This is a genomic window from Mesorhizobium sp. B2-4-18, from assembly GCF_006441385.1.
GTDB lineage: Bacteria > Pseudomonadota > Alphaproteobacteria > Rhizobiales > Rhizobiaceae > Mesorhizobium > Mesorhizobium australicum.
The window spans coordinates 1-212,052 of record NZ_VFUW01000011.1 but is presented as its reverse complement, the minus strand read 5'-3'; the positions used below and the strand labels follow the sequence as shown (position 1 = coordinate 212,052).

215 protein-coding genes, 2 tRNA genes, 2 pseudogenes and 1 riboswitch are annotated in these 212,052 nt (G+C 63.9%); of the genes and pseudogenes, 114 read left to right on the top strand and 105 right to left on the bottom strand.

Features of this window, described 5'->3' with window-relative positions; translation table 11 throughout:
• The 5 genes and pseudogenes from FJ527_RS24645 to FJ527_RS24625 all read left to right on the top strand — a co-directional run.
• Positions 1-162, top strand: a pseudogene (locus FJ527_RS24645) (rhizopine-binding protein); the annotation flags it as partial.
• Positions 163-270: 108 nt separating this feature from the next.
• Positions 271-1,347, top strand: coding sequence for an ABC transporter permease (locus FJ527_RS24640; RefSeq protein ID WP_140660215.1), 1,077 nt, complete (start codon positions 271-273; stop codon positions 1,345-1,347).
• A gap of 2 nt (positions 1,348-1,349) precedes the next feature.
• The gene (locus FJ527_RS24635) at positions 1,350-2,132 is read left to right on the top strand and encodes an ATP-binding cassette domain-containing protein (protein ID WP_015314568.1); all 783 of its coding nucleotides are present in this window, start codon (positions 1,350-1,352) and stop codon (positions 2,130-2,132) included.
• 115 nt (positions 2,133-2,247) lie between these two features.
• Entirely contained in the window at positions 2,248-3,243 is a 996-nt protein-coding gene (iolG, locus tag FJ527_RS24630; protein WP_015314567.1) for an inositol 2-dehydrogenase, read from the top strand.
• 30 nt (positions 3,244-3,273) lie between these two features.
• Positions 3,274-4,068 (top strand): SDR family oxidoreductase, encoded by a 795-nt coding sequence (locus tag FJ527_RS24625; RefSeq protein WP_015314566.1) that lies wholly within the window; start codon positions 3,274-3,276, stop codon positions 4,066-4,068.
• Between the two features lie 35 nt (positions 4,069-4,103).
• Here FJ527_RS24625 and FJ527_RS24620 read toward each other — a convergent pair whose 3' ends face one another.
• Together FJ527_RS24620 and FJ527_RS24615 are read right to left on the bottom strand one after the other, a co-directional pair.
• A complete protein-coding gene (locus FJ527_RS24620; protein WP_140824248.1) occupies positions 4,104-4,523 on the bottom strand; it encodes a type II toxin-antitoxin system VapC family toxin in 420 nt (139 codons plus the stop codon).
• 2 nt (positions 4,524-4,525) lie between these two features.
• Complete coding sequence (locus tag FJ527_RS24615) at positions 4,526-4,771, bottom strand: type II toxin-antitoxin system VapB family antitoxin (RefSeq protein WP_140711829.1); 246 nt, start codon at positions 4,769-4,771, stop codon at positions 4,526-4,528.
• A 266-nt stretch (positions 4,772-5,037) separates the two neighbouring features.
• On the opposite strand from FJ527_RS24615, the gene FJ527_RS24610 reads away from it, so the two are divergent.
• The 3 genes from FJ527_RS24610 (at position 5,038) to FJ527_RS24600 (ending at position 7,104) form a co-directional block, all read left to right on the top strand.
• On the top strand, positions 5,038-6,129 hold the full coding sequence (locus FJ527_RS24610) for a 3-deoxy-7-phosphoheptulonate synthase (protein WP_140824247.1): 1,092 nt from the start codon (positions 5,038-5,040) through the stop codon (positions 6,127-6,129).
• 116 nt (positions 6,130-6,245) lie between these two features.
• Positions 6,246-6,611 (top strand): metalloregulator ArsR/SmtB family transcription factor, encoded by a 366-nt coding sequence (locus tag FJ527_RS24605; RefSeq protein WP_140615371.1) that lies wholly within the window; start codon positions 6,246-6,248, stop codon positions 6,609-6,611.
• On the top strand, positions 6,589-7,104 hold the full coding sequence (locus FJ527_RS24600; protein WP_140824246.1) for an SRPBCC family protein: 516 nt from the start codon (positions 6,589-6,591) through the stop codon (positions 7,102-7,104). The genes FJ527_RS24605 and FJ527_RS24600 overlap by 23 nt, the downstream gene beginning before the upstream one ends.
• 42 nt (positions 7,105-7,146) lie before the next feature.
• Here FJ527_RS24600 and FJ527_RS24595 read toward each other — a convergent pair whose 3' ends face one another.
• Entirely contained in the window at positions 7,147-7,782 is a 636-nt protein-coding gene (locus FJ527_RS24595; protein WP_140615369.1) for a LysE family translocator, read from the bottom strand.
• Between the two features lie 129 nt (positions 7,783-7,911).
• Between FJ527_RS24595 and FJ527_RS24590 the strand changes: the two genes are divergently transcribed.
• Positions 7,912-8,610, top strand: a complete 699-nt coding sequence (locus FJ527_RS24590; RefSeq protein ID WP_140824245.1) for a YafY family protein — start codon at positions 7,912-7,914, stop codon at positions 8,608-8,610.
• A gap of 20 nt (positions 8,611-8,630) precedes the next feature.
• Here FJ527_RS24590 and FJ527_RS24585 read toward each other — a convergent pair whose 3' ends face one another.
• Positions 8,631-9,740 (bottom strand): Gfo/Idh/MocA family oxidoreductase, encoded by a 1,110-nt coding sequence (locus tag FJ527_RS24585; RefSeq protein WP_140824244.1) that lies wholly within the window; start codon positions 9,738-9,740, stop codon positions 8,631-8,633.
• Between the two features lie 151 nt (positions 9,741-9,891).
• Here FJ527_RS24585 and FJ527_RS24580 point away from each other — a divergent pair, with 151 nt between their 5' ends.
• The 11 genes from FJ527_RS24580 (at position 9,892) to FJ527_RS24530 (ending at position 20,747) form a co-directional block, all read left to right on the top strand.
• Positions 9,892-10,737: a MurR/RpiR family transcriptional regulator gene (locus FJ527_RS24580; protein WP_140660212.1), complete on the top strand. Its 846-nt coding sequence runs from the start codon at positions 9,892-9,894 to the stop codon at positions 10,735-10,737.
• 158 nt (positions 10,738-10,895) lie between these two features.
• Positions 10,896-12,830 (top strand): 5-dehydro-2-deoxygluconokinase, encoded by a 1,935-nt coding sequence (gene iolC, locus FJ527_RS24575; protein WP_140824243.1) that lies wholly within the window; start codon positions 10,896-10,898, stop codon positions 12,828-12,830.
• A 37-nt stretch (positions 12,831-12,867) separates the two neighbouring features.
• The gene (gene iolD / locus FJ527_RS24570) at positions 12,868-14,718 is read left to right on the top strand and encodes a 3D-(3,5/4)-trihydroxycyclohexane-1,2-dione acylhydrolase (decyclizing) (protein WP_140824242.1); all 1,851 of its coding nucleotides are present in this window, start codon (positions 12,868-12,870) and stop codon (positions 14,716-14,718) included.
• Positions 14,719-14,825: 107 nt separating this feature from the next.
• Positions 14,826-15,743, top strand: a complete 918-nt coding sequence (iolE, locus tag FJ527_RS24565) for a myo-inosose-2 dehydratase (protein WP_140824241.1) — start codon at positions 14,826-14,828, stop codon at positions 15,741-15,743.
• 40 nt (positions 15,744-15,783) lie between these two features.
• On the top strand, positions 15,784-15,996 hold the full coding sequence (locus FJ527_RS24560) for a DUF3329 domain-containing protein (RefSeq protein ID WP_015314553.1): 213 nt from the start codon (positions 15,784-15,786) through the stop codon (positions 15,994-15,996).
• A 176-nt stretch (positions 15,997-16,172) separates the two neighbouring features.
• Positions 16,173-16,985: a 5-deoxy-glucuronate isomerase gene (iolB, locus tag FJ527_RS24555; RefSeq protein WP_140711811.1), complete on the top strand. Its 813-nt coding sequence runs from the start codon at positions 16,173-16,175 to the stop codon at positions 16,983-16,985.
• Between the two features lie 152 nt (positions 16,986-17,137).
• Positions 17,138-17,845, top strand: coding sequence for a DUF1045 domain-containing protein (locus FJ527_RS24550; RefSeq protein WP_015314551.1), 708 nt, complete (start codon positions 17,138-17,140; stop codon positions 17,843-17,845).
• A gap of 36 nt (positions 17,846-17,881) precedes the next feature.
• Positions 17,882-19,021: an alpha-D-ribose 1-methylphosphonate 5-triphosphate diphosphatase gene (locus tag FJ527_RS24545; RefSeq protein ID WP_140824240.1), complete on the top strand. Its 1,140-nt coding sequence runs from the start codon at positions 17,882-17,884 to the stop codon at positions 19,019-19,021.
• A complete protein-coding gene (phnN, locus tag FJ527_RS24540) occupies positions 19,018-19,647 on the top strand; it encodes a phosphonate metabolism protein/1,5-bisphosphokinase (PRPP-forming) PhnN (protein WP_181166462.1) in 630 nt (209 codons plus the stop codon). Before FJ527_RS24545 ends, phnN begins: the two co-directional genes overlap by 4 nt.
• A 132-nt stretch (positions 19,648-19,779) precedes the next feature.
• Positions 19,780-20,535, top strand: coding sequence for a COG4280 domain-containing protein (locus FJ527_RS24535; RefSeq protein ID WP_015314548.1), 756 nt, complete (start codon positions 19,780-19,782; stop codon positions 20,533-20,535).
• Entirely contained in the window at positions 20,532-20,747 is a 216-nt protein-coding gene (locus FJ527_RS24530) for a hypothetical protein (RefSeq protein WP_140824239.1), read from the top strand. Before FJ527_RS24535 ends, FJ527_RS24530 begins: the two co-directional genes overlap by 4 nt.
• Before the next feature lie 100 nt (positions 20,748-20,847).
• Here FJ527_RS24530 and FJ527_RS24525 read toward each other — a convergent pair whose 3' ends face one another.
• The 3 genes from FJ527_RS24525 to FJ527_RS24515 all read right to left on the bottom strand — a co-directional run bounded on the left by FJ527_RS24525 (position 20,848) and on the right by FJ527_RS24515 (position 24,483).
• Complete coding sequence (locus tag FJ527_RS24525; protein ID WP_015314546.1) at positions 20,848-21,843, bottom strand: ABC transporter permease; 996 nt, start codon at positions 21,841-21,843, stop codon at positions 20,848-20,850.
• Between the two features lie 12 nt (positions 21,844-21,855).
• Complete coding sequence (locus FJ527_RS24520; RefSeq protein WP_140824255.1) at positions 21,856-23,400, bottom strand: sugar ABC transporter ATP-binding protein; 1,545 nt, start codon at positions 23,398-23,400, stop codon at positions 21,856-21,858.
• Between the two features lie 120 nt (positions 23,401-23,520).
• Complete coding sequence (locus FJ527_RS24515) at positions 23,521-24,483, bottom strand: sugar-binding protein (protein ID WP_015314544.1); 963 nt, start codon at positions 24,481-24,483, stop codon at positions 23,521-23,523.
• A gap of 614 nt (positions 24,484-25,097) precedes the next feature.
• Here FJ527_RS24515 and FJ527_RS24510 point away from each other — a divergent pair.
• Positions 25,098-26,210: a LacI family DNA-binding transcriptional regulator gene (locus FJ527_RS24510; protein ID WP_181166461.1), complete on the top strand. Its 1,113-nt coding sequence runs from the start codon at positions 25,098-25,100 to the stop codon at positions 26,208-26,210.
• Positions 26,211-26,319: 109 nt separating this feature from the next.
• Positions 26,320-27,120, top strand: a complete 801-nt coding sequence (locus tag FJ527_RS24505) for a class I SAM-dependent methyltransferase (RefSeq protein WP_140824238.1) — start codon at positions 26,320-26,322, stop codon at positions 27,118-27,120.
• 33 nt (positions 27,121-27,153) lie between these two features.
• Here the strand turns inward: FJ527_RS24505 and FJ527_RS24500 are convergent, their stop codons facing one another.
• The 6 genes from FJ527_RS24500 to FJ527_RS24475 all read right to left on the bottom strand — a co-directional run bounded on the left by FJ527_RS24500 (position 27,154) and on the right by FJ527_RS24475 (position 31,344).
• Complete coding sequence (locus FJ527_RS24500) at positions 27,154-27,639, bottom strand: SRPBCC family protein (RefSeq protein ID WP_015314541.1); 486 nt, start codon at positions 27,637-27,639, stop codon at positions 27,154-27,156.
• Positions 27,640-27,641: 2 nt separating this feature from the next.
• Positions 27,642-27,953, bottom strand: coding sequence for a metalloregulator ArsR/SmtB family transcription factor (locus tag FJ527_RS24495; RefSeq protein WP_015314540.1), 312 nt, complete (start codon positions 27,951-27,953; stop codon positions 27,642-27,644).
• Positions 27,954-28,114: 161 nt separating this feature from the next.
• The gene (locus tag FJ527_RS24490; protein ID WP_140615345.1) at positions 28,115-28,873 is read right to left on the bottom strand and encodes an SDR family NAD(P)-dependent oxidoreductase; all 759 of its coding nucleotides are present in this window, start codon (positions 28,871-28,873) and stop codon (positions 28,115-28,117) included.
• A gap of 94 nt (positions 28,874-28,967) precedes the next feature.
• Positions 28,968-29,044 (bottom strand) — tRNA-Arg (locus tag FJ527_RS24485).
• Between the two features lie 229 nt (positions 29,045-29,273).
• The gene (locus tag FJ527_RS24480) at positions 29,274-30,197 is read right to left on the bottom strand and encodes a DUF1003 domain-containing protein (protein ID WP_140824237.1); all 924 of its coding nucleotides are present in this window, start codon (positions 30,195-30,197) and stop codon (positions 29,274-29,276) included.
• Between the two features lie 253 nt (positions 30,198-30,450).
• A complete protein-coding gene (locus tag FJ527_RS24475; protein ID WP_140824236.1) occupies positions 30,451-31,344 on the bottom strand; it encodes a D-alanyl-D-alanine carboxypeptidase family protein in 894 nt (297 codons plus the stop codon).
• 258 nt (positions 31,345-31,602) lie between these two features.
• Between FJ527_RS24475 and FJ527_RS24470 the strand changes: the two genes are divergently transcribed.
• The 4 genes from FJ527_RS24470 (at position 31,603) to FJ527_RS24455 (ending at position 35,827) form a co-directional block, all read left to right on the top strand.
• Entirely contained in the window at positions 31,603-33,414 is a 1,812-nt protein-coding gene (locus FJ527_RS24470; protein WP_181166460.1) for a methyl-accepting chemotaxis protein, read from the top strand.
• A gap of 117 nt (positions 33,415-33,531) precedes the next feature.
• Positions 33,532-34,629, top strand: coding sequence for a hypothetical protein (locus tag FJ527_RS24465; RefSeq protein WP_140711801.1), 1,098 nt, complete (start codon positions 33,532-33,534; stop codon positions 34,627-34,629).
• A gap of 138 nt (positions 34,630-34,767) precedes the next feature.
• Positions 34,768-35,388, top strand: coding sequence for a nucleoside triphosphate hydrolase (locus FJ527_RS24460; protein ID WP_140615341.1), 621 nt, complete (start codon positions 34,768-34,770; stop codon positions 35,386-35,388).
• A gap of 85 nt (positions 35,389-35,473) precedes the next feature.
• Complete coding sequence (locus FJ527_RS24455; RefSeq protein ID WP_015314515.1) at positions 35,474-35,827, top strand: hypothetical protein; 354 nt, start codon at positions 35,474-35,476, stop codon at positions 35,825-35,827.
• A gap of 26 nt (positions 35,828-35,853) precedes the next feature.
• On the opposite strand, the gene FJ527_RS24450 is transcribed toward FJ527_RS24455, so the two are convergent.
• The 3 genes from FJ527_RS24450 to FJ527_RS24440 form a co-directional block, all read right to left on the bottom strand.
• Entirely contained in the window at positions 35,854-36,558 is a 705-nt protein-coding gene (locus FJ527_RS24450) for a glutathione S-transferase N-terminal domain-containing protein (protein ID WP_140615337.1), read from the bottom strand.
• 200 nt (positions 36,559-36,758) lie between these two features.
• Positions 36,759-37,967, bottom strand: a complete 1,209-nt coding sequence (locus FJ527_RS24445; protein WP_015314513.1) for a beta-ketoacyl-[acyl-carrier-protein] synthase family protein — start codon at positions 37,965-37,967, stop codon at positions 36,759-36,761.
• Positions 37,968-37,971: 4 nt separating this feature from the next.
• Positions 37,972-38,226, bottom strand: coding sequence for an acyl carrier protein (locus FJ527_RS24440; protein WP_140824235.1), 255 nt, complete (start codon positions 38,224-38,226; stop codon positions 37,972-37,974).
• Positions 38,227-38,428: 202 nt separating this feature from the next.
• Between FJ527_RS24440 and FJ527_RS24435 the strand changes: the two genes are divergently transcribed.
• Genes FJ527_RS24435 through FJ527_RS24415 form a run of 5 tightly spaced genes read left to right on the top strand, consistent with a single transcriptional unit; the run spans position 38,429 to position 40,792 of the window.
• Positions 38,429-39,271 (top strand): urease accessory protein UreD, encoded by an 843-nt coding sequence (locus tag FJ527_RS24435; protein ID WP_140711795.1) that lies wholly within the window; start codon positions 38,429-38,431, stop codon positions 39,269-39,271.
• Between the two features lie 28 nt (positions 39,272-39,299).
• Positions 39,300-39,602, top strand: a complete 303-nt coding sequence (locus tag FJ527_RS24430; protein WP_015314510.1) for an urease subunit gamma — start codon at positions 39,300-39,302, stop codon at positions 39,600-39,602.
• Between the two features lie 10 nt (positions 39,603-39,612).
• Positions 39,613-39,867, top strand: a complete 255-nt coding sequence (locus FJ527_RS24425) for a DUF1272 domain-containing protein (protein WP_140711792.1) — start codon at positions 39,613-39,615, stop codon at positions 39,865-39,867.
• A 25-nt stretch (positions 39,868-39,892) separates the two neighbouring features.
• Positions 39,893-40,480 carry a HupE/UreJ family protein gene (locus FJ527_RS24420; RefSeq protein WP_140711790.1) on the top strand — a complete coding sequence of 196 codons (588 nt, stop codon included), beginning with the start codon at positions 39,893-39,895 and terminating at the stop codon, positions 40,478-40,480.
• Positions 40,481-40,486: 6 nt separating this feature from the next.
• Positions 40,487-40,792 (top strand): urease subunit beta, encoded by a 306-nt coding sequence (locus tag FJ527_RS24415; protein ID WP_015314507.1) that lies wholly within the window; start codon positions 40,487-40,489, stop codon positions 40,790-40,792.
• Between the two features lie 53 nt (positions 40,793-40,845).
• Here FJ527_RS24415 and FJ527_RS24410 read toward each other — a convergent pair whose 3' ends face one another.
• Together FJ527_RS24410 and FJ527_RS24405 are read right to left on the bottom strand one after the other, a co-directional pair.
• Positions 40,846-41,352, bottom strand: coding sequence for a hypothetical protein (locus tag FJ527_RS24410; protein ID WP_140660195.1), 507 nt, complete (start codon positions 41,350-41,352; stop codon positions 40,846-40,848).
• Between the two features lie 114 nt (positions 41,353-41,466).
• Positions 41,467-41,844 (bottom strand): hypothetical protein, encoded by a 378-nt coding sequence (locus FJ527_RS24405; RefSeq protein ID WP_140711788.1) that lies wholly within the window; start codon positions 41,842-41,844, stop codon positions 41,467-41,469.
• 164 nt (positions 41,845-42,008) lie between these two features.
• On the opposite strand from FJ527_RS24405, the gene ureC reads away from it, so the two are divergent.
• The 9 genes from ureC (at position 42,009) to FJ527_RS24360 (ending at position 48,920) form a co-directional block, all read left to right on the top strand.
• Complete coding sequence (ureC, locus tag FJ527_RS24400) at positions 42,009-43,724, top strand: urease subunit alpha (RefSeq protein ID WP_181166469.1); 1,716 nt, start codon at positions 42,009-42,011, stop codon at positions 43,722-43,724.
• A gap of 159 nt (positions 43,725-43,883) precedes the next feature.
• Positions 43,884-44,372, top strand: a complete 489-nt coding sequence (locus FJ527_RS24395) for a DUF29 domain-containing protein (protein WP_140660193.1) — start codon at positions 43,884-43,886, stop codon at positions 44,370-44,372.
• 55 nt (positions 44,373-44,427) lie between these two features.
• Positions 44,428-45,021 (top strand): hypothetical protein, encoded by a 594-nt coding sequence (locus FJ527_RS24390; protein ID WP_140660192.1) that lies wholly within the window; start codon positions 44,428-44,430, stop codon positions 45,019-45,021.
• Positions 45,022-45,066: 45 nt separating this feature from the next.
• Positions 45,067-45,702 carry a glutathione S-transferase family protein gene (locus tag FJ527_RS24385; RefSeq protein WP_140824233.1) on the top strand — a complete coding sequence of 212 codons (636 nt, stop codon included), beginning with the start codon at positions 45,067-45,069 and terminating at the stop codon, positions 45,700-45,702.
• Positions 45,703-45,772: 70 nt separating this feature from the next.
• Complete coding sequence (gene ureE / locus FJ527_RS24380) at positions 45,773-46,333, top strand: urease accessory protein UreE (RefSeq protein ID WP_140824232.1); 561 nt, start codon at positions 45,773-45,775, stop codon at positions 46,331-46,333.
• Positions 46,326-46,997: an urease accessory protein UreF gene (locus FJ527_RS24375; RefSeq protein WP_181166468.1), complete on the top strand. Its 672-nt coding sequence runs from the start codon at positions 46,326-46,328 to the stop codon at positions 46,995-46,997. Before ureE ends, FJ527_RS24375 begins: the two co-directional genes overlap by 8 nt.
• Positions 46,994-47,434: a DUF3995 domain-containing protein gene (locus FJ527_RS24370; protein ID WP_140824231.1), complete on the top strand. Its 441-nt coding sequence runs from the start codon at positions 46,994-46,996 to the stop codon at positions 47,432-47,434. Before FJ527_RS24375 ends, FJ527_RS24370 begins: the two co-directional genes overlap by 4 nt.
• Positions 47,431-48,072, top strand: a complete 642-nt coding sequence (gene ureG, locus FJ527_RS24365) for an urease accessory protein UreG (protein ID WP_140824230.1) — start codon at positions 47,431-47,433, stop codon at positions 48,070-48,072. The genes FJ527_RS24370 and ureG overlap by 4 nt, the downstream gene beginning before the upstream one ends.
• A gap of 80 nt (positions 48,073-48,152) precedes the next feature.
• A complete protein-coding gene (locus FJ527_RS24360; RefSeq protein ID WP_015314496.1) occupies positions 48,153-48,920 on the top strand; it encodes a class II aldolase and adducin N-terminal domain-containing protein in 768 nt (255 codons plus the stop codon).
• 3 nt (positions 48,921-48,923) lie between these two features.
• On the opposite strand, the gene FJ527_RS24355 is transcribed toward FJ527_RS24360, so the two are convergent.
• Positions 48,924-49,556, bottom strand: a complete 633-nt coding sequence (locus tag FJ527_RS24355) for an HAD family phosphatase (protein WP_015314495.1) — start codon at positions 49,554-49,556, stop codon at positions 48,924-48,926.
• 242 nt (positions 49,557-49,798) lie between these two features.
• On the opposite strand from FJ527_RS24355, the gene FJ527_RS24350 reads away from it, so the two are divergent.
• The gene (locus tag FJ527_RS24350; RefSeq protein WP_140615310.1) at positions 49,799-50,758 is read left to right on the top strand and encodes a sugar-binding transcriptional regulator; all 960 of its coding nucleotides are present in this window, start codon (positions 49,799-49,801) and stop codon (positions 50,756-50,758) included.
• Between the two features lie 25 nt (positions 50,759-50,783).
• On the opposite strand, the gene FJ527_RS24345 is transcribed toward FJ527_RS24350, so the two are convergent.
• The gene (locus FJ527_RS24345) at positions 50,784-50,969 is read right to left on the bottom strand and encodes a hypothetical protein (protein WP_015314493.1); all 186 of its coding nucleotides are present in this window, start codon (positions 50,967-50,969) and stop codon (positions 50,784-50,786) included.
• Between the two features lie 110 nt (positions 50,970-51,079).
• Here FJ527_RS24345 and gcvA (FJ527_RS24340) point away from each other — a divergent pair, with 110 nt between their 5' ends.
• The 9 genes from gcvA (FJ527_RS24340) to FJ527_RS24300 all read left to right on the top strand — a co-directional run bounded on the left by gcvA (FJ527_RS24340) (position 51,080) and on the right by FJ527_RS24300 (position 61,154).
• Complete coding sequence (gene gcvA, locus FJ527_RS24340; protein WP_140719280.1) at positions 51,080-51,985, top strand: transcriptional regulator GcvA; 906 nt, start codon at positions 51,080-51,082, stop codon at positions 51,983-51,985.
• A 236-nt stretch (positions 51,986-52,221) separates the two neighbouring features.
• Positions 52,222-53,532, top strand: coding sequence for a sugar ABC transporter substrate-binding protein (locus FJ527_RS24335; RefSeq protein ID WP_015314491.1), 1,311 nt, complete (start codon positions 52,222-52,224; stop codon positions 53,530-53,532).
• A 124-nt stretch (positions 53,533-53,656) separates the two neighbouring features.
• Entirely contained in the window at positions 53,657-54,529 is an 873-nt protein-coding gene (locus FJ527_RS24330) for a sugar ABC transporter permease (protein ID WP_140824229.1), read from the top strand.
• A gap of 11 nt (positions 54,530-54,540) precedes the next feature.
• A complete protein-coding gene (locus FJ527_RS24325; protein WP_015314489.1) occupies positions 54,541-55,365 on the top strand; it encodes a carbohydrate ABC transporter permease in 825 nt (274 codons plus the stop codon).
• Positions 55,366-55,415: 50 nt separating this feature from the next.
• Entirely contained in the window at positions 55,416-56,420 is a 1,005-nt protein-coding gene (locus tag FJ527_RS24320) for an ABC transporter ATP-binding protein (protein WP_015314488.1), read from the top strand.
• A 38-nt stretch (positions 56,421-56,458) separates the two neighbouring features.
• Positions 56,459-57,229, top strand: a complete 771-nt coding sequence (locus FJ527_RS24315) for an L-iditol 2-dehydrogenase (RefSeq protein WP_140660188.1) — start codon at positions 56,459-56,461, stop codon at positions 57,227-57,229.
• 164 nt (positions 57,230-57,393) lie between these two features.
• A complete protein-coding gene (locus FJ527_RS24310; RefSeq protein ID WP_140824228.1) occupies positions 57,394-58,872 on the top strand; it encodes a mannitol dehydrogenase family protein in 1,479 nt (492 codons plus the stop codon).
• A 15-nt stretch (positions 58,873-58,887) separates the two neighbouring features.
• Positions 58,888-59,571, top strand: coding sequence for an HAD-IA family hydrolase (locus FJ527_RS24305; protein WP_140824227.1), 684 nt, complete (start codon positions 58,888-58,890; stop codon positions 59,569-59,571).
• On the top strand, positions 59,568-61,154 hold the full coding sequence (locus FJ527_RS24300) for an FGGY-family carbohydrate kinase (RefSeq protein WP_140824226.1): 1,587 nt from the start codon (positions 59,568-59,570) through the stop codon (positions 61,152-61,154). Before FJ527_RS24305 ends, FJ527_RS24300 begins: the two co-directional genes overlap by 4 nt.
• An 11-nt stretch (positions 61,155-61,165) precedes the next feature.
• Here the strand turns inward: FJ527_RS24300 and ugpC are convergent, their stop codons facing one another.
• The 6 genes from ugpC to FJ527_RS24270 form a co-directional block, all read right to left on the bottom strand.
• Positions 61,166-62,251, bottom strand: a complete 1,086-nt coding sequence (gene ugpC, locus FJ527_RS24295; protein ID WP_140824225.1) for a sn-glycerol-3-phosphate ABC transporter ATP-binding protein UgpC — start codon at positions 62,249-62,251, stop codon at positions 61,166-61,168.
• Positions 62,252-62,253: 2 nt separating this feature from the next.
• The gene (locus tag FJ527_RS24290; protein ID WP_140719270.1) at positions 62,254-63,300 is read right to left on the bottom strand and encodes an NAD(P)-dependent alcohol dehydrogenase; all 1,047 of its coding nucleotides are present in this window, start codon (positions 63,298-63,300) and stop codon (positions 62,254-62,256) included.
• Positions 63,301-63,315: 15 nt separating this feature from the next.
• On the bottom strand, positions 63,316-64,128 hold the full coding sequence (locus FJ527_RS24285; protein WP_140824224.1) for a carbohydrate ABC transporter permease: 813 nt from the start codon (positions 64,126-64,128) through the stop codon (positions 63,316-63,318).
• Positions 64,125-64,991 (bottom strand): sugar ABC transporter permease, encoded by an 867-nt coding sequence (locus FJ527_RS24280; RefSeq protein ID WP_140790004.1) that lies wholly within the window; start codon positions 64,989-64,991, stop codon positions 64,125-64,127. The genes FJ527_RS24285 and FJ527_RS24280 overlap by 4 nt, the downstream gene beginning before the upstream one ends.
• Before the next feature lie 118 nt (positions 64,992-65,109).
• Entirely contained in the window at positions 65,110-66,381 is a 1,272-nt protein-coding gene (locus FJ527_RS24275) for an extracellular solute-binding protein (RefSeq protein ID WP_140719264.1), read from the bottom strand.
• Between the two features lie 242 nt (positions 66,382-66,623).
• Positions 66,624-67,541 carry an AraC family transcriptional regulator gene (locus FJ527_RS24270; RefSeq protein WP_140824223.1) on the bottom strand — a complete coding sequence of 306 codons (918 nt, stop codon included), beginning with the start codon at positions 67,539-67,541 and terminating at the stop codon, positions 66,624-66,626.
• 240 nt (positions 67,542-67,781) lie between these two features.
• On the opposite strand from FJ527_RS24270, the gene FJ527_RS24265 reads away from it, so the two are divergent.
• Both FJ527_RS24265 and FJ527_RS24260 read left to right on the top strand, forming a co-directional pair.
• The gene (locus FJ527_RS24265; protein WP_140824222.1) at positions 67,782-69,185 is read left to right on the top strand and encodes an MATE family efflux transporter; all 1,404 of its coding nucleotides are present in this window, start codon (positions 67,782-67,784) and stop codon (positions 69,183-69,185) included.
• Between the two features lie 174 nt (positions 69,186-69,359).
• Positions 69,360-70,277: an NADP-dependent oxidoreductase gene (locus FJ527_RS24260; protein WP_140824221.1), complete on the top strand. Its 918-nt coding sequence runs from the start codon at positions 69,360-69,362 to the stop codon at positions 70,275-70,277.
• 148 nt (positions 70,278-70,425) lie between these two features.
• Here the strand turns inward: FJ527_RS24260 and FJ527_RS24255 are convergent, their stop codons facing one another.
• The 4 genes from FJ527_RS24255 to speB all read right to left on the bottom strand — a co-directional run bounded on the left by FJ527_RS24255 (position 70,426) and on the right by speB (position 73,665).
• Positions 70,426-71,073, bottom strand: a complete 648-nt coding sequence (locus tag FJ527_RS24255; RefSeq protein WP_140824220.1) for an amino acid ABC transporter permease — start codon at positions 71,071-71,073, stop codon at positions 70,426-70,428.
• Positions 71,070-71,726: an amino acid ABC transporter permease gene (locus tag FJ527_RS24250; RefSeq protein ID WP_140824219.1), complete on the bottom strand. Its 657-nt coding sequence runs from the start codon at positions 71,724-71,726 to the stop codon at positions 71,070-71,072. Before FJ527_RS24250 ends, FJ527_RS24255 begins: the two co-directional genes overlap by 4 nt.
• A gap of 6 nt (positions 71,727-71,732) precedes the next feature.
• Positions 71,733-72,536, bottom strand: a complete 804-nt coding sequence (locus FJ527_RS24245) for a transporter substrate-binding domain-containing protein (RefSeq protein ID WP_181166459.1) — start codon at positions 72,534-72,536, stop codon at positions 71,733-71,735.
• A 67-nt stretch (positions 72,537-72,603) separates the two neighbouring features.
• The gene (gene speB / locus FJ527_RS24240) at positions 72,604-73,665 is read right to left on the bottom strand and encodes an agmatinase (protein ID WP_015314472.1); all 1,062 of its coding nucleotides are present in this window, start codon (positions 73,663-73,665) and stop codon (positions 72,604-72,606) included.
• A 210-nt stretch (positions 73,666-73,875) separates the two neighbouring features.
• On the opposite strand from speB, the gene gcvA (FJ527_RS24235) reads away from it, so the two are divergent.
• The 8 genes from gcvA (FJ527_RS24235) (at position 73,876) to FJ527_RS24195 (ending at position 82,680) form a co-directional block, all read left to right on the top strand.
• Positions 73,876-74,847 carry a transcriptional regulator GcvA gene (gene gcvA, locus FJ527_RS24235; RefSeq protein WP_015314471.1) on the top strand — a complete coding sequence of 324 codons (972 nt, stop codon included), beginning with the start codon at positions 73,876-73,878 and terminating at the stop codon, positions 74,845-74,847.
• 118 nt (positions 74,848-74,965) lie between these two features.
• Positions 74,966-76,270 carry a nicotinate phosphoribosyltransferase gene (pncB, locus tag FJ527_RS24230; protein WP_140824217.1) on the top strand — a complete coding sequence of 435 codons (1,305 nt, stop codon included), beginning with the start codon at positions 74,966-74,968 and terminating at the stop codon, positions 76,268-76,270.
• A gap of 14 nt (positions 76,271-76,284) precedes the next feature.
• Positions 76,285-77,718 carry a hypothetical protein gene (locus FJ527_RS24225; RefSeq protein WP_140824216.1) on the top strand — a complete coding sequence of 478 codons (1,434 nt, stop codon included), beginning with the start codon at positions 76,285-76,287 and terminating at the stop codon, positions 77,716-77,718.
• Positions 77,719-77,876: 158 nt separating this feature from the next.
• The gene (locus FJ527_RS24220; RefSeq protein ID WP_140824215.1) at positions 77,877-79,181 is read left to right on the top strand and encodes an ABC transporter substrate-binding protein; all 1,305 of its coding nucleotides are present in this window, start codon (positions 77,877-77,879) and stop codon (positions 79,179-79,181) included.
• A 217-nt stretch (positions 79,182-79,398) separates the two neighbouring features.
• Positions 79,399-80,280, top strand: a complete 882-nt coding sequence (locus FJ527_RS24210) for a branched-chain amino acid ABC transporter permease (RefSeq protein ID WP_140615272.1) — start codon at positions 79,399-79,401, stop codon at positions 80,278-80,280.
• The gene (locus FJ527_RS24205; protein WP_140824214.1) at positions 80,277-81,239 is read left to right on the top strand and encodes a branched-chain amino acid ABC transporter permease; all 963 of its coding nucleotides are present in this window, start codon (positions 80,277-80,279) and stop codon (positions 81,237-81,239) included. Before FJ527_RS24210 ends, FJ527_RS24205 begins: the two co-directional genes overlap by 4 nt.
• The gene (locus tag FJ527_RS24200; RefSeq protein ID WP_140615268.1) at positions 81,236-81,961 is read left to right on the top strand and encodes an ABC transporter ATP-binding protein; all 726 of its coding nucleotides are present in this window, start codon (positions 81,236-81,238) and stop codon (positions 81,959-81,961) included. The genes FJ527_RS24205 and FJ527_RS24200 overlap by 4 nt, the downstream gene beginning before the upstream one ends.
• Positions 81,958-82,680: an ABC transporter ATP-binding protein gene (locus FJ527_RS24195; protein ID WP_140615266.1), complete on the top strand. Its 723-nt coding sequence runs from the start codon at positions 81,958-81,960 to the stop codon at positions 82,678-82,680. The genes FJ527_RS24200 and FJ527_RS24195 overlap by 4 nt, the downstream gene beginning before the upstream one ends.
• Here FJ527_RS24195 and FJ527_RS24190 read toward each other — a convergent pair whose 3' ends face one another.
• Positions 82,681-84,063 (bottom strand): sodium:proton antiporter, encoded by a 1,383-nt coding sequence (locus tag FJ527_RS24190; protein ID WP_181166466.1) that lies wholly within the window; start codon positions 84,061-84,063, stop codon positions 82,681-82,683.
• 66 nt (positions 84,064-84,129) lie between these two features.
• Positions 84,130-84,744 carry a bifunctional nicotinamidase/pyrazinamidase gene (gene pncA / locus FJ527_RS24185; protein WP_140824212.1) on the bottom strand — a complete coding sequence of 205 codons (615 nt, stop codon included), beginning with the start codon at positions 84,742-84,744 and terminating at the stop codon, positions 84,130-84,132.
• 325 nt (positions 84,745-85,069) lie between these two features.
• On the opposite strand from pncA, the gene FJ527_RS24180 reads away from it, so the two are divergent.
• From FJ527_RS24180 to FJ527_RS24155, 6 genes are read left to right on the top strand one after another with little or no spacing between them, the layout of a single operon-like run.
• Complete coding sequence (locus tag FJ527_RS24180) at positions 85,070-85,924, top strand: xanthine dehydrogenase family protein subunit M (RefSeq protein ID WP_140615445.1); 855 nt, start codon at positions 85,070-85,072, stop codon at positions 85,922-85,924.
• The gene (locus tag FJ527_RS24175) at positions 85,921-88,674 is read left to right on the top strand and encodes a molybdopterin-dependent oxidoreductase (protein WP_140824211.1); all 2,754 of its coding nucleotides are present in this window, start codon (positions 85,921-85,923) and stop codon (positions 88,672-88,674) included. Before FJ527_RS24180 ends, FJ527_RS24175 begins: the two co-directional genes overlap by 4 nt.
• Entirely contained in the window at positions 88,671-90,212 is a 1,542-nt protein-coding gene (locus tag FJ527_RS24170; RefSeq protein ID WP_140824210.1) for a 6-hydroxynicotinate reductase, read from the top strand. The genes FJ527_RS24175 and FJ527_RS24170 overlap by 4 nt, the downstream gene beginning before the upstream one ends.
• Positions 90,212-91,096, top strand: coding sequence for a UPF0280 family protein (locus tag FJ527_RS24165; RefSeq protein WP_140711733.1), 885 nt, complete (start codon positions 90,212-90,214; stop codon positions 91,094-91,096). The genes FJ527_RS24170 and FJ527_RS24165 overlap by 1 nt, the downstream gene beginning before the upstream one ends.
• Entirely contained in the window at positions 91,089-91,673 is a 585-nt protein-coding gene (locus tag FJ527_RS24160) for an amino acid synthesis family protein (protein WP_140824209.1), read from the top strand. Before FJ527_RS24165 ends, FJ527_RS24160 begins: the two co-directional genes overlap by 8 nt.
• The gene (locus tag FJ527_RS24155; RefSeq protein WP_140660160.1) at positions 91,670-92,131 is read left to right on the top strand and encodes a MarR family transcriptional regulator; all 462 of its coding nucleotides are present in this window, start codon (positions 91,670-91,672) and stop codon (positions 92,129-92,131) included. Before FJ527_RS24160 ends, FJ527_RS24155 begins: the two co-directional genes overlap by 4 nt.
• Positions 92,132-92,404: 273 nt before the next feature.
• On the opposite strand, the gene FJ527_RS24150 is transcribed toward FJ527_RS24155, so the two are convergent.
• From FJ527_RS24150 to FJ527_RS24140, 3 genes are read right to left on the bottom strand one after another with little or no spacing between them, the layout of a single operon-like run.
• Positions 92,405-93,373: a substrate-binding domain-containing protein gene (locus tag FJ527_RS24150; protein ID WP_015314453.1), complete on the bottom strand. Its 969-nt coding sequence runs from the start codon at positions 93,371-93,373 to the stop codon at positions 92,405-92,407.
• Positions 93,370-94,683 (bottom strand): ABC transporter permease, encoded by a 1,314-nt coding sequence (locus tag FJ527_RS24145; RefSeq protein WP_140660159.1) that lies wholly within the window; start codon positions 94,681-94,683, stop codon positions 93,370-93,372. Before FJ527_RS24145 ends, FJ527_RS24150 begins: the two co-directional genes overlap by 4 nt.
• Positions 94,680-96,266: a sugar ABC transporter ATP-binding protein gene (locus FJ527_RS24140; protein ID WP_140824208.1), complete on the bottom strand. Its 1,587-nt coding sequence runs from the start codon at positions 96,264-96,266 to the stop codon at positions 94,680-94,682. The genes FJ527_RS24145 and FJ527_RS24140 overlap by 4 nt, the downstream gene beginning before the upstream one ends.
• A gap of 221 nt (positions 96,267-96,487) precedes the next feature.
• Between FJ527_RS24140 and FJ527_RS24135 the strand changes: the two genes are divergently transcribed.
• Positions 96,488-97,507 (top strand): LacI family DNA-binding transcriptional regulator, encoded by a 1,020-nt coding sequence (locus FJ527_RS24135; RefSeq protein WP_015314450.1) that lies wholly within the window; start codon positions 96,488-96,490, stop codon positions 97,505-97,507.
• Between the two features lie 47 nt (positions 97,508-97,554).
• On the opposite strand, the gene FJ527_RS24130 is transcribed toward FJ527_RS24135, so the two are convergent.
• The 4 genes from FJ527_RS24130 to FJ527_RS24115 all read right to left on the bottom strand — a co-directional run bounded on the left by FJ527_RS24130 (position 97,555) and on the right by FJ527_RS24115 (position 101,497).
• Positions 97,555-98,349, bottom strand: coding sequence for an inositol monophosphatase family protein (locus FJ527_RS24130; RefSeq protein WP_140824207.1), 795 nt, complete (start codon positions 98,347-98,349; stop codon positions 97,555-97,557).
• A 76-nt stretch (positions 98,350-98,425) separates the two neighbouring features.
• Positions 98,426-99,427, bottom strand: coding sequence for an LLM class flavin-dependent oxidoreductase (locus tag FJ527_RS24125; RefSeq protein WP_140824206.1), 1,002 nt, complete (start codon positions 99,425-99,427; stop codon positions 98,426-98,428).
• On the bottom strand, positions 99,424-100,257 hold the full coding sequence (locus FJ527_RS24120) for an arylamine N-acetyltransferase (protein WP_140824205.1): 834 nt from the start codon (positions 100,255-100,257) through the stop codon (positions 99,424-99,426). The genes FJ527_RS24125 and FJ527_RS24120 overlap by 4 nt, the downstream gene beginning before the upstream one ends.
• A gap of 70 nt (positions 100,258-100,327) precedes the next feature.
• Positions 100,328-101,497 carry an AI-2E family transporter gene (locus FJ527_RS24115; RefSeq protein ID WP_015314446.1) on the bottom strand — a complete coding sequence of 390 codons (1,170 nt, stop codon included), beginning with the start codon at positions 101,495-101,497 and terminating at the stop codon, positions 100,328-100,330.
• A gap of 302 nt (positions 101,498-101,799) precedes the next feature.
• On the opposite strand from FJ527_RS24115, the gene FJ527_RS24110 reads away from it, so the two are divergent.
• Positions 101,800-102,366, top strand: a complete 567-nt coding sequence (locus FJ527_RS24110) for a carboxymuconolactone decarboxylase family protein (protein WP_140824204.1) — start codon at positions 101,800-101,802, stop codon at positions 102,364-102,366.
• Positions 102,367-102,460: 94 nt separating this feature from the next.
• Complete coding sequence (locus tag FJ527_RS24105) at positions 102,461-103,297, top strand: helix-turn-helix transcriptional regulator (RefSeq protein WP_140824203.1); 837 nt, start codon at positions 102,461-102,463, stop codon at positions 103,295-103,297.
• Between the two features lie 49 nt (positions 103,298-103,346).
• Here the strand turns inward: FJ527_RS24105 and FJ527_RS24100 are convergent.
• A pseudogene (locus tag FJ527_RS24100) lies at positions 103,347-104,400 on the bottom strand (LLM class flavin-dependent oxidoreductase).
• Positions 104,401-104,739: 339 nt separating this feature from the next.
• On the opposite strand from FJ527_RS24100, the gene FJ527_RS24095 reads away from it, so the two are divergent.
• The gene (locus FJ527_RS24095) at positions 104,740-105,168 is read left to right on the top strand and encodes a DUF6481 family protein (protein ID WP_015314444.1); all 429 of its coding nucleotides are present in this window, start codon (positions 104,740-104,742) and stop codon (positions 105,166-105,168) included.
• 155 nt (positions 105,169-105,323) lie between these two features.
• On the opposite strand, the gene sugE is transcribed toward FJ527_RS24095, so the two are convergent.
• Together sugE and FJ527_RS29870 are read right to left on the bottom strand one after the other, a co-directional pair.
• Entirely contained in the window at positions 105,324-105,638 is a 315-nt protein-coding gene (gene sugE, locus FJ527_RS24090) for a quaternary ammonium compound efflux SMR transporter SugE (RefSeq protein ID WP_015314443.1), read from the bottom strand.
• Positions 105,639-105,836: 198 nt separating this feature from the next.
• Positions 105,837-105,962, bottom strand: a complete 126-nt coding sequence (locus FJ527_RS29870) for a hypothetical protein (protein WP_015314442.1) — start codon at positions 105,960-105,962, stop codon at positions 105,837-105,839.
• A 211-nt stretch (positions 105,963-106,173) separates the two neighbouring features.
• Between FJ527_RS29870 and FJ527_RS24080 the strand changes: the two genes are divergently transcribed.
• The 3 genes from FJ527_RS24080 (at position 106,174) to FJ527_RS24070 (ending at position 108,586) form a co-directional block, all read left to right on the top strand.
• Positions 106,174-106,983, top strand: coding sequence for a transglutaminase family protein (locus FJ527_RS24080; protein ID WP_015314441.1), 810 nt, complete (start codon positions 106,174-106,176; stop codon positions 106,981-106,983).
• 118 nt (positions 106,984-107,101) lie between these two features.
• Entirely contained in the window at positions 107,102-108,055 is a 954-nt protein-coding gene (locus FJ527_RS24075; protein ID WP_140711717.1) for a cation diffusion facilitator family transporter, read from the top strand.
• 126 nt (positions 108,056-108,181) lie between these two features.
• Complete coding sequence (locus FJ527_RS24070) at positions 108,182-108,586, top strand: GFA family protein (RefSeq protein WP_015314439.1); 405 nt, start codon at positions 108,182-108,184, stop codon at positions 108,584-108,586.
• A gap of 3 nt (positions 108,587-108,589) precedes the next feature.
• Here the strand turns inward: FJ527_RS24070 and FJ527_RS24065 are convergent, their stop codons facing one another.
• Complete coding sequence (locus tag FJ527_RS24065; RefSeq protein ID WP_140789946.1) at positions 108,590-109,846, bottom strand: DNA recombination protein RmuC; 1,257 nt, start codon at positions 109,844-109,846, stop codon at positions 108,590-108,592.
• A gap of 103 nt (positions 109,847-109,949) precedes the next feature.
• Between FJ527_RS24065 and def the strand changes: the two genes are divergently transcribed.
• From def to truA, 4 genes are read left to right on the top strand one after another with little or no spacing between them, the layout of a single operon-like run.
• The gene (gene def, locus FJ527_RS24060; protein WP_140711713.1) at positions 109,950-110,480 is read left to right on the top strand and encodes a peptide deformylase; all 531 of its coding nucleotides are present in this window, start codon (positions 109,950-109,952) and stop codon (positions 110,478-110,480) included.
• A gap of 4 nt (positions 110,481-110,484) precedes the next feature.
• Positions 110,485-111,438, top strand: coding sequence for a methionyl-tRNA formyltransferase (fmt, locus tag FJ527_RS24055; protein ID WP_140824202.1), 954 nt, complete (start codon positions 110,485-110,487; stop codon positions 111,436-111,438).
• On the top strand, positions 111,435-111,941 hold the full coding sequence (locus tag FJ527_RS24050; protein ID WP_140824201.1) for an N-acetyltransferase: 507 nt from the start codon (positions 111,435-111,437) through the stop codon (positions 111,939-111,941). Before fmt ends, FJ527_RS24050 begins: the two co-directional genes overlap by 4 nt.
• 23 nt (positions 111,942-111,964) lie before the next feature.
• The gene (truA, locus tag FJ527_RS24045; protein WP_140719213.1) at positions 111,965-112,717 is read left to right on the top strand and encodes a tRNA pseudouridine(38-40) synthase TruA; all 753 of its coding nucleotides are present in this window, start codon (positions 111,965-111,967) and stop codon (positions 112,715-112,717) included.
• A gap of 31 nt (positions 112,718-112,748) precedes the next feature.
• On the opposite strand, the gene FJ527_RS24040 is transcribed toward truA, so the two are convergent.
• Positions 112,749-113,381, bottom strand: coding sequence for a transporter (locus FJ527_RS24040; protein WP_140615228.1), 633 nt, complete (start codon positions 113,379-113,381; stop codon positions 112,749-112,751).
• A 5-nt stretch (positions 113,382-113,386) separates the two neighbouring features.
• Entirely contained in the window at positions 113,387-114,580 is a 1,194-nt protein-coding gene (dapE, locus tag FJ527_RS24035) for a succinyl-diaminopimelate desuccinylase (RefSeq protein ID WP_140824200.1), read from the bottom strand.
• A gap of 123 nt (positions 114,581-114,703) precedes the next feature.
• Between dapE and FJ527_RS24030 the strand changes: the two genes are divergently transcribed.
• Positions 114,704-115,747, top strand: a complete 1,044-nt coding sequence (locus FJ527_RS24030) for a 2-dehydropantoate 2-reductase (protein WP_140824199.1) — start codon at positions 114,704-114,706, stop codon at positions 115,745-115,747.
• Here the strand turns inward: FJ527_RS24030 and FJ527_RS24025 are convergent.
• The 4 genes from FJ527_RS24025 to dapD all read right to left on the bottom strand — a co-directional run bounded on the left by FJ527_RS24025 (position 115,647) and on the right by dapD (position 118,157).
• A complete protein-coding gene (locus tag FJ527_RS24025) occupies positions 115,647-116,423 on the bottom strand; it encodes a hypothetical protein (RefSeq protein ID WP_140824198.1) in 777 nt (258 codons plus the stop codon). The genes FJ527_RS24030 and FJ527_RS24025 overlap by 101 nt on opposite strands.
• Positions 116,424-116,492: 69 nt before the next feature.
• Positions 116,493-116,876 (bottom strand): DUF805 domain-containing protein, encoded by a 384-nt coding sequence (locus FJ527_RS24020; protein WP_224597954.1) that lies wholly within the window; start codon positions 116,874-116,876, stop codon positions 116,493-116,495.
• Entirely contained in the window at positions 116,869-117,231 is a 363-nt protein-coding gene (locus FJ527_RS24015; protein ID WP_140789931.1) for a DUF805 domain-containing protein, read from the bottom strand. Before FJ527_RS24015 ends, FJ527_RS24020 begins: the two co-directional genes overlap by 8 nt.
• A gap of 71 nt (positions 117,232-117,302) precedes the next feature.
• On the bottom strand, positions 117,303-118,157 hold the full coding sequence (dapD, locus tag FJ527_RS24010) for a 2,3,4,5-tetrahydropyridine-2,6-dicarboxylate N-succinyltransferase (RefSeq protein ID WP_015314427.1): 855 nt from the start codon (positions 118,155-118,157) through the stop codon (positions 117,303-117,305).
• A gap of 142 nt (positions 118,158-118,299) precedes the next feature.
• Here dapD and FJ527_RS24005 point away from each other — a divergent pair, with 142 nt between their 5' ends.
• Positions 118,300-119,148, top strand: a complete 849-nt coding sequence (locus FJ527_RS24005; protein ID WP_015314426.1) for an LOG family protein — start codon at positions 118,300-118,302, stop codon at positions 119,146-119,148.
• A gap of 122 nt (positions 119,149-119,270) precedes the next feature.
• Here the strand turns inward: FJ527_RS24005 and FJ527_RS24000 are convergent, their stop codons facing one another.
• Entirely contained in the window at positions 119,271-119,975 is a 705-nt protein-coding gene (locus FJ527_RS24000) for a pyrimidine 5'-nucleotidase (protein ID WP_140824197.1), read from the bottom strand.
• 163 nt (positions 119,976-120,138) lie between these two features.
• Between FJ527_RS24000 and FJ527_RS23995 the strand changes: the two genes are divergently transcribed.
• The 3 genes from FJ527_RS23995 (at position 120,139) to FJ527_RS23985 (ending at position 122,706) form a co-directional block, all read left to right on the top strand.
• Positions 120,139-120,900, top strand: a complete 762-nt coding sequence (locus FJ527_RS23995) for a GGDEF domain-containing protein (protein WP_140719195.1) — start codon at positions 120,139-120,141, stop codon at positions 120,898-120,900.
• 184 nt (positions 120,901-121,084) lie between these two features.
• Complete coding sequence (locus FJ527_RS23990; protein WP_140789929.1) at positions 121,085-121,270, top strand: hypothetical protein; 186 nt, start codon at positions 121,085-121,087, stop codon at positions 121,268-121,270.
• Positions 121,267-122,706 carry a GMC family oxidoreductase gene (locus tag FJ527_RS23985; RefSeq protein WP_140824196.1) on the top strand — a complete coding sequence of 480 codons (1,440 nt, stop codon included), beginning with the start codon at positions 121,267-121,269 and terminating at the stop codon, positions 122,704-122,706. The genes FJ527_RS23990 and FJ527_RS23985 overlap by 4 nt, the downstream gene beginning before the upstream one ends.
• 68 nt (positions 122,707-122,774) lie before the next feature.
• Here FJ527_RS23985 and FJ527_RS29405 read toward each other — a convergent pair whose 3' ends face one another.
• Positions 122,775-122,942 carry a hypothetical protein gene (locus FJ527_RS29405; RefSeq protein ID WP_015314421.1) on the bottom strand — a complete coding sequence of 56 codons (168 nt, stop codon included), beginning with the start codon at positions 122,940-122,942 and terminating at the stop codon, positions 122,775-122,777.
• Positions 122,943-123,036: 94 nt separating this feature from the next.
• Here FJ527_RS29405 and FJ527_RS23980 point away from each other — a divergent pair, with 94 nt between their 5' ends.
• Positions 123,037-123,528 carry a MarR family transcriptional regulator gene (locus FJ527_RS23980; protein ID WP_015314420.1) on the top strand — a complete coding sequence of 164 codons (492 nt, stop codon included), beginning with the start codon at positions 123,037-123,039 and terminating at the stop codon, positions 123,526-123,528.
• Between the two features lie 17 nt (positions 123,529-123,545).
• On the opposite strand, the gene FJ527_RS23975 is transcribed toward FJ527_RS23980, so the two are convergent.
• From FJ527_RS23975 to FJ527_RS23965, 3 genes are all read right to left on the bottom strand, one after another.
• Positions 123,546-124,514: an amino acid ABC transporter permease gene (locus FJ527_RS23975; protein WP_015314419.1), complete on the bottom strand. Its 969-nt coding sequence runs from the start codon at positions 124,512-124,514 to the stop codon at positions 123,546-123,548.
• Entirely contained in the window at positions 124,511-125,815 is a 1,305-nt protein-coding gene (locus tag FJ527_RS23970; RefSeq protein WP_140824195.1) for an FAD-binding oxidoreductase, read from the bottom strand. Before FJ527_RS23970 ends, FJ527_RS23975 begins: the two co-directional genes overlap by 4 nt.
• A gap of 79 nt (positions 125,816-125,894) precedes the next feature.
• Positions 125,895-126,659 carry a transporter substrate-binding domain-containing protein gene (locus tag FJ527_RS23965; protein ID WP_224584230.1) on the bottom strand — a complete coding sequence of 255 codons (765 nt, stop codon included), beginning with the start codon at positions 126,657-126,659 and terminating at the stop codon, positions 125,895-125,897.
• A 422-nt stretch (positions 126,660-127,081) separates the two neighbouring features.
• On the opposite strand from FJ527_RS23965, the gene FJ527_RS23960 reads away from it, so the two are divergent.
• A complete protein-coding gene (locus FJ527_RS23960; protein ID WP_210161497.1) occupies positions 127,082-127,528 on the top strand; it encodes an Lrp/AsnC family transcriptional regulator in 447 nt (148 codons plus the stop codon).
• A gap of 134 nt (positions 127,529-127,662) precedes the next feature.
• Here the strand turns inward: FJ527_RS23960 and FJ527_RS23955 are convergent, their stop codons facing one another.
• Positions 127,663-128,295, bottom strand: coding sequence for a TetR/AcrR family transcriptional regulator (locus tag FJ527_RS23955; RefSeq protein WP_015314415.1), 633 nt, complete (start codon positions 128,293-128,295; stop codon positions 127,663-127,665).
• Between the two features lie 104 nt (positions 128,296-128,399).
• On the opposite strand from FJ527_RS23955, the gene FJ527_RS23950 reads away from it, so the two are divergent.
• Positions 128,400-128,804 carry a VOC family protein gene (locus tag FJ527_RS23950; protein ID WP_140660138.1) on the top strand — a complete coding sequence of 135 codons (405 nt, stop codon included), beginning with the start codon at positions 128,400-128,402 and terminating at the stop codon, positions 128,802-128,804.
• A gap of 66 nt (positions 128,805-128,870) precedes the next feature.
• Here the strand turns inward: FJ527_RS23950 and phhA are convergent, their stop codons facing one another.
• Entirely contained in the window at positions 128,871-129,707 is an 837-nt protein-coding gene (phhA, locus tag FJ527_RS23945) for a phenylalanine 4-monooxygenase (protein ID WP_140615206.1), read from the bottom strand.
• 134 nt (positions 129,708-129,841) lie between these two features.
• Here phhA and FJ527_RS23940 point away from each other — a divergent pair, with 134 nt between their 5' ends.
• Positions 129,842-130,318: an Lrp/AsnC family transcriptional regulator gene (locus FJ527_RS23940; protein WP_140615204.1), complete on the top strand. Its 477-nt coding sequence runs from the start codon at positions 129,842-129,844 to the stop codon at positions 130,316-130,318.
• Between the two features lie 109 nt (positions 130,319-130,427).
• A complete protein-coding gene (gene bchE, locus FJ527_RS23935) occupies positions 130,428-131,993 on the top strand; it encodes a magnesium-protoporphyrin IX monomethyl ester anaerobic oxidative cyclase (protein ID WP_140824193.1) in 1,566 nt (521 codons plus the stop codon).
• A gap of 8 nt (positions 131,994-132,001) precedes the next feature.
• Here bchE and argB read toward each other — a convergent pair whose 3' ends face one another.
• The 3 genes from argB to FJ527_RS23920 form a co-directional block, all read right to left on the bottom strand.
• Positions 132,002-132,895, bottom strand: a complete 894-nt coding sequence (gene argB / locus FJ527_RS23930; RefSeq protein ID WP_023772298.1) for an acetylglutamate kinase — start codon at positions 132,893-132,895, stop codon at positions 132,002-132,004.
• Between the two features lie 155 nt (positions 132,896-133,050).
• Complete coding sequence (locus tag FJ527_RS23925) at positions 133,051-134,550, bottom strand: amidase (RefSeq protein WP_140789911.1); 1,500 nt, start codon at positions 134,548-134,550, stop codon at positions 133,051-133,053.
• A 100-nt stretch (positions 134,551-134,650) separates the two neighbouring features.
• Entirely contained in the window at positions 134,651-135,082 is a 432-nt protein-coding gene (locus FJ527_RS23920) for an SgcJ/EcaC family oxidoreductase (protein ID WP_015314408.1), read from the bottom strand.
• Positions 135,083-135,263: 181 nt separating this feature from the next.
• Between FJ527_RS23920 and FJ527_RS23915 the strand changes: the two genes are divergently transcribed.
• The 4 genes from FJ527_RS23915 (at position 135,264) to msrB (ending at position 138,029) form a co-directional block, all read left to right on the top strand.
• On the top strand, positions 135,264-135,803 hold the full coding sequence (locus tag FJ527_RS23915) for a sigma-70 family RNA polymerase sigma factor (protein ID WP_140615195.1): 540 nt from the start codon (positions 135,264-135,266) through the stop codon (positions 135,801-135,803).
• A complete protein-coding gene (locus FJ527_RS23910; RefSeq protein WP_140824192.1) occupies positions 135,800-136,522 on the top strand; it encodes an anti-sigma factor in 723 nt (240 codons plus the stop codon). The genes FJ527_RS23915 and FJ527_RS23910 overlap by 4 nt, the downstream gene beginning before the upstream one ends.
• Before the next feature lie 220 nt (positions 136,523-136,742).
• A complete protein-coding gene (locus tag FJ527_RS23905; RefSeq protein ID WP_140824191.1) occupies positions 136,743-137,300 on the top strand; it encodes a fasciclin domain-containing protein in 558 nt (185 codons plus the stop codon).
• A 225-nt stretch (positions 137,301-137,525) separates the two neighbouring features.
• Positions 137,526-138,029 (top strand): peptide-methionine (R)-S-oxide reductase MsrB, encoded by a 504-nt coding sequence (gene msrB, locus FJ527_RS23900; RefSeq protein ID WP_140660134.1) that lies wholly within the window; start codon positions 137,526-137,528, stop codon positions 138,027-138,029.
• A gap of 117 nt (positions 138,030-138,146) precedes the next feature.
• On the opposite strand, the gene FJ527_RS23895 is transcribed toward msrB, so the two are convergent.
• Both FJ527_RS23895 and FJ527_RS23890 read right to left on the bottom strand, forming a co-directional pair.
• Positions 138,147-139,703 (bottom strand): DHA2 family efflux MFS transporter permease subunit, encoded by a 1,557-nt coding sequence (locus FJ527_RS23895; RefSeq protein WP_246677785.1) that lies wholly within the window; start codon positions 139,701-139,703, stop codon positions 138,147-138,149.
• Between the two features lie 124 nt (positions 139,704-139,827).
• Positions 139,828-141,015 (bottom strand): HlyD family secretion protein, encoded by a 1,188-nt coding sequence (locus FJ527_RS23890; protein ID WP_140824189.1) that lies wholly within the window; start codon positions 141,013-141,015, stop codon positions 139,828-139,830.
• A gap of 127 nt (positions 141,016-141,142) precedes the next feature.
• On the opposite strand from FJ527_RS23890, the gene FJ527_RS23885 reads away from it, so the two are divergent.
• Entirely contained in the window at positions 141,143-141,877 is a 735-nt protein-coding gene (locus FJ527_RS23885) for a TetR/AcrR family transcriptional regulator (protein ID WP_015314401.1), read from the top strand.
• A 95-nt stretch (positions 141,878-141,972) separates the two neighbouring features.
• Here FJ527_RS23885 and yihA read toward each other — a convergent pair whose 3' ends face one another.
• From yihA to FJ527_RS23870, 3 genes are all read right to left on the bottom strand, one after another.
• Positions 141,973-142,632 (bottom strand): ribosome biogenesis GTP-binding protein YihA/YsxC, encoded by a 660-nt coding sequence (gene yihA / locus FJ527_RS23880; RefSeq protein ID WP_140615186.1) that lies wholly within the window; start codon positions 142,630-142,632, stop codon positions 141,973-141,975.
• On the bottom strand, positions 142,629-143,267 hold the full coding sequence (locus FJ527_RS23875) for a CatB-related O-acetyltransferase (RefSeq protein ID WP_181166464.1): 639 nt from the start codon (positions 143,265-143,267) through the stop codon (positions 142,629-142,631). The genes yihA and FJ527_RS23875 overlap by 4 nt, the downstream gene beginning before the upstream one ends.
• Before the next feature lie 122 nt (positions 143,268-143,389).
• The gene (locus tag FJ527_RS23870) at positions 143,390-143,731 is read right to left on the bottom strand and encodes a hypothetical protein (RefSeq protein ID WP_246677784.1); all 342 of its coding nucleotides are present in this window, start codon (positions 143,729-143,731) and stop codon (positions 143,390-143,392) included.
• 150 nt (positions 143,732-143,881) lie between these two features.
• Between FJ527_RS23870 and FJ527_RS23865 the strand changes: the two genes are divergently transcribed.
• From FJ527_RS23865 to FJ527_RS23855, 3 genes are read left to right on the top strand one after another with little or no spacing between them, the layout of a single operon-like run.
• Positions 143,882-144,346, top strand: a complete 465-nt coding sequence (locus FJ527_RS23865; RefSeq protein WP_140789891.1) for a MarR family winged helix-turn-helix transcriptional regulator — start codon at positions 143,882-143,884, stop codon at positions 144,344-144,346.
• Positions 144,339-145,631 carry an HlyD family secretion protein gene (locus FJ527_RS23860; protein WP_140660129.1) on the top strand — a complete coding sequence of 431 codons (1,293 nt, stop codon included), beginning with the start codon at positions 144,339-144,341 and terminating at the stop codon, positions 145,629-145,631. The genes FJ527_RS23865 and FJ527_RS23860 overlap by 8 nt, the downstream gene beginning before the upstream one ends.
• Complete coding sequence (locus FJ527_RS23855; RefSeq protein ID WP_140824188.1) at positions 145,628-147,175, top strand: DHA2 family efflux MFS transporter permease subunit; 1,548 nt, start codon at positions 145,628-145,630, stop codon at positions 147,173-147,175. Before FJ527_RS23860 ends, FJ527_RS23855 begins: the two co-directional genes overlap by 4 nt.
• 204 nt (positions 147,176-147,379) lie before the next feature.
• Here the strand turns inward: FJ527_RS23855 and FJ527_RS23850 are convergent, their stop codons facing one another.
• From FJ527_RS23850 to rpmH, 6 genes are all read right to left on the bottom strand, one after another.
• Positions 147,380-147,940, bottom strand: coding sequence for a fasciclin domain-containing protein (locus tag FJ527_RS23850; RefSeq protein WP_140824187.1), 561 nt, complete (start codon positions 147,938-147,940; stop codon positions 147,380-147,382).
• Positions 147,941-148,152: 212 nt separating this feature from the next.
• A complete protein-coding gene (locus tag FJ527_RS23845) occupies positions 148,153-150,123 on the bottom strand; it encodes a protein-L-isoaspartate(D-aspartate) O-methyltransferase (protein WP_140824186.1) in 1,971 nt (656 codons plus the stop codon).
• A 140-nt stretch (positions 150,124-150,263) separates the two neighbouring features.
• The gene (locus FJ527_RS23840) at positions 150,264-150,482 is read right to left on the bottom strand and encodes a hypothetical protein (protein WP_015314392.1); all 219 of its coding nucleotides are present in this window, start codon (positions 150,480-150,482) and stop codon (positions 150,264-150,266) included.
• A 383-nt stretch (positions 150,483-150,865) separates the two neighbouring features.
• Positions 150,866-152,686, bottom strand: a complete 1,821-nt coding sequence (gene yidC, locus FJ527_RS23835; RefSeq protein ID WP_140824185.1) for a membrane protein insertase YidC — start codon at positions 152,684-152,686, stop codon at positions 150,866-150,868.
• Positions 152,687-152,700: 14 nt separating this feature from the next.
• Positions 152,701-153,054, bottom strand: a complete 354-nt coding sequence (gene rnpA / locus FJ527_RS23830; RefSeq protein ID WP_015314390.1) for a ribonuclease P protein component — start codon at positions 153,052-153,054, stop codon at positions 152,701-152,703.
• Between the two features lie 14 nt (positions 153,055-153,068).
• Positions 153,069-153,203, bottom strand: coding sequence for a 50S ribosomal protein L34 (gene rpmH / locus FJ527_RS23825; protein ID WP_008833937.1), 135 nt, complete (start codon positions 153,201-153,203; stop codon positions 153,069-153,071).
• 277 nt (positions 153,204-153,480) lie between these two features.
• Between rpmH and FJ527_RS23820 the strand changes: the two genes are divergently transcribed.
• The gene (locus FJ527_RS23820) at positions 153,481-154,968 is read left to right on the top strand and encodes a HAMP domain-containing sensor histidine kinase (RefSeq protein ID WP_140824184.1); all 1,488 of its coding nucleotides are present in this window, start codon (positions 153,481-153,483) and stop codon (positions 154,966-154,968) included.
• A gap of 259 nt (positions 154,969-155,227) precedes the next feature.
• Positions 155,228-155,304 (top strand) — tRNA-Arg (locus FJ527_RS23815).
• Between the two features lie 77 nt (positions 155,305-155,381).
• Here the strand turns inward: FJ527_RS23815 and FJ527_RS23810 are convergent.
• The 5 genes from FJ527_RS23810 to FJ527_RS23790 all read right to left on the bottom strand — a co-directional run bounded on the left by FJ527_RS23810 (position 155,382) and on the right by FJ527_RS23790 (position 160,358).
• Positions 155,382-157,040 carry an FAD-binding dehydrogenase gene (locus FJ527_RS23810; protein ID WP_140824183.1) on the bottom strand — a complete coding sequence of 553 codons (1,659 nt, stop codon included), beginning with the start codon at positions 157,038-157,040 and terminating at the stop codon, positions 155,382-155,384.
• Positions 157,041-157,079: 39 nt separating this feature from the next.
• On the bottom strand, positions 157,080-158,066 hold the full coding sequence (locus FJ527_RS23805) for a Gfo/Idh/MocA family oxidoreductase (protein WP_015314387.1): 987 nt from the start codon (positions 158,064-158,066) through the stop codon (positions 157,080-157,082).
• Positions 158,067-158,190: 124 nt separating this feature from the next.
• A complete protein-coding gene (locus FJ527_RS23800; RefSeq protein ID WP_015314386.1) occupies positions 158,191-158,766 on the bottom strand; it encodes a YceI family protein in 576 nt (191 codons plus the stop codon).
• A 69-nt stretch (positions 158,767-158,835) separates the two neighbouring features.
• A complete protein-coding gene (locus FJ527_RS23795; RefSeq protein WP_140824182.1) occupies positions 158,836-159,408 on the bottom strand; it encodes a cytochrome b in 573 nt (190 codons plus the stop codon).
• Between the two features lie 59 nt (positions 159,409-159,467).
• Positions 159,468-160,358, bottom strand: a complete 891-nt coding sequence (locus FJ527_RS23790) for a LysR family transcriptional regulator (RefSeq protein WP_015314384.1) — start codon at positions 160,356-160,358, stop codon at positions 159,468-159,470.
• A gap of 96 nt (positions 160,359-160,454) precedes the next feature.
• Between FJ527_RS23790 and FJ527_RS23785 the strand changes: the two genes are divergently transcribed.
• Positions 160,455-161,450, top strand: a complete 996-nt coding sequence (locus FJ527_RS23785; protein WP_140719152.1) for an aldo/keto reductase — start codon at positions 160,455-160,457, stop codon at positions 161,448-161,450.
• A 111-nt stretch (positions 161,451-161,561) separates the two neighbouring features.
• On the opposite strand, the gene FJ527_RS23780 is transcribed toward FJ527_RS23785, so the two are convergent.
• The 7 genes from FJ527_RS23780 to infC all read right to left on the bottom strand — a co-directional run bounded on the left by FJ527_RS23780 (position 161,562) and on the right by infC (position 168,233).
• Positions 161,562-162,164, bottom strand: a complete 603-nt coding sequence (locus FJ527_RS23780; RefSeq protein ID WP_140824181.1) for a nucleotidyltransferase family protein — start codon at positions 162,162-162,164, stop codon at positions 161,562-161,564.
• Positions 162,165-162,202: 38 nt separating this feature from the next.
• Positions 162,203-164,611 carry a phenylalanine--tRNA ligase subunit beta gene (pheT, locus tag FJ527_RS23775; RefSeq protein ID WP_140824180.1) on the bottom strand — a complete coding sequence of 803 codons (2,409 nt, stop codon included), beginning with the start codon at positions 164,609-164,611 and terminating at the stop codon, positions 162,203-162,205.
• A gap of 43 nt (positions 164,612-164,654) precedes the next feature.
• Entirely contained in the window at positions 164,655-165,707 is a 1,053-nt protein-coding gene (gene pheS / locus FJ527_RS23770) for a phenylalanine--tRNA ligase subunit alpha (protein ID WP_224525363.1), read from the bottom strand.
• Between the two features lie 299 nt (positions 165,708-166,006).
• On the bottom strand, positions 166,007-166,408 hold the full coding sequence (gene rplT / locus FJ527_RS23765) for a 50S ribosomal protein L20 (protein WP_006201247.1): 402 nt from the start codon (positions 166,406-166,408) through the stop codon (positions 166,007-166,009).
• An 88-nt stretch (positions 166,409-166,496) separates the two neighbouring features.
• Positions 166,497-166,700 (bottom strand): 50S ribosomal protein L35, encoded by a 204-nt coding sequence (gene rpmI, locus FJ527_RS23760; protein ID WP_006201248.1) that lies wholly within the window; start codon positions 166,698-166,700, stop codon positions 166,497-166,499.
• A gap of 185 nt (positions 166,701-166,885) precedes the next feature.
• On the bottom strand, positions 166,886-167,533 hold the full coding sequence (locus FJ527_RS23755; RefSeq protein WP_140660118.1) for an isoprenylcysteine carboxylmethyltransferase family protein: 648 nt from the start codon (positions 167,531-167,533) through the stop codon (positions 166,886-166,888).
• Between the two features lie 163 nt (positions 167,534-167,696).
• Positions 167,697-168,233, bottom strand: coding sequence for a translation initiation factor IF-3 (gene infC / locus FJ527_RS23750; RefSeq protein WP_023772325.1), 537 nt, complete (start codon positions 168,231-168,233; stop codon positions 167,697-167,699).
• 222 nt (positions 168,234-168,455) lie between these two features.
• Here infC and FJ527_RS23745 point away from each other — a divergent pair, with 222 nt between their 5' ends.
• The 4 genes from FJ527_RS23745 to FJ527_RS23730 all read left to right on the top strand — a co-directional run bounded on the left by FJ527_RS23745 (position 168,456) and on the right by FJ527_RS23730 (position 171,844).
• The gene (locus tag FJ527_RS23745; RefSeq protein WP_140719148.1) at positions 168,456-169,241 is read left to right on the top strand and encodes an alpha/beta hydrolase; all 786 of its coding nucleotides are present in this window, start codon (positions 168,456-168,458) and stop codon (positions 169,239-169,241) included.
• A 2-nt stretch (positions 169,242-169,243) separates the two neighbouring features.
• Positions 169,244-170,386 carry a benzoate/H(+) symporter BenE family transporter gene (locus FJ527_RS23740; RefSeq protein ID WP_140824249.1) on the top strand — a complete coding sequence of 381 codons (1,143 nt, stop codon included), beginning with the start codon at positions 169,244-169,246 and terminating at the stop codon, positions 170,384-170,386.
• Positions 170,387-170,503: 117 nt separating this feature from the next.
• Positions 170,504-170,986 (top strand): DUF2852 domain-containing protein, encoded by a 483-nt coding sequence (locus FJ527_RS23735; RefSeq protein WP_127873324.1) that lies wholly within the window; start codon positions 170,504-170,506, stop codon positions 170,984-170,986.
• A 99-nt stretch (positions 170,987-171,085) separates the two neighbouring features.
• A complete protein-coding gene (locus FJ527_RS23730; protein ID WP_015314374.1) occupies positions 171,086-171,844 on the top strand; it encodes a M48 family metallopeptidase in 759 nt (252 codons plus the stop codon).
• A 6-nt stretch (positions 171,845-171,850) separates the two neighbouring features.
• Here the strand turns inward: FJ527_RS23730 and FJ527_RS23725 are convergent, their stop codons facing one another.
• Positions 171,851-172,069, bottom strand: a complete 219-nt coding sequence (locus tag FJ527_RS23725) for a hypothetical protein (protein ID WP_041163587.1) — start codon at positions 172,067-172,069, stop codon at positions 171,851-171,853.
• 113 nt (positions 172,070-172,182) lie between these two features.
• On the opposite strand from FJ527_RS23725, the gene FJ527_RS23720 reads away from it, so the two are divergent.
• The 5 genes from FJ527_RS23720 to FJ527_RS23700 all read left to right on the top strand — a co-directional run bounded on the left by FJ527_RS23720 (position 172,183) and on the right by FJ527_RS23700 (position 177,550).
• On the top strand, positions 172,183-172,842 hold the full coding sequence (locus FJ527_RS23720) for a phosphoribosylanthranilate isomerase (protein ID WP_140824179.1): 660 nt from the start codon (positions 172,183-172,185) through the stop codon (positions 172,840-172,842).
• Positions 172,843-172,932: 90 nt separating this feature from the next.
• Positions 172,933-174,183, top strand: a complete 1,251-nt coding sequence (trpB, locus tag FJ527_RS23715) for a tryptophan synthase subunit beta (RefSeq protein WP_140615145.1) — start codon at positions 172,933-172,935, stop codon at positions 174,181-174,183.
• A 61-nt stretch (positions 174,184-174,244) separates the two neighbouring features.
• A complete protein-coding gene (gene trpA / locus FJ527_RS23710) occupies positions 174,245-175,084 on the top strand; it encodes a tryptophan synthase subunit alpha (protein ID WP_140660114.1) in 840 nt (279 codons plus the stop codon).
• Between the two features lie 48 nt (positions 175,085-175,132).
• Complete coding sequence (accD, locus tag FJ527_RS23705; protein ID WP_015314369.1) at positions 175,133-176,059, top strand: acetyl-CoA carboxylase, carboxyltransferase subunit beta; 927 nt, start codon at positions 175,133-175,135, stop codon at positions 176,057-176,059.
• A 165-nt stretch (positions 176,060-176,224) separates the two neighbouring features.
• Entirely contained in the window at positions 176,225-177,550 is a 1,326-nt protein-coding gene (locus FJ527_RS23700) for a folylpolyglutamate synthase/dihydrofolate synthase family protein (protein WP_140824178.1), read from the top strand.
• A 229-nt stretch (positions 177,551-177,779) separates the two neighbouring features.
• Here the strand turns inward: FJ527_RS23700 and FJ527_RS23695 are convergent, their stop codons facing one another.
• The 13 genes from FJ527_RS23695 to FJ527_RS23630 form a co-directional block, all read right to left on the bottom strand.
• On the bottom strand, positions 177,780-178,061 hold the full coding sequence (locus FJ527_RS23695; RefSeq protein ID WP_015314367.1) for a cupin domain-containing protein: 282 nt from the start codon (positions 178,059-178,061) through the stop codon (positions 177,780-177,782).
• A gap of 132 nt (positions 178,062-178,193) precedes the next feature.
• Positions 178,194-178,517 (bottom strand): thioredoxin, encoded by a 324-nt coding sequence (gene trxA, locus FJ527_RS23690; RefSeq protein ID WP_140824177.1) that lies wholly within the window; start codon positions 178,515-178,517, stop codon positions 178,194-178,196.
• Positions 178,518-178,591: 74 nt separating this feature from the next.
• Entirely contained in the window at positions 178,592-182,098 is a 3,507-nt protein-coding gene (gene addA, locus FJ527_RS23685; RefSeq protein WP_140824176.1) for a double-strand break repair helicase AddA, read from the bottom strand.
• Positions 182,095-185,229: a double-strand break repair protein AddB gene (addB, locus tag FJ527_RS23680; protein ID WP_140824175.1), complete on the bottom strand. Its 3,135-nt coding sequence runs from the start codon at positions 185,227-185,229 to the stop codon at positions 182,095-182,097. The genes addA and addB overlap by 4 nt, the downstream gene beginning before the upstream one ends.
• On the bottom strand, positions 185,226-185,948 hold the full coding sequence (locus FJ527_RS23675) for a nucleotidyltransferase family protein (RefSeq protein ID WP_181166463.1): 723 nt from the start codon (positions 185,946-185,948) through the stop codon (positions 185,226-185,228). The genes addB and FJ527_RS23675 overlap by 4 nt, the downstream gene beginning before the upstream one ends.
• A 2-nt stretch (positions 185,949-185,950) precedes the next feature.
• Positions 185,951-187,462, bottom strand: a complete 1,512-nt coding sequence (gene tsaE / locus FJ527_RS23670; protein ID WP_140824173.1) for a tRNA (adenosine(37)-N6)-threonylcarbamoyltransferase complex ATPase subunit type 1 TsaE — start codon at positions 187,460-187,462, stop codon at positions 185,951-185,953.
• 8 nt (positions 187,463-187,470) lie between these two features.
• Positions 187,471-190,011 (bottom strand): PAS domain-containing sensor histidine kinase, encoded by a 2,541-nt coding sequence (locus FJ527_RS23665; RefSeq protein WP_140788548.1) that lies wholly within the window; start codon positions 190,009-190,011, stop codon positions 187,471-187,473.
• Between the two features lie 188 nt (positions 190,012-190,199).
• Positions 190,200-191,600 carry an adenosylhomocysteinase gene (gene ahcY / locus FJ527_RS23660; protein WP_015314360.1) on the bottom strand — a complete coding sequence of 467 codons (1,401 nt, stop codon included), beginning with the start codon at positions 191,598-191,600 and terminating at the stop codon, positions 190,200-190,202.
• Positions 191,601-191,792: 192 nt separating this feature from the next.
• On the bottom strand, positions 191,793-192,089 hold the full coding sequence (locus FJ527_RS23655) for an HPr family phosphocarrier protein (RefSeq protein WP_015314359.1): 297 nt from the start codon (positions 192,087-192,089) through the stop codon (positions 191,793-191,795).
• The gene (locus FJ527_RS23650) at positions 192,086-192,487 is read right to left on the bottom strand and encodes a PTS sugar transporter subunit IIA (RefSeq protein ID WP_010912939.1); all 402 of its coding nucleotides are present in this window, start codon (positions 192,485-192,487) and stop codon (positions 192,086-192,088) included. Before FJ527_RS23650 ends, FJ527_RS23655 begins: the two co-directional genes overlap by 4 nt.
• Before the next feature lie 164 nt (positions 192,488-192,651).
• The gene (locus FJ527_RS23640; RefSeq protein WP_140824172.1) at positions 192,652-193,098 is read right to left on the bottom strand and encodes an HPr kinase/phosphorylase; all 447 of its coding nucleotides are present in this window, start codon (positions 193,096-193,098) and stop codon (positions 192,652-192,654) included.
• A 24-nt stretch (positions 193,099-193,122) separates the two neighbouring features.
• A complete protein-coding gene (locus tag FJ527_RS23635) occupies positions 193,123-194,907 on the bottom strand; it encodes a sensor histidine kinase (RefSeq protein ID WP_015314357.1) in 1,785 nt (594 codons plus the stop codon).
• Between the two features lie 83 nt (positions 194,908-194,990).
• On the bottom strand, positions 194,991-195,692 hold the full coding sequence (locus tag FJ527_RS23630; protein WP_010912942.1) for a response regulator transcription factor: 702 nt from the start codon (positions 195,690-195,692) through the stop codon (positions 194,991-194,993).
• A 344-nt stretch (positions 195,693-196,036) separates the two neighbouring features.
• Between FJ527_RS23630 and FJ527_RS23625 the strand changes: the two genes are divergently transcribed.
• Entirely contained in the window at positions 196,037-197,647 is a 1,611-nt protein-coding gene (locus FJ527_RS23625; protein WP_140824171.1) for a phosphoenolpyruvate carboxykinase, read from the top strand.
• Positions 197,648-197,670: 23 nt separating this feature from the next.
• Here the strand turns inward: FJ527_RS23625 and FJ527_RS23620 are convergent, their stop codons facing one another.
• Positions 197,671-198,498, bottom strand: a complete 828-nt coding sequence (locus FJ527_RS23620; RefSeq protein WP_140824170.1) for an oxidoreductase — start codon at positions 198,496-198,498, stop codon at positions 197,671-197,673.
• Positions 198,499-198,579: 81 nt separating this feature from the next.
• Here FJ527_RS23620 and FJ527_RS23615 point away from each other — a divergent pair, with 81 nt between their 5' ends.
• The 3 genes from FJ527_RS23615 (at position 198,580) to lysM (ending at position 200,586) form a co-directional block, all read left to right on the top strand.
• Complete coding sequence (locus tag FJ527_RS23615; protein WP_140824169.1) at positions 198,580-199,506, top strand: AraC family transcriptional regulator; 927 nt, start codon at positions 198,580-198,582, stop codon at positions 199,504-199,506.
• 80 nt (positions 199,507-199,586) lie between these two features.
• Complete coding sequence (arfB, locus tag FJ527_RS23610; protein WP_140824168.1) at positions 199,587-200,024, top strand: alternative ribosome rescue aminoacyl-tRNA hydrolase ArfB; 438 nt, start codon at positions 199,587-199,589, stop codon at positions 200,022-200,024.
• Positions 200,025-200,115: 91 nt separating this feature from the next.
• Positions 200,116-200,586 (top strand): peptidoglycan-binding protein LysM, encoded by a 471-nt coding sequence (gene lysM, locus FJ527_RS23605; RefSeq protein WP_140660102.1) that lies wholly within the window; start codon positions 200,116-200,118, stop codon positions 200,584-200,586.
• A gap of 70 nt (positions 200,587-200,656) precedes the next feature.
• Here the strand turns inward: lysM and FJ527_RS23600 are convergent, their stop codons facing one another.
• A complete protein-coding gene (locus FJ527_RS23600) occupies positions 200,657-202,855 on the bottom strand; it encodes a TonB-dependent siderophore receptor (protein ID WP_140824167.1) in 2,199 nt (732 codons plus the stop codon).
• 237 nt (positions 202,856-203,092) lie between these two features.
• Here FJ527_RS23600 and FJ527_RS23595 point away from each other — a divergent pair, with 237 nt between their 5' ends.
• Positions 203,093-203,722 (top strand): alpha-ketoglutarate-dependent dioxygenase AlkB, encoded by a 630-nt coding sequence (locus FJ527_RS23595; RefSeq protein ID WP_015314350.1) that lies wholly within the window; start codon positions 203,093-203,095, stop codon positions 203,720-203,722.
• 59 nt (positions 203,723-203,781) lie between these two features.
• Here the strand turns inward: FJ527_RS23595 and FJ527_RS23590 are convergent, their stop codons facing one another.
• The 7 genes from FJ527_RS23590 to FJ527_RS23560 all read right to left on the bottom strand — a co-directional run bounded on the left by FJ527_RS23590 (position 203,782) and on the right by FJ527_RS23560 (position 210,774).
• A complete protein-coding gene (locus tag FJ527_RS23590) occupies positions 203,782-205,266 on the bottom strand; it encodes a nucleotidyltransferase family protein (RefSeq protein WP_140719115.1) in 1,485 nt (494 codons plus the stop codon).
• Positions 205,266-205,943, bottom strand: a complete 678-nt coding sequence (locus tag FJ527_RS23585; RefSeq protein WP_015314348.1) for a glycosyltransferase family A protein — start codon at positions 205,941-205,943, stop codon at positions 205,266-205,268. Before FJ527_RS23585 ends, FJ527_RS23590 begins: the two co-directional genes overlap by 1 nt.
• A gap of 1 nt (position 205,944) precedes the next feature.
• The gene (locus FJ527_RS23580) at positions 205,945-206,697 is read right to left on the bottom strand and encodes a glycosyltransferase family A protein (protein WP_015314347.1); all 753 of its coding nucleotides are present in this window, start codon (positions 206,695-206,697) and stop codon (positions 205,945-205,947) included.
• Positions 206,694-207,743 (bottom strand): serine kinase, encoded by a 1,050-nt coding sequence (locus tag FJ527_RS23575; protein ID WP_140660098.1) that lies wholly within the window; start codon positions 207,741-207,743, stop codon positions 206,694-206,696. The genes FJ527_RS23580 and FJ527_RS23575 overlap by 4 nt, the downstream gene beginning before the upstream one ends.
• A gap of 32 nt (positions 207,744-207,775) precedes the next feature.
• Positions 207,776-208,207, bottom strand: a complete 432-nt coding sequence (locus tag FJ527_RS23570) for a PqqD family peptide modification chaperone (RefSeq protein ID WP_140824166.1) — start codon at positions 208,205-208,207, stop codon at positions 207,776-207,778.
• Between the two features lie 141 nt (positions 208,208-208,348).
• A complete protein-coding gene (locus tag FJ527_RS23565; protein WP_140824165.1) occupies positions 208,349-209,449 on the bottom strand; it encodes a hybrid-cluster NAD(P)-dependent oxidoreductase in 1,101 nt (366 codons plus the stop codon).
• Between the two features lie 77 nt (positions 209,450-209,526).
• Complete coding sequence (locus FJ527_RS23560) at positions 209,527-210,774, bottom strand: aromatic ring-hydroxylating dioxygenase subunit alpha (protein ID WP_140824164.1); 1,248 nt, start codon at positions 210,772-210,774, stop codon at positions 209,527-209,529.
• Between the two features lie 112 nt (positions 210,775-210,886).
• Positions 210,887-211,089, bottom strand: a riboswitch (cobalamin riboswitch).
• 491 nt (positions 211,090-211,580) lie between these two features.
• Between FJ527_RS23560 and FJ527_RS23555 the strand changes: the two genes are divergently transcribed.
• Together FJ527_RS23555 and FJ527_RS23550 are read left to right on the top strand one after the other, a co-directional pair.
• Positions 211,581-211,781, top strand: coding sequence for a DUF680 domain-containing protein (locus FJ527_RS23555; RefSeq protein ID WP_140824163.1), 201 nt, complete (start codon positions 211,581-211,583; stop codon positions 211,779-211,781).
• A 68-nt stretch (positions 211,782-211,849) separates the two neighbouring features.
• Positions 211,850-212,052: DUF680 domain-containing protein (locus FJ527_RS23550; protein ID WP_140711620.1), on the top strand; the 203-nt coding region annotated here is incomplete at its 3' end.

Sequence of the window (212,052 nt, the reverse complement as noted above, 5' to 3'; positions counted from 1 at the left end):
GACCTTGATGCCACCGTCTTCCAGGACGCCGCCGGCCAGGGCGCGGGGGCGCTGGATGCCGCGCTGAAGCTCGCCAAGGGCGAGAAGGTCGAGCACAAGGTCTATGTCCCGTTCCAGCTGGTCACGCCGGCCAACATCGACAAGTTCCTGAAGAAGAACTGAGCCGCGGACATACGGAGCGGCGCTCTCGCGCAGCGACAGCGCCGCTCCGCTTCCCTCGGCACCCGAAGATGCTCGGGGAACGACCGCGGCTGACGGAGGATAGAAGAATTGGCACAGACATCTCACGGCGTCGGCGGGGTCAGCTATGACGCCAGGAAGCGCACATGGCCGGCCGAGTTCAACGTCTTCCTGGCGCTCGTCATCCTCGTCGTCATCTTCGAACTGATCGGCCGGGTCTTTCTCGGCGACAGCTTCCTGTTCAACACCCGCAGTGACGTCTCCGGCCTCTTCAACGAGGCGCGCCTGCAGATCATCATCCTGCAGGTGTCGATCGTCGGCATCATCGCCATCGGCGTCACGCAGGTGATCATTACGGGTGGCATCGACCTGTCCTCCGGCTCGATCGTCGGCGCGACGGCCATGATCGCCATGAGCTTTGCCCAGGTCGCGACCGTGAACGGCAATCCCAACCCCAAGGCGATGTTTCTGGCCCAGGGCTGGACCGACCTGCCCGTGATCGTCCCGGTGCTGGTGGCGATCGGCTGCGGCCTGCTCGCCGGCCTGGTCAATGGCGCGCTGATCGCCTACACGCGCATCCCGCCCTTCATCGCCACGCTCGGCATGATGGTGACCGCGCGGGGCATCGCCAAATGGTGGTCGAAGGGCCAGCCGATCTCGTTCCCGACGGACAGTTTCGCCGCCATCGGCAAGGGCCTGATGCCCGTCATCATCTTCCTGTCGCTGGCCGTGCTGTTCCAGCTGATCATGACCTACACCAGATATGGCAAGCACTGCTACGCGATCGGCTCCAACGAGGACGCCGCGCGCATGTCTGGCATCAAGATCGCCAACCACAAGATCCTCGTCTATGTCATCGCCGGCATTCTTGCAGCACTCGCCGCCGTCGTGCTCTCCTCCAAGAACCTCACCGCCCAGGCCGGCATGGGCGTCATGTACGAACTCGATGCCATCGCCATGGCGGTCATCGGCGGCGTCTCGCTGTCGGGCGGCCGCGGCTCCATCATCGGCACGGTGATCGGCGCGCTGATTTTCGGCGTCATCATCTCCGGCTTCACCTTCCTGCGCCTCGACGCCTACTACCAGGAGATGGTCAAGGGCGTGATCATCGTCGGCGCGGTCGTTCTCGACCAGTGGCGTCAACGCATGCGGGCATTGAGGGCTTGACCATGCCAGATATCTCCACGACAGACATCGTCCTGAAGACCGAAAACCTGACCAAGCGCTATGGCGGCGTGCATGCGCTTGAAGGCGCCAATTTCGAGCTGCGCAAGGGCGAGCATGTCGCCATCATGGGTGACAACGGCGCCGGCAAGTCGACCTTCGTGCGCCAGATTACCGCCGTCGAGCAGCGGACCAGCGGCCAAGTCTGGTTCGATGGCAAGGAAGTGAATTTCGCCGGTCCGATCGAGGCCCGCGAGGCAGGCATCGAGACGGTGTTCCAGAACCTGGCGCTGGCCGACGACCTCGACGTGCCGTCGAACCTGTTCCTCGGCCGCGAAAAAGTGCTGTTCAATCTCGGACCGTTCTCGATCCTCGACCGCAAATACATGCGCAAGGCAACCGAGGCGGCGCTGGTCCGCACCGCGGTCAAGATCCCCAACCTCTCCAACACCATCCGCCATATGTCGGGCGGCCAGCGGCAGTGTGTGGCGATCGCCAGGACGGCGACCTTTGCCTCCAAGCTGATCATCATGGACGAGCCGACGGCGGCCCTCGGCGTGCAGGAGACGGCCCAGGTCGAAAACATCATCCGCACGCTGAAGGACAATGGCGAGCCGCTGATCCTGATCAGCCACAACATGCGCCAGGTGTTCGACCTTTGCGACCGCATCGTGGTGTTCCGGCGCGGCCGCATCGTCGCCAATCTGCGCAAGGAAAATACCGACGGGCAGGACATCGTATCCTATATCACCGGCGCCAAGACCGGCGAGGCGGAACTCGCGGCCTAAGGGCCGGGCTTGGAGGCGATGGTCATCGCCTTCCCGTCGATTTGTCTTGACCGTAAAATCATTCAGCGCCCATGACCGGCGCCCCGCTTCGAACCATCCCCAGAGGAAAATATCCATGACTGTTCGCTTCGCCCTCCTTGGTGCCGGCCGCATCGGCAAGGTCCACGCCCGCGCCGTGGGTTCCAACCCCCAGGCAAAACTGGTCGCCGTGGCCGATGCCTTCGAGAAGGCGGCGAGCGAATTGGCTGTTGCCTATGGCGCCGAGGTGCGCAGCATCGACGAAATCGAGAAGTCCAAGGACATCGACGCGGTCGTCATCTGCACGCCGACCGACACCCATGCCGATCTGATCGAGCGCTTCGCCAAGGCCGGCAAGGCGATCTTCTGCGAGAAGCCGATCGACCTCGACGTCAAGCGGGTCGAGCAGTGCCTGGCCGTTGTCGACAAGGCCAAGGCGACCCTGATGGTCGGCTTCAACAGGCGTTTCGACCCGCATTTCGCCGCCGTGCGCAAGGCGATCGACGACGGAGCCATCGGCACGGTGGAGATGGTCACCATCACCTCGCGCGACCCCGGCGCGCCACCCATCGACTACATCAAGCGTTCGGGCGGCATTTTCCGCGACATGACCATCCATGATTTCGACATGGCGCGCTTTCTGCTCGGCGAGGAGCCTGTCGCGGTCAGCGCGCACGCCTCGGTGCTGGTCGACAAGAAAATCGGCGAAGCCGGCGATTTCGACTCGGTCAGCGTCATCCTCGAAACGGCTTCGGGCAAGCAGGCAGTCATCTCCAATTCGCGCCGCGCCACCTATGGCTACGACCAGCGCATCGAAGTGCACGGCTCGAAGGGCATGGTGGCGGCCGAGAACCAGCGGCCGGTGTCGATCGAGCTCGCCAACGAGAAGGGCTATACGCGCCCGCCGCTGCACGACTTCTTCATGACCCGCTACCTCGACGCTTATGCCCTCGAGATCGCCGCCTTCATCGCGGCGGCGACATCAGGCAAGAAGGCGGCGCCGAGCGGCGCTGATGGCCTCGTGGCGCTGAAGCTGGCCGATGCGGCGCTGAAGTCGGCGACCACGGGCAAGACCATTCGTCTCGACAAGTAAGAACCGGACCCAACGCACAGGAGCAGAGCGATGAGCGCATCCGCCGATCGCAATTCGAATACACGCGCCATCGTCACCGGCGGTGCGCAAGGCATAGGATTCGCGGTCGCCGAAGCGCTGGCCGACGAAGGCTGCCGGGCGCTGGCGCTCATCGGCCGCTCGCAGGAGAAGGGCGACAAGGCTGTTGCTCATTTCAGGAAATCAGGCGTCGACGCCATCTTCATCAGCGCCGATGTCTCCAAGGTTGCCGACTGCAAGCGCGCGGTCGCCACCGCGCTCTCGCATTTCGGTACGATCAACGCCCTGGTCAACGCCGCCGCCACCTCGGCGCGCGGCTCGCTGGTCGAGACCTCAGAAGAGCTGTTCGACCAGATCTTCGACACCAATGTGCGCGGCCCGTTTTTTCTGATGCAGGGCGTGGTGGCGCATCTCTTGGAGAAAAAGGCGCCCGGATCGATCGTCAACGTGCTGTCGATGTCGGCGCATACCGGGCAGTCCTTCCTGACGCCCTATTCGACCAGCAAGGGCGCGCTGATGACGCTGACCAAGAACGTCGCCAACGCTTATCGCTTCAACCGCATCCGCTGCAACGCCGTGCTGCCCGGCTGGATGGACACCGAGGGCGAGGACATCGTGCAGAAGAAATGGCACGATGCGCCCGACGACTGGCTGGCGAAGGCCGAAGCCGCGCAGCCGATGGGCCAGTTGGTCAAGCCGGACCAGCTCGCACGGCTGATCAGCTACATGGTCAGCCCGCAATCGGGCGTCATGACCGGATCGCTGGTCGACTACGATCAGAGTGTCGCCGGGTCGTCGCCGGAGTAGGTTCATGCGAGCGATCTGCGTGGCGCACCTTGAATCTATCCTATGTCTGTCTTTTTGAAATCCTGACCGGTGTAGAGCAAAGCCAAATTATATGCCTTGCAACAGGCGTAGGAAAAGCAATCGCCCATATTGAGCTGCGCCGGCGAATCGACACCCTTGCCGTAACTGCGTGCGGCTTCGATGGCGAGCCGCCCGACTTCGGCCGAAATGAGGACCTCGCCGATTCCCAAATCCTGCACGAAACGGTCCACGGCCGCATTCGCCTTTGCGACTGCCGCCGGTTGGATGGGTGAAGGCAGGGGGGTCTTTGAACGCGCCAAGGCCATTGCGGTCTCGAAACGAACGATCGCCGAAATGAAGAAAGGCCCGCCATGGGCGTCCATCCGGGCGGCGAGTTCTCCTGCCGTGGGCTTCGGACGCAACAGAGCGACGACCGCCGAAGCGTCAATGAACAAGCTCATAGCCCCTCTGAAAGCTCGTCCGAATAGGCTCTCATATCGAAGTCAGGATTATCCGCTCCGATTTCGCCAGCCATTCTGACTGCCTCCGCCAAGCGTTCCGATACAGTTTGGACACTGCGGGCGCGCTCAATTTCATGCGTCAGGGCCCGGCGAACCGCCTCGGCTTTGCTCGGCGCCTTTGTGAGGCGCTGCACCTCAAGTACCAGCCGGTCGACTTCCCGGTCCTTCACATAAAGCGGCATTGGAGCATATCCTTTTTGGAATATCCAACATATACCTTCGTACATATTCAAACAAGGTCGCCATCAGGTGCGTGACATTCAACGCGAGTTCAGCTATAGCCCACGCATGATCAACCTGACCGCCACGTATTGGTACTTTAGGAGCTCGCTGGCGGCGGGAGGATTGCGCTCGATCTGAAGATTGCAGCAACAAGATCCGAACAAGCCGCCAGACCTGGCGGCTTTTTTGTTTCAGCCGGCAGGTTCCCAAACAGGAGCAGAAAGCCGTGTTGACCACCACAGACGACCTCCGGGTCAAGGAACTGAGACTGCTGAGCACGCCGGACGAGGTGATGCGCGAGATACCGCGCTCACTCACGGCGACACGCACCGTTGCCGCCTCGCGCAACGCCATTCACTCCATCCTCACCGGGGCCGACGATCGGCTTGTTGTCATCGTGGGCCCTTGTTCCATCCACGATCCGGTCGCGGCCGTTGATTATGCCAGCCGTCTGGCGGCGCTGCGCGAGGCTCTGTCCGACCGGCTCGAGATCGTCATGCGCGTCTATTTCGAGAAGCCGCGCACCACGGTCGGCTGGAAAGGCCTGATCAACGATCCCGACCTCGACGGCAGCTTCAACATCGACAAGGGGTTGCGGATGGCGCGCAACGTGCTGTCCGCCGTCAACAATCTCGGCCTGCCGGCGGCGACCGAATTCCTCGACATGACGACGCCGCAATACATCGCCGATCTCGTCGCCTGGGGCGCGATCGGCGCACGCACGACCGAGAGCCAGATCCATCGCGAGCTGGCCTCGGGTCTCTCCTGCCCGGTCGGCTTCAAGAACGGCACCGACGGCAATCTCAGGATCGCCGGCGAGGCGGTGAAGTCGGCCGCCCAGCCGCATCATTTCATGGCGGTGACCAAGGGCGGACGCAGCGCCATCGCGGCGACCACCGGCAATGAGGATTGCCATGTCATCCTGCGTGGTGGCGTTCAGCCCAACTACGATGCGGCAAGCGTCGAAGCCGCATCGGTCGAACTCGTCCGCATCGGTATCGCCCCCCGTCTGATGATCGACGTCAGCCATGCCAACTCAGCCAAGAAGCCGGAGAACCAGCCCAAGGTCGCGGCCGATGTCGCGGGCCAAGTGGCGGCTGGCGACGGGCGCATCATTGGCGTCATGATCGAGAGCAATCTCGTCGCCGGCCGGCAGGATGTCGTGCCCGGCAAGCCACTGGTCTACGGCCAGAGCATCACCGATGGCTGCATCGACTGGGCGACCACGGAGACGGTGCTGCACGGGCTCGCGGGCGCCGTCGAATGGCGCCGGTCGGCGCGCCGCGCCATACTGGACAGCCGGCAGGGCGCCGCCTGATCTGGGGGAGCATAAGGGCGGCGCTTCCAGTTTCAGTCCAGGACCACGCCGCTCTTAGGCCCCGCAGCGCTCACCTCCTTGCATGTCACCGATCCGCGTGTTACATACTGAACCAAATGGTTCAGTATTCTCCTGCCCGCCTGGATGCCTCGTTCGCCGCGCTTTCGGACGCCACCCGACGTGGGGTTCTGGAGCAGCTCGGCCGTGCGGATGCTTCGATTACGGACTTGGCCCAGAAATTCCACATGACCCTCACGGGCATGAAGAAGCATGTCGGCGTTCTGGAGCAGGCAGGCCTCGTCACGACGCGGAAGGTCGGGCGCGTGCGGACCTGCAAGCTCGGCCTGCGCCGCCTGGAGGAGGAGACGGCATGGATCGAGAGATACCGCCAGCTCTGGGCCGCACGCTTCGACGAGCTGGACAAGGTTGTCGAGGAAATGAAACGGAAGGAGGAAGCCGATGGACGAAACAAGAGCGAATGAGCCCACCCCCATGCAGAACCGCACGACGGTGGAACGGAAGTCCGACCGCGAGCTGGTCGTCACGCGAAGCTTCGACGCGCCGGCCCGCATCGTGTTCGAGGCCTGGACAAAGCCCGAGCTGTTCAAGCAGTGGTGGACGCCGAAATCGATGGGCATGTTCCTGCGTTCCTGCGAGATGGATGTTCGTGTGGGAGGCGGGTACCGCTTGGTGTTCGGGCATGATGACTCGCACCCCGCCGAGTTCTTCGGCAGGTATCTCGAAGTGACACCGCCCTCGCGCCTCGTCTGGACCAATGACGAAGGTGGTGACGGTGGACCCGTGACCACAGTGACCTTCGAGGAAAAAGGCGGCAAGACGCTGCTGGTCATGCACGAGGTCTATCCCTCGAAGGAGGCCCTCGACGCCGCCGGTACCGGGGCGGCGGATGCGATGGCCGAGACGTTCGGGCAGTTGGACGAGCTTCTCGCCACGCTGCGGCACGGCGCCGCCTGATCCGGCAGGCGCCAGAAGGCGGCGGTTCGGTTCAGCCCGAGACTACGCCGCCCTCAGCCCTTCCCATGCGGTGAACACGGAGACCGCGAAGAGCAGCAGCCCGGCCGCCCGGCCGGCAAGGATGGTCACCCGTGGATTGGCGATCAGAAGCTTGCGGCTGCGGCCGGCCGATATTGCGAGCCCGCCATAGACCGCGGCCTGCGTCAGCACGGTCAGCAGGCCCATGATCGTCGCCTGCATCCAGATCGGGCCGTAGTCCGGTTTCAGGAACTGCGGATAGACGGCGAGCACGAAGAGGTAGGCCTTCGGGTTGATCAGGCAGGTCACCAAGCCTTGGCGAAACGCCTTCCATGCCGAGCGGCTGCCGGCGGGGCCCTCGTTGCCGACGGTGATGGAGCTGCGCATCAGCGTGATGCCGATGAAGGCCATGTAGGCGGCGCCCGCAAGCAGCAGCGGCTTGAACAGGATCGGCAAGAAATGCACCAGCAGGCCGACGCCGATAGCGCCGTTCAGCGTGTGCACCATGCCGCCGACCATGATGCCGCCGGTCGCGGCAAGACCCCTGTCGCGGCCGCCGGTCAACGCATTGGCAAGCACGAACAGCATGTCCATGCCTGGAACGGCGATGATGCCGAACAGGAGGATAAAGAACAGCCAGAGATTTTCAGCATAGCCCATGTCAGTTGCCTTTTGTTCCGCTCGGCCCAGCCTCGGCGGAACCTGTTGATTTTCAAATCGATAGGCAGTCCTATAGGCAGGCCCAACTGACGATGGTGTGTCAGTTGTGATCGGTACCGGGTTAGAAAAATGCGCAAGGCGTCACGCCTGTTCGAGATCATCCAGATCCTGCGGCTGGCGCGGCAGCCGGTGACGGCGGCAATGATCGCCGGGCAACTGGAAGTGACGATCCGCTCGATCTATCGCGACATCGCGGCGCTGCAGGCGATGCGCGTGCCGATCGAGGGCGGGCGTGGCATCGGCTACATCCTGCGCCCCGGCTTCGACTTGCCGCCGCTGATGTTTTCGATCGAGGAAATGGAGGCGATCGTCCTGTCGCTGGCGCTGCTGGAGCGCACGGGCGACGACGAGCTCAAGCAGGCGGCCAAGCGCGTCGGCGCCAAGATCGCCGGCGCCGTGCCGCCGCCCTTGCGCCAGACGCTCGACGCCAACGCGTTGCACGCCTGGGGCTTCGCCGCGCCCTCCGCAGGTGTGATCGACCTGGCGCTGGTGCGCCGCGCCATACGCGACGAGGAGAAGCTAGAGCTCTCCTATCGCGACGAGCTTGGTCGCGCTTCCGAGCGCCTTATCCGCCCGATCGCTCTGATCTATCACGCCGAAACCGCCAACATCGTCGCCTGGTGCGAGCTGCGCCAGGCGATCCGCAACTTCCGCAGCGACCGCATCGAGGATTGCCAGCCGACCGGGCTAGGCTTCAAGGGCGAAGGCGATCGTTTGCGGCAGGTCTGGGTCGACGGATGGGAAGTCAATGCAGCGGCCGCCGGCTAAAGCGACCAGCATAGCGAACCCTACCTCACATCCACCCAGCGCTTCTCCTCGAAGGAGCGCGCCATGGCGTGCACGGTGCGCTCGATCTCCAGTCCTTCGGCGAACTCGATGAGCCGGGCCGGCTTGCCGGCAAGCCGTGTCAGCAATTCATGGCATTCGATGATCTTGAGGTCGTTGAAGCCGAGGCCGTGGCCGGGCGCCGGCACGAAGAGGTCATAGGGCCTGTGCTGCGGCGCCACCAGAATGGTGCGGTAGCCCTGTTCGGTGGGTCGGTCGGACGTCAGGTAGAGCTGGAATTCGTTCATCCGCTCCTGGTCGAACAGGATCGATCCCTTGGACCCGAAGATCTGGATGGCGATGCGGCCCTTGCGGCCCCAGGCCGAGCGGTTGACCTGCAGCGTGCCGGCAATGCCGTTCTCCAGATGCATGAGCACGCTGGCAATGTCGTAGGTCTCCACCGCGCGCCGGCCGCCTGAAGCCAGCTTGCGGTCGGCATAGGGCTTGGCCATGTCGCAGATGACGCTGCCGACGCGGCCGAACAGCGCGGAGACCAGCGACAGCGGATGCACGGCGAAATCGTCGAGCGCGCCATAGCCGGAAGTCGCCTCGTGTTTCCAGAAGAACAGCGCCTCGGGATCGGCCATGAAATCCTCGTCCATCTCGATGCGCAGATGGTTGACCTCGCCGATGATCTTCTCGTCGAGCAGCGCGCCGATGTGACGGATGGCCGGGCTCTGGATGTAGTTGTAGCCAAGCGCGGCGACCTTGCCTGATTTCTCCGCCGCGGCCGCCATCGCCTCGGCTTCGGCAAAGCTCGGCGCCATCGGTTTTTCGCACCACAGATGCTTGCCGGCTTCGAGGACAGCGATGGCCATTTCCGGATGGAACTGGTTCGGCGTTGTCAGCGACACGATATCGACCTCCGGGTCGTTGACGACGGCGCGCCAGTCGCCGGTGGCTCTGGCGAAACCGAACTCGCCTGCCTTGCGCATGGCGAGATCCTCATTGACCTCGCCCAGATGGACGAGCCGTGGCTTGGCCGCATCGGGGAAGACGGCCCCGACGGCGCTCCACGCGATGGCGTGGCATTTGCCCATGAAACCCGTGCCGATAAGACCGACGCCGACCATTTTTCGTTCCTCCGCTGCCATAAAGCTGAGTGGATGAATTAGTCCATTTTTTCCAGGAATGGAATGTCTGCCTCATTTTTTATGGCGTTCTTGCGCAGGCTCGCTATGATGGGGCAGAGAGGGTGTCCAGACAGGCTTGGGCAGAGGGATGATGGACGAACAGGTACCTCGCGACTTCGAGACGCTGCGTGCCACGATTCTGGACCGGCGCGAGAGCCTGCCCAAGCGCATCGCCCAGATCGCCGCCTACGCGCTCGACAATCCCGACGACATCGCCTTTGGCACTGCCGCCAGCATCGCCGCTTCGGCCGGCGTGCAGCCCTCGACCCTGATCCGCTTTGCCCAGCAACTCGGCTTCGACGGTTTTACCAGCCTGCAGCAGGTGTTCCGGGAACGTCTGCGCGAGCGCAACTCTTCCTATGACGAGCGGCTGCAGGCGCTGCGCGCCAAGGCCGAGGGCGGCGCCGGCCATCGGGCAATCTTCGACGGCTTCATCGCCGCCGCCAGCACCTCGCTCAACGACATTTCCCGCACGCTGGATGATGCGCATCTGGAAGAGGCAATTTCGCTGCTGGCGAAGGCGCAGACCATCTATGTCTTGGCCAAGCGGCGCTCCTATCCAGTGGCTTCCTACATCGCCTATGCGCTCGGCAAGCTGAAGATCCGCAACCAACTGATCGAATCGGCCGCCGGCCTGAATGCCGAGATGGTCGGCTTCGCCACACCGGCGGACGCCGTCATCGCCATCAGCTTCTCGCCCTACGCGCCGGCCACGATCGAGGAGGCGCGCGCCATTTCCGAGCAGGGCGTGCCGATCGTCGCCATCACCGACAGCTCGTTCTCGCCGCTCGCCCAGTTCGCCAGGGTCTGGTTCGAGGTTGCCGAGGCGGATTTCGCCGGCTTCCGTTCGCTGTCGGCGACAATGGCGCTGGCCATGGCGCTGACCGTCGGCGTCGGCGAGAAGCGGCGCGACGCGAGCCGTAAGCGCAAGGCTTGATCAAGCGTCCCATCAAGGCAATTTTAGCCTAGGGAATGCTCATTCCATATTGACTATGGATTGGAATTATTATTTCATATTGCTGGCGCCACGCAGCCGCTCGCGCGTGTTACCCAAAACAATGTTGTCCATGACGACAAGACCGACGGGAGGTTCCAATGAGCGAAGCCGTGGACGCAAGACAGGCGCCGCTCGATGTCATCACCATCGGCCGCGCGACAGTCGACCTCTATGGCCAGCAGATCGGCTCGCGGCTGGAGGACATCACCTCCTTCGCCAAGTCTGTCGGCGGCTGCCCGGCCAATATTTCGGTCGGTACGGCAAGGCTCGGGCTGCGCTCGGCTCTGCTGACGCGCGTCGGCGACGAGCAGATGGGCCGCTTCATCCGCGAGCAGCTGAAACGCGAAGGCGTCAACACCGACGGTCTGAAGACCGACAAGGAGCGGTTGACCGCGCTGGTTCTGCTTTCGGTCGAGAGCGAAGGCGTTTCGCCGATGATTTTCTACCGATCCGACTGTGCCGACATGGCGCTGGCCGAGGAGGACATCGATGAGGCGTTTATTGCCTCGGCCCGTTCGATCGTCGTCACCGGCACGCATTTTTCCCGCCCCAACAGCGATGCCGCCCAGCGCAAGGCGATCCGCATCATGAAGGCCAGGGGTGGCAAGGTCGTGTTCGATATCGACTATCGCCCGAATTTGTGGGGCCTTGCCGGCCACGCCGAAGGCTTTGAGCGCTATGTCAAATCCGACCGCGTCTCGGCCCAGTTGAAGACGGTGCTGCCCGATTGCGACCTCATCGTCGGCACCGAGGAAGAGATCATGATCGCGTCCGGCGCCGACGACTGCCTGAGCGCGCTGAAGACGATCCGCTCCCTGTCCTCGGCCACCATCGTCCTGAAGCGCGGCGCCATGGGCTGCATCGTCTATGACGGACCGATCAGCGACGATCTCGAGGACGGCGTCGTCGGCAAGGGTTTCCCGATCGAGATCTACAATGTGCTCGGCGCCGGTGACGCCTTCATGTCCGGTCTGCTGCGCGGCTGGCTCGGTGGCGAAAGCCTTGCCACGGCGGCGACCTGGGCCAATGCCTGCGGCGCCTTCGCCGTGTCGCGGCTGCTCTGCGCGCCGGAATACCCGACCTTCGAGGAGCTGCGGTTCTTCCTCGAGAATGGCAGCAAGCATCGCGCGCTGCGCAAGGACGAGGCGATCAACCACATCCATTGGGCAACCACACGCCGGCGCGACATCCCCTCGCTGATGGCGCTCGCCTGCGATCACCGTGTGCAGCTCGAGGATGTGGCGGCCAAGACCGGCGCCGATCCGGCACGCATCCGTAATTTCAAGGTGCTGGCGGTCAAGGCAGCGGCCAAGGTCGCGGCCGGCCGCGACGGCTATGGCATGCTGATCGACGAGAAACATGGCCGCGAGGCGATGTTCGAATTCGCTCGCCACCCCTTCGCCTGGCTTGGACGCCCGGTGGAACTGCCGGGCTCGCGGCCGTTGCGCTTCGAATTCTCGCAGGACATCGGCTCGCAGCTTACCGAATGGCCTGTCGACCACTGCATCAAGTGCCTGTGCTTCTATCATCCCGACGATCCGGCGGAACTGAAGGAAGAACAGCAGCAGAAGCTGCGCGCGCTGTTCGAGGCCGCGCGCAAAGTTGGCCGCGAACTTCTCATCGAGATCATCGCCGGCAAGCACGGCAAGCTCGACGACACGACGATCCCGCGCGCGCTGGAGGAACTCTATGCGCTCGGCATCAAGCCGGACTGGTGGAAGCTCGAACCGCAGGCGTCGAGCGGCGCCTGGGCCAGGATCGAGGCGGTGATCCTGAAGCACGATCCCTGGTGCCGGGGCATCGTGCTGCTTGGCCTGGAGGCGCCGCAGGACGAACTGGAGGCCGCTTTCGCCGCTACGGCCAACGCGCCCATCGTCAAGGGCTTTGCCGTCGGGCGCACCATCTTCGTCCACGCAGCCGAACAATGGCTGGCCGGCAGGATGTCGGACGACGAGGCTGTCGCCGACATGGCGTCGCGCTTCGAACAGTTGACCGAAGCGTGGCTTGTCGCGCGCGGCCGCAAGGCGGCATAACAAGGCGCAACGGCGTAGGACTGCGGAGGAAAACACCATGAGCAAGACAATCCGCCTGACGATGGCGCAAGCGCTGACCCGCTTCCTGTCCCGCCAGATGACCGAGGTCGACGGGAAAAAAACGCCGATCTTCGGCGGCGTCTGGGCGATCTTCGGCCACGGCAATGTCGCCGGCATCGGCGAGGCGCTCTACCAGGTGCGCGACGAATTGCCGACCTTCCGCGCCCACAACGAGCAGGCGATGGCGCATGCGGCGATCGCCTATGGCAAGGCCAATTTCCGCCGCCGCTTCATGGCCGCGACCTCTTCGATCGGTCCCGGCGCGCTGAACATGGTGACGGCGGCGGCCCTTGCCCACGTAAACAGGTTGCCCGTCCTGTTTTTGCCGGGCGACGTCTTTGCCAACCGCATTCCCGATCCCGTGCTGCAGCAGGCCGAGGATTTTTCCGACGGCACGGCGACGGTCAACGACTGCTTCCGCCCGGTGTCGCGCTATTTCGACCGCATCACCCGGCCGGAGCAGATCATCCCGGCGCTGAGCCGCGCCATGCAGGTGCTGACCGATCCGGCCGAATGTGGACCGGTGACTTTGTCGCTTTGCCAGGACGTGCAGGCCGAGGCCTATGACTATCCCGAGAGTTTCTTTGCCGAGCGGATCTGGCGCCAGCGCCGGCCGCGTCCGGACCGTGACGAACTGGCGGCGGCCGTGGCGGCGCTCAAGGGAGCCAGGAAGCCGCTGATCATCGCCGGCGGCGGCGTGCTCTACTCCCAGGCGTCCGACGAACTGGCCAAGTTCGCCCAAGCCGCCGGCATTCCGGTCTGCGAAACGCAAGGCGGCAAGTCCTCGCTGCCGGACGATCACCAGCTCAACATGGCAGCGGTCGGTGTTACCGGCACCTCTTCCGCCAACCGGCTGGCGGAAGAGGCCGACGTCGTGCTGGCCATCGGCACGCGGCTGCAGGATTTCACCACCGGCTCGTGGGCGCTGTTCAAGAATTCCGGCAAGACCATCATCGGGCTCAACGTGCAGCCCTTCGATGCCGGCAAGCACCGGGCGCTGCCGCTGGTCGCGGATGCCTGGGAAGGGCTGGCCGAGTTGGCAACCGCTCTGCAAGGCTGGAAGGCGCCCGCCGCCTGGACCGACAATGCGGCCGCCGGCAAGAAGGCCTGGCAGGCCGACGCGGCCAAGGTGACGGCCTCGACCAACGCTGCTTTCCCCTCGGATGCGCAGGTGATCGGCGCCGTGCAGCGCGCCATGGGCTCAGGCGTGACGCTGCTGCATGCGGCAGGCGGCCTTCCCGGCGAACTGCACAAGCTCTGGCAGGCCGGCGCGCCCGGCTCCTACCACGCCGAATATGGCTTCTCGACCATGGGTTACGAGATCGCCGGCGGGCTCGGCACCAAGATGGCCAAGCCCGACGAGGAGGTCGTCGTTATGATCGGCGACGGCTCCTACTTGATGCTCAACTCCGAGATCGCCACCTCGGTGATGCTCGGCCTGAAGCTGACCGTGGTGCTGCTCGACAATAGGGGTTTTGGCTGCATCAACCGGCTGCAGATGGCGACCGGCGGCGCCAACTTCAACAATCTCTTGCAGGACTCGCGCCATGAAATCCTGCCTGACATCGACTTTGCCGCGCATGCGGCGAGCATGGGTGCGATATCAGAGAAAGTGCCGTCGGTTGCCGAGCTGGAAAACGCGCTGCAAAAAGCCAAGAAGAACGACCGCACCACCGTGCTGGTCATCGACACCGATCCGCTGGTTTCGACCGATGCCGGTGGCCATTGGTGGGACGTGGCGGTGCCCGAGGTTTCGGCGCGGCTTCAGGTGAACGCCGCGCGCAAGGCCTATGACGAGAAGCGGCGGATGCAGAGCGTCGGCGATTGACGCCAGCTCCCTTCTCCCCGTCACGATACGGGGAGAAGGTGCCGGCAGGCGGATGAGGGGCGGCGCCAGCGCCAAAAAAATTGAACTGTCTAATCCGGAGTGACGACTTGAAAGCCAAATTGGGCATGTCCCCCATCGCGTGGTGGAACGACGATCTTGCCGAACTGAGCGATGACGTGTCGCTGGAGGAATGTCTGCGCCAGTCGCGCTCTGCCGGCTTCACCGGCATGGAGATGGGCCGGCGCTTTCCCAACGACCCCGCCATCATGCTGCCGATCCTGAAGGCCGCCGACGTGACGCTGTGCGGCGGCTGGTTCTCGGGCACGCTGGTCGATGAGGAGATGGCTGCCAACAAGGACCGCATCCAGCCGATGATCGACCTGTTCAAGGCAGTCGACGCGCCCTGCATCGTCTATGGCGAGGTCGGCCGCTCGATCCAGGGCGACCGTTCCAAGCCGCTCGCCACCAAGCCGAAGTTCACTGGCGACGAGATGAAGGCCTACGCGCGGCGCCTGACCGAATTCGGCGAATGGTGCGCCGAGCAAGGCATGCCGCTGTCCTATCACCATCACATGGCGGCTGTGGTCGAGACCGAGCCGGAGCTCGATGCCTTCATGCGCCATTCCGGCGAAGGCATCCCACTGCTGCTCGATGCCGGACACCTCGCCTTTGCCGGCGGCGACGTGCTGCGCGCCATCGACAACCACCACAAGCGCATCAGCCACGTCCATGTGAAGGACGTGCGCATGGGCGTGATCGAGAAGCTCGACCGTACGAAGCAGTCCTTCCTCGATGCCGTGGCGCTCGGCGCCTTCACCGTGCCGGGCGACGGTTCGCTCGATTTCGGCGCCATCGTGCAGCGCTTCGCCGACCACGGCTATGAAGGCTGGTTCGTGGTCGAGGCCGAGCAGGACCCGAAGAAGAACCCGCCGCTGAAGATGGCGCAGGTTGGCCACAAGGAGCTGATGCGGGTGATGACATCAGCCGGTTACACGGTGGAGACGCAAGGGTTTCCGAATGCCTGATCGGGTTCTCGCCAGGCCGGGCTTGCTGTAGGCTGGCCAGATGAAAGATTCCGAGCACCCCTTCTTCCGGCCATTGTGGCGGCGTGTCGCCGTCGTCGCGGTCTGCCTCATCTGGTCGGTCATCGAGTTCGCCACCGGCACGCCGTTCTGGGGCGTCATCGCGCTCGGCTTTGCCGGCTACGGCGCCTGGCAATTTTTTTATCTTTATAAGCCGGCCGACGAGACGAAGCCTCCGGCCGATCCGAAGGAATAGGCGGTCCATGGCGCGAGCAGTTTTGTGGATTGGATACTGCGAGCGTAACGGATCGCACACGTCGGCGATTGGCCGAAACGCCCCTCGCTTCGTCATCCTAGGGTCTTCGCGACGGAGCTTCGCTCCTGCTCCGCCCCAGGATGACGAAGTTGGAAGGCTAGGATAGGAGAGACAAAATGTCGAAACTGCTCGTCAAGGCCGACAAGGGCCATGGCCGCGTCGCCCATGTGACGCCGAAAAGCGCCGGCTGGACCTATGTCGGTTTCGACCTGCATCGGCTGAAGCCGGGCGAAAGCGCCTCGGGAAAGACGGACGACCGCGAAGTCTGCCTGGTGTTCGTGACCGGCAAGGGTACCGCGAAAGCCGGCGGCAAGGATCTCGGCCTGCTCGGCGAGCGCATGTCGCCCTTCGATGGCAAGCCGTGGTCGGTCTACGTGCCGCAGGGATCGGACTGGTCGGTAACGGCCGATACCGAGCTGGAACTTGGCGTCTGCTCGGCGCCTGGTCTTGGCGGTGGCCTGCCGGTCCGGGTGATCGGACCGGACGATCTCGGCCAGGAGGTGCGCGGCAAGGGCACCAATACGCGCTACGTCACCAACATCCTGCCGGAAGGCCAGCCGGCCGACTCGTTGCTGGTCGTCGAGGTCATCACGCCCGGCGGTCACACGTCGAGCTACCCGCCGCACAAGCATGACCAGGACAATCTGCCTGCCGAATCCTATCTGGAGGAAACCTATTACCATCGCCTCAACCCGCCGCAGGGCTTTGCCTTCCAGCGCGTCTACACCGATGCCGACAAAAGCGGACATCGTGCGCTGGACGAAGCCATGGCGATCGAGGACGGCGATGTGGTGCTGGTGCCCAAGGGCTATCACCCCTGTGCCGCCTGCCACGGCTATGACCTCTATTATCTCAATGTGATGGCCGGACCGAAGCGGACCTGGAAATTCCACAATGCGCCCGAGCACGAGTGGTTGATGAAGGCCTGACCGTCTCGCGTTTCCGGCCGAACTTATTGGTCCAGCTGGGAAAAATCGTCGGCTAAGGACCCTAGGGGTCGATTTGCCTTCTAAAACCCGTCAAAGCTTCGTCAATCCGTCATGGAAATCACCTATGGCAACGGTTCTGACGAGGACTTCCCATGCGTTATGCCATTTATTTCACCCCCCGGCAGGACGAGCCGCTGGCGCGCATCGCCGCCGACTGGCTGGGCCGCGATCCGTTCGGTGCCGCGACCAGGCCGGTTGAGGCCGTTGCCGATCTGTCGGCGGCGGAAGTGGCCTTCCACACCGCCTCGGCACGCCGCTACGGCTTTCACGCGACGCTGAAGGCGCCCTTCCACCTGGCTGCCACGGAGACCGAGACCTCGCTGCGCGCGGCGCTGGATCATTTTGCCGAGGTTACGCCTGTCGTCACGATCCCGCGCCTTATCGTCAGCCAGATCGACAGCTTCTTCGCGCTGGTGCCGGAAGGGCCGCTGCCGCCGCTCAACCGCTTCGCCGACAATGTGGTACGCGATTTCGACCGGTTTCGCGCACCGCTGTCAGAGGCCGAGATCGAGCGGCGCAGCCCGGATTCGCTGAAGCCGGCCGAGTTTCGCAATCTCTGCCAATGGGGCTATCCCTATGTCTTCGAGACCTTCCGCTTCCACATGACCCTGTCCGGCCGGGCCGGCCCACAGGAAAGCCCTCGCCTGCGCGCCGCGATCGACAGCCTGTTCGCCGATGTGTTGCGCCAGCCCGTGCTCGTGGACGCGCTGACATTGTTCGTCGAACCCGAGCCGGGGGCGCCATTCATGGTGCTTTCCCAGCACGCGCTCGGACGCCGCCCGGCCCGGAAAACCGCCTGAACGAAACCCGACTGCAAGAACCAAGGACTACCCGCAATGACCGCCGAAACTGTTCTTTCCAACGCCCGCATCGTTCTTGCCGACGAGATCGTCGAAGGCTCACTGGTGCTGCGCGATGGCTTGATCGCCGGCATCGATGCCGGTGCTGCCCGGACCGGCGAGGACATGGGCGGCGACTTTATCATTCCAGGGCTGGTCGAACTCCACACCGACCATCTCGAGGGCCATTATGCGCCGCGGCCGAAAGTGCGCTGGAACCCGATCGCCGCGGTGCTCGCCCATGACGCGCAGGTGGCGACCGCCGGCATCACGACCGTGCTAGATGCCTTGCGCGTCGGCATGGACGAGGACGCCGACCTGACATTGGACGACATCCGCAAGCTGGCCGATGCGATCGAGGACAGCGTCGCGCGGGATCGTCTGCGGGCCGATCACTTCCTGCATCTTCGCTGCGAGGTTTCAGCGCCGGATTGCCTCAACGCATTCGCCAATTTCGACGGTGACGAACGGGTCAAGCTGGCGTCGCTGATGGACCACGCGCCGGGCCAGCGCCAGTTCGTCAACCTTGAAACCTATGCCTACTACTACCAGCGCAAGCTGAAACTCTCGGATCGCGATTTCCAGAAATTCTGCGAGAAGCGGATGGACGAATCGGCACGCAACTCCGGGCCGAACCGCGTCTTCATCGCCGCCGCCTGCCAGGAGCGCGGCATCGTGCTCGCCAGCCATGACGATGCGACGTCCGCTCATGTCGACGAGGCCATCGAGCAGGGCGTGCGGGTCGCCGAGTTCCCGACCACCGAGGAAGCGGCGCGGGCCTCGAAGGCCGCCGGGCTCGGCGTGCTGATGGGCGCGCCGAATGTCATGCGCGGCGCCTCGCATTCGGGCAATGTCTCGGCACGCACCTTGGCCAGCGATGGCCTGCTCGACATCCTGTCGTCCGACTACATTCCCTTCAGCCTGATCCAGTCGGCCTTCTTCCTGGGCGACATGGTGGAAGGCATTTCGCTGCCGCAGGCCGTCGCCATGGTTTCCAAAAACCCGGCGCAGGCAGTCGGCCTCGACGACCGCGGCGTCATCGAGCAGGGTCGTCGCGCCGATCTGGTGCGCGTGCGCGTCGACGATCATGTTCCGGTCGTGCGCACCGTCTGGCGGCAGGGGCGCCGGGTGGCATGATGGTGTCGGCCTCGATCGAGCGCGAACTGTCCGCCGAAACCTTTCCGATCCGTCACGGCGTCTTTGTCGCTGTCGTGGGCCCCAGCGGTGCCGGCAAGGACACGGTGATCGGCTATGCCAAGGCGCTGTTTGCCGACGAGACGCAGCTGGAGTTCGTGCGCCGCGTCATCACCAGGCCGAGCGATGCGGCGAGCGAAGACCACGATACGCTGGCCGACGCCGCCTTCGCCGAGGCCGATGCCGACGGCGCTTTCGCCATCTCCTGGGAAGCGCATGGCCTGCGCTATGGCCTGCCTGCCGATGTCGACTGGTCTGTTTCCAATGGACATGTCGCCGTCGCCAACGTGTCGCGCGCGATCATCCCCACCTTGCGCGAGCGCTATGCCAATCTGGCGATCGTCGAGATCACCGCTTCGCCCGAGGTGCTGGCCGAGCGGCTGGCGATGCGCGGCCGCGAGTCGCGCGGCGAGGTGCTGGCGCGGCTGGCGCGCAGCGCCAATATGAGCTTGTCCGGCCCTGGCGTCACGTCGATCGACAACAGCGGTCCGCGCGAAGTGGCCGGCGAGCGTTTCGCCGAAGTGCTGCGCAAGGCCATGGCGTTTTCCGACATGTCGGGCCTGATCTGATCCGGACTTGTTTCACCCGCCTGCTTGCGCTGTCGCTGGAAATGCTCCGGGCTGCTGGCCGCATAGGGTGATTCTGGATTACGCTCCGGGAATTCGCCCCAGGAATCAGGGGCGAGCCAGACAGGAAGCTTCATGCAGACACTGACACCCATCCTCTCGACAGTCACGGCGGCATTTCTCGCCTCCCTGGTCGAGGTCGTCGAAGCTTTCACCATCGTGCTCGCGGTGGGGGTGACACGCAGCTGGCGCCCGGCATTGACCGGCGCCGCGCTGGCGCTGGCGGTGCTGGCGGCCCTGGTGCTGGCCTTCGGCCCGCTGCTGGCGCTGGTCCCGATCACCACCCTGCAGTTCGTCGTCGGGGTGCTGCTCATCCTGTTTGGCATGCGCTGGCTGCGAAAAGCCATCCTGCGCAGCGTCGGCGTCATTGCCCTGCATGACGAGGAAGCGGCCTTCGCCAAGGAAACCGCGGCCCTGCACCGGCAGGCCGCCGACCGGCGCGCCGACTACCTCGCCGGGCTGGCCTCGTTCAAGGCGGTGCTGCTCGAGGGTGTCGAGGTGGTGTTCATCGTCATTGCCGTCGGCGCCGCGCATGGGCAGACATTTTACGCCAGCATGGGTGCGCTGGCGGCTTTCGTCCTGGTGATGCTTGTCGGCCTGGCCGTCCACCGGCCGCTGGCGCGCGTGCCCGAGAATGCGCTCAAATTCGTGGTCGGGCTGATGCTGACCAGCTTTGGTATCTTCTGGACCGGCGAAGGCATCGGCGCCGATTGGCCTGGCGCCGATCTTGCCCTGCTGGCCATCTTCGCCATCGTCGCGCTAGCGTCCTTCGCCATGGTGCGCTGGCTGCGCGGCATCAGTCCAACGGCAGCCGGAGGGCTCGCCCGATGAACGTCCTTCGTCTCGTTGCCAGGGAAGTCTTCGGCATGTTCGTCGATGACGGCAATCTGGCGCTGCTGGCGCTGGTCCTGGTGGCCGCCGTGACCGCGGCGGTGAAGTTGCTCGCGCTGCCGCCGCTGCTTGGCGGCGGGCTGCTGCTGGTCGGCTGCCTTGCCATCCTGTTGCAAAGCGTTCGCCGCGCCGCGCGCCAGGGCGGCAGGTAATTTCAGTCAAGCCGCATGGCTGATAACCAGAGGGTGGCCGCGAAAGGCACGCCACCCCGTCAGCTCCCAGCACCGGTAAGCTATTTCTGCCGGGAGGAACCTATTCGGCGGCGGCGCCGACCGCGCCCTTACGGGCGGCATCGACCATCCGCCGGCGCGCCCGGAACACACCCCATTGCTGGTCGACCAGCACGCCGATGAGGATGACGCCACCCATCACCGCGAAGTTGAGGGAGGAGGGAATGCCGAGCAGGTTGACGAGGTTCTGCAGTTCCTGCAGCAGCACCGTGCCGAGGATGACGCCGATCAGCGAGCCCTCGCCGCCGCGCAGAGAGAAGCCGCCAAGCACCGCGGCCGCAATGGCGTAGAGCTCGTAGAACTGGCCGTGGCTGGCCGGCGAGATCGAGCGCGTGTACATGGCGAAATAGATCGCCGACAGCGCGGTAAGCACGCCGCAGATGACGTAAGCCGCCATGACGACGCGGCCGGTGCGAATGCCGGAATATTTTGCCGCTTCCTCGTTCTTGCCGATGGCGTAGAGATAGCGCCCGAACACCGAGCGGTGCAGCACCACCCACATGACGATGGCGATGACGATCAGCGCGAAGAAGGAGTTCGGCACGCCCCAGGAGCGGCCGGCGGTCAGGAATTCGAGATCGGGAAAATTCTGCCCGAAGGCGAAACCGGCGGTGCCGTCGGCGGTGTAGAAGCGCGCGACGCCGCGATAGATCAAAAGCCCGCACAAGGTGACCACGAAGGGCTGCAGCTTGAGCCGCGTGATCAGCCAGCCATGTGCCAGGCCGATGATGGCGCCGAGCACCAGGATGAGCACGAAGGCAACAGGCCATCCCATGCCGCGCACGGCGATGAAGTCGATGAACAGCGTCCCCAGCAACGCGACAACGGAGCCGACGGACAGTTCGATGCCGCCGGTGATGATGACGAACGCTTGGCCGATGGAGAGGATGCCGAACAGGCCGATCAGGTTCGAGGTGTTGGCGAGGTTGATCGGCAAGAGGAAGCGCGGATTGATGATGGCGACGATCGCCCCGACCACCAGGATCAGGATCAGCAGGCCGAGATCTTTCTTTGTCATCGTCGTCTCCGCTTACGGCCTGTTCGCCTGTTTGCCCACCGCGAGCAAAAGCACGTTTTCCTGGCTGAACTGATCCTTGTCGAGAATGCCCGAGATCTGGCCCTCATGCATGACGGCGATGCGATCGGAGACGCCGATCACCTCTTCCATGTCGGAAGAGATCATCAGCACGGCGACGCCGGCGTCGGCCAATGCCCGCATCAGCCCGTAGATCTCGGCCTTGGCGCCGATATCGATGCCGCGCGTCGGCTCGTCGAGGATCATCACCTTCGGGTTCATGGCCAGCCATTTGCCGAGCACGACCTTCTGCTGGTTGCCTCCCGACAGCGTGCCGGTGCGCGTCTGCACGGAGGGCGCCTTGATGCCGAGGTTTTTCTTCTGCTTCTCGGCGGTGGCGGTCTCGGCGCTTGCGGAGACCAGCGAGCGCCTGGCATGCGCCGGCAGATTGGGGAGTGAAATATTCTGCGCGATCGACAGGTCGAGCAGGATGCCGGTCAGCTTGCGGTCTTCCGGCACAAGGAAGATGCCTTGCGCGACTGCGTCCGCCGCGCTGGCCAGCGTTAACGGCTTGCCGTTGAGCTCCAGCGTGCCGCCAAGGCTGGCTTCGATGCCGAAGAACACCCGCGCCAGTTCGGTTCGGCCGGAGCCGACAAGGCCGGCAAGGCCGAGGATTTCGCCGCGCCTGACGTCGAGATCGACCGGCCGGCTGGGGTAGGTGGGGGTGCGGACGGCCTTGGCCGCAAGCGCCACGGCGCCGGGCGCACGCGCCGCCTCGGAGGCCTTCTCGCGCTCCTTCAGCATGCGGCCGATCATCAGCTTGACCATCTGGTCGTGATTGATGTCGCGCTTGCCGAGCGTCCCGGCCAGCATGCCGTCGCGCAGCACCACAACGCGGTCGGCGACGCGCTCGATCTCATGCAGGCGGTGCGAGATGAAGATGACGCTGATGCCGTCGGCCTTCAGTGCCTTGATGACGTCGAGCAGCTTGTCGGTCTCGGCCAGCGGCAGGCTCGATGTCGGCTCGTCGAGGATCACCAGCCTCGCCTTGATCGACAGCGCCTTGGCGATCTCGACCATCTGCTGCTGCGCCAGCGACAGATCTGCGACCTGCGTGTCGGCGGAGAAGTTGGCGCCGACGCGCTTCAGCAGCGGCGCCACCATGTCGCGCAGTTTCGCGCGGTCGACCAGTCTCAGCTGTCCGGCGCGCAGCGGCTCGCGGCCGAAGAAGATGTTGGCGGCGACGTCGAGGTTTTCGAAGAGGTTGAGTTCCTGGTGGACGAAGGCGATGCCCGAACCCAGGCTCCCCTCCACGCTCAGGCCTTTGTGGGCGGCGCCGTCGACCGTGATGGCGCCGCTATCGGGCGTGGTAACGCCGCCGAGGATCTTCATCAGCGTCGATTTGCCGGCGCCATTCTCGCCGACCAGGCCGATGACCTCGCCCGGCCTGACCTCCATGGAAAACCCGTCGAGCGCCACGACGCCCGGATAGGTCTTGCGCACGTTCTCGAGGCTGAGAAACGGGGTGGTCGCCGCGATGGATGTGTCGGAATAATTCATCATGCCTGACAGCAGCCGGTGGGCCGAAATGCCCATTCTGCAGACTGACGACCCCGGCAGGGTTCGTCAATGCGAACAGCCGGCTCAAGCGAAGTTGAGCCGGCTGAACTGCTTCTGGTCTTAGTTTCCAGCCATCGCCTTGAGATTGGCGGCGTAAGCGTCGACGTCATCCTTGCCGATGATCTTGGTCGGGATGATGATCAAATTGCCGGCCGGGATGCCCGACTTGTCACCCTTGAGATAGGCGGCCATCAGCTTCATGCCCTGATAGGCCCATTCGAAGGGCTGCTGCACGACGGTGGCGGCAATGGTGCCTTCCTTGACGCCGCCCAGCGTGATCGGATCGTCGTCGAAGCCGACGACGGTGATCGAGCCAAGCTTGCCGGCATCGCGCAGCGCTTCATAGATGCGTGGCGTGTTGTAGGAGTAGAAGCCGACCATGCAGGTGACGTCGGGGCTGGCGACCAGCGCGTCCTCGACATTCTTCTTGGCACGCGCCTGGTCGATGTCGTCACCGCGCACGTCGACGAGTTCGATCTTGGTGCCGGCGAGGCCGTCCTTCATGCCCTGGATGCGCTCCTTGGCATTGTCGGCGCCAAGCAGGCCGACGAAGCCCAGGCACTTGCCGCCGTCCGGCATCGCCTTCTTGGCGATTTCGGCAGCCTGCTTGCCGGCGTCGACATTGGACGAGCCGATATAGGCCACACGCTTGGTCTGCGGCGCGTCGCTATCGGTGGTGAACAGCGCCGTTTGCGAAGCGATCTTGTTCAGGCCATCGGTAGAGGTCTTGGGATCTACGGCCGAGACCATGATGCCCTTGACGCCGGCGGTCACCAGATCGTCCATCAGCCGCTGCTGGATGGCGACCGAGGATTGTTCGGGATATTTGAGTTCGAGCGTGTAGTCGGGCAGTTCGCCCTGCGCCTTCTTGACGCCGGCTTCGGCTGCCTTCCAGAAATCGGAAGCGCCGTTGACGACGAAGGCCAGCGTCGGCTTGTCGTCGGCGCGCGCGATTGCCGTCGCCGTCAGGCCAACAGCCAGGGCCGCGGCGGCCACGGATGCATTGCGTATCAAGGATTTCATGTTCAACCTCCCGTTTTGGTCAGTCGTAGGGCTGACCGGACTTGCTCACTGGATTGTCTTGCACACTAAATTTGTCTTGCTCACCTGAATTGCCGTCTGCGGCGTGGACGCCCTCCTCCTCAAGGGGTTCCCGGCAGTGAAAGAATGGCGTCGTTACCAGCCACGGCCACGGACTTTAGAGACTCATTCCTCGTTCGTAAATAGTCCGATTTGTCTGACATATCACATATCTGAGACATGGTTTGCGGAAGTCATATCCGCTCCCCATCGGGCCATTCACAGACACTTCCATCGCAGCCGGACCAATGGGGCCGGAGGCGATGGATTGACGGTATAGCGCATCCTTGTATTAGTAAACACTATTAGCAAACGACCGTTCCGGTGGCGCTCTGGTGTCACGGCCGAATCGGTTTGCCGACGCGGTGATGGCTGATCCCACGCAGCGGGGGCTTTGCGACCTCTGGTTTTGCGAGGGCTCGAGCCTGTATGGCGGGAGTGGGCCTAAGGATGGTAATAGTTATTAGTTCGGTCGATGCGCATGTGAATCGGAAGCGTCGCCTCATCTTGTCGGCCCGGCGGGCTACAGCTAGACAGGCTGGGAATTTGGGGGCGGCATGAGCGAGACGACGGACCAGGCCATCAGGAAGCGCCGCAAGGCGGCGGCAAAGCCCAAGGGCCGCGTCACCATGACCGACATCGCACGCGCCGCCGGCTGCTCGCAGGCGACGGTTTCCTTCGTGCTCAACAATTCACCTGGCATTCGCCTGTCGCGGCAGACGCGGGAGCGGGTAATCGAGGCGGCGCGCGCGCTCGGCTACAGCGCCCCCGCCTTCTCCGCGCTGAAGCCCGTTGCGGCTTTTGATGGCCCGGCCTTCGAGGGACTTGACGGCGTGATCGGCTTCGCCGTCGACCAGCTCGCCACCAGCCCGGAAGCGGTGGTCGCCATCGAAGGCGCGCGCCAGGCCTCGTGGAATGCCGGCAACGTGCTTCTGGTGGCGCAGACCATGGGCGACGCCGTGATGGAGCCGCGCGCCATCTCGGCGCTGACCAGGCGCGGCATTTCGGCATTGATCTACATGACCATCTTCACCCGCGAAATCACGGCGCCCGATTTCCTCTACGGCCTCGACATCCCGGTCATCCTGCTCAACTGCTACACGGCGGACTATGCATTCCCCGCCGTGGTGCCCTCCGAAATCGCCGGCGGCCAGAGCTCGACGCGACACCTGATCAGCCACGGCCACCGCCGCATCGCCACCATCACGGGCGAACCCTGGATGCAGGCAGCACAGGACCGGCTGAAAGGCTACCGCCGCGCGCTCGCCACCGCCGACATCCCCTTCGACCCCGAACTGGTGGTCGAGGGCGACTGGTCGGCCAGCGCCGGCTACGCCGCGACAGTGAAGCTCTTGGCCCTGAAGGACCGCCCGACCGCCATCTTCTGCCAGAACGACCGCACCGCGATCGGCTGCTACGAAGCCCTGAAGGAAGCCGGCCTGCACATTCCCGCCGACATCTCGGTCGTTGGCTATGACGACGAGGAAATCGCCCGGCATTTGTTCCCGCCGCTGACGACGTCGATCCTTCCGCACATGGCCATGGGCCAATGGGCGATCGAGCAGCTGGAAGCGCCTGCGATAGTGGGGCGGGGGCGACATCCAATCACCAAGCTGGAATGCCCGCTGGTGGAGCGCGAGAGCGTGGCGGCATTCAAGGGTGTCGCATAAGAGCCGGACTTTTCCTCCCGCACTCGGAGGCAGGCGTCCGCCGTGCTCCCCTGCCTTGGCTTCATCCTGATAGAGGTCTAGCCTGCGCCCGCAGCCAAGGGAGGGGCATATGACGTCGAGTTTCACCGTTCATGACGCGTCCGGCTATGAGCAACTGATGGGCCGCTGGAGCCGAAAGCTCGCGCCCAGCTTCATCGGCTTCGCCGGGCTCGCCCCCAGCGAAAAGATCCTCGACGTCGGCTGCGGCACCGGCAGCCTGGCGTTCGAACTGGCGAAATCCGCCGACCTCGCGGCGATCGCGGCCATCGACTTTTCGCCTGTTTTCGTCGAGGCCGCAAAGCGACGCAACACCGATCCGCGCATCGAGATATCGCAGGCCGACGCCACCGCCTTGCCGTTCGCCGACAATGCGTTCGACCGCGCGTTGGCGCTGCTGGTGCTTCACTTCGTGCCGGAAGCCGGCAAGGCGGTTGCCGAAATGCGCCGGGTGACGCGGCCGGGCGGCGTGGTCGCGGCCGTGGTGTGGGACCATCTCGGCGGCATGGCGGGCATGCGCATGATGATCGACACGGTCGCCGCGCTCAGCGAGAGCGGGCGCCAGCTGCGCGGCCGCTATTGCTTCCAGCCGATGATGCAGCCCGGCGAAATGAAGCGGACCTTCATCGAGCAGGGGCTGGCCGACGTGACCGAAACCGAGCTGATGATCCGCATGGATTACCAGGACTTCGCCGATTACTGGGCGCCGATTTCAGCCGGCGAGGGCCCGCTCGGCAAATACGTGACCACGCTGGAGGCAGCCGAGCGCGAGCGCACCGAGGCTGCCGTCCGCGATGCCTATCAGGCCGGGCGACCGGACGGCCCGAGGTCGTTCGCCAATGTCGCCTGGGCGTGCAGGGGCGTGGCGCCCTGACCACCCAGGCGGCGAAGCGCCTTTGAACCGCGATCAGGCCTGCCGAGCAACCAGATCGGCATAGCGCTGCAGGTAAAGCGGCCAGCCCTGATCGCCGGCGACGCTGTCGCGCACACCTTCCCAGCCCTGGCCATGGCGCTCCAGGTTGCGGTGCTCGATCTCGACGCGGGTACGCCCAGCCGTTTCGGCGGTGAACCGCACTTCCCACTCGCTGGTCTTGGCCGGATCGGTCTCGATGCGCCATTGCGGGCTGATGTCCCAGCTCAGGAGCACGCGGTTGGGGGGCTCATAGGCCAGCACGCGCGCCCAGCGGCACTCGCTGCCGTCGACGCCGCGGTCATAGACGTGGCCGCCGACGCGAGGCTCGAACACCGTCTCGGCGATCTGGGCTGCAAGCAGGTTATGCTCGGGCGGTTTGAAACTGCCGAAATCCTCGGTGAAGACCTTGAAGGCGCGCTCGATCGGCGCCTCGACGACGACGGATTGTTTCACGGAGGCGATGGGGATCTGGGTGTTCATGGTCACTCCTCTGGTGGGGTCTCGACGGCCAGCTTGTAGGCCGCGAGCGTCTTGCTCCAGAACCGGTCGAGCCAGGCGCGCATCTGGCCCAGCCCGTGCGGATCGATGTGGTAGACGTTGCTGGCGCCCTTCGGCTCCGCGCGCACCAGCCGCGAGTCGCGAAGCACCTTGAGATGCTGCGACACCGCGGACTGCGACACGCTGACCTGCCGCGTGACCTCCGCCACCGAGCGCGGACGCTCCGCGATCAGCTCGAAAATCTGCCTTCGGGTCGGATCGCCCAGGGCGGCAAGCTGTGCGCTATCAACAGTCATGACTTATGATTAGTGCAGGCTGATGGTTGAGTCAAGTGACGGTGCCAGCGGCCAGGTGGCGGCGGGGAAATTTCTAACGAGAATAGAGGTTACACTTCATTACGGTGGAAGGAGTTGCGCCAAGGTGGAAATCCGCCAAGGCATGAGACTGGCCGCGCCGTCTATCCCTTGCGTTCTTCAAGGCTGTTGCCGCCATCGACCACCAGCAAGGCGCCGTTGATATAGCTGGCGCTCTCGGAAGCCAGGAACACGACCGCCGCCGCGACCTCGTCGGGCCGGCCGGCGCGGCCCGGCGGCGCATGCAGGGCCGCCATCCGCTCCGCCTCGCTCGACGCGCCGGTTTCGATCCAGCCGGGCGCGACGGCATTGGCGGTGACCCCGTGGCGCGCCGCTTCCAGCGCCAATGTCCGGGTCAGGCCGACCATGCCGGCCTTCGCCGCGGAATAGGCGGCGGTGCCCTGGTAGGAGACCAGCGGCCCGGTCACCGACGCGACGTTGACGATGCGCCCATACCCCGTTTCGACCATCGCCGGCAGAAACGCCCTGGTGACGAGAAACGCGGTCTTCAGGCTGGTCTCGATGCCCCGGTCCCACTCGGCCTCGCTCATCGCCAGGAACGTCTTGTCCACGGACGGCGACGCCAGCGATCCCATGCCGGCATTGTTGACCAGGATATCGACAGCGCCGACCTCGGCCCGCAGCCGCTCCACCTCCGTCGCGATGGTAAGATCGGCGACCGCGGCCGTGGCATCGACGCCATCGCCGCGAAGCTCGCCAGCGCGCTCCAGCACCCGCGCGCTGGCGCCGGTCAGGAAAACCGCATGCCCGGCCCGGCCAAACTGCCGCGCAATGGCAAAGCCGATGCCGTCAGCCGCGCCGGCGCCGGTGATCAGGACACGTCTGGTGGTGGTTGTGGCCAAGTCTGGCTCCAAAACCCGTTCGGGCCAAAAGTGTTACCCATGTCTCCGGTATAAACCGTAACCTATGTGTCCGGAACGGACCCCCTTGGAAGCATGGCGCACCCGACAGGATTCGAACCTGTGACCTCTGCCTTCGGAGGGCAGCGCTCTATCCAGCTGAGCTACGGGTGCTTTCAAGGCGAAGAGCCCGGAAAACGAACCAGCCGGCGAACCGGCAAGTCACGGCTTCTTAGCGGAAGCGGGCGCGGGCTTCAACGGGCAATTGGCGGCGTTGCGAACTTGGCTTGATGCGTCTGGGCCTCGCGTACGGCATCCTGCCCTTCGCAGGCTCAGGGCGTTCGAAGCTCGAAAGGCCAAGCAGTTGGCTTTTCGTCCGCTACACAGACCACTCCTCACCCCCTCACTGCTCTACCGGGCTCTTCACCGGCCGCCGCCCGCGCACCGCCCGCTTTGCCTTCTTGGCGCTCGCCAGCTCATGCATGGCATCGAGCTGCATCTGCTGCATCTCGGCCAGCCGCGTCCATTGCCGCGAGATGAGGTAGTCGAGCTTTTCGTGCAGGTGGCGGACTTCCAGTTCGGCCTTGAGGTTGACGCGGTAGTCGTTGAAGGAGCGCAGCCGATCCTTGGCCTCCGTCCGTCTCTGGCTCATCATGATGATCGGCGCCTGGACGGCGGCGATGCAGGAGAGCAGCAGGTTGAGCAGGATGAAGGGGTAGGGATCGAAGGCCCCCGCCATGCCGGCAATCAGGTTGATGCCGATCCACACCAGGAGCACACTGGCGAACGAGATCAGGAACCACCAGCTGCCGCCGAAGGCGGCCATGTTGTCGGAAACGCGGTCGGCGAAGGAGCGGTGTTCTTCGAACTCTTCTTCGCTGTTTTCCGAAATCGTGTCCTGCCGGGCGATCGATTCCACCACCTGGCGGTCGAGCTCGGAGAATTCGCCGTGCTCCTGCTGTAAGAGCTCCTCCATGTAGCGCATGCGGTAGCGGCCGAGCTCCTCGCGGCTGATGCGTGCGCCCTTGGGCAGGTCGGGGTGGTCCGAATGAATGCGGTCGGCGAGGCTCGGGCGCAGCGTGTCGATGCGCACAAGGTCGCGCTTGCGGAATTTGCGGCCCGAGATCGCCGACGGCTTTTTCTTCGGCTTTAGCCGCGACCCACCGGGGCCTGATGGCTCGGAATCCGGCACTTCGGGCGTGTCGAAATGCTCGTCGGAAACCTCGTGCAAATCCTCTTGCGTGGTCGGCGCCTCGAAATACTCGCCGCCGCTGTCGTTCTCATTGTCGGCCGACGTCTGCTCGGATGCCTTGGGAACGGTGCTCATGATGGGCTCCTGCGCTGCAAGTTAGGATACGCTGAGGCGACGGCGCTTATCCACTGTCGGATTCGCAGCCTATGCCACGTCTTCCGCACGATTGCGTGACAGTCGCAAGATGGTAGCCGGCTGCAAGGTTTTTACAGTGACCAAGGCACGACTTGGGTCGGCGTCCACCCAAGGGCGGACCGTGTCTTCACCGTTCATCGTTCACAAAGCCAGGCAATTGGCTTTTTGTCCGCTGCGCGGATCACGCCTCACTTCACTGCTGTTCGGCGAACATCAGCCTGGTCTTGGTGTCGGCCATGGTGGGCGACAGGCTGCGCTGGATCAGCGCTTCGACATGGTCGTTGCGCTGGCGGGCACTGTCGGCGCCCATCACCACCACGATCAGCTGGCGGCCGTCGGCATCGTAGGAGGTGACGATGTTGAAGCCGGAAGCCCTGATATAGCCTGTCTTGATGCCGTTCACGCCGCGCACGCGGCCGAGCATGTCATTATGGCCGCGCACCAGCCGGCCGCGAAACATGAAGTCGCTTTCGGAGAAATAATGGAAGTGCTGCGGGAAGCGCCGCTGCAGTGACATGCCGAGCACCGCCATGTCGTGGGCGGTCGTCATCTGGCCGTCGTCGGGCAGGCCCGATGCGTTGCGGAAGGTGGTGCTGTTCATGCCAAGCTGGCGCGCCTTGGATGTCATCATGGCGGCGAACTGGTCTTCAGAGCCGCCGAGATATTCGCCCACCGCCACGGCCACGTCATTGGCCGATTTGACGACGATGGCGCGGATGGCGGAATCGACGTCGATCGTCTCCCCGCGCCGGAAACGCATCTTGGTCGGCGGCTGCGAGGCGGCGTGGTCGGAAACCGGGATCTGCGTTTCCTTGGTGACGCGGCCGGTCTCCATCGCCTCGAACAGCAGATAGAGCGTCATCATCTTGGTCAGCGAGGCCGGATAACGCTGCGCCGTCGAATTGACCTCGAACAGCTGCTTGCCGCTCTTTCCATCGACGACGATGGCCGCGTATTTCTGCGGCGGCGCCGGCACGGCCAGAACGCTGTCGGGCGGAGCCGTGGTCGAGCAGCCGGCGATCAGGGCCGCCAGGGCCAGGACAGCCAGGATTTTCTGGAAGAGCGGAAAGAGACGCGGCAAGGACAAGGGCTGGACTGTTCTGGCGATGCTGTTGCTGAGATAAGGCGAAGCTAACGTAACGCGGCGGGTGCGTCCATTTGGTTAATGCCGGTTAGCCCCGGGAATGTCGAGTGCCGGCGCGACCTGTTTCCCCACCCGCCAAAGCGGGGAAGAGGAACCAGGCCTTGCCACCGCCCCGAAATCGCCCGTTTCCTGTCTTTCCTTGCCAAAGCAGCGTTTCCCGTGGGAAGGAGCGTGGCATCTGGCGGCAGGGGGGCTCGCAAAATGGCTGACATTGGGGCTGGCGCCGCGCCGTCATTGATCAGGGCGTCGCTCAGCCGCACCGGCAAATGGGCCGGCAGCATCGCCTTCATCGGCGGCGCCGTTTCCGACATCCTCAACCCGCTGGCGCCGTTCGCCGCCTATATCGCGCTGGCTGCCTCGATCGCGGCCGTCATCATCGCCATTGCCATCGTGCTCAGGCTCGTGCTGGCGGCCAAGGCGCTGCCGGCGCTGGTGTTCGCCACCAGTGCGGCGGCGGTTGCCGGCGGCGTCTACGCCGTGCAGAAGGAGACCAATTCGCAGAGCGGCATCATCGCCAGCCTGGTGCCGGCGATCGCGCAACTGCAGCAGTCGATGGGCATCGTCGCCGAAAAGGTGGCCAGGATCGAGCAGACGGTCACGCAAACCCAGAAGACCGTCGAAGAGGTCAAGAAATCGACCGACACGGTTGCCCAGAAAACCGATCAGATCGCCTCCGCCCAGCAGCAGCAAGCGGCCCAAGGCGCCGCGACGCAAAGGACCGTCGAAGCGGTCAAGCAAACCACCGAGACACTCGTGGGCGGCCAGCAGCAGCAAGTGGCCCAGGCCGAAAAGCTTCAGGCGACGACTGAGCAGATCGCCGCCTCGATCGACACGATAGCCAAGGGGTTTGCCACCTTGGCCGCGCAAGGCGGCGCCATCGCCGAGCCGAAGCGGCCGGACGAGTTCTACCACAATGCCCGCGTCTACGAGCTCTCGGGCGACATGCTCAACGCGCGGCGCTCCTACCTCGCCTTTGCCGGCTTCGATGTCGACGCCATCGACCCCTATACGCGCTTTGCCACACTTCTGCGGGTCCAGGATGGCAAGGCCGGCGCCCGCGAGGTGTTCGGCCAGCTCGCGGAGAAAGCCAAGGCGCCATCGATCAAGCTCGTCCACCTGCTGCAGTTCGACGATACCCAGCGGCTCGACAAGCTCAACGCCTTCATCGCGGCCAATCCGGACTATGCGCCGGCCTATTTCCTGTTGGCGCAGGAGTTCTCGGAGGATCGGCTCGGCAGCCAGACGCTGGCCGATAAGCGCAGCGAAGCCCAGGCGCTGACCAAGTTCGTCTCTTACGAGAAGGATGGCGGGCTGCTCGGATATTTCGTCGACCAGACCCAGCTTGCCGACTGGCTGGACCGCGGCCGCAGCCGGCTGGCGGCCCTTGGCGACGTGCTCGACCCCGCCCGCTTCGCGCCGTCGCTGACGCCGATGCGTTCCAACCAGGGCTGGTCGATGACCATTTCGCTGCCCGAGCCGGCGACCGCGATATCCTGGCGTCTTGGCGGCACCGGCCCCTTCACCGACACCGGCTTGCTGGCGCTCAACGACCAGCGAACCGGCAAGCCGATGCCCAATCCGAGCTTCGAATTGCCCGACAGCACGGCGCAGACCACGATCGCGATCAAATATCTCGACATCAGGGGGCGCGAGACTGGCCCGTTCGACATAGGCTTCGACCCGGATGCCGCCCTGCAACAGGGCAACAAGCAGATCCTCGACCAGTTCTGGACCTCATGGATCGCCTTCGACGCCAGCGGCAATCATGGGCTGGTCTATTTCACGCAGATGCTGTCCTACCGCTGCGCCATCAAGGAAGTGCATTACAGCCTGAATGGTGCCGCGCTCGACAAGACCCTTCCCATGCCGCCCTGCAATGCCAGGGATCCCTACGCCATCCCCGATGATTTCCAGCCCTATTTCAAGGTCGCCGAAGGCGTGACCTCGATGTCGGTGCAGGTGACCTATACCGACGGGACGAAATCGCCGGTGCGGGACTACAAGCGGCAATAGAGCTCGCATTTTCCGACGACGGCGAGCGCAAAACCGATGCAAAATACGCGCCCGCGCGCTTGCGCGGTGCGCCGAACGGGTTCTTCTTGGCACTCTTCGGATTCGGGTGAGAGAGCCATGGATACAGTCACGATCAACGCCAAGGGCATTTCGGTTTCGCTCGACCTCACAGTCGGCCACATCGCCGACATGATCATCGAGAGCGGCGCGCGCCGGTTGAAGCCGCTGCACCGCGCACCCTGGATCGACGCGGGCGAGACGCTGCCTCCGGACCTGCCGCGGGGCACCGTCCGGCTCTCCGGCGACTTTCTGTGCGCGCCGTTTTCGCGCAGCGATGTCGAGGAGGCGCCGCTGCATGGCTGGCCGGCCAACAGCGCCTGGGATGTGGTCGACAGCGGCGCCACGGATGGTGGCTGGCGCGCGGTCTTCCGGCTGCGCCATAAGGTGATGGGCGCCAGCGTCGACAAGATTTTCACGCTGCGCGACGGCCATCCTTTCCTCTACCAGGAACATGTGTTTTCCGGCGGGTCCGGCGCGATCTCGGTCGCCCATCACCCGATGACGGCAATGAAAGGCGGCGGCAGGCTGGCTTTCTCGCCGAAGCGGTTTGCCGCCACGCCAGCCGACCCGCTGGAGCCGGACCCCGTGCGCGGCCGCTTCATGCTGGCCTACCCCGGTCGGTCGTCGGACCTCGGGCATTTCCCTGCTGCCGGCGGCGGCACGCTCGATCTGGCGGATTACCGCATGGATGACCGGCGCGAGGATTTCCTCACCCTGGTCGAGGCCGACCATGGCGGGCCGGGCTGGACCGCGCTGGCGCGCCAGGCCGAGGACGATCTGGTGCTGGTGCTGAAGAACCCGGCCGAACTGCCTGTTACCATGCTCTGGTTCAGCAATGGCGGGCGCGACTACGCGCCGTGGAGCGGCCGCCATCTCGGCGTGCTCGGCATCGAGGATGGGCGCACCGCGGTCGGCCACGCCGCCTCGCTTGGCGACAACTGGCTGAAGCGCGAGGGCGTGGCGACCGCGTTCGCGCTCGGCCAGGATCGCGGCGTCTCGTTCCGCCATGTCATCGGTGCGTTGCCCCTGTCGGGTGGCGAGCCTCCGCGCGCGATCACCACGGCGGGTGGCCACCTGCGGTTGGCTGGCGCCGCGGCATCGGAGGTCCCGTTCGATAGCGAATTTCTGCGTATCGGCCAGCCAGCGGCGCGCTGAAGACAAAGCCGTAACGGACTAATCGCAGTCGCCACTGCTGACTCCACAACCGGTCGCTCTAAATCGTGCAAATCGCGGTTTGAAATTTCAAGCGACCGCCGACAAGATGCGTCCAAAATCTGCGGAAGGAGCCGAAAAATGTCCGAAATCGCCCACCTCGCCGCCACCATCTTCAAGCGTGCCGGCAAGGCAAATCGCTTCATCGTCGCCATTGCCGGGCCGCCGGGCGCCGGCAAGTCGACACTGTCGGCAAGCCTGCATGACCTTTTGCCGGAAGGCGCGGTGGAGGTCGTGCCCATGGACGGCTTCCACTATGACGACATCGTGCTCGAGCGGCGCGGTCTGCGGGCGCGAAAGGGCGCGCCCGACACGTTCGACTTTGGCGGCTTCGAGACGCTTTTGAAGCGCATCCGCGCCGGCGAGGCCGAGATTGCCATTCCGGTGTTCGACCGCGGCATGGAATTGTCGCGCGCCGCCGCGGCAATTGTCGGCGCCGAGACCAAGTTCATCCTGGTGGAAGGCAATTACCTGCTGCTAGACGAGGAGCCGTGGTCGCGCCTGGCGCCGCTGTTCGATTTCTCGATCTTCGTCGACGTGCCGCGCAACGAGCTCGAACGCCGCCTGATGGAACGCTGGCACGAGCATGGACGTTCCGAGGCGGATGCGCGCGCCTGGATCGCCTCCAACGACATGCCCAACATCGAACGCGTGCTTGCGCGGCGCCGGGCGGCCGACCTGGTCTTTGGTCAACCCGGTTAATTTTCAGTATTTTTCGGCCGGAACCTTAAGACTTACAACGCGTTATCCCGACCAGGCAATCATGCCAGAAGAGGGATTCCGTCCGATGGCAACAAACGCAAAAAAGCCCGCCAGGGGCAAGTCGGCACAACCGAGGGCGCAGTCGACGGCCGGGGCTGGCCCGGCGATCGCCCAGCGCTCCAAGGATGCGAAGGCCTTCGGCAAGGCGGCGCCGAAAAAAGTCGTGCCAGGGTCGAAAGCGACCGTGCCGAAAGCGGCCGCCAAGCCCGCCCAGGCGAAGAAGCCGGCCGTGGCCGGCGGCTCGAAAGCAGGCGGCGGCTCGAAGGTTCGCACCGCGGCCAATGTCGCCGCCGGCGCGGTCGTGGCCACAGCGCGGGGCGTGGCATCCCTTGCCGCCTCCGTGGTCGGCAGGGGCGGACCCAAGGCGAAAGCAAAGTAGGCCGCTCTTCCCGTGGGCTGACAGGTTCAGCCTCGCGCCGGAATGGTCAGGCCTTTCTGCACCGCCGGCCGCGCCAGGCCTCGCTCCAGCCAGGCTGCCAGATTGGCGAAATCGTCGAAGCCGACCAGATCGCGGGCTTCGTAGAAGCCGATCAGGTTGCGCACCCAGCCGAGCAGCGAGATGTCGGCGATGGTGTAGTCATTGTCCATGATCCACTTGCGGCCCTTCAGCCTGACGTCGAGAACGCCGAGCAGGCGGCGCGATTCGTCGCGGTAGCGCTCCAGCGGCCGCTTGTCGGCGATCTCGCGGCCGGCGAATTTGTGAAAGAACCCGACCTGGCCGAACATCGGCCCAATCGCCGCCATCTGGAAGAAGACCCACTGGATCGTCTCGTAGCGCCGCGCCGCGTCGACAGGCATGAGCAGGCCGGTCTTTTCCGCCAGGTAGAGCAGGATCGCACCGGATTCGAACAGGCCGATCGGCGCACCGTCCGGTCCGTCGGGATCGATGATCGCCGGGATCTTGCCGTTGGGATTGAGCGACAGGAATTCCGGGGTCCAGCTCTCGTTCTTGCCGATGTTGATCAGGTGCGGCTCATAGGGCAGGCCGATTTCCTCCAGCGCGATCGAGATCTTCACGCCGTTCGGCGTCGTTGCCGAATAGAGCTGGATCTGGTCCGGATGCTTGGCCGGCCAGCGGCTTGCGATCGGAAAGGCGGACAGGTCGGCCATCGGGAACTCCTGAGCGGGGGGATGCGCACCAAGCGGTGCGATATTGGCGGGTCGGCCAAGAATTAGGGCTGCGGCGAGGCCGGATCAATATGGCGGCGCCGCTTTCACCACGCACGGACAGTCACCCAATTCGGACCGCGCGAACGGTGGTGACCGCGCGGCCAGGTGGTGACCGCCCGGCCGGTGGTAACCGCCCGGGGTCAGATTGCCTTGAAGGCCAGCACGGCATTGGTGCCGCCAAAGGCAAAGCCATTGCTGATGGCGGCGCGCACCTTGCGCTCGCGCGCGACATTCGGCGTGACGTCGAGATCGCAGTCGGGATCGGCCTCGCGGTAATTCGCCGTTGGCGGCACGACGCCTTCGCGGATCGCCATGACGCAGGCGATCATCTCCAGCCCGCCCGAGGCGCCGAGGCAATGCGCGTGCATCGACTTGGTCGAGGAGACGGATAGCGCGCGCGCATGGTCGCCGAAGACGCGCTTGATCGCGAGGGTTTCGATCTGGTCGTTGGCCTTGGTGCCGGTGCCGTGCGCGTTAAGGTAGTCGATGTCTTCGGGATTGAGCCCGGCATCCGCCAGGCAGAAGCGCATCGCCGCTTCCGGCCCCTCGACGGTCGGCGCGACGATATCGGAGGCATCGGCCGAAAGGCCGGCGCCGGCGATTTCAGCCAAAATGGTGGCGCCGCGTGCCATCGCATGGTCGTAGCTTTCCAGAACCGCCATGCCGGCGCCTTCGCCCAGCACCAGCCCCTGGCGGTCGGCCGAGAACGGCCTGCATGTGTCGGGCGAAAGCACACGCAGCGCCTCCCAGCCCTTCAGCACGCCCCACACCAGCGGCGCATCGGTGCCCCCGGCCACCATCACGTCGGCGCGCCCGAGCCTGATCTGGTCGACCGCCGATGCGATGGCATGATTGGCCGACGAACAGGCCGAAGTGACGCCGAACACCGGTCCGCGCAAACCCAGATGCATGCTGACCTGACCGGCGGCGGCGCCCGGCATCACTCTTGGAACGGTGAAGATACCGGCGCGATTCTTGCCCTCGAGCAGGATGGCGCGATAATTCTCCTCGACGGTCTCGAAGCCGCAGACGCCAACACCGACAATGGTTCCCATCCGATAGGTGTTGTCCGCATGCGGGACCAATCCGGACTGCCGCATGGCTTCTTTCGCCGCTAGCACCGCCAGCAGGCTGAAGCGATCCATCGACACCAGTTGCTTGCGCTCGATGCCGTGATCCGGCAGGGCTTTGATTTCGCAGCCGGTCTTGACCTTCAGGTCGTGCAGGAAGGGGTTGTCGATCGGGCCAATCGCCGACCGGCCGGCCCGCATCTCGGCCCAGATTGCCTGCGCATCGGTGCCCAATCCGCACAGTCCACCGATGCCGGTAATGACGACGCGCTTCAGCATTCGGTCAGGCTTTTTTCGCGATCAGCGCGCGAACGGCCTCGACCATGTCGCCGACGTTCTTCAGGTTGCTCCAGGCGTCGACCGTGTTCATCTCGATCTCGATGCCATATTGCTCCTCGAGGTCGAAGATGATCTCGGTCAGCTCCAGCGAATGGATGCCGAGCGCCGTCAATTCGGTTGTGGTGGTGATGTCCTCGCCGCCCGGCTCGGCATGGGCCTTGATCTTATCGATGATGTCCGCTGCCAGCTGGTCAGCCATTCGGTTTCTTCCCCACTGTGTCGTTTCCCGACGCCAACTGAACGGCGCCTTCTTGTCCTCGATATCAGGCCGCGATCTTCGCCTTATCCCTCCGCCAAGCGTCGCCTGACCGTACCAAGGTGGTTCCCTCTATAGAAACGGAAACGCCATCAAGCAACAAGCTATATGTCGACAAAAGCGCCACAGTGCTTAACCTGACGGCGTGGATACGATCGAAAATACCAAGTTTTCAGGTCAGCTGGCCCAGCGCGCGGCGGGCAAGGCGCGGCTAGGTTGCGCCAGCATTGACGGCCGCACGCGGCTGCGGCGCCTCTATCAGGACGGCTCCGCCAAGATAAGGCTGCCGTATGTTTCGGCCGGCCCGCTGGAGGCCGTCCTGATCAACACCGCCGGCGGGCTGACCGGCGGCGACCGCCTCGGCTGGGATGTCGATGTCGGCCCGCATGCCAGCGCGGGGATAACGACCCAGGCCTGCGAAAAAGTCTATCGCGCCGCATCGGACCATGCCGAAGTCCGGGTCAGGCTGACCGTCGGAGAGAACGGCAGCATCGCCTGGCTGCCGCAGGAAACCATCGTCTTCGATCGCGCCGCGTTTGTCCGTACGTTGGACGTCGAGCTTGCCGCGGGGGCCGAGGCGCTGGTGCTGGAAGCGGCCGTCTTCGGCCGCCTGGCCATGGGCGAACGTGCCACACAGGGCACTTTTCGCGACCGCTGGCGTATCCGCAGGGAAGGAACCCTCATCCACGCCGAGGATTTCCGCATCGGACCTGATATCGCCGACATCATGGCCCGTCCGGCGATAGCAAATGGCGCGATCGCCGTGGCCACGCTGCTGCTGGTGTCGCCGCGCGCGGAAGCCTTGCTCGACCAGGCCAGGGAGATCATTGGCGACCGGGGTGGCGCCAGCGTCTGGACCGTGAAGACATCTGGCAAGCTTCTTGCGAGGCTTTACGCCGGGGACGGCTACCAGCTGCGCCAGCGGCTGGTCCCGCTCGTCGGATTGCTCAACGGAAAAGCGGGGCTGCCCAAATTATGGTCACTGTGACTGTGTCCGCATCATTTCAGGAAGACGCATGAACCTGACGCCAAGGGAAAAGGACAAGCTGCTGATCGCCATGGCGGCGATCGTGGCGCGCAAGCGGCTGGAGCGCGGCGTCAAGCTCAATCATCCGGAAGCGATCGCGCTGATCACCGATTTCGTCGTCGAGGGCGCCCGCGATGGCCGCCCGGTGGCCGAGCTGATGGAGGCCGGCGCCCATGTCGTCAGCCGCGCGCAGGTGATGGAAGGCATTGCCGAGATGATCCATGACGTACAGGTGGAAGCGACCTTTCCCGACGGCACCAAGCTGGTGACCGTGCACGAACCGATCCGGTGAGGAGAGAGACATGCTTGAACTGCGCCCGAACTGTGAATGCTGTGACAAGGACCTGCCGCCGGAAGCGACGGATGCGCGGATCTGCACCTTCGAGTGCACCTTTTGCGCCGGCTGCGTCGAAAGCGTGCTTGGCGGCGTCTGCCCGAATTGCGGCGGCAATTTTACGGCCCGACCGATCCGCCCCGCCGCGATGCTGAAGAAATATCCGGCTTCGACCAAACGCGTGCTCAAGGCCGAGGGCTGCGGCCCCCGCAAGGCCGCGTGACACCGCAAAACGAAAGGCAAGTAAGATGATCCCTGTCAAACGCCTGTGCCTCTCAGCGATCCCGCTCGTGGCGGCGGCGATGCCTGCCTACGCCCATGTCGGTATGGGCACGACCTCCTCCGCCATGGCCGGCTTCACGCATCCGCTGTCGGGCCTCGACCACATGACGGTGATGCTCGCCGTCGGTCTGTGGGCGGCCCTCAAGGACGGCAAGGCGATCTGGGTCTGGCCGGCGGCGTTCGTCGGCGTGATGCTGGGTGGCGCGGCCCTGGGCATGGCCCATGTGCCGCTGCCCTTCGTCGAGCCGGGTATACTGGCCTCCGTCGTGGCGCTCGGCCTGCTGGTGGCGCTGGCGGTCGATCTGCCTGTTTCGGCCGGTGTCGCCATCATCGGCCTGTTCGCGCTGTTGCACGGCCATGCCCATGGCACGGACGTGCCGGAAAATGCCGGCGGCCTCGAATATATGGCCGGTTTTGCCGTCGCCACCGTGCTGCTCCATGCCGTCGGCATCGCCGTCGGGCTTGGCCTCGGCATGAGGTCCCGCGGCGTGGCCCGCGTCATGGGCGCCGCCTGCGCGGCGATCGGCATCGGCCTCGCCTTCGGCGTCGTGTGAGGACCCATGATCCCAGGCGAAATCATCCCCGTTCAAGGCGACATCGAGCTCAACAAGGGTCTGCCGACCGTCATCCTGAAAGTGGCCAACAGTGGGGACCGACCGGTCCAGGTCGGCAGCCACTATCATTTCTACGAAACCAATGAGGCGCTGAAATTCGATCGTGAACGGGCGCGCGGCATGCGCCTCGACATCGCCGCCGGCACCGCAACGCGCTTCGAGCCGGGGCAGGAACGGGACGTCACGCTGGTGCCGCTTGGCGGCAAGCGTGAAATCCATGGCTTCCAGCAGAAGGTGATGGGCAAGCTGTGAGGGCTTCTTATGCGTGGCCGGCAAGGCCAGCGCGCGCAAGCGCTGCGTGGGGCTCAGCCCGAGGGCTTGGCGGCCGCATAGATGACGATCTTTCCCGGATCGTCGAACTCCACGGCGAGAACGTCCTGTGCAAGGACGCGCCGCGAATCGAGGGCATTGAAAAGCAGGGCGTTGGCCTCGATCTCCTTGCGCAGCTCAGTGACATCGTCCTGATGCTGCCGAACCTTGTTCTCGATGGCTGGCGGCGGGCCGCCTTCGCTGCGCGCCGCGTCGGTGAGGAACACGATATCGACCTTGTCGAGCTTGGACGTCTTGCGCACCGTGCTGATGTTTTCGCGCGTGCGGTCGATCGCCGAACTGACTTTTCCGATTTCAGCGGTCGTCTTGGCCTCTTCCTGGTTAACTTGCGATCCGACGATGCGGTCGACGGTCTCGGGACTTTCCAGGCCCTGCGCGTTGAGCGCCGCCCGCGGGACACTCGCCGCCAGAAACGCAGCCGCGGCAATGACATGCAACCATCGCGCATGGCATCGGGGATCGGGCAGGGTGGTGAGGGTCATCGTTCGCTTTCGCAGTTTGCTTCAAGGCCTTTGAAACGAAACGTCCCCAGCCCTGTCACGGTTCCCTCTCCGGTTCGGTGGGCGGACCGGATACCGGCCCGCCGCGCCGGTTCGTCAGCTGGCTTTCTTGGTGATCAGGGTCAGCGCGCCGTTCGGCTCCATGCTGGCCGCGACCACCTGGGCCGACGTCATGCCCTTGGCCTGGAGGGCGGATTTCACCTTGGGGGTGGCATCGATCGAACTGCGCAATTTCTGCAGGCCGGCATCGCCACGCTGGGCAATGACCTGGTTGACCTGCGTCTGGGTGTCCTTCGGCAACTCGCTGATGTCGATCACGTTGACGCTCTGGATCGCCGGCGCGGCCTGCTGACCGCTGGGCGCGGCTGGAGCCGGCGTAGTCGGGGCGGGCTGTTGCGCGGGCTGCTGCTGGGCGCTGGCGGCACCCGCCAGCATCAGGCTGGCGGCGGCTGCAAGAATTGTCGTTTTGCGCATGGATTTTCCTTCCATCGATTTGGCAAACGGTCGTTTTGGGGTGACCCTTCAACCTCAACCGCCAAATGGGTCCGGAAGGTGTCGCCCAGCGGGTCATTGCGTGACCATTGGAGGGCGGCAATGTGCAGCCCGGCTTCACCAACACCGCATTTCGGGAGCAACCGCTGATGGCCAGACTAACGCGTGCCGCCTACGCCCAGACGTATGGCCCGACGGTCGGCGACAAGGTGCGGCTTGCCGACACCGGACTCTTCATCGAGGTCGAGAAGGATTTCACCATCCATGGCGAGGAGGTGAAATTCGGCGGCGGCAAGGTCATTCGTGACGGCATGGGTCAGGGCCAGGTTTCCCGTGCCCAAGGTGCGGTCGACACCGTCATCACCAATGCGCTGGTGATCGATGCCAGCGCCGGCATCTTCAAGGCCGATATAGGTTTGAGGGATGGCCGCATCGCGGCCGTCGGCAAGGCCGGCAATCCGGATACGCAGGACGGCGTCACCATCATCATCGGCCCCGGCACGGAAATTATCGCCGGCGAGGGCAAGATCCTGACCCCGGGCGGCTTCGACGCGCATATCCACTTCATCTGCCCGCAGCAGATCGAGGAAGCGCTGATGTCGGGCATCACCACCATGCTCGGCGGCGGGACCGGTCCGGCGCATGGCACGCTGGCCACGACCTGCACACCGGGGCCGTGGCACATGGCACGCATGATCCAGTCCTTCGACGCCTTCCCGATGAATATCGGCCTGTCGGGCAAGGGCAATGCCTCGCTGCCGGCCGCGCTCGAGGAGATGGTGCTGGGCGGCGCCTGCTCGCTCAAGCTGCACGAGGACTGGGGCACGACGCCGGCGGCGATCGACTGCTGCCTGTCGGTGGCCGACGATTACGATGTCCAGGTGATGATCCACACCGACACGCTCAACGAGAGCGGCTTTGTCGAGAACACGGTGGCGGCGATCAAGGGCCGCACCATCCATGCCTTCCACACCGAGGGCGCCGGTGGCGGCCATGCGCCCGATATCATCAAGGTCTGCGGCCTGCCCAACGTCATCCCGTCCTCGACAAACCCGACGCGGCCTTACACGGTCAACACGCTCGCCGAGCATCTCGACATGCTGATGGTCTGCCACCATCTGTCGCCGTCGATCCCCGAGGACATCGCCTTTGCCGAAAGCCGCATCCGCAAGGAGACCATCGCGGCCGAGGACATCCTGCACGACATCGGCGCCTTCTCGATCATCTCGTCGGACAGCCAGGCCATGGGCCGCGTCGGCGAGGTGGCGATCCGCACGTGGCAGACGGCCGACAAGATGAAGCGCCAGCGCGGGTCATTGCCGCAGGAGACGGGCGACAACGACAATTTCCGCGTCCGCCGCTACATCGCCAAATACACCATCAATCCGGCCATCGCGCATGGCCTGTCGAAGGACATCGGCTCGATCGCGGTCGGCAAACGCGCCGATCTGGTGCTGTGGAACCCGGCCTTCTTCGGCGTCAAGCCAGACATGGTGCTGATCGGCGGCATGATCGCGGCCGCCCCGATGGGTGACCCCAACGCCTCGATCCCGACGCCGCAGCCGATGCACTACCGGCCGATGTTCGGCGCCTATGGCAAAGCCCGGACCAATTCGTCGGTGACCTTCGTTTCGAAGGCCGCGCTCGAGTCCGGTTTGCACGGCCGGCTCGGCGTCGACAAGCAGTTCGTCGCCGTCGAAAACACGCGCGGCGGCATCGGCAAGCACTCGATGGTGCTCAACGACGCCACGCCGCATATCGAGGTCGATCCGGAAACCTACGAAGTTCGCGCCGATGGCGAACTCTTGACCTGCGAGCCAGCGACCGTGCTGCCGATGGCGCAAAGGTACTTTCTGTTTTGAGACGTTCCGCTGAAATTCATGAATGGGCAATGAACTGCCATGAAAGCGCATGCGCTTCGTCAACTGCGGCAGCGGAATGTTGCGCCGAAGGGTTCGGATAAGGGTCTACCTTTTCCGTCTGGCTTGGAAATTACGTGCTTTGAGAGCAATATCACTTAAATGAACAAGATTTTTCGAAAACAGCAATTGACGCCCTATGAGGCCGATTATGCTCAGTGGTGCGCCGAGCAAGGCGCGCTGTTGCGCGAAGGTCGCCTCTCAGACCTCGATCGCGATAACCTGGCGGAGGAGATCGAGAGCTTGGGGCGGAGCGACAAAAGAGAAATTGCGAGTAGACTTGGCACCTTGCTCCTGCATTTGCTCAAATGGGAATTTCAGGCCGAAAGGCGCAAAGCTGGATGGTTGCTGACCATCCGCGAGCAGCGATTTCAGATCGAAGATCTGCTCGATGAAAGCCCTAGCTTGAAAGCCTATCCGGGACGGCGGCTCGGACGAGAATTCAAAATAGCGAGATTGAAGGCGGCGGACGAGACCGGCCTGAGGGAGGGCAATTTCCCCGCGGACTGTCCGTATTCGATCAGGGAAATTCTCGACCATGACTATTTTCCCGGCACGCCGTGGTCATCGGATCAGCTTATTCGCGAATAGCACCACGTGGTCCGCTAGAGCTTTTTCATAGCATCGAGAGCATTATTAGCTATCTATGGACCAGCAAATAGCCTCCGCCCACGACATTTTCCCGCATATTCGCATCGTCATGGGCATGGTGATCGGGCTTGGCGTCGCGCGCCTGCTGTCGGGGGTGGCGCGCATTGTCCAGCATCCCGGCCAATACCGGCTCTACACGGTGCATCTGGCCTGGGTCGCCTCGGTGCTGTTGATGCTGGTGCATTTCTGGTGGTGGGAGTTCGGCCTCTACACCATCGAAACATGGACCTTCGGCAAGTACCTGTTCATCATTTTCTACGCGATCACCCTGTTCCTGCTCTGCGCGCTGCTGTTTCCGGATTCGATGCTGGACTACACCAGCTACGAGGATTTCTTCTATTCGCGCCGCGCCTGGTTCTTCGGCCTGCTGGCGGCGACCTACCTGCTCGACGTGGTCGACACTTTGCTGAAGGGGCCTGAGCATTTCGCCCGCTTCGGCAGCGAGTATCTGTTCCGCACGCCGGTCTTCGTCGTGCTGTGCGTCGTCGCGATCCTGGTGCGCGACCGCCGGTTCCACATCGCCTTCGTCGCGGCGGCGCTGATCTACCAGATATCGTTCATCCTGCGGCTCTTCGACACGATCGTATGACGGCTGCGGATGCACTAGGCTGCTCGGGAAAGGCAGGGTTCAACGATGTACAAGGCCGTCGGATCGCGCGGATCCCGGGTCAGTCGCGTCCTCTGGATGCTGGAGGAACTCGGCCAGCCCTATGAGTTCGTCGAGGTCAAGCTGCGCTCGCCCGAAGCCTATGCGCTCAATCCGTCGGGCAAGGTGCCGATCCTCATAGACGGTGAATTGACGGTGACGGATTCGGCGGCGATCTGCGTCTATCTCGCCGACAAGCACGCCGATAAAGGCATGGGCGCCAATCCCGGTCTCGCAGGCCGCGCCGAAATGGATTCCTGGATGCATTTTGCCCAGAGCGAGTTCGAGGCGCCGCTGTGGAACAAATTGCGCCACCGTTTCCTCCTGCCCAGGGAGGTGCGGGTCGATGTCGGTCCTGCCGCGGCCTTTGACTTCGCCACGGAGGTCAAGGCGCTGGAGCGCCGGCTCGGCGACAAGCCGTTCGCGCTCGGCGACCGGTTTTCCGCCGTCGACGTTCTGCTCGGCGACATGGGCGGCTGGGCGCGTGCCGGCCGTTTCCCGATCGACTCCGAGCGCGTCAATGCCTATTTCGATCGCGTTCTGGCGCGGCCAGCCCGGACCCGGGCGCAAGCCAATGCATCGGTCCGAAAATCGGAATCGATTTTCGGAAAGCACGATGCATAGGTTCAAACATGTTAGAGCATCCTTTGCGCGTCCAAGGGGACGCGCGGCGCTCTGATGGAGGTTCCATGAAATGAAGCTCAACCTCAACACCGACTTCACCAAATTCCCGCGCGCCGTCTCCGTATTGCCCGCCGGCGCGGCCGCGACCACCGCGCCGTCCGGCCGTGCCGTTCTCGCCCATGACGAGCGGCATCTGCGCCGTCGCGCCATCGAACTTGCCGACGGCGGCAAGGTGCTGGTCGACCTGCCCGAGCCTGTCGCCCTGAACGATGGCGACCGCCTGGTGCTGGAGGATGGCGGCCACATCGAGATCATCGCGGCGCCCGAAGAGGTCTATGACATCCGCGCCCGCGACGCCGTGCATCTCGCCGAACTCGCCTGGCATATCGGCAACCGCCATCTCGCCGCAGGCATCGAGGCAGACCGCATCCTCATCCTGCGCGACCATGTCATCAAGGCCATGCTGGAGGGGCTAGGCGCCACGGTGCGCGACGTCTCCCAGCCGTTCAAGCCGGTGCGCGGCGCCTATTCCGGCGGGCATGATCACGGCCATGCGCATGCGCACAGCCATAGCGAAGCGCATGCGCACAGCCACGCGCATTCGCACGATCACCACCATGATCATGACTGACCAGCCGTCCGGCATCGCCCTGCTGCGGCTGATGGCGTGGCTGTCGCCGGCCTTTCCGGTCGGCGGCTTTGCCTACAGCCATGGCCTCGAGCGCGCGGTGCATGATGGGCTGGTGACCAATGCCGCCGGCCTTGCCGGCTGGCTGGAGGCGCTGGTCGAGATGGGCTCGGGCTGGAACGATGCCGTGCTGTTCGCCGAAAGCTGGCGCCGCGCCCGTGAAGGTGGCGATCTGGCCGAGGTTGTCGCACTGGCCGAGGCACTGGCCGGCTCGCGCGAACGCCACGCCGAGACCATGCTGCAAGGCGCGGCCTTCCTCAAAGCAGCCGCCGCCTGGCCCAATGCCGTGCTGGAGCGCTTGCCGGCCGATTGCGCCTATTGCGTGGCCGTCGGAGCCGTGGCCGGCGGCAATGGCATTGCGCTGCACGACGCGCTGTCCGCCTTCCTGCAGGCCTTCTTCTCCAATCTCGTCCAGGCGGCGATCAGGCTCGGTGTCGTCGGCCAGAAAGAGGCCACCACGCTGCTGGCGGGATTTGAGTCGCTGGCACTGGCGACCGCGGGACGCGCGTCCCGCTCGACACTGGACGACCTCGGCGGCTGCGCCTTCGTCTCCGACGTCATGGCGATGAGGCACGAAACCCAGTATTCGCGGCTGTTCCGTTCATGATTCTCCTCGCCTTCGTCCTCTCCTTCGTCCTGCTGCTGGTCACGGCGCTGCATGTCTATTGGGGCATAGGCGGCGTCTGGCCGGGCAGGGACGCGGCGTCCTGCGCCCACGCTGTCGTCGGCTTTCGCGGCGTCGACGAAATGCCGACGCCGTTCGCCAGTTTCGCCGTTGCCGCCTGCCTCGGCCTGGCAACGCTGTGGCCGCTGGCGCTCATCGGTTTCTTTGCCTCGCCGTTTCCCAAGCAGGGCCTCGCGGCCACCGCGATGCTGATCGGACTGGTGTTCCTTGGGCGCGGCATTGCCGGTTTCACGCCCTGGTGGCGCCGGCTGGCGCCGCAACAGCCTTTCGCTCGGCTCGATTCCAGTTTCTATTCGCCGCTGTGCCTGTTGATCGGGCTCGGCTTCGCGATCCTCGCCATCATGGAGTTCCCGACATGACACAACCCAACGGCCCCCTTCGTATCGGCATTGGCGGCCCCGTCGGTTCCGGCAAGACGACGCTGACCGAAAAACTCTGCAAGGCGCTGCGCGACGAGTTCTCCATCGCCGTCGTCACCAACGACATCTACACAAGGGAAGATGCCATGATGCTGGCCCGGCTGCAGGCGCTGCCGGAGGAGCGCATCGTCGGCGTCGAGACCGGCGGCTGCCCGCACACCGCCATCCGTGAGGATGCCTCGATCAATCTGCAGGCGATCGCCGAGCTCAACCGCAAGTTTCCCGACCTCGACATCATCTTCATCGAATCCGGTGGCGACAACCTTGCCGCCACCTTCTCGCCGGACCTTGCGGATCTCACGCTTTACGTCATCTCGGTCTGCCAGGGCGAAGAAATCCCGCGCAAAGGCGGCCCGGCGATCACGCGGTCCGATTTCCTGGTCATCAACAAAAGCGATCTTGCGCCCTATGTGAACGTCAATCTCGACGTCATGGAGAGCGACGCCGGCCGCATGCGCGGCAAGCGGCCGTTCGGCTTCACCGATCTTTCGCGCGGCAAGGGCCTGCGGGAGGTAATCGATTTCATCATCGAGCACGGCGGACTGCGAACCGTTGGCGCCGCAAGCACCGCGGCATAACTGGTCTTCTGCACCAAGCGAAAGCGGTTGCGGGCACCAGCGGCGCGCGGCATTCTGGGCCAAACCGGAGGATATTTTCGATGAGCATCGCCCGCCTGCAGAAGGAAACGCTGACCAACCTGCCCTTCTACGAAGAGCGCGTCGATCTCGCCTGCGCCTTCCGCTGGACGGCGCGGCTCAACATGCATGAGGCGGTGGCCAACCATTTCTCGCTGGCGGTCAATGACGACGGCACCAGGTTCCTGATGAACCCAAACCAAGTGCATTTCTCGCGCATCAAGGCCAGCGACCTGATCGAGATCGACGCCAACGACCCCGAGACGCTTTCCGGGCCGAATGCACCCGACCCCACGGCATGGGGCCTGCACGGCGCCGTCCATCGCAACGTGCCGCACGCGCGCTGCGTCATGCACGTCCATTCGATCCACGCCACCGTGCTGGCCTCGCTTGCCGACTCGACGCTGCCGCCGATCGACCAGAATTCGGCGATGTTCTTCAACCGTCACGTCGTCGACGCCCATTATGGCGGACTGGCCTTCGAGGAAGAGGGCGAGCGCTGCTCGCAGCTTCTCGCCGACCCCAAGGTCAAGGTGATGGTGATGGGCAACCATGGCGTGCTGGTCATCGGCGACACCGTCGCCGACGCCTTCAACCGCATGTTCTATTTCGAGCGTGCCGCCGAGACCTACATCAAGGCGCTGTGGACGGGCCGGCCGCTGCGCACCCTGTCCGACGCGATCGCCGAGAAGGCGGCGAGCGAGATGGACAACTATCCCGGCCAGGCCGAACGTCATCTCGCCGAGTTGAAGGCGATCCTCGACGAGCAGGAGCCGGTGTACCGGAACTGAACGCTACAGTCCGAGCTGAGCCCGCAATTCCCCGGCGCTGTTGATGACAATGGCGCCGGGCGGTCCTTCCATCGGCTTTTCAGGCCAGAAGATCGTCTTCATTCCCGCCGCCAAGCCCGCCATGGCGCCCGGCCAGCTGTCGTCGACCGCGACGGCGTGCGCGGGATCGACGTCTGCCAGATAGGCGGCGCGAAGGAAAGGCTCCGCGTGCGGCTTGCCTTCCCGCACATCGTTGCGGCTGATCGTCTTCATGCCGGGGTAGGTCAGCCCGACCATATGCAGATTGGCGTCGACGATCATCCGATCCGAGTTTGAGACCACCGCCTGCTGCACGCCGAGCGCGCGCAACTCCTTGAAGATCTCGATGGCGCCTGGGCGCGGCTTCAGCCCCTCGACCAGCGGCAGGTAATGCTCATATTTGTGAACGATCCATTCGTCGAAGGGCAGTTGCAGCCCGAACTCGTCGCGCATCATTTCGTAGACCGGCCAGGCGGCGACGCCGAGCACGCGTTCGTGCAGATCGGCCGGAGGCGTGAGGCCGGCATTGCGCATCGCTGCGATGAGGGCTGCCTCATGCAGCGGTTCGCTGTCGACCAGCGTCCCGTCCATGTCCCAGAAAACCGCCTTCGGTGTCATGCAGCGCTCCTTTTTTCGATCCCTTAAAGGGTTTGCGCCGCGAGATAAACCTTTGGCGGCCATTGAACATGCCTTCAGATGGGGAAACGGACCCGCGACGCTTTCTCCGATAGGATGTTTGCGGAGAAATCACCGCTGCTTCGGCGCAGGCATTTGCTCTTGCGATTGACAATTGCGCAGGCGGTCATTCCCTGCGAAACTGATACGACCGCCTGATGATCGGCGGTTTCGGGAGGCAGGACGTGAATACCCGGCAGGATGGCGGCAGCAACAGGCTGGACGACGCGGCGCGCGCCGGCTGGCTCTACTATGTTGCCGGCAACACACAGGACCAGATCGCCGCCACGCTCGGCATATCGAGGCAGACGGCGCAGCGTCTGGTGTCGCTGGCGGTGTCGGAAGGCCTGATCAAGGTCCGCGTCGATCATCCGATCGCCAACTGCCTTGATCTCGCCGCGCGGCTGAAATCGCGCTTTGCGCTCGACCTGGTCGAGGTGGTGCCGAGCGACCCCAATTCATCCTCCACCACTATCGGCATCGCCGAAGCGGCGGCCGCCGAGATCGAGCGGCGGCTGCGGTCGCCGACGCCGATCGTCATGGGCATCGGCACCGGACGGACGCTGAAGGCGGCGATCGAACAATTGCCGCCGATGGAATGCCCGCAGCACAAGGTGGTGTCCTTGACCGGCAACATCTCGCCGGACGGGTCCGCTGCCTTCTACAACGTCATCTTCACCATGGCCGACAGGGTCAAGGCGCGGTCCTTCCCGATGCCGCTGCCGGTCATCGCCTCTTCGCCGCAGGAGCGCGAGATGCTGCTCAACCAGCCGATGATCCAGCCGACACTGGTGCTTGCGGCGGAGGCCGACGTCACCTTCATCGGTATCGGCGACCTCGGCCCGAAGGCGCCGCTCTACGAGGATGGCTTCATTTCCGAAAGCGAACTGAAAGCCTTGCAGAAGGCCGGCGGCGTCGCTGAAATCGTTGGCTGGGTGTTCGATCGCGAGGGCCGCATGATCGACGGCATCACCAATGACCGGGTGTCGTCGGCGGCGCTGCCGTCGCGCGAGAAGTCGCTGGTGATCGCGCTCGCCATGGGCGAGCGCAAGCTGCCCGGCATCCTGGCGGCGGTCAACCGACGGCTGGTCAACGGGCTCATCACCGACGAGCGGACGGCGGCCGCCCTGCTGGCCAGTATCTGACGGCTTCGCGATAAAGCCAGCAAGGCTATTGGTGCCGGCCGAAAGGGTCGTTGCCATCGAGGAAACCGAGGTCGCGCTGCAGATGCGGCGACAGGTCCCTGACGTCGAGATGCGCCCTTTTTCGGGTCGCGAACCAGCCGAATCCGTCCGCAAGCCACGAAATCCAGCGATGATCGGGGGCGGGAGTGCATTTTTGCTGCGCCATGGTCATGAGCGTCAACCTTCGTTATCCTGAACCCGAATGACGGGTTGAGGATGAATGTCGGCCTTGCCGGCCGCTTTTGCCAATCGAACGTCGATAACGATCCATAAGGAGGCTTTATGCCTGATCTCAGCGCGCCGCAGGTTTCGCAGCTGCCGCCGTTACAGGCGATCCGGGTGTTCGAGGCGGTGGCGCGGCATCTTTCCTTCACCAAGGCCGCTGGCGAACTCGCCATGACGCAAGCGGCGGTCAGCTATCAGATCAAGGTGCTGGAGGAGCGCGTCGGCGCTCCGCTGTTCCTGCGCCGGCCGCGGCAGATCGAACTGACCGAAGCCGGCCAGCGCCTGGCGCCGGCGGTCAGCGAGGCCTTTGCCATTCTTAGCCAGGCCTATGCCGCCGCGCGCGGCGGGGCGGACGGGTTGTTGTGCGTCACCACGGTGCTGACTTTTGCCTCGAACTGGCTGGCGCACCATCTGGGCGCATTCCAGATCGCGCATCCCTCGCTTGCCGTGCGGCTCGACACGTCGAGCCGGTTGACGGATTTCGCCCGCGAGGATGTCGACCTCGCCATTCGTTCTGGCGGCGGCAAATGGCCGGGGCTGGAAGCCCACAAGCTGCTCGATGCCGATTTCACGCCCATGCTGAGCCCGAAGCTCGCTGCGAGCATCGGCGGCATCAACGAACCGGCCGACCTGCTCAAGCTGCCGATCCTCGATCCCAGCGATATCTGGTGGACGCAATGGTTCGAGGCCGCCGGCGTGCACAGCCACGACCTTGCCAGGCGGCCCGGCAGCAGCATGGGCGCGCAGGCCTATGAAGCCAACGCGGCCATATCGGGCCATGGCGTGGCGATCCTGACCCGGGCGCTGTTCAAGGCCGAACTCGCCGACGGCCGGCTGATCCAGCCATTCGAGCTGGTCGGCGACGACGGGCACGCCTACTGGCTGGTCTACCCCGAGGCGCGCCGCAACGTGCCCAAGATCCGCGCCTTCCGCGACTGGCTGCTGGCCGAGATCGCCTGCTGACCGGCACATAAGCTGACGTCAGACCGGGGCAACAAACGACATCCCGTTCGAGAGGCTTTGGCCCCGCCGCCTGGACTCCAGACGGCGGCAACCCGAGCCCTGTCGCCGAACCTCCGCCCCATTCGCCGGCCGTGTGCTGCGCTGCAGCATCGAATCCGGCTTGACATAATTAAGACTAAGTGAGTAATTGCTCACAACCAAGGCAAATGCTCAACTTGGTTTATGGGAGGAATTTGATGAAACTTCGCACGCTCACCCTGGGCTTGTTGTCGGCCAGCACGCTTGCGTTCGCCGCACACGCCGAATCCATCACCATCGCCACCGTCAACAATGGCGATATGGTCCGCATGCAGAAGCTGACCGACGACTTCACCAAGGCTAACCCGGACATCCAGCTCAACTGGGTCACGCTCGAAGAGAACGTGCTGCGCGAGCGCGTCACCACCGACATCGCCACCAAGGGTGGCCAGTATGACGTGATGACCATCGGCACCTACGAGGTTCCGATCTGGGCCAAGCAGAGCTGGCTCCTGCCGCTCGACAAGCTCGGCGACGACTATGACGCCAAGGACATCATCCCGGCCATTGCCGGCGGCCTTTCGGTCGATGGCAAGCTCTATGCCGCGCCCTTCTACGGCGAGAGCTCCTTCGTCATGTACCGCAAGGACCTGATGGAGAAGGCTGGGCTGAAAATGCCCGACGCCCCGACCTGGGATTTCATCAAGCAGGCGGCCGACAAGATGACCGACCGCGCCAATGGCGTGAACGGCGTCTGCCTGCGCGGCAAGGCCGGCTGGGGCGAGAACATGGCTTTCCTGACCGCCATGTCGAACTCCTTCGGCGCCCGCTGGTTCGACGAGAACTGGAAGCCGCAGTTCGACCAGCCGGAATGGAAGAAGACGCTGCAGTTCTATGTCGACCTGATGAAGGCCGACGGTCCCGAGGGCGCCTCGTCCAACGGCTTCAACGAGAACCTGGCGCTCTTCCAGCAGGGCAAGTGCGGCATGTGGATCGACGCCACCGTCGCCGCCTCCTTCGTCTCCGACCCGAAGAACTCCACCGTCGCCGACAAGGTCGGCTATGCCCTGGCGCCCGACAATGGCCTAGGCAAGCGCGGCAACTGGCTGTGGGCGTGGTCGCTGGCGATCCCGGCCGGCACGCAGAAGGCGGACGCCGCCGAGAAGTTCGTGTCCTGGGCGACCAGCAAGCACTATGCCGAGCTCGTCGCGTCGAAGGAAGGCTGGGCAAACGTGCCTCCGGGCACGCGTTCCTCGCTCTACGCCAATCCCGAGTACCAGAAGGCGGCTCCGTTCGCCAAGATGACGCTGGACTCCATCAATGCCGCCGACCCGACGCATCCGACCGTCAAGCCGGTGCCCTATGTCGGCGTGCAGTTTGTCGCCATCCCTGAATTCCAGGGCCTTGGCACCACCGTCGGCCAGCTCTTCTCGGCGGCTCTTGCCGGCCAGTCGAGCGTCGACGATGCGCTGAAGCAGGCCCAGGACGCCTCCACCGCGGCGATGACCGAGGGCGGCTACATCAAGTAAGGCTCCTCCCGGTGCCGAACGCCGGTCACCTCCTCGACCGGCACCGGCCGCCCGAAACCCAGTTCGGGCGGCCGCCTTTCCAGAGCCTGTGAAAATTCAGCCTGATCCTTGAAGGGTGACCGTCATGGCTACTCAGCAGACCCGTTCGCTTGCCCGATTCATGATGGCGCCTTCCGTGGTGCTGCTGTTCGTCTGGATGATCGTGCCGCTGGTCATCACGATCTGGTTCTCCTTCCAGCAGTACAATCCGCTCAATCCGATGCGCGACGGGTTCGTCGGCTTCTCCAACTACGCGCTGTTCTATTCCAATCCGGCCTTCCTGCAGTCGATCCTCAACACGCTTGTCCTGGTGGTCAGCGTGCTGCTGATCACGGTGATCGGCGGCATCCTGCTGGCGCTGCTCATCGATCAGCCGATGTGGGGCCAGGGGATCGTGCGCATCCTCGTCATCTCGCCGTTCTTCGTCATGCCGCCGGTGGCCGCATTGGTGTGGAAGAACATGATCATGCACCCGCAATATGGCGTGTTCGCCGACATAGCGCGCTTCTTCGGGGCACAGCCGATCGACTGGTTCGGGCAGCATCCGATGACGGCGATCATCATCATCGTCGCCTGGCAGTGGCTGCCTTTCGCGACATTGATCCTCCTGACCGCGCTGCAGTCGCTCGACGGCGAGCAGAAGGAAGCCGCCGAGATGGACGGCGCCGGCTTCATCAGCCGCTTCATCTATCTGACGCTGCCGCACATGTCGCGGGCGATCACCGTCGTCATCCTGATCCAGACGATCTTCCTGCTCTCGGTCTACGCCGAGATCCTGGTCACCACCAATGGCGGTCCTGGATACGCCTCCACCAACCTGCCCTTCCTCGTCTACCAGAAGGCGTTGCTGGAATTCAAAATCGGCCAGGCATCCGCGGGCGGTGTGATCGCCGTCATTCTCGCCAACGTCGTCGCCTTCTTCGCCATGCGCGCCGTCGGCAAGAACCTGGACAAGTAAGGGAGGATACGATGGCACGCTCAGTCACCACCCAGCACAAGACAATCGCGACAATTGCCGCCTGGACCGTCGCGCTGCTGATCTTCTTTCCGATCCTCTATACGATCATCACCTCGTTCAAGTCGGAACAGGAGGCGATCCAGGGCTTCAACCTGATCCCGTCCGGGACTTTCGAGAGCTATGCCGAGGTCCAGGCGCAGAGCGGTTACTTCAAGTTCTTCCTGAACTCGGTGCTGCTTTCTGTCGGCTCGACCATCCTGGCGCTGTTGGTCGCCATTCCGGCGGCATGGTCGATGGCGTTTTCGCCGACCAAGCGGACCAAGGACATATTGATGTGGATGCTGTCCACCAAGATGATGCCGGCGGTCGCCGTGCTGTTCCCGATCTACCTGATCTTCCGCAATCTCGGCCTGCTCGACTCGCGCATCGGCCTGATGATCATGCTGATGCTGATCAACCTGCCGATCGTGGTGTGGATGCTCTACACCTACTTCCGCGAAATCCCGGGCGAAATCCTGGAAGCCTCGCGTATGGACGGCGCATCCTTGTGGGGTGAAATCTGGTACGTGCTGACGCCGATGGCGGTGCCGGGCATTGCTTCGACCATGCTGCTCAACATCATCCTGGCCTGGAACGAGGCGTTCTGGACGATCCGGCTGACCACCACGGAAGCCGCCCCACTCACCGCCTTCATCAGCTCCTTCTCCAGCCCGCAAGGCCTGTTCTGGGCCAAGCTTTCGGCCGCCTCGACCCTGGCCATCGCGCCGATCCTGATCATGGGCTGGTTCAGCCAGAAGCAGCTGGTGCGCGGCCTGACATTTGGCGCGGTGAAGTGACGGAAATTGCCTGAAGCAATCGGCGAAAAACAGCCCTCGGGGAGGAAACCATGGGAAACATCACGCTCAAGAACGTCTCCAAGTCCTTTGGTTCGACGTCCATCATCCCCGGCCTCGACCTGGTGATCGAAAACGGCGAGTTCGTAGTCTTCGTCGGCCCGTCGGGTTGCGGCAAGTCCACGCTGCTCAGGCTGATCGCTGGCCTTGAGGACACCAGCGGCGGCACCATCAACATCGATGGCCGCGACGTCACCGGCGAGGCGCCGGCCAAGCGCAAGCTTGCCATGGTGTTCCAGTCCTACGCGCTCTACCCGCATATGACGGTGGCCAAAAACATCGCCTTCCCGCTGAAGATGGCGGGCGAGGACCAGGCGACCATCGACAGGAAGGTGAAGGACGCGGCGCGCGTGCTCAACCTCACCAATTACCTCGAACGCCGCCCCGGCCAGCTCTCCGGCGGCCAGCGCCAGCGCGTCGCCATCGGCCGCGCCATTGTGCGCCAGCCCTCGGCCTTCCTGTTCGACGAACCGCTGTCCAACCTCGACGCGGCACTGCGCGGCACCATGCGGCTGGAGATCAGCGAACTGCACCATCAGCTGAAAACCACGATGATCTACGTCACCCACGATCAGGTCGAGGCGATGACCATGGCTGACAAGATCGTCGTGCTCAACGCCGGCAATATCGAGCAGGTTGGCTCGCCGATGGAACTCTACAAGACGCCGAAGAACCTGTTCGTCGCCGGCTTCATCGGCTCGCCCAAGATGAACCTGATCGAAGGCGCGCCGGCTGGCAAATACACCGCCAAGACCATCGGCATCCGGCCCGAACATATGCAGATATCGACCACGGCGGGCGACTGGAAGGCGACGGTCGGCGTGGCCGAGCATCTGGGCTCCGACACGTTCCTGCACGTTCAAGCCGACGGCGTCGGGCCGCTGACGGTGCGCGCCGACGGCGAACTGGCGGTCCGCCATGGCGACACGATCTATCTCACCCCTGACAAGGCCAAGCTGCATCGCTTCGGCGCTGACGGCAAGGCGATGGCCCAGTGAGGGTGGGCCAGTGAGGATGGGCCGGTGAGGATGGGACAGTGAGGCTGCAAGGCAAATCGGCGCTGGTCACGGGATCGGCGCGAGGCATCGGCAGGGCTTTCGCCGAAGCCTATGTGCGCGAGGGCGCCACTGTCGCGATCGCCGATATCAACCTTGAAGCCGCGCAGAAGACGGCCGCCGCGATCGGCGACAACGCCTATGCCGTGAAACTCGACGTCACCGACCAGGCATCCATCGATGCGGCGGTGAAGGCGGTGGAGGACAAGGCGGGCGGTCTCGACATCCTGATCAACAACGCCGCTTTGTTCGACCTGGCCCCGATCGTGGAGATATCTCGGGCGAGCTATGAAAAGCTTTTCTCCGTCAATGTCGCGGGCACGCTGTTCATGCTGCAGGCAGCCGCCCGGTCGATGATCGCGCGGGGCAAGGGTGGCAGGATCATCAACATGGCAAGCCAGGCCGGGCGTCGCGGCGAGCCGCTGGTTGCGGTCTATTGCGCCACCAAGGCCGCGGTCATCTCGCTGACCCAGTCGGCCGGGCTCGATCTGATCAAGCACCGCATCAACGTCAACGGCATCGCGCCCGGCGTCGTTGACAGCGACATGTGGGACGAGGTCGATGCCTTGTTCGCCAAATACGAGAACCGGCCGAAGGGCGAGAAAAAGCGGCTGGTCGGCGAAGGCGTGCCTTACGGCCGCATGGGCAAGCCGGAAGACCTCGCCGGCATGGCCGTGTTCCTAGCCAGTGACGAAGCCGAATACATCGTCGCCCAGACCTACAATGTCGATGGCGGCCAATGGATGAGTTGAAAAGAACGATTTGAGGGGGACGGCGCCTCTTTCTTTCCTCCGGAGAAGGCGCCGCGGGGGCGGGTGAGGGGCCGCATGCTGGAACACCAGGTGCGGCCCCTCATCCTCGCCCTCCCGAAGGAGGCGAAACAGTCGGGCTGCAAATCGGCCAAAGGGTAAAGCAGATGACCGTGAAACTTTCGTCCTCGAGCCTCGTCAGGCTTCCGCCCAAGGTCGCAGGTCCGAACTATGACCGCTCGGCGCTGAAAGCCGGCATCGTGCATTTCGGTGTCGGCAATTTTCACCGCTCGCACCAGGCCGTCTATCTCGACGACCTGTTCGGTCAGGGCATCGGTCATGATTGGGCGCTGGTCGGCGCCGGCGTGTTCGACGGCGAGAAGATCGGCCGCGGCAAGCTTGAAGAGCAGGATTGGCTGACCACAGTGGTCGAGCAGGACGAGGGCCATATGAGCGCCCGCGTCACCGGCGCGATGATCGATTTCCTGATGCCGGGAGATGCCGCCGCCATCATCGATCGGCTGGCTGATCCGGCGATCAGGATCGTTTCGCTGACCATCACCGAAGGCGGCTATTTCATCGACCCGGCCTCCGGCGTCTTCAACCCGACCCATCCCGACATCGTCGCCGACGCGCAGCCGGGCGCCACACCGAAGACTGTGTTCGGCATTATCCTGGCCGGGCTGGTGCGACGCCGCCAGGATGGTATCGTGCCGTTCACCGTGATGTCCTGCGACAACATTCCCCACAACGGCCATGTCACGTCGGATGGTGTTATCGGCCTTGCCCGCCTGATCGACGAGGATCTGGCGAGCTGGGTCAGCGAGACGGTCGCCTTCCCGAACGCCATGGTCGACCGCATCACGCCGGCCACCAGCGACCGCGAGCGCAAGATCCTCGCCGACGATTTTGGCATCGAGGACAACTGGCCGGTGTTCTGCGAGCCGTTCCGGCAATGGGTGCTGGAAGACCATTTCACCGATGGCCGCCCGCCGCTGGAAAAGGTCGGCGTGCAGTTCGTCAAGGACGTCGCCCCTTATGAGCTGATGAAGATCCGCATCCTCAATGGTGGCCATGCCACGATAGCCTATCCGGCTGGGCTGATGGACATCCACTTCGTCCATGAGGCGATGCAGGAGCCGCTGGTGCGCGGGTTCCTCGACAAGCTCGAGCACGACGAGATCATCCCGACGGTGCCGCCGGTGCCGGACACGGTGCTGGAAGACTATTACCAGCTCATCGAGAAGCGCTTCTCCAATCCCAAGATCGGCGACACGGTGCGCCGGCTCTGCCTCGACGGGTCCAATCGCCAGCCGAAATTCATCATCCCGACCATCGCCGACCGGCTGAAGGCCGGCAAAGGCGTTGCCGGACTGGCGCTGGAATCGGCCCTTTGGTGCCGCTACTGCTTCGGCACGACGGATAGCGGCGCCGTCATCGAGCCCAACGACCCGAGCTGGGACCGGCTGAAGGCAACGGCAAAGGCGGCAAAGGACGCGCCCGCCGCGTGGCTTGCGATGGACGATATCTATGGCGACGTCGGCCGCGCCGCCGCCTTCGTCGAGGCCTTCGCCCACGTGCTCAACGTGCTCTGGGCCAATGGCACGCGCGCCACGCTGACGCGCTACCTCGCCGGCAAGCTCTGAGAGCCAGCCGGCATCATGACGCCTGAACTGGTCATCTTCGACTGCGACGGCGTGCTGGTCGACAGCGAGGCGCTCTCCGTCTCGGCGCTGCTCGGCATGATCGAACTCGCCGGCGGCAGTCTCGGCGAGGACGCTGCCTACGAGTATTTCCTAGGCAAGAGCATGAAGAGCGTGCGTGAGATCCTTGGTCGCGACTTCGGCCTGGAGATCACCGATCAGCATCTCACCGCCATGCGCGTCGAGCTCATGCGAAAGTTTCGCGAGGAGCTGAAGCCGATCCCCGGCGTCAAGGAGATGCTGCCGAAGCTCGGCCTGCCGTACTGCGTCGCCTCTTCCGGCACGCTGGAACGCATCCGTTACGCGCTCGACGTCACCGGTCTGCTGACGCTGATGGAGCCGCATCTGTTCAGCGCGGCCATGGTTGCCAAGGGGAAGCCGGCGCCCGACCTTTTCCTCCACGCCGCCGCCACCATGCGAGCCCATCCGCGCAGATGTCTCGTCATCGAGGACAGCCCGGCCGGTGTCGCCGCCGCACGCGCGGCAGGCATGCGCGTCCTTGCCTTTACCGGTGGCGCGCACGCTGGCAATCCGGCATTGAAAGCGCGGCTTGCGTCGACCGAACCGGACTTTATATTCGCTGACATGCTGCAATTGCCCGATCTGATTGCAGGCCTGGGAGCGAGAGTTAGAGCATCTTGACGAAACAGTTTGTCTGCGCGGTCGATGTCGGCACCGGGAGCGCTCGCGCGGGCATTCTCGACGCCAGTGGCACCTTGCTCGGCCGTGCCGAGCGGCCGATCGCCATGAACCAGCCGAAGCCGGATCATGCCGAGCACGATTCGCGCGATATCTGGTCCGCCGTCTGCACCGCCGTGCGTGCCGCGCGGGAAAAGGCCGGCGTCGCCGCCGGGGATATCGCCGGCATCTCCTTCGATGCCACCTGTTCTCTGGTCGTGCGGGATAGGCAAGGCGGCCAGCTCAGTGTGTCGACGACCGGCGACAAGCGCTGGGACACCATTGTCTGGCTCGATCACCGCGCCATCGCCGAAGCCGACGAATGCACGGCGAGCGGCCACGAGGTGCTGAATTATATCGGCGGCGTCATGTCGCCCGAGATGGCGACGCCGAAGCTGATGTGGCTGAAGCGTAATCTACCGAAGACATGGAATGAAGCCGGCTACCTGTTCGACCTGGCCGATTTCCTGACCTGGCAGGCAACGGGCTCGCTGGCCCGCTCGCAATGCACGCTGACAGCGAAATGGACTTATCTGGCGCACCAGGACAGCGCATGGCAGCGCGATTTCTTCGAACTCGTCGGCCTCGACGATCTTTTTGACCATGGCAATCTGCCCGAAAAGGCAAGCCCGGTTGGCGCCGATATCGGTCCGTTGATGGCGCAGGCAGCGGCGGAACTCGGCTTGACCGAAAACTGCCGCGTCGGCGCAGGCGTCATCGATGCCTATGCCGGGGCGCTTGGCGTGCTCGGCGGTTTTGCCGGCGACGACCAGAATATCGGCCGCCATCTGGCGCTGATCGCCGGCACGTCCTCCTGCGTCATGGCGATGTCGCCCGACCCGCAGCCTTTCGCCGGCGTCTGGGGCCCTTACTACGGCGCCGCGCTGCCGAAGCTGTGGCTATCGGAAGGCGGCCAGTCGGCGACCGGGGCGCTGCTCGACCACATCATCCGCTGGCACGGCGCCGGCGGCGAGCCGAACGCGGCCATGCATGCCAGGATTGCCGGGCGCGTCGCCGAACTGCGCGCCGCCGAGGGCGAGAACCTTGCCGCGCGGCTGCATGTGCTGCCGGATTTCCACGGCAACCGCTCGCCGCTGGCCGACCCGCACGCCGTCGGCGTCGTCAGCGGTTTGACGCTGGATTCGTCGTTCGACAGCCTGTGCAAGCTCTACTGGCGCACCGCCGTCGGCATCGCGCTCGGCGTGCGCCATGTGCTGGAGGCGCTGAATGAGAACGGCTACCTGATCGACACGCTGCACGTCACCGGCGGCCACACCAAGAACCCGCTCTTGATGGAGCTCTATGCCGACGCCACCGGCTGTACGGTGGTCGAGCCGCTGGCCGACGAGGCGGTGCTGCTCGGCACCGGCATGGTGGCGGCGACCGCCGCCGGGCTGTTCCCCGATCTCAACGCCGCCTGCCTTGCCATGCAGCAGGGCGGCAAGACACGCGCCGCCAACCCGGCGGCCGGCCCCCGCTTCGATCGCGACTACCGTATTTTCCTGGAAATGCACCGGCAGCGGCAGGTGCTCGACGCCATCCGGTAGGTTTTGGCGCTCTACTGCTTGCGCAGGGACACGCCCGATGTCGCGTCGAACAGGTGGATCGCTTCCTCCTCGAACGTATAGCGGACAGGCGCATGCAGCACCGGGCATTCGCGTGCCGGAACCAGTGCGCTGATCTCCTTGCCGCCGGAGCCGAAGGTCACCAGCGCGTCATTGCCATGGAATTCGATGAGATCGGCAGTGCCTTGCAATATGCCGCCGGCGCCGGCGCTGGCCGTCTTCAGGTCCGGCGGGCGGATGCCCAGCACGGCGCGATCGCCCGGCTGGAGATGAAAACCCGCCCCGTCTATCGAAAGCACCGTTCCGGCGCCGGTCAGCGTCAAGCCGTTCCCCGCCCGGCCAACCGTCACCTCGATGAAATTCATGTTCGGCGTGCCGATGAAGCCGGCCACGAAAATATTGCCCGGCTGCCGGTAGATTTCCGCCGGCGAGCCGATCTGCTCGATGACGCCGTCCTTGAGCAGCACGATGCGGTCGGCAAGCGTCATCGCCTCCAGCTGGTCGTGGGTGACATAGACGGTGGTGGTCTTCAGCGACTGGTGCAGCCGCGCGATCTCGACGCGCATATGGTTGCGCAATTTGGCGTCGAGATTGGACAACGGCTCGTCGAACAGGAACACCTTGGGCGTCTTGATCATGGCCCGGGCGATCGCCACGCGCTGCTGCTGGCCGCCGGAAAGTTCGGCTGGCTTGCGGCCGAGATAAGGGTCGAGCCCCAGCGTCCCCGACACCGCTTCGACCCGCTTGCGGATCTCGGCCGCCGGCACCTTCTGGCGCCGCAGCCCGAAGGCGATGTTGTCGAAGATCGTCATGTGCGGATAGAGCGCGTAGTTCTGGAACACCATGGCGATGCCGCGATCCCCCGGATCGAGGTCGTTGACCACCTTGCCGCCGATCGAGACCTCGCCGCCGCTGATGTCCTCCAACCCCGCCAGCATCCTGAGCAAGGTCGACTTGCCGCAGCCGGACGGGCCTAGGAACACGACGAATTCGTGCTCTTCAATGCTGAGGTTGAGATCGCGGATGACCGTGGTGGAGCCATAGGCCTTGTCGACGTGGGAGCAAACGATCGCGGACATGGTCAGCCCTTTTCGCCTGTAAGCAGGATCTGCAGCTTGACGTCCTGCGGGTTGCCTTCGGCGGCCCGTTCGAACGCCTTGATGCTGTCGGCGAAATCATAGGTGCCGGTGATCAGCGGCTTGAGGTCGACCTTGCCGGAGGCGATGAGCTGCAGGGCGCGGTCGAAAATGTTGGCATAGCGGAACACCGTCTCGATGCGCACTTCCTTCGAGATCGCCGCCGGTACGTTGAGGGCCACCGGCTCCACCGGCAGCCCGACCAGCACCACCGCGCCACCTGGCCGCACGACATCGAACAGGTCGGCGAAGGCCTTGGGGCTCCCGCTCGCCTCGAAGACGATGTCGGCGCCCCAATTGTCGGTCGCCGCCGCGACGGCGTCGACAAGCGACTGCTCGCCGATATTGACCGGCACGATGCCGGCATATTGCGCTGCGATCGTCAGCTTGGGCGCGGAAAAGTCGGAAATCAGCACTTTCGAACAGCCGCCGGCAAGGGCGGCAAGCGCGATCATGATGCCGATCGGGCCGCAGCCGACGACGACGGCGACATCGCCCGGAATGATGCGGGCACGGCTTGCCGCCTGCATGCCGATGGCGAAGGGCTCGACCATGGCGCCCTCGGCGAAGGAGACATTGTCGGGCAGCCTGTAGGTGAAAGCCGCCGGGTGCACGGCATAGGGAGCAAGGATGCCATGCACCGGCGGGGTCGCCCAGAAAGTGACGTCCGGGTCGACATTGTAGATGCCGAGTTTTGTCGCGCGCGACGACAGGTTCGGCACGCCGGGCTCCATGCAGACGCGGTCGCCGACTTTCAAACTCCTGACATTAGCGCCGACCTCGACGATTGTGCCGGCGGCCTCGTGGCCGAGCACCATCGGCGCCCGCACGACATAGCTGCCGATGGCGCCATGGGTGTAATAGTGCACGTCGCTGCCGCAGACGCCGACCGTATGGATGGCGATCCTGACGTCGTCGGGTCCGACATCGAGCGGCAACGCGATCTCGCGCAGCGACAGTTCGCCTTTTTTTTCAAGTACCAAAGCCCGCATCGGGTCGTCCTCACTTCAAGTCTTTTTTTGCCGGAAAACGGAATTCAGGAAACCGCTGAGCACGCCGAGGAAAAGCAGCGGCGGCAGCGACAGGAGCACGACCGAGGCGTTCAAAATCCCCCACGGCACATTCATGCCTTGCTGGGAGAGTTCGGAGGCGACGATCGGCAAGGTCTTGGCATTGGAACTCGACAGCATCAGCGCGATCAGGAACTCGTTCCAGACCAGCACGAAGCTGAAGGCAATCGCGCCGATCAGCGAACGGGCAGCCACGGGCAGCGCGATCCGCCAGAACACCGCGTAAGCGCCGTACCCGTCAACGAAGGCGGCTTCCTCGATTTCCTTCGGCACGGCCTGGAAGGCTGGAATGGCCAGCCACATAATCACCGAGATGGTGAGCAGGGAGTAGGTGACGATCAAAGCCGGCAAAGTGTCGTAGAGGCCGAGCTGCAGCCAGATCACCATCAGCGGGATCGCCACCGCCACCGGCGGCAGGAAACGCAGCGACAGCACGAAGAACTGGATGTCGCCGGCCCAGCGGTTGGGATAGCGCGCCACCGCGTAGGCCGCGGGCAGGCCAAGCACGACGCCGATCAGCACGGCCGTGCCGCAGGCGACGACCGAATTGTAGAGGCCGGTGATGACGCTGTCGCGGCCAAGGATATAGCTGATATTGGCTAGCGTCGGCGTGAACACGACGCGCGGAACGCGGGTGATGATGTCGACGCTGTTCTTCAGCGAATTGAGCGCCGTCCACAGCAGCGGGAACACGGCCAGAAATCCGGCGAAGGCCAGGACGGCCTTGGCGATGATGCGGCCGGGCCTCATGCCTGCACCCGCTTCCACAGCATGGTGAAGGTGATGACGGTGGCGATCATCATCAGCACGGCCATCGCCGAGGCGTAGGAGACCTTGCCGGACTCGATGAAGCCTTGCGAGAAGGCGTACATGTCGAGCGTTTCGGTTGCCACGCCCGGCCCGCCGCGGGTCATCACATAGATCAGGTCGAAGGAGCGCAGCGACTCGATCATCTTGACGAACATCAGGCTGATCAGCGGCGCCTTCAGCATCGGCAAGGTGACGTAGGCGTGGATCTGCCAGCGCCGGGCGTGGTCGAGCCGGGCTGCCTCGATCGGCTGCGGCGGCAACGTCTCCAGCAGCTTGAGCACGATGACGGCGAAGAACAGGCCCCATTGCCATACGTCGACCGAAGCCACAGCGAACAGCGCCGTCGCGGGCTTGGACAGCGGATCGAAGATCAGCCCGCCGGTGAGCAGCCGGTAGGGGTAGGTGGCGATGCCGTAGAGTGGATGATAGGCGAACTTCCAGACGAAGGCGGCCGAGACGCGCGGCAGCAGCACCGGGATGATGAACAGCAGGCAGTAGAGATTGCGCAGGCGCGGCGAAGCGACCTCGAACATCAAGACGCCCAACCCAATGGCCACGGCCATGGTCGCCACGACGGTGACGATCTCCCATTTCACCGACACCCAGACGGCATTGAGGAAGCGGCGGTCGGAGAATAGATCAAAGAAGTTCGAGAACCAGACCCAGGAATAGGCCGTCGAGCTCAGCTCGCGGTTCTGCAGGGCGATGATGATCGCGTAGAGCGTCGGCACCATCGACAGGATCAGCAGAATGACCAGCGTCGGCACGACAAAGGTGACCGGCAGGGATGAACGTCGAGGCATTGGTCTCAGGCCTTGCTGTGTCTCTGATATCTGGACATGACGGGCAGGCCCTCCTGCGACGCACAGATTCCGGCGGTCCCGAGACTGCCGCGAACCGCGCGCCGCAAGAGGGAGGGACCTACTTCTTCACCAGCTCATTGGCATAGGCCTCGAGCTCGTTGAGGCTGCCCTTGACGTCGGTGCGCGTGCCGGCGATCAATTCCTCGAGGATGATGCCCCAGCGGTCGCCGAGATCCGGCCAGCGTGGATCCTGCCAGAAGTTCACGGCCGTCACCTTGCCTGTTTCGGCAAGCGCCTGGCCGAGATCGGCGCCGTAGATATCGGCGAACTCCTTGCTGGACAGGATGCTGGTGCGGTTCAGCTCACCGAACTGGTGGGCGTCGAGCCGGCGCTTCTCGTTTTCCTTCGACGTTGCCCAGGCGATGAACAGGCCGGCGCATTTCTTCGAAGCGTCGTCGGCATTGGCTTTTGCCGCGATGGCGAGGCCATGACCGTAGCCGCCGCCGGGAAGTGGCGAGGGCGGCGGCAGGAAGCCGATCTTGCCGACCACTTGCGAGGTTTTCGGATCGACCGCCATGCCCGAAAGCGGCGTCGATTCGACGAGGATCGCGACCTGGCCCGACAGGAAGGCGCCGGTCGATTCGTCCCAGCTGCCGGTCTGCGTGCCGGGTGCCGAATCCTTGAACAGCTTCAAATAGGTCTCGGTCGCCTTGACCGCGGCCTCGGAATTGAAGGCCGGCTTGTCGCCGTCGAACCACTTGCCGCCATAGGCCTTGAAGAACGGCATCCAGCGCCAGACATTGGCGCCCGAGCCGCGTGCGCCCCGCAACGCGATGCCATACATGCCCTTGTCGGCATTGGTCAGCTTCGGCACGTCGGCGATCAGCTCGTCCAGCGTCTTGGGCGGCTGGATGCCGGCGGCCTCCAGCACGTCCTTGCGGTAGACCATCAGGTCGCCGCCGCCGGTCAGCGGCGCGAACCAGACCTTGCCGTCATAGGTGGCGACCTTCTGGCGGCCCGGGTCGAAGTCGGCATAGTCGTAGTCGGCCGGATAAAAATCGGTCAGCGGCACGATCCACTTCGACGAGGCGAAAAGCGCCACATTTGCTTCATCGACATAGTAGACGTTGTAGTTGCCCACTGTGGACGCGTCCGCGCGCGACTTGGCGCGGCGATCGTTCTCATTGAGATAATCGATCTTGAAGCTCGCGCCGGAGAGCTTCTCGAACTCGGCCTTTGAGTCCTCCAGAAGCGTCAGGCCGTCGCGTGGCTGCGCCAGCACCTTGACCGGTGCCGAGCAGACCGGCGCCTGCGCCAGGGCTAGGGTTGAAACGGTAGCGGAAAGCACGAAAGCTGCGCCAAGGCTGGCAGCGAGCCGAACTGGTTTCATGATCTTTTTCTCCTCCAGGAATACGTCGCAGGAAACGCAGGTCATCGGGTTGCGCGATCCTCACCATCGCCCGGACGACATGCCACCCGTCGCCAAAATGCGCAGTTGCGATGGGGCAAGCTAGAAGCCCCGTTGCAGCCGACATGTACTTTTATGCATTGTGCAGCGCAAAAATCGGCGCCCATATAGGGGACGCGTCACACGAGTATCGATCTGGTCCAAAAGGGTGATTCAGGATGCGCTTATGCGCGCATCGCCAGACGCTGCCGCGACAGCTTGCGATAGGATGACGGCGTCATCTTGTGCTTGCGCAGGAAGGCGCGGTTGAAGTTGGATATGTTCATGTAGCCGACCTGGAAACAGATGTCGGTGATCGGCACATCGGTATCAGCCAGGAGCTTGCACGCCTGCCACAGCCTGAGCTTGGCAAGATGGTCGCTGAAGGAATTGCCGGTGTTCTTCTGGAAGAACCGCGAGAAGGTGCTTTCGCTCATGCCGGCCAGCTCGGCCACGTCAGGCAGCTTCAGATCCTCGGCGAAATGCTGGAACAGATAGGTCAGCGTGCGCTGGATGATGTCGAGCGAGGCGGCATCGAGAACCGGCTGGAAGTTCGGTGACGACAACAGCTCATACTCATCGGTCCGGGCCAGCAGGTCGACCAGTTCGAGGAACAGGCAGAACCGGGCCAGCCCATGCACCGTACCCATCCGCTCCATCAGCGCGGCGCCTCCAAGCGCGGTCCCGCCGTGGAAGACCATGCCGCGCAGCGACCGTTCCAGGAACGGCTCCAGTTCGCGCAATTCCGGCAGCATGTCAGCCGATCCTCGCAGCCGCTCGGCATCGAATTGCAGCACGATGTCGCGACCCTCGATCAATTCGCCTGGCTGCACCGCGGTGACCCAGTCATGCGGCAGGCCGCCACCGACGATGGTGAGGTAGCCCGGCCCGAACTCGCCAATATGGTCGCCGACCAGGACCACGCCGGAGGATTTCCGCAGCAGGTGGATCTCGTATTCCGGATGGAAGTTCCAGACGTTGCGCTCCCAGGGATAGTCGTCCAGCCGCCACAGGAAACTGTCGCTCGCCTCGGTGACGATATGCTCGAAGGAAGGCGCCGTGCGCGGGATCGCCGCCGTGTTCTTTCTGCGTCTGAACGCCATCCTGCCTCCCATATTCGCCCGCCGCCGACGTTTTAATCCGGAGCAGCCCGGGCCGGCAAGGGAACGAGGCGACGCCTCCCGGCAATGGCGCTGGCTCAATCTGTTCTCGCGCCCCTCCCTTGCCTTCATGTCGCATTTCGTTCAAGAGACGGCGCAAACGCGCGAAACCGAAGGTTTTGCCGTTTGCAATGCGGCTTCCGGCTCTTTGCCGACGCGCCGCAACCTTGAAAGAGCAGGACAATGTCCGCGATCGAAGCCGGCGCTCGCGCGCCGGAAAATCTTTGGCGTCAGGAAATCAGGGCGACGCTGGCGCTGGCCTGGCCGATGGTGCTGACCAATCTCGGCCAGACGGCGATGACCGCCACCGACGTCATGATGATGGGCCGCCTCGGCGCGGACACGCTGGCCAGCGGCGCGCTCGGCGCCAACCTGTATTTCATGCCGCTGATCTTCGGACTCGGCCTGATGCTGGCGACTTCGCCGATGATCGCGACCGAGCTTGGCCGCCGCCGCTATTCCGTACGTGACCTGCGCCGCACCGTGCGCCAGGGCCTGTGGCTGGCGATTCTGATCTCGGTCCCGATCTGGCTCGTGCTGTGGCACGGCGAGGCCATCCTGCTGGCCATGGGCCAGGAGCCGGCGCTGGCGCGTCAGGCCGGCATTTACCTGCGCTGGCTGGAGTGGGCGGTGCTGCCCTTCTACGGCTACATCGTGCTGCGTTCGTTCATCTCGGCGCTGGAGCGGCCGGGCTGGGCGCTGGTCATCGTCTTCGTCGCCGTGGCCTTCAACGTGTTCGCCAACTGGGTGTTCATGTTCGGCAATCTCGGTGTTCCGGCCATGGGCATCGCCGGCTCGGGCCTTGCGACCTCGCTGTCCTCAACGCTGATGTTCGCCGGCATGGCTGTCGTGGTGATGTGGGAGAAAAAATTTCGGCGCTATCACCTGTTCGGCCGCTTCTGGCGATCCGACTGGCCGCGCTTCAAGGGCCTGCTGCGGCTCGGCCTGCCGATCGCCGGCATCCTTGCCTTCGAGGTGACGATCTTCAATGCCGCCGCCCTGCTGATGGGCCTGATCGACGCGGATTCGCTGGCCGCGCACGCCATCGCCATCCAGATCGCCTCGATTTCCTTCATGGTGCCGCTCGGCCTCAACCAGGCGGTGACAGTGCGGGTCGGGCTTGCCCATGGCGCCGGCAATCCCGAAGGTGTGTCGCGTGCCGGCTGGACCGCCTTCGTCATCGGCGTTTCTTTCATGGCGCTGATGGGGCTGGTGATGGTGCTTTGGCCGCATCTCCTGATCAGCGCCTTCATCGACCTTGGCAATCCCGCCAATGCCAGGGTGATCGCGCTAGCCGGTTCGTTCCTGGTTTTCGCCGCCCTGTTCCAGGTCTTCGACGGCGCGCAGGCGGTTGCCGCCGGCATGCTGCGCGGCCTGCACGACACCAAGGTCCCGATGATCTATGCCGCGATCGGCTATTGGGGCGTCGGCCTGCCGCTCGGCGTGCTGCTCGCCTTCCATTTCGGCTTCCACGGCGTCGGCATCTGGATCGGCCTGTCTTCGGGGCTGGCCGTGGTGGCAGCGCTGCTTCTTGCCCGCTGGCTGCGCCGCGACCGCATCGTGCCGTCAGGCGCGTTCGGACATTGAACCCGGTGGCCGGTTGCCAGCCTTCCGTCATGTCCTAACATTGCCGCCCATTAAAACGACGCCTTCAGATCGGACCACGGACGCCCGCTAAGAGAAGGCCCTGGCATGAGATATTGAACGGTTCCCAAGCGGCAAACGTTTCCACCAAGAGACAAATGACCGAGGAGAATTATCATGAAGGCAATTGTGGTGACGGACCAGGCTGCGGGAACGGCCGGGATGAAGCTGGTGGAGCGGCCTGAGCCGCAGCCAGCGATAAACGATGTCGTCGTTCAGGTTCATGCTTCGGGATTCGTCCCGACCGAGCTGGCATGGCCCTCGACCTGGACCGATCGCCGCGGCCTTGACCGAACACCGTCGATCCTTGGGCACGAGCTGGCCGGAGTTGTCGTCGCACTCGGCTACGGCACAACGGGACTGTCGGTAGGTCAGAGAGTATTCGGCCTCGCCGACTGGCATCGCGACGGCACGCTCGCGGAGTATGTAGCCATGGAAGCACGCAACCTCGCGCCGCTGCCGGGCGACGTCGACTTCACGGTGGGCGCAAGCCTGCCGATCTCGGGTCTCACCGCGTGGCAGGGACTCTTCCAGCATGGCCGGCTTCAGGCGGGGCAGAGCGTCCTCGCGCACGGTGCGGCCGGCGCGGTCGGGTCGATGGTGACGCAACTTGCACGAGAGGCGGGCGCCTACGTCATCGGCACCGGACGCGCCGCCGACCGTCATACGGTGCTCGAATTTGGCGCGAATGAGTTCGTCGACCTCGAGAACGACGCCCTCGAAGACGTGGGCGAAGTCGCTCTCGTGTTCGATGTGATCGGCGGGGAAATCGGGAAGCGGTCCGCCGGCCTGATTCGAGCCGGAGGAACACTGGTGTCCGTCGTCGGATCGACAGAGGCGCGGCCTGCCGACGGCCTGGCGGTCGACTTCGTTGTCGAGTCCGATCGTGGCCAACTGAGGGAGATCGTCCAGCGGGTGCGGGACGGACGACTGCGGACGAACATCGGCAACGTTTCGACCCTCAACGATGCCGTCGCCGCCTTCAACCCTATCGGGCGACGCACTGGGAAGACGATCATCCGCGTTCGTCCGTGAGGATTTGGAAACGGCGAGGGGCAAGGGTCCTCTTCGGTCGAAAGCTGAGCATCCAACAGATCAAATGACCTTCAAGAGGCGTTCGAACGCTAGGCACCGGGAGTTTGCGGCCGCCGTCGATGTTGGCCAGCGCAACACGCCGTCGGACTCAGCGCACCGCAACCCGCTTCTCGAGCCGTCGCGCATACTGCGTCAGCGGAAAGCATAGGGCGAAGAAGATCAGCGCCACCAGCCCATAGACCTTGAACGGCTCGAAGGTGGCGTTGTTGATGGCGTTGGAGGTCCGCACCAGCTCCTCGAAGCCGATGATCGAGGTCAGCGCGGTCGACTTGATCAGCTGCACCAGGAAACCGACCGTCGGCGCGCGGGTGATCGCGAACGCCTGCGGCAGAATGATCAGCCTGAGCTCCTGCAGATAGTGCAGGCCGAGGCTGGCGCCGGCATCCCATTGGCCCAATGGCAGCGCATCGACGCCAGAGCGCCAGATTTCGGCCAGATAGGCGCTGGCGAAGAAGGTGAGGCCGAGCACCGCCGCCGTCCACGGCTCGATGCGCAGGCCAAGCATCGGCAGGCCGAAGAACATGAGGAATAGCTGCATCAAGAGCGGCGTCCCCTGGAACAAGGCGATGTAACCGGAGGCGAAGCGTCGGCTCCATTTATTCTTGGCGATCCTCAGGAACAGCACCGCCATTCCGACCAGCGCGCCGCCGACGAAGGCGGCCAGCGACAAAAGCACCGTCCAGCGCGCGGCAAGCAGAAGGTTGCGCACGATGTCCCAGAGGGTGAATTCGATCATGACACGCCAGCTCCGAGCGCGCGGCGGCCGCCTGCAACCAGCAGCCGCCGCAAGGCCATCGACATCAAGAGATAGACCAGCGTGACGACGAAATACGTCTCGAAAGAACGGAAAGTGCGCGCCTGCAGCATGTCGGCCTCATAGGTCAGCTCGCGCACCGCGATCTGCGACACCACGGCTGATTCCAGCATCATGATGACGATCTGGCTGGTCAGCGCGGGATAGATGATCTTGAGCGCCTGCGGCAGCACGATCTTGATGAACACCTTGCGCGGCCTCAGCCCAAGCGCCAGGGCCGCTTCCGTCTGCCCGTGCGGCACCGCGTCAAGGCCGGCGCCGACGATCTCGATCGTGTAGGCGGCCATGTTGAGCGTCATCGCCAGCATGGCGGCCAGGATCGGATCGAGCCTGATGCCGAGGCTCGGCAGGCCGAAGAAGATGAAGAAGAGCTGCACCAGGAACGGCGTGTTGCGCATCACCTCGACATACCAGCCGATGGCCCTGCGCAGCAGCGCGGGGCCGCTTCGCCGCCCGGCGGCACCGAGGATGCTGAGCAGCGTGCCCGCAAGCGTGGTGACGGCGATCAAAAGGATCGTCGTCGCCGCGCCGTGCGCGATGTCGCCCACGGCACCTGGAAGCCAGCCGAAGGCCACGGCAACTCAATCCTTGAGGTTGTCGGGATTGAGCGGCGTCTTCAGCCAGGCCTTCGAGCTTTCGTCCAGCTTGCCGTCGGCCAGCATCTTGGCAATGGCGTCGTTGACCGCCTTCTTGAGGGCATCCTCATTCTTGTTGAGGCCGATATGCGAAGGCGAGGTCAGAAGCTGAAACTTCTGCTCCGGCTTCAGCGCATCCTGCTTGGCCAGCACCTGCGCGCCGACATCGTTGCCGACGACCATCAATTGGGTCTGGCCTGAGATGAAGGCCTGGATCACCGAATTGTAGTTGTCGAAACGCTTGATGTCCGCCGAGGCCGGTGCTGCTTCGGTGAGCGAGGTGTCTTCCAGCGTGCCGCGATTGACGGCGATCGACTTGCCGGCAAGATCTTCCTTGCCTTTGACTGGCATTGCCGCCGGACCGATCACCGCGATGTAATAGGGCGCGTAGGCAGCGGCGAAGTCGATGACCTGCTCGCGCTCTTTCGAGTAGCCGACGCTCATCAGGATGTCGACCCGATGGTCGTTCAAATAGGGGATGCGGTTCTGGCCGGTGACGGCAACGGTGTTGAGCTTCACCTTGAGCGTGTCGGCGATGTACTGCGCCACATCCATGTCATAGCCCTTGAGGCTCATGTCGGCACTGGCCGAGGAGAAGGGCGGGAAGTCGGCGAAGACGCCGACATTGATGGTGCCGGCCTTGGTGATGTCGGCCAGCGCGTCGGCATTGGCGGCTTGCGTGGCGAAGCCGGCTAACCCCACGAGCAGAACGGCGGCGATGGATGATTTGCGGTGGATTGTCATTGTCATTCCCCTCTGGAAGCTTTTGATTGTTTGGGTCGGCCGCCGGCTCCAGTGCGGCGGCCGCCTTTCTCTGTCAGGCCCCCTTGCCTGATACTGCCGGGCTGAACACCATCAGGCTCAGGATCTCGAACAGCACCTGCGCGCCGGCGTGCGCCGTGTTGGTGGTGGCGTCATATTGCGGCGCCACCTCGACGACATCGCCACCGACAATGTTGAGACCCTTGAGGCCGCGCAGCAGTTCGAGCACTTCGCGCGTCGTCAGCCCGCCGACTTCCGGCGTGCCGGTGCCCGGTGCGAAGGCGGGATCGACGCTGTCGATGTCGAAGGACACATAGGTCGGGCCGTCACCGACTATTCTGCGCGCCTTCTCGATGATGGCGGGAATGCCGAGACCGGTCACTTCCTCGGCATGGACCACGGTCATCCCGGACTCGTAGGTGAATTCCCACAGATATTCGGCCGAGCCGCGGATGCCGATCTGGATGGTGCGCGTCGGATCGAGCACGCCGTCCAGCACCGCGTTGCGGAACGGGCCCCCATGGTGGAATTTGGTCAGGTCGAACAGGCCGCTGGTGTCGCAATGGGCGTCGATGTGGATCAGGCCGACCGGGGCCTTCTTGCCGACCGCCTTCAGGATCGGGTGGGTGATCGAATGGTCGCCGCCGACCGACAACGGGATGACCCCGGCGTCGACGATCTGGTTGATGCGCCGCTCGATATCCTCATGGCTGGTCTCCAGTCGGTAGCGGCTCTGGAACGGAACGTCGCCGATGTCGGCGACCCTGAGTTCATGCGTCGGCGCGCATTCCAGCACATGATTGTAGGGGCCGATGCGCTCGATCGCTCGCAAGGCGCGCGGCCCGAAGCGCGAGCCCGGCCGGTTGGTGACGCCGAGATCCATCGGCACGCCTGTTATCGCCACCTGCAGGTCGCCGAAGTCCGGATTGTCCGCTGCAATTTCGCGGTAGGGCGCGGTGAGGAAAGTCGGGATGCCGGAATAGGGCGCCAGCCGCGTGCCGCTCTTGGAAAAGATCTTGTCGGCGACCTTGCGGAATTTCGGGTCGAACATCTCGCCGCCATGGCTCTCGCCATATTTGCGACGCAGCGCATCGAGCTTGCCGCGATCGTATCCCATATCCGCTTCTCCTCGGCTGATGCAGTGGTGCCGGCGGTCATTTCGGGCGAACCGACCGTCATCCGGCCGGGCCGTTGTCCCGCTGGCAGTCTGCAGATTTCACGTCTTGATATTGCTCCGGATCAAAGTGTCCGGCAGCCGCTTTGAAAAAGCAATTGATATTGTTAGGGTGTTTCCTGTGAGAAAATCTCACAGTAAAGCCGAGCATCCATGGCCAAGCGCCTGCCACCACTCAACCCGCTGCGCGCCTTCGAGGCCACGGCCCGCCATGCCTCGCTGACCAAGGCGGCGAACGAACTGAATGTCACGCACGGCGCCGTCAGCCACCAGATCAAGGCGCTGGAGCAATCGCTTGGCGTCAAGCTGTTCGAGCGCGTCGGCCAGCGGGTCAAGCTGACCCCGCATGGCGCCGAACTTTTGCCGGCGGTATCGGTCGCCTTCGACGGTATCGCCGCCGCCACCCAACGGCTGACGCGGCCGGCAAGCAGCGGCGCGCTGTCGGTGTCCTGCGTGCCTGCGTTGCTGCTCTTGTGGATAACGCCGAGGCTGGGCAGCTTCACCGCGCAATATCCCGACATCCAGCTGACGCTCATTCCCTCCAACGATCCCAGGGATAGCCGGGCGCCGCATATCGATGTCTGCGTGCACTATGGCGATGGCAGCTGGACCGACTGCTGGATGCGCAAATGGTCTGGCCTGGAGCTGTTCCCGGTGGTCAGCCCGACGCTGATCAACAACCGGCCGATCCGCAATGTTCGCGACCTCGCCGAACATGTCTTGCTGCATGGCGACGATGGCCGCGAGTGGCACACCTGGCTGGCCGCCGCCGACGCGCTGGACCTGGAGCGCGGCCGGCGTCATCATCTCGGCGATGCACGCATGACGGCGGAAGCCGCCGTCCATGGCCACGGCGTGGCGCTGGGCGACTCGGTGACGGCAAGCGCCCTGCTGGCCAGGGGCATGCTGGTCGCGCCGTTCAGCCTGTCGGTGCCGGCGGTCGACGATTTCTATGTCGTTTGCCGCAATGAAATGCGGGCGACGCCGATCGTGCAGGTGTTCATCGACTGGCTGTTTGCCGAGAAGGCCGGGGATGACGGCCGCGCCGACGCCCCGGTTGCGGGCCGCCTCGTCACCCGCCGCAAACGTCCCGCGCTCAAGGTGATGGGCGGCAAACCCACATAGCCGCATGCAGGGCTTTCTTTTTGTCGGGCCAGCCTGAAAGCGGGCAGAGTTTTTGCCAATTCGATGCTATGAGGCCTGTCGCGATTGTGGGTGGCAGGCAGCGAAGGCGGCAGCAAGCATGGCAAAGACCGATATTGCGCGGCGTGTCTATAACCACACCTGGAAGCTCGACCCGATCGTGCGCAGCCTGCTCGATACGGATTTCTACAAGCTTTTGATGCTGCAGATGATCTGGGGCATGTACCCCAAGGTCGACACCACCTTCTCGCTGATCAATCGGACGACTTCGGTCCGCCTCGCCGACGAGATCGATGAAGGCGAGCTGCGCGAACAACTCGACCATGCCCGCACCTTGCGCTTCTCCAAGAAGGAAATGATCTGGCTGGCCGGCAACAATTTCTACGGCCGCAAGCAGATTTTCGAGCCGGAATTCCTCGCCTGGCTGGAAGGCTTCCGGCTGCCCGACTATGAGCTTTCCAAGCGTGACGGCCAGTACGAGCTCTCCTTCTCCGGCCCCTGGATGTACACCACGCTTTGGGAGATCCCCGCGCTCGCCATCATCAATGAATTGCGTTCGCGTGCCGCTTTGCGATCGTTCGGGCCTTTTACGCTCGACGTGCTCTATGCCCGCGCCAAGGCCAAGATGTGGGCCAAGACCGAACGGCTGAAGGCGCTGCCCGGCATCCGCATCTCGGATTTCGGTACCCGCCGGCGCCATTCCTTCCTGTGGCAGCGCTGGTGCGTCGAGGCGCTCAAGGAAGGCATCGGCGAGGCTTTCACCGGCACCTCCAACGTGCTGCTGGCCATGGACAATGATCTCGAAGCGCTGGGCACCAACGCGCATGAACTGCCGATGGTGTTTGCCGCCCTTGCCAATTCAGAGAAGGAGCTGAAACAGACCCCCTACAAGGTGTTGCAGGACTGGCAGCGCTACTATGGCGGCAACCTCTTGATCGTGCTGCCCGATGCCTTCGGCACCGCCTCGTTCCTGCGCGACGCGCCGGACTGGGTGGCCGACTGGACCGGCTTCCGCCCCGACAGCGCGCCGCCGATCGAAGGTGGCGAAAAAATCATCGACTGGTGGCGCGAGAAGGGCAAGGACCCCAAGCAGAAGCTGCTGATCTTCTCCGACGGGCTCGAGGTCGAGACCATCGAGGAGACGTACCGCCACTTCAAGGGCAAGGTGCGCATGTCCTTCGGCTGGGGCACCAACCTGACCAACGACTTCGAAGGCTGCGCGCCGACGCAAACCAACAGCCTCGACGCCATATCGCTGGTCTGCAAGGTCACCGAGGCCAATGGCCGGCCGGCGGTCAAGCTTTCCGACAACCCGGCCAAGGCGACCGGCGATCTCAAGGAGATCGAGCGGTATTTGAGGATTTTTGGGCAGAAGGATCGCGTGGAGCAACTGGTCAAGGTTTGAGGGTGGTCGGGCTCTTGAACAGTTCGAGTTCCGCCGTAGAACGCCTCGGTCTGCCGTTCGCCTTGTGGTTCTCGGCCTTGTGGCTCGTCTCCCCCACTTCCGCCTTCGCCCACGCCTCCGACCGTGGCCACGTCCTGCTCCTCCCCACCGGCTACTATCTTGTCGGCGGCGCTTTCGCCGTGGCCGCCAGTTTCCTTGTCTTGGCATTGCTGCCGCCCGACACCCTCGACCGTTTCTGGCGCCGACGCCTGCCGCTATTCGCCTTCGGCGACAGCGTCCGCGCCGCCATCAGCTTGATCTCCTTTGCCGGTTTTGCAATTCTCCTCGCCGCCGGCTTCATAGGCAGCCGCGACCCGCTCTCCAACCCGCTGCCACTGGTGGTGTGGACGCTGCTATGGGCCGGCCTGACACTGCTGCAAGGCGTGTTCGGCGATCTCTGGTCGTGGCTCAACCCCTGGTACGGCCCGTGGCGGCTGCTGTCGCGGCTGACCGGCGGAAGCGATGACGGCGTCAGGCAACTTCCGCAATGGCTCGGCTGCTGGCCGGCTGTCATGCTGTTTTTTGCCTTCGCCTGGTTCGAACTCGTCTATCCCGCTCCTGACGATCCGGCGCGGCTGGCCTTCGCCGCCGGCCTCTACTGGCTGTTCACCTTGGTGGCGATGCTGGTGCTCGGCTACGACAGATGGGGTCGAAGCGGTGAATTCCTCGGCATCTTCTTTTCGGTGGTGGCGCGCTTCGCGCCGATCAAGCGCGGCGACAAAGGCCGTCTTGCGCTGTGCTGGCCGGGCGCCAAACTGCTCCGGGCCCAGCCGCTGCCCGCCAGCGGCATCGCCTTCCTGCTGCTCGCTTTGTCCTCGGTCTCCTTCGACGGCCTGTCGAAGACCTTCTCCTGGCTCGGCCTGTTCGGCATCAATCCGCTCGAGTTTCCGGGCCGCACGGCCGTGATCGGCAGCGGCACGCTTGGGCTCGTTATGACATTCGTGCTGCTCGCGGCGGTGTTCCTGCTTGCCGTCGTCCTCGGCCAGCGTCTTGCCCGCGGCGGCCAGCCTTTCGCCCAGGCAGCCGGCATGCTGGTGTGGTCGATCGTGCCGATCGCGCTCGCCTACCATGTCGCGCATTATCTGACGGCGCTGCTGGTCGACGGCCAATATGCGCTGGCCTCCCTGTCCGATCCCTTCGCGCTTGGCTGGAACCTGTTCGGCACCGCCGACATGCAGGTCGAGGCCGGCATCGTCGCCGGCGCGGTGTCGGCATGGTGGCTGTGGAATGTCCAGGCGGGCGCCATCATCCTTGGCCATGTGCTCGCTGTCCTCGTCGCGCACGGCTTTGCCTGGCGCCTGCATCCCCAGCCTGCCCGCGCCGCGCTCAGTCAGTTTCCGCTCACCGTGTTGATGATCGCCTACACCATTTTCGGTCTCTGGCTGCTTGCCACGCCGACAGTCGGATGAGACAAGCCATCTCCTGTGAGCCATGCCCCGAAGGAAAGCTCGCTTGCCAGGCCAAGCCTTTGGTGATTTAGTTTGTATACATGCAATTTTGCATCCTCTTGCCGAGGATGTTCGAGCCGCCTTATCGTTGGTCAAAACACAAAAACAGGGGAACGAACGTGACTGACAAGAACGGATTTTTCGATCTCTCCAAAACCACACTCACCCGCCGTACCACGCTGAAGGGCCTCGCCGCCGGCGCTGGCCTCGCCATGGCGCCCGGCTTCGTCCGCTACTCCCAGGCACAGAGTTCGGCGCCGATCAAGATCGGCTTCCAGTCGCACCGCACCGGCATTGGCGCCGCCTATGGCCGCTGGTACGAGAAGACGACCGCCGCTGCGATCAAGGCGATCAATGCCGCCGGCGGCATCAATGGCCGTCAGGTCGAGGTGATCATCGAGGATGACGGCACCGATCCCGGCCGCGGCGCCGAAGTGATCGGCAAGTTCGCCACCCAGCACAAGACCGACATCGTCTTCGGTACGCTGTTCTCGCATGTCGTCATCGGATCGGCGCCTGCCGCCGGCGAAAACAAGATGCCCTACTTCGTCGTCAGCGAAGGTCACCATGTCGCCTCGACCAAGCTCAACCGCTATGTCTTCCAGCCCGGCATCACCGACGTGAAGAGCCAGATCCAGTCGATGGCGCCATGGATCGCGGCCAATGCCGGCAAGAAGGTGACGCAGATATTCCCCGATTTCGCCTTCGGCTACGACCATCGCGACTACCTGCCGCCGGCGCTGAAGGCGCAAGGCGCCGAGGTGATCGCGCAGATCGCCATTCCGCCGACGGAATCGTCCTTCACCAAATACTTCCCGCAAATCCCGCCCGAGACCGAGGTGATCTACCACGTCATGGTCGGCCCGGCGGTGCTCACCTTCGTCAAGGAACTCGGCGAGTTCTACGGTTCCAACCGGCCGCAACTCTTCGGCTTCATCGATTCGCTGGAAGCCGTGGACATCAACAGCCCCGGCCTCGAATTCCTCGACGGCAGCCATTTCTGGGAAGGCTCGCCGCGCTACGCCCAGCCCGACGACACCGAAGCGCAGAAGGCCTATCGGGCCGCTGTCGGCATCGACGACAATGGCGCCGCCGTCGGCGACGCCAAGGATGTCTCCACCGCCGCGCACATGTTCGGCTGCTGGGAAACGCTCTACGTCGTCAAGAAGGCGATGGAAGACGCCGGCTACAAGGGGCCGGAAGACCGCGCCAAGCTGGTCGAGGCGACCGAGGCGCTGAAGGAATTCGCCGAAGGCCCGGAGCATCCGCAGGGGCCAAAAACCTTCAATGGCAAGATCCACCAGTGCTTTGGCATCCAGAACATCTCCAAGGTCGAGGGCGGCAAGCTGAAAGTCGTGCACAAGACCAAGATCGAGGATGGCCTTTACGAGGCCGAAGGGGATTACACGACGCAGGCGCTGTGAACTTGGCCATCTAGCAAGCGTGAGCGCCAAGGCACCCCCCTCTGGCCTGCCGGCCATCTCCCCCGCAAGGGGGGAGATCGGCAGTTCGTATGGCAGCGCCCATCTGCCCGCGTTGATGATTGGCGAAACCAGCGAGGACATCCAATCTCCCCCCTTGCGGGGGAGATGCCCGGCAGGGCAGAGGGGGGTGCCTCGCGCATCCGTTGGTGCATAACAAATGCACTTTGGACCCCACCTTCTCCTCGCAACCCTTGAAGGCCTCGTCACCTCGGCCGTGCTGGCGCTGACGGCGTTGGGCTTGTCGCTGGTGTTCGGCGTCATGCGTGTCGTCAACGTCGCCCATGGCGAGTTCTTCATGCTGGGCGCCGTGCTTGCCTGGGCGATCACATCGGCAATTGGCGGCCATCCGGCTCTTGGCTTCCTGGCGGCGCTGGTGATCGCGCCGCTGATCGTCGGCGCCATCGCGCTGGTCGCCGAACGGCTGGTGCTGAGCCGGCTCAACTACAATCCGGAAGCCACCATCGTCGCCACCATCGGCATGCTCTACATCATCCAGCAGCTGGCGCTGACCTTCTATGGCCCCGAAGCGCGGCCCGTGGAGCCGCCGTTCAGCTATCGCATCCTTCTGCCGTGGTTCGGCTATTCCGGCTACAAGCTGTCTATCATCGCCGCATCCGCTCTTCTGCTGATCGCGACATGGCTGGTGCTGACGCGCACCAGGATCGGCCTCATCATGCGTGCCACGCAGTATGACAGCGAGACGGCGCAGGCCTTCGGCATCCCGGTCGGCCGCGTCTATGGCGGCGTTTTCGCGCTCGGCGCCATGCTGGCGGCGATCGCCGCGGTGCTGATCGTGCCGATCAGCCAGGCGCACTACCTGATGGGGCAGGATCCGCTGCTCTTGTCCTTCATCGTCGTCATCATCGGCGGCCTCGGCTCGTTGCGCGGCACGGTCGTCGCCGCCGTGCTGATCGGCCTCTCCGACGGCATCATTTCGATGTTCTTCTCGCCGACGCTGGCCAAGATCATCGCCACGCTGCTGGTCGCCATGGTGCTGGTGTTCCGGCCGCAAGGCCTGTTCGGGACGGCATCGCGATGAGCGAAGCTTCGCCGGCAAAGGCCTATGCGCTGCATCTCGGCGTGATTGCCCTGCTCTTCATGCTGAGCTTCCTCTTGCCGGACTATTACCACGGCCTGCTCGCCCGCATCATGGTGCTGGCGGTCTTCGCCATGGGCTACAACATGCTGTTCGGCTATGTCGGCCTGCTCAGCCTTGGCCATGCGATGTTCTTCGGCGCCGGGCTTTACGGCGCCGGCCTTGCCGTCATCCAGCTCGGCTGGAGCGTGCCTCTGGCGTTCCTCGCCGGCCTTGCCTGCGGCGCGGCGTTGGCGCTGGTGATCGGCCTCCTGGCGCTGCGCACCACGGGCGTGGCCTTCATGATCGTCACCATGATGTTCGCGCAGGTGTTTTATCTGGCCATCCTCTATTTCGCGGCCTGGACCGGCGGCGATCAGGGTCAGGTCGTGCCGCAGCCGGCGCGTGTCCTCAATCTCGGCGCCACCTCGCTCGATCTCACCAACCCGACCGTACGCTACATGACGGCGCTCGGCTTGTTTTCGCTCGTGCTGCTGATCACGCTTGCCGTCGTCCGGTCCAGATACGGTCGCGTGCTGATCGCGATCCGGGAGAATGAGGAACGCACGAAGATGCTGGGCTACGACACCTTCTCCAACAAGCTTGCCGCCGTTATCGTCTCCGGCACGATCTGTGCGGCGTCCGGCGCCGCCTACGCGCTGCTGTTCGGCTATGTCGGGTCGAGTTTCGCCTCGGTACAGTATTCGATCCTGCCGCTGCTGTGGGTGCTGCTCGGCGGTGCGGCCACAACGCTTGGACCACTGATCGGCACGCTGTTCATGTACTATGTCATCGACGTCACCAGCGGCTACACGTCGGCCTACCTGCTGATCGTTGGCATGGCACTCATTCTGCTGGTGCTGTTTTTCCCGAAAGGCATTCTCGGCACCATCCGCCAGCGCTGGCTTGGATGGCTGCCATGACGCCGCTGCTGACCACCAAGGGCCTGTCGCGCAGCTTCGGCGGCCTGCGTGCGGTCGACAATGTCGACTTCACCCTGATGCCGGGCGAGATCCGCGCCGTCATCGGTCCGAACGGCGCCGGCAAGACAACCTTCGTCAGTCTGATCAGCGGCCGCATCCAGCCGTCTTCGGGAGCGATCGTCTTCGACGGTGCCGACATCACCGGCCTGCCGACCTATGCCAGGGTCCGCCGGGGCATCGCCTACACCTTCCAGATCACCAGCGTCTTTGCCAACCTCAGCGTCTATGACAATGTCGCGCTGCCGGTGCAGCTCACGCTCAGCGATCGCCGCTCGAAGGCTGAGCTGCGTGCCGGCGTCATCTCTGCGCTTGAACGTACAGGGCTGGCCGACCGCACCCATATGCCGGCCGGGCAATTGTCCTACGGCCATCAACGATTGCTCGAAGTGGCGATGGGCCTGGCGCTGAAACCGCGCCTGCTGATCCTCGACGAGCCGACGCAAGGTCTGGCCGACAGCGAGATCGACAATTTCATCGAACTCGTGCGCGACATCGCCAAGAGCGCCACCGTGATGCTGATCGAGCACAACATGCCGGTCGTGATGCAGCTTGCCGATCGCATCACCGTCTTCAACGCCGGCAGGATCCTGGCCGAGGGCACGCCCGAGGCGATCCGCGAGAACGCCGCGGTTCAGGAAGCCTATTTGGGAACGGCGCCATGACGGAGGCGAGCACGGTCGAAGCGCTGACGATTTCCGGGCTCGATTGCTTCTATGGCGCGGTCCAGGTGCTCTATGGGCTCGACCTGGTGCTGAACAAGGGCGAGGTGCTGTGCCTGTTCGGGCGCAACGGCGCCGGCAAGACGACGACGCTGAAGGCGATCATGGGCCTGGTTCCCGCGCGCGCCGGCTCGATCAGGCTCGCAGGGCAGGAATTGACCGGCCTGCCGGCGCATGAAGTGCCGAAGGCCGGTGTCGCCTACGTGCCGCAGGGCAGGCGGCTGTTCGCCGAGATGACGGTGGCCGAAAACATCGAGATCGGGCTGATGGCGCGCGGCAAAGGCAAGGCGACGCGCGAGAACGTTCTCGACCTCTTCCCGCTGCTGCGTCAGCGGCTGCGGCAGCGCTCGGGCACCTTGTCCGGCGGCGAGCAGCAGATGCTGGCCATGGCGCGCGCGCTTTGCCTTGAGCCGCAGGTGCTTTTGCTCGACGAACCGACCGAAGGGTTGATGCCGTCGATGATCGCCAGGATCCGCGACACGGTGTCGAAGCTGCGCGAGATGAATGTTTCCACCATCCTGGTCGAGCAGCGGGTCGATGCCGTGCTGTCGGTCGCCGATCGTGTCTGCTTCATCGAAAACGGCCGCAACCGCGAGACGGTCGATGTCGAGGCCCTGCGCGTCGACCCCTCGGCGGTCCGGCGCTATGTCGGCGTGGGCTGATCAACCGAAAAACAGAAAACCCGCGACCAAGAAGGTCGGTACCAGCACCAGCCCGGACCACAGCATGTACCCAAAGAAGCCCGGCATCTTGACGCCGCGATGTCTGGCAATCGCATAGACCATGAAGTTGGGTGCGTTGCCGATATAGGTGTTGGCGCCCATGAACACGGCGCCGGCCGAGATTGCGGCAAGCGTCGAGGCGAACTCCGTCATCAGGTGGCGAGGATCGCCGCCCGCCAGCTCGAAAAACACCAGGTAGGTCGGTGCATTGTCGAGGAAGGACGACAATGCACCGGTCAGCCAGAAATAGGCGAGGTCGTTGGGCGTGCCTTGCGCCGAGGTGACGAGCGCGACCAGCGGCGCCAGCGCACCGTTGTGGCCGGCCCTCAAAATGGCGACGACCGGGACGATGCAGATGAAGATGCCGGCGAACAGTTTGGCCACTTCCGCGATCGGACCCCAGTTGAAGCCGTTCGCCTCGCGGTGGCTCTTGTAGGAGAGCGGAAGCGATAGCAGGGCCAGCGCGAGGATGATCGCGTCGCGGACCAGGTTCTGCAGTTCGAGACCGACGCCGAACACGGAAAAACTCACGCCCGGCTTCCACGCCGCCGACAGCAGGATGGCCCCGATCACGCCGGCCAGCAGCGGGAGGTTGGCCAGGCCGCGCAGGCGCACCTTCGTATCGGGTGTCGGATCCTTGATCTTCGGTGCGCCGGCCTCGCGCCGGTGCAGGATGAGGTCGATCGCCAGGAACGCCGCCAGCACGACGACGCCAACGAACAGCGTCTCCCGGTAGAGGTTGGTGGTCGTCCAGAAGAAATCGACACCGCGCAGGAAGCCGACGAACAGCGGGGGGTCGCCGAGCGGCGTCAGCGAGCCGCCAATGTTGGACACCAGGAAAATGAAGAAGATGACGACATGGGCATTGAAAGGCCTGTTGTCGTTGGCGCGCAGGATCGGCCTGATCAGGATCATCGAGGCGCCCGTCGTTCCGATCACAGAGGCCAGCAGCGCCCCGACGATCAGCAGCCCGGCATTGACCAGCGGTGTGCCGTGGATGTTGCCGGCAAGCAGGATGCCGCCTGAAATCGTATAGAGCGCAAACAGCAGGACAATGAACGACATGTATTCGGTGAGCAGCGCGTGCAGCACTGCCTCGGTTGCCGCGGGAGCACCGAAGGCAGTCGCGAGCGGCACGATCACCAGCGCCGCCCACAAGGCCGCGATCTTGCCGTAGTGGTGTTCCCAGACATGGTGGAACAGCAGCGGACCGGTCGCGATCGACAACAGCAGCCCGGCAAACGGCAAGGCCCACCACAGCGACATCGCGCCGCCAGGCAGGCCGTGCTCTTCGGCCGCGAAGGCCTGGGCTGGCAACAGCATCGCGACGATGAGCGCGCCGCCCGCCCCGGTCGCTATCGGCAAGTATCCCCTTCTACCCCCCACGAGTCAGCCCGAAGTGTGATCTTCGAGCGTCACGCCGGCATCGCGCATCTTCGCCAGCATTGTCTCGAGCGATCCGTTGAGATCGATGCCACGGCAGGCATCGAGCCTGACCGTGGTTCTAAACCCTTGTTTGACCGCATCCAGCGCCGAGAAGGCGACGCAGAAATCGGTCGCCAGGCCGACCAGGGTCAGTGTGTCGATGCCGCGCTCCCGCAGATAGGCGGCGAGCCCCGTGGGCGTCGCGTGATCATTCTCGAAGAAGGCGGAATAGCTGTCGATGGCGGAGCGAAAGCCTTTGCGGATGACGAGTTCGGCCTTGGTCCAGGCAAGTCCGGAATGGAAATCCGAGCCGAGACTGCCCTGGATGCAATGGTCCGGCCACAGCGTCTGCGGACCATAGGGCATCTCGATCGTCGAATAGGACTGCGATCCCGGATGGCTGGAGGCGAAGCTGGAATGGCCGGCGGGGTGCCAGTCCTGTGTCAGCACGACATGGTCTGTTCGCCGGATCATGTCATTGACCAGCGGCACGATCTCGTCGCCGCCGGCAACGGCCAGCGCGCCGCCCGGGCAAAAGTCGTTCTGCAGGTCGATGACAACGAGCGCTTCGTCGGCCATGGGCTTCCTTCCTGTCAGGCTGGGGTCGGGCTCCGAACGAGGCACCCGGCGAAAGAAAAAGCCGCTGGCGCGACTGGAGGAGAAACTTGACCAGATGGCGGTCCGCGTCAACCTCCAGCGGCATAACAAATGCGTGGCGATGCCAGCCGGACGTATGCCGGCGCAAACTCTGGCTTTGACAATTTCCGCCGTCTTGATATCATTTGCATACGAATGAATTTACCGGTCGAGGCCGGTAAAGACTTCCTTGGGCAAGCGCCTCGGGAGGGCCAGTTCGGGCAAAGCCCATTTTATTGGGAAGGCCCACCTTATTCGGAAGGAAAGCGTGATCCGTTACGCGAAACCCACCACGGTCGACGAAGCGCTCGCGCTGCTTGGCGGGGGCGTCTGGCGTATCCTTGCGGGCGGTACGGATTTCTATCCGGTGCAGGGCAGCAAACCATTTCGTGACAATGTCCTCGACATCAACGGCCTGACAGCGCTGCGCGGCATCGCCGAGACCGGCAGCCACTGGATCATCGGCGCGCGCACGACATGGACCGACATCATCCGCCATCCCTTGCCACCGGCCTTCGAGGCGCTGAAACAGGCCGCGCGGGAAGTGGGTTCACCACAAATCCAGAACGTCGCCTCGGTCGCCGGCAATCTCTGCAACGCCTCGCCGGCCGCCGACGGTGTGCCGGGGCTGCTGGTCCTTGATGCCGAGGTCGAGCTGCGCTCGGCGGCGGCGACGCGCCGTCTGCCCTTGTCGGCGTTCATCCTCGGCAATCGCCGTACGGCCTTGCGGCCTGGCGAGATGCTGACGGCCATCCACGTGCCGAAGCCCGCCGGCACATCGGCCTTCGTCAAGCTCGGGGCGCGGCGCTATCTCGTTATTTCCATTGCCATGGTGGCGGTGCGTCTGGTTGCCGAGAATGGCACCGTCGCGCAGGCGGCCGTCGCCGTCGGCTCGTGTTCCGCCGTGGCGAGGCGGCTTGCCGGTGTCGAGGCGGCGCTGCGCGGGCTTCCCCTGGACGCCGGGCTTGTTGCCGCGGTCAGGTCTGCGCCGATGGCTGAGCTGCAGCCGATCGCCGACGTGCGCGGCAGCGCCGAATACAGGCTCGACGCGGTGCGCGAGATCGTTGCGCGCGCCGCGCTTGAGGCCGCGGGCAAGCCCACGGACGACAAGGTGGCCGCATGAGCATGGAACGCGCCGATATCGCCTTCGCGGTCAATGGCGCCGCCGTCTCGGTCAACGTGCCACCGCTGCGCCGGCTGTCCTCGGTGCTGCGTGACGAATTGCGGCTGACCGGAACAAAGGTCGGCTGCGACGCCGGCGACTGCGGCGCCTGCACGGTGCTGGTCGACGGCGCTCCCGTCTGCGCCTGCCTGATGTCGGCGGCCTCCGCTTCCGGCACTATGGTGACGACGGTCGAGGGCCTCGCCAATGGGCGCCTGTCGGCGCTGCAAGCCTCGTTTCTGGCGCATGGCGCCGCGCAATGCGGCATCTGCACGCCGGCGCTGCTGGTCGCGGCTTCAGCGCTGCTGGACACGAAACCCAGGCCGACCGAGACCGAGGTACAGGATGCGTTGGGCGGCATCCTCTGCCGCTGCACCGGCTACCGCAAGATCATCACCGCGGTGATGGAGGCTTCCCTCCAGACCGCGAGCCTGGACTTCCGTCTGCCTCGGTCCGGCCAGGCCATCGGCGCGTCGCCGGTCAGGCTCGACGGTGTGCCAAAGGTGACCGGTGCCGAGAAATTCGGCGGCGATTCCTTTCCGGCCGACGCGCTTGCGGTGCTGGTGATCCGCTCGCCGCATCATCATGCCGGCTTCGCCTTCGGCGACATCGATGGCTGGGCAAGCAGCCATCCCGGTATCAAGGGTGTTTTCACGGCAGCCGATATCCCGGGAAAAAACTGTTTCGGCGTTATCGGCCCGTTCGCCGACCAGCCGGCGTTGGCCGAGGGCTTTGCCCGGCTTCGCGGCGAGGCTGTCGCGCTGGTCGCCGGCGAACGCGAGGCGATCCTTGATCTCGATCTGTCGGATTTCCCTGTCCGCTGGATCGAACTGCCGCATGTTCTCCAGCCCGGTGATGCGCAGGCCGAAGGTGCGGCGCTGATCCATGAAAACCGCCCGGCCAATTTGCTGACCAAGGGCTTCGTCGAACGTGGTGATCCCGAGTCGGCACTTGCCGATGCGGCGTTCATCGCGAGCGATACGATCGACACCTCCTATGTCGAGCACGCCTATATCGAGCCGGAAGCCGGCTATGCATATCTCGACGGCGACACGCTCGTCGTCGTCGCCTGTACGCAGGCGCCTTACATGGATCGTGACGACACGGCGAAAGTGCTCGGCCTTGCCGTCGACAAGGTGCGCATCGTGCCGACCGCGACCGGCGGTGGCTTTGGCTCCAAGCTCGACGTTTCCCTGCAGCCGCTGATCGGCCTTGTCGCGCTGAAGACCGGGCGGCCCGCGGCCCTCGCCTACACCCGCAACGAATCCATGATGTCGACCACCAAGCGCCATCCGGCGCGGATGAAGGCCTCCGTCGGCGCGGATGCCGAGGGCCATGTCACCGGTATGATCTTCGAAGGCGATTTCAACACCGGCGCCTATGCGAGCTGGGGGCCGACGGTCGCCAACCGCGTGCCGGTGCATGCCTCCGGTCCTTATTTCACGCCGAATTACCGCGCCGAGGGCCGCGCCATCCACACAAATGGGCCGATTGCCGGTGCCTTCCGTGGCTTCGGCGTGCCGCAGGCCACGATCATGCAAGAGACGCTCTATGACGAGCTCGCCGGCAAATTCGGTATCGATCGGCTCGATTTCCGGCTGAAGAACTGCCTTCGGAACGGATCCGAAACGGTTACCGGGCAGGTCCTGGAGTCCGGAGTCGGCATCGCCGAATGCCTCGAAGCGTTGCGGCCGCATTGGGCGCGGGCGACAGCCGATGCCGACGCTTTCAACAGCGCCAACCTGGACAGGAAACGCGGCGTCGGCATCGCTTCGTGCTGGTATGGCTGCGGCAACACCTCGCTGCCCAATCCGTCGACCATCCGGGTCGGCATCGCGGCTGACGGCGCGGTTATCCTGCATCAGGGCGCGGTCGATATCGGCCAAGGGTCCAACACCGTCATCACGCAGATCTGCGCCGACGCGCTCGGCCTGCCGCTGGAAAAATTCCGGCTGAAGAGCGCCGATACGGCGATCAGTCCCGACGCAGGGAAGACCTCGGCCTCGCGCCAGACCTTCGTCACCGGCAAGGCGGCCGAGAAGGCGGGACGCGCCCTGCGCGAGAAGATCCTGCGCTTTGCCAATGTCTCGGACAAGGCTTCGCTTGAACTGGATGGCCCGGCGATCGTCATCCGCGAAGGCGAGGCGACACGAAGCATCGATCTTGCCGCGCTCGGCGTGGATACGGACGGCTTCGTCTTCCGTGCCGAGGAGACCTACGACCCGCCAACGCTGCCGCTCGATGCCAAGGGCCAGGGCAAACCCTATGCCGTCTATGGCTATGGCGCGCAGATCGCCGAACTTGAGGTCGACCTCAGGCTTGGCACGGTCAGGCTGATCAGGATCATCGCCGCGCATGACGTCGGCAAGGCGATCAACCCGCTGCTGGTCGAGGGCCAGATCGAGGGCGGTATAGCTCAGGGCATCGGCATGGCGCTGATGGAAGAATACATCCCCGGCCGCACCGAGAATTTGCATGACTATCTCATCCCGACCATCGGCGACGTGCCGCCGATCGAGACCATCCTTGTCGAGGTGCCCGATCCCGAAGGGCCGTTCGGCGCCAAGGGCCTGGGCGAGCACGTGCTGATCCCGACGGCGCCGGCGATCCTCAATGCCATTCGTCACGCCACCGGCGTGCTGGTCACCAAAGTGCCGGCAACGCCAAGCCGCATCCTGGCGGCCATCCGCGAGAAGGAGGCACGCGCATGAGCGAGCTTGCCGAGCGTTTCGAAACCCATGATCCCGGCGAGAAGCTGGTGGCGGAAAAGATCCGCTGCGACGCCTGTCCCGTCATGTGCTACATCGCTGACGGACGCACCGGCGCCTGCGACCGCTATGGCAATATCGCGGGCCGCATCGTGCGCATGGACCCGCTGACCATCCTCGACCATGCGGCCGAGACCGGGGCCGCCATGGTGCCCTTTGTCGCCGAGGGCGAGCAGTGGGATGGCGAACTCATCAACACCGGCCGCCGCTTCGTCACCGCAATCGGCGCCGGCACAACCTATCCCGACTACAAGCCCGCTCCCTTCATCGTCAGCCAGGAAGTGGAAGGCGTCGATCTCGTCACCGTGGTGACCGAAGGCATCTTCTCCTATTGCGGCGTCAAGGTGAAGATCGATACCGACCGTCATATCGGACCCGAAACAGCTGTTGTGCGGGCTGAGGGCGAAGCCATCGGCCATGTCACGACGGGAGAATATGGCTCGCAGATGCTGTCGCTGGGCGGCGTGCATCATCTGACCGGCGGCTCCAAGGCGGAAGGCCGCGCCACCTGCGACGCGCTGCTCAACCTGTGCAACCGCAAACCGGTGGAACTCACCATCGACGGCGGCGCCACGGTCATTGTCGAAGCCGGCAAACCACCCGTCATCGACGGCAAGCAGGAACATCGCATGCGCGTCGGCTGCGGCTCGGCCACCATCGGCATGTTCGCCACGCAATGGCGCGGGCTGGTCGACGAGGTGGTGGTGGTCGACGACCACATTACCGGCGTCGTTTCCGAACACCAGGCCGGCAAGGTGCTGGGCTGGCAGGATACCGGTATCAAGATCGTCGGCCGCCGCTCGACGCCGGGCCGCTATTTCAAGGTCTCCGAGCCCGGCCTCGGCTGGGGGGGCACCAGCATTTCAGATCCGCTGTCGATCCTCGGCGAATGGAACGCCAAGAAGGGCGCGCGGCCGGGCCTGTCGCTGCTGATGGTTTCGACCACCGGCGAGCAGTTCGCCTATTACGAGCTCGACGACGACTTGAAACCGGTCGAAAAACCGTTTCCGGAGCGGCTGCAAAAATCGGTCAACCTGATCGAGGACAATTGCGAGCCGGCTTTGTGCACCGTGCTGTTCATCGGCGGCGCCGGCGGGTCACTGCGTGCCGGCGTCACCGAAAACCCGGTCAATCTCACCCGTTCCGTGCAAGGCCTGAAAACCTACGTCACCGTCGGCGGCGCGCCGGTCTATGTCTGGCCGGGTGGCGGCATCACGCTGATGGTCGATGTCACCAGGGTTCCGCCAGGCGCCTTCGGCTACGTGCCGACGCCGGCGCTCGTGGCGCCGATCGAGTTCACGCTGCGCCGCGACGACTATGTCAGGCTTGGCGGCTACGAGGCCGAAATCCGCAGCGTCGCGGATATTGTCGCCAAGGGCGGGGAGTACCTCAATCCCCGGCGCGGCACGGGTGCCCTGGCCAGCAATCCATGGCCGCCGCTGGCGCAGTTGCGCCGCGCGGGCTCGGATGGGGCCGGCTGATGGAGGGCCCGCAAGCGCATTGGCTGCAGGATGGCAAGCGGCTGCATCTCAACCATGGGCCGATCGACCTGATCGTCGAGGCCTTTGGCGAGGCTGACGAGTGTCGCGCCGCCTATGCCCAAGCCGTCGCGCGCTTCCAGACGATCCTGATCGAGTTGGTCGAGGAGCTTCCCGAACTGCGCCTCCCGGCATTTTTCTTGGCGCCGCGAACCTTCACCGGCCCGACGGCGCGCCGCATGGAAGCAGCCGTCATGCCCCTGGCGGAATGCTTCATCACGCCGATGGCCGCCGTCGCCGGATCGGTAGCCGACGAAATGCTTGCCGCGTTGCTTGCCGGCCGCAAGCTCGACCGCGCCTATGTCAACAATGGCGGCGACAGTGCCCTCCATCTCGACAAGGCCACGTCGATTGGCTTGGTGGTCGCCGGCACCGGCAACGGCATGGCCGACCGGATCACGATCCGCGCGCAAGATGGGGTGCGTGGTGTCGCAACCAGCGGCTGGCGTGGCCGCTCCTTCTCGCTTGGCATTGCCGATGCCGTCACCGTGCTCGCGCGCACCGGCGCCGAGGCAGATGCGGCGGCGACGCTTATCGCCAACGCCGTCGACCTGCCCGGCAATCCCGCCATCAGGCGCACTCCCGCAAGCGACCTGTCGCCCGACAGCGATCTTGGCGCACGGCTGGTGACACAAGGCGTCGGCACGCTTGCCTCTGGCGAGGTGGCGCGGGCGCTGGACAATGGCCTCGCCGTCGCCGAAGATTTTCGCCGGCGCGGCCTGATTGCCGCATCGGCGCTGTTTCTCGGCGGGGAGGCCCGCATCAGTGGCTCCGTTGCACTCGGCCCGCCCAACAAGCATGAACCGGAGGAAGTTGCCCATGCCTGAGTTTCCGATCCGCAAGATCGCGGTGCTGAGCGAAGAGATTTTTCACGACGGCGGACCGGTCGCGGCGGTGCCGCGCCGGCGTGCCGCCGCCATGGCGGTGGTCAAGAACCCTTTCGTCGGGCGCTATGTCGAGGAGCTGCAGAGCGCCATGGACGATCTGAAGCCGCTCGGCCTGCTGCTTGCCGACCGGCTGATCGCGGCGCTCGGCGGCGACGTGAAACAGATCGACGGCTACGGCAAGGGCGCCATTGTCGGCAGCTCCGGCGAGCTGGAACACGGCGCGCTGTGGCATGTACCCGGCGGTTACGCGATGCGCGAGCGGCTGGGCGATGCCAAGGCGATCGTGCCTTCGGCCAAGAAGGTCGGCGCTTTCGGATCAAAGCTCGACGTACCGCTCGGCCACATCAACGCCGCCTATGTGCGCAGCCATTTCGACGCCATGGAGGTCGGCATCAGCGACGGCCCGCGTCCTGACGAGATCCTGTTCTGCCTCGCCATGACCTGTGGCCCGCGCATCCACAACCGCATGGGTGGCCTCGCTGCGGATGACATAAAAGCCTGGGACGGGCTGCGGTGAGCGGCGAGGACAACCTGCTCAAGCTGGTCGAGACCGAAGAGGCCGACGATCACGACTACCTCCTGCAGGAACAGGTCGGCTTCATCCTGCGCAAGGCGCACCAGCGCCATGTCTCGATCTTCGCCGCCCGTATCGCCGATCTGACGCCGCCGCAATTCGCCGCACTGGCCAAGCTGCGCGATGTCGGCGAGACCTCGCAGAACCAGCTTGGCACGTTGATCGCCATGGATGCCGCGACGGTGAAGGGCGTCATCGACCGGCTGAAGGCGCGTGGCCTGGTCGAGCTGTCCCGGCATGAGGTCGACAAAAGGCGGCTGCTGGTCAATCTGACGGCCGAGGGTCGCGACGCGATCGAGCGGCTGATCCCGCTTGCCCGGGAAATCACACAGGAAACGCTGGCGCCGCTCACGAACAAGGAAATCGCCACCTTCATGAAGCTGCTGGCGAAGCTGGCGTAGAGCGCGGCGAGGTCCTTCCTCTCCCTCCGGAGGGAGGAGAGGTGGCGCTGCAAAGCAGCGACGGAATGGCGGAACCACTTGGCAACCGCCGCCGACGGATATTGAAAGAGTACCAGGGCGCAAGAATCTTCCTGCACGCGCCAAGGGTCGACCCCCACTCCGTCGAGCTGCGCTCGACACCTCTCCCCCGATCGACGGGGGAGAGGAAAGTGCCAAGCTGTCCCTCGGACGAAGAACCTGGACCTTGGGCCGGCGCTTATCTCCGGCGAAAACTCACAGGCCGTTGTCCTTCAGCACCTGGGCGGCGTTTTCCTTGGTGATCTTCTGCGTCGGCAAGGTGATGGTCTTTTCCACCTTCTCGCCGTTGAGGAACTTGATCGCCTGGCGCAAGCCTTCCGCGCCTGGGGTCACATAGGTGAAGGTCGCCGTCAGCTCGCCCTTGTTCACCATCTGCACGCCTTCGTTGGGCAGGCCGTCGATGCCGATGAACTTGATGTCCTTCTCGCGGCCGACATCCTTGGCGGCCAGATAGGCACCGTAGGCCATCGGGTCGTTGTGGCCGTAGACGAGATCGATCTTCTCGTTGGTCTTCAGCGCGTTGGCCATCAGATTGTAGGCTTGGTCCTGCTTCCAGTCGCCCGACTGCTGGTCGAGCAAATATTTGATGCCCGGTTCCTTGTCGGTGAATTCATGGAAGCCGTCATGGCGGTCATGCGCCGGCTGGGTGCCCATGCCGCCCCAGATCTCGACGACATTGCCCGCTGCCTTGCCCTTGCCGCCGAGCAGTTCGACGGCGTATTCGCCGGCCGCGCGGCCGATCAGCTTGTTGTCGCCGCCGACGAACTGCGTGTAGTCCTTGGTGTCGACATTGCGGTCGAGCACGAAGACCGGGATCTTGGCGTCGATCGCCTGCTGCACGACGCCGGTCAGGCCGGCGGATTCTTTCGGCGAGACCAGCAGCGCGTCGACTTCCTGGCGGATCAGGTTCTCGACGTCGGCGACCTGTTTCTCCGTCTTGTCCTCGCCGTCGGTGATGATCAGCTCGACCTCCGGATGCTTGGCGGCCTCGGCAATGATGTCCTTGTTGAACTGGGCGCGCCAGGGCTCGATGGTGGTCACCTGCGAGAAGCCGATCTTCCACTTCTTGTCCTGGGCGAAAGCATGGCCGGTGGAGAGCAGTGCCGTGGTGGTCAGCAATGCCGCGCCGAGTGCGGCAAGCTTCAGCATGTCACGTCGTTTCATTTCTTGTTTCCTCCGAGATTGAGAGACGGTGTCTCTTGCGACGGCCGTTTTGCGGCGGCCGTTTCCTTGTGCGCCGCCCCGGGCAGGCGCAGATAGGCCATGAGATCGCCGGCATTGCGCTCCTGCACGAGCACGGTGCCGATGATGATCATCCCCTTCAGCACCAGCTGAAGGTTCGAATTGATGTTGTGGAGCTGCAATATGTTGGACAGCAGCCCGAAGATCAGCACGCCGCAGAAGGTGCCTGTCAGGCTGCCGCGTCCGCCCATCAGGCTGGTGCCTCCGATGACCACGGCCGCGATGGCGTCGAGTTCCAGCCCGGCGCCGGCATCCGGCTTGCCTTGCCGGTACTGCGCCACGTAGAGCACCGCGGCGATTCCGGCGAGCAGGCCTGATATGGCATAGGTGGCGATCTTGACGCGGCCGGCGGCGATGCCGGAGAGCCTGGCCGCCTCCTCGTTGCCGCCGATCGCATAGACATAGCGGCCGAAGGGCGTGAAGCGCAGCACCGCGCCATAGATGACAATGGCGCCGAGGAAGAACAGGCCGGGCATCGGGATGACGCCGAACACCAGCGAGCGCAGCAGCTCGAAATCGGCGGTTGCGTTGGAACCGGTATAGACCGGCAGCACGGCATTGTTCTGGCCGGCGGTGAGCCGGGCGATGCCGAGCGCCGTCACCATCATCGCCAGCGTGACGATGAACGGCTGCAGCCGCCCGCCAACGATGATGAAACCGTTGATGGCGCCGAACAGCAGGCCGACGCAGGGCGCCACCAGCAGCACGCCGAGAACGCCGAATTTGGGCTCGATCTGCGGCAACAGGTACCACAGCGAAAGACAGCACAGGACGACGCCGACGGTTGCCGGCGTGACCAGCCCGCGAACGGTGTCCAGCCTGACATCGCGAACGGCGGCATCCGCGCCGGCGCGGGACTTCTCCACATTGAGGAAGATGAAGCGCGTGACGACGAAGCCGAGGCACAGCGCGACCAGCGCGACGGTCGGCACGCCCAGCACGACACCGGGCGTCACGCCCGGAACCGTCAGCAGCATGGCGCACACCACCGAGCAGATGGCCATCAGCGAACCGACGGAAAGGTCGATGCCGCCGGTGATGATCACCGCGGTCATGCCGGTGGCGATCAGCCCGGTGGTCGACACCTGGCGCAGCACGTCGAGCAGATTGCCGTAGGACAGAAAGATGTTGTTGCCCTTGGAACTCACCGGCGAACCCAGCACGCCGATCAGGAAGATGGCGATCAGGCCCCAGTAGAGCTTGGTGCGGGACAGGAGTTTCAGTGCGGTCATGCGGCGGGTCTCGATAGGGTCCGGCGCGGTGCCGCGAGGCGCATGATCGCCTCCTCGCTCGCCGCGCCGCGCGAAAGGATGCCTGTCTGGCGGCCGTCGGCCATCACCAGGATGCGGTCGGAAAGATGCAGCAATTCCGGCAGCTCGGAGCTGATGACGGCGATGGCCAGGCCATCGCGCGCCAGCCGGAAGATAAGGTCGTAGATTTCGCGCTTGGCGCCGACATCGATGCCGCGCGTCGGCTCGTCGAGCAACAGCACCCTGGGCCTGGTCGCCAGCCACTTGCCGATGACGACCTTCTGCTGGTTGCCGCCCGACAGCGTGCCGGCAGGCTGGTCGATGTCCCGGCAGCGGATGCCGAGCGCCTTGACCGCCTGCCGCGCCAGCCCCTGCTCGCCGGCCAGCGAGCGGATGCCGAAGCGCGCCAGCGCGCCGACCAGCGGCAGCGCCACATTGTCCGATATCGAGGCCTGCAGGTGCAGGCCCTGCGTCTTGCGGTCCTCGGTCACCAGCGCGATGCCGAGGCGTCTTGCATCGCGCGGCGAGCGGATATCCACTGGCTGGCCGTCGAGCCGGATCTCGCCGCCGGCACGGCCATCGCTCGAGCCGAAGATCGCTTCCATGATCTCGGTGCGGCCTGAGCCCAGCAACCCGCCAATGCCGAGGATTTCTCCGGCGGCCAGATCGAAGCTGACGCCGCCGACCACCTGCCGCCAGCCCTGGCGGTCGGGCTTCGACAGCGACAGGTCGCTGACCGAAAGCACGGTCCTGCCGCCGGGATCCCGCTCACCTTGGGAGGATGCGAGCAGGTCCCGTCCGACCATCGCCGAAATGATGGCGTTTTCGTCGAGTTCGGCCATCGGCCGCGTCAGCACATGGCGTCCGTCACGGAAGACGGTGACGCGACCGGCCAGATGCATCACCTCGTCGATGCGGTGCGAAATGTAGACGATGGCGACGCCGCTATCGGCAAGCTGGCCGATGATGCGGAACAACCGCTGGCATTCGGCCGGCGACAGGGCCGAGGTCGGCTCGTCCATGATCAGGATGCGCGCCGACATCGACAGCGCCTTGGCGATCTCGACCAGTTGCTGTTCGCCGACACGCAAGGCACCGACGCGAGCGTCCGGATCGAGTTCGATGCCGAGCCGCTGCAGGAGGGCGCTTGCCGCGCGGCTGCTCGCCTTGCGGTCGACGATCAGCCCGGCGATCAGCTTTTCACGGCCAAGAAAGATGTTGTCGGCGACGCTGAGCTCCGGCACCAGGTTGAGTTCCTGGTGGATGATGGCGATGCCGGCATCCTCGGCGTCGCGCACGCCGGCGAAGCCGACCGGCCGGCCATCGACGCGGACCGTGCCTTCATAGCCGGTATAGACGCCGGAGAGGATCTTCATCAGCGTCGATTTGCCGGCGCCGTTCTCGCCCATCAGGGCATGGACCTCGCCGCGTCGCAGTTCGAAGCCGACATCGACGAGCGCGGCGATGCCGCCAAAGCTCTTGGAAATGTGCTCGGCGCTCAGAACGATGTCCGGCCGATCCGATGCCGCATTGCGCGTCGAAGAAGGGGAACTGCTCTCTTGCATGACAATGGCGGCCTCCCTTCCGTCGTCGTCAACTCCAGGCAAACGCTAATCTAAACGTTTCGATAGTGTCAAGCCGATATCAGGTGCCAGAAGTTTGATGCATTTCGATTCTTGCTTAAAAAGACAGGATTCCGTAGGTATTGGCGGCAGAGGGGTGACGAAACGTTTCGAAAATGACAGCGTCAGGGCGAAAAAAACAGCGCAAATCCACCGCGCCCACCATGCTTCACGTGGCGGAGGCCGCGCGTGTCTCGGTCGCCACCGTGTCGGCGCTGATCAATGGTACGGCGACCGTCAGCCCGGAACTCAGCCAGCGTATCGAACAGGCAATCCGCGATATCGGCTACAAGCGCAACGCCATCGCTCGCAGCCTGAAGATGGGCACGACCCGCACCATCGGCCTGACCGTTCCGCACATCACCAACCCGTTCTTCACCGCCGTCGTTTCGGTGATCCAGCAGGCCTTCGACCGCGCCGGCTATGCCGTCATGCTGTGCTGCACTGACGAGGATTTGAACACCCAGGACGACCAGATCAGGCTGCTGCTCGACCGCATGGTCGACGGGCTTATCGTGGCCCGCGTCGGTGGCGGCGCGATCCTCGAGCGGATCGTCGTCGACGCCAATGTGCCGGTCGTGTTGCTGGACCGTCTGTGCGAGGGTGTGGACACCGACGCCGTGGTTCTCGACAACCAGCGCGCGGTGTTCGACGCCATCAGCTATCTGATCAATCTCGGCCATCGGCGGATTGGCTACATTACCGGCACCTCGGATATTTCACCCATGCATGACCGGATGACCGGATATTGCGAGGCGCTCCAGGCCGCCGGCTTGCCGGTGGCCGAGGAACTGGTTCGTTCCGGCAATTTCCACGAGATCGACGGCTACAACGCGACCATGCAGCTGCTGTCGCTGCATGAGCGGCCAAGCGCCATCTTCTCGGCCAACAACCCGATGGTGATCGGCACGATGAAGGCGATCCGCGACATCGGCCTGTCCTGTCCGGAGGACATTTCGGTAGCCTGCTTCGACGATTTTCCCTGGTCCGACGTGTTCCAGCCGCAACTGACGACGGTGGCGCAGCCGGTGCAGGCGATCGGCGAACAGGCGGCCAATCTGCTGCTCGACCGTCTCGCCGGCAACAGGGACGCGCCGCCACGCAAGCTCGTCCTCAAGGGCCGTTTGATGATCCGCAATTCATGCCGCCCGCTGGGGACAGTGGTGCAGAGCGTGAGCGCCTGAGCATGCCGAAAGTGTGAAGCGGTTTTCGGGCAATTCTCGGGATTTGATCAGGGCGTGAAGACACCGGAACACAGTTCCTGCAGCTTCGAAAAGACGCCTTTGCCGCCGGTGATAATCTGTGTCCCTCTCTGCAGCACTGTCTTCGGATCCGCCTTCAGCACAGTGCCGCCGGCCTCCTCGATCAGCAGCATGCCGGCGAGGCAGTCCCAAGGGTTCATGTGTTCCTCCACATAGCCAAGCAGCCGGCCCGAGGCGACATAGGCAAGCATCAGCGCGCCTGACGCGTTGCGGAAGAAGACGCCGCCCTCGGCCAGGATCTTCTTGATCAGCACGGCGATGTTCTCGGCTTCGGCCCGGTTTGAGAAGCCGGTGCCCACCGAGCCCTCTTGCAGGCTGGTGGCCGCACTCGTTTTGATCGGCCTGCCGTTGACGAAGGCGCCGCCGCCCAGCCTTCCGTGGAAGGTCTCGCCGGTCGACGGCTCGTGGATGACGCCGACGATCGTCTCGCCATTTCTTGCGCAAGCGATCACCACGCACCAGGCCGGAATGCCGCGTACGAAATTGGCGGTGCCGTCGATGGGGTCTATGACCCAGGCATGGCCGGTCGAGCCGGCGACCGAGGCGTGCTCTTCGCCGATAATGCCGTCTTGCGGATAGTCGGCGGCGATTGCCGCGCGGATGAACAGCTCGACCTCGCGGTCGGCCTGCGAGACAAGGTCCTGATGGCCTTTGCTCTCGATGGTCAGGCTGTCGAGATCGCGGAAATATTTCAGGCCGAGTTCGCCGGCCCGCCGCGCCAGGTCGATGGCAAACTGCTCGCGTCTATCGAGGTCATGGGGCAAGGCAAGGCTCGCAGTTGCGAAGGATACCCGCACTTAGCAGAGCATCGACGTCGGCAAAAGCTCCAGGCCGCCTGTTTCAGGCCGCTTGCGACAACGATCCGTGCGCCTCGGCCAAAATCTCGAAGGAGCGCACGCGGGCGGCGTGGTCCGATATCTGCGCCGTGACCATCAACTCGTCGGCGCCGGTGCGTCGCACGAACGCATCGATGCCTTGCCGGACTGTTTCCGGTGAGCCGACGACGGCGCAGGACAGCGCCTGGCTGAGCATGGACTTGGCCATCGGGTCGAGATCCCGGTCATAGTTCTCGACCGGGGGCGGCAATTTTCCGGGCCTGCCGGTGCGCAGATTGACAAAGGCCTGCTGCAGCGAGGTAAACAGCAGCCGCGCCTCTGCGTCGGTGGGTGCCGCGAAGACGTTGAGGCCGAGCATGACATGCGGCTTTTCGAGCTGCTCCGACGGCTGGAAGCGCGAGCGGTAGATGTCCAGCGCATGATCGAGTTCCGCCGGCGCGAAATGCGAGGCGAAGGCGTAGGGCAGGCCGAGCATGGCAGCGAGCTGCGCGCCGTAGAGGCTCGACCCGAGAATCCAGATCGGCACCGTCTGGCCCTCGCCGGGCACGGCACGCAGACGCTGGCCTTCCTCGGCCGGCAGGAAATAGCCCATCAGTTCGACGACATCCTGCGGGAAATTGTCGGCGCCGGCCTCGAGATTGCGGCGCAGCGCGCGCGCCGTGTTCATGTCGGTGCCGGGAGCGCGACCGAGGCCAAGGTCGATGCGGCCAGGAAACAGGGCGGCGAGCGTGCCGAATTGCTCGGCGATCACCAGCGGCGCATGGTTGGGCAGCATGATGCCGCCGGCGCCGACACGAATGGTTTTGGTGCCGCCGGCGACATGGGCGATGACGACCGATGTGGCCGCACTGGCGATCCCCGGCATATTGTGATGTTCGGCCAGCCAGTAGCGCTTGTAGCCCAGCCGCTCGGCGTGGCGGGCGAGATCGAGCGAATTGGCGAGCGATTGCGAGGCATCGCTGCCTTCGACGATCGGCGACAGGTCGAGAACGGACAGTTCGGTCATATACTGGTCTCCACGATCTTCTTCTCGCGCACCTGGGCCTCGAAGGCCTCGCGGTCGGGAATGGTGATGCCGAGCTGGCCTTCCAGCGTGTCGGCAAGTTCGGCGGCGGTGGCGATCTGCTTCTGCTCGGTGCGGCCATCGACGTGATGGATCGATAGGCGATCGCCGCGCAGCGCATAGCGCCGGTCGGGTGCGGCGCGGGCCGCTATGACGGAAGTGAGGAAATGCGATGCCGGGTTGTTCGACAGGAAGTAATTGGCGACGGAATAGTCGACCTCATAGTGCGGCTGCAGGTCGAAGCGATATAGCGAGCGCCAGTCGCCGCCGATCAAGGCCTGCAGGCGGAAATGATCGCCGGCCTCGACGATGCGAAATGTCTCGTGCGGCGTTTTTTGTTCCCGGCCGGGCTTCAGCAGCAGCGGCGCCGTAAGCGTCAGGCCGCCGAATCCGACGTCGGCGATATAGGTGTGGCCGTCAAGTTCGACGCGCAAAAGCATGTGGCTACGCGCCGTGATGGCGTCCTCGCTCTGACCCCAAAGCACACGCGCGGCAAGGCCGCCGACCTTGACGCCGAGCGCCTTCAGCGCGTGCATGAAGACGAGATTGTGCTCGAAGCAATAGCCGCCACGCCCACCAAGGACGATCTTGCCCTGCAGCGAGGCGACATCCAATCCGACCGGGCGTCCCAGAAACGGATCGATATTCTCGAACGGGATCGCCTGCGGATGCAGGAAATGGAGCGTCTTCAGCGTGTCGAGCGAAGCTTGTCCGGAACCGGCATGGCCGATCCGGGCGAAATAGGCGTCGAGGTCGAAGGGAACGTCATTCATCGGGAAGGGCACCGGGCACTGATCGGCCGGATATAGGCATTCGATCCCGCCGTCGCAAACCGTGCGCCGGTTATCCGGCTGCCGCGGCGTCCTGCTCGTCGGCTTCGTCCTCAACGACCGCCGTGTGTTGGGCGGCGAGAAAATTGCCGACATGGCTGAGGCTCTCGAAGTGATCGCAGAACACCTTGACGACGACCAGCAGCGGCACCGCCATCAGGGCGCCGACGAAGCCCCACAGCCATGACCAGAATGCGATGGCGATGAAGATCGCCACGGCGTTGATCTCGAGCCGCCGCCCGACCACCATCGGCGTCACGAACTGGCCTTCGATGATGTCGCACAAAACCAGGAAAGCAGGCGCCAACAGCGCATAGGCGATCGTGTCGAAGGTGATGAGCGCGATGACGGTGACCAGGACAAGCGTGATCATGGCCCCGACATAGGGCAGGAAATTGAGCAGGGCGGCCGCCGCGCCCCAGACCAACGGATTGGGCATGCCGAGCGCCCACAGGCCGAGGCCGATGACCGTGCCGAGGCCGGTGTTGATGATGGTGACGGTGAGCAGATAGTGCGAGATTTCCCGCTCGACGTCGTAGACGACGCGCAGCGCCCGCTTCTTTTCGGTGAGGCTGGCGAAGGACTGGATGATCTTCTCGTAGAACATCGTGCCCGAGGCGAGCAGGAACAGCGACAGCACGAAGATGATGGTCAGGCTTGTCCCAGCCGACAGGATGTTGCTCGCCGCCGACGAGAAGAAGCCGGACTGCGCTACCGCGACCTTTTGCACACCCGGTTCCTGCGATGTCTCGGTCAGCCCCTCGATCTGGTGCGCGATGTCCATGATCCTCTCGAGCGGCCGTCGCAACTGCGCCAATCGCTCGGTCAGCTGCTGGCCGATGGACGATGTGTTGTTGATGAGATCGATGACAGGCCCACTGAGCACATAGCCGGCGCTTGCGAAGACGAAGATGGACACAAGCACCAGAAGCGTCGCCGAAACCACTTCGGGAATGCCGCGCTTGCGCAGTAGCCGCACGATTGGGGTCAGCGTCAGCGCCAGCAGGAAGGCCAAGATGACCGGCATGAAAAAAGCGCGCGCGAAATAGAGCGCATAGACGGTCATGAACAGGAAGATACCGATGAGCAACGAGCGCATGAGACGCGTATCGGCACGCGCCGCCACTCGCGATTCTTCGGCTTCGGCAACGCCTGCGCCCAAAGCGGTGGGTTCGGCCTTCATCGCGATCCCCTCGGCGGGCACATCACAACTGATGCAATCCGCAGACGGAAACGCCAGCGCGGCTTCAAGGTTCCGTTAGCCGGCGCTGACGGCGTGGCCGCCTTCGAGCGGCGGCGCCGTCAATACAGCTCAAACCGACGGCTCGGCTGCAAGCGTTCCACGATTACATGCCGCGTAATTGAGTCCGGGCAGGTGGCGGGCCTAGTACGGGAGCAGGCCTTCGCAACCCAAGGGCTCGCAAGGCCGGCGCGGCGAGGATGTCGCCGGCAGATTCCGCCTTACCCCTGAAAGAGGACATCACGATGCAAAGATTTACCCTTCAAACAACCGAGTCGGCGCCGGAGAAATCCAGGCCCACGTTGAAGGCGCTTGAGGAGAAGTTTGGCTTTCTTCCGAACGTCATGGCGACGATGGCCAACAATCCGGTTCTCCTCAACGGTTTCGTCAGCAGCTTCGGCAGTTTCCACGGCGGAAGCTTCGACGAGATCGAAAAGCAGGTGCTGCTGCTGACCAACGCGGTCACCATCAAATGCCCCTGGACCGTCGCCGCGCATTCGACATTCGCCATCGAGGATGGGATTGCGGAAAGCGAAGTCAAGGCGATCCGGGATGGCAGGTTGCCGACGGACCCGAAATATGCGGCACTCTCGGCCTTGACGAGGGCGCTGATCGAAAACAAGGGAAACGTGAGTGACGCGGACATCGATGCGTTTACTTCGGCGGGCTATTCGAAAGCCCAGATCCTGGAAGTGGTAACCGGCGTCGGCGTCTCCACCATGGCGGCAACCACCACCAACATGGCCGGCACGCCGATCGAAGAGCGCTTCCAGCCGCAGGCATGGTCTCCCGCCGCCGCGATTGCCGCCTGACCCGACCGACGGCGCATGGATCTTCTGGTGCCATGCGCCGTCGCTGCGTGATTGCATCGCGTGTATCGTTCGAGGGACTGCGAGGACAGCGGGCATGAAGACCAACTCCAGAACGGCCATGACACCCGACCTGGGCACGCTCTTGCGTTACTGGCGCGATGTGCGTGGCAGAAGCCAGCTTGATCTATCCCTCGATACGGGCATTTCGCAAAGGCAGATCAGTTTCATCGAAAGCGGACGCAGCGTTCCCGGCCGTGAGACCTTGATGGCGATCGCGGGGGCGCTCGATGTCCCTTTGCGCGAGCGTAATGCCCTGCTTTTGGCGGCGGGCTACGCGCCGATGTTTTCCGAAGGCGCCTGGAACTCCATGGAAATGAAGAGCGTCACCGATGCCCTGACGCGCATCATGCGCCAGCATGAACCCTATCCGGCGCTGGTCATGGACCGGTACTGGAATGTGCTGATGACCAACGAAGCCGCACCGCTCTTCTTCGGCTGTTTCCTCGACATGGCCGCGCGCGAAGGGCCGCGCAACATGCTCCACCTCATGTTCGATCCCAAAGGCATGCGCCCGTTCGTCGCCAATTGGCCCGACGTGGCGCGGAGCCTGTTCGAGCGGGTCTATCGCGAATCCATCGGCCGCGTCGTCGACGAAAAGACCAGGGAGTTGCTGGCGGCGCTGCTCGCCTACCCGGACGTGAACAGCGATTGGAAAAATCCGGTGGCGATCGGCTTCATGCCGGTCATTCCGCTTGGCTTCATCAAGGACGGTCGCCGCCTGGACTACTTTTCGATGGTCACCACGGTCGGCACTCCCCAAACCGTCGCCGCCCAGGAACTGCGCATCGAGTGCCTGTTCCCAGCCGACGAGGCGACCGAAATCCATCATGCCGCGATGATGGATGCGGCCGTACACCGGGCAACGCGATAAGCATCCTCATCCAGGGCTCATGGAATGAGGCTCGCGGGCCTCCTTAAGTTCACGCGACAGGCGCCGCCACGGGCGGCGCGGATTTCGCGGTTTCCTTGCGCACGATCGGCGCCACCTTGGTGCCGTAGAGCTCGATCGCCTTCATGATCTTGGCGTGCGGCATGGTGCCGATCGCCATCTGCAGCAGGAAGCGGTCATTACCGAACACCCTGTGCTGGGTCACGATCTTTTCCGCCACCTGCTCCGGATTGCCGACGAACAGCGCGCCGTCGGGACCACGCGACTGGTCGAAATGCGCGCGCGATGTCGGACCCCAGCCGCGCTCACGGCCGATGCGGTTCATCACCTCGGCCTGGGGGCCGTAGAAGTCGTCCGCCGCCTGCTCGGTCGTGTCGGCGATGAAGCCATGCACGTTGATGCTGGTCGCCAACCCCGTCGGATCGCCGCCAGCGCGCTTGGCGGCCTCACGGTAGAGGTCGAACAGCGGCGCGAAGCGCGCCGGTTCGCCGCCGATGATGGCAAGCGCCAGCGGCAGGCCGAGCGCGCCCGCCCGAGCGGCCGATTGCGGCGTTCCGCCAATGGACCGGCAGCCTGTCCTGGAAGGGCCTGGGATAGACGCCGCGATCGTTGATCGGCGCGCGCAGCCTACCCGACCAGGTAACCTTCACCTGATCGCGGATGGCCAGCAGCAGGTCGAGCTTTTCGGCGAACAGCTCGTCATAGTCTTCGAGGTTGTAGCCGAATAGCGGGAAGGATTCGATGAACGAACCTCGCCCAGCCATGATCTCGGCGCGGCCGCCCGACAGAAGGTCGAGCGTGGAAAACTGCTGGAAAACGCGCACCGGATCGTCGGAGGACAATACCGTCACCGCACTGGTCAGCTTGATGCGCTTCGAACGCTCCGCCGCCGCGGCCAAAGCCACGACCGGTGCCGAGGCGGCATAGTCCGGCCGGTGGTGTTCGCCGAGGCCGAAGACGTCGAGCCCGACCTGGTCGGCAAGTTCGATCTCCTCGATCAGGTTGCGCAGCCGCTCATGCGGACCGATGGCGCCGGGACCCGGCACAGGGCTCACATCGGCAAAAGTGTAGAGGCCGAGTTCCATTTGGATGTCATCCCAGTGTGTTGATTGTTGCGCTAGGGTCGGATGATTTTAGCTCTGTTCGACCTGAAATCTGAATCCGACCCTAAATCGAAGAGATAGATAGAGCATGATATCGTCCGAAAACCGCTTTCCCCTTTTCGGCATCATGCTCCAGAGGTAGCGACGCGTCCGTCGCGCCGCCAGAGGCTGGCTGGTGAACAGTGCATGTCGATTTCGGCGGAAAATGCGTCTCCCGGGTGCAACATCCCGGAATTTCATGGCTGGCATGCCGTTTTGGCGCTTGAACTCCCGGTTTTCGCGCGTATGTAAGCGTCGCGAATAGACTTCAAGGAAGTGGACTTGGCTATCTACAGGGAAAAAGACATTTTCGAGCGGCGCAATGCCGCGACCGAGGCAAAGAAGGCGCTTCTGGAGCGCTTCAAGTCAAAGCCGGCAGCAGACGATCCCGCGGTGCTGGCACGACAGGCAGAACGCAAGGCGATCCTTGCGGCTCGTGAGATCCGCGAGGCCGAGAAGGCCAAGCTGAAACAGGAAAAGCTGGCACGCGAGGCGATTGAGAAAGCCGAGCGTGAGGCAGCAGCCGAAGCTGCGCGCATTGCCGCCGAAGAGGCAGCGCAAGCGGATGCCAAGCTTCGGGAAGCTGAAGAGAACGAGCGTATCGCTCGTTTGCTTGCCGATGAAGCAGAGCGCAAGGCAAAGCGCGACGCACGCTATGCGGCACGCAAGCAGCGCACCGGCAGGACACCGCCCGGCTTTACGGGTCGCTAACAGCGCACTCGCCTCGATGGATGATGAATGAGGGACGCGCCAAGGCGCGGCCCTTTTTCGCGTGTCGGTGTTGCCCACGGGGAGCCTCCCTGCATCCAGGGACGTCGATTCATGATGTCAGCTCGGTCGATAGCGCCAGTCGGTGGACAGGCCGTTCAGGCCGCGAATTTCAGCCCCATGATACCGCAGACAATCAACGCGATGCAGCCGAGCCTGATCGCCGTCGCGGGCTCGCCCAGCAGCCAGACGCCGAGCAGCGCCGTGCCGACGGTGCCGATACCGGTCCACACCGCATAGGCTGTGCCGACAGGCAGGGTCTTCAGCGCCAGGCCAAGCAAGGTCAAACTGACGATCATCGACGCGACCGTGAGCACGGTCGGAACAAGCCTGGTGAAGCCGTCGGTGTATTTGAGCCCGATCGCCCAGCCGATTTCGAACAGGCCGGCGAAGAACAGAAGAATCCATGGCATCGGAACGCTCCATCCAGAACATCCGGCCGAAAGGTCTTCGGATGCTCAATCAAACAATGGGCGGGCCGTCCCAACCGGATTTCGGGAAATGCGAGGTCGTCCCCGCATCGTCGATATAGGGTGTCTGAACGCCCAATCAACAATTCGCCGGCGGCATGTCGGACGCCGCCGGTGAAATCCATGCACGCTCTGCGATATCTACTTTTCCTTGATCCTCGTCGCCTTGACCGGCGGCGCCTTCAGGGCCGGAGCGGCTACAGGCTTCTTGGCGTCTTTCTTTGGTTTGCGGGCTTCCTTGCCTGCCTTCATCGCACCTTTAGCCATGATTCGTTCCTCCAGTTGCGGGAAACGGAGTGAAACAAGACAAACGCCAGACTGCAAGAGGCGAGTGCCTGCTGCCAGCGCCGGCAGGCCGCTTTCAACCGGTTTCTAATTTGCTCGTAAACCCCGGCAGTCCATGCCATGCTTGTCTTCGCACTGCAGCATCGACCCGTGCACCGCCGGGTGATCGTCAGGCAGGCCCGTCAGGACGACAATGCGGATCCATATCGGCTGCGAGATGAGCTTCGACTTTCCGCAGGAAACGCCGCTCATCTCAATGCTCAATGTCCACTATTCCCGCGCCTCCGATCTTGAGCGCCCGGATTTCCTGACCTCCAACCCGCCAGTGCCGATTGAGAGTTATCGCGACAGTTTCGGCAACTGGTGCAACCGGCTCGTCGCCCCGCCCGGGCGTTTCACTTTCGGTACGGATGCGGTGATCCGCGACTCCGGCACGTTCGAGATGGGCGAGTTGATGGCGTGGCAGCATGAGGTGCGAGACCTGCCGGCTGAAACGCTGCTGTTCCTGCTGCCCAGCCGGTTTTGCGAAAGCGACCTCTTGGCAAGCGAGGCATGGCGGCTGTTCGGCCATATGCCATCAGGCATCCCGCGCGTGCAGGCGGTGTGCGATTTCGTCCACAACCACATCGTCTTCGACTACGGCAACGCACGGGTGACGCGCACCGCCGCGGAAGCCTGGCGCGAACGGAGCGGCGTGTGCCGCGATTTCGCGCATCTTGCCGTCACGTTTTGCCGGGCACTCAATATCCCGACGCGCTACTGCACAGGCTACATCAGCGACATCGGCATGCCGAAGCCTTGGGCGAGCATGGATTTCTGCGCCTGGATGGAGGTTTATCTCGGCGGCCGCTGGCACGCTTTCGATCCGCGCAACAACGCGCCACGCATCGGCCGCATCCTGATCGCCTCCGGCCGCGACGCGGCGGATGTGCCGCTAACCCATATCTTCGGGCCAGGGTTGCTTGCGGGCTTCAAAGTGTGGACCGACGAGATCCAGGAATAGCTGGCCTTCCCGCCAGCAGGTTTCGAACACATTGAACGACCCGACGATTGGCGCGTTGTGATGGCTGTGCAACTCCGCGGCAGAGCCGCTACACTGCCTCGAAGGGGATAGAACCTGCATGGCTGGACACGGCGGCTCCAGAACGGTTATCTACGCGGCGCTCGCCGGCAATCTCGCCATAGCGTTGACCAAATTCGCCGCCGCCTTTTTCACCGGCAGTTCGGCCATGCTGTCGGAAGGCGTGCATTCGCTGGTCGATACAGGCAATGGCGGCCTGCTGCTCTACGGCATGCACCGGGCGGCACGCCCCGCGGACAGCTCGCACCCGCTCGGCCATGGCCGTGAACTCTATTTCTGGAGCTTCATCGTCGCCCTTCTGGTTTTCGCGCTGGGCGCCGGCGTGTCGTTCTACGAGGGCATCATCCACATCATGGCGCCGGAGCCGGTCGCCAACGCTAGGGTGAACTACATCGTTCTCGGCCTGTCCTTCCTGTTCGAAGGCAGCTCCTGGCTGGTGGCGCTGAAGGAATTCCGCAAGCAGAAGGGCAAGCAGGGCTGGCTGCAAGCCGTGCAATCGAGCAAGGATCCGAGCGTCTATACCGTGCTGTTTGAAGACAGTGCCGCCCTTCTCGGCCTGGCCGTCGCCTTTGCCGGCATATTGGCGGCGGAGATTTTCGAGATGCCCGAACTCGACGGCGCCGCCTCGATCGGCATCTCGCTCATCCTCGGCACGACGGCAATCTTCCTGGCGCGTGAAAGCAAGGGCCTGCTCATCGGCGAGCCGGCCTCACCCGAGGTGCAGAGGAAGGTGCTGGCGATCGTCCAGCAGGATCCGGCGGTGCAGCGGGCGAACGGCGTGCTGACGGTGCATATGGGTCCGGAAGAAATCGTCGCCGGCCTGAGCATCGAATTCGAGGACCATTTGTCGGCGCCGGAGATCGAGGCCTGTGTCGAGCGCATCGAGGCGCGGTTGAAGAAGGAGATGCCTGAGATCACGCGGCTGTTCGTCAAGCCGCAGACGTCAGGCACCTGGGAAAAGCGGCGCAAGCTGATCGAATCCGCGTCCGGATAGATTCGAGTACGAACTTTGCGACACCGCGGTCCACTTTTCGGGATTCTGGCCTCTGGACCAGCGCCCTGCCGTTGCCTCGGGTCTCCGTGCCGCTAAAATCAGCCGATCGAAGTTGGAGGAATGACAATGAAGATCGACGGCGGCTGCCATTGTGGCGCCATCACCTATGAGGCGGAGGTCGACCCGGAGAAGACCTCGATCTGCCATTGTACCGATTGCCAGCAACTGACCGGTACGGCATTTCGCGTTACCGTTCCTGCGACGGAGGATCACTACCGGATCACCAGCGGCGAACCGAAGATCTACATCAAGACCGTGGCGAGCGGCGCCAAGCGAACGCAGGCTTTTTGTGCCGACTGCGGCTCGCATCTCTATGCGACATCGGTCGGCGACGGTCCGAAGGTCTATGGGATCAGGGTCGGGACCTCGCGGCAGCGCCAGAACCTGGTCCCGAGACACCAGAAATGGCATCGGTCGGCGCTGCACTGGCTTCCGGAATTCGAGGGTATGACGACAGTCGAAGAGCAGTAGCGTTCAGTCGTCGCCTTCGACGACCCTCAATCTCAGCTGCCCGGTCTTTGAATCGGCAGCGCGCGGTGCGGCCTCCACCTTGGCAGGGGCGCCGCCGCGCGGGGCGTCGGGCTCGCCTTCTCCGAATTCCAGCGCCTCGATCTTCTGGCCACGCTTGGTCACTTTCGAGGTCGAGACGAGTATGTCTTCGATGTCCTTGGCCGACTGGCCGAAATGGCCCTGCAATTTGCGCACCCGCTCGTCGACACGCTGGACGTCTTCCATCAGCCTGATGACTTCGCCTTGGATCAGATGCGCCTGCTCGCGCATGCGCGCATCCTTGAGGATCGCCTGGATGACCTGGATCGACAGCATCAAGAGCGAAGGCGAGACGATGATGACGCGGGCACGGTGCGCCTTCTGGACAACCGCTTCGAAATTCTCGTGGATTTCGGCGAACACCGATTCCGACGGCACGAACATGAAGGCGGTGTCCTGGGTTTCGCCCTGCAGCAGGTATTTTTCCGAAATGTCGCGGACATGGACCTCGATATCGCGGCGGAAGGCCTGGGCCGCGACCTTCTGCAGGTCGGCGTTATCGGCGGCGCGGATGGCATTCCACGCTTCCAGGGGAAATTTGGCATCGATGGCAAGCGACGGCGCGCCGTTCGGCATTTTCACCAGGCAGTCCGGCCGGCTGCCGTTCGACAGCGTCGCCTGGAATTCGTAGGCGCCGTGCGGCAGGCCGTCGGCGACGATCGCCTCCATGCGCGACTGGCCGAAGGCGCCGCGCGTCTGCTTGTTGGAGAGGATCGCCTGCAGCTGCACGACCTGGCCGGCCAGCGACTGGATGTTGCCTTGCGCGGTGTCGATGACCGCCAGCCGCTCCTGCAGTTTCGCGAGGCTCTCATGCGTGGACTTGGTCTGCTCGGTCATGGTCTGGCCGATGCGGCCGGTCATGGCGTCGAGCCGCTGGCCGATCGACTGCGTCAATTCGGCTTGGCGGGCGCCGAACACTTCGGCGATGGCGCCCATGCGGCCCTGCATCTCGGCCTGGGATTGCAGAATGCCGGCCATCCGCGCCTCGGCGTCGCGGGCATGGTCGGCGGCTTCCGCTGCGGCGACCGCGCGCGCCTTGGCCGAGCGCCACAGCGCGATGACGAGCGCCACGAACAAGCCGAGAAACAGCAATGTGGCGACGGCCAAGACGTGGCCGAGCGTGATAGTCGAGGCGCCGAGCCGTGCGGCGGGCTCCGAAAGGATGGTGCTCAGATCATTCATGTGGACAGCATAGCCGATTCGGCGGTCTGGCACAGATCAAAACGTGAACGAGGCGCAGGCGCACCGGTTGACGCCTTTCTATTGAGGTCTTAGGTGAAACGCCATGCCGATCAAGCCGCTCATCATTCTTCCCGATCCCATCCTGCGCCAGGTCTCCAAGCCGGTGGAGCGCGTCGACGCGCCGGTGCGCAAACTTGCCGACGATATGCTGGCGACCATGTATGACGCACCCGGCATCGGGTTGGCGGCAATCCAGGTCGGCGAGCCCCTGCGCATGCTGGTGATCGATCTCGCCAAGGAAGACGAAGCCCCGGCGCCACATGTCTTCATCAATCCGGAAATTCTCGAAAGCGCCGACGCGCGGTCCGTCTACGAGGAAGGCTGTCTGTCGATCCCTGATTACTATGCCGAGGTCGAGCGCCCGGCTTCGGTGAGGGTCAAATATCTGGACCGTGACGGCAAGCTGCAGGAGATCGAGGCCGAGGGGCTGATGGCAACCTGTCTGCAGCACGAGATCGACCACCTCAACGGCGTGCTGTTCATCGACCACATCTCGAAGCTGAAGCGCGACATGGTGGTGAAGAAGTTCAAGAAGCTCGCCAGGGACAAGGCGCCAGGCAAGCTGGTGGGATAGGGCAATGCCCCTTCGCGTCATCTTCATGGGCACGCCGGAGTTTTCGGTGCCGACGCTGCGCGCCATCGCCGAGGCTGGCCACGAGATTTCAGCCGTCTACACGCAGCCGCCGCGCGCCGCCGGCCGGCGCGGGCTGGAACTGACGCCGTCACCGGTGCAGCGCGAGGCCGGGCGGCTTGGCATCGAGGCGCGAACGCCGGCATCGTTGAAAAGCGAGGCCGAGCAGGCCGCTTTTGCCGACCTGGGCGCCGATATCGCCGTGGTCGTCGCTTATGGATTGCTGTTGCCCAAGGCAGTTCTGGAGGCACCCCGGCTTGGCTGCGTCAACGGCCATGCGTCGCTTTTGCCGCGCTGGCGCGGCGCCGCGCCCATCCAGCGCGCCATCATGGCTGGAGACACCGAGACCGGCATGATGGTGATGCGCATGGAGGCGGGGCTGGATACCGGCCCGGTGGGACTGGTTGAAAAATGCGCCATCGGCCCCGATATGACAGCCGGCGATCTGCACGATCGGTTGATGAGTGTCGGCGCTGCCCTGATGGTGGAAGCGTTGGCGCGGCTGGAACAGAACACCCTGGCATTTACCGCGCAGGCGGCCGAAGGGGTGACTTACGCCAGGAAAATCGATAAATCCGAGACGCGCGTGGAGTGGACACGGCCCGCGGCCGAGGTTCACAACCACATTCGTGGCCTGTCGCCGTTTCCCGGCGCCTGGTCCGAGATTGAAATTGGCGGCCGTATGGAACGGCTGAAACTGCTTCGCTCGACGCTATCCGAAGGCGTGTCGCCTTCGGAAGATTTGGGCGAGTCGGGAGGAATTCTCGATGACCGGCTGACAGTCGCCTGCGGAAAAGGCGCGGTCAGGCTGGTCGAAGTTCAACGTGCGGGCGGAAAGCCCGCCGCCGCGTCGGAATTCCTGCGCGGAGCCAAGATCGAAAAAGGACTGAAATTCTCATGAGCATGATGTCGATACGCGCGGCGACGCCGCGGGACCGCGAGGCCATCCGCCTCGTCGAGGAACACGCTTTCGGCCAGCAGACGGAGGCCGGACTGGTCGACGCGTTGGTGACCGGCGGTGACGCCGTCGTCGAACTGGTGGCGGAAGAGGACGGCCAGGCCGTCGGCCATATCCTGTTCTCACGGCTGTTCGTGCAGAGCGGCGGCAAGAGTTTTGCCGCCGTGGCGCTTGCGCCGCTGGCGGTGGAGCCTTCCTTCCATCGCAGCGGCATCGGCGGCGCGTTGATCCGCGAGGCCCATATTCGGCTCAAGGACGCCGGCGAGACACTGGCCGTCGTGCTGGGCGATCCGGCCTATTACGGCCGTTTCGGCTATAGCCACGCCCGCGCAGAAAAGTTCGAAAGCGAAAACCAGGGCGAGGCGCTGCAGGCGCTGGCCTGGGGCGAAGCTCCCGAATCCGGCAGGCTGGTCTACGCCTCCGCCTTCACCGCTCTCGCCGCCTAGGCGGGGGCGTATAGCCGACCGGCATGCCGCGTTTTCGCCTCGATATCGAATATGACGGCAGCCTGTTTGCCGGCTGGCAGCATCAGGCCGACCAGCCTTCGGTGCAGCAGGCGATCGAGCAGGCGATCGAGAAATTCTGCGGCGAGGCGGTCCGGCTGCGCGCCGCCGGCCGCACCGATGCCGGCGTGCACGCGACCGCGCAGGTGGCGCATGTCGACCTTGCCAGGGCGTGGCCCGACGACAAGGTGCGCGATGCCGTCAATGCACACCTGCAGGCGGCCGGCGCGCGCATCGTCATCCTGAAGGCCACGATCGTCCCGGACGATTTCGATGCCCGTTTCTCCGCCATTGGCCGGCACTATCTCTACCGCATCCTCAACCGGCGGGCGCCCTCGGCGCTGGAAAAGGGTAAGGTGTGGTGGGTGCCGAAGCGGCTCGATGCCGCCGCCATGCACGAGGCGGCGAAGCTCCTGCTCGGCCGGCACGACTTCACCACCTTCCGCTCGACGCAGTGCCAGGCTAACAGCCCGATCAGGACATTGGAGCGGCTCGATGTGAGCCGGGCGGGCGATGATCTGATCGAGGTGAGGGCATCGGCACGATCCTTCCTGCACAACCAGGTGCGCTCGATGGTCGGCTCGCTGAAGCGGGTCGGCGACGGCGGCTGGACATCGGGCGACCTCAAGGCGGCGCTCGAGGCGCGAAACCGCGCCGCCTGCGGCCAGGTGGCGCCGCCCGACGGGCTTTTTCTCATTGGCGTCGATTATCCCGGGTAGAACCCTGGTTCTCCCGGGTAGAATCCTGGTTCTATCCGGGATAAAGCCCGGAAAGGCTCTGGCCCCCGACATCGTCCGGCACGGAGATGCCAAGCAGCATCTGCAGTCCGAACAGCACCAGCAGCGAAGCGACGAACATGCCGACGAAAACGGCGGTGCCGAAGGCAGCGCCCCTGCCGATCGTCGCGTTGGTCATGCGCCAGGTCAGCACCATCGACAGGGAAAATAACAGCAGCGACACAAGGCTCGAGACCTGGCTTGCCGAGGACAGGAAAAGCCTGATCAGCGCCGAAGGCAGCATCAGCCAGGCAGTGATCGCCGAGGCCCAGTTGCTGGCCACGACATAGTGGACGAAGCGCCCGCCGATGCCGGCGCGCCGCGCCACCAAGGCGAGCGCCACCAGCGGCAGTACCCAGGAGCCGATATCGACCGTCGCCAGTCGCACCAGCATGCTGAAGCGGCCGGCGAAGGCATCGGGATCGCCGATCTCGTTGGCGATGCCGACCCAGCCGACGATCAGCGCCGGTGCCGCGACGATGATGGCGAAGAACGAATTCCAGAAGCCGTCGGCCGTGAGGTCGAGCAGGCGCAGGCCGTCGGCCTTGCCGAGCATCAGCCGCCAGGCGCCGGTCAGCGAAGCTTGGGTTTCGTCCGCCGAAAGCATGCTGATCAGCCCTGTCCGAACCAGTCGTCGATGAAGCGCTGGTAGATCCGCGTCAGCGTTTCCAGATCGGCGATGGCCACGCGCTCGTCGACCATGTGCATGGTCTTGCCGACCAGGCCGAATTCGACCACCGGGCAATAATCCTTGATGAAGCGCGCATCCGATGTGCCGCCGGAGGTGGATAGCGCCGGCTTTTTGCCGACCACCGCCTTGACCGAGCCGCTCAGCGTCTCGACCAGCCTGTCGTCGCGGGTCAGGAAGACGTGGCTCGGCCGGTCGCGCCAGACCAGCTCATAGTCGACTGGCGTCTTCTTGCCCGGCCGGTATTTCTTGCGCCCAGCCGCCTGATCGAGGCGGTTGTGGATTTCCGCCTGGACCGTCTCGGCCGTCCAGCTGTCGTTGAAGCGGATGTTGAAGGTGGCGGTTGCCTTGGCGGGAATGACGTTGGTGGCCGGGTTGCCGACATCGATGGAGGTCACCTCGAGGTTGGTCGGCTGGAAATCCTTGGTTCCCTTGTCGAAGACGGGATGCAGCAAGGCGTCCACCAGGCTCATCAGGCCGCGCACCGGGTTGTCGGCAAGCTGCGGATAAGCGGCATGGCCCTGGCGGCCATTGACGGTGATGCTACCCGACATCGAGCCGCGCCTGCCGACCTTGATCATGTCGCCGAGCGTGTCCGGATTGGTCGGCTCGCCGACGATCGACGCGTCCCATTTCTCGCCTTTGGACGCGGCCCATTCGAGCAGCTTGACCGTGCCGTTGATGGCAGGCCCTTCCTCGTCGCCGGTGATCAGCAGCGAGACCGAGCCCTTCGGGCCACCATTCGCCTCGACGTGGCGCGCCACCGCGGCGATGAAGCAGGCAATGCCGCCCTTCATATCGACCGCGCCGCGGCCATACATTTCGCCATTGGCGATGTCGGCGGCGAAAGGCGGATGCGTCCAGGCGGCTTCGTCGCCGACCGGCACCACGTCGGTATGACCCGCGAACATCAGATGCGGGCCATTGCCGGAGCGCCGTGCATAGAGGTTCTCGATGTCGGGCGTGCCGTCTTCGGAGAACACCGGCCGATCGACCAGGAAGCCGAGCGGCTTCAGCATCGCCTCCAGCGCGCTCAGCGCGCCGCCTTCGGCTGGTGTCACCGAGGCACAGCGGATGAGAGAGGCAAGGTTTGCGGCGGGGTCAGTCGGCAGCGTCATGGCAAAAGCGATAGTCGAAAGCGAATGGCCTGTCACGGCCAGACATGGGCCAAGCCAATGGCCGACGATACCGCCGACATTATGGTTTCATGTCGTATAGTTCTGGCTGATGCGGAGTAAGAGATGGCAAACGGCGAAAAAAGGATCGTCATTGCCGGCGCCGGCAGCATTGGCTGTTATGCCGGCGGCTGCCTGGCGCTCGCCGGGCGGCGGGTTGTCCTGCTTGCCAGGCCGCGCATCGAGGCAGCGCTGCGGCAGGGCGGATTGCGCGTCAGCGACCTCGAGGGCCGCGATCGCCTGATCAAGCCGGCAGAGCTTGCCGTCACCGCCGATCCGGCCGCGTCCTTGCCGGGGGCCGATGTGATCCTGGTCACCGTCAAAAGCGGCGCGACGCGGGAAATGGCGGCACTCATCAAGGCCCATGCCCGTCCCGATGCCGTGGTGGTGAGCCTGCAGAACGGCGTCGACAACGCCGACAGGCTGCGCGCGGTGCTTGGCCCGCGAACGGTGCTGGCTGGCATGGTGCCGTTCAATGTCGTGCAATCAGCCGATGGGGAGCTGCCGTTGCGCGTCCACCGCGCCAGCGACGGCAAGGTGATGGTCGAAGAAGGCAGTGCCGGCCTCGCCGACCTTCTCGACACCGAAGGCTTGGCTGCCGAAACGCGTGGCGATATGAAGGCCGTGCTGTGGGGCAAGCTTCTGATGAACCTGAACAATGCGCTGGTGGCGCTGTCGGGCCTGCCGCTGGCAACCGAACTCGCTGACCGGCGCTGGCGGCTGATCCTGGCCAGCCAGATCGACGAGGCCTTGCTGGCGATGAAGGCCTCCGGCATCGAGCCGGCGCGGATCGCCGGCCTGCGCCCGACGCTGCTGCCGAAGGTGCTCAGGTTGCCCGACTGGCTGTTCAAGCTCCTGGCCCGGCGCATGCTGGCGATCGATCCCGAGGCGCGCTCGTCGATGTGGGACGATCTGCAGCGTGGCCGGTCGACCGAGATCGACGACTTGCAAGGCGCTGTTTTGCGGCTCGCTGAAAAAGCCGGTACGCCGGCGCCGACGGTCCAGCTTATCAGCGCGCTGGTGCGCGCGGCGGAAGCCGAGCGGCTTGGCTCGCCAAGCCTGGTGCCGGAGAAGGTTGTGGCGCCGCCGTCCGGCCGTCGATCAACGTGATCTTCTGCCAGATCTTGCGCGACAGGTTGGACGCCAGGTTCTCGATGTCGTTGACGCCGTCGATGACGACGGCGTCATTGACGGATTGCGCGAACAGCGCCGCGATCTTGCCGGTGATCGACAGCATTTCGGAGCAATAGTCGAGATAGCGCGCGAGATCCGCGGCATTGGTGAGACGGGCCGGCGAATGCGCCGTCGGCTTGAAGCTGGCCGACAGCGCCGCCGGATCCTTGGTCAACTGGTGCATGTCGATGACGTGGATCAGCGATCTGAGGCCGTGCAACTGGCGAAACACCTGCTTGCGCTTGATGCGCTCCTCGGTGCGGATCAGGGCCAGGAAGCCGAGCACGGCGAGGATGATCATGTTGATCGTGGCTTCGATGCCTTGCACCGACTGCACCGCGTCGTCGGCCTGGGAGATGTGAATGAGCGGCAGGATGGTGCCGACGAACAGGAAGATCAGCGCGCCCGCGATGACGGCGGCGACGATGATGCCACGCAGCCACCAGATAGGCGCTTCCAGGGCCTTGGCGGCCTTGGCCAGATCGCGCGACAGCGACACAAGTTCGGCGGCAACGCCGCGCAACCCGGCCTCCGGAAAACGGTCGGCCACACGCCCTTCCAGCCGCTCGGCGGTTTCGATGATCAGTTTCGGATCAAGCGTGCGGTAGCGCATGGCGATCCGATCGGCCCCCTAGGGCATGATGCCGAAAAGTGTGAAGCGGTTTTCCGACGACGTCATGCTCTATTTCTTTGATTCTGCCGGCTCGTTGGTGCGCCGGCCATAACGGTTGGGTCCAGGCTGCCCTGGAAACAGGCACAACACAAGGAAGGCGACGATCGAGACGACCGGCACGAACAGGATCAGCGCGGCGATACCCGGCTTGTCGAGGTCGTGCAGCCGCTTCACCGCCAGCGCGATGTTCGACCACAGCGAGGCGATGAAGGCGATGAAGAAGATGAACGACCACATGTTGCTCTCGGCCGAACCCTCCGGCACCAGCGTGAAGCGGTACAGCGGAAATGCCTGGATGATGGCGACGAGCAACCCGCCGAGAAAATAGGCCGCGCGGCTGACGCGGCCCGAGGTCTTGAGGAAAAGCCAGTTGAGATCCGATCTTTCAGGCAAGCGGGTCCGATCCATATTGATTGGCACCCCTGGTGCCTTCGAGAATGCCGAGTTCGACCAGCAGCCAGATGCCGCCGATGACGGGTACGAAGCCAATCAGCGTCCACCAGCCCGACTTGTTGCGGTCGTGCCAGCGTTTGGCATAGAGGGCAATCGCGAAATAGATCGATGCCAGCGCGAAGAGGATGCCGATGATGCCGATCTGGGCACCGCTGGCCGTGGTGACACGCGTGCCGAGGATCGCATCGAGAATGAAAGCAATAACGCCGATAACGATGAATACGCCGATGCCAGCCCAGAACTTGCCCCGGTTGATACGGCCATCAAAGCTTGTGAGCAGATATTTCCAGTCCATGTCACCCCTCCAGTTGAACCAGCGCGGCCGATTGTCGCGCCGTCGGAAGGTGCGCCTGCCCGGCGGAAAGATCAATCGCGCAGCAATTCGTTGATCGAGGTCTTGGACCGGGTCTTGGCGTCGACCCGCTTGACGATGACAGCGCAGTAAAGACCTGGGCCCGGCTCGTTGTTTGGAAATGCCTTGCCCGGTAGCGAGCCGGCGACGACCACGGAATTCGGCGGCACCTCGCCATAGAAGATCTCGCCGGTGGCGCGGTCGACGATCTTGGTCGACTGGCCGATGAAGACGCCCATGCCCAGAACGGAGCCTTCGCGCACGATGCAGCCCTCGACCACTTCGGAACGCGCCCCGATGAAGCAATTGTCCTCGATGATGGTGGGGCCGGCCTGCATCGGCTCCAGCACGCCGCCGATGCCGACGCCGCCCGACAGGTGGACGTTCTTGCCGATCTGGGCGCAGGAGCCGACCGAGGCCCAGGTATCGACCATGGTGCCGCTATCGACATAGGCGCCGACATTGACGAAGGACGGCATCAAAACCGCGCCCGGCGCGACATAGGCCGAACGGCGCACGATCGACGACGGCACGGCGCGGAAGCCCGCCTTCTCGAAATCGACGGCGCCCCAGCCGTCGAACTTGGACGCCACCTTGTCCCACCACACGGCCTCGCCGGGGCCGCCCTTGATGATCTCCATCGGATTGAGCCGGAAGGAGAGCAGCACCGCCTTCTTCAGCCACTGGTTGACATGCCACTTGCCGTCGGCCTGCCGCTCGGCGACGCGGGCGGTGCCGCGGTCGAGCAGGTCGAGTGCCGACTGGATGGCGTCGCGCACCTCGCCGCGGGTCGCGGTCGAAATGGCGTCGCGTTCCTCGAAGGCCCTGTCGATGGTCTTTTCGAGGCTCGCCAGATCGGGCTTCGACATGAATTTGCTCCATTACCAAGCTGTTAAGGGCTGCGCCTTAACCTGTTTAAAAGTCGCGCGGACCCTATGTTAAGGTGGAATGGGGGTCAATCGCGCCAGCGTCATGGGACGGCGCAAGTAAAGGAATGGACGGGTGGATTCGATGACTCCCATGGAAAAGGCGGGATGGACGCCGCTGCCGCACTCGGATGAGGATCTGGAGCGGTCGAAAAGCGTGCCGGACACGCCGCAAACGCGGGCCGAGACCTACCGCCTGGCCTGGAACGATCCCGACTTCATGACCCGGCGCGAGCTGCGCGCCGTCAGGCTGCAACTGGAACTGCTGAAGCCGGAAATGATCCTCGCCGAGCGCGGCATTCGTTCGACCGTGATCCTGTTCGGCGGCGCGCGCCTGCCGGAGCCCGGCGGCGAGGCCTGGGCGGCCAAGAACGAGATGCAGAAGAAGAACCTTGAGGAAAACAGCAAATATTACGAGGAGGCGCGCAAATTCGCCCGCCTCTGCTCGCAGCAGTCGGCCACGTCATATTATCGCGAATATGTGGTGGTGACCGGTGGCGGTCCGGGCGTCATGGAAGCGGGAAACCGCGGCGCCGATGATGTCGGCGCGCCGTCGATCGGGCTCAACATCGTGCTGCCGCACGAGCAGGCGCCGAACCCCTATGTGACGCCGGAGCTCTGTTTCAACTTCCACTATTTCGCCATCCGCAAGATGCACTTCGTCATGCGCGCCAAGGCCGTGGCGGTGTTTCCCGGCGGCTTCGGCACGATGGACGAGTTCTTCGAGACGCTGACGCTGATCCAGACCGGACGCATGGAGCGCGTGCCGGTGATCCTGTTCGGCAAGTCCTTCTGGAAGCGGGCGATCGACCTCGACTTCCTCGCCGAGCAGGGCACGATCAGCCCGGGCGACCAGGACATCATCGATTTCGTCGACACAGCCGACGAAGCCTGGGGCATCATCAGCCGCTTCTACAAGCTAGGGAGTGAGTGAGTAGGCAGTAGGAATTAGTGAGTAGGGATCAGTCAGTAGTGAGCGAGCGAAAGGTGTGCTCCTCCACTACTCACTACTCACTACTCACTACTCACTACTCACTACTCACTACTCACTACTCACTACTCACTATTCACTATTCCCGTCAAAAATTCCGCGAGATCGTCGGTGACGTAGTCGACGTCGTCTTCCTGCGCCGGGTCGCGTTCCCAGATTTCCGAGAAGGTCGGCTCGAAATTGCGCGGCACCACGAGAACCGTCGTCATGCCCAGCGACTTCGGCACGGCCAGGTTGCGGGCGAGGTCCTCGAACATCACCGCATTGTGGCCGGTGACGGCGTGCAGTTCGGCGAACTTCTCATAGGTCTGACGCGCCGGCTTGGGATTGAGGCCGGCAGCGACGATATCGAAAATGTCGTCGAAATGGTCGAGGATGCCAAGTTGGCGCGCGGTGCGCTCGGCATGCCTGCGGTCGCCATTGGTGAAGATGAATTTGCGGCCGGGAAGCTGGCGGATGGCGGTGCCGAGAACAGGATCGGGCACCAGCCACGAATAGTCGATGTCATGGACCTTCTCCAGAAAGTCGTCGGGATCGATGCCGTGGCGCGTCATCAGCCCGTTCAGCGTCGTGCCGTATTCGCGATAGAGCTCCTTCTGCAGCTTGCGCGCCTCCTCGCGCGGCAGCGCCAGCAGTTCCCCGACATAGGCGGTCATCTTGACGTCGATCTGCGAGAACAAATTCGAGTGATGCGGGTAGAGCGTGTTGTCGAGGTCGAACACCCAGTCGGTGACATGGGCGAAGCGGGCGGGATCGGGAAGCGTGGTCATGCGCTCCTTATGGCATGAAACAGGGATTCTGAAAGGGACTTTATCCACAACTTATGCGCGTCGAGAGTGGCGGAAATGGCCTCACGATTCAAATTTTAGCCATCCCGGAAAGGTGGCCTTCAGGGCTTGCTGGCACAGAGACAAGTCCTGTGGGGAGCCCGCGATGAATAGCATTATTCTCAAATCCGCCGCCATCGCCTTCGCCTCCGTCGCTGCCTCGCTCCTGCTGACATTGATCATCGTCCCAGCGATGGGATTCCCGGTCACGCGCACGATCTGGCTGACGTCGACGGTCTGTCCGCTGGTCCTTGCCTGGACGGCATGCGCCGGCACGTTCTGGCAGAGCGACAGGTTGAAAAATGCCCATCGCGAATTGGCCCGTGCCCATGCCCAACTCGCCGCGGCGCACCGCCGCCTGGCGGAAAAGGCGAGCCGCGACGACATGACCGGCATGCTCAACCGGGAAAGCTTCTTTGCCGCGTTGGACGGCTCCCGGCGCAAGTCCGACCGCGGCGCGCTGCTGATCATCGACGCCGATCATTTCAAGAAGATCAATGACAATTTCGGTCACCTGACCGGGGACGACGCGCTGCTGTTGATCGCCAGCGCCATCGAGCGCGGCGTGCGCAGCGGCGACGTGCTCGGCCGGATCGGCGGCGAGGAGTTCGGCGCGTTTCTGACCGGAGCCACGGAACAGGAGGCCAAGCGCGTTGCCGAACGGATCCGTCGCGAGGTCGAGCTGATCCGCTTCCGACCCGTCGATGAGCGAACCATTCCGTTGACCGTTAGCATCGGCGGCACCGTGTGCGGCGAGGATGTCAAGGTATCGGACCTGATGCGCGCTGCGGACCGGCGCCTCTACCAGGCCAAGCATGCGGGCCGCAACCTGACGATCCTCGATACCGACATTTCCGAAGCCGCATGAGCGGGTTGGCCAGCACACCCGGCCGGTTAAGAAATCTCTAACCCTGTTTGCATCCGGTTGTGCCGCTTGTCAGGCTTTTTACCGCCTTGAGGCCATGCTTGGCACGATACTGGCTTCCGTGACGATGCGTGTGCCGTTCGGGGAATGTCATACGCGCATCGAAGTCCCAGCCGAGAGGCCTGCCATGAGTTTCTTGATCAAAAAAATGTCGCGCCGCACGCTCGTGCAGGCGCTGATCGCCCTGCCTGCGCTGTCCTTGTTCCGCAAGCTGCCTGATACGGCCGCCACCCATGCCGGTTCATCCCGGGCCAATCCCGACGAGATCGTCGAGGTCAATGGCTGGATCCTGAAGCGGAGCGACCTGGCATGATCTTCGACAGCTACGACGCGTATCGCGCCGCCAATTTCGCGCCAAAGGTCTGTGTACTTGGTTCCGGCCCCGCCGGCACCACGCTCGCCAGGAAACTTGGCGCGGCCGGCATCCCGGTCGTGGTGCTGGAAGCCGGCTCGCGGGAATTCAGCGACGAGTCGCAGGATTTCTACCGCGGCACCACGGTCGGCGATTCCTACTTCGATCTCGATATCACGCGGTTGCGGTTCATGGGCGGCAGTTCCAATCACTGGGCCGGTTGGTGTCGCGTGCTCGACAAACAGGATTTCGAGCCGAAAGCCTGGGCACCCGACACCGGCTGGCCTATCCGGCGCGCCGACATCGAACCCTATCTTGCGGAAGTGCGCGATATCCTCGACCTTCCAGATTTCCGGCCAGATGTGCCGATCTCGGACGACATTCGCTGGGTGCAGCTGATCAAGAGCCCGGCGGTCCGGTTTGCAGAAAAGTTCGGCGACCAACTCGACCAGAGCAAAAACATCGCCGTCGTGCTCAACACCTACGCCACCGAGCTTGCCGGAGATGGCAAACGCGTGACTGGCGCCAGATTATGGTCCAACGGGCAGGACGCCGGCTCGTTCAGCGCCGACTATTTCATCGTCTGCACCGGCGGACTGGAGAATTCCCGGCTGCTTTTGTGGTCCAACCGGCGCTCCAACGGCGGCGTCGTGCCGAACGCGACGGCGCTTGGCCGCTACTGGATGGAGCATCCGACCTTCGAGGGCGGCAATGCCATCCTGGCCGACGACGGCGCGTTCGAGGTCGATGCCGTCAAGGAGGCCTTCTTCTCGCCGATGGCTGCCGCGATGGAACGGCTCAGGATCATGAATTTCGGCATCAGGCTGATCGAGACTCCCTATCCGGGCGTCAAGAGCCTGATCGCTGATCTTGCCTGTACGGCGCCGCACATGGCGGAATGGGTGTCGGGCAAGCTCGACCAGAACCTGCGTTGCGCCGCTCAGCTTTATGTCGCTTGGGAACAGGCGCCGCTGGCTTCGAACCAGATCGAGCTGTCGAAAACCGAGGTCGACCATGCCGGCGTGCCGCGCATCGAACTGCACTGGAAGAAATCGGAACTGGAACGCCGCACCCTTCTCGAAGGCTTAAGGCTGTTCGGCACGACGCTTGCCCAGAAGAACCTGGGCCGGGTGCGCATTGCCGACTGGATCTCGAAGGGCGACGATTATCCGACCAACGAAGAGACGGCGGGCCACCATCATATGGGCGGCACGCGCATGGGCACCGACGTCACCAGGAGCGTGGTGGACGCCAACTGCAAGGTGCATGGCATGGACAATCTCTATGTCGGCGGCTCTTCGGTCTTTTGCACGTCGGGACAAGCCAATCCAACGACGACGATCACCGCGCTCGCCTGCCGGCTGGGTGAGCACCTGAGCAAGGTGGTCACGGTCTGAGCGCAGTCGTCGTCCCTGCTCGGATCACCACCCGTTCTGCCGACGCCAAGGATGGCGCCGGCAGAGGCTCAAAAGCCGTAGAGGGCGATGCGCACCAGCACGGCGGCGGCGGCGAGCGACACCAGCAGGATGCCGAGGCCGATAGGCGATCCCCAGCCGTACCATTCCATCGCCAGCTTCGCGTATCTGAACTCTTCCTCATGCGAGAGAGGCGTACGCTGTTGGATCAGGCTCATTTTCCACTCCTCGTTGGCGGCCGCCCCTTGCCTATCGCAAGCCGTGGCCGCATATTGCTATAATAGTCTAAATGTTAGACAGATTGATAATTAGATGATCGAACTAAATTCGTCAAGCGGAGATCGCGCCGAACTGACCGCCGCGATCGGCCTTGCCATCATGCAGTGGCAGGACGCGACGCAGGCCTATGACGATGCGGTAGGCGCGAGACTCGGCCTCAACATGGCCGAGCGCCACTGTATCGGACTGCTGCATGGCGGCCCGCAATCGGCCGGCGCGATCGCGGCCGCGACCGGGCTGACGCCGGCCGCGGTGACCGCGCTGATCGATCGGCTGGAGGCGCGCGGTCTCTTGACGCGCACGCGCAGCCTCGAGGACAGGCGCAAGGTGGTTATCGAGGCAACGGAGACAACACGGGAGCTCTCGGCGCGCTATTACGGCGCCATCGCGCGGGAAGGTGAAAAGCTCATTGCCACGTTCGGCGACGCCGAGCTTGCCACCATCCGGCGCTTCGTCACCGCCGCGCTCGAGCTGCAGCGCGACCAGCTTGTGCGGCTGAAGGCCGAGGCACCGCAGCCGCGCTGATTTTAGGCGTCAAACCCCTAGCGGTCCGATCGGCCGAAGCGCCGTTCGAGATAGGCCTGGCCGAATTCCAGCGCGATCGACAGGATCCAATAGATCATCGAGGCGGTGATCAGCATCTCGATATGGCGGAACTCCGTCTGGCCCATCGTGCGGGCGAGATACATGATCTCCCAGACGCCGACGACCGACACCAGCGAGGAATCCTTCAGCATGGCGATGAACTGGTTGCCGGTCGGCGGGATGATGACGCGCATGGCCTGCGGCAGGATGACCAGCGCCATGGTCTGGCCGGGGCTCAGGCCGAGCGCCGTGGCGCCTTCGCTTTGGCCGCGCGGGATGCTTTCGATGCCGGCGCGGAAGATCTCGGTCATGTAGGCGCCATAACACAGCGACAACGCAACGATGCCGGCCGGCACCGCGCCGATCACATAGCCGACCTGCGGCAGGCCGAGATAGATGATGTAGATCTGCATCAGCAACGGCAGGCCGCGAAACAGCGACGTGTAGAAGGTGGCCAGCCCGTAGACGATGCCGTTGCCGGTCAGTTTGGCGATGGCCCCGATAAGCGCGATGGTCGTTGCGATGAGAATCGAGATCGCCGAAATGTAAAGCGTCGTGGTGACGCCCTGGGTGATCAGGAAGCCAACCTTCCTGGCAATGAAGGCAAAGGAGAGGTCGAAGGAATAGAAGAACAGCATCAGCAGCGCGAACAGCTCGATCCAGACGCCGGCGATCTGCTGGCGTCGGGGCATGAGCAGCAGCAGCTTGCAGTTCACCAGAACCAGGAGCGCGATCAACACGGCCGAGAGGGCGCGCGACAAGGCTGGATTGGCCTGCAACCAGTCGGATGCAAGCGGCATCACCGAGCCGATCCAGCTCGACTTGATGCCCATGGCGTAGAGGGCCGCGGCCAGCAGCGCGGGAAAAAGCGCGGCCGCCGCGTGGCGGGCAAGCCCTGGATGGGAGAGCATCAGCCTGCCGATCATGCCGTCACCTTGTCCTTGGTGGTGGCGCGGCGTTCCCGCCACCAGTCCTGCGCCTGCAATTTCCAGTAGGTGAGCTGCGCGGCGGCCAGGCCACCGGCGCCGCCGGCCCAGCTCAGTCCGAATGGCGCGAACTGCCGATACCGGTCCGAAGCGCCCAGAATGCCCTCGGCGACTACTTTTCCGGCAATCGCCGTGGTGTTGAGGCCATGGCCACCAAAAGCGGTGCAGTACCAGACGCCCGATTGCAGCTCCCCGATCTGGGGCATCAGATGCCGGGCATAGGACATCAGCCCCGACCAGGCCAATTCGGTCTTGAGGCCGGCGAGCTGCGGGTAGGTGCCGACCATTTCACGGCGCAATTCTCGCGCCAGCGCGTCGGCGGAAGCGGCACGCGTGGTGATGCGCCCGCCCCACAAAAGGCGATTGCCGCTCTCTACCAGACGATAATAGTCGCCGGCCCGCCTGTTGTCGCCGACGGCATCGGTGGTGGCGACGGCTTGCGCGATGAGGCGGGGAGCCGCCTCGGAAACCATCACATAGGTCGCGATGGGCAGAAAGGCGCGGTAGAGCTGGCCGAACACCGGGCCGGTATAGCCGCCGGTCGCGAGCACGATCTGGGGCGCCCGAAGCGTGCCCTGGCTCGTGCGCAGCATCTTTTGCGGTCCCGACAGGTCGCATTGCACGACCTCGGAACTCTCATGGATCTTGCCGCCCAGCCGCTCGATCTCGTCGGCCAGGCAACGCAGATAGTTGAGCGGATGGATGTGAAAGGCGTTCGGGTCGCGCAGGCCCTGGTGGTAGCGAGCCGACTTCAGCACCGCGCGCACATCTTCGCCGCGCAGATATTGAAGCTCGTAGCCGTGGTCGCGTGCCATCTGGTCGGCATAGGCCTTCAGCGCATCGCCGCCGTCGTAGCGCAAGACGCTGAGCAGGCCGGCACGCGGCTGGGCGGCCGATATTCCGAGCGCTTCGATGGTGTCGCGCACGAATTCCATGCCTTCGATCGACAGCCGGTGCAGGTCGCGCGCTGCCTCCTCGCCGACACGTGCGGCGATAGTGTCGCCGCCGGTGGCGAAGCCGGGCGTGACGAAGCCGCCATTGCGTCCCGAAGCGCCGAAACCGACGACCTGGGCTTCCAGCACCACGACGTGCAGTCCGGCACGCGCCAGTTGCAGCGCTGTCGTCAGCCCGGCCAATCCGGCGCCGACGACGGCCACGTCACATCGCGCCTCGCCTTTGAGCGGGGGCCGCGTCTTCCGGTCGGTCAGGGTGCGGGCGTAATAGGTGTCCGGATAGGCCATGGACGACTTTGCGGTGAGGGGCATTCATGAGGTGGGGTGACGCCCGCCGGCTGCCGAGGAGGCAGCCGGCGGAATGACTTTACTTGGCGCTGTAGTCCTTGCCGTACCACTTCGTGGTCAGCGCGGCGAGCGTGCCGTCCGTCTTCATCTCGGTGATGATGCCGCCGACCTTCGCGGTCCACTCGGGATCCTTCTTCTCGGCGATGACGACGAGCGGCTCGCGGAAGGCGTACTCACCTTCCAGGATCTTTACGGGATAGCCGTTCTTGATGGCATTCTGCGCCGTCTGTTCCGGCGCGATCACGGCATTCAGGCGCACGCCGTCGCCAAGCCGCAGGTCATCGAAGGGAAGCATGGAATCCGCGTAGGTGCGGATCTCGCCCGGCTCGAGCTTGTATTCGATGGGAGCCAGGCCAGGCGCGTCGATTTCGAGCTTGCGGCGGATGAAATCCTCCGAGGTGGTGGCAGTCTCGACGCCGATGATCTTGCCGTTGAGATCGGCGACCGACTTAGCGCCGCTGTCCTTGTGCAGGACATAGACGTAGGGGCTGTAATAATAGATGCCGGCAAAGTCGATCACCTTGGAGCGGGCTTTTGTCGGCGTGACCGATCCGACGCCAAGGTCGTAGCGTCCCTGCCAGCGCCCGCCGGTCAGCGTCGCCCAGTCGGGCGTTTCGAACGAGACCTCGACGCCAAGCCGCTTGCCGATCTCGCGCGAGACATCGATGTCGAAACCGGCGAGTTCGTTGCTGTCGTTGAGAAAGCTCTGTGGAGGCCAGGCCGCGTTGGTGGCGATGACCATCGCCTTTTTCGACGTGACGCGGTCCAGGGTTTCACCGGCCATGGCTGCCGTCGTGATGGCGAATGTCGCGGCGGCAAGAACGGCCAAATTGAGCAGTTTTTTCAAAGTTATCCCTCCCTTGTGGTTGAACTGATAGGTTGAGTGGCCGACGTCGAACCTCAGCGCTTCAGCTGCAGGTGCAACCGGATCGGTTTCGGACTTTGCCCATCACAGCCGAAGCTGATTCCTCCTGACGGACCGGCGTTCGTGACTCCAGACAGTCAGGTCGCAAAAAGAAGGGTTCCACCCGGCGAAATGCGGGATATTGGCGATCGCGCAGTCATTGCGTCCCTTGGGATGACAAAGTGCCGGATAGTTGGCCTTGTTCCGTTCGCCGCTGCCAGTATTGCGGATTGTCGCGAGGGCTGTTCAGCCGATAGGATCGCGCGGTGGTTACTAAGCGGATCGAGCGAGAGGTTTTGTTTGTGGAATTGACCGAGAAGGATCGTCAGTTGCTCGCGCTGATGCAGAAGAACGCGCGTGAGCCGGTCGCGTCACTGGCACGGCAGCTCGGCGTGTCGCGGACAGCGCTGCAGGAGCGGATCCAGAAGCTGGAGGCCGGCGGCATCATCGAAGGCTATACCGTCCGTCTGGCCAAGACGGTGGCCCAGAACGCCGTCCACTGTTTCACCCTCGCCGCCCTGAACAACAAGAGCTATCCGGACGTCTCCAGAAGGATCAAGGCGATGCCCTCGATCCAGGCTGTCTATGCCATAACCGGTGAATGGGATCTGATCATCCACCTTGCCGCCGAGACGCTTGAGAAGCTGAACCGGGAGGTGAATGCCCTGAATGAAATCAGCGGCGTCGTCAAAACCGCTTCCCACGTGGTGATGGAGACGAAGTTCAACCGGACCATCTACGCTCTGTAGGAATGGCGGAATGTTCCGGCGGCCGGCCGTCCACTGGAACTTGTCGATCTGGTAGCCGGTGCGCATCACTGTTTGCAGGTCGAAAGGCACATGGTGGTGTCCTCGACCCCTGCAAACGTGGGCAGGGGACGCGACTAGTTCGGCTGGACTCCGTAGACGGCCAGAAATGCCTCCACCGAGGCATCCGCGTGGCGTTCCAGTTCGGCCTTGGAGCGCCGGTTGCCTCCCGTGAACATGGCTTCATTCATGGGGATCCAAAGAAGCATTCCAAAAAGATGGCTGGCTGCCAGATAGGGATCACTTGTTTGTATCAGTCCTCGACTGGTGAGTTTTTGAAAGCAGGACGCCGTCGAGGCAAGCATGCGCTCAAACCCCTTTTCGTACCAAGCGCGGCCAAGCTGCGGCATTCGATCCGCGTTGGCGATGATCAAGCGCCGCAGCTTCAACAACTCTTCATCCATGAGAACCGCTATCAGGCGTCGGGCAAGCTGCTGCAGGCCGCCTTCCATGAATTTCGCCTCGGAAAGCAGCGTCGTCACTGACTCGATGATGTCATTGACCTGGGTAGCGGTTGACAGAACGACTTCGCCAAACAGCGTCTCCTTGTCGGTGAAATGCTTGTAGACGGTCTGCTTGGAGGCCCCCGCCTTGGTGGCGATTTCCTCCATGCTGGTCCCGTCATATCCCTTGCTGGTGAACGCCGCCGTGGCCGCCTGGATGATCTCACGATCCTTGCGAGCCGATCTGGTCTCACCGTCGATTTTCATGGCGCCCTCTTAACCAGTACTAGACGGTACCGTTCTCTTGTGGTAGCCCCATGAAACGGTACTGGACTGACTAGTACCTGTCAACGAAGGCAAGGCTTAGACCGATGACCAAGATGATCTTCATAAATCTGCCGGTGCGGGATCTGCAGGCAGCGACCAATTTCTATCTCGCGATCGGGGGCACGCTCAATCCGCGGTTCTCGAACGACCAGGCCAGTTCGGTCATGTTTTCCGACGCGATCGGGGTGATGTTGCTGACGCACCAGCATTACGGTCAGTTCACAACCCGCCAGATCGGCGACGCCAGGCGTGACAGCCAGATGCTGATCGCACTCACCGCGAGCAGCAAGGACGAGGTCAATGCCACGATCGAGAAGGGCGTCGCGGCCGGCGGCCGCGCCGATCCCAACCCCGCTCAGGATCTCGGCTTCATGTTCAACCGCCACATCGAAGACCCTGACGGCAACGTCTGGGAGCTCCTGTGGATGAACCCCGCTGCCATGCAATAGCCCAGCGCGATCAAAGCGTCCAAAGCGCGTCGCGTTGAGACAGATTCATGCGACGCGCTTTATGTTTTAGACCGTCGCCGGGTCGAGCGCCGGCTGGCTCTTGCGGCGCGCGACGATCGCTTCGAAATCCGCCGTCTGGAAGGCATCGCGCAAGGCGTCGAAGGACGGCAACACGAAATAGGCGCGCTGGAACTTGTCGATCTCGTAGCCGGTGCGCATCACCGTTTCCAGGTCGAACGGTACATGGTGGGCGTCCTTGCTCTCGACAGCGAACTGCAACTCGGTGAACGACGACATCAGACCGGCGCCAAACGCCTTCAGCTTCTGGCCGTTCTCCTGCATCAGGCCATATTCGGCCGTGTACCAGTAGAGCCGGGTGATCATCTCGTCGCCGCCCAGCGCAATGATGTCGCCGGCCTTCTTGCCATACATCTGCATGAAATCGGCAAACACCGGCTGCGAGAGAACCGGCACATGGCCGAAGAAGTCATGGAACATGTCCGGCTCGACGACGTAGTCGAGTTCCTGCTTGGTCCGCAGCCAGTTGGTGACCGGGAAGCGGCGGTTGGCGAGGTGGTCGAAGAACGGTGCGGCCGGGATGAGGCCCGGCACGGCGACGATTTCCCAGCCGGTCAGCTTGCGCAGTTTGGTGCTGACGTCCTCGAAATCGGGGATGCAGTCGAGCAGGCCGAGCTTCTCGACGCCGTCGAGATAGGAGTGATGGGCGAGCTTTTGCGTCAGCTTGGTCTGGCGGTCGCACAGCGTGCGCCACACCGCCTGCTCCTCGGTCGAATAGTCATAAGCCTGCGCCACGGTGAAATCCGCGCGGCACACCGAATAGTCCCCGCGCAACCCTTGCGCCGCGCAGTCGCGGGCGTATTCGGCAACGCTCATCGTCGTCATGGGTTTTCTCCTCGCATCAATGGTTGACGTGCCGCAAAGCTAACCCGATCTGCCGAGGCAATTCGGTTTTGATGGTGGCTCCTCCGCCACATTCGAGATACTATTCACTCACAATTCACGTGGGAGGAGTGAAAATGCCTCAATTCGACGATTTCGAGATCAAGATGCTGGATGTCCTGCAACGCAACGGTCGCAAAGCCGTTTCCGAGCTGGCGCAGGAGGTCGGCCTCTCCACCACGCCCTGCGCGCGGCGCTTCGAGGCGCTGCAGGAAGCCGGCATCATCAAGGGCTTTGCCGCGGTGATCAGCCGCCGCGCCGTCGGCCTGATGGTCGAGGTATTCATCCAGGTTCGCCTCGTCAGCCACAGCGACGGCTCGCCCGAGAGCTTCATTGCCGCCGTTCAGCGCATGGATGAGGTGTCGTCGTGCTGGACGATGACCGGCGACCACGATTTCCTGCTGCATGTCATGGTGCCATCGGTCGACGAGCTCAACGCCTTCGTCATGCATCGGCTGATGCGGCTCGACGGCGTGCGCGACGTCCACACGCAACTGGTGCTGCAGAACATCAAGGGACCCGGCCACACGCCGCTCGCCCATCTCAGGCGGTGATGCGCATCCGCGTTTCTGCGGAAAAGCTGCAAGCAAACTGCTGAAACGGGCCAATAGGGCGGCACTATCGCCGGCCAGCATTGCGCGGACCAACTCCAGGAGGTCCGCCATGAAAATCGTCCTGATCAATCCGCCGCACACCGCCATCGGCAGCCGCGTGCCGGACGATCACCTGCCGCCGCTTGGTCTGCTGGCGATCGGCGGCCCGCTGCTCGACGCCGGTCATCAGGTGCGGCTCGTCGATGCCGAGTTCGGGCCGATGCCGCTCGCCTCGGTTGTCGCGGAAGCCCTGAAGGACTGTCCCGACTTCGTTCTGATCGGCCATTCCGGCTCGACCTCGGCACATCCGACCGCCTTGTTGATCGCCGGGATGGTCAAGGCGCGCGCGCCGGCGACGATCATCCTCTATGGCGGCGTCTTCCCCACCTATCACTGGCGCGACATCCTGGCGTCAACCGACGCCTTCGACTTCATCGTGCGCGGCGAGGGCGAGGCGACCGTGGTGGCGCTGGTCGAGGCGCTGGAGATGCGCCAGCCGCCGGCAAGCGTTGCCGGCATCGCCTGCCGCGACGATCTTGACCGTCCCTTCGCTACGCAAGCGGCGATGACCATCGCCGACCTCGACGCCTACCGCGTCGGCTGGGAGCTGATCGACCACCGCGGATACAGCTACTGGGGAGGCAAGCGTGCGGTGGTCATGCAGTTTTCGCGCGGCTGCCCGCATCTGTGCAACTATTGCGGCCAGCGCGGATTCTGGACCCGCTGGCGGCATCGCGACCCAGTCAAGTTCGCCAAGGAGATCGCCTGGCTGCACCGCGAGCATGGCGTCGAACTGATCAACCTGGCGGATGAAAATCCGACAGTTTCTAAAAAGGCCTGGCGCGCCTTTCTCGAAGCCTTGATTGCCGAGGATGTGCCGGTGCTGATCGTCGGCTCGACCCGCGCCGACGACATCGTGCGCGATGCCGACATGCTGCACCTCTACCGCCAGGCCGGTGTCATCCGCTGGCTGCTCGGCATGGAAAACACCGACGAGCAGACGCTGCAATTGATCCGCAAGGGCGGCAGTACCTCGTCCGACCGCGAAGCGATACGGCTGCTGCGGAAGCACGGCATCCTGTCCATGGCGACCTGGGTGGCCGGCTTCGAGGATGAGGGATTTCGCGATCTGTGGCGCGGCTTTCGCCAGCTCCTCGCCTATGACCCCGACCAGATCCAGGCGCTCTATGTGACGCCGCATCGCTGGACGCCGTTTTTCCGCATCGCGCGGGACCGAAAGGTCATCCAGAGGGATGCCCGCCTGTGGGATTACAAGCACCAGGTGCTGCAGATGACCCGGCTGAAGCCGTGGATGCTGTTCTTCTCGGTCAAGCTGATTGAGCTCGCCGTGCAGTCGAGGCCGAAGGCGCTGGCGCGCATCCTGTTCCACCCCGATCCCGAGCAGCGGCATTCGATGCGCTGGTACACGCAGATGGGCCGCCGTGTCTGGTTCCGCGAAGTCTGGGGTTTTCTGGTGACCGACCGCCGGGTGAAAGGCGGCCCGACGCTCGCCGAATTCTGGGGCGCACCGCAGGACACCGAGGAGGAATCGATGGTTGTCCGGCGGCCAGGTACAAAGCCGGAGCTTCCCGCAGCCGTAAATCGCGGCCCGTCAGGCAGAAGATTAGCCGGCTGACAAGAGCATTATGGCACGATCAGTGTGCCGGCGCCGTGTTCGGTGAACAGTTCGAGCAGCACCGAATGCGGCGTCTTGCCGTTGAGGATGACGACGCCTTCGACGCCACGCTCGATCGCCTCGATGCAGGTCTCGACCTTGGGGATCATGCCGCCGGAAACCGTGCCGTCCTTGATCAGCGCCTTGGCCTCGGCGACCGTCAACTCGTCGATCAGCTTCTTGTCCTTGTCGAGCACGCCAGGCACGTCGGTGAGGAACAGCAGGCGCGAGGCCTTGCATGCGCCGGCGATGGCGCCGGCGAAAGTGTCGGCGTTGATGTTGTAGGTATGGCCATCGCGGCCGGGCGCGACCGGCGCCAGCACGGGGATCATTTCGGAGCGCGCCAGAAGGTCGAGCAGCGTGCGGTCGACCTCGACCGGCTCGCCGACGAAGCCGAGATCGAGCACGCGCTCGATGTTGGAATCGGGGTCGATCATCGTCTTGCGCGCCTTTTCGGCGAACACCATATTGCCGTCCTTGCCGCACAGGCCGATCGCCCATTCGCCCTCGGCGTTGATCAGCGCGACGATCTCCTTGTTGATCGACCCGGCCAGCACCATCTCGACGATCTCGACCGTCTTCTGGTCGGTGACGCGCAAGCCGCCCTCGAACTTGGATTCGATGCCCATCTTGGCCAGCATGGCGCCGATCTGCGGTCCGCCGCCATGGACGACGATTGGGTTGACGCCGGACTGCTTGAGCAGCGCGATGTCGCGGGCGAAGGCCTTGCCGAGTTCGAGATCGCCCATGGCATGGCCGCCATATTTCACCACGACCGTCTTGTGCTCGTAGCGCTGCATGTAGGGCAGCGCGCGCGACAAGAGGGCGGCCTGCATTTCGGCGGTGGCGGCGACGTCCGTCATCAGCGTGGTTCCCTGGTATTTGGTTTTATGCATGTCGTTGTCCCAAACCGCTGGGCACATTTGGGCGACATGCATCAGGTAAGGACGGCGGCGTCTTAGCCGGAATTGACGCGAGCCGCAAATGGCATTGCTGTCATAGTCGGTTCACGGTGTCGTCATTGTGACGGCACCATCAGCGGCGCCCGCCGCGTCAGCCAGCCCGAGATTTTCTCCATCTGCGCGGCCAGCGACAAAAGCGTTTCCTCGTCGCCCGGCCGGCCGGCGGCCTGGATCCCGAGCGGCAGGCCGGCGTCCGTGACATGGACGGGGAGCGCGATCGACGGCTGGCCACTGACATTGTGGATCGCCGGCCAATGCGTGAACCAAAGACTCTTGTCCATCAATTGGCCGAACAGCGGTTTGATCCTGAGCAGCGCGGTGAGGTGAAGCTTGTCGAGCAGGTTTTCGATCAGTTCGTCGGCGCCTTTCGGATCCATGGCGCCGCAGGCGAGCGGCGGGTGCGCGATAACAGGCATCAGTACCGCATCATAGCGCGCGGTCTCCGTGATCAGTTGCCGCGAGGTGGCATGTAGGCGCTGCAGGCCGGCATAGGTTTCGCCGGCCGAGATCATCTCGCCCAACCGGCCGAGCACGCGCGTGGCGCGCTCGATATCGCCCGTCACCGAGCGGCCGACGCGCAGCGCTTCACCCCGCAACGAGCCGGCGACGGCGGAGGCGACCGTCGTGCAGAAATCGGCGAAGAAATCGCGGCCGATAAAAGGCAGATCGATGTCCTCGACCGAATGGCCGCCCTCGCGGGCGAGTGCCACGGCAATGTCGAGCGCCTTCAGCGTCTCGGCCGAAATTGGCAAGCCCAGCGGCGACTTGCGGTACACCGCCAGCGTGAGCTTGCCGGGATCCCGCGCGGCAGCAGCGGCGAACGAGCTTTTTGGCGGGCGCGCGGCATAAGGCGCGAGCGTATCGGGACCATGGGTGAGGTCGAGCAGCAGCGCGCAGTCGCGCACCGAGCGAGTGACGGCGTGATCGACGACCATGCCGTACCAGCTTTCGCTCACCAGTGGGGACAACGGGACACGGCCGCGCGAGGTCTTGAGGCCGACAAGGCCGCTGCAGGCCGAAGGCACGCGGATCGAGCCGCCGCCATCCGACGCATGCGCCACCGGCACGACGCCGGCGGCGACCAGGGCTGCCGAACCGCCCGACGAGCCGCCGGTGGTGTGGCCGGTATTCCAGGGATTGCGGGTGACGCCAAAGGCCTTGGATTCCGTCATCAGCCGCAGCCCGTGCTCGGGTGACGTCGAGGTGACGATCGGAATCAGCCCGGCGGCGAGATAGCGTTCGGTCATCACCGAGTTGAAATCGGGCACCCAGGCCGGAATGCGGCTGCCGCCATGCGAGGGCACGCCCTTGATGGCGATGCCGAGATCCTTGATGGCGAAGGGGACCCCAGCCAGCGGCAGCGAACGGTCGATGCTCTTTGCCCGGGTCCGTGCCGCCTCGTAGAGCGGCTCGGCCGTGGCATTGATTTCGGGGCGGGTGGCCTCGGCACGGGCGATCGCCGCTTCGGTCAACTCGATCGCCGATAGTTCGCCCCTGCGCACCAGACCGGCAAGGCCGGTTGCGTCTTCTTCCCAAAGGATTCGTTCGACCGACATGTGCGCTCCCCCATTGCTGCCAAGCTAGTCAGCGGCAATTCCCTTGGCAATCCAGGCTGATAGTGTCTCAGTTTGGAGTTTGGCGGCGACTTTTAAACGGCTATCTCCCGGCGTTGGAAGGGGGCGCAATCGCCCCCGGAACAATGTCGGTGTTTTGGGCAACCTTTATCCGCCAGCCCGACTGTTCTTCCTTCAAAACCAGAAGCAGAATGCCTTCTCGTTTTCCGGCGGATGAGCCGTCCGGAGCGGATGCGCCGGTCAGGATCCATGAATAGTGCACCGATGCAATGCCGGAAGACAATTCAACAACTGACGAGACAACACCCTTCAATCGGCTGTCACGAAACATGGTTTCATGAGTTGCGCGGTGCGCCCTTTCGATCTCGGTGCGGTTCTTCCACCACATGCCCACGACATTGACGAAATTGGCGTCGTCGGCGAACAACGCCGCGAAGTCGTTCATATCGTGTCTATTCCAGGCATCGGCAAAGGCAGTGGCGACATCCTCAGGTTTGGCGAGCACCAATCCCATGACAAATCTCCCTTGCTTCGGCTGAAGCGTAGCATGTCGGGGGAAGCGCCTCAAACGCGATTGCCAGCTTTTGACTTCAAACCGGGACACTGTCTCGGGGCAGGTGTGCGGACGCCGAACTTTAGGTGCACAGCATATTTCCGGCGTTGCAAATACAGCGCAATTGCCTAATTTGGCGCGCATGACGCCGCAGGACATTACCAAGCTGATCGTCCGGACATCGATGAAAGATCGGGCAGCGTTCGATCTGCTTTACCGGCACACCAGTGCGAAACTTTTCGGCGTATGCCTTCGTGTATTGAACGACCGGGGAGATGCTGAAGAAGCGCTGCAGGAAGTCTTCGTCAAGATATGGACGAAGGCGGATCGCTTTGCTGTCTCCGATCTGAGCCCGATCTCCTGGCTGGTGGCAATCGCGCGCAATCATGCGATCGATCGCATCCGAGCGAGGCGCAAGCCCGCCGCCGATATCGATGCCGCGCTCGACGTGGCCGATCCGGCGCCGGGACCTGAAGCGATGGTGGTGGCGGGCGACGAGACCGAGCGGATCCATCATTGTCTCGATGAGTTGGAGAAAGACCGGGCGGCGGCCGTCCGGGGCGCCTATCTCAAGGGCGAAAGCTATGCCGAACTGGCGGAACGCCATGGCGTGCCGTTGAACACGATGCGCACCTGGCTGCGCCGCAGCCTGATGAAACTCAGGGAATGTCTGGAAAGATGACGCTGGCAGAGGACAACGGACCGGAACGTGGAGGCGACGACCTGTTCGCCGCCGAATACGTTCTTGGCGTGCTGCCGGTCGAAGAGCGGCAGATAGCCTCCAGGCGCATCGACGCCGAGACCGATTTCGCGCGGCTGGTCGACGGCTGGGAAGTTCGCCTGTCGCCGCTGGGCGCGGCCTATCTTGAAATCGAGCCGCCGGCTTCGGTGAAGCCGGCGATCGACCGCCGGTTGTTTTCATCCGCCGCCACCACGCCTGCCGAGCCGCGCGCAAGCCTGTGGTCCAGCCTCGCCTTCTGGCGCGGCCTTGCGGTGGCGGCTGTTGCCGCGCTGGCGCTTTACGTCGCCGTCCCCTATGTCAACCGGCCGGCTGAACAGCCGCAGGCGCGACTCGTCGCTTCGCTGGCCGCCGACGGCAGTGACGTCAAATATCTCGCCGTCTATGATTCCGAACGGCATGAAGTCAGCCTTTCGCATGTTTCCGGCGCGCTCGTCGCCGGCAAGGACTTCGAACTCTGGATGATCGAGGGCAAGAACGCGCCGATCTCGATGGGCGTCATCCCGGCCGGTGCGACGGCGCATATTGGCGTCTCGCCCACCACGCAGCGGAAACTCGCGCAGGGCGCCGTGCTGGCCGTCAGCCTCGAACCCACCGGCGGTTCGCCGACCGGGCAGCCCACCGGGCCGGTGGTTGCCGCGGGCGATTTGAAGGGCATCTGATCGAGCCTTCGCACTGGCGGCGCCTGGATAGAACAGGCTCAGTCTATCTCCGTTCCATATGTCTAAATGGACCGGTAGCCGGCGAATTGCCAAGGCAGAAAATACATCCACAGTGAAAATAAATCAAAAATCCGCGAAATATTCTGAAACTCACGCATCTGTGTTCCGTATCTCCTTGCGTCCCCAAAATGGGAAGAGAAACCCAAGGAGTTTTGATACAATGCGTAGATTCGCCACCCTTTTGCTCGCCGGCACGATCGCTGTCTCCGCGCTTGCCACGGCTGCTTATGCTGAAAACCCGATGGTCGGCGGCGCGGCCATGTTTGCCAACAAGACCATCGTCGACAATGCCGTCAATTCGAAGGATCACACGACGCTGGTCGCCGCCGTCAAGGCGGCCGGTCTTGTCGAGACCTTGCAGGGCGCCGGCCCGTTCACCGTCTTCGCGCCGACCAATGAAGCCTTCGCCGCGCTGCCTGCCGGCACGGTCGAGACGCTGCTCAAGCCCGAAAACAAGGACAAGCTCGTCAAGATCCTGACCTGCCATGTGATCGGCGCCAAGGCGATGGCGGCGGATGTGATGTCCATGGCCAAGGCCGATGGCGGCACGCACAAGGTCAAGACGGTCGGCGGCTGCGAGTTGTCGCTGAAGGCCGACGGTGGCAAGGTCACCGTCACCGACGAGAACGGCAATGTCGCCAATGTGACCATCGCCGATGTCGAACAGTCCAACGGCGTCATCCACGTCCTCGACAAGGTTCTGCTCCCGAAGATGTGATCGGGCGGAAGATGTAACGAGGCGCTTGTCGCGGACGAACCTGTTGCAAGAGCTCTCCGTCGATCGCGCCGTCTCGCTCCCGTGATCCGCAATCGACACGCGTGCTCCGCGCCGCCCACGATCGAAAGTGGACGGCGCGGAGTGTCGTTTGGGGCAACCGTCACCGGTTTTTGACTTTCGGGCGGCGGCATAGTTTGGCAAAACAGACGACAGGAGGAACTGGTCATGAACCGTCGCGACTTTCTTTTGAGCGGTGCCGCCGCTATCGGCGTCATCGGGGCCGCGGCAGCAATGCTGCGCATGGGCAGCCCACAGGCCGCGCAGGCCGCCGAAAAATTCGAGGTCGCCAAGACCGAGGACGAGTGGAAGGCCATCCTGTCGCCGGCCGCCTTCAACGTCCTGCGCAAGGAAGGCACCGAATATCCAGGCACCAGCCCGCTGCTCAACGAACACCGCAAGGGCATCTTCGCCTGCGCCGGCTGCGACCTGCCCGTCTATCCCTCGGAGACGAAGTTCGATTCCGGCACCGGCTGGCCGAGTTTCTGGCAGGAGATCGCCAATGGCATCGGCAAGACCGAGGACCGGTCGCTGGGCATGACCCGCACCGAAGTGCATTGCCGCCGCTGCGGCGGTCATCTCGGCCATGTCTTCGATGACGGCCCGGCGCCGACCGGCCTGCGCCACTGCATCAACGGCGTGGCGCTGACCTTCAAGCCCGCCACCGCCTGACGATCCAAAGGCAATAAAAAACTCCGGGCTTTGCGGCCCGGAGTTTTTTGCGTGGGTCGGAGCTTTCGGGCGTGGACTGGAGGAGCTTCCCGAAAACCGTTGCCACGTTTCCTTGCTTCAGTGCCCGCCGCCTCCGCCGCCACCGGGCGCGGCCGGCTTCCTGATCAGCATGGTGAAGAAGCCCAGCGTCCCGAACAGCACCGTCAGCAGATAGAACACATCCATGAAGGACAGCAGCGCCGCCTGCTGGTGGACTATGCCCGACAGCTTGGAGATCGCGGCACTGGTGGCGTCGAGGCCGGTGGTCTGCTCGAAATTGAGCGTCATGTTCTGCAGCTTGGCCTGCGCGGCGGCGCTGCCCCACTGCACATGCTCGGAGAGCCGGGCATAGTGGAAGGCATTACGGTCGATCAGCACGGTGTTGATGAGGGCGAGGCCGACGGCGCCGCCGAGGTTGCGGGTCAGATTGAACAGTCCCGACGCATTCTTCAACCGGTCCGGCGGCAAGGTGCCGAGCGCGATGTTGTTGATAGGCACCATGCACAGCATCATCGAACAGCCGCGCAGGATCTGCGGGATGAGAAGCTCGTAAAAGTCCCAGTCGGCGGTCAGATGCGTCATCCACCAGGTGCCGGTGGCGAAGCCGAACAGGCCGATCATCATCATCAGCCGCAGGTCCATCTTGCTCGACAGGATGCCGGAGATGGGCGCGGTGAGGAACATGGCCAGGCCGCTGACGAACAGCGCTTCGCCGATCATCATCGAATCGTAGCCGCGGATGCGTCCGAGGAAGACCGGATAGAGATAGGTCAGGCCATAGAGACCGATGCCGATGACGAAGGAAAACAGCGAGCCGAAGGCGAAGTTGATGTTGCTGAACGCCTTGAGGTCGACGATCGGCTCCTCGGCGGTGAAGACACGCCAGAAGAAGATCACCGCGCCGATGGTCATCACGATGGCGCAGATGAAGACGCCCTGGTCCTGCAGCCAGTCATTGTTCGGGCCTTCTTCAAGCACGTATTCCATACAGCCGAGGAAGGCCGCCATGCCGGCCAGGCCCCACCAGTCGAACTTCGAGAACAGCTTGAGATTGGGCTTGTCGAAATCGATCAGCGACCAGGCAGCGGTCGCCACCAGGATGCCCGGCACGACATTGACAAGGAACAGCCAGTGCCAGGAAAAAGCGTGGCTGATATAGCCGCCGACGGTCGGGCCGATGGTCGGCGCCAGTGTCGCCACCAGGCCGATCATCGGCGAGACGATGGCACGGCGCGAGGGCGGGAAGATGGTGAAGGCCGCGGCGAAAACGCTCGGGATCATGCCGCCGCCGATGAAGCCCTGCACGGCGCGGTAGACGATCATCTGGTCGATGTTGGTGGCGGTCGCGGCAAGGGCGCTCGCCGCGGTGAAGCCCGCCGCCGCGACGGTGAACAGCACGCGTGTCGACAGCATGCGGCTGAGGAAGCCCGACAGCGGGATCATGACCACCTCGGCGATCAGGTAGGCTGTCTGCACCCACGGGATCTCGTCGGAGCTGGCGCTGAGGCCGGCCTGGATCTCGGCCAGCGAGGCCGAAACGATCTGGATGTCGAGGATCGCCATGAACATGCCGAACACCATCGCCAGGAAAGCGATGACGCGGCGCGTCGAAATCGTGTCGGGGGCAGCCGGCATTGCCGGCGGCGATCCTGCGGTGATGGTTGCGGTTGCCATTTCCTGGCCCTCCTTGGGGCCCCGTTGAGGCAGGCCGGGCGGCTCGGTGCTTCAATCAGCCACCAAGCCGCCCTCCGAAAAGCGATCAGTTACTGGTGGCGGCAGGCGCGGTACGGCTGTCGACGGCGACGACGACGCTCAGGCCCGCGCGCAGCTTGCCGGTCTTCAGCGCATCTGCCGGTACGTCGATGCGGACCGGAACGCGTTGCACCACCTTGGTGAAGTTGCCGGTGGCGTTTTCAGGCGGCAACAGCGAAAACACCGCGCCCGAGGCCGGCGCCAGCGAGGAGACGGTTCCCTGTATGGGCTGGCCGTCGATGGCGTCGACCGAGATGTTGACCTTTTCGCCGGGCACGAGCCTGGCAAGCTGCGTCTCCTTGAAGTTGGCGACGATGTAAAGCTTGTCCATAGGCACGACCACGGCGAGCTTTTGGCCGGGGCTGACCAGATCGCCCTGTTCGACGGAGCGGTTGCCGACGACGCCGTCATAAGGCGCCTTGAGCACCGTGAAGGAGAGGTCGCGCGCGGCCTTGTCGCGGCCGAGCTGCAGGGATGCCAGCGTGCTGGCGGATTCCGCGCGCTGTGCCTCGAGCACACCGATATTGGCCTGCGCGGCGGCGATCTGCGCGTCGGCGCCGACGAGCGCGGCATTGGCCTGGTCGAGCGCGGTCTGGGCGTCGTCCAGCTGTGCCTGCGTGCCGACATGGGTCTTGACCAGTTGCGCGGCGCGCTGCTGGGCCCGGCCGGCATTGTCGGCGGCGGCCCGATCGGCGACCTTCTGCGCCTGTGCCTGCTGAAGCGAGGCTTGCGCGGCCTTGGTCTGCGCGTCGATGCGGTCGAGCGTCTTGGCCAGCGTGGCGATCTGCGCCTCGGCCTGGGCGACGGCGATCTTGTAGTCGCCGGCGTCGATCGTCAGCAATGGATCGCCGGCCTTGACCTGCTGGTTCTCGCTGACCAGGACCTGGTCGACATAGCCGGAAATTTTTGGCGAGACGAACGCCATGTCAGCCTGGACATAGGCGTCGTCGGTGGAGATCATGAAGCGGCCCGTGGTCCAGTAGTCATAGCCATACCAGGCGCCGCCGCTCAGAAGGGCAAGGCCGATGATCGGCAGCAGGAAGGAGCGCACCGAGCGCTTTTGCTTGGCCGGAGCTTCCGCCGGCGGCGGTGCGACGACCGGCTGGAGGGGAATTTCCGGAGCTTCCGTCGCCGGCGCGACCTTGGCGTTGGGGAAAGGGCGGACTTCGGCTGATGTTGACGCGGTCGAGGACATGACATCTCTCTAAAGTTATAATACTGAACCGTTCGGTTCGATCAGGCCGTTGACATAGCGCGTAAAGAGGACCATATCAAGGGGCAATCGAACCGATTGGTTCGAATTATTTCGAGGTCCGACTTTTATGGTTGAGATTGTACGCAACAGCGAAACCGATCCGTGCGAAGACCTGCTGGACGGTCTGCGCCGCGGCCGCCCGGCCGCTGGACAGGACCCGGTCAAGCGCAGCCAGATCATCGATGGCGCCCGTCGTGTCTTCATCGAAAAGGGCTTCGAGGCCGCCTCGATGAACGACATCACCCGCGAGGCCGGGGTCTCGAAGGGCACCATCTACGTCTACTTTGCCAACAAGGAAGAGCTGTTCGAAGCGCTGATCGAGGAAGAGCGCGGCACCATCTTCAAGAACATGTACGACATGCTCGACCGCGCCGACGACTTGCGCCAGACGCTGGTGAAGTTCGGCAAGGTTCTGTCGATGAAGATCACCTCGGCCAGGGTCATCCAGGCGCAACGCACGGTGATCGGCGCCTCCGACAGAATACCCGATATGGGCGCGCGCTTTTACGAACGCGGACCCAAGCGCGGCCATGACAAGGTGGTGACGTTCCTCAACGCCGCCATCGAGCGCGGCCTGCTGGAGATCGACGATGTCGACCTCGCCGCCTATCAGTTCACCGAACTGTGCCTGGCCGGTCTTTTCCGGCAGTGCATCTTCGCCTATCGCACCAAGGCCCCGACCCAGGACGAGATCGACCACATCGTCAGGTCGGGCGTCAACATGTTCCTGAAGGCCTACGGCACCGAAAGGCTGGCAGAGGAAGAAAGCCACGAGATGATTGCAATCGAGGCGAAATCTTAGAAGCAATCCAGGAAATTGCGTGCAGGTTTCCGTCCGAATGCGAGAAAACAGGGAGATAGAGCTGCCCGTTCTGATGGCCGACCTATCCCAGCTTTTTACCCGCCATTGGCCGCAAGCACGATCGCGGCCTGCAATTCCTCCAAGCCTTCGCCTTTTTCCGATGACGTCGCCAGCACGAACGGGAACGCCGCGGGACGCTTCTTGATCTTGGCCAGCGTCTCCTCGATCAGCCGCGGCACGCCGGCGGCCTTGATCTTGTCGGTCTTGGTCAGCACGATCTGGTAGGACACCGCCGCCTTATCGAGCAGCGACAGCACTTCGTCGTCCTTGGCCTTGATGCCGTGGCGGGCATCGATCAGCACATAGACCCGCTTCAGCGTGACCCGGCCCTTGAGATAGTCGAAGACCAGCTTGGTCCACTCGTCCACCTTCTCCTTGGGCGCGGTGGCATAGCCGTAGCCCGGCATGTCGACCAGCGCCATTGGCGGCAGGTCGGTGCCCTCGCCCGAAAATCCATCCGGCACGAAATAGTTGAGCTCCTGCGTGCGCCCCGGCGTATTGGAGGTGCGCGCCAGGCCCTTCTGGTTGACCAGCGCATTGATCAGCGACGACTTGCCGACATTGGAGCGGCCGGCGAAGGCGATCTCGGGCGGCCCTTCCGGCGGCAGGAACTTCATGGCCGGCACGCCGCGGATGAAGATCCACCCGCGCGTGAACAGGTCGGTGCTGATCGCGGTGCTGTTGGGAACGTTCAAGCTGCTGCCTCCAGAAGAGAAATATCGGCGCCTCTGATGAGGTCGAGGTTGCGGCCGATCTTGTCCACCGGCCAATCCCACCATGCCACCGCCAGCAGCCGCCGGATCGTCCTGTCGTCGAAACGCATCTTGACCACTTTCGCGGCGTTGCCGGCGACGATCGCATAGGGCGGCACATCGTGCGTCACCACCGATTTGGCGGCGACGATGGCGCCATGGCCGATTTCCACGCCGGGCAGGATCACAGCCTCCATGCCGATCCAGACATCGCTGCCGACCATTGTGTCGCCGCGCACTTCCTTCGACCACGTGGCTGGGTCAAAACCGTTTTCCCAGCCATGACCGAAGATGTTGAACGGATAGGTTGAAAAGCCGGACATCGCGTGGTTGGCGCCATTCATGATGAAGCGCGCGCCTTCGGCTATGGCGCAGAACTTGCCGATGATGAGCTTGTCGCCGATGAAGGGATAGTGATGCAGCACGCATCTTTCGGCGAACTTGTCCGGCCCGTCGGGGTCGTCATAATAGGTGAAGTCGCCGATCTCGATATTCGGCGCTGTCACCAGAGGCTTCAGGAAGCCGACGCGTGTGTGCATCGGGATCGGGTGCTTGATGCCGGGGTTGGGTCCGTCCATGTCGAAGTCCGTCCAGGAAGTGACAGCCACGTGGATCCGCAATCCGCGCGCCTGGTCAAAATAACGTGATCCGCCCTATAGCACCAATCGGCTGACGAGCGAGCCTTCCTTGCTCGCCATGCTCATTTGTTGCCGCGGCAGATCACGATCGGATTGGATAGCGCGCTGTCGAACCCACTGCCCTGATAGACCTGAACGTTCGACGCTCCGGGCGGCAGCATGAAGCTGCCTTCGACGACCTTCTGATCGCCCGCCATGGTGTGGAGATCCCAGCTAAACGTGCAGAACTGCGGCGGCGCCTTGGATTCGACGTGGCTGCAATTGAGCTGCGCGCCGCCCAGCATGGCGGCGCCGCCACAGCTGACCGCATCCTTGGCAGCCGCGGCGCCGGGGCACCCAACGAGAGCCGTGACGGCCGCGATCCCAATCCAATTCATCGCCAAAATCCTTGCCGGCAAATCCACATCGCCAGGCGGCCTTCGCGGTGCCGTGGCCCCTGCGTTTTTTCCTGCCCGACGCTTAATCGGTCTTGCGCGGGGCGTCCAGCAGGATTATGTGCATGATGATAATAAGCATGCTCACGAAAAGTTGCCTGTCGACCCCGATCTCCCGCCATGCCATCTTCCCCCAATATCAGCTTCGTGCTGCACGACGTTGCGCGCCTGCTTCGCAAGCGGTTCGAGCAGCGGTCGCGCGCTTCGGGGCTGACCCGCGCCCAGTGGCAGGTGCTGGCGTACCTTTCGCTGCATGAAGGCATCCACCAGAACAAGCTCGCCGACCTTATCGAGATCGTGCCGATCACGCTCGCCCGGCTGCTCGACAAGATGGAGGCGCGCGGCCTCATTGAGCGCCGGCCCGATCCCGCCGACCGCAGGGCGTGGCTGCTTTACCTGAAGCCGCAGGCCCGTCCGCTGCTCGAGATCATGCGCGGCAACGGCCAGAAAACTCGAGACGAGGCCTTCGCCGGCCTTTCGCCTGAGACACAGCAGCGTCTGCTGCAAACCCTAAGCTTGATCAAATCCAATCTGCTCGCGGCTTGCACCCAGCCGGCCGTCGACCGGGAGAAAATACATGGCTGAATCAACATATCCCAAAAAGCCCGCTGGAGACGAGACGCCATCGGGTCGAAGCGACCAGATCATCCAGCTCGACAATGAGCGGGAGCAGCGGCGGGCCAACGTCGTCATCGACAATGACGAGCTGGAAACGCCGGCCGCCCTGGAGCCTGCGGCACTCGAGGCTCCGGCCAAGGAGCCGCAGCCACGGCAGGCCCCCGCCGCCGTCGCCCCTCCTGTTCCGGCCAAACCGAAGCGCAGCCTGACACGGCCGGTCCTTTTTGCCCTGCTTCCGGTCGCGCTCGTCGTCGGTGGCTATTACTACGTCACCGGCGGCCAGATCATGACGACCGACAATGCCTATATCCAGGCCCAGTCGCTCGGCGTCTCCACTGACGTCTCCGGCACGGTGCAGGAGATCGACGTGCATGAGAACCAGGCCGTGAAGAAGGGCGACGTGCTGTTTCGCCTGCGGCCGGCCTCCTTCGAGACCGCTCTCGCCGCCGCCCAGGCCCAGCTCGGCACCGTGCGCAACCAGGTGCTGACCCTGGAGGCGAGCTACCAGCAGTCGCTGTCGCAGATCGAGCAGGCGCAAGCCGACATCCCCTATTATGAGGCCGCCTTCCAGCGGCAGCAGGATCTGCTCAAGACCTCCACCGCCTCGAAGGCGTCTTTCGACAGCGCCCAGCACGACCTCGTCGCCGCGCGCCAGAAAGTGTCCGTCGCCAAGGCGCAGGCGCAGGCCACGCTGGCCCAGCTCGGCGGCGACGCCAACCAGCCGGTGGAGAAGAACCCCTTCTACCTGCAGGCCAAGTCGGGCGTCGACGATGCGAAGCGCAACCTCGGCGATTCCGTGGTCAAGGCGCCGTTCGACGGCATCGTCACCAATGTCGACGCACTGCAGGTCGGCAAGTACCTGCCGGCTTCGCAGCCGGCGTTCAGCCTGGTCTCGTCGACCGACCTGTGGATCGCGGCCGAGCCGAAGGAAACCGAGCTGACCTATGTCAGGCCGGGGCAGACGGCGACGATCAGCGTCGACACCTATCCGGGCGCCGTGTGGCACGGCACCGTTGCCTCGATCAGCCCCGCCTCCTCGTCGAGCTTCTCGCTGCTGCCGGCGCAGAACACCACCGGCAATTGGGTCAAGGTCGTGCAGCGCATCCCGATGCGCGTGACGATCGATGGTATCGACGGCAAGCCGCCGCTGCGCGGCGGCATGAGCGCGGTGGTCGACGTCGAGACGGGCCATGCACGCGGCCTGCCGGACTTCGTCACCAATCTCATCGGCCTGTTCGGACAAAAGTCATGACCAGCGCGTCCGCGACAGCTGCCACGCCGGTGGTCGCCAATCGCGGCGCCATCACTGCCTGCGTGATCCTGGCCGTCATCATGCAGGCGCTGGACACCACCATCGCCAATGTCGCGCTGCCTTACATCCAGGGCAGCGTCTCGGCCAGCGCCGACCAGATCAACTGGGTTTTGACCTCCTACATCGTGGCGGCGGCGGTAATGACGCCGCCTTCGGGCTACCTCGCCAACCGCTTCGGCCGCAAGCGCATCCTCCTGACCTCGATCACCGGCTTCGTCGTTGCCTCGGTGCTGTGCGGCTTCGCGCAATCGCTGCCGCAAATCGTCGGCTTTCGCCTGCTGCAGGGCCTGTTCGGCGCGGCCCTGGTGCCGCTCTCGCAGAGCATCCTGCTCGATATCTACAGTGTGGAAGAGCGCGGCTCCGCCATGGCGCTGTTCGGCATTTCGGTGATGGTCGGGCCGGTGCTGGGACCGGTCATCGGCGGCTGGCTGACCGAAAATGTCAGCTGGCGCTGGGTGTTCTACATTAACGTGCCGATCGGCGCGCTGGCCTTCGCCGGCGTGTCGCTGTACGTCCTGGAAACCAAGCTGGACTTCAAGGCGAGGCTGGATTGGCTAGGTTTCGGCATGCTCAGCATCACCATCGCCGCCTTGCAGATGTTTCTTGATCGCGGCGAGCAGCTCAACTGGTTCTCGTCATCCGAGATCATCGTCGAGGCGGTGATCTGCGCATCGGCCTTCTACATCTTCCTCGTCCACACCTTCACCGCCCGCAACACCTTCGTCAATCCGAGGCTGTTCCTGGACCGGAATTTCGCCGTCGGCATGATCTTCATCTTCATCATCGGCATCACCTACTTGGCCTCGCTGGCGCTGATGACGCCCTATCTGCAGACGCTGATGGGCTACCCCGTGGTGACGGCCGGCATCGTTATGGGGCCGCGCGGGCTTGGCACGATGGCCTGCATGTTCCTGGTCGGTCGGCTGATCGGCAAGGTCGACACGCGCTGGCTGCTGCTCATCGGCCTGCTGATCACCGCCTGGGCGATGTACGACATGACCGGCTGGACGCCCGACGTTTCGCAATGGACCATCATCTCCACCGGGTTCATCCAGGGGGCGGGGCTCGGCTTCCTGTTCGTGCCGCTGACCACCATAACCTTCGCCACGCTGGCGCCGGAGCGGCGCGCGGAAGGAACCGGCCTCTACAATCTGTCGCGCAACATCGGCTCCAGCGTCGGCATATCGGTGGTCACCGCGCTCCTGACGCAGAATGTGCAGATCAACCACGCCAACATCGCCACCTATGTGACGCCCTTCAACCAGGCGTTCAACGATCCGGCGATCTTCCAGGCGATGAACCCCTACACCGCCGCCGGCCGCGCCGCGCTCGACGGCGTGGTGACGCTGCAGGCGACTGTTATCAGCTACATGAACGACTTCAAGCTGATGATGCTCCTGTCGCTGGCCGCCATCCCGCTGGTGCTCCTGCTGCGCAAACCGGGAACGCCGGCCAAGATCGACCACAGCGCTGTCATGGAATGAGACAGCTGGGAATGGTTGACGTTTGACGGCCGACCCCGACCATCCGCACAGGACGCAAAAAGAAACCGGGGTCCTGTGAGGGACGACAGGACCCCGGCCTCGCCGATACGGCTTCCCAAGAAACATGGCACCTCGTCACGAGGCGGGGATGGCGGACCGAGAAAGCCCCAACGGTCTGCCAACGCCCCCTTTCGCCGGAAGCCGTTACTTCGGCAACAGCACCTTGTTGACGACGTGAATGACGCCGTTCGACTGGTTGACGTCGGCGATCGTCACCTTCGCCTCGCCGCCGGACTCGTCCATGATGTAGAGCTTGCCTTTCTTGATCTCGGCCGTGAGCGTGTCGCCCGAGACGGCCTTCATCTCGTATTTGCCGCCCATCGCCTTGGCCTTCTTCATCATCTCGGCGCCTGAAATCTTGCCAGCCACGACATGCGCGGTCAGCACCTTGGTGAGCTTGTCCTTGTTCTCGGGCTTGAGCAGCGTATCGACGGTGCCGGCCGGCAGTGCGGCGAAAGCCTCGTTGGTCGGGGCAAACACGGTGAACGGACCCGCGCTTTGCAACGTGTCGACCAGGCCGGCGGCCTTGACGGCGGCGACCAGCGTTGTGTGATCCTTCGACTTGACCGCGTTCTGCACGATGTTCTTGGTGGCGTACATCGGCGCGCCGCCGACATTCGGGTTCTTGGCGTAGGCTGGGGCGGCAATCGCCATGCCGGCGACAAGGGCTGATACGGCGATGGTCCTGAATGTGGGCAAGCGCATGTGGTCTTCCTCCGGGTGAGGGCTGATCGGAATTGATAGCCTTTGGAAACGCACAAGCAGTCACGCCGCGCGAGTGCTCGCAGTTTCGCCGATCACGGGAACGTGAATGGAGGCCTGCCCAAAGAAAATATCTGGACGAACCAGGCTTTTTCAACGGGCCGCGCGATTGAGGACAGGCCGACCGTCAGGCGCTGGAAGTGAGTCCCGGACATTCAGATGCCGAAGGGAAATGTATCCGGTACCTTGCCGATGCTGTCGGCCGGCTTGCTGAGCGGCGTGACCGCGGACGTTCGATCGAACCAGACGAAGGCGTCGAACTGGCGGGAGACGGACGAGTCCATGTAATGGCTGAGCCGTTCAGTCTCCGGCCTGTAGATGACGCCGATATAGCGTTCCGGCCTCGGCGCCGCCAGGTCGGCGCCGAGCTGGCCATGGCGCTCAAAATCCAGCAGGAACGACGGTTTGCCGCTCTCGTGACACAGCCGCTCGAAGCTGCCCGGCAGCGACGGATTTACGTCCTTTACCTCCATCTCACGGTCCCAATCCGAGGCACAGGCGACGGTACCGGTATCCGTCCCGAAGCCGATCAGCGCCGTCTGGGCACCGAAGCGCTCCCGGCAGAGCTGGCCGATGTTCAACTCGTCACGGACAGTGCCCATGTCGGTATGCCGCGCGTCCCCGATATGCGAGTTATGCGCCCACACCACGGCCTTCGACTTCGGCCCATGCGCTTCGAGAAGTTGATCGAGCGTTTCAAACATGTGCCGATCGCGGAGGTTCCAGGTCTCGGCGCCACCATAATACATCACGCGGTAGTAGCGCTCGGCCGATGCGACCAGACGTGCACTCTGCTTGGCGTCGAGGAGATCGCCGTCGCCCTCCATCATGGATCGCTCGAACAGATCCATGCACTGTCGCACAACGGCCTCTTCGCAGGTTCTGTAGCCCGGCCGCAGCGCCGCGCGTCCGTAGGTGCTGGGCTCGTTCTGCCAGGGCATCAGACAGCCATAGCGCTCGCGCGCGACGGCGGCCGCTTCGGGATCGACCTTGTCCAGATAGGCAAGCACCGTGGCGATCGAGCCGCTCATATTGTAGAGATCGAGCCCATAAAAGCCTGCTTTCCGCGCATGACCGGGCACATCCCGGTTGTATTCATGCAGCCAGCCGATGAATTCGGACACCTCGGCGTTGCGCCACATCCAGGTCGGGAAGCGCTGGAAGAGCGGCTGCGCATCCGACCGCCGCTCCCCTCCGCGAACATACCGGTTGATCTGCGCCGCATCCGGCCAATCCGCCTCGACGGCCACGATGGTGAAGCCGTGTCGCTGGAGGAGGCGTCGGGTGACAGCCGCACGGGCACGATAAAATTCCGAAGTGCCGTGGCTCGCCTCCCCGAGCAGGACGACGCGCCGGCTGCCGAACCGATCGAACATCGCGCCGAAGGCCGGATCGTCGATCTGCGGCAAATCTTCGGCCGCCCTTGCAATTTGCTGCGGCAATGGAGGAGCGCGCGCCTCGCGCACCGATGCGTTTTCGTCGTGTCCGCCGTGCTCGCCGATCAGCGGCACGAACATGACACCACCGAGGTCCTCCTCCTCGAACTTGTTTGCAGCGATCCGCGTGACGCGAACGAGCCGCTGGGAGTAGAGGTCTTCACCGACCGGGATGATCAGCCTGCCGCCGATCTCCAACTGCTCCTGCAAGCCGAGGGGGATGGACGTTCCGGCGGCCGCGACGACGATGGCGTCAAACGGCGCCTTTTCCTGCCAGCCTTTTGTGCCGTCGCCGACCCGGACCTCGATATTTCGATACCCGGCGGCATTGAGCCGCCGCTCCGCCTGCTGCGCGAGCGATCGATGCCGCTCTATGGTGAAGACGTGTTCAGCAAGTTCGGCCAGCACAGCCGCCGCGTAGCCCGAGCCGGTGCCGATTTCCAGCACGCGATCGGTCGCCTCGATCTCGGCCATCTCCGCCATTTTCGCCACGATGAAGGGTTGCGAGATCGTCTGTCCGCTGCCGATCGGCAGCGGACTGTCCTCATAGGCGAATTCCTCGAAAACCTCGTCGACGAATTGCTCTCGCGCAACCCGGCGTACCGCATTCAGAACCCGCCTGTCATGCACTCCACGGCGCGCGATGTGCGCCTCCACCATCCGATGCCTGGCGTGCTCGAAATCCAGCATGAGAGCCTCCAATCAGGCGATTGATCGGATCGACGTGATGTCATCTCGAGAGCGAAGTCGTTTTCGGTGCCATTCGCTCTTCCGGCTCCCGGGCACGGACCATCCTGTCTTCCTCGGCAGCCCACGCCGATCGCGCAGGCTTATTGGTTGGTTCGCCCGGTCTGTCGCGGATTGACGCCGCCTTGCGGCGTGGTGTCGTTATCGACATCTCCCTTGAAAGTGTTCTCGCCGTCCAGTTCCTCGTCCTCGTCGAGAAGATTGCCTCCCTTGATCGTGCCCCTGGAGGCGCCGATCCCGGGATTCTGCTTCAAATCCTTGTTGGTGGGCTTGGCCGTCTTTGGGTGAATGTTGCTGCTCATCGGAATGCCTCTCTGCAATTAGCATGTGATGAGGTCGATCCACTGCCTTGAATTTGGATGGGCGCGCCGACCTGATCCTCTCCACGCGGGAGCTTAGGAAGCCTTTTGCGCGAACTCTTGAACGCAGGATAAGTTCCATGCGGGACAATCCGGCAGCGGCGAGGGTCGGCTGATTTGCCGGTAATGACGGAGACCAGGAAATGCCGGCTCGGTGCCTGTCCTCATCGCGTGCCGGACCACCGCATCGCACGCTGCATCGCTGAAACTAAAAGGCTGGGCCCTGTAGAACGCAGGACCCAGCCGTCAGATCTGCTTGCTTGCCGAGACCGCCCAACTTTATGGCTCAGTCGGCTGGGGCGGGCTCTCTTGCCTAAGAGGCGCCGCTATTCCGCCGGTGACGGTTTCTTGCGGAACAGCGCCACCAGATTGTCCCACAGCTCGATCTTGGCGCCCTGGCGCTTCATGATCACGCCCTGCTGCAGGATCGACAGCGTGTTGTTCCAGGCCCAGTAGATGACGAGACCGGCCGGGAAGCCCGCCATCATGAAGGTGAAGATGACCGGCATCCAGGTGAAGATCGCGGCTTGCGTCGGGTCCGGCGGCGTCGGGTTCATGCGCATCTGCAGGAACATGGTGACGCCCATGATCAGCGGCCACACACCGATCATCAGCATATGCGGCAGCGTGACCGGAACCAGCCCGAACAGGTTGAAGATCGAGGTCGGATCGGGCGCGGCCAGATCCTGGATCCAGCCGAAGAACGGCGCGTGCCGCATCTCGATGGTGATGTAGAGCACCTTGTAGAGGGAGAAGAAGACCGGGATCTGCAGCGCCACCGGCCAGCAGCCGGCGAGCGGATTGATCTTCTCGGTCTTGTACAGCTCCATCATCGCCTGCTGCTGCTTCATCTTGTCGTCCGCGTATTTCTCGCGGATCTCGAGCATCTTGGGCTGCACCTTCTTCATGTTCGCCATCGACGCGTAGGACTTGTTGGCGAGCGGGAAGAAAATGGCCTTCACGATGACGGTGGTGGCCAGGATCGCCAGGCCGAAATTGCCGAGGAACTTGTAGAGCGTGTCGATCAGCCAGAACATCGGCTTGGTGATGAAGTGGAACCAGCCCCAGTCGATCAAAAGGTCGAACCGCTTGATATGGCGCTCTTCGGCATAGGCGTTGATCTTGCCGACTTCCTTGGCGCCGGCGAAGATTTCGGTCTCGACGGTCGCCGACTGGCCGGCCTCGACATTGATCGGGTCGGTCAGGAAGTCGGATTGGTAACGGTGGCGGCCATCCTCGAAATACGCATAGCGCGGCTGGAACGGCTGCTTTTCGGTCGGCACCAGCGTGACGGCCCAATATTTGTCGGTGATGCCGAGCCAGCCGTCGGTCGACTTGCCAGGCTGGTACTGCTTGTCCTTCTCGACCGAGGCGTATTTGTGTTCCTGCAGGCCTTCCGTGCCGGTGAAGCCGATGAGGCCTTCATGCAGCACATAGGTGCTGGCGACGGCCGGCTTGTCGTAGCGCGTGACACGGCCATAGTTGAACAGCGAAACCGCGCTCGAGCCTGAATTCTGCACCGTGTCCGACACGGTGAACATGTAGTTTGCGTCGACGGAGAAGGTGCGCTTGAAGGTCAGGCCCTTGTCATTGGTGTAGGTGAGCGTCACCGGCGTCGACGGGGTCAGCATCGGATTGCCGTCCACGCTCCACACCGTCTCCGCACCCGGCACCGCGCCGGTCTTGTCGTTGCCGACAAAGCCGATCTCGGCGAAATAGCCGGTGGGCAGCGCCTGCGGGTTGAGCAGCTCGATCTCGGGCGAATTCTTGTCGACCGTCTCGGTGTAGTGCTTGAGCTTGAGGTCGTCGAGCCGCGCGCCGGTCAAATTGATCGAGCCCTCGAGGCTCGGCGTGTCGATCTTGACGCGCTTGGATGCCGCCAGCGCCTGATCGCGGCCGGCCACGGTGACCACGTCACCACCGGGCGCGTTGGGAATGGCGCCCGGGGTGGTCGCGCCTGGGGCCGGTGTCGATGCGCCCGGATTGGCCGCATCGGCCGCCTTCTTCTGTTCCTCGACGCGCTGCTGCTCGATCTTGGCGGCCTCGCGCTGCGCCTCGCTGCGCGGCAGCACGTAGAAGTACTGCCATACCGCCAGGATCAGCACCGACAGGGCGATGGTGATGAAGAAGTTCCGGTTGTTTTCCATCGAGAGCCCTTGGCCTATCGTGTTCCGCGAAGTCGGCGGGAGAGTTCGGCCTTCAACTGGCCGAAAGGGGCGCGCAGCGCATCATCGCGCCCGACGATGACATAATCATTGCCGGGCACCATGTCATCTGCGGCATGGACGCGGACGGCTTCTTTCAGCCGCCGCCTGACGCGGTTGCGCACAACGGCGTTGCCGACCTTCTTGGTGACGGTGTAGCCGACGCGCGGCACCCCGCCATCGCCGCGGTCGAGGACCTCGACGAGGAAAAACCGTCCGCGTCGCTTTTCACCACGACGGACGGCCAGGAATTCCGCGCGTTTCAGAAGCCGCTCGGGATTTTGCCCCACTGGCTTGCCGGTTGCGGGCAACGATCTCGTCTCGCTTAGGCGCTGAGCCGCTTGCGGCCGCGGTTGCGGCGAGCTGCGACGACGCCACGGCCACCCTTGGTGGCCATGCGGGCACGGAAGCCGTGCCGGCGTTTGCGGACGAGTTTGGACGGTTGGTAGGTACGCTTCATTTGTTTTAATACCGCGGGGTGCGGCCCTTCTTGATTCTGTCACTTTGTAACAGGAGCTTTGCCGGGCCGGTTTTGGCGCGATCGAAACCGCGCCGGGACGAATGGCCCGAGCGTGAGCGGGCTTATAGAAAGAAGGGTTTTGGAAGTCAATCCGGCGTCGGCGCCCTAAAGACGCACCTGTTTTGGAGCATCTATTTTTCCGACCAAGGGAGAAATTGGCAAAAAAGCCGTAATCGCCTAATCTTGGCTGATCAAGTGATTGTGAAGATCGAGTCGCATGAACGAAGCCAGCCAAGCAGGGGAAGGGACCGGACCGGCGTCAGCCGCTGTCCGCACGGTACCCCTGTCGCGTGGTCTGTCGACGAAGCTGCTGCTGCTCACCATCGTTTTCGTGCTTTTGGCCGAAGTGCTCATCTTCCTGCCCTGGATCGCCAGTTACCGGCTGAGCTGGCTCAAGGAGAGGCTGAGCACGGCCGCAGCCGTGTCGATCGTGCTGGTGCAGGGCGAGTCGACCTCGCTGTCGCGTACGGCCCAGAATGACGTGCTGATGGCGATCGGCGCCAAGGCGATCGCGGTGCGCGACGGCGGCGTGTCGCGGCTTCTGGTGGTGGCCGACATGCCGCCGCAGGTCGACGAACACATCGATCTCGCCAGCGTCGGCATGGTCAAGGGCATGACTGGCGCGCTGGATACGCTTTTTTTCGGCGGCGACAGGATGCTGCGCGTCTTCGGGCCGGTCGGCGACAGCGACAAGGAGTTCGAGCTGATCATGCCGGACTATTCGCTCCGCAAGGCCATGCTCATCTATTCGCGCAACGTCGCTTTCGTCTCGCTATTGATCTCGCTGTTCACGGCCATGCTGGTCTATGCGGCGATCGACCTGATCATGATCGGGCCGATCCGTACCATGACGCGCTCGATGCTCTCCTTCTCGGAAGCTCCCGACGACCCTGGACGGATCATCCGCCCCGCTGCTCGTTCCGACGAGATCGGAGTGGCCGAGCGCGAACTGTCGCAGATGCAGGAGCGGCTGCAAAAGATGCTGGCCGAGCAGAAGCATCTGGCCGACCTCGGTCTCGCCGTGTCGAAGATCAACCACGACATGCGCAACATCCTGGCCTCCGCCCAGCTGATGTCGGACCGCCTGCGCCTGGTCAAGGATCCGACCGTGCAGGCCTTTGCGCCGAAGCTTCTGCGCGCGCTCGACCGCGCCGTCTCCTATTCGGAGGGCGTGCTCCACTACGGCCGCACGCAGGAGCCGCCGCCGTCGCGCCGCAGGGTGAGGCTGCGCCAACTGGTCGAGGACGTGCACGGCCTGCTCGACATCGAGCAGGGCATCGAGTTCATCAACGCGGTCGAGATGGCTTTCGAGGTGGATGCCGATTCCGACCAGCTCTTCCGGGTGCTCACCAATCTTTGCCGCAACTCGGTGCAGGCGATGGCGGCCGATACCGAAAGCGCCGTGGTGCGGCGGCTGGCGGTTTCGGCCGAGCGCATGGGCAGCGTAAGCCGCATCGCCGTCACCGACACCGGCCCTGGCCTGCCGCCCAAGGCGCGCGAAAACCTGTTCGCGGCCTTCCGCGGCTCGGCGCGCAGCGGCGGCACCGGCCTTGGCCTGGCGATCGCGCATGAACTGATCAGGGCGCATGGCGGCACGGTGGAACTGGTCGAATCGATCGGCGGGCGCACCACATTCGCCGTCACCATCCCCGACCAGCCGGTGCGGCTCGACCAGGCCCGTGGCAGCCTGCGCCGCCCAGCCTGACGGCTTCCGTCCCGTTGCCCCAAGATTACCACCTTGCGGACCCGTCGCTCTCTCCAACAGTTCCCGATCGCCAGGATCAGGCCGGTCACAGCGGCTCGAAGTGCCGGGATGGGCGTCGGCATCGCCGCATGACAGGCTTGCGACAAAACTTTTGCCGGATCGGCTTGCTTTTCGCAAATTCAGTCGTTAGGGAACTGCACACATTCGCGGCCGGTCTTTCGGACCGGATCGCGGGGCCGTCGAAAACATGGCCTGATGCGCGCCCGTAGCTCAGCTGGATAGAGCACCAGACTACGAATCTGGGGGTCAGGAGTTCGAATCTCTTCGGGCGCGCCAAATCTCCTAAGCCGCGGTTTATTGGGTGCACGGTCGATGGCAGCGGCTCAGCCAAGTGCCGGCAACACGCCGCTGTCTCACCCCACCGAACGTGCCGCCGCCCGGCCGGCGCTGCGGCCCGAGAAGATACAGCCCCCCAGGAACGTGCCCTCGAGCGCCGCGTAGCCATGCACGCCGCCGCCGCCGAAGCCCGCCACTTCACCGACCGCATAGAGGCCCGGCACCGGCTGGCCGCCGGCATCGAGCACGCGGCTGTCGAGATCGGTCTGCAGGCCGCCCAGCGTCTTGCGGGTCAGGATGTTGAGGCGCACCGCGATCAGCGGTCCGTTCGCCGGGTCGAGCATCTTGTGTGGCTTTGCCGTGCGGATCAGGCGGTCGCCGAGATAGGCGCGCGCGCCGCGCAGCGCGGTGACCTGCATGTCCTTGGAGAACGGATTGTCGAGTTGCATGTCGCGGGCGCGGATCTCGCGTTCGACCGTTGCGGCGTCAAGCAGCGGTTCGCCGCCGGCCAGCGCGTTCATGCGCGCGACCAGTTTCGAAAGATCGGCCTCGACGATGAAGTCCTCGCCCTTTTCCATGAACGCCTTGACCGGGCCGGGGATGCCGCTCGTGGCGCGGCCGAGCACCTGGCGCCAGCTTTTTCCCGTCAGGTCCGGGTTCTGCTCCGAGCCCGACAGCGCGAATTCCTTCTGGATGATCTTTTTCGTCAGGATGAACCAGGAATAATCGAAGCCGGTGCTCATGATGTGGCTGAGCGTGCCCAGCGTGTCGAAGCCGGGATAGAGTGGCACCGGCAGGCGTTTTCCCCGGGCATCGAGCCACAGCGAGGATGGGCCGGGCAGGATGCGGATCGCATGGTCTGTCCAGATCGGCGCCCAGTTCTTGATGCCCTCGACATAGTGCCACATGCGGTCGCGGTTGATGACCCTGCCGCCGGCCTGTTCCGATATGGCCAGCATGCGGCCGTCGACGTGGTCCGGCACGCCGGTGATCATGCGCTGCGGCGCGTTGCCCAGCCGCGTGGGCCAGTTTTCCCGCACCAGCCGATGGTTGGCGCCAATGCCGCCGGAGGCGACGATCACCGCCTGCGCTTGCAATGCGAAATCGCCTGATACCTCGCGCGGGCTCTTGTGGCCGCGCTCGACAGGACTCGGTTGCAGGATGTCGCCCTGTACGCCGGTCACGGCTGCACCCGTCCGCGTCAGGGCATTGACCCGGTGACGAAACCTGAAGTCGATCAATCCCCGCTTTTGCGCCTCGCGCACGCGCAGCACGAAAGGCTCGAGCACGCCGGGACCGGTGCCCCAGGTGATGTGGAAGCGCGGTACCGAATTGCCATGGCCGATGGCGTTGCCGCCGCCGCGCTCGGCCCAGCCGACGACAGGAAAGAATTTCAGGCCGCGCTCGATCAGCCAGGAGCGCTTCTCGCCGGCGGCGAAGCCGACATAGGCCTCGGCCCATTTGCGTGGCCAGTGGTCTTCCGGCCGGTCGAAGGCGGCGGTGCCCATCCAGTCCTCGAGCGCCAGGTCATGGGAGTCGCGGATGCGCATGCGCCGCTGCTCCTGTGAATCGACGAGGAAAAGCCCGCCGAACGACCAGAACGCCTGGCCGCCCAGCGATTGCTCCGGCTCCTGGTCGACGATGATGATTTTCTTGCCCGCTTCCGCAAGCTCGGCGGCGGCAACCAGTCCGGCAAGGCCGGCGCCGACAATGATCACATCCGCGTCGTCAGCCATTTTTCCTCCCCAGGATTAGCCGGCTATGTAATATGGGTTTCAGACGGTCTCCCAGCCGCCTGTGTCGCCGGCGCGGAAGATGGCGTCGATGACTTTCTGGTTGAGCACGGATTCTTCCAGCGTGAAGACGCGCTCCTTGCCGCCAAGAGCTGCCCGCGCGAAGGTCTCGACCTCGAGCCTGTATTGCTGCGTGCCGGGGAAGCGGAACACCTGCGCCTCGGTGTGGTTCTGGTTGTGCAGTTCGACGCGGTGATGGTCGTAGAGCCCGGCATTGAAGGGCGAGAACAGTTCGATGAAACCCTTCTCGCCGTGGAACACCATCATCTGCCGCGCCGCCATCTGCGTCGACAGGTAGAAGGACAGCTCGAAATCGCCGAAATCGGCGCGGATCGATGAATAGATGTCGGTGCCGAATGTCTTGTCGCGCTCGATCGTCGCCTGTACGCGCAGCGGCTCCTTGCCAGTCGAGAAGCGTGTCGACACGGTCGGGTAGACGCCGATGTCGGGCAGCGCGCCGCCGCCGAGATCGAGCTTGTTGCGCATGTTGTTGGGGTCGACATTGTAGTAGGAAAACGCGCCCTGCACATGGCGCAGCCGGCCGATGGCGCCGCTGGCGATGAGATCACGCACCTTGATCCACTGCGGGTGGTAGATAACCATGAAGGCTTCGCAGACCAGCACCTTCTTCTGGTCGCGCACCTTGATCAGCGGCGCGATGTCCTTGGCATCGAGTGCCAGCGGCTTTTCGACCAGCACATGCTTGCCCGCTTCGATGGCTTTTGCAGTCCATTCGACATGCTGCGAGGTCGGTAACGGGATGTAGACGCCATCGACCTCGTTGGAAGCGAGCAACTCCTCATAGGAGCCGAAGGCATGGCGCGCGCCAAAGCGGTCGCCCAATGCCTTGGCCTTCGCTAGGTCGCGGCTGGCGATCGCCGACAGCACGCCGTTCTCCGCTTCGACGATTGCCGGCAACAGCTGCTCGCGGCCGATCTTGGCCGTCGACAACACACCCCATCGGAACATCACGCTTCTCCCTATAGATTACAGGCAAGGAGGTTTGCCTGAAATCGCTGGAAAAGCCAATGCAGGTCGCTAGGTTCCTCGCCCCACGAAAGCGGGCAAGGAACCCAGGCACCTCAGCCGCGCGCTAGCCCCTTTTCCCGGTCAGCGTCATGTCGAAATCGACGACGTTGGAATAGAGCGGCGTGCCGACATCCATGCCGTAGCGCGAGCGCAGCACCTTGCCGGTGACATGGAATTTGATCGTCCCGCCCTTCAACCCGTCGAGCTCGGCGGTGAATTTTTCCGGAAACGTCTTGCCGCGCGCCGTCAGCCTGCCGGTGACAAGGGCCGACGTGTCGCCGGTGCGGGTCACGCTGGTCGAGCGGAACTGGATTTCGGGACTGTTGGCCGCGTCGAACACCGCGTCGGAGCGCAGGAACGCATCGATGCGGCCTTGGCCGGTGCCCACGCTTTCGGGATAGATGGTCAGGTCTACCTTCGAACGGCCGACATCATTGTTGTCGATGCGGATCATGCCCTTGAAACGGGCAAAGGCGCCGTCGAACCCGCCGCCGCCGGCCTTGCCGATGGTGAAGCGGATCGCGGAGCCAGTTTGGCTGATCGTATAGCTGCCGGCGGCATCGCCGAGCACGACCGCCGCATAAACAGGCATGGCTAGGCAGGCGGCGGCAGCCGCCAATCCGAGGATTCGCGCACGCATTGGGTTGTTCCTTGTTAGGAGGAAGCGCTCTCTGGCGTCCTCACCCCACAAACGAGACCAAGGCGCGTTCTATTCCCCGGCTGACGAAGGCGTGATCATACGCGTGAGCACCCCGTCGCGAAGCAGGAAACGGTGGCGCAGGGCCGCCGCGACATGCAGGGCGACAAGCGCCGCGCCGGCATAGGCGAGATACCAGTGTGCCGACGTCCAAAAGCTTTCGGCGGCATCGGATTCGGCGAGCGGCAGGTTCGGCATGACGAACAGGTTGAACGGCATGCTGGGAATCTCCAGCGTCGAGACCGACACCAGTGCCCAGCCTGACAGGGGCAGGGCGACCTGGAAGGCATAGAGCGCCAGATGCGCCAGCGGCGCCGAGCGGCGCTCCAGGGCGCCGACAGAAGGCGGCAAGGGCGGTGCCGCATTGCCGAGCCGCCAGGCTATACGCAGGATGATGAGCCCCAGCAGCAGGAAGCCCAGGGATTTGTGCAGCTGGATCAATTCGAAGGCCGTGCGTTGGCTCGGGGTCCTGACCATGACGAAGCCGAGCATGAACTGGCCGATGAAGATAATCCCGATCAGCCAGTGGAGGACGATGGTTGCCCATCCATAGCGGGTCGCGGTGTTGGTGATTGAAGCCTGCATGCGAGGCGAACGTTGGCGCGGCCAGCTTTCTTCCCCTTGCCGACGAGGAGGAGAGTTGCCTACCCACCCACCTTGAAGAAATCGACGAAAGCCCTCAGCGCCGGCCGCATCTGGCGGCGGCTCGGGTAATAGACGAAGAATCCCTGGAAGGGTGGGCACCAGTCCTCCAGCACGCGGATCAGCCGTCCGTCGGCGAGCGGCGCGCGGACATAGTCCTCGAAAACGAAGGCGAGCCCGGCGCCGTCGACCGCGGCCTGGGCGATCAGATGGTCCTCGTCGAGGATCAGCGGCCCTTGCACCGCCATCTCGACCTCCTCGCCGTCCTTTTCGAATTCCCAGCGGTAGAGGATGCCGCTGGAGAAGCGGAAGCGGATGCAGCGATGCTCGGCGAGGTCGCGCGGGTGGCGCGGCCGGGGCATGGCCTCGAAATAGGATGGTGCGCCCACCACCGCGCCACGAATGTCCGGCCCGATGCGCACCGCGATCATGTCGCGCTGCAGGCTCTCGCCGAGCCTGACACCAGCATCGAAACCGCCTGCCACCACGTCGGTGAAGCGATCCTCGATGATGATCTCCAGCACGATGTCGGGATAGGCCGATGCAAAGGCGCTGAGCCGTGGCGTCAGCACCAGATGCGCTGACGTGCGCGGCACGCTGAGCCGCAAGTTCCCGGCGGGCCGGTCGCGCGCCTCGACGGCCGTCTCCAGCGCCAGGTCGATCTCGGAAAGCGCCGGCCGCAATCGCTCCAGCAATTGTGCGCCTTCCTCGGTCGGAGCGACACTGCGTGTGCTGCGCGCCAAAAGGCGCACGCCAAGCCGTGCCTCCAGGCTGGAGACCGCGTGGCTCACCGCGGAGGGAGCTATCGCCAGTTCCCTGGCCGCGCCGCGAAAACTGCCGCATTGGGCAACGGTTGCCAGCACCGCGAGCTGTGAGAGATGTGCTCGATTCATTGATCTATTTCATGGAACGACCCGTACGAAGAAGAGCCGATTATCGAACGTGCTGCAAGGCGTTATTTCCTAGGCATCACAACAAGGAGATGCGTGATGAAAACCCGCAAGCTAGGAACTGAACTCGAAGTCTTCCCGGTCGGCCTCGGTTGCATGGGCATGAGCTTTGCCTATGGCGGCCAGCCGGAAGCCGAGGCGATCGCCACCTTGCACCGCGCCGTCGAGATCGGGGTCAACTTCTTCGACACGGCCGAGGTCTACGGCCCCTACGAGAACGAGATCCTGCTGGGCAAGGCGCTGAAATCGGTTCGCGATAAGGTGACGATCGCGACCAAATTCGGCTTCAAGATCCTGGAGGAAGGCACTGGCATGGATCGCATGGCCGGTGTCGACAGCCGTCCCGAGCACGTCAAGGCCGTCGCCGAGGCGTCCCTAAAGCGGCTCGGCACCGATGTCATCGACCTCTACTACCAGCACCGCGTCGACCCGGACGTGCCGATCGAGGATACGGTCGGCGCCATGGCCGAGTTGGTGCGCGAGGGCAAGGTGCGGGCGCTTGGCCTGTCGGAGGCAAGTGCCGCCACCATCCGCCGGGCACACGCAGTGCACCCGATATCAGCAGTGCAGAGCGAATACTCGCTGTGGAGCCGCGACCCGGAAGACGAGACATTCGCCGTCTGCCGCGAGTTGGGCATTGGCTTCGTGCCCTACAGCCCGCTCGGCCGCGGCCTGCTCACCGGCACCATCGCGAGGCCGGAGACCCTGAGCGACGACGATTGGCGCCGCACCTTGCCGCGCTTCCAGGCCGACGCCATGGAAGCCAATGGCAAGGTGATCGCCACGCTGGAAAGGATGGCGATGGAGAAGGGCGTCACCTCGGCGCAGCTGGCGCTGGCCTGGGTGCTGCACCAGGGCGACTTCATCGTGCCGATCCCGGGTGCGCGAAAAATCCGCCATTTGGAGCAGAATACGGCGGCGGCTGACATCGTGCTCAGCGCGGCAGAGGTCGCGGCGATCGGCGATGCGCTGTCGCCCGACAAGGTTATGGGCAAGCGCTATACGGAGGAGTTGCTGGCGCTGGTGAATGGGTGAAGGTGGAAAAGGGCGCGCCCTTTTATGCAGCGAATTAAAGGGCGTTGGCGCGAGGCACCCCCCCTCTGTGACAGAGGGGGGTGCCTCGCGCCGACCTGAAACTCTGTTAGCTCACCACGGCACCACCGTAATCTCCGGCCAATACGCCCGCGCTCGCGCGCCCTTCCCCTCATGCGTCTTCCGGTTATCCATCAGCCGGCTGGGCGTAATTCGAAACGAAAAAAGGTCGTCGAGCCCGAACGGCGCCACGAGGTCCAGCTGCCCGTCGGCGTCGTAGCGCACCCCGACCGCATGCGTCTTCGAGGCAAAATAGCTGACGGATTGGCTGGCACTCGTATAGCGCGGGCACGGCTGCCCGAACTTTTGCGGATACCACAGATGCACGCGCGCCTGGTTGCGTACTTCCACCGGCAGCGGCAGTCCTTCGAAATGCCTGGCCGCCCGCTGGATCACCGCGTCCTCGGCTTCGTAGGACAGGTCGGAACCGTCGAAATAAAACAGGTCGACATCCCTGATGCCGTAGCCCGATGGCTTGCCGGTCAGGTGGTTCCAGACGCTATTGTAAAGCGCGCCGGAAACAACCAGCCAATCCGGCAGCGCAAGCGCGCGCACCCTCGCCAGCATTTCGGCAAGCAGCGGGTCAGCCGCGACGATGTCGAGAAAAGCCGTACGCTGTTTCTCGAAGGAGAGCCCAGAATAGCGCAGATGGTCCATCGCCCTTTGGAAAGCGATTCGCCATCCGCTCGCAAGTCTCAGCCGCGCAGCACGCCGCCCGTCTGCTTGCCGACATTCTCGACGATGCGCTTGGCCAGCGCCTCGAAATCCTCGTCGGTCAACGTCTTCTCGACCGGCTGGATCGAGACTTCGATGGCGATCGACTTCTTGCCTTCGCCCAGCGACGCACCTTCGAACACGTCGAAGACCGAGACAGCCGTGATCAGCTTCTTGTCGGCGGCAAGCGCGGCACGTACCAGCGTGCCGGCCTCGACCGCTTTGTCGACGACGAAGGCGAAGTCGCGCTTCACCGCCTGGAAAGCGGACAGGTCCAGCCTGGGCTTGGTCTTGGTCGGCTTGGCCTTCGGTTCGGGCACGGCGTCGACGAACACCTCGAAGCCGCAGAGCGGCCCCGAGACATCGAGCCCTTCCAGCGTCTTCGGATGGAACTCGCCGAACGTGCCGAGCACGGTCTTCGGGCCGAGCTTGATCGTTCCGGAACGGCCGGGATGGTACCAGGCGGGTCCGCCGGCCTCGATCTGCAGCCGGTCGACCGGCGCGCCACAGGCTTCAAGCGCGGCGATCGCGTCCGCCTTGGCGTCGAACACGCCGACCGGGCCCGAATTGCCGGCCCAGTTGCGGCCGGAGCCGTCGAGCTTGGCCGTGCCGCGGCGCACGCCGGCGGCGACGCGCCGCTGCTGGTCGGCGCCGTCGCCCTCATAGGTGCCCGAGACCTCGAACAGCGCCACGTCGCCGATGCCCTTGTCGGCGTTGCGCTGCGCGGCCGAAATCAGCCCCGGCAGCAGCGAGGGCCGCATGTCGGACATGTCGGCGGCGATTGGGTTGGCAAGCTTCAGCGCCGTCTGGCCGCCGCCGAACAGTTCGGCGTGTTTGGCCGGGATGAACGACCAGGTAACGGCCTCCATCATGCCGCGCACCGCAAGCGAACGCTTCGCGGCACGGGTGCGGATCTGCAGCGTGGTCAGGATCTTGCCGTTGACCACGTCATGCGCGCCGAGCGGCTGCGGCGCGATATTGTCGACGCCATGGATTCGCATGACCTCCTCGACCAGATCGGCCTTGCCGTCGACATCGGGCCGCCAGGACGGCACGGTCACGTCGACGACGTCGCCCGATCCCTGCGCGTGGAAGCCGAGACGCGACAGGATGTCGAGGCTCTCCGCCTTTGGCACCTCGATACCGGTCAGCCGTTTCACTTCCGACAGCGGAAGCGACACGATCTTCGGCTGATGCCCGGCATAGCCGGCCACCTCGGCCTCGGTCGGCGTGCCGCCGCAGAAATCGATCACCAGCTTGGTCGCCAGTTCGATGCCCGGCACCATGAATTCAGGGTCGACACCGCGCTCGAAACGGTAGCGCGCGTCGGTGATGATGCCGAGCGTGCGGCCGGTGCGGGCCGTGGTGATCGGGTCCCAAAGAGCGGATTCGATCAGCACGTCCGTCGTGTTCTCGTCACAGCCGGAGTGTTCGCCACCCATGATGCCGGCAATGGACTCGACGCCATTGTCGTCCGCGATCACGCACATCTCCGGCGTCAGCGTGTATTCGCGCCCGTCGAGCGCCTGCACCTTTTCGCCATTCTTGGCGCGGCGCACCACGAGGTTGCCGGCGACCTTGGCGGCATCGAAGACATGCAGCGGCCGTCCGCGGTCGAAGGTGACGTAATTGGTGATGTCGACCAGCGCGCTGATCGGCCTCAGCCCAATGGCGATCAGCCGCTGCTGCAGCCATTTCGGCGAGGGTCCGTTCTTGACATCCTTGACCAGCCTGAGGGCGAAGCCGGGGCAAAGCTCCGGCGCTTCGATCGTCACCTTCACCGGGCACATGCCGTTGCCGACATGCGGCATGATCGCCCCGCCGACGAGGCGGCCAAGCCCGCTCGCCGCCAGATCCCGGGCGATGCCGTAGACGCTGGTGGCGTCGGGCCGGTTCGGCGTCAGATTGATCTCGATGACCGGATCGTCGAGATGCGCATAGGACGCAAAGCTGGTGCCGACCGGCGCATCCTCGGGCAGGTCGATGATGCCATTATGCTCGTCGGACAGTTCCAGTTCGCGCTCCGAACACATCATGCCATGGCTTTCGACGCCACGGATCTTGCCGACCGTCAGCATCACGTCGATGCCGGGGACATAGGTGCCGGGCGCGGCGAAGGCGCCGATCAGGCCGGCGCGGGCGTTGGGCGCGCCGCAGACGACCTGCACCGGCGGCTTGCCGTCGCCGGTATCGACGGTCAGCACCCGCAGCCGGTCGGCGTCGGGATGCTGCACCGCCGTCAGCACCTTGGCGATGACGAAGGGCTTCAGCCCCGCCTTGTCGTCGACATGCTCGACCTCGAGGCCGATCGAGGTCAGCCGCTCGACGATTTCGGCCAGCGTGGCGTCGGTTTCAAGGTGATCCTTGAGCCAGGAGAGGGTGAATTTCATTGGGCTGTTCCGTAATAGCTGGCAGCAGGAGTCTTCAGGACCATCACGCGCTTAGGCCTCCGAACAGCGTCGGCATGTCGAGCGGCCGGAAGCCGTAATGCGACAGCCAGCGCACATCGGCGTCGAAGAAGGCGCGCAGGTCGGGCATGCCGTATTTCAGCATGGCGATGCGATCGATGCCCATGCCCCAGGCAAAGCCTTGGTACTCGTCGGGATCGAGCCCGCCGGCCCTGAGCACATTGGGGTGCACCATGCCGCAGCCCAGGATCTCCATCCAGTCGGAGCCTTCGCCGAAGCGCACTTCGCCGGGCCTGGAGCGGTCGCACTGGATATCGACCTCGAGGCTTGGCTCGGTGAACGGGAAGAAGGACGGGCGAAAGCGCATCTTGACCTGCGGCACCTCGAAGAAGGCCTTGCAGAACTCTTCCAGCACCCACTTCATGTTGGCGACGTTGGCCGATTTATCGATCACCAGCCCTTCGACCTGATGGAACATCGGCGAGTGGGTGGCGTCGGAATCCTGGCGATAGGTCTTGCCCGGAATGACAATGCGGATCGGCGGCTTTTGCTTCTCCATGGTGCGGATCTGCACCGGCGAGGTATGAGTGCGCAAAAGCTTGCGCTCGCCCTTCTCGTCCGGCTGGAAGAAGAAGGTGTCGTGCATCTCGCGTGCCGGGTGGCCCTCCGGAAAATTCAGCGCGGTGAAATTATAGTAGTCGGTCTCGATATCGGGACCTTCGGCGATGGCGAAGCCGAGATCGCCGAAGATCGCGGCGATTTCGTCGATGACCTGGCTGATCGGATGGATGCGGCCGCGCTCGGCCGGCGACTGTCGCACCGGCAGCGTCACGTCGACCTTCTCAGCCGCCAGACGGGCGGCGATCGCCACATCCCTCAGTTCAGCCTTGCGGGCCGTCAGCGCCTCGGTGACACGGTTCTTGAGGCCGTTGATGGCCGGGCCCTTCACCTGCCGGTCCTCGGCGCTCATCGCGCCAAGCGTCTTCAGCATTTCCGAGATTGAGCCCTTCTTGCCAAGCGCCGAAACGCGCACCGCCTCGATCGACGTCTCGTCGGCGGCCGAGGCGATGTCAGCCATCAGGGTATTTTCGAGTGCATCAAGGCCAATGGTTGCGTCGTTCACGATCAAACTCGCTGCGTTGGAAGTCGGCTTAAGTGAAAGTCACTTTAAAAGTGAAATTTCAGGCAGAGACAAAAGAACCCGCGCCAGCCGTGCCAGCGCGGGTTCCCAAATCAGAATTTCGAATGCTTGGGAAGCGCTGGGCTCGGAGCCCGATCCCGAAAAGTTGCAGACTTTTCGGAAAAGATCGCGCTCCCCGCTAATTTCCCTGGAGCATGATGTTGTCCAAAAAGTCAGAAACTTTTTGGCATCATGCTCTAGGCGACAGCGCTTTCAAAAGCATTCGGAGTGGTGTTCTTGAGGTACTCAAGAGCAACCTTGGCCTTGGCCACCAGGGCGGCGAAAGCCTGCGGCTCGTGGATGGCCATGTCGGACAGGATCTTGCGATCGATCTCGATGCCGGCCTTGTTCAAACCGTCGATGAAGCGGCCATAGGTCAGGCCATGCTCGTGCGTCGCGGCGTTGATGCGCTGGATCCACAGCGCGCGGAACGAGCGCTTGCGGTTCTTGCGGTCGCGGTAAGCGTACTGCAGCGACTTTTCCACCGCCTGCTTGGCGATGCGGATGGTGTTCTTGCGGCGGCCGTAGAAGCCTTTCGCGGCTTTCAGAACCTTCTTGTGCTTGGCGTGCGAGGTGACGCCTCTCTTTACGCGTGCCATGTCATGATCTCCTTAAAAGCAATCCCAGGTGCCTGGCGGCGTTCCGTTCGAAATTGCGTAAAACTGATGCGTGTCCGGACCGAATGCCTTAGAGGCCGTTCGGCAGAAAATTCTTGATGACCTTCTTGCCATCCGGTTCAGCCAGAACCATCGTGCCGCGGGCATTTCGAATGAACTTGTTGGAACGCTTGATCATGCCGTGACGCTTGCCGGCCGCAGCCGACAGGACTTTACCCGTACCTGTGATCTTGAACCGCTTCTTGGCGGCCGATTTGGTCTTCATCTTGGGCATTTTGCTACTCCGTATTGTTGGCGCACGATCGCGCTTCTTGTTCGCTCCGGGCCGACCAAAGCCCGAAAAGCAAATGAAACCGCCACGGCATGCCCTGCCGGGCGGTTTTCTTGGAACGGCGGTGCTATAGATCAAAGATGGCGCGGGCGCAACACCCTCAGCACCGTGCGACGCACTGTCCCCGGTCAGGGCAGCCTAAACCAGACCGGCAGCATGCCCGACAACTGCGCGCCGTCGATCAGTTCGAAAGCCGGCAGCGCGATCAGGAACACCAGCCCGTCGAGCAGTGTGGTCAAAAGCAGGCTCGGCCTGAAGCTGCCGGTGTCGCCTTCCTGGTAGAGCGAAAGCTTGGGGAAGAAGCGCGGCACGCGTGCCAGATAGTCGGCATAGGGTGCACCGAGCGCCTCCTTGAGGAACTTCTCCTCGCGCAGGATGACGATATGGAAGGCACCGGCGCACAGAACCGCGAAAAGGATGATGCCGGAGAACGAGCCGATCTGCGCGCCGACGCCGGCGGCGGCCACGGTCGAGAACACGTAGAGCGGGTTGCGGGTGATCGAGTAGGGGCCGCCGGTCACCACCTCGGAGGATTTGCGCCCGCCTATATAGAGCGTCGCCCAGAGGCGCCCGACGATGCCGAGGAAAATCAAGAGCACGCCGAACATCTCGATCGTTTCGTGCACCGGCGTGTCCGGCGGGAAGGTCGACTGGCCGAACAGCAGCGCCAGAAACAGCACCACCACGAGCACGGCAAGCACCAGCCGGCGCATCTGCTGGTAGTTGCCCAGCCCATGTTTGACGTCCTTGACGTCCGAAACCTTGTCGTTGGCCATGCGGGAATCCGATCGTCGAAGAGCTTTGCCGGCGATCGCAGCTTTGAGCTAAGAAATAAGGCGTCCCGCCGATCGCCGGGACGCCCTGTAGCACAATTCAGGCGGATTTAGAGCGCGATGTCCGGGCCTGACGTCATCGTGATCCAAGTGGGTTCCGCAAACCTTAGCGCGGCGCCAGCACCATCATCATCTGGCGACCTTCGAGCTTCGGCTCGGCTTCCACCTTGGCGATGGTCGCCACCTCCTCGCGCACCTTGTTCAGAAGCTGCATGCCGAGTTCCATATGCGCCATCTCGCGGCCGCGGAAGCGCAGCGTCAACTTGACCTTGTCGCCTTCCTCGAAGAAGCGGCGCACCGCCTTCATCTTGGTCTCGTAGTCATGGCTGTCGATGTTCGGGCGCATCTTGATCTCCTTGATCTCGATGACCTTCTGGTTCTTGCGCGCCTCGGCCGCCTTCTTCTGGTTGGCGTATTTCAACTTGCCGAGATCGAGGATTTTTACGACGGGGGGGACCGCGTTGGGCGATATTTCGACGAGATCGAGCCCGGCCTCTTCGGCGAGCAGCAATGCGTCGTTGATGGAAATATCGCCACGATTCTGGCCGTCGGCGTCGATAAGCTGGACCCGGGGAACCCGGATGTCACGATTGGAGCGCGGCCCATCCTTGGTCGGCGCCGCTGCTTTGAAAGGTCTGCGAATGGTCGTGGTCTCCTTGGCCGTTTCGTTCGGGATTTGTCGGTCTTGATACGTGGACGCGCCAATGTGGTGAGCGCGCGGGCGGAGTCAATAGCACAGCATTGACAGAAAATCACCCTGATCGCTGGCCTGTACCAAACAAAGAAACAGCGCGAGTACTTTTCGCCACGCCTCCGGCTGTGCCACAAGGACCGCGTGCCAAAAGACGGGCCTGAGGAAAAAACCATGATCGCCACGCCCCCATCCTCTCTGGCTCCAACTTTTCTGGATGTCGACGGATCTGATATCGCGGTGCGCCATTCAGCCGGCTCGACGCCCGGCATCGTCTGGCTCGGCGGCTACAAGTCGGACATGCTGGGCACGAAGGCCGAGACGCTGTCGGACTGGGCGGCACGGGAAGGCCGGGCCTTCCTGCGGCACGACTATTCCGGTCATGGCGAATCCGGTGGCGCCTTCGCCGACGGCACGATCTCGAAATGGCTTGCGCAAAGCCTGGCCGTCTTCCGGCATTTCGCCAAAGGCGATCAGATCCTGGTCGGCTCGTCGATGGGCGCCTGGATCGCGCTGCGCATGGTGCAGGAATTGCGCAAGGCGGGCGACGCAAACGTCGTCGGCCTGGTGCTGCTGGCCCCGGCGCCGGATTTTACCAGCGACCTGATCGAGCCGGTGCTGACCAAGCCACAGAAGCGCGATCTCGCCGAAAAGGGCTTCTTCGCGGAACCCTCGGATTATTCCCCCGAGCCTTACGTCTACACCCGCGCCCTGATCGAGGATGGGCGCGATAACCGGGTGATGACCGGGCCGATCGACACGCATTGCCCGGTTCACATCCTGCAGGGACTGGCCGACGCCGACGTGCCGTCGAGCCATGCCTTGAGGCTGGTCAGCCTGCTGCCGGCCGACGATGTCACGCTGTCGCTGATCCCTGACGGCGACCACCGCCTGTCGCGGCCGCAGGATCTCGACATGCTGGTGCGGGCGGTCGGCGATATGGCCAGGCGAGGCCAGTGACGATGCGCCTGTCCATCCCGATCTCCGCCTTCGTCGCGGCCATCGTCGGTTTCGGCGGCACGCTGGCCATCGTCATTGCCGCCGCCAAGGCGGTCGGCGCGACGCAGGTCGAGACGGCAAGCGGTGTGACGGCGATCTGCCTGGCCATGACCGTCGAGTGCCTGTGGCTGTCATGGCGCACGAAAATGCCTGTCATCACCGCCTGGTCGACGCCGGGCCTTGCACTGGTCGCCGCCTCGAGCGGCTTCTCGATGGGCGAGGCCGTCGGCGCCTATATCGTCACGGGCGTGCTGCTGGTCGCTACCGGCCTGTTTGGACCGCTGACCCGGCTGATATCGAGAATACCGGCTTCGGTCGCCTCCGGCATGCTGGCCGGCATCGTCGTCACCTTCGCCATCAATGCCATGAAGGCCATCCCGGCGGACCCTTGGCTCATCCTGCCGCTGATCGCGACATTCTTCGTCATCCGGCTGTTCAATCCGGCGCTGTCGGTGCTGGCGGTGCTGGTTGGCGGTGGCCTTGCCGCCTTCCTTACGGGCCGTGTCGGCGGCCTGCCCGCGCCCGAACTGTCGACACTGACGTTTATCGCTCCCCATTTCACCGCCAAGGCGATCATCGGCCTGGCGCTGCCGCTCTACCTCGTCACCATGGCTTCGCAGAACCTGTCGGGGCTGGCGGTACTGCGGGCGGCCGGCTACCACCCCGAACCTGGCCCGCTGATCGGCGTCACCGGCCTGTTTTCGCTCCTGTCGGCACCATTCGGTGCCGGAACCACCAATCTGGCCGCGATCTCGGCGGCCATCTGCACCGGCCCTGACGTCCATCCCGATCCCGCCGAGCGCTGGAAGACCGGGCCGTTCTACGCGCTTGCCTATCTCGTCTTCGCGATTTTCGGCGCTTCGCTGGTGGCGATCTTCGCCGTCCTGCCGCAGAGCCTGATCGTGCTGGTGGCGGGACTTGCGCTGATGGGGTCGCTCGCCAACGCGCTGGCGATCGCGCTGAAGGACGAGGGCGAGCGCATGGCCGCAACCGTCACCTTCGTCGTGACCGCCTCCGGGCTGACGCTGTTCGGTGTCGGCGCCGCATTCTGGGGCCTGATCGCCGGGTTGGTCGTACTTTTCCTCGATATGCTCAAAAAGCGATAATCATTTCAGGCCCTTGTTCGGTTTTGGCGGACATTGTCTTGAATCGCCGTTTTCGCCTTCCCATTTCGATTCCACGCAGCCGGTTCTGGCTGTCTCCAACCGAAGGAATGGGAGAAAATGAACACATCTGCATTGATCCGTCCGGCCTGGACGCCGGCGACCATCGCGTTGATGGTGATCGGTTTCATGGTGTTCTGGCCGCTCGGCTTCGCCATGCTCGCCTACATCATCTGGGGCGACCGGCTCGAGGGCTTCAAGCGTGACGTCAACCGCGCGACCGACGGCATCTTCGCCGGCTGCCGCCGTGGCTCCGACAAGGCCGCGCGCTGGGGCAACGGCTCCGCCCGCACCGGCAACGTCGCTTTCGACGACTGGCGCGAAAAGGAGCTTGAGCGTCTGAACGAAGAGCGCCGCAAGCTCGACGAGATGCTGACGCAGTTCGACGAGTATGCCCGCGAATTGCGCCGCGCCAAGGATCAGGACGAGTTCGACCGGTTCATGGCCAACCGCAACAAGTCGACAGCGCCGGCCAAGACCGATCCGAGCACCGGAACGACCCCCACCAAACGTGGCAAAGGCTCGAACCTGCTCGACGACTGAAGCCCGGCGACAGGGCCAAGGGATGATGACGGCGTCGCGCGAGCGGCGCCGTTTCTTTTTTGTTCTATTCGTTCTCCTCGAATCGCGTATCGTCCCGCCATGACCATCGGGTTCTTCCGCAATCTGACGAAGCCCAAACCCACGCCTGTGGTGGAGCGGGAATATTGCGTCGCCGGCCGCACGCTGCCGCTCAAGATCGTCGAGAGCGCCAGGGCAAAGCGTCTGACGCTGCGCATCGATTCCGGCGGACAGGGCCTGCGCATAACCGTGCCGCCGGGCCTGCGCCGCGGTGAAGTGGACAGGTTCCTCGACCGCCACCAGGACTGGCTGGAACAGCGGCTGGCCAAGGTGCCGACGCGGCCGCAGGTGCGTCCGGGCATAAAGATTCCGGTGCGCGGCGTGGCCCACCGTATCGTGCATGAGCCGTCAAAGCGCGGCACTGTCACCATATCGCGCGACGACCGTGGCCCGCTGCTGATCGTGCATGGCGACCGCATCCATCTGCCGCGCCGCATCGCCGATTTTTTGAAGCGCGAGGCCAAGAAGGAAATCGAAAAGCTGGTCGTCAAGCATACGGAGGCGCTTGGCAAACGCGCCAAGGCGATCCGCTACAAGGACACCTCCAGCCGCTGGGGCTCCTGCACTTCGGAAGGCAATCTGTCCTTTTCCTGGCGCATCATGATGGCGCCGCAGCCTGTCATAAACTACCTTGTCGCGCATGAGGTGGCGCATCTCAAGGAGATGAACCACGGGCCGAAATTCTGGAAATTGTGCGAAAAGCTCTGCCCCGACACCGATCGCTGCAAGGATTGGCTGAAGCGCAATGGCGGCGCCCTGCAGGCGATTGTGTTCGAGTAGGGCGCCTCAATCATCATTCGCCGCATTGAGCTCATCCGGCCGCAACCCTTCGTCGCCATGGTGCGGCCAGGGTAGAAAGTTCCGGTCGAAAGCTTCGCCGCCGAAATAATCCAGCGCCCGATGCGCCTCGGCGCCGTTGAAGGCGGCCCTGTCCATGAGGTGCGCTATGACCTCGCGCGCCTGCGCGATCTTCTGCTTCAGTTCGGCAACGGTCTGGTCGGCCATGGCTGTGCTCCCGCCTTGCATGCTGTCCAATCCATAGGTAGCGCCTTTGGCCCTGCCGGCAAACAGCATGCTTTTTCTCGACTCTTGGCGCTTTTCGTGCCAATTCCCGCGCCATGGCGCTCGACATCAAGATCTGCGGCTTGAAGACCGACCAGGCAATGGCCGCGGCCCTGGCCGGCGGCGCCAGCCATGTCGGGTTCATTTTCTTTCCAAAAAGCCCGCGTTATGTTGAGCCGGCCGAAGCCGGCCGTCTGCGCGAGGCGGCTCGTGGCAAGGCCTTGGCGATTGCCGTCACCGTCGATGCCAGAGACGCCTTCCTCGACGAAATCGTCGAAAAGCTGCAGCCCGACATGCTGCAACTGCACGGCTCCGAAACCCCCGAGCGAGTGGCTGAACTGAAAGCCCGCCATGGGCTGCCGGTGATGAAGGCGTTGCCGCTCAGCGAGGCCGCCGATCTCGAACGGATAAAGCCGTTTGTCGGCATCGCCGACCGGTTCCTGTTCGACGCCAAGCCGCCAAAGGGCTCGGAGCTGCCGGGCGGCAATGGCGTCGCCTTCGACTGGCGCATTCTCGCCGGCCTTGACGCCGGGATCGATTACATGCTTTCCGGTGGGCTCAACGCCGCCAACATCGGCGATGCCCTTAGGCTTGCCAATCCGCCCGCGATCGACATTTCGTCAGGCGTGGAAAGCGCCCCGGGCGTCAAGGATCCGGCGCTGATCGAACAGTTTTTCCGGGCCGTCAGGGCCGCGCGGGACGACCGCGCTGCCTGAACAAAATTTCGAACCCTGAGCATGTCCCGGAAAAGTGGGAACCGATTTTCCGACAGGACATGCTCAAAGTACAGATCTAGGAGATCGGCGATGAACAAGCCGGCGACACCCAATTCCTTCCGCACCGGACCCGACGAACAGGGCATGTTCGGCATTTTCGGCGGTCGTTTCGTTGCCGAAACGCTGATGCCGCTGATCCTCGACCTGGAAAAAAACTGGAACGAGGTCAAGAACGATCCGGAATTCAGGGCCGAACTGACCGGTCTTTCGACCCATTATGCCGGACGGCCGTCGAAGCTCTACTTCGCCGAGGGCCTGACCAGGCATCTTCGTGAGGTTTCCTCGGCGAAGGGCCTCGGGGGCGGCGCGAAGGTCTATTTCAAGCGCGAGGATTTGAACCATACCGGTTCGCACAAGATCAACAACTGCCTCGGCCAGATCCTGTTGGCCAAGCGCATGGGCAAGAAGCGCATCATCGCCGAGACCGGAGCCGGCCAGCATGGCGTGGCATCCGCCACGGTCGCCGCTCGCTTCGGCTTTCCCTGCGTCGTCTATATGGGCGCGACAGACGTCGCCCGGCAGAGCCCCAACGTCTTCCGCATGAAGCTGCTCGGCGCCGAAGTGCGGCCCGTCACCGCCGGTCACGGCACGCTGAAGGACGCCATGAACGAAGCTCTTCGCGATTGGGTGACCAATGTCGAGGACACCTATTATTTGATCGGCACCGCGGCTGGCCCGCACCCCTATCCGGAACTGGTGCGCGATTTCCAGTCGGTGATCGGAACCGAGGCGCGCGCGCAGATCCTCGAACAGGAGGGGCGGCTGCCCGACACCATCATCGCCGCCGTCGGCGGCGGGTCCAATGCCATCGGCATGTTCCATCCCTTCCTCGATGACAAGGAAGTTCGGATCATCGGCATCGAAGCCGGCGGGCGCGGCCTCGACGGCATCGAGCATTGCGCCTCGATGAATGCCGGCTCCCCCGGCGTGCTGCACGGCAACCGCACCTATCTCCTGCAGAATGCCGACGGCCAGATCATGGACGGCCATTCGATTTCGGCCGGCCTCGATTATCCCGGCGTCGGCCCGGAGCATTCCTGGCTGCGCGACTCCGGGCGTGTCGACTATGTGCCGATCCTTGACGACGAGGCGCTCGAGGCCTTCAAGCTGACGACCCGCGTCGAAGGCATCATCCCGGCGCTGGAATCCGCGCACGCCATCGCCCATGCGGTCAAGATCGTGCCCGCCATGGACAAGGACCAGATCGTCATTGTCAACCTGTCCGGCCGTGGCGACAAGGACGTGCACACGGTGGCCTCGATGCTGGGCATGGAGATCTAGGCCCTTTGGACCGTTCGACCTGGGAGTTGATTATGAGCAAAATTCGTCCAAAGGGCCTGACATGACAACCCGCATCGACCGCCGCATGACGAAGCTGAAGGCCGAAGGCCGCCCGGCCCTCGTCACCTATTTCATGGGTGGCGACCCCGACTATGCAACCTCGCTGTCGATCATGAAGGCGCTGCCCGGCGCCGGCTCCGACGTCATCGAGCTCGGCATGCCGTTTTCCGACCCGATGGCCGACGGCCCGGCGATCCAGGCGGCGGGCCTCAGGGCGCTCAAAGGCGGCCAGACGCTGGTCAAGACGCTGAAGATGGCGTCGGACTTCCGCGCCGGCGACGATGAAACGCCGATCGTGCTGATGGGCTACTACAATCCGATCTACATCTACGGCGTCGACCGTTTCCTGAAGGACGCGATCGCCAGCGGCATCGACGGGCTGATCGTCGTCGACCTGCCGCCGGAGATGGATGAGGAACTCTGCATCCCGGCGCTGAAGGCTGGCATCAATTTCATCCGGCTGGCGACGCCGACCACCGACGACAAGCGCCTGCCCAAGGTGCTGCAGAACACATCCGGCTTCGTCTACTACGTGTCCATGACCGGCATCACCGGCTCGGCGCTTGCCGACACCGGCAAGGTCGCCACAGCGGTCCAGCGCATCAAGGGTCACACCAACCTGCCGGTCTGCGTCGGGTTCGGCGTCAAGACCGCCGAACAGGCGCGCGTGATCGGGGCCAACGCCGACGGCGTGGTCGTCGGCACGGCGATCGTCAACGCGGTCGCGAACGTGCTGGGGCCGAACGGTGAAAAGACCGCCGATCCGGCGGAGGCAGTCGCCACGCTGGTCAGCGGCCTTGCGCAAGGCGTGCGTTCGGCCCGCCTTGCTGCCGCCGAATAGTTTCCCTACGTCTTTACCCAACTCTTCGTCAGGACAGGAGCCGAAGCGATGAACTGGATCACCAATTACGTTCGCCCGAAGATCAATTCGATGCTCGGCCGGCGCACCGACATGCCCGAGAATCTCTGGATCAAGGATCCCGAGACTGGCGAGATGGTGTTCCACAAGGACCTGGAATCCAACCAGTTCGTCATCCCGTCTTCCGGCCATCACATGAAGATCTCGGCCAAGGAGCGGCTGAAATTCTTCTTCGATGACGGCAAGTACGAGACCCTGGACAATCCCAAGGTCATGCAGGATCCGCTGAAGTTCCGCGACGAGAAACGCTATGTCGACCGGCTGAAGGACGCCAAGGCCAAGACCGGCCTGGAAGACGCCATCATCAATGCGCTGGGGACCGTCGAGGGCTTGCCGGTGGTGGTGACGGTGCAGGATTTCGCTTTCATGGGCGGTTCGCTCGGCATGGCTGCGGGTGATGCCATCGTGCATGGCTTCGAGGTCGCCTTGCAGCGCAAGCGGCCGTTGATCCTGTTCGCCGCCTCCGGCGGCGCGCGCATGCAGGAAGGTATTTTGTCCCTCATGCAATTGCCGCGCACCACGGTTGGTGTCGATAGGCTGAAGGAAGCCGGCCTGCCCTACATCGTCGTGCTGACCAACCCGACCACCGGCGGCGTCACCGCCTCCTATGCCATGCTGGGCGACGTGCACATCGCCGAGCCCGGCGCGCTGATCGGTTTTGCCGGGCCGCGTGTCATCGAACAGACCATCCGCGAGAAGTTGCCGGACGGCTTCCAGCGCTCCGAATATCTGATGGAGCATGGCATGGTCGACATGGTGGTGTCGCGGCTGGAGCTGCGCGAGACCATCGCCCGCCTGTTGAAGATGCTGCTCAAGATGCCGGAAGAGCAGAAGCCTCTGGAACCAGAAATCTTGCCGCCGGCCGTGGTTGCCGCCGAAGTCCGGCCGCAAGCTTGACGCTACATCGACATGACGCGAGACTGGCCTGACGTGAGACTGGCCTGACGCGACATTGGCCGCCGCGAACAGCGATTGCGCGGCATCCGTTGCACGCTGTAGCCTTTTGATAGCCGTGGTCTTTGCGGGAGCGATTCTGGCTCCAGGCCATGCACGGGATTTGCCATGACGACGCTTGCCGCGGACCGCGAAATCGAAGCCCTGATGGCGCTTCACCCGAAGGGTTTCGACCTTTCGCTCGACCGCATCACGCGGCTGTTGGAACGGTTGGGCAGTCCGCAGGACCTGCTGCCGCCGGTCATCCACATCGCTGGCACCAACGGCAAGGGTTCCTGCGCCGCCTTCTCGCGGGCGCTGCTGGAAGCCTCCGGCCGGCTCGTCCATGTCCACACTTCTCCGCATCTGGTCAGCTGGCACGAGCGCTACAGGCTGGCCGCCGAAGGCGGGGGCAGGCTGGTCGACGACGACATCTTCGCGGAGGCCATTGCCCGCGTTGCCAAGGCCAATGCAGGCCAGAAGATCACCGTCTTCGAAATTCTCACCGCCGTCACCTTCATCCTGTTTTCGGAACATCCGGCTGATGTCGCGATCATCGAGGTCGGTCTTGGCGGCCGTTTCGACGCCACCAATGTCATCGCGCGGCCGGCTGTGTCGGTGATCATGCCGGTGTCGATGGACCATGAGGCCTATCTCGGCGACCGTGTCGAACTGATCGCCGCCGAAAAGGCCGGGATCATGAAGCGTGGCTGCCCGGTGGTCATCGGCGCGCAGGAAAGCGAGACGGCGCTGCAGGTGCTGATCGACGCCGCCGAGCGGCTGGAATGCCCGACCCTCGTCTACGGGCAGGATTTTCTCGCTTTCGAGGAAAACGGCCGCATGGTCTACCAGGACGATGATGGGTTGATGGATCTGCCGCCGCCGCGGCTGCCCGGTCGCCACCAGTTCGCCAATGCGGCCGCCGCGATCGCCGCGGTCAAGGCGGCCGGCTTCGAGATCAGCCACCGCGCCGCCGAGAAGGCAATGACCAACGTCGCCTGGCCGGGCCGCATGCAGAAGCTGGCGCAGGGCCGGCTGGCGGAACTGGCGCCGAAGGGCGCCGATATCTGGCTCGACGGCGGCCATAATCCCGGCGCTGGCGTCGTCGTCGCCGAAGCGCTGGCCGAGCAGGAAGAAAAGAACCCGCGTCCGCTCTTCCTCATTTCCGGCATGATCAACACCAAGGACCAGGCCGGCTATTTCCGCGCCTTCAAGGGCCTCGTCCGGCATGTCTACACCGTGCCCGTGAGCATGAGCGATGCCGGTGTGCCGAATGACGAACTGGCGATCCGTGCCACGGAAGCCGGGCTGACGGCCGAGCCGGTAAGCTCCGTCGCCAGCGCCCTGATGCTGCTGCGCGACACCTGGGACGGCCCAACGCCGCGCATCCTGATCGGCGGGTCGCTCTACCTGGCCGGCGCGGTTCTCGCCGAGAACGGCACGCCCCCAACCTGAGGCCGTCCATCGCCTCGTCATCCCCCGGCGTAGCGAGGAGCGAAGCGAAGCAGCACAGACCCCAGGAACCGCGACTTCAAAGCGCCGCAGCGGTGCGGAATTTCCTTCCGCTGTATTCGTCGATGGCCGTCACAGCATGGATACCTGGGCCTTCGCGACGGAGCTTCGCTCCTGCTTCGCCCTGGTATGACGAAGTTAGGGAGGTCTCGCTCAGCGTCAGAGGTGCCGCTTACTTCAGCTCAATCTCGATAAAAGCGTACTCGCCCTCATTGGCGCTGACGACGTCGTGTTCCACTCCCTCCTTGCGGAAATACGGCGCGCCTTTCTTCATCTCGGCGAAGGTTTCGCCGTCCTTGGTCACCAGCTTCAGCTTGCCGTCCATCAGCGGCACCACGACATAGTCGTGGCCGTGGCGATGCCAGCCGGTGTTGTCGCCCGGTTGAAAGCGGTATTCGGTGACGATGACGCGTTCGTTGTCGATGAAGACGGTGGCCTTGGCGGATCCGGTCATTTCTCTCTCCCTGCTTCTGCTGTCAACAGAGGACATGGAGTGGCCCGATGTGAGGGCCAGAGCGGCGCACCGATGACGCCAACAAAAAGCCCGGCGCGATGGCCGGGCTCAATGCTTGGAATTCAGATGGGATCAGGCGAGATTGCCGTTGACCCAGTGCGACAGTGCGGTCTTGGGCGCGGCGCCAACCTTGATGTCGGCCACTTCGCCGCCCTTGAAGATCATCAGCGTCGGGATCGAGCGCACGCCAAACTGGGCGGCAAGCTCGGGATTCTCGTCGATATTCAGCTTGGCGACCTTGACCTTGGCGCCGAGCTCGGTGGCGATGTCCTCAAGCGCCGGTGCGATCATCTTGCAAGGGCCACACCATTCCGCCCAGAAATCAACCACAACCGGCACCTGGGCATTAAGCACGTCAGCCTGGAAATTGTTCTTGTCGACCTTGACGGTGGTCATGCTGAAATCCTTTCGAAATTTTTCGTCCCACCAAATGTGGTGGTTGTCGCGCCCTTCTTCAAGCAGTTCTTGTGTCACGCTCCCGTGAGTCGGGCAAGGGCGTCGTCCAAGGCCCGGGACGGCAGTTCGATCAGCCTTGGCGCTTCGGTGAACAGCAGGACTGCCTTGACCTCCCGTCCGGGATAAAGCGGCTGCAGCAGGGCGCGATAGAGCGCGAGCTGAAGCAGATAGGCCGGCGGGACTTCCGCCAGGGAGGCGGGTGCGGGCCGGTTGCTCTTGTAGTCGACGATCGAGACCGCGTTCGGGGTCACCGCCAGCCGATCGATCTTGCCCGAAATGGAGCGGATCTTGCCCTTGACCTCCAGGCTGCCCATGATCGCGACCTCGGCGCGCGAGGAGGGCGCGAACAGCTGACCGAGGCCGGGGTCGGCAAGGATGGCGATGACCGATGCCAGGGCCTTTTCACGCTCGGCCTCAGGCCACGCCGCACCCGTTCGGGAGAGATAACGCTTCGCAGCGTCCACCCGTGCGTCCTCGGCGATGCCGGGCAGCATCTGCAGCAGTTTGTGCAGGGCGAGCCCGCGCAGCACGGCAAAACCCGGCTCGGCAGCGGCGTCCAGCACCGGCGACGCCTTGTCGACCACCGCTTCCTTGCCTTCCTCGATCAGCGCCGAGGCGCCCGACGGCGACAGGGGACGCGGCAGGTCCTCGAAAGGCGGCAAGGGCCTGAACAGGGTCGTCGGCAAGGGTCCGAAAGCATCGGCCTGCCGTGCCTGTTCGCCCGGACTTGGCGCAACCGGCGGCAGTTTGGTGATGTGGAAACGGTAGACAGGCTCCCCGCCGGCAGGATGCGGACGCTGTTCGCTTTCGGGCGCGCCGCTCAGCGCGCGGCTGACGATCGAATGCCATGTGCCGGCGTTCGGCGCCCGCTTGCCGTGATAGCCGCAGACGATAAGCCGGTCCTCGGCGCGCGTCATGCCGACATAGAGCAGCCGGCGGTACTCGTCGTCGGCGAGTTCGCGGGCGCGAGCGGCGGCCGTCTTCGAGAAGCCGTTGGCGACGTCGCTGGCCGAACGCCAGAGATAGCCCCTGCCGTCCCAATGTCGGCCAGAGCCGTCGAAAGGCATCAGGCGCGGTAAATGCTGGTCGCTGAACGGGGCGGAACCGCCGTCGACCAGGAACACCACGGGCGCCTCCAGGCCCTTGGCCGCGTGCACGGTCATGACCCGGACCTCGTCGCGGGTCTGGTCCATCTCGCGCTTGATCTCGGGGCCGGCGTTTTCCAGTGTCGACAGGAAGGCTTCCAGCCCGGGCAGGCCGGTCCGCTCTTCGGCAAGGCAGAAGCTCAGGAACTCATCGAGAATATCGCCGGCTTCCGGCCCGAGCCGCGCGATCATCTTGCGGCGTACGCCATCGCGCGCCAGCAGGGCGGCATAGAATTCGAACACCGGCTTGAAGGCGGCCTCGTCAGCCCAGCCGTCGAGTTGCGCGACGACCGCCGCGAGCGTTTCGCTTTCGCCGGCATGCTGGCGCAGCGATGCCGCCAGCGACACGCCGGGCGGCCGTTGCGCGGCGAACGTGAACAGTGTCTCTTCCGGCAGGTCGAAGACCGGGCTGCGCAGCAGAGCGGCGAGTGACAAGTCGTCCTGCGGCTGGATCAAAAGGTGGCCGAGCGCGATCAGGTCCTTGACGGCAATATGGCCCGACAGGCTCAGCCGGTCGGCGCCGGCAACCGGGATGTCGCGGCGCTTGAGCGCGCGGGTCAGCGCGTGGACGAAGCTGTCGCGCTTGCGCACCAGCACCAGCACGTCGCCCGGCCGCAGCCGCTTGCCACGCCCCTCGATGATTTCGCCCTTGCCGATCCAGCCGGCAATGGTGACCGCGACGTTCTCGGCGACCCGCACCGCCGGCGCATGGGCATGGTCGATCGCTTGCGCCCAGTCGTCGGGCTCGTCGACGGCCTCGGCACCGATCGACGGCCAGACCTCGACATAGCCTGGCGCATCGGTGCGGATCGCCTTGTGGTTCAGTGGATCGGGATCGTGGCTGATGCCGCGCCGCACGATGGGATCGGCAAAGACCCGGTCGACGGCGGCCAGCACATCGTCCGTGGAGCGGAACGACCAGGTCAGCTTGAGGTCGGCGAAGGACGCTTCGGCATCGCGCACACGCCCGGCGAATAACAACCGGCTGTCGGCGAAGGAGTCGGGTGCCGCACCCTGGAAGGAGTAGATCGACTGCTTCTCGTCGCCGACGGCAAAGACCGTGCGGTGGACCCGCTCGCGGGCGCCGAAGCCGGCAAAGAATTCTTCCGCCAGCCGCTTCACCACCTCCCATTGATCCGGGCTGGTGTCCTGCGCCTCGTCGAGCAGGATGTGATCTATGCCCTGGTCGAGCTTGTATTGCACCCATGGGCCGGCATCGGGCCGCGCCAAAAGATTCACCGTGCGGGTGATCAGGTCGTTGAAATCGAGAAAGCCGCGGCCGCGCTTCAGCACTTCGTAGCGTGCGATCAGCCAGTCGGCGATGGTCAGGGCCGCGCGGGTGCCCTCCAGCATCCGGAATAGCGCCAGCCGGTCGACAGTCTCCATGATGGCGCTGGCGGCCGACAGATAGCGCTCGGCCAGCTCAGGCAGCCGGTCGGTGAGCGCCTTTTTGAACGCCCTTGCCGGATCATAAGGATCGCCGTCGGTCTTGAGGAAGGCTCTTGCAAGCAACTGCAGCCGGCGGAGAGGGTCGCTCTCGGCGAAGGCCTGGCGCGCATAGGGCAGGATGTTGTTCAACACCGACCTGGCGTCGGTGGCTTCGGCTGCCTGGGCAAAGCCGGCAAAATAGTCCGGCAGGAAACCAGGCAGCGGCCATACAGATGCCGCTATGCCTTCGGCGGTCTGGCCGGGCTGGAAATGGAATTCATCGAACAGCGGCTGGAAGCCGTCACGCCCGACAGCATCGAGGAAATGGCGCAACCCGTCACGCTTGCGCACGATCTCGCCAAGCAAGGCGTCGAGACCGGCTTCACCGCCGCGTTCCAGGACAGTGGCGAAGGCCTCCGCCAAAGTCCTGTCGCCGGCGGCGGAGATCATCTCGCGGCGCGCAGCGGCAAAAAGCGAGGCCTCCATCTGGCTGTCGAGCATTTCGAAATGGGCGGGGATGTTGGCTTCCAGGGGGAACTGATGCAGGACGGATTCGCAGAAGGCGTGAATGGTCTGGATTTTCAACCCGCCAGGCGTCTCCAGCGCCTCGGCGAACAGGCGGCGGGCACGGCGCATGGTGTCGCGATCGGCCCGGCGCCCTTCCAGCGCCTCTATTCTGGCGGCCAGCTCCAGATCACCCAGCGATGTCCATTCCGACAGCGTGGAGAAAACCCGGTTCGACATGTTGGCGGCCGCGGCGCGCGTATAGGTCAGGCACAATATCTTCGAGGGATCGGTGCCGTTGAGCAGCAGCCGGATGACGCGCTGGGCCAGCACGTGCGTCTTGCCCGATCCCGCATTGGCCGACACCCAGGCCGAATTGCCGGGATCGGCGGCCCGGGCTTGGCTTGAAGCCGTATCGCTCGGGATCGGATAGGCTTTCTTCATGCCTCCCCTCCCTCATCCCCGGCGTCGCCGCCGGCGGACCATTCGAGCACGCGGGCGAGGTGGTCGTAATCGCCATCGGTTTCGCCTTCGCGAAACGGCAGCGCGCGCGACAGATAGCCGGTCGCCGGGTCGGCATAATGGATCAGCAGTTTTTCCAGCCGCGCCCAGGCCTCTTCGGCAAGATCGGCGGCGGTGCGTGGTTGGCGGTTGTGTTCGAGTATGGACTCCTCGAACACCTCGCCATTCGGCTTCAACCTGATGAAGGCCAGTTGCGACGGTTCGCGCGTGCCCAAATCCTTGAATGCGCCACGCCTGAGCAGCGCCCCTTCCAACGCCAGTTGCGGCGCCAATAGCGTATGGGCCTGTGCCTTGGAAGGCGATGAGCCCGTCTTGTAGTCCAAAATGTCCGCCATGCCGCCGGCCAGCAGGTCGACACGGTCGGCATAGCCGGACAGCGTTACGCCGGACTGTCCGACCACAGTCTTGCCGGCGCGCTCCTCGGCATGCCGCTGGATGACCGCGTCGGCGCGCGTTCGCTCCCATTCGATGATGTTGGCGGCGAGCTTTTCGAACCGCGGCCACCACACCGCCTCGACATCGGCCGGAAGCGCCGCCTCGGCAAAGCAGGCGCGGCCGGCGGCGATGAGCCCGGCCAATGCGTCCGGCGCGCGCGGGTCGGCCACCTCGGACGAAAAGAGATGCAGGACGGCGTGAAACAGCGTGCCGCGCTCCGCCGCACCCGGATCGCGGACGAGCGGATCGAGCGGCGTCAGGCCAAGGATCCTCCGGGCATAGACAGCGTAGGGGTCGCGGCGCAGCGTCTCGATCTCGGTGACGGAGAAATGCGTCGGGCGGACCGAGAGCGGTGGCTTCGGCTGCGGCCGTGGCGCGAAATCCCGCTTCGGCCCCGTGTCGAGCGCGCGCGCCCAGGCGAGCAGCTCATCGCCGCGCCGGCGCGGTGCCGCCGCCTGATCGTTGCCGATGAAGGTGAGCAGCCGCTGCAACCAGCGCGACGGCACGGCGGGCGCGTCGCCGGCACGCGCCGAGCGGGCCAGCACCACATGTCTCGCGCCCATGGCCATCTGGAAATCATGCGCGGCAAGCCCGATGCGCCGCTCCGGCGGTTCTAGGTCGATGCCGGTCTTCATCAGCCGCGACATGAAGCGGTCGCTCTCCGGCTTGCGCGGCCAGACCCCTTCGTTGAGCCCGCCAATTACCAGCGTGTCGACATCCTGCAGCCGCGCCTCCAGGGCGCCCCAGATGGCGATGTTCCTGTCGGTGCCTTGCGCTGGCTTGATGGTCTCGGGCGCGATCAGCGCCTCCATCACATCGGGCCATTCGATTGCCGCGAACGACAGCGGCGCCGAAGCCGCGACCAGCCCGCGCAGCAGTTCGGCGAGTTTTTCGCCGGCATCGCCGGCGTAGAGTTCGCCAAGACCACCGTCGGCGGAACGGCCGAGATTTTCCAGGGCAACGACGCTGGCTTCGACCAGCTCGGCAAGGCCGGCCTCCGCCTGGCCGCGAAAGGCCGAAAGCGGCGCCAGCGCGTCAGCCAGGCGTGCGAGAAGGGTCCGCGCAACCTCAATGGAGCGCACGGTCAGGCGGGCAAACCAGAACGGCGGCCGGCTGCCGTCGCCTAGCCCGGTGAGGCGGGCCTCGAAAAGATCCGGCAGCGAAGCGATGTCGGGGCGGCCGGTGCCGCCGCGCAGCGCCACCAGTTCGACCAATTCCGCCGCGTGGCGCACGTTGACCCGTTCCAGACCCAGGCCAAGCAGGGGATGCTTGAGCAGCGCCAACAGGCCGACCGGATCGCCCGGCCGGAACACCGCTTCGAGCGCCAGCCTGAGCAGGCTGGCCGCCGGCGTGTTGGACAGCGGCGTGCCGCCGGAATCGTCGGCAACGACACCGAAGCGCTTGAGCTCGACCGAGACGCGGCGTGCCAGCGCGCGGTCGCCGGTCACGAGAGCGGCCCTTTGGCCGGGTTCTTCCACTGCCTGCTTGAGCGCGACGGCGATCGCGACGGCTTCGTCGCGCTCGCTTGCTGCCTCCAGCAGCGTCACGTCGGCGAAAGCGCCGGCGATATCGGACGCTGAAAACCCGTTTCGTGTTTCCGCCCATAATTCCGTGGTCTCGGCCGGCCGCAGCGCCTCGCCGACAAGGGCGGCGCGGCGCGCGAGCTTCGGCTCGGCCGCACCGATCTCCTCGACATCGCCGCGCAGCACGCCGACCTTGCCGATCAGCTTTGCCAGGCCGTATTGCGGATGGCCCAGCACGGCTGGACGTGCACCGGGAGCGACGAGCGCCTGGAAGGAGGCTTCGTCGAGCATCTTGTCCAGCCCGGGCAGCACGATGGCACCGCCGGACAGGCCGGCGATGGTCGCAAGCAGTTCCGCCGTGGCGGGTATGGAGCCGGTGGACCCCGCGGCTATGACCGGCCCGGCGGGTGGATTGCGCCGTAGCCGCGCCGCCTCGGCACGGATCAGGGCGCTGCGATGCGCGGCTGGGTTGGAGCGGTCGCTCTCTGCGAGGAATTTCGGCCAGGCATCGGTGACGATGCCGAGGAATTCGAGCGTGACCTGCCACCATCCGGCAAGGTTGCCACTGACGAGCCCGGCAAGTTTGGCCCAATCGGTGCCTTCCGTCTCGATCTCGTCCATCAGCCCGGCCAGATCGCGCGCCAGCCAGATCGCGTCGGCGGTGGAGGCCGGGACGACGATCTCCTCGGCGAAGAGGGCCGCGACATGGGCGGGCAACCGGCGTTTCCACGCCCGCACCAGCGGCGTCAGCAGCAACAGTCTCTCGGTGGCGGGGATCGCGGGCGCGAGATCGATTGCCGCCGTTGGATCGGCCTCGAATGCGGCCTCATCCTCGTCGAATTCGCCGAGCGGCCGGATCACCGGCAGGATCGCCGAACCGCCGCCGCCACGCGCCTTCAGGCTGTCGACGAAGACGCCGCGCAAGGCACGAGCGGCCCGGCGCGTCGGCACATAGATGGTAACATCGGCCAAAGCGAGGGGGTCACCGTCGAACCGAAAGCCGGGGACAAGGCGGCCGTCAAGCAGCGCCTCGGCCAGCGTCGGCAGAAACGGCGCTCCGGAGGGAATGGAGAAAACGCGGCTTGAGCCGCTCATTGCGATCCGATGAGTGCGCCGGCCACTGCGTCTTCGGCGAGCGGAATGGCATCGGGCGTGCCGACGGTTATCCAGTGGCCATGCATCGGCATGCCGAACAGGCGGCCGCCGGCAATCGCCTTGTCGAAATAGGCATTGAGCGAATGCGGTTCGGCGGGTGCGTTTTTGAACAGGCGCGGATGGATGATCGCGGCGCCGGCATAGATCAGGCCAGCGGGATCGCCTTTCGAACGCCGCAGGGCACCATCCGGCGCCACCAGGAAATCGGTGCTGCCACAGTGCCCTGTCGCCTGATGGAGATCCGCCAGCATCAGCAGAATATCCATTTTCGCGGCGTCCCATGCAAGGGCAAGCCGCCCGAGATTGAGCGGGCCGTGGTCGATCCAGAATGTATCGGCGTTGAGGATGTAGAACGGCTCCTGGCCGAGCTCCGGCAGCGCCTTGACGATGCCGCCGGCGGAATCGAGCAGCCGGTCGCTCTCATCGGAAATGACGACGCGCGGCGCGCGGCGCGCGGCCACATGAGCGACGATCTGTTCGGGAAGGTAATGGACATTGACCACCGCCTTGCCGACGCCGGCCGCCGCCAGGCTGTCGAGGCCCCAGTCGAGCAGCGTCTTGCCGGCGATGCGGACCAGCGGCTTGGGGATGGTGTCGGTGATCGGCCGCATGCGCTTGCCGAGCCCGGCGGCCAGGACGATGGCGGTGTCCGGTTTCATTGTCACAGCGCTCGTTCCTCCAGCAGCCCGTGCGCGCTATAGAAATCCCGCAGGTCGGCGAGCGCGGGATGCGACAGCGCCCGCCTGAGATAATCGCGGATGCGCGGCAGGTGCCTGAGATAATAGGGTTTGCCGTCACGTTTTTCGAGGCGCACGAAAATACCCAGAATCTTGGAATTGCGCTGCGCGGCCATGATTGCATAGGCTTCGAGGAAGCTTTCTTCGTCGAAGCCGCCTGCTGCATGACGCGCGGCGACATAGGCGTCGAGCGTCCGCTTCTCGATCTCGGGTGCCATTGTGACGCGAGCGTCCATGGCGAGCGAGGCGACGTCATAGGCGCAAGGCCCGATCAGCGCGTCCTGGACGTCGACGATGCCGAGCCGGTCGAGGCCGGACCGCTCGCCGCGCCAGATGATGTTAGGCGAGTGGAAGTCGCGCAGCATCAGCGTGTATTCGCTGCCTTGCAGCCCGTCGAGAAGCGCATTCCATATCTTGTGGTAGCCGGAACGCAGCGCCTCGCTTGCCGGCTCGCCCGATATCGCCGGCACGTACCAGTCGATCAGCAGGTCGGCCTCGATCAGCATGGCGTCGCGATCGAAGGGCGGCACGTCATGAACGACGCCGGGAGCCGCCTCCATGCGGTGAGGCCAGGCCTTGCCGTGCATCATGGCAAGCAGTTCGGCCGCCGCCTCGTACCGTTCGGCGACCGGCTCGCCGTTGCCGTCGAGGAAACCTTCCGAGCCCAGATGCTCGAGCAGCAGGAAACCCTGGTCGAGATCCTGCGCGTCGATCCTGGGCACCGCGACCCCGGCGGCCAGCAGCGCACGGTCGATGGCGACGAAGGCGGACACCGACTGCGCCGTATGGGCGATCACGGCATAGGGTTTGCCGTCGCGCACGGGCGGGCCGAGTACCAGCCGCGGCGAGTTCATCAGCACGCGCGGCGCCTCGCCGGCAAGCGTTACGATCTCGTAGGAGCGGGCCGAGGCATCGCCGATGAAGTGCCGGCGCCGCGCTTGCCCCCAGCCGGTGCTCTCCAGAAAGCCGCGCATGGCCAGCGAGCGCGCCATACGGTCGAAGGTAGCGCCTTGCCCCGACAATCGGGCCAGCCGGCCCTCGCCATGCTGGACGAGTTCGATCAGCACCGTCGCCTTGGGCAGGTAGCCGTCAGCCCGTTCAGGCCATTCGATCAGGGCGGCACCTTGCGCCAGCGACTCCTCGAAGCCGAGTTCGTCGAGCTCGGTCGCCGAGGACAGGCGGTAGAGATCGAAATGGTGAACCGGCACGCGGGTATCGTAGCTCTGTACCAGCGTGAAGGTCGGGCTCGGCACTTCGAGACCGGCGTCGTCGGCCAGCGCCCGGATCAGTGCCCTTGCCAGCGTCGACTTGCCGGCGCCGAGATCGCCCTTGAGCGCCAGCACGTCGCCCACGCGCAGCGCCAACGCCAGATCCTCGCCCAGCCGGGCTGTCTGGGTCTCGTCGGCGAGCAAACGCTCCAGCACCGGTTCCGTCATCGAGCGCGCTACTCGGCCGCTGCGCGGATACCCGGCATGTCGGGAAAGGTGCAGATGACGGTCGTGCCCTTGTCCTTGCCGGTTTCGATGCGAACGGCGCCGCCATGCAGTTCGACAAAGCTCTTGACGATCGACAGGCCGAGGCCGGCGCCGCGCCGGCGGCCGCCATTGGCGCGCGGTTCGAAGCGGCGGAACACCGAATCGAGCACATCGGGCGGCATGCCAGGCCCGTCGTCGTGAACCGAGAACTCGACCCCGTCCGCCAACTGACGGCAGGCCAGCCGGATGGTGCTGGCCTCCGGCGCGTAGTTGGCGGCGTTGCTGAGCAGATTGTAGAGGATCTGGCGGATGCGCGTTTCGTCGCCATGGAACGTCTTCGGCGCGGCGGCGGCATCGACCGCGAGCCGGATCGAATGCTCCTCCAGCCGGTCGGCGACAAGCTCGGCGGCAGCCGCGATGGTGCGGTCGACATGCACCTCGGAAATGTCGAGCTGCATGATGCCGGCATCGACGGTCGCCAGGTCGAGTATGTCGTTGACGATGGTCAGCAGCACCGAGGAGGACGAGCCGACATGTTCGACATACTCGCGCTGCTTCTGCGTCAGCGGGCCGGTCGCCGGCAGCGACAGCAGCTCGGTGAAGCCGATGATGTTGGTCAGCGGCGAACGCAGTTCGTAGGACACATGCTGGACGAAGTCGTTCTTGAGCTGGTCCGATTTCTCCAGCGCCTCGTTCCTGTCCTTGAGCGCACGTTCGACATGAACGCTGTCCGTGACGTCGACGAAGGTCATCATCACCTGCCCGTTGGGCAGCGGAATCACGGCGTAGCGCAGCACGGTGCCATTGTTGAGCTCGGTCTGGCCGTGGCGCTCGCGGCGCTCGTCGTCGAAGCCGGTGATGGCGGCGACAAAGCCGGGCCAGGGGCTCTCGACCGCCTGCCGATCTGAGAGCTCGCGTATGGTCGATACGTGCACATTGGGCTTGGCGACTTCCGTGCCCAACCCCCACAGCGTGGCAAAGGCCGGGTTCGACAGCCGCAGCCGGCCGTCGGGGCCGAACACCGCCACGCCTTCGGCCAGATTGTCGAGCGTTTCGCCCTGGACCCGGACCGCGGTGCGGTAGCGGCTTTCGAGATCCATTTTCTCAGTCAGGTTCTCGAACACCCAGGTGACGCCGCCCTTGGGTTGCGGGTTGGCGACGACGCGGATGGTCTTGCCGTCCGGCAGGTGCCACCAGTGTTCCTGCGATTCGACCGCTCGATAGGCGCCGAGCAGGCCTTCCTTCCAGCGGCGCCATTCCGGCTGTTCGGCGATCTTGCCTTCGCTGCGCAGCCGGTCGAGCAAAAGGGCGTTGTCGGGCGCGCTGTGCAGGAAGCCGCTGTCGAGCCCCCACAGTTTCTGGAAAGCCTGGTTGAAGAAGCGCAGCTTCTCGTTCGTGTCGAAGATGGCGACTGCCGTGTTGAGCTGATCGAGCGTATCGGCATGGCTGCGCACGGTCCGCTCATATTCGCCGCGGATGACCTCGATGGCGCTGGTGTCGCAGGCAAGGCCGGCCGAACCGTCGGCGCCGGCAAAGTCGGTCACGGCAAACACGCGGCGGTCGCCTTCGATCACCGTCGAAAGCGATTGCTCGAACACCGGATGCGATTTGTGCTGGGCGGCGATGGCCTCGCGGGCCTGGCCGCCGAGGAATTCCTGGGCGTCACGCACGGCGGCTTCAGCGTTCTCGGCTTCGACCGCGTCGGCATAGGCCCGGTTGACCCATTTCAGCCGGCCATGCTCGTCACGCAGCCATGCCGGCATCTTCAGCGCCTCGAGCAGGCCGATCATCGTGTCATGGTCGGCGGCCAGCCGCTGGTTGTCGATCTTGAGCCGGGCCTGGCTGCGCTGTGTCTCGGACAGCGAGACAAACCGCACCAGCACATGGGCCGCGCTCTTTCGGCCATGCACTTCCAACGGAGCGCCGGCCTGCGATTCCACCACCAGGTCGAACGCCCTGCCTTTTTCCCGCAAACCCGTCACGGCATGTTCGAGTGCCGCCGCCGAGCGCGGCATCAGCCAGCGCCCAAAGGCTAGGAATGCGGCCCGTTCCTCCGGCGCTCCGCTTTCGGTCGGCAATGTGCCGATGAGCTCGGGTTTCTTGTTTTCCGAGGCCCAGACCACCACACGCTGGTCGCGCAGATTGAGCAGCGCTTCCGAACGTCGCAACGCCGCGCTGATATCGGCGACGCGGCTTCTCAGCTCGACATTTTCCGCCGAGGTGCGCGCGCGTTCGCGAATGAGAACGATGGCCGACAGGAATGCCGCTCCCATCACTCCGGCAAAGACGGCTAGCTGCATGACCTCGATCGTGCTGACCGAAAGGCTGGCCGCCACTTCGGCGCCTTGGGCGCATGCAACCCCACCAAGCAGCGGACCGGCAAGTGTGGAGCCGGCAAGCAGCAGCCCCGCGCGGCCACGCCACGAAGGGCGCCGCGAGCCAGTGGTCTCCGAATCCTGATGGCCGCCGGAAACGGCCTGTCCGGCGTGAAGCGGGTTTTCCCCCGGCATGTCTTGGTCCTCTTCGCCGCCTGAATGCAAGACCGCCCTGACGCGTGCGCCGGTCCTCGCCCCTGGACCCGCGAATCACAACAATAGCGCCTGCTGGAATCGGCGTGAAGAATCATTCGGCGCAAAAATAATGCCGGGCGAAAAGTCAATCGCCCGGCATCAATATCTTGTAGCAAATTCGGCTTTGGTTAATAGCGGTAGTGTTCCGGCTTGAACGGCCCCTGCGGCGTGACGCCGATATAGGCGGCCTGCTCGCCCGACAGCTCGGTCAGGCGGGCGCCGAGCTTGTCGAGATGCAGGCGTGCGACCTTCTCGTCGAGATGCTTGGGCAGCACATAGACCTGGTTCTGGTACTGCTCGCCCTTGGTGAACAACTCGATCTGCGCCAGCACCTGGTTGGTGAAGGAGGCCGACATGACGAAGCTCGGGTGGCCGGTGGCGTTGCCGAGATTGAGCAGGCGGCCTTCCGACAGGAGGATCATGCGCTTGCCGTCCGGGAAGGTGATCATGTCGACCTGCGGCTTGACGTTGGTCCACTTCAGATTGCGCAGCGACGCAACCTGGATCTCGTTGTCGAAATGGCCGATGTTGCCGACGATCACCATGTCCTTCATCGAGCGCATGTGGTCGAGGGTAACCACATCCTTGTTGCCGGTGGTGGTGATGACGATGTCGGCGGTCGGCGCCGCATCTTCCAGCGTGACCACTTCAAAGCCGTCCATCGCCGCCTGCAGTGCGCAGATCGGATCGACCTCGGTGACCTTGACGCGGGCGCCCGCGCCCTTGAGCGAGGCGGACGAACCCTTGCCGACGTCGCCATAACCGCAGACGACCGCGACCTTGCCGGCCATCATCGTGTCGGTGCCGCGGCGGATACCGTCGACCAGCGATTCCTTGCAGCCATATTTGTTGTCGAATTTCGACTTGGTGACCGAATCGTTGACGTTGATGGCCGGGAAGGGCAGCAGGCCCTTCTTCTGCAACTGGTAGAGCCGGTTGACGCCGGTCGTCGTCTCTTCGGTGACGCCGCGGATCGCTTCCTTCTGCTTGGTGAAGAAACCCGGCGAAGCCTTCAGGCGCTTCTTGACCTGGGCGTAGAAATATTCCTCTTCCTCGCTCTGCGGATTGGACAGCACGTCCTCGCCGGCCTCGGCGCGGGCGCCGATCAGGATGTACATGGTGGCGTCGCCGCCATCATCGAGGATCATGTTGGAGAGGCCGCCATCGGCCCACTGGAAGATCCTGTCGGTGTAATCCCAGTACTGTTCGAGGCTCTCGCCCTTGACGGCGAAGACCGGAATGCCAGTCTCGGCGATGGCCGCGGCGGCGTGGTCCTGGGTCGAGAAGATGTTGCAGGAAGCCCAGCGGATGTCGGCGCCGAGCGCCTTCAGCGTCTCGATCAGTACCGCCGTCTGGATCGTCATGTGCAGCGAGCCGGTGATGCGCGCGCCCTTGAGCGGCTTCTTGGCGCCGAATTCCTCGCGGCAGGCCATCAGGCCCGGCATTTCGGTTTCGGCGATATCGAGTTCCTTGCGGCCCCAGCCGGCAAGAGAGATGTCGGCGACCACATAGTCCTTGCTACCCGTCATGGCAGTGCTCCGATGCGAATTGTCTTGCTGTGAATTGATCGTTTGGCTTGCGAATTGGTTGCGGATGCGCCCGCGCCGGTCGGCGCGTCGAAGGGCGCGAATTGCCGGCCTGACTAGCAGATCGGGCTTCGCACGACAATGGGATATAAAGAAATCTTTATTCGTGCATGTCCCGGAGGGCTGACTTCCGGGTCAGCACTCCTCGCCGAAACGGGAGGCGACGAGCTGCTCCAGCGCGTCCATGACCTCGAGCGCCTCCGGGCCGCTGGCGGTGACGCGGATCGAGTATCCAGGGCTGGCCGCCAGCATCATCAGGCCCATGATCGAGGTGCCGCCGACCTTGACGCCGTCCTTCTCGACATGGACCGAAGCGTTGAAACCGCTGGCAAGCTGGACGAATTTCGCCGAGGCGCGCGCATGCAGGCCGCGCTGGTTGACGATCGGAAACTCCCTGACGATCTGGTCCTTGTCAGGCGACAGCGTACTCATTTGCTGCTCAAAAGCTGGCTGGCGACGTTGATATATTTGCGCCCCGCGGCTTGCGCTTCATCGAGCGCGGCCGCCATGTTGTCGCCCTTGCGGATCGACGACAGCTTGATCAGCATCGGCAGGTTCATGCCGGCGATCACCTCGGTGCGGCCGGACTCCATTACCGAGATGGCAAGGTTGGACGGCGTGCCGCCGAACATGTCGGTCAGCACGATTACACCCGCCCCTGTATCGACACGGGCGACGGCGTCGACGATGTCGCGGCGACGCTGTTCCATATCGTCGTCGGCACCGATCGCCACGGTTTCGAAATTGTCTTGTGGCCCGACGACATGTTCGACGGCATGTCTGAACTCGGTGGCCAGTTGACCGTGCGTTACAAGCACGAGTCCGATCATTCTTTGGTGGCTCCCGTCATCGCCGCTTCACAGGCGCATTTTATGCTCGCCAGCCAATCCAGGCGGCGGGAGCGCTATCTTGTCGACGCGCGGCCCGTTGACAAGCCCAAAATTGCGCCGGCCCACGCCATTTTGACGCATTGCAGCAAAAAACCCAGCGCGGATCATAGAAAAGGCAGGATCGACAGCCGCGCCATCACGGCGAGCAAGGCGGCCGCGACATTGCGCTCGGCCAGATCGATGCGCGCCACCGCACAGCCGGCGATGTCGTCGCTTGCATCCTCCTGGAAGCGTGCGATTTCGCCGGCCGGCAACAGGCGCACATGCAGATCGACGACGCAGGCCGGTTCGAACGGCAGGGGCCGTGGCCCATGTCCCGGCACCTCGGCAAGGCCTTCGATGGTGGCGGGCGCACGGCACACCAGCCGCCCGGCATGGGCTTCGACGAAGAGCTGATCGTCGCCGACGAGCCGTGAGAACAACCCGCGTTGCAGGCAATGGCTGATCAGCGTCAGAGCCAGCGTTGTCTTGCCCGACCCGGATGAGCCGCTGATGAGAATGCCGCTCTCGCCGATCAGCAGCGCCGTGGCGTGTATGTTGTCAGACCGCACGTCGCGATCCCTGGCGATTGGCGGTCATCCCTCGGCCGGGAGCGTCACGACGAAGCGTGCGCCCTTGATCTCGCCGGGCTTGGTGCCTGGTATGTTTTCGGCGGTCAGCGTACCGCCATGGGCCTCGACGATCTGCCTGGAGATGGACAGGCCAAGGCCGGAATTCTGGCCGAACGCCTCGCCGGCGGGCCGGTCGGTGTAAAAACGTTCGAAGATGCGGTCGATGGCGTCGGCGCGGATGCCGGGACCGTTGTCGTCGACGGTCAGGATGTTGAACTTGCCGGCGCGCGCCAGCGACAGGCTGATATGGCCATGGTCCTCGGGGACGAAGGAACGGGCGTTCTCGATCAGATTGGTGATGACCTGGCCGATGCGCAGATCGTGACCGACGACGACATAGCCCTTGGCGCCCTGCGGCAGCTTGGCAACTTTGAGCTCGATCTCGACCGCCTTCTTGTTGCGCGTGGTTTCACGCGAAACAGCGACGAGGTCGGTGACGAATTTCTTCAGGTCGACGGTGCCGGCATCTTCGCGCGCCAATTCCGCATCGAGGCGCGAGGCGTCGGAAATGTCGGTGATGAGGCGGTCCAGCCGTTTCACGTCATGCTGGATGATCTCCATCAGGCGCGCACGGGAGGTGTCATTCTTCGCCAGCGGCAATGTTTCGACGGCACTGCGCAACGACGTCAGCGGGTTCTTCAACTCGTGCGAGACATCGGCCGCGAAGCTTTCGATCGCCTCGATGCGCGCATAGAGCGCGTTGGTCATGTCGCGCACGGCAATTGACAGATTGCCGATCTCGTCCTGGCGGTCGGAAAAGTCGGGGATTTCCTCGCGACTCTTGACGCCGCGACGCACCCGTACGGCCGCCGCCGACAGCCGGCGCAGCGGGTTGGCGATGGTGGACGCCAGAAGCATCGACAGGATGGCTGTGACGAGCGCCGCGATGCCGAAGACGCGCAGGATCGCCTTGCGTTCGGCGGCGACGATCTTGTCGATATCACCGCCTTCGGTCGACAGCATCAGCACGCCGAGCACGGCGCGAAAACGCTGGATCGGCACCGCCACCGAGACGATCTGCTCGCCCTGTTCCGAGACGCGCACGATGGTCGACGGACTGCCCGTCAATGCCTTGACCACTTCCGGGAAGGCGGCGCCGTTGCCGCCGGGCTGTTCGTGATAGACCGGCAGGTCGGTGTTGCGGAAGAAGTCGAAGATGAATTTCTGGACGCGCTCGACAAGGTCGGGCTCCTCCTCCTCGACCGGCGGCAGGTCGTAGCGCAGGATCTGACCGCGCGAATAGAGATGGCGCGAATCGAGCAGCAAATTGGCGTCGCGGTCATAGATGCGGGCTCGGGTGCGGGTCGGCGAGATCAGCCGCCGCAGGACCGGCGCCACGCGCTCGGGATTGATCGGAAAATCCAGATTGTCGAGTTGGTCCGAGCCAGGCCCCAGGCTTTCGCCGGCCTGCAGCTCAAGCAGTTTTTCCGGGTCGATGCTGATCGAATCCGTCTCGACCGTCGCCGACGCCGCAATCGCGCCGGCGATGATTTCGCCCTGCGTCATCAGGCTTTCGACGCGCGCGTCGATCAGCCCGTCGCGGAAGGTGTTGAGATAGAGGATGCCGGTGACGAGCACCGCCAGCCCGGCGAGATTGAGGAAAAGAATACGCCGCGTCAGGCTGGAAAAGATATGGTGGCCGAGGAAGCGGCGCATCGGCACCGTGATTTTCGACACGAAGGAAGGCATGATGCGCGACGGCCGCCTGGCGGCGCCCGCCGGTCTAGTTCGCTGTGCTTCCACTGCCATCGAATAGCAGCTCCCGCTAGTCCCAGGTTTGACGTATGTCGCAGCCCCACACTAGGGACCGCTTCTGCTCGACATACATCAAATTACGCTTCGCGGAACCGATATCCGACTCCGTAAAGGGTTTCGATCATCTCGAAGTCGTCGTCGACAGCCTTGAACTTCTTGCGCAGCCGCTTGATGTGGCTGTCGATCGTGCGGTCATCGACATAGACCTGCTCATCATAGGCCGAATCCATCAGCGCATCACGGCTTTTTACCACGCCGGGACGCTGCGCCAGCGAATGCAGGATCAGGAACTCCGTGACGGTAAGCGTCACCGGCTCACCCTTCCAGGTGCAGGTATGGCGTTCCTGGTCCATGACGAGCTGGCCACGTTCGAGCGAGCGGGCCTGCTGACTCGGCGCTTTTGCCGCGGCCTCGCGGGCACTGGCACGGCGCAGCACGGCGCGCACCCGCTCGACCAGCAGGCGCTGCGAGAACGGTTTGCGGATAAAGTCGTCGGCGCCCATCTTGAGACCGAACAATTCATCGATCTCGTCGTCCTTGGAGGTCAGGAAGATCACCGGCAGGTCGGATTTCTGGCGCATCCGGCGCAGCAGCTCCATGCCGTCCATGCGCGGCATCTTGATGTCGAGGATGGCGAGATTAGGCGGCCTGGCCGCCAGGCCTTCCAGCGCGGACGCACCATCCGTGTAGGTCTCGACACGATATCCCTCGGATTCGAGGGCGATCGACACCGACGTCAGAATGTTGCGGTCGTCATCGACAAGCGCGATTGTTGCCATTTCAAGCGGCTCCCTCATGAGCTGTCCCTTCTGTCGTAGAGAAGGGGCTTTTGCAGGACAAATTAGGTACAAAATGTGGCATAGGCCTTAACCGCTGTCACGCGCGGGGTGCCGCCGGCCACAATCCGACCTCGACATGGATTGGACGAACGAACCTCGCCGATCCTTTGGGCAACCGTGAAACTTTTCGCATATATAAACGATTTAAACAACTTTCAAAATATTTAAATCGATTAATGATTTGATATCATTTGGCTTTTCTGGTTCTGACCATCCTAGCCTGCTTAGTGGGTGTGCCGGAAATGCGCCGGCAAAGATGCGGCAAATCTTGAAAAGGGTCACCAATGTCGGAAGTCGGCAAACGCAATCCTGCCTGCGCGATCGATCGTGTCGGTCTGAAAACCTCTGGCACGGTGCGTTACAATTTCGGTGCGGCCGCGCTCTACGAGGAAGCGATCCGGCGCGGTGAAGCCCGGCTGACCGCGCATGGCGCGCTGCTCGCCGAGACCGGCCAGCACACCGGTCGCTCGCCCAAGGACAAGTTCATCGTCCGCGACGCCGCCACCGAGCCGCAAGTCTGGTGGGACAACAACAAGGCGATCTCGCCGGCACAGTTCGACGCCTTGCTCGCCGATTTCCAGACCCATGCCGGGGACAAGGACCTTTATGTGCAGGATCTGGTCGGCGGTGCCGACGCGGAGCTAAAGCTGCCCACCAGGGTGATCACCGAACTTGCCTGGCACTCGTTGTTCATCCGTAACCTGCTCATCCGTCCCGAGGCGGCCGAACTCGAACACTTCGTGCCCGGGATGACGATCATCGACCTGCCGTCCTTCCGCGCCGATCCCGGCCGCCACGGCAGCCGCACCGAAACGGTGATCGCCGTCGACCTGACGCGCAAGATCGTGCTGATCGGTGGCACCTCCTATGCCGGCGAGATGAAGAAGTCGGTGTTCACCATGCTCAACTACCTCCTGCCGGAGAAAGGCGTGATGCCTATGCACTGCTCGGCCAATGAGGGACCGGCCGGCGATGCCGCTATTTTCTTCGGCCTGTCGGGAACCGGCAAGACCACGCTGTCGGCCGATCCGTCGCGCACCTTGGTCGGCGATGACGAGCACGGCTGGGGTCCGCACGGCATCTTCAATTTCGAAGGCGGCTGCTACGCCAAGACGATCAAGCTGTCGGCGGAAGCCGAGCCGGAGATCTTCGCCACCACGCAGCGCTTCGGCACCGTGCTGGAAAACGTCGTACTCGACGCCGATGGCATGCCGGATTTCAATGACGGCCGGCTCACCGAAAACACACGCTGCGCCTATCCGCTCGACTTCATCCCCAATGCCTCGAAGACCGGGCGCGCCAGTCACCCGAAGAACATTATCATGCTGACCGCCGACGCTTTCGGCGTGATGCCGCCGATCGCCCGGCTGACGCCGGCGCAGGCGATGTATCATTTCCTTTCCGGCTACACGGCCAAGGTGGCCGGAACGGAAAGGGGCGTGACCGAGCCGGAAGCGACTTTCTCGACCTGTTTCGGCGCGCCGTTCATGCCGCGCCATCCGTCGGAATACGGCAATCTTCTGCGCGAGCTCATCGCTCGCCACGGCGCCGATTGCTGGCTGGTCAACACCGGCTGGACCGGCGGTGCCCATGGCACCGGCAAGCGCATGCCGATCAAGGCGACGCGCGCCTTGCTCGCCGCTGCCCTCGACGGCTCGCTGAAGGCAGGTGCTTTCCGCACCGACGCCAATTTCGGCTTCGAGGTGCCGCTGGCGGCGCCTGGTGTCGACAGCGCCATCCTCGATCCGCGATCGACCTGGGCCGACAAATCGGCCTATGACCGGCAAGCGGCAAGGCTGGTCGGCATGTTCGCCGTCAATTTCGAGAAGTTCGAAAGCCATGTCGACGCCTCCGTCCTCGGCGCGGCGCCGCACATGCAGGAAGCGGCGGAATAGGCGCAGGCAGGACGTCGGTGCCGTCAGCCGTCGGTCGAGACAGTGACAGACTTCCACACCTCGATTTCCTGCCGGAGACGTTCGATTCTGTCCGACACGAGCTTGAGAGCATCGCTGCCAAGCAGAAGCTGCGGCGGCGGATCACTGGCGTCTACCAAGCCTAAAACGGCGGCTGCCAGTTTATCGGGATCACCGAGCTGCTTGCCGCTCTTTACCTGTCGCGCCTCACGTATCGGATCAAAAAGCGCGTCGTAGTCAGTGATTGATCTCTCTGTGCGGACCATTGATCGCCCAGCCCAATCCGTCCGGAACGAGCCGGGGCAGACCGCGGTCACGCGGACACCGAACGGGGCCATTTCCGAACGCATCACCTCCGATATGCCCTGGAGCGCAAACTTGCTGCCGCAATAGTAAGCAATGCCGGGCATGGTGATCATGCCGCCCATCGACGTGACATTGACGATGAATCCACGACGTCGCTCCCGGAACCGGGGAAGAAAAGCCTTAGCGACGGCGACAGCGCCGAAGACATTAACGTCGAACTGACGCCGCATCTCTTCGATCGGCGACTCTTCAAGCACTCCCTCATGCCCATAGCCGGCATTGTTGATCAGCACGTCAACCGGTCCATGTTCGTTCTCCGCCTGCCTGACCACGTCGGGTATGGCGTCGAATTCCGTTACGTCGCACAGTACCGGTCGAACTGCGGGAAGAACGTCGGCGAGCGCTGCGCGTGATGTCTCCGAGCGAACTGCGCCAATCACCTTATGGCCGATCTGGATAGCCGCGGAAGCTATGGCCAAGCCGAAGCCGGAATTCGCGCCGGTGATAAAGAAGGTCTTCTGTGACATGACTCGCAAGCTTTCCTTGATTGGTGATGAGTTGACAAATATTATGAGGAACCGAGCGTTTCGATCGCGGATTCTCTGAATTTGTTGCCAAATCCTATTCCTCCCAAACACGGACGATCCAAGCTGGTCGAGTTGGCCGGAGCTCTCGCCCCTCGTTGCGGCTACAATCCGACCGCGTTCAGCCGCGTCCGCATACTCCGGACGGAAGCCGTGCTTCACGACATCCCGGTCCTCTATAAGCCAGGCGCGGTGTTCGTATTACAGGGAAGCAAGCAGGGTATCCTCGAAAGGGAGATCTACCTCTACGACGAGGAACACTATCTGGCGGTTTCGGTGCCCGTTCCATTCCGCATGAAATCGATGGCCAGTTCGGAGCGACCATTGCTTGCGGTCTATGTTGAGTTCGATATGCAGATGGCAGCCGAGCTCGCCATACAAGCGCAGATGCATGCCGAACCGGCGAGCGGCAAGCCGCGAGGTCTCGTGTCAAGCAGGATGGCCCCCGAAATAGAGGATGTCCTGCTGCGCCTCCTTGTGGCACTTCGCAGCCCCGTTGAAGCTCTCGTCCTTGGTGACGGCATTCTGCGCGAAATGCATTACCGGGTGCTGGTCGGCCCGCAGGGCGGTGCAATGCTCGCGGCGCTGCAGCAGAAAGGCACGTCTGGAAGGATTGTCCAGAGCCTGGCCTGGTTGCGAGAGAACTACGGTTCTGAAATTTCGATCGGCGATCTGGCAAAAGACGTGGGCATGAGCGTTCCTTCCTACCATGTCCATTTCAAGAGCCTGACCGGCAACAGTCCAATGCAGTACGTGAAGGCGATACGGCTCCACGAAGCACGATTGATGATAGCACGCCAGAACAGGACGATCGCAGAGGTCGCGGCTTTGGTAGGCTACGCGAGCCCGTCCCAATTCAGCCGCGACTTCAAACGGCATTTCGGGCGCACGGCATCGGAAGAGACGAAATGGCTTCGTCGCCATCTTGGCGAACTCGCCTGGGCGTCGTGATCAGGATCGTATATGTCAGTTAGGGGCTGCGCTTTCGATCGGGCCTTTTCTTTTTCGGTCCGCCGCGCCATGACTGCGGCATGCCGATCGACGACGACATCATCATATCGGGCGAAGCCGTGATTCACCCGGGCGACCTGCACGAGGATTTCATCCGCTCGTCCGGTCCCGGCGGCCAGAACGTCAACAAGGTGGCGACGGCGGTGCAGCTTCGCTTCGACGCGCGGAACGCCGAGGGCCTGTCGGACCGCGTACGCGAGCGGACCATAAAACTTGCCGGCCAGCGCGCCACCAAGGATGGTGTCATCGTCATCGAGGCCGGACGCTTTCGCACACAGGAGCAAAACCGCGCCGACGCACGGACCAGGCTGGCGGCACTGGTCGCCAAGGCCGCAGAACCGCCGCCGCTGCCGCGCAAGAAGACACGGCCGTCGAAAGGCGCGGTCGAGCGTCGGCTGAAGAGCAAGGCGGGGCGCGGTACGATCAAGAAGCTGCGCGGTCGCGTGGAGAGCGATTGAGCAACACGCAAATCGTGCCCGCAAAACCACTTTCAATTTTGCGTTGCGGATGCGAGGTTTCCCTTGTTGCCACAGCAAGGGAGACCTAGAGATGGGTATGTTCGATTTCGTCAAGAACGTCGGCAAGAAGCTCGGCATCGGCGGCGACGAGGAAGCCGCACCCACCGCCGACACGCTCAAGAAAGAGCTCGATTCACACAAGCTCGGTACCGATGGCGTGCAGGTCGTTGTCCAGGGCGATACGGCGGTGCTGAAGGGCGTCGTCAAGGACCAGTCGATCTTCGAAAAGGCGGTCATCGCCGTCGGCAACACGCTGGGCGTTTCCAAGGTGCAGGCTGACGAGTTGCAGGTCGCGCCGGCTTCCGGCACGGCGACCGCGGCCAAGGAGCCGACCTTCTATACGGTCCAGAAGGGCGACAATCTCTGGAAGATCGCCGAAAAGAGCTATGGTAAGGGCCAGGGCGCCAAGAACACGGTCATCTTCGAGGCGAACAAGCCGATGCTGACCCATCCCGACAAGATCTATCCGGGCCAGGTTCTGCGTATTCCAGAACTTGGCTAATCGCCGGGCATGGTTGTATCAAACCGCTGAATCAGTGCGCCGCGCGTCCGAAAGGCGCGCGGCGTTGCCTTTACCAGCGGCGCTTCAGCGAAGCCGTGATGTTGCGGCCCTGGCCCATGTAGCAATAACCGGAATTGCACACCGTCGCGCGGTCATCGGCAATGTTGCGGACGGCGAAAGCGGCCGAGACACCTTCATACCTCTTGTCGATGGCGCCGAAATCGTAGGACGCCGAGGCATCGAGATAGACGGCGGCATCGTTCTTGGCGGTGTTTGACGTGTCGGTATAGGTCGCGCTCTGCAGCCGCACGCCGGCTCCCACCGAAAGGCCGGGTGCCGCACTGCCCTCGTCGAATTTGTAGTTCGCCCAGAGGCTCGCGACATGTTCGGGGGTGACGGCGGGGACCTTGTCCAATTCCGTCGAGTCAGGGCCGGCGCCCGTGATCTCGGCATGGTTGTAGTTATAGGCCGCGATCACGTCGAGCCCGTCCATGACGGCCGCGCGGGCTTCCAGTTCAAAACCATTGCTGGTGACCTCGCCCAGCGAACGATAGGTGCCCGCATTGGGATCGACGACTACCGGCTTGTTCTTCTCGACCAGATGGTAGGCGACCGCGGACAGCAGGATATCCGTTCCCGGTGGCTGGTACTTGACCCCCACTTCGAACTGTTCGCCCTTCGTAGGCTGAAGAATGCCGCCGCCATCGGCCGAGCGGTTCGAGATCGGTTCGAATGACGTCGCGTAGCTGGCGAAGGGCGCGACGCCGCTATCGAACAGATAGAGGGCGCCGGCCTGCATGCTGAAGGCGTTCTTGTCCACCGCTTCGGAACCGCCCCCAAAATAGTCGCGCGTCTGCTCGACCCAGGTCTGGCGGCCACCGAGCGTGAAACGCCATTTGTCCAGTTCGACCTGATCCAGCGCATAGACGCCGGTCTGGCTCAGATCCGCGTCGGACGCAGAGAAAGTGGTGTCCGGGGTCGGGCCGGAGACACCGTAGGTCGGGTTGGCAATGTCGAAATCGTAGGCCGGATCGGGCGGATCGAACCCATAGCCGAAGGACGAGGTCAGGTTCGTGTAGTCGAGGCCGAGAAGCAGCGTGTGGGCGAGCGCCCCGGTGTCGAACCTGGCCTCGACCTGATTGTCGGCCTGGAAGACGTTCATTTCGTCGCGAATTGCGGTCGCATAACGATGCGCGACCCTACCTGTCCAACCGGAGACCGCGAGATAGCGCGACCTCAGGTCGAGATGGGAGTATCGTACATTCTGGCGCACCGTGATGCCGCCGCCGAAATCGTGCTCGAACTTGTAGCCGACCTGCTGCTGCCGGATCTTCTGATGGTCATAGTCGGGGTCGCTCTCGCGCAGGGTGTGGACCTTTCCCGACGGATCGGTGATCACGCCGACATTGGAATCGGTCTCGTCCGCCTGCACCAGCCCATAGATGGTGAAGGACGTCGCGGCGTCCGGATTCCAGGTGAACGACGGCTGCAGCAAATAGCGGTCGTCGGCGATGTCGAAATTGGTGTCGCCGTTTCGCGCCAGGCCGACGATCCTGTAGAGGAAATCGTCACTGCCCTTGGTGACCGGGCCGCCGAAATCGAAGGCGGCCTGCGCCCTGTCCTTCGTGCCATAAAGCAGTTCGACTTCCCTGATCCTGTCCTCGGTCGGCAGCTTGGGCACCTTGTTGACGATGCCTGCCGGCGTTCCCGCGCCGTAAAGCACCGATACCGGTCCCTTGATCACCTCGACGCGTTCGAGCGAGTAGGGGTCGGTGCGGAACGTGCCGTAGTTGATATAGGGCTGGCGCAGGCCGTCCTTATAGTCGCCGAGCGTGGTTGCGTCGTAGCCCCTGATATAGATCTGGTCGAATCGCGGGTCGAATCCGTAAGCGCCGGTGCTGACGCCTGAGGAGTAGCGCACCGCCTCGATAATATCCTGCGCCCCGCGCTCCTCGAGTTCCTTGCGTGTCACCACCGAGACGGAACGGGGCGTTTCGATGAGGGGCGTGTCCGTCTTGGTCGCACCGGAGCTGCGCTTGGCAGCCACCGTCTTGTCGTCCTCACGGGACGTGTCGCCGCCGGCCTCGCCGCTGACCGTAATGGGCTCGAGCACGGTGGCGCCGCCCGATGCCTGGGTGCCTGCCTGCTGGGCGGAGGCTTGGTAGGCACCAGCCAGCGTCGCCAGGCATGTCGTGGCAAGCAGCCCTCGCCGCGACCAGATGCAGCCCCGTTCGATCGCGTTGAAGCCTTGAAGAAATGTCACTTCCATATCCCTCGCTCTCGTTGGCTGCCCGCGGCTTCTCTGGACGCGGAAGCTGAAAATTCTTGCGTCAACCGGTCCGGTTCTAAATCTTGACTATGTTAGTCATCTTTGTTCGTCAACCGCCATTTGGCCAAGACGAATTCGCTGCGGCCATCGCTCGTAAAAACCACGACCGCTTTCGGGTCGCCGTTTTCGTCTGGCGGTGGCATGCTGAGGCTTCGAACCATTCACATGAGCCAACCCATGCTCGTTCTGCCCAAAGGCATCCGTCACATGCCGGCCCATCTGTCCCGCGCCGTCCAGGAGACGCTGGTCGAGGAGGTGAGAAGCATTGTCCAGCAGGCGCCGCTGTTCGTGCCGGCCATGCCTCGGACCGGCAAGGAGATGAGCGTGCGCATGACCAATTGCGGCCCTCTCGGCTGGGTCACCGACAAGGAACGCGGCTATCGCTACCAGCCGACGCATCCGCTGACCGGAGAGCCGTGGCCGCCTATCCCCGACAGTCTGCTCGACCTGTGGCGGCAGGTGTCGGGCTATCCCAATCCACCGCAGGCCTGCCTGATCAATTTCTACACGCCGGAAGCGAAGATGGGCCTGCATCAGGATCGCGACGAGGCCGATTTCTCAGCACCCGTCGTCTCCGTCTCGCTGGGTGACGATTGCCTGTTCAGGGTCGGCCAGACTACCCGCGATGGCGCCACCAAATCGTTCAGGCTCAAAAGCGGCGATGTCGTCGTGCTTGGCGGCGAGGGCCGTCTTGCCTTCCATGGCGTCGACCGCATCTACCCTTCGACCTCGGCGCTGCTCAAGAACGGCGGCAGGATCAATCTGACGTTGCGGCGGGTGACGAAGCCCGACGAGGGCGCCGTATAGGCGAGGGTTCGCGCCCCGCACGGCGCCGCCGACCTTTGGGCGACCAGCGATAGTTCAGTTCAGCGCAGCGGTGAAAAAATCGCCGAGACCAGATGGAAAGGCAAAGCGCCGTAGGTGGCGACCGTCGCCTGATCGTCCCATTGGCGGAACTGCCGGGACGGTCGCGCTTCCAGCGTCAGGGCATGCTGTCGGCCATCGAACGTAACCTTGCCGCGAAAGCACAGCACCCGCTCTCCACCAGACCGGCTGATGGCCATCGCACGCAGACGCGCCACGTGGTCGTCGCCCACATTGATCTCCATTTCGATGCGGCGCCGGACCGGCGGGACGCTGATCCTGATCGTGATGTCCAGCATCATCTCCCCTGCCGTCGCAGGGCACGGTATGGCCTGCGAGAAGGCCAGGGGCGACTGTCCTTCCAGCGGCTCGCGAGGTGCCTGCCTGCCGCGCCATGCTCTGCCGCGCCATGCCCTGGCGGGCGGCTCCTGCCGCAGCCGACCGCTCTTGCGTCTCAGCCGCAACTGCTTGGCGAAGCCGCGCGACAGCCAGGTCAGCCTGCCGAAGTCGGTTCGCGGCTTGGCCTGCAGCACCGCCGACCAGCGTGCAAGGCCGGTGCGGTCGGCCATGTCCAGCACGCGCGCCAGCACCTTGTCAGGCACCGTCACGCCAACAGCGAGCGCAAGGTAGGAAAGCGCCACCGCCGCGGCAACGGCAAGGCCACGCCTGGCGACGACATCGAGGAACACGTCCCAGTCGACGCCGCCGGTGCGAATGGCCACCGCGCAATCGACCAGCCAATCGCTGTGGGTATGGGCATCGAGCCCGCCATGCGCGATGGCGAGCGCGATGCGATCCGCGGGCGACGGCACCAGCACGCCGACACCGCTGAATTCGGCCGTCGCCGCGCGCTGCCAGATCGCCTGGTCATCCTCGTCGCTTTGCTGCGAGCCGTCATAGGCAAGCTGGTGCAGATCGATATCGCCATAACTGCCCTTGAAAAAATTCATCGAGCGCAGCGACGCCAGCCTTGTCCTCAGATATTGGGGACTCACCCCGGTGGCGATCTGCCAGTCGCCGTCGCGCAGCACGCCGAATGCCGCCGGCATGTCCTGCGGCCGCACCAATATGTCGATGTCGTGCGCCACCCGGCCACGCTGCGCCGAGGCGTTCAAGGCAATGCGGCTGGCACCCTTGATCAGCATCACCAGGCAGCCGGAATCCGTCATCGCCTGCAGCGCCGGTTCGGCCTCGCGCATCGCCATGCGCGACTTGGTCCACAGCATCTTTTGCAGGCCGACAAGGCGCGGATAGGCGGATTGGCCGGCCAATTTCCGGCCGAACCGATCGCAGATCGCGGCCAGCAGCCGGTGTTCCCTGAAGGAGACAAGGTCGATGTCGTTCGCGCTTAGCCACTGCATGGCGCAACCGGCGGCCGCGTCCTCATCGACAAGAAGGGCAGCCTTGAGCAGTTGGTCGAGCCCGCCCGTCGGCCAGGACCAGCCATAGTCCGGGAAACGTCGGCTGATGCGGCGAATGCCCGCCATCAGCCCGCGCCGGCCTTGTTCCGGGCCCGTCGCAGCATGGCGAGCCGCGCCACTTCGAGATAGCCGCGGTCGCGCGCCGCATCGCGGCCATAGGACAGGCTGCCGGGCCTGATGCGGCGCAGCGCCAGCACCTCTTCCACCATGTCGAGGGCAAGGCCCGTCTCGCGTGCCCGCGCGATCCAGTCGATCATTTCGCCGCGGCCGCCCGGCGGATCGACGATTGGTCCGACGGTCTCGGCGGCCTCGCGCCGGATCAGCATCGTGGTCCGCGACCAACCGGGTACGATCGCGTCCTCGGGTGCATCGGGCCGGTCATTGCGGAAGTTTCGCAAATGGCAAAAAACGCCCGACGTTGCGGGATGCCTTTCGAGATGCGCGAGCTGTGTTTCGGCCTTGCTCGGCAGCCACAGATCGTCGGCATCGAGCGTTGCAATGAGCGGCGTCGACAAGGCGGCGATGCCCCTTGTCGTGGCGCTCCCAGGTCCGGCATTTGCCTGGCGCAGCAATTGCAGCGGCAGGTCCGTTCCGCCGATCGCCGCCGCGAGATCGTCGCTGGATCCATCGTCGACGATCACCACCAGCTCAGGCCGCACTGTCTGCGCCGCGACCGATCGCAGCGTCTCGGCGATGGTGCCGCTGGCGTTGAAGGCCGGTATGACGACGCCATAGCTCCGCATGCTACATGAAGCGCCAGTTGGCGAGTTCTTTGACATCGAAGATGCCTTCGATCCCGCGCAGTGAAGGGTCGGCCTTGCGCCGTTTCATCGATTTGTGGATGGCCCGCAAGAATTCCCGAAGGGATGTGTCGACCTGCTTTGTCATGTTGCCGGGATGACGTCGGTAGTAAAGCGATACGGTATCCGGCAGGACGAATCTGGGGCCGCTTTCAAAGGTGCGCAGCAGGTAGTCGGTGTCTTCGGCCTGGCCGAAGGCCTCGTCGAAGCCGCCGATCCGTTCGATGAGCTTACGCGAGAAAATGCCTGACGACAGATGAATTCCCCGCACGGTCATGAAATGGCTGCCGGGGCAGGGTTCCAGCAGATCGTCGTCGATGTGTTCGACCATCATCATCAGGGAATAGGTAAGCTCCAGAGCGGGGTCGGCGTCAAAGCATGCGATATCGGCCTTGAATCGTCCCGCAGGCGAGACATCATCCGAATCGAGGAACGACACGAGCTCCGTTTCCGGCGTGAGCAGTCTGAGACCAGCGTTGCGAGCCCGGGTCACGCCCATGTTCTCTTGCCGGAAAAGACGAATGCAGGGGTTCTCGGCCATCATCGAACGCACGGCCTCCGGCGACCCGTCGGTCGAGCCGTCGTCGATCACGATGATGTCGAGATCGGCGGCATCTTGCTGCCGCACGAGCGAGCGCAGCGCCGAGACGACATAGCGCTCGCGATTGTACACAGGCATGATCACGCTGAGCTTCACCGGGCGCCTCGTGTCAGGAAATCCTCGATCGTGCGGGCGATCTCTGCCGGGTCGATGCCGAGGGACAAACGGAAGCACGGCAGGTGGCGCGTCAATTCGCTGAAGAAGCGAAAGCCGCTTTCGCGCTCGCCCGGCATCTGGGCGATGCCGGACGGCGCCAAGGCAATCATGGCATCCCTGCGCGACACCGGCATAATCGAACTTGCTCCGCCTCCGCTGATATGTGGCACCACCAGCGCGACGATGTCCAGCATGGCGGGCACCGGCCGAGGCGCGATATCATGAATATGGAACGTGTGCTTGCCTTGCCAGTTCAGCGGGCCTTGCGCCGTTAGCCGCTGCCGCAGGCCCAGCCGGGCGAAACCTTCCGTGTCCTGCTTCAACGTCGAAAAAAGGGGGCGCGCGGTCACGCCGTCGGTGAGATCGATCAGCACATAGTCGTCGCCGACACTGTCGAGCCCGTTAAGCAGGCCGGCGGCGACGGTCCCCGATTTCCCGGCCCCGCCCGAGCCGGCAAGCAGAATACCGTTGCCGTCGATGCCAAGCGTGCCGGCATGCGTCAGCCGCATGCCGCGCGCGGCATATTCCCAGTGCAGGAAGGCGCGCAGCGGTGCTCCCGGCTCCCAGGGCGGAAAGGCATCGGCCGAGGCCATCAGCTGCACGCCGACGCGGCGGTGCGGATCGTAGACCTGCCAGAAATCCAGGTCGTGGAAATGGTGCCCGCGCAAACCGGCTTCGGCGAGCCGTTTGGCAAAACCGTGCTCGGTGAAATGGGCATCGCCCCAGTGCGCCGGCTCCGGGATGCCGTCAATGCCGGGATGCGCGATGAAGATGCGACCCGTGGACGGTGCCGGCTGGTCATGCCCGGGCTCGACAAAAGCATGGCCCAATGCATCGGCAAGCACGCCGTGACCGAGATGCGCGGTCAGCTCAAGCCAGGGCAGGCGAACTTTTCGCGTGGTCGGATAGCGCGCGGCCGCGCCTTCAGCGGCGGCGATGAGATACCGGGCGTAATCCGGCAAGGTTTCGAGCGTGACACGCGGCATCAATCGCCTTCCATCACGCTGCGGCCGCCCCGTCAGGAAGCCTGCTTGACCGCCGGCCAGCCGAGAGGTTCCTCGACCTCGTGGATGGGATCAACGACGATCAGGTCGGCGAGGTCGTCGTGAATGCTCACATTGAGCGGCTCGTTCGTGGCGGCAAGCTCGGCAGGCAAATCGCCCGGCAAAGGCTGCGCCGCCGCGTCCAAGCGCACCAGCAAACCCAATTCGAGCAATTGCGATATGAAGCGTTCGAGTTCGGCCTGGCCTATTGTCGAGCCGCCGGCGCCCAGCCCGACCAGAGCCTGGGCGTCCGCGCCGGATGAAAGCGCTTGCCATACCTTGCTGCCGGAATCGGAAAAGCCGAAATATTTGCCATTGGCAAGATTGAGCACCACGGCCTCGCCATCGAAAGATTCGAAAACGATATCCCGGCTCGCTACCGCATAGGCGTGGGAGTCATGCGTCATTGTTGCCCCGTCCTGCATTTCCTGCCCGCCAGCAGGACCGCTTCCACCAACAACGCCTGTAAACTTTCAGGTCTTCCTTGGCAAGGTAACCTTTGCCGGCAACGCGGGACCATTTCCGGGTTCAGTCGAAAGCCGGGCGGATCAAGCCTCGATTTCAAGCGGCGACAATGGCTTGGAACAACAGGCCAGGATGAAGCCATCATCGATCTCATGATCGAGGATGCCGCCATTGTGGCTCATCTCGACGCTGCCGGAGACTTTCTTCACTTTGCAAGTTCCGCAAAGGCCGAATTCGCAGGCGGCCGGTATTCGCACACCCGAGGCGCGCGCCGTCTGCAGCACGGTCTGGCCGGCGACACAGTCGGCGTCGACATCCGAAAGCGCGAAGCGGATCGGCGTCGCGGCTTCGACGCAAATCGCCGCGCCGTCTTCAGCCGGCGAGGCAAACGGCGCTGGGATTTCCTCCATCGCCGGCGCGGCAAAGCTCTCCTGATGGTATTTTGCCATGTCGAACCCGGCGGCCTCCAGCATGCCGCGCACGGCGCGCATGAAAGGGTCGGGGCCGCAGCAGAAGATTTCGCGTTCGCGGAAATCGGGCGCCAGGAGCGGCAGCCGGATGGCGTCGATGCGGCCCATATGGCCGTACCAGCCCTCGCGGCTCGACCGCTCCTCGATCATGAAGCCGAGCGACAGGCCCGGCATATGGCCGCCGAGCAGTTCGAGTTCCTTGCGAAAGATGATCTCTTCCGGGCGCCGCGCGCAATTGACGAAGCCGACATCGGTCCATGGCGCGCAGTCGTTCAGCCAGCGCAGCATCGACATCATCGGCGTCACGCCCGAACCGGCCGAGATGAACAGGTATTTCGCCGCCGGGTGGCTGTGCAGCGAAAAGTCGCCGCCCGGTCCAGAGGCCTTGACGTGCGAGCCGGGCGTCAGGTGATCGAACATCCAGCGTGTGCCGACGCTGCCCGCCTGCGCCTTCACCGTCACCGCGATCGAGAATGGCCGTGACGGCGATGATGACAGCGTGTAGGTGCGCATCAGCGGGCCGTCCGGTGTCGGCAATTCCAGCGTCACGAACTGGCCCGGCTTGTAGCGGAACCAGGTCTGGTTGTCGGAGCGGAAGGTGAAGGTCTTGACGTCGGGCGCCTCGTCGCTGACGCCGGTTACTTCCAGCACCTGCAGCCTGTCGTTCCACGGCGCCATCTGGTCGAGGTGGCGATAGAGGCCAAGATCAGTCATGGCGTTCATCCCTGCATACCTTTCATTTTGGGCGTGTCGTGATCCCAAAGCCGCTGCACAGTTTTGGCCGACATGCGCTAGGCGACACTGCGCAGAGCAGGCCAGCCGTCTTCGGAAAGCCGTGGGCCGATAAAGCGCGCGTACCAGTCGACGAACTGGATGACGCCGCCCTCGTGCAGCTCCGAATAGGGACCGGGCTCGTAGGCCGGCGACAGGATGCCGAAGGCGTTTTCCTCGACGATGCGGCGGTCCTGGTCGTTGGTCTCGGTCCAGACATGGGTGAGTTCGGCGAGATCGTAGTCGACGCCTTCCACGGCATCCTTGTGGACCAGCCATTTGGTCGTAACCGCTGTTTCCGTGGCGCTGACCGGCAGCACGCGGAACGTCACCGCATGATCCACGAGGATATGGTTCCAGGTTGTCGGGTAGTGATAGTGCATCAGCGTGCCGATCCGGTCGGCCGAGACGCTGTCGGACAGGTTCTTCTTCACCGCCCGCTTGCCGGTCATCGTGTAGCTCTGGGCATCGCGCAGCAGCGGCGCGCGGGTGGCGCGGTATTGTCCGGCCGGGTCGATGCGAAACTTGCTGGGCAGGCCAACAGCTTCGCACTTCGCCCAGTGGGCCAGCATCTCCGGATCGCTGTCGGCGCCTTGCACGCCGGTCACGGTCGGCGCTTCCGGGAAGGTCTTGCACAGCTCAGGATGGTTGCCCGCGCAATGGTAGCATTCGCGGTTGTTTTCCCAGACCAGCTTCCAGTTGCCCTTCTCGATGATCGTGCTCTCGAAGGCGATCTTGGCCTCGCTCAGCCGGTGCGGCTGGAGATAGGGCTCGATCATCGCCCGCATCGGCGCGAAGTCGGCGGGCTCCTTGGCCAGGCAGATGAAGACATAGCCGGCGACGCTTTCGCAGGCGACCGGCTTGAGCCCGAACTGGCTCTTGTCGAACCCATCGGCCATCTGGCGAGCGAACAGCAGCCGGCCGTCGAGTTCGTAGGTCCACTGGTGATAGGGACACACCAGTTTGGCGGCCATACCCTTCTCGGTGTTGCAGACGCGGCTGCCGCGATGGCGGCAGGAATTGTGGAAAGCGTTGATCTTGCCCTGCTGATCGCGCACCAGCACGACCGGATAGTCGCCGATCTGCACGGTGATGAAGCTGCCCGGCTTGGGCAACTCGCAATCATGGCCGATGAACAGCCAGTCGCGATACCAGATCAGTTCCATGTCAAGCTTGAAGTAGTCCGGGTCGGTATAGAAGGGCTGTTCCAGCGAAAGGCCCTGTCTGCGGCCGTTCAAAAGCCTCAGCATGTCGTTGCGCGCGTCCATGTCCTGTCCTCATTTTCAAGGACTGAACTGGTGGTGATGGAGGAAGGACTGGGCGCAAGCCGGCGAAAGCCGGACAACACCATCCGCCCCTTGACCGCCCACCGCGATCAGTCGAGTTCTAGCGATCTCGGGCTGGTTTCCGGGCTCTGGAGTTGTCCTGGCGGACCATCGCGACACCTTCCCAAGCTTTCGCCCAGTGGTCTCCCGTTGCGACTTGAACTCCACCACCGTTGCGGGGGCAGCGCCGGAATCTGACCGGCTTCCCAATTCTCCGCTCCGTCGTCACGCAGCGGCACCTGAGATCGCTCGATCTAATCACGACAGGGTTTGCGACATCGGCACGAAAGCGACATCGCATCCATGCGGCGCGACACGTACGCGGGATCGTCCCGGCGCGGTTGCAGCGGGGGAATCGCCTCTTCTCGCCAGGTGCGCGGGCACCGTTTTCGACCCTCAGCGGGCCGGAAAAGGGTTAATGGTTTCGAAAAGTGACTATTAGCAGAGTCTAAAATCGAACCGAACGGTTCGTTTCTGTTGACGGTGCGTGCAGGACGGTGTGAACGCCCAGCCTTCCGACACAGTTGGTGATCGGGGCGTGATCTTATGCAACTATTTGATATCAAATGGAAAAATAAGACATGTAGAAGGCGTTGGTACAATTTCAAGTGGTGGAGTCATGGTCCACGCTGAACAACTTCGTGATTGGAAACGGCAAGGGGGCTCTCCCACATCGGGGCTGTCCGAACGACGCGATTTAATCCCAAGACACGCCGCTAGACGGACGGGAAAAATACTGGAGTACAAAAATGAAAAAGATCATTCTCACTGCCGCCGCCCTTCTGGCTATTTCCGGCAGCGCCTTCGCTAGCAGCGACCATTATGGTTCGAACGCCGCGACCCCCACGGCCACTGTCGACAGCTCCTACACCGGTTCGACCAAGAAGTCGGAGCCGGCTGCCCAGACGCCTGTGACGGGCGCCGACCACAACCTCTTCGGCAACAATTAATAGCCATCCCCGGCACGCGGCGGGTGACCCTGCCGCGCTGGTGGACCTACAAATTCAGGAGTATTAAAATGAACAAGATCCTCATTGCTGCCGCCGCCGTTCTGGCCCTCTCCGGCAGCGCTTTCGCGGGCAGCGACAACTATGGCTCCAACGGCGCCAACCAGGCTGCTGCCGCTTCGACCGACAATTCGAACACCGCGTCGATCGGCAAGTCGGCTCCGGCCACCTCGGCGCCTGTCCAGCAGGGCAGCGACCGCAACCTCTTCGGCCA

Bases quoted from the DNA above. Each gene is read 5' to 3' on its own strand.
- FJ527_RS24635 (WP_015314568.1), top strand. From the start codon at position 1,350: ATGCCAGATATCTCCACGACAGACATCGTCCTGAAGACCGAAAACCTG.
- iolG (WP_015314567.1), top strand. From the start codon at position 2,248: ATGACTGTTCGCTTCGCCCTCCTTGGTGCCGGCCGCATCGGCAAGGTC.
- FJ527_RS24625 (WP_015314566.1), top strand. From the start codon at position 3,274: ATGAGCGCATCCGCCGATCGCAATTCGAATACACGCGCCATCGTCACC.
- FJ527_RS24615 (WP_140711829.1), bottom strand. From the start codon at position 4,771: ATGCCGCTTTATGTGAAGGACCGGGAAGTCGACCGGCTGGTACTTGAG.
- FJ527_RS24605 (WP_140615371.1), top strand. From the start codon at position 6,246: ATGGTTCAGTATTCTCCTGCCCGCCTGGATGCCTCGTTCGCCGCGCTT.
- FJ527_RS24600 (WP_140824246.1), top strand. From the start codon at position 6,589: ATGGACGAAACAAGAGCGAATGAGCCCACCCCCATGCAGAACCGCACG.
- FJ527_RS24595 (WP_140615369.1), bottom strand. From the start codon at position 7,782: ATGGGCTATGCTGAAAATCTCTGGCTGTTCTTTATCCTCCTGTTCGGC.
- FJ527_RS24590 (WP_140824245.1), top strand. From the start codon at position 7,912: ATGCGCAAGGCGTCACGCCTGTTCGAGATCATCCAGATCCTGCGGCTG.
- FJ527_RS24585 (WP_140824244.1), bottom strand. From the start codon at position 9,740: ATGGTCGGCGTCGGTCTTATCGGCACGGGTTTCATGGGCAAATGCCAC.
- FJ527_RS24580 (WP_140660212.1), top strand. From the start codon at position 9,892: ATGGACGAACAGGTACCTCGCGACTTCGAGACGCTGCGTGCCACGATT.
- iolC (WP_140824243.1), top strand. From the start codon at position 10,896: ATGAGCGAAGCCGTGGACGCAAGACAGGCGCCGCTCGATGTCATCACC.
- iolD (WP_140824242.1), top strand. From the start codon at position 12,868: ATGAGCAAGACAATCCGCCTGACGATGGCGCAAGCGCTGACCCGCTTC.
- FJ527_RS24560 (WP_015314553.1), top strand. From the start codon at position 15,784: ATGAAAGATTCCGAGCACCCCTTCTTCCGGCCATTGTGGCGGCGTGTC.
- iolB (WP_140711811.1), top strand. From the start codon at position 16,173: ATGTCGAAACTGCTCGTCAAGGCCGACAAGGGCCATGGCCGCGTCGCC.
- FJ527_RS24550 (WP_015314551.1), top strand. From the start codon at position 17,138: ATGCGTTATGCCATTTATTTCACCCCCCGGCAGGACGAGCCGCTGGCG.
- FJ527_RS24545 (WP_140824240.1), top strand. From the start codon at position 17,882: ATGACCGCCGAAACTGTTCTTTCCAACGCCCGCATCGTTCTTGCCGAC.
- phnN (WP_181166462.1), top strand. From the start codon at position 19,018: ATGATGGTGTCGGCCTCGATCGAGCGCGAACTGTCCGCCGAAACCTTT.
- FJ527_RS24535 (WP_015314548.1), top strand. From the start codon at position 19,780: ATGCAGACACTGACACCCATCCTCTCGACAGTCACGGCGGCATTTCTC.
- FJ527_RS24530 (WP_140824239.1), top strand. From the start codon at position 20,532: ATGAACGTCCTTCGTCTCGTTGCCAGGGAAGTCTTCGGCATGTTCGTC.
- FJ527_RS24525 (WP_015314546.1), bottom strand. From the start codon at position 21,843: ATGACAAAGAAAGATCTCGGCCTGCTGATCCTGATCCTGGTGGTCGGG.
- FJ527_RS24520 (WP_140824255.1), bottom strand. From the start codon at position 23,400: ATGAATTATTCCGACACATCCATCGCGGCGACCACCCCGTTTCTCAGC.
- FJ527_RS24515 (WP_015314544.1), bottom strand. From the start codon at position 24,483: ATGAAATCCTTGATACGCAATGCATCCGTGGCCGCCGCGGCCCTGGCT.
- FJ527_RS24510 (WP_181166461.1), top strand. From the start codon at position 25,098: ATGAGCGAGACGACGGACCAGGCCATCAGGAAGCGCCGCAAGGCGGCG.
- FJ527_RS24505 (WP_140824238.1), top strand. From the start codon at position 26,320: ATGACGTCGAGTTTCACCGTTCATGACGCGTCCGGCTATGAGCAACTG.
- FJ527_RS24500 (WP_015314541.1), bottom strand. From the start codon at position 27,639: ATGAACACCCAGATCCCCATCGCCTCCGTGAAACAATCCGTCGTCGTC.
- FJ527_RS24495 (WP_015314540.1), bottom strand. From the start codon at position 27,953: ATGACTGTTGATAGCGCACAGCTTGCCGCCCTGGGCGATCCGACCCGA.
- FJ527_RS24480 (WP_140824237.1), bottom strand. From the start codon at position 30,197: ATGAGCACCGTTCCCAAGGCATCCGAGCAGACGTCGGCCGACAATGAG.
- FJ527_RS24470 (WP_181166460.1), top strand. From the start codon at position 31,603: ATGGCTGACATTGGGGCTGGCGCCGCGCCGTCATTGATCAGGGCGTCG.
- FJ527_RS24465 (WP_140711801.1), top strand. From the start codon at position 33,532: ATGGATACAGTCACGATCAACGCCAAGGGCATTTCGGTTTCGCTCGAC.
- FJ527_RS24460 (WP_140615341.1), top strand. From the start codon at position 34,768: ATGTCCGAAATCGCCCACCTCGCCGCCACCATCTTCAAGCGTGCCGGC.
- FJ527_RS24455 (WP_015314515.1), top strand. From the start codon at position 35,474: ATGGCAACAAACGCAAAAAAGCCCGCCAGGGGCAAGTCGGCACAACCG.
- FJ527_RS24450 (WP_140615337.1), bottom strand. From the start codon at position 36,558: ATGGCCGACCTGTCCGCCTTTCCGATCGCAAGCCGCTGGCCGGCCAAG.
- FJ527_RS24445 (WP_015314513.1), bottom strand. From the start codon at position 37,967: ATGCTGAAGCGCGTCGTCATTACCGGCATCGGTGGACTGTGCGGATTG.
- FJ527_RS24440 (WP_140824235.1), bottom strand. From the start codon at position 38,226: ATGGCTGACCAGCTGGCAGCGGACATCATCGATAAGATCAAGGCCCAT.
- FJ527_RS24430 (WP_015314510.1), top strand. From the start codon at position 39,300: ATGAACCTGACGCCAAGGGAAAAGGACAAGCTGCTGATCGCCATGGCG.
- FJ527_RS24425 (WP_140711792.1), top strand. From the start codon at position 39,613: ATGCTTGAACTGCGCCCGAACTGTGAATGCTGTGACAAGGACCTGCCG.
- FJ527_RS24420 (WP_140711790.1), top strand. From the start codon at position 39,893: ATGATCCCTGTCAAACGCCTGTGCCTCTCAGCGATCCCGCTCGTGGCG.
- FJ527_RS24415 (WP_015314507.1), top strand. From the start codon at position 40,487: ATGATCCCAGGCGAAATCATCCCCGTTCAAGGCGACATCGAGCTCAAC.
- FJ527_RS24410 (WP_140660195.1), bottom strand. From the start codon at position 41,352: ATGACCCTCACCACCCTGCCCGATCCCCGATGCCATGCGCGATGGTTG.
- FJ527_RS24405 (WP_140711788.1), bottom strand. From the start codon at position 41,844: ATGCGCAAAACGACAATTCTTGCAGCCGCCGCCAGCCTGATGCTGGCG.
- FJ527_RS24395 (WP_140660193.1), top strand. From the start codon at position 43,884: ATGAACAAGATTTTTCGAAAACAGCAATTGACGCCCTATGAGGCCGAT.
- FJ527_RS24390 (WP_140660192.1), top strand. From the start codon at position 44,428: ATGGACCAGCAAATAGCCTCCGCCCACGACATTTTCCCGCATATTCGC.
- FJ527_RS24385 (WP_140824233.1), top strand. From the start codon at position 45,067: ATGTACAAGGCCGTCGGATCGCGCGGATCCCGGGTCAGTCGCGTCCTC.
- ureE (WP_140824232.1), top strand. From the start codon at position 45,773: ATGAAGCTCAACCTCAACACCGACTTCACCAAATTCCCGCGCGCCGTC.
- FJ527_RS24375 (WP_181166468.1), top strand. From the start codon at position 46,326: ATGACTGACCAGCCGTCCGGCATCGCCCTGCTGCGGCTGATGGCGTGG.
- FJ527_RS24370 (WP_140824231.1), top strand. From the start codon at position 46,994: ATGATTCTCCTCGCCTTCGTCCTCTCCTTCGTCCTGCTGCTGGTCACG.
- ureG (WP_140824230.1), top strand. From the start codon at position 47,431: ATGACACAACCCAACGGCCCCCTTCGTATCGGCATTGGCGGCCCCGTC.
- FJ527_RS24360 (WP_015314496.1), top strand. From the start codon at position 48,153: ATGAGCATCGCCCGCCTGCAGAAGGAAACGCTGACCAACCTGCCCTTC.
- FJ527_RS24355 (WP_015314495.1), bottom strand. From the start codon at position 49,556: ATGACACCGAAGGCGGTTTTCTGGGACATGGACGGGACGCTGGTCGAC.
- FJ527_RS24345 (WP_015314493.1), bottom strand. From the start codon at position 50,969: ATGACCATGGCGCAGCAAAAATGCACTCCCGCCCCCGATCATCGCTGG.
- gcvA (WP_140719280.1), top strand. From the start codon at position 51,080: ATGCCTGATCTCAGCGCGCCGCAGGTTTCGCAGCTGCCGCCGTTACAG.
- FJ527_RS24335 (WP_015314491.1), top strand. From the start codon at position 52,222: ATGAAACTTCGCACGCTCACCCTGGGCTTGTTGTCGGCCAGCACGCTT.
- FJ527_RS24330 (WP_140824229.1), top strand. From the start codon at position 53,657: ATGGCTACTCAGCAGACCCGTTCGCTTGCCCGATTCATGATGGCGCCT.
- FJ527_RS24325 (WP_015314489.1), top strand. From the start codon at position 54,541: ATGGCACGCTCAGTCACCACCCAGCACAAGACAATCGCGACAATTGCC.
- FJ527_RS24320 (WP_015314488.1), top strand. From the start codon at position 55,416: ATGGGAAACATCACGCTCAAGAACGTCTCCAAGTCCTTTGGTTCGACG.
- FJ527_RS24310 (WP_140824228.1), top strand. From the start codon at position 57,394: ATGACCGTGAAACTTTCGTCCTCGAGCCTCGTCAGGCTTCCGCCCAAG.
- FJ527_RS24305 (WP_140824227.1), top strand. From the start codon at position 58,888: ATGACGCCTGAACTGGTCATCTTCGACTGCGACGGCGTGCTGGTCGAC.
- ugpC (WP_140824225.1), bottom strand. From the start codon at position 62,251: ATGTCCGCGATCGTTTGCTCCCACGTCGACAAGGCCTATGGCTCCACC.
- FJ527_RS24290 (WP_140719270.1), bottom strand. From the start codon at position 63,300: ATGCGGGCTTTGGTACTTGAAAAAAAAGGCGAACTGTCGCTGCGCGAG.
- FJ527_RS24285 (WP_140824224.1), bottom strand. From the start codon at position 64,128: ATGAGGCCCGGCCGCATCATCGCCAAGGCCGTCCTGGCCTTCGCCGGA.
- FJ527_RS24280 (WP_140790004.1), bottom strand. From the start codon at position 64,991: ATGCCTCGACGTTCATCCCTGCCGGTCACCTTTGTCGTGCCGACGCTG.
- FJ527_RS24275 (WP_140719264.1), bottom strand. From the start codon at position 66,381: ATGAAACCAGTTCGGCTCGCTGCCAGCCTTGGCGCAGCTTTCGTGCTT.
- FJ527_RS24270 (WP_140824223.1), bottom strand. From the start codon at position 67,541: ATGGCGTTCAGACGCAGAAAGAACACGGCGGCGATCCCGCGCACGGCG.
- FJ527_RS24265 (WP_140824222.1), top strand. From the start codon at position 67,782: ATGTCCGCGATCGAAGCCGGCGCTCGCGCGCCGGAAAATCTTTGGCGT.
- FJ527_RS24260 (WP_140824221.1), top strand. From the start codon at position 69,360: ATGAAGGCAATTGTGGTGACGGACCAGGCTGCGGGAACGGCCGGGATG.
- FJ527_RS24255 (WP_140824220.1), bottom strand. From the start codon at position 71,073: ATGATCGAATTCACCCTCTGGGACATCGTGCGCAACCTTCTGCTTGCC.
- FJ527_RS24245 (WP_181166459.1), bottom strand. From the start codon at position 72,536: ATGACAATGACAATCCACCGCAAATCATCCATCGCCGCCGTTCTGCTC.
- speB (WP_015314472.1), bottom strand. From the start codon at position 73,665: ATGGGATACGATCGCGGCAAGCTCGATGCGCTGCGTCGCAAATATGGC.
- gcvA (WP_015314471.1), top strand. From the start codon at position 73,876: ATGGCCAAGCGCCTGCCACCACTCAACCCGCTGCGCGCCTTCGAGGCC.
- pncB (WP_140824217.1), top strand. From the start codon at position 74,966: ATGGCAAAGACCGATATTGCGCGGCGTGTCTATAACCACACCTGGAAG.
- FJ527_RS24210 (WP_140615272.1), top strand. From the start codon at position 79,399: ATGCACTTTGGACCCCACCTTCTCCTCGCAACCCTTGAAGGCCTCGTC.
- FJ527_RS24205 (WP_140824214.1), top strand. From the start codon at position 80,277: ATGAGCGAAGCTTCGCCGGCAAAGGCCTATGCGCTGCATCTCGGCGTG.
- FJ527_RS24200 (WP_140615268.1), top strand. From the start codon at position 81,236: ATGACGCCGCTGCTGACCACCAAGGGCCTGTCGCGCAGCTTCGGCGGC.
- FJ527_RS24195 (WP_140615266.1), top strand. From the start codon at position 81,958: ATGACGGAGGCGAGCACGGTCGAAGCGCTGACGATTTCCGGGCTCGAT.
- FJ527_RS24190 (WP_181166466.1), bottom strand. From the start codon at position 84,063: ATGCTGTTGCCAGCCCAGGCCTTCGCGGCCGAAGAGCACGGCCTGCCT.
- pncA (WP_140824212.1), bottom strand. From the start codon at position 84,744: ATGGCCGACGAAGCGCTCGTTGTCATCGACCTGCAGAACGACTTTTGC.
- FJ527_RS24175 (WP_140824211.1), top strand. From the start codon at position 85,921: ATGAGCATGGAACGCGCCGATATCGCCTTCGCGGTCAATGGCGCCGCC.
- FJ527_RS24170 (WP_140824210.1), top strand. From the start codon at position 88,671: ATGAGCGAGCTTGCCGAGCGTTTCGAAACCCATGATCCCGGCGAGAAG.
- FJ527_RS24165 (WP_140711733.1), top strand. From the start codon at position 90,212: ATGGAGGGCCCGCAAGCGCATTGGCTGCAGGATGGCAAGCGGCTGCAT.
- FJ527_RS24160 (WP_140824209.1), top strand. From the start codon at position 91,089: ATGCCTGAGTTTCCGATCCGCAAGATCGCGGTGCTGAGCGAAGAGATT.
- FJ527_RS24150 (WP_015314453.1), bottom strand. From the start codon at position 93,373: ATGAAACGACGTGACATGCTGAAGCTTGCCGCACTCGGCGCGGCATTG.
- FJ527_RS24145 (WP_140660159.1), bottom strand. From the start codon at position 94,683: ATGACCGCACTGAAACTCCTGTCCCGCACCAAGCTCTACTGGGGCCTG.
- FJ527_RS24140 (WP_140824208.1), bottom strand. From the start codon at position 96,266: ATGCAAGAGAGCAGTTCCCCTTCTTCGACGCGCAATGCGGCATCGGAT.
- FJ527_RS24135 (WP_015314450.1), top strand. From the start codon at position 96,488: ATGCTTCACGTGGCGGAGGCCGCGCGTGTCTCGGTCGCCACCGTGTCG.
- FJ527_RS24125 (WP_140824206.1), bottom strand. From the start codon at position 99,427: ATGACCGAACTGTCCGTTCTCGACCTGTCGCCGATCGTCGAAGGCAGC.
- FJ527_RS24120 (WP_140824205.1), bottom strand. From the start codon at position 100,257: ATGAATGACGTTCCCTTCGACCTCGACGCCTATTTCGCCCGGATCGGC.
- FJ527_RS24115 (WP_015314446.1), bottom strand. From the start codon at position 101,497: ATGAAGGCCGAACCCACCGCTTTGGGCGCAGGCGTTGCCGAAGCCGAA.
- FJ527_RS24110 (WP_140824204.1), top strand. From the start codon at position 101,800: ATGCAAAGATTTACCCTTCAAACAACCGAGTCGGCGCCGGAGAAATCC.
- FJ527_RS24105 (WP_140824203.1), top strand. From the start codon at position 102,461: ATGAAGACCAACTCCAGAACGGCCATGACACCCGACCTGGGCACGCTC.
- sugE (WP_015314443.1), bottom strand. From the start codon at position 105,638: ATGCCATGGATTCTTCTGTTCTTCGCCGGCCTGTTCGAAATCGGCTGG.
- FJ527_RS29870 (WP_015314442.1), bottom strand. From the start codon at position 105,962: ATGGCTAAAGGTGCGATGAAGGCAGGCAAGGAAGCCCGCAAACCAAAG.
- FJ527_RS24080 (WP_015314441.1), top strand. From the start codon at position 106,174: ATGCGGATCCATATCGGCTGCGAGATGAGCTTCGACTTTCCGCAGGAA.
- FJ527_RS24075 (WP_140711717.1), top strand. From the start codon at position 107,102: ATGGCTGGACACGGCGGCTCCAGAACGGTTATCTACGCGGCGCTCGCC.
- FJ527_RS24070 (WP_015314439.1), top strand. From the start codon at position 108,182: ATGAAGATCGACGGCGGCTGCCATTGTGGCGCCATCACCTATGAGGCG.
- FJ527_RS24065 (WP_140789946.1), bottom strand. From the start codon at position 109,846: ATGAATGATCTGAGCACCATCCTTTCGGAGCCCGCCGCACGGCTCGGC.
- def (WP_140711713.1), top strand. From the start codon at position 109,950: ATGCCGATCAAGCCGCTCATCATTCTTCCCGATCCCATCCTGCGCCAG.
- fmt (WP_140824202.1), top strand. From the start codon at position 110,485: ATGCCCCTTCGCGTCATCTTCATGGGCACGCCGGAGTTTTCGGTGCCG.
- FJ527_RS24050 (WP_140824201.1), top strand. From the start codon at position 111,435: ATGAGCATGATGTCGATACGCGCGGCGACGCCGCGGGACCGCGAGGCC.
- truA (WP_140719213.1), top strand. From the start codon at position 111,965: ATGCCGCGTTTTCGCCTCGATATCGAATATGACGGCAGCCTGTTTGCC.
- FJ527_RS24040 (WP_140615228.1), bottom strand. From the start codon at position 113,381: ATGCTTTCGGCGGACGAAACCCAAGCTTCGCTGACCGGCGCCTGGCGG.
- dapE (WP_140824200.1), bottom strand. From the start codon at position 114,580: ATGACGCTGCCGACTGACCCCGCCGCAAACCTTGCCTCTCTCATCCGC.
- FJ527_RS24030 (WP_140824199.1), top strand. From the start codon at position 114,704: ATGGCAAACGGCGAAAAAAGGATCGTCATTGCCGGCGCCGGCAGCATT.
- FJ527_RS24025 (WP_140824198.1), bottom strand. From the start codon at position 116,423: ATGCGCTACCGCACGCTTGATCCGAAACTGATCATCGAAACCGCCGAG.
- FJ527_RS24015 (WP_140789931.1), bottom strand. From the start codon at position 117,231: ATGGACTGGAAATATCTGCTCACAAGCTTTGATGGCCGTATCAACCGG.
- dapD (WP_015314427.1), bottom strand. From the start codon at position 118,157: ATGTCGAAGCCCGATCTGGCGAGCCTCGAAAAGACCATCGACAGGGCC.
- FJ527_RS24005 (WP_015314426.1), top strand. From the start codon at position 118,300: ATGACTCCCATGGAAAAGGCGGGATGGACGCCGCTGCCGCACTCGGAT.
- FJ527_RS24000 (WP_140824197.1), bottom strand. From the start codon at position 119,975: ATGACCACGCTTCCCGATCCCGCCCGCTTCGCCCATGTCACCGACTGG.
- FJ527_RS23995 (WP_140719195.1), top strand. From the start codon at position 120,139: ATGAATAGCATTATTCTCAAATCCGCCGCCATCGCCTTCGCCTCCGTC.
- FJ527_RS23990 (WP_140789929.1), top strand. From the start codon at position 121,085: ATGAGTTTCTTGATCAAAAAAATGTCGCGCCGCACGCTCGTGCAGGCG.
- FJ527_RS23985 (WP_140824196.1), top strand. From the start codon at position 121,267: ATGATCTTCGACAGCTACGACGCGTATCGCGCCGCCAATTTCGCGCCA.
- FJ527_RS29405 (WP_015314421.1), bottom strand. From the start codon at position 122,942: ATGAGCCTGATCCAACAGCGTACGCCTCTCTCGCATGAGGAAGAGTTC.
- FJ527_RS23980 (WP_015314420.1), top strand. From the start codon at position 123,037: ATGATCGAACTAAATTCGTCAAGCGGAGATCGCGCCGAACTGACCGCC.
- FJ527_RS23975 (WP_015314419.1), bottom strand. From the start codon at position 124,514: ATGATCGGCAGGCTGATGCTCTCCCATCCAGGGCTTGCCCGCCACGCG.
- FJ527_RS23970 (WP_140824195.1), bottom strand. From the start codon at position 125,815: ATGGCCTATCCGGACACCTATTACGCCCGCACCCTGACCGACCGGAAG.
- FJ527_RS23965 (WP_224584230.1), bottom strand. From the start codon at position 126,659: ATGGCCGGTGAAACCCTGGACCGCGTCACGTCGAAAAAGGCGATGGTC.
- FJ527_RS23955 (WP_015314415.1), bottom strand. From the start codon at position 128,295: ATGAAAATCGACGGTGAGACCAGATCGGCTCGCAAGGATCGTGAGATC.
- FJ527_RS23950 (WP_140660138.1), top strand. From the start codon at position 128,400: ATGACCAAGATGATCTTCATAAATCTGCCGGTGCGGGATCTGCAGGCA.
- phhA (WP_140615206.1), bottom strand. From the start codon at position 129,707: ATGACGACGATGAGCGTTGCCGAATACGCCCGCGACTGCGCGGCGCAA.
- FJ527_RS23940 (WP_140615204.1), top strand. From the start codon at position 129,842: ATGCCTCAATTCGACGATTTCGAGATCAAGATGCTGGATGTCCTGCAA.
- bchE (WP_140824193.1), top strand. From the start codon at position 130,428: ATGAAAATCGTCCTGATCAATCCGCCGCACACCGCCATCGGCAGCCGC.
- argB (WP_023772298.1), bottom strand. From the start codon at position 132,895: ATGACGGACGTCGCCGCCACCGCCGAAATGCAGGCCGCCCTCTTGTCG.
- FJ527_RS23925 (WP_140789911.1), bottom strand. From the start codon at position 134,550: ATGTCGGTCGAACGAATCCTTTGGGAAGAAGACGCAACCGGCCTTGCC.
- FJ527_RS23920 (WP_015314408.1), bottom strand. From the start codon at position 135,082: ATGGGATTGGTGCTCGCCAAACCTGAGGATGTCGCCACTGCCTTTGCC.
- FJ527_RS23915 (WP_140615195.1), top strand. From the start codon at position 135,264: ATGACGCCGCAGGACATTACCAAGCTGATCGTCCGGACATCGATGAAA.
- FJ527_RS23910 (WP_140824192.1), top strand. From the start codon at position 135,800: ATGACGCTGGCAGAGGACAACGGACCGGAACGTGGAGGCGACGACCTG.
- FJ527_RS23905 (WP_140824191.1), top strand. From the start codon at position 136,743: ATGCGTAGATTCGCCACCCTTTTGCTCGCCGGCACGATCGCTGTCTCC.
- msrB (WP_140660134.1), top strand. From the start codon at position 137,526: ATGAACCGTCGCGACTTTCTTTTGAGCGGTGCCGCCGCTATCGGCGTC.
- FJ527_RS23895 (WP_246677785.1), bottom strand. From the start codon at position 139,703: ATGCCGGCTGCCCCCGACACGATTTCGACGCGCCGCGTCATCGCTTTC.
- FJ527_RS23890 (WP_140824189.1), bottom strand. From the start codon at position 141,015: ATGTCCTCGACCGCGTCAACATCAGCCGAAGTCCGCCCTTTCCCCAAC.
- FJ527_RS23885 (WP_015314401.1), top strand. From the start codon at position 141,143: ATGGTTGAGATTGTACGCAACAGCGAAACCGATCCGTGCGAAGACCTG.
- FJ527_RS23875 (WP_181166464.1), bottom strand. From the start codon at position 143,267: ATGGACGGACCCAACCCCGGCATCAAGCACCCGATCCCGATGCACACA.
- FJ527_RS23865 (WP_140789891.1), top strand. From the start codon at position 143,882: ATGCCATCTTCCCCCAATATCAGCTTCGTGCTGCACGACGTTGCGCGC.
- FJ527_RS23860 (WP_140660129.1), top strand. From the start codon at position 144,339: ATGGCTGAATCAACATATCCCAAAAAGCCCGCTGGAGACGAGACGCCA.
- FJ527_RS23855 (WP_140824188.1), top strand. From the start codon at position 145,628: ATGACCAGCGCGTCCGCGACAGCTGCCACGCCGGTGGTCGCCAATCGC.
- FJ527_RS23850 (WP_140824187.1), bottom strand. From the start codon at position 147,940: ATGCGCTTGCCCACATTCAGGACCATCGCCGTATCAGCCCTTGTCGCC.
- FJ527_RS23845 (WP_140824186.1), bottom strand. From the start codon at position 150,123: ATGCTGGATTTCGAGCACGCCAGGCATCGGATGGTGGAGGCGCACATC.
- FJ527_RS23840 (WP_015314392.1), bottom strand. From the start codon at position 150,482: ATGAGCAGCAACATTCACCCAAAGACGGCCAAGCCCACCAACAAGGAT.
- yidC (WP_140824185.1), bottom strand. From the start codon at position 152,686: ATGGAAAACAACCGGAACTTCTTCATCACCATCGCCCTGTCGGTGCTG.
- rpmH (WP_008833937.1), bottom strand. From the start codon at position 153,203: ATGAAGCGTACCTACCAACCGTCCAAACTCGTCCGCAAACGCCGGCAC.
- FJ527_RS23820 (WP_140824184.1), top strand. From the start codon at position 153,481: ATGAACGAAGCCAGCCAAGCAGGGGAAGGGACCGGACCGGCGTCAGCC.
- FJ527_RS23810 (WP_140824183.1), bottom strand. From the start codon at position 157,040: ATGGCTGACGACGCGGATGTGATCATTGTCGGCGCCGGCCTTGCCGGA.
- FJ527_RS23805 (WP_015314387.1), bottom strand. From the start codon at position 158,066: ATGTTCCGATGGGGTGTGTTGTCGACGGCCAAGATCGGCCGCGAGCAG.
- FJ527_RS23800 (WP_015314386.1), bottom strand. From the start codon at position 158,766: ATGCGTGCGCGAATCCTCGGATTGGCGGCTGCCGCCGCCTGCCTAGCC.
- FJ527_RS23795 (WP_140824182.1), bottom strand. From the start codon at position 159,408: ATGCAGGCTTCAATCACCAACACCGCGACCCGCTATGGATGGGCAACC.
- FJ527_RS23790 (WP_015314384.1), bottom strand. From the start codon at position 160,358: ATGAATCGAGCACATCTCTCACAGCTCGCGGTGCTGGCAACCGTTGCC.
- FJ527_RS23785 (WP_140719152.1), top strand. From the start codon at position 160,455: ATGAAAACCCGCAAGCTAGGAACTGAACTCGAAGTCTTCCCGGTCGGC.
- FJ527_RS23780 (WP_140824181.1), bottom strand. From the start codon at position 162,164: ATGGACCATCTGCGCTATTCTGGGCTCTCCTTCGAGAAACAGCGTACG.
- pheT (WP_140824180.1), bottom strand. From the start codon at position 164,611: ATGAAATTCACCCTCTCCTGGCTCAAGGATCACCTTGAAACCGACGCC.
- pheS (WP_224525363.1), bottom strand. From the start codon at position 165,707: ATGGCTGACATCGCCTCGGCCGCCGACGAGACGTCGATCGAGGCGGTG.
- rplT (WP_006201247.1), bottom strand. From the start codon at position 166,408: ATGGCACGCGTAAAGAGAGGCGTCACCTCGCACGCCAAGCACAAGAAG.
- rpmI (WP_006201248.1), bottom strand. From the start codon at position 166,700: ATGCCCAAGATGAAGACCAAATCGGCCGCCAAGAAGCGGTTCAAGATC.
- FJ527_RS23755 (WP_140660118.1), bottom strand. From the start codon at position 167,533: ATGGCCAACGACAAGGTTTCGGACGTCAAGGACGTCAAACATGGGCTG.
- FJ527_RS23745 (WP_140719148.1), top strand. From the start codon at position 168,456: ATGATCGCCACGCCCCCATCCTCTCTGGCTCCAACTTTTCTGGATGTC.
- FJ527_RS23740 (WP_140824249.1), top strand. From the start codon at position 169,244: ATGCGCCTGTCCATCCCGATCTCCGCCTTCGTCGCGGCCATCGTCGGT.
- FJ527_RS23735 (WP_127873324.1), top strand. From the start codon at position 170,504: ATGAACACATCTGCATTGATCCGTCCGGCCTGGACGCCGGCGACCATC.
- FJ527_RS23730 (WP_015314374.1), top strand. From the start codon at position 171,086: ATGACCATCGGGTTCTTCCGCAATCTGACGAAGCCCAAACCCACGCCT.
- FJ527_RS23725 (WP_041163587.1), bottom strand. From the start codon at position 172,069: ATGGCCGACCAGACCGTTGCCGAACTGAAGCAGAAGATCGCGCAGGCG.
- FJ527_RS23720 (WP_140824179.1), top strand. From the start codon at position 172,183: ATGGCGCTCGACATCAAGATCTGCGGCTTGAAGACCGACCAGGCAATG.
- trpB (WP_140615145.1), top strand. From the start codon at position 172,933: ATGAACAAGCCGGCGACACCCAATTCCTTCCGCACCGGACCCGACGAA.
- trpA (WP_140660114.1), top strand. From the start codon at position 174,245: ATGACAACCCGCATCGACCGCCGCATGACGAAGCTGAAGGCCGAAGGC.
- accD (WP_015314369.1), top strand. From the start codon at position 175,133: ATGAACTGGATCACCAATTACGTTCGCCCGAAGATCAATTCGATGCTC.
- FJ527_RS23700 (WP_140824178.1), top strand. From the start codon at position 176,225: ATGACGACGCTTGCCGCGGACCGCGAAATCGAAGCCCTGATGGCGCTT.
- FJ527_RS23695 (WP_015314367.1), bottom strand. From the start codon at position 178,061: ATGACCGGATCCGCCAAGGCCACCGTCTTCATCGACAACGAACGCGTC.
- trxA (WP_140824177.1), bottom strand. From the start codon at position 178,517: ATGACCACCGTCAAGGTCGACAAGAACAATTTCCAGGCTGACGTGCTT.
- addA (WP_140824176.1), bottom strand. From the start codon at position 182,098: ATGAAGAAAGCCTATCCGATCCCGAGCGATACGGCTTCAAGCCAAGCC.
- addB (WP_140824175.1), bottom strand. From the start codon at position 185,229: ATGAGCGGCTCAAGCCGCGTTTTCTCCATTCCCTCCGGAGCGCCGTTT.
- FJ527_RS23675 (WP_181166463.1), bottom strand. From the start codon at position 185,948: ATGAAACCGGACACCGCCATCGTCCTGGCCGCCGGGCTCGGCAAGCGC.
- tsaE (WP_140824173.1), bottom strand. From the start codon at position 187,462: ATGACGGAACCGGTGCTGGAGCGTTTGCTCGCCGACGAGACCCAGACA.
- FJ527_RS23665 (WP_140788548.1), bottom strand. From the start codon at position 190,011: ATGCCGGGGGAAAACCCGCTTCACGCCGGACAGGCCGTTTCCGGCGGC.
- ahcY (WP_015314360.1), bottom strand. From the start codon at position 191,600: ATGACGGGTAGCAAGGACTATGTGGTCGCCGACATCTCTCTTGCCGGC.
- FJ527_RS23655 (WP_015314359.1), bottom strand. From the start codon at position 192,089: ATGAGTACGCTGTCGCCTGACAAGGACCAGATCGTCAGGGAGTTTCCG.
- FJ527_RS23650 (WP_010912939.1), bottom strand. From the start codon at position 192,487: ATGATCGGACTCGTGCTTGTAACGCACGGTCAACTGGCCACCGAGTTC.
- FJ527_RS23635 (WP_015314357.1), bottom strand. From the start codon at position 194,907: ATGGCAGTGGAAGCACAGCGAACTAGACCGGCGGGCGCCGCCAGGCGG.
- FJ527_RS23630 (WP_010912942.1), bottom strand. From the start codon at position 195,692: ATGGCAACAATCGCGCTTGTCGATGACGACCGCAACATTCTGACGTCG.
- FJ527_RS23625 (WP_140824171.1), top strand. From the start codon at position 196,037: ATGTCGGAAGTCGGCAAACGCAATCCTGCCTGCGCGATCGATCGTGTC.
- FJ527_RS23620 (WP_140824170.1), bottom strand. From the start codon at position 198,498: ATGTCACAGAAGACCTTCTTTATCACCGGCGCGAATTCCGGCTTCGGC.
- arfB (WP_140824168.1), top strand. From the start codon at position 199,587: ATGCCGATCGACGACGACATCATCATATCGGGCGAAGCCGTGATTCAC.
- lysM (WP_140660102.1), top strand. From the start codon at position 200,116: ATGGGTATGTTCGATTTCGTCAAGAACGTCGGCAAGAAGCTCGGCATC.
- FJ527_RS23600 (WP_140824167.1), bottom strand. From the start codon at position 202,855: ATGGAAGTGACATTTCTTCAAGGCTTCAACGCGATCGAACGGGGCTGC.
- FJ527_RS23595 (WP_015314350.1), top strand. From the start codon at position 203,093: ATGCTCGTTCTGCCCAAAGGCATCCGTCACATGCCGGCCCATCTGTCC.
- FJ527_RS23590 (WP_140719115.1), bottom strand. From the start codon at position 205,266: ATGGCGGGCATTCGCCGCATCAGCCGACGTTTCCCGGACTATGGCTGG.
- FJ527_RS23585 (WP_015314348.1), bottom strand. From the start codon at position 205,943: ATGCGGAGCTATGGCGTCGTCATACCGGCCTTCAACGCCAGCGGCACC.
- FJ527_RS23575 (WP_140660098.1), bottom strand. From the start codon at position 207,743: ATGCCGCGTGTCACGCTCGAAACCTTGCCGGATTACGCCCGGTATCTC.
- FJ527_RS23570 (WP_140824166.1), bottom strand. From the start codon at position 208,207: ATGACGCATGACTCCCACGCCTATGCGGTAGCGAGCCGGGATATCGTT.
- FJ527_RS23565 (WP_140824165.1), bottom strand. From the start codon at position 209,449: ATGACTGATCTTGGCCTCTATCGCCACCTCGACCAGATGGCGCCGTGG.
- FJ527_RS23560 (WP_140824164.1), bottom strand. From the start codon at position 210,774: ATGGACGCGCGCAACGACATGCTGAGGCTTTTGAACGGCCGCAGACAG.
- FJ527_RS23555 (WP_140824163.1), top strand. From the start codon at position 211,581: ATGAAAAAGATCATTCTCACTGCCGCCGCCCTTCTGGCTATTTCCGGC.